Source organism: Pseudomonas cannabina (genome assembly GCF_900100365.1).
In the GTDB taxonomy this organism is placed as follows: domain Bacteria; phylum Pseudomonadota; class Gammaproteobacteria; order Pseudomonadales; family Pseudomonadaceae; genus Aquipseudomonas; species Aquipseudomonas cannabina.
Genome location: NZ_FNKU01000001.1, coordinates 3,970,526 through 4,201,211 on the forward strand (window position 1 = coordinate 3,970,526; position 230,686 = coordinate 4,201,211).

Sequence of the window (230,686 nt, forward strand, 5' to 3'; positions counted from 1 at the left end):
GCCATCTGGCCGAACGTGGTCTGATCGATGAGCAGCAGGCGTTCATACGCGGCGGCAGCGCAGGCGGTTATACCACCTTGTGCGCACTCGCCTTTCAAGACGTGTTTCGCGCCGGGGCCAGCCTGTACGGGGTCAGCGATCCGGTAGCGCTGGCGAAGGCCACGCATAAGTTCGAGGGTGATTATCTGGACTGGCTGATCGGTGACCCGCTCAAGGACATCGAGCGCTATGAGGCCCGCACGCCTTTATTACATGCAGAACGCATCAGCGTGCCGGTGATTTTCTTTCAGGGCGAACTGGATGCCGTGGTGGTGCCGGAGCAGACGCGTTCCATGCTCAAGGCCTTGCAGGACAGGGGCATCAAGACCGAAGCGCATTTTTATCCGGACGAGCATCATGGGTTCCGCAAGGCAAACAACCTGGCAGATGCGCTGGAAAAGGAATGGAAGTTTTACCGGGATGTGCTTGATGCGGCCGATTGATCGTTCCTGCTGAAGGAACGATCAACCAAAGCGCCAGGGCGTTACTTACGCGAAACGATGATGTAGATCGCGTGGATGATGCCCGGAATGTAACCCAACAGGGTCAGCAGGATATTCAGCCAGAAAGCGCCAGCAAAGCCGACTTGCATGAACACGCCCACGGGCGGCAGCAGAATGGCGAAGATGATACGAATGATGTCCATGGGATGCTCCTGAGTGATTGGCTCTAAATGGCCATACAGCTAATCGACCTTGGGCATCGATGAGGGTTCAACAGCTGTGGCAAGGTGCCAGTCTTTTCCTCGAAAAATCACGCCGGATATTCGCTCCGCACAGTATTTCGTGCTCCGCGAAGTCTGAATGCCTGAAACGCAGACAAAGAAAACCCCGCCGAAGCGGGGCTTTCCAGACTGTTTCCCTGATTTCTCTTTCACCCCGCCATCCTGGCAGGCTTCCCTACGTGTCCTTGTTATGTCTGATTGCGCTTCCTGCGCTACGTCCATGAACAAAGATTAACTTTGGATCCTTTTTTTGGGAAGAGGCCAAATGGCACCACGACGTGTAAGTAAATGCTTACAGACTTTTCCCGATCAGAATTGTGACGCTTCCAGCAGGAACAGCGACTCGCTGCCCGCGCGCACAGATGCATCCAGCGAGTGGATACGCGGCAGCAAACGGGCGAAGTAGAAGCGCGCCGTGCCCATTTTGCTGGCGTAAAATTCTTCCTGCTGCTCCTTGCCGACGGCAGCCTTGGCCATCATTGCCCACATGTAGGCGTAGGCGGTGTAACCGAACAGGTGCAGATACTCCACCGACGCCGCGCCGATTTCGTTGGGGTTGTTACGCGAGCGGTCCAGCACCCACGCGGTCAACTCATCCAGCATGTTCAGCGCCGAGGTCAACGGCCGGGTGAATTCGCTCAGCGCACTGTCGGACGCACTGATGAACTGACGCACTTCATCCGAGAACAACTGATAGAAGGCGCCGTTAGAGCCGACGATCTTGCGGCCGACCAGATCCAGCGCCTGAATGCCGTTGGTGCCTTCGTATATCTGTGTGATACGCACGTCACGCACCAGTTGCTCCTGGCCCCATTCGCGAATGTAGCCATGGCCGCCAAACACCTGCTGGCCATGTACCGTGGTTTCCAGGCCGATATCACTGAGAAACGCTTTGGCCACCGGCGTCAACAGCGCGACCAGGTCATCGGCACGTTTGCGCGCCGTGTCATCGTCGCTGAACTTGGCAATATCCAGTTGCAGCGCGACGTAGCTGGAGAACGCCCGACCGCCTTCGTTGAAGGCCTTCATGGTCAGCAGCATGCGCCGCACATCGGGGTGGACGATGATCGGGTCAGCGGCCTTGTCTGTGTTTTGTGCACCAGTCGGGGCACGGCTTTGTATGCGATCGAGGGCATATTCGATAGCGTTCTGATAAGACTGCACGCCCGACGCCAGGCCTTGAATGCCGACGCCCAGGCGCTCGTAATTCATCATCGTGAACATTGCCGCCAGGCCCTTATTCGGCTCGCCGATCAGGTAGCCGACCGCGTCGTCGAAGTTCATGACACAGGTCGCGGAGGCCTGAATACCCATCTTGTGCTCGATGGAGCCACAGCTGACGGTATTGCGCTCGCCAACGCTGCCGTCGTCACCGACCATGAACTTGGGCACCAGAAACAGCGAGATACCTTTCGGCCCGGGCGGCGCGTCAGGCAGCTTGGCAAGCACCAGGTGAATGATGTTTTCCGTCAGATCGTGCTCGCCGCCGGTGATGAAAATCTTGCTGCCGGTGATCCTGTAAGTCTCGTCAGGCTGAGGCTCGGCTCGGGTGCGAATCATGCCGAGGTCAGTACCGGCGTGCGCCTCGGTCAGGCACATCGACCCGGCCCAGGCGCCCGAATACATATTGGGCAGGAATTTGGCCTTGAGCGCTTCACTGGCGTGGGTGTTAATGGACACGCAGGCACCGGAGGTCAGCATCGCGTACAGACCAAAGGCCAGGCTGGCGGAGTTGATCATCTCTTCGACCTGCGCCGAGACCACCTTGGGCATGCCCATGCCGCCGAACTCGGGATTACCGCCTACGCCCACCCAGCCACCTTCGGCGTAAGTCCGATAAGCTTCAGGGAAGCCCGCCGGGGTAGTCACGACGGTGTCTTTCCAGTGACAGCCTTCTTCATCACCGTTACGGCTCAGCGGGGCGATGGTCTTGCTGGTGACTTTGCCGGCTTCTTCGAGAATGGCGTCGACCGTTTCAGCATCGACTGTTTCGGCCAGCTCAGGCAGTTGCGCCCAGAGTCTGGAAACCTCGAACACTTCATTGAGGACGAAGCGCATATCGCGCAGCGGCGCTTTGTAGTCAGCCATGGCAAACCTCGTGAACACGTAGCGAGAAACTTGGGAGGCCGATCGATGCGTGCAGCGAGGCAGATCAGCCGTCGGTTTTCACGAGTCTACCCGAACAACATTTCAGACACATAGGGTCGTGTCATGACTGATTAGTCACAACAGGTCACGTGAGTAGAATGATTTGATCAGGCCGATGTTTCGGTTGTGCGCACGGCACCGCGCCGGTTCAACTGGTCGAAAGCGACGACGCAGTTACGGCCTGCGCCCTTGGCGGCATATAACGCCTGATCGGCGCATTTGAGCACTTCTTCCGCGCCGCGATGTTCCGGCTGACGCTCGGCAACACCGATACTGATTGTCACCGACAAGCTGCCTGTATGCGCCCCGCCACGCCGCTGCCGGCCTTGCTGATCGTCCTGAGGACGATTGTCTTTATTGCGCAGCTGGATTTCGTACTGGGCGATGGTTTCACGAATCGCTTCCAGATGCGGCATGCATTCATCGAGCGTCCTGGCAGCAAAGACGATGGCAAATTCCTCGCCCCCATAGCGATAAGCCTTGCCGCCGCCGCTGGTGATTTTTGACAGTTTGCTGGCAACCAGACGCAACACTTGATCGCCAACATCGTGGCCGTAGGTGTCGTTGAATTTCTTGAAGTGATCGACGTCGCTCATCGCCAGCACATAGTTGCGGCCCAGGCGCTGCATCCTTTCATTGAGCGCACGACGGCCGGGAAGCCCGGTGAGTTCATCGCGAAAGGCCATCTGATACGCCTCGTGGGCGACGGCCGCCGCAATCATCAACATCACCTGACTGCACAGAATATTCAGCGTGAATGGCAGGATGAACGTCTTCGGCAGTGCCCAGAACAACCCCAGCAGACCGACGATTTGCGCGGCATGCAGCGGTCGCGGCTTTTCCAGGTACTGCCAGACCAGCACCCCGAACGACACCAGAAACATCAGATAGGACAACTGGATCAGGCTCATCCAGTCGCCATGCAAGGCAGGCCAGCGAATGTCCGCGAGCCAGGCTTGCAGTTCGACCGGATAACTTTGCTCGAGTCCCAGCGCCACGCTGCTCAGCGCCACCAGCACCGCGAGCCTGGCGACCATGTCCTGGAACAGGTGAGTGCGCTCTTCCCAGGCTGCGTACAGGCCGAACAACACCGGTAGCAACAGACAGACCAGATGGAAAATCACCGCCGCGTCATCACGAACCTTGCCATTGTCGCGGTAATAGTCCGTCTGGGTATCCAGCAGGTAATAGGCGATGTAGACGGTGAGCATCAGAAACAGCTCACGTTGTCGTCGGTAAACACAACAATAAGCGCCGCCCAACAGCAGGACCAGCGTGGGCAGCACATTGAACAGCGAGGTGAAGAAGACGTTCAGGTCCTTGACGTACGCAGCCGCAAGCCCTGCCACCAGCAGCATCAGCGAGGGCAAAAAATGACTCAGGCGTGCAGCGGATGGACGCAACAAAAGGGGTTATCTCCTGCCCTGGAACGAACCGATATCATTGTGCCTTCATCCGGCGAACAATGCATTCAGCAGGATCGATAACGGGCTACTTTCTGTAACGGCAGCCGATGGGAAATGTTTATTGCATGGAGCGTGCGGAACGATAATCTCAACTATCGTGCGACGCTCCGCGTCGCATGCGTTTCTGGACGCTCCGCGTCCGATCTTGAATATGCAGCGCGACGCAGATCTATGACACGGAGCGTCACCCAAGGCATTCCCACGCTGTAAAGCGTGTGAAACGAAAGGTGTCCAGACATAAAAAAACCGCCTGATCAATGATCAGGCGGTTTTCGTGACTAACGCAGGGCTTAGTAAGCCAGGCCGAAGTCTTCTTCTTTCATGTCCATCAGGTTGGCAGCGCCTGACAGGATAGCTGCAGCATGCGTGCGGGTGCGCGGCAGGATGCGCTGGAAGTAGAAACGTGCAGTCTGGATCTTGGCGCGGTAGAACGCTTCGTCCGAGGTACCGGCTGCCAGCTTCTCGGCGGACAGGCGGGCCATGTCGGCCCAGAAGTAGGCCAGGCAGGCATAACCGGAATACATGATGTAATCCACCGACGCTGCGCCCACTTCTTCACGGTCCTTCATGGCCGCCATGCCCACTTTCATGGTCAGTTCGCCCCATTCCTTGTTCAGCGCAGCCAATGGCGTCACGAACTCCTGAACGGCCTCGTTGCCTTCATTGCCCTGGCAGAACTTGTGGACGATCTTGGTGAAGCCCTTGAGCGCCTCGCCTTGGGTCATCAACACCTTGCGGCCCAGCAGGTCGAGTGCCTGAATGCCGGTGGTGCCTTCGTACAGCATCGAAATACGGCTGTCGCGAACATTCTGCTCCATGCCCCACTCGGCAATGAAACCATGACCGCCGTAAACCTGCACACCGTGGTTCGCGGCTTCGAAACCGACTTCGGTCATGAATGCCTTGGCAATCGGCGTCATGAACGCCAGCAGTGCGTCGGCGGCTTTCTTCTGCTCTGCATCGTCGCTGTATTTGACGATATCGACCTGCTTGGCCGTGAAGTACACCATGGCACGCGTGCCCTCGGCGAAAGCCTTCATGGTCAGCAGCATGCGACGCACGTCCGGGTGAACGATGATCGGGTCAGCGGCCTTGTCCGGCGCTTTCGGCCCGGTCAGCGAGCGCATCTGCAGACGGTCACGAGCGTATTTCAAGCCACCCTGGAACGCGATCTCGGCATGCGCCAGACCTTGCAGTGCCGTGCCCAGACGCGCGGTGTTCATGAACGTGAACATGCAGTTCAGGCCCTTGTTCGGCGGACCGATCAGGTAGCCGGTGGCGCCGTCGAAGTTCATCACGCAGGTCGCGTTGCCGTGAATACCCATCTTGTGCTCGATGGAGCCACAGTTCACCGCGTTGCGCTCACCGATGCCGCCATCGGCAGCCGAGAGGAACTTGGGCACGATGAACAGCGAAATGCCTTTGGTGCCTGCCGGTGCATCCGGCAGGCGCGCCAGCACGATGTGGACGATGTTATCGGCCATGTCGTGTTCGCCAGCAGAAATGAAGATCTTGGTGCCGGTGACCTTGTAAGTGCCATCAGCCTGAGGCTCGGCTCTGGTGCGTAACATGCCCAGGTCAGTGCCGCAGTGCGACTCGGTCAGGCACATGGTGCCGGTCCATTCACCGGACACCAGTTTGGTCAGGTACGCGTCCTGCTGCTCGGGCGTGCCGTGCTCGGAGATCGTGTTCATCGCACCATGCGACAGGCCCGGGTACATGCCCCACGACCAGTTGGCTGAACCGACCATCTCGCTGACCGCCAGGCCCAGCGATTCAGGCAGGCCCTGACCACCGTGCGCGAGGTCATGCGCCAGGCTTGGCCAGCCGCCTTCGACAAACTGTTTGTATGCCTGTTTGAAACCGGTCGGCGTCTTCACGCCCGACTCACTCCAGGTGCAGCCCTCGGTATCGCCCACCCGGTTCAGCGGCGCAAGCACCTGCTCGCAGAACTTGGCGCCCTCTTCGAGAATGGCATCGACCATGTCCGGCGTGGCATCGTGGCAAGCGGGCAGACTTTGATAATGCGCTTCATAGCCGAGCAGTTCATCACGAACGAAACGAATATCACGCAAGGGGGCCTTGTAGTCAGGCATAGCGATAACCTCTGCTGATGAATCCTGGAACGAATGACCGGGCGGTCGCTGGGGACATACCCTCAAGCACCAGACAATCTCGTATGCCTTGCGGTCAAACAGGTGTTTGAAACATACGTTTACGCCCAAACCTTGTCAATAGCGAACCGTGCACCATTCGTCCACGGCCTTGCCACAGGCGCCGTAACAGCCGGGCACAGGCACATGCGCACCGTTCGGGGAAAACGTTAGCGGAAGTCTAGTGAAGGGAACAGGAAGAAACAGAAGTGATAGAGGACAATGATGCGGAGTAATTCATAGATCGACGCCGTGCGCGAAGGGCACGGCGCAAGGTGGTGCGAACATCAGGCGTAGGTGTCGATCAGCGTGCCCAGCATCTCGTTACTGGCCCTCTGTGCAGCAAGCCCGGCTTCAAACTGGTCCTTGCCGGCTGCGAGCTCGACAATATTGGCTGGCAGCTCGGAACGCTGACTGCGGTCGACCGAGCGCAGGTTTTCGAGCTGAAAGTCCGAAGACTGGCTTCTGCCGGAGACTTCGACATTGGAGCTGGCGATCTGGGTGGCAGCCTGGTCCACACGGCTCTGCCCGACCTGCATGGCGCTCAGACCCGGGTACAGGGTGTTGTTCATGGTGATTTGCATACGCCGATCCTCAGTTCAAAAAACGAACACATGCCATTGAAGCAGCTATTGCACAGAAATACTCGACAACCAGACCAATGGCACTAGGCCGCACCGTCGCCAGAATCGTGAAAACCCGAAACCCCTTTGAGGGTCAGTCACATAGCGTTGCTGTTAGCACAGCTTGCCGATATCCAGATACCGCGCCACATTTTCGGCGCTGGCGCTGCTCAGTCGAGGCACGCGTCCGAGACACGGTGCAGGCAGACGCTCGATCAAAGTGGCAAGGTTTTCGTCGAGCCGCGACGTTTCACCGTCGATGACATTCGCCACCCAGCCCGCCAGATGCAAACCGTCCCGAGCGATAGCTTCGGCGGTCAGCACTGCATGATTGATACAGCCCAGCCGCACGCCCACCACCAGAATCACCGGCAATTTCAGGCCGATGGCCAGATCGGACAGATAGCTCTGCCCGGCCAACGGCACACGCCAGCCACCGGCGCCTTCGATCAGGGTGAAATTTGCCTGTTTGGCCAGTATGTGGCGCATTGGTTGCAGCAACGAATCGACTGTCAGCATGACCCCGGCCTCACGCGCCGCCAGATGCGGAGCAATCGCAGGTTCCAGCGCCAACGGGTTGACCTCGTCGTACGCCAGTTCGAAGGAGCACTCGGCCCGCAACGCCAACGCGTCAGAATTGCGCAAGCCCTCTGACGTCATGACGCAACCGGACGCGACGGGTTTGCCGGCCGCAGTACTCAGGCCGGCCAGCCGGGCGGCATGCAGCAGCCCGGCCGCCACCGTGGTTTTGCCAGCGTCGGTATCGGTTCCGGTAATGAAGTAGGCAACGCTCATTTCGGTCATCTTTCCTTACAACATAATGCCATCAGGCTTTTTCAAGAACCGCGTACAGCACTTGGTACGTGGCGGGCAGCCCGGCCTCCTGACGGAAGCGCTCGTAGGCCTGAACCATGCCCAGAATCCGCGCCCGCCCGGTCAGGCCGTTCGGGCGTCCCGGATTGAGATTGTGTGCGCCGAGTGCCTTCAGCTCATGGGTCAGGCTGCGCACGTCCGGGTACTGCAGCACCTGTGGGCGAACCTCGAGACTGCGCACCCGCAGGCCGCTGGCGGCACACAGCTGGCGGTAGTCATCTTCATGACGAAAACGGTTTACGTGCACCCGGCCGTCAACGGCCTGCCAACTGTCGCGCAACTCGTACAACGTTCCCACGCACAGGCTGGCGAAGGCAAACACACCACCCGGCTGCAATACGCGATGGGCTTCATTCAGCACTGCTGCAAAATCGGCGCACCATTGCACGGCAAGGCTGGAGAAAATCAACGCGCAGCTCTGGTCACGCAGCGGCAGATGTTCGGCATCCCCGGCAATGAAGTGCTGCGCCCCGCCGAGTGGCTGCGCGTGGCGCAACATGCCTTCGGCGATATCCAGCGCAATGCCTTCGCTGTGATCGAACGCCTGCGCGAGCGCCCGGCTGAAATAACCGGTGCCGCAGCCCAGGTCCAGCCAGCGCGAAGGCGTGAATCCCGCAGGCAGGCGCGCCAGCAACTGATTGCCAACGCTGCGCTGCAAGTCAGCGACGCTGTCGTAGCTGCCTGCCGCTCGGGAAAACGACGCCGCGACCTGACGCTTGTCGGGCAGCATGGACGGCGGTTTAGGGTTGGAAAGATCAGTCATCGCCTGACTCGTGCAGAAAAGCATGGATGGCAGCCGCCACGCCGTGGGGGTTTTCCACAACAAACGCGTGGCTAGCCTGTTCGATCAGGCCCACTTCGACATCCGGCAACAAGGCCAGCAGATCACCCGCTGCCTCGGCCGGCACGAAGGCATCCAGCCCGGCGAACAGGTGCAGCTGCGGGCCGCGATAGGTTTGCAGCGCGCTGCGGGTGTCCAGTTGTTTGAGCACTTTCAGCCCGTCGACCAGCGTGGTGGACGAGGTATGCGGCGCACCGGCCTTGAGCAACCGTGCCAGGCCGCGCGGGTCTTCTGCGCCATTGGTGCATAACAGACTGAAACGCTTGAGCGTCGCGCTCGGATCGACAGAACAGCCCGCCAGAAACGCATCGAAATCCACAGCGGGCATTGCATGCGGCCAAGCGCCATGAGTGACGAAACAGGCGTTGCTGGCCAGGGTCAGCAATCCGCAGCAGCCTTCACCGCGTCGCGCGGTCAGTTCGGCCGCGAGCATGCCACCGAGCGACCAGCCGCCCAGCCAGGCGTCGTCAGGCAGGTTGGCGTCCAGTTCGTCGAGCCAGTCTGGCAGGTCGCAGCTGTCGATTTCCGGCAACGGCTCGATCTCGACGCGCAAATGTTCGTCCAGGCCGCGCAACGCATCCGCAAGCGGTTGCAGCGGTGAGATACCCAAGCCCCAGCCCGGCAGCAAAATCAGTCGATCACGCATGAACGGACTCCGTGGATTCACTTGCATCCAGCAGCGGATAGCACTGCTCCAGCGCATTCAATAATAGCTGCACGTGAGCCTCGCTGTGGGCTGCCGACAACGTCACGCGCAACCGAGCGCTGCCCGCAGGCACGGTGGGCGGGCGGATAGCAGTGACCAGCAAGCCACGTTCGCGCAACAACTGAGACAGACGCACTGCTCGCCCCGCGTCGCCGATCATGATCGGCTGGATCGGCGTGAAGCTGTCCATCAATTGCAGACCGAGCTGCTCGGCACCGCGACGAAACTGCTGGATTAAATTTGCCAGATGCTCACGACGCCAATGCTCGCTGCGCAACAACTGCAGGCTTTTCAATGTGGCGCAGGCCAGCGCAGGTGGCTGGCTGGTGGTGTAGATGTACGGGCGAGCAAACTGGATCAGGGTTTCAATCAGCTCTTCACTGCCCGCCACAAATGCCCCGGAGGTGCCGAACGATTTGCCCAGCGTACCGACCAGCACCGGCACATCCTCCAGGCTCAAGCCGAAATGCTCGACGATCCCCCCACCGTTTGCTCCCAGCGGCCCGAAGCCGTGCGCATCGTCGACCATCAGCCAGGCGCCTTTGGCCTTGGCAGCCTGCGCCAGCGCAGGCAAGTCAGCGATATCACCGTCCATGCTGAACACGCCGTCGGTCACTACCAGCGTATCGCCGACAGACTTCTCCAGACGCGTGCCCAGGCTGTCGACGTCGTTGTGCAGATAGCGCGAGAACCGCGCGCCGCTGAGCAGACCGGCGTCCAGCAGCGACGCATGATTGAGACGATCTTCCAGCACCGTATCGCCCTGCCCGACCAGCGCCGTCACCGCGCCGAGGTTGGCCATGTAGCCGTTGGAGAACAACAGCGCACGTGGGCGTCCGGTCAGCTCGGCCAGCGCTTCTTCCAGTTCGTGATGAGGCGCGCTATGACCGATCACCAGATGCGACGCTCCGCCGCCCACCCCCCAACGCTCGGCACCCGCTTGCCAGGCAGCGATCACTTCGGGGTGATTGGCCAGGCCCAGGTAATCGTTATTGCAGAACGCCAGCAACGGCTGACCATCGACCACGACCTGCGGGCCTTGCGGGCTTTGCAGCAGCGGGCGTTGGCGATAAAGGTGTGCGGCGCGACGGGCATCGAGGCGCGTGCGGAGATCGAAAGACATGCGGGCCCCGGTGCGGGAGATGGCGATTCAAAGCGGGCCGATGGCAACCGGCCCGCTCAAGGGGGTCAGGCAGAAGCGGCGCCGTAGAACATCGCGCTGCTTTGCTGCTCGACCAGCGCCTGCTCGATGGCAGCCTGATGCACTTCGTCGGCATGGCCTTCGCCCGCTTCAGGTTTGATGCCCAGACGCGAGAACAGCAGCATGTCCTTGTCGGCCTGCGGGTTGGCGGTGGTCAGCAACTTGTCGCCGTAGAAAATCGAATTGGCCCCGGCAAAGAACGCCAGCGCCTGCATTTGCTCGTTCATGGCTTCACGCCCGGCGGACAGACGCACATGGGACTTGGGCATCAAGATCCGCGCCACGGCCAGCATGCGGATGAAGTCGAACGGATCGACGTCCTCGGCGTTTTCCAGCGGCGTGCCGGCAACCTTGACCAGCATGTTGATCGGCACCGACTCCGGGTGCTCCGGCAGGTTGGCCAACTGAATCAACAGCCCGGCGCGGTCGTCGAGCGACTCGCCCATGCCGAGAATACCGCCCGAGCAGATCTTCATCCCGGCATCACGCACGTAAGCGAGGGTTTGCAAACGCTCGCTGTAGGTGCGGGTGGTGATGATGCTGCCGTAGAACTCCGGCGAGGTGTCGAGGTTGTGGTTGTAGTAATCCAGCCCGGCGGTGGCCAGCGCCTCGGTCTGTTCCTGATCGAGACGACCCAGGGTCATGCAGGTTTCCAGGCCCATGGCTTTCACGCCTTTGACCATCTCCAGCACATAAGGCATGTCTTTGGCAGACGGATGCTTCCAGGCCGCGCCCATACAGAAACGGGTCGAACCGATGGCCTTGGCACGCGCCGCTTCTTCGAGAACCTTCTGCACTTCAAGCAGCTTTTCTTTCTCAAGCCCGGTGTTGTAGTGGCCGGACTGCGGACAGTACTTGCAGTCTTCCGGGCAGGCACCGGTCTTGATCGACAGCAGCGTGGAGACCTGAACGCGGTTGGCGTCGAAGTGAGCGCGGTGCACCGTTTGCGCCTGAAACAGCAGGTCATTGAATGGCTGTACGAACAGCGCCCTGACCTCGGCTAAAGTCCAGTCGTGACGCAAAGTGGCGGTGGTGCTGGCGCTCATCGGGCGGCTCCTTGGTGTTTCTGGGCAATGCGCGAGGGCGGGAAAGACCACAGGCGCTACACGGATGTCGGGCATATTTAAGGAAGAGCCATGCGCTGTCAACCCAGCTACAAGCACGAGGTTTACATCTGGTTAAAAAACAAACAGGCCTGTTTGTTGTGCGACGAACGCAGTGAGGTGCCAGCGCCTGTCTGTGTGCCGTGCGAAGCCGAGTTGCCGTGGCTTGGCGACCAGTGCGAACGCTGCGCACTGCCGATGCTTATTTCCGGCCTTGAGTGCGTGCAATGCAGCAAATGGTCACCCGCTTTCGCTCAGGTGATCGCGCCATGGCTGTATGACTTTCCGGTCGACAGCCTGATTACCCGCTTCAAACACAACGGCAAATGGCCAATGGGCCGACTGCTGGCCGAGCTGTGCGGGCACTTCATCCAGCACCGTTTCGATGAAGGCCAGCCGCGCCCGGACTGTCTTTTGCCTGTGCCGCTGGCTACCAAACGCCTGCGCCAGCGCGGTTACAACCAGGCCGCGATGCTCGCCGGGTGGCTGGGCCAGCAACTGCAATTGCCTGTCGATGAACAGCACGTGCTGCGCAGCCGCGAGACCACCGCGCAACAGGGTCTCGACGCCAAAGCGCGCAAACGCAACTTGCGCGGCGCATTCACGTTGCGCGACCCCGACTGGGTGCACGGCAAACACCTGGCGCTGGTCGACGACGTACTGACCACCGGCTCGACGGCAGAGGTTATTGCTCGATTATTGAACAGCGCAGGTGCGCGACGGGTGGATGTGTATTGCCTGGCGCGGACGCCCAAGCCGGGGGATTGAATGGGCGAGGTGCTCATCTCTATACACAAGCCCGCTTTTAATATCGCTCCCACGCTCCGCGTGGTAGCGCAGCTGTGGACGCTCCGCGTCCGGTCTTAAGCCAGCAGCTCGGCGCAGAATTGTGACGCAGAGCGTCACGAAAAGCATGCCAACGCGGAGCATTGGCACGATAGTCATCCCCAGACGTTCATAGCTCCCACGCTCCGCATCCGCTTTTCGACGCCACGCACCAGAGCGATCATACTGCCCGCTCATCCCAGCCATCGCGGATCGCCATGTCCCTGCCTCCCTTACTCACGCAACACATGGTCCGTCGCCCGCAACGTATTGCACTGTTGCAGCACATTGCCGAGCAGGGTTCGATCACCCGCGCCGCCAAGAGCGCCGGGTTGAGTTACAAGGCGGCCTGGGACGCCATTGACGAACTGAACAATCTGGCGCAAAAGCCGCTGGTCGAGCGCAGCGTCGGTGGGCGCGGTGGTGGCGGCGCCAAACTGTCGGTCGAGGGCGAACGGGTGCTGCGTCTCTATCAACGCGTGCAGGCAGTGCAGGCTCAGGTGCTGGAAGCCGCCGAAGACAGCAGCGATCTGGAGCTGCTCAATCGCCTGACCCTGCGCACCAGTGCGCGCAACCAGTTGCTGGGACGTATCGTCGCCATCACCCGTCAGGGCCACAACGATCAGATTCGCCTGCGACTGGCCGATGAGGTGTTTGTCGACGCGCAAGTGACCCACGACAGTACGCTGGACCTGGGGCTGGAATTTGGTACCGACGCAGTCGCGCTGATCAAGGCCGGCTGGCTGGAACTGCATGCTGATAACGCAGAAGAAACAAATGGAAACAATTGCCTGATCGGGCAGATCGAAAGCGTGATCGACGCTGACGATGGCCCCAGCGAAGTGCGTATAAAGCTCCCGAGCGGCCAGACACTCTGCGCCCTGGCGACGCCTCAGCACTTGCAGGCTCAACAGCTGAAAACTGGCGTCGTGGTGCAGGCACGATTCGCGGCATCGTTCGTGCTGCTGGGTATCCCCTCTTAAACGCCGGCAAGTCATCACCGCGACACAATTCCGTCATATGCGCGCACTAAGGTGGCTGCCATATTCGAGGGAGCCGTGATGATGAAACTATTAGAAGAAAATCAAACTACCAATCTGGAAAACCTGGTCGGCGCAAACCGGGTCGGCCTTACCCGTCGCGGCTTCATCAGCGCGGGCGCCTTGTGTGGGGCAGCGATGTTCCTGGGCGGCAATATCCTCAGCCGCACCGCTCTGGCCAACAGCGTCAGCGCCGCTTCTGGCGCATTGCTGGGTTTCTAGAGCATCCCCACCGCCACGGCCGACAGCATCAGTTTGCCGAAAGGCTACACGTCATCGGTCCTGATCAGCTGGGGTCAGCCGTTGCATGCAGGCGGCCCGGCGTTCGACCCGAGCGGCAAAGGCACCGCCAAGGCGCAGGAAGTGCAATTCGGCGACAACAACGACGGCATGTGCCTGTTCCCGATGCCGGGTCACAAAGACCGCGCGCTGATGGCGATCAACAACGAATACACCAACTACCGTTATCTCTTCGATCACGGCAAAGAGCCGCAGTCGGCTGAAGAGGTGCAGAAGGCACTCGCCGCTGAAGGCGTGTCTGTGATCGAGGTCCAGCAGAAAAACGGCAAATGGCAGTTCGTTGAGGACTCGCGCTACAACCGTCGCATCCACGGCAACACGCCGATCAACCTGAGCGGCCCGGCAGCCGGGCATGACTGGCTCAAGACGGAAGCCGACAAGAGTGGCAGCCACGTCCTCGGGACATTCCAGAACTGCTCCAGCGGCCAGACGCCGTGGGGCACGTACCTGACCTGTGAAGAGAACTTCACTGATTGCTTCGGCAGCAGCAACCCGGAGCAGAAGTTCGACGCTGGCATGAAACGCTACGGCGTCGTGGCCGCCAGTAAAGAAATCAACTGGCACCCGCACGACCCGCGTTTCGACGTGGCGAAGAACCCCAACGAAGTGAACCGTCACGGCTGGGTGGTCGAGATCGATCCGTTCGACCCTGAATCGACGCCGGTCAAACGCACCGCGCTCGGCCGCTTCAAGCACGAGAACGCAGCGTTCACGCAGACCAAAGGCGGGCGCGCCGTGGTGTACATGGGCGACGACGAGCGTGGCGAGTTCATCTACAAATTCATCAGCCGCGACAAGATCGATCACCAGAACCCGAAAGCCAACCGCAATCTGCTGGACCACGGCACCTTGTACGTCGCGCAATTCGACGCGGGCGACAGCAACCCGGATCACCCGAAGGGCAAAGGCCAGTGGATCGAACTGACCCACGGCAAGAACGGCCTGGACGCCGCTGCCGGTTTCAATAATCAGGCAGAAGTGCTGATTCATGCGCGCCTGGCTGCCAGTGTCGTGAAAGCCACACGCATGGACCGCCCGGAATGGATCGTGGTCAGCCCCAAGGACGGCCAGGTGTATTGCACGCTGACCAACAACATCAAACGCGGCGATGAAGGTCAGCCGGTAGGTGGACCGAACCCGCGCGCCAAGAACCAGTACGGGCAGATCCTGCGCTGGAGCGAGGAAGGCAGCAATCCTTCGGCGATGGCGTTCGAATGGGACCTGTTCGTGGTCGCCGGCAACCCGGCGGTGTATGCCGGTACGCCGCAGGCCGGGTCGAGCAACATCAACGCGCAGAACATGTTCAACAGCCCTGACGGCCTGAGCTTCGATCAGGCGGGTCGCCTGTGGATTCAGACCGATGGCGACTCCAGCAACAAGGGCGACTTCGCCGGCATGGGCAACAACCAGATGCTCTGCGCGGACCCTGCCAGCGGTGAGATTCGTCGCTTTCTGGTGGGCCCGGTCGGTTGCGAAATCACCGGCATCAGTTTTGCGCCGGACTACAAGACGATGTTCATCGGCATCCAGCATCCCGGCGAAAACGGCGGCTCCACCTTCCCCGAGCATTTGCCTGACGGCAAACCGCGCTCATCGGTGATGGTGATCACCCGCGAAGATGGCGGCATCATCGGCGCCTGATCGGCTCTAGAATGTGTATTTTTTGTGGGAGCGGACCGGGCGACGCTTCGCTTGTCCGCGAAGACGGTAGTTCAAACAATACATTTTCGGAGAATGCACCGGCTCCTTCGTGGACAAGTCCACTCCCACGGCCTTCGGCCAGAATCCAAAGCAGGCGAAGGCCGTGGGAGCGGACTTGTCCGCGAAAGGGCCGGTATAATCGCCGAAAATGTATCGTCAGATATACCGTCTTCGCGAACGAGCGAAGCGTCGCCCGGTCCGCTCCCACGCCCTGCGGGCAGAAGCCTGAAAACCGCGTTTTCTGGGCTCATCGAGACTTGTGTAGAACACTGAGCGCAGAACGTGGGAGTAATCAGCCACAGAACACTTGTCAATCAATCAACCCGTTACCATCATAAAACGGGTACGGCCCTTCATAGTCGCCAAACACGGCGTTATGGCTCACCAGGCCTTGCTCGGAATGCCAGCGGTGCAGCACATAACCTGCCGGTTCGAGGTTGAAATGTGCCGGGGCGGCTTCGTCGAGGTCCAGCACGATCTGGTGTGAGGTGCCGGGACAGATGCTCGCCACGCTGCCACCAAAACGCCGCTGCATCGGTCGATGCAAATGCCCGCACATTAAACGCTCCACTTGCGGATGCTGAGCAATCACCCGTTCCAGCGCTGAAGCATTGCCGAACGGTTCGCGGTCCATGTGGCCGATGCCGGTGATGAACGGCGGGTGGTGCAGGATGATCACGGTCGGCACATAAGGGCGACGCGACAGTTGCGCATGCAGCCAGTCCAGCTGACAGTAATCCAGCTGCCCGCCATGCTCGCCGGGAATGGTCGTGTCCATGCCGATCAGCCGCACCGGGTACTTTTCCACCACCCAGTCCAGCGGCGCACTGGCCGACAACGGCAGGTACACCTGATCGGCAAACGCGGCCAGCAAGTGCTCGCGGTCATCGTGATTGCCGGGCACCAGATAGAACGGCATTTGCAGGTGCTCCAGTTCGGGTTTGAGGACGGCATATTCATCCTCGCGCCCGAAATCCACCAGGTCACCGCTGATCACCACGATGTCGGGGCGCTGCTTGCTGGCGTTGATATGCGCAACGGCACGGCGTAGCGCGGCCAGCGTGTCGACCACCCCATAAGTCAGACGCCCGTCGGCTTTGAGGTGCAGGTCGCTGATCTGGGCGATAAGAAACGGACGATTCACAATAATCTCTCGCAGGAAAACAGTTTTACGAATGCAGGGTGAACAGCACTTGCGGCTCGACACTCAGGCCAATGACAGCGTTGGCGGCGTAAATAACAGTGTCGGTGCTGTCCACCAACAATGGCTGCGGACCGCCGACATCAACCAGCAAGCGACTTTGCGCACCCTGGAAAAACTGCCCGACCAGACGCCCCTGAAGATGGCCGCTTCCTGGCACCAGGCGCAGGTGCTCGGGACGGCAATAGACGGTGCCCGGCATGTCAGCACCGTTCCACGGCAGTTCGCCGCCGTTTACCTTGAGGCCCGACGCGGTGCGCGCGACCACACTGAACGCATTCAGATTGCCGACAAACCCGGCAACAAAGGCATTGGCGGGCTGTTGATAGATTTCTCTCGGCGTCGCCAACTGCGACACGCAGCCTTTTTCCATGACCAGAATCCGGTCGCCCAAGGCCATCGCTTCGCCCTGATCATGAGTCACGAACACCGAGGTAATACCCAGCCCGCGCAGCAACTGGTCCAGCTCACTGCGCAAACGCTCACGCAACTGCGCATCCAGCGCGGCCAACGGCTCGTCGAGCAGCAGCACCCGCGGGCGCGGCGCCAGTGCACGGGCCAGCGCAACACGTTGCCGTTGCCCACCGGACAGCTCGTTGACGCGACGATTGCCGTGCCCGGCCAGGCCGACCAGTTCCAGCAACTCGTCGCAACGCTTGTTGCGCTCGACCGACGACAGGCCGCGAATCTTCAGGCCGTAAACAATGTTGCCGGCCACATCGAGATTGGGAAACAACGCGTAATTCTGAAAAACCATGCCGACGTCGCGGCGCTCGATGGGCAAGCGCGTGACGTCCTGATCGTCGAACAGCACCTGTCCGACATCCGGCCGTTCAAGGCCGGCAATCAGGCGCAACGTGGTGGTCTTGCCACAACCGGACGGCCCGAGAATCGCCAGCGTTTCGCCGGGCTCGATGGTCAGGTGCAAATCCTGTACAGCAACGGTGCCGTCGGCAAATGCCTTGCGGCAGCCCTTCAGGCGAATGGTGGTTCCGCTCATCGGCTCTCTCCACGGGCAAGACGCGCGCTGATGGCCTGCAACGCAATCAGCAGCGGCACAATCAGCAACAGAAAAAGAAGGGTGTAGGCGCTGGCGACTTCCAGCCGGGCCGAGGCATAACTGTCGGCCAGCCCGACCGGCAAGGTCTTGGTGATCGGCGTGTGGAGCATCCAGGTCAGGTTGAACTCGCCCAGCGACAGGGTCACGACCATCAACACACCGGCCAGAATCCCGGCCCGGCAGTTGGGCACCACCACACTGAAAAACCGTTTGATCGGCCCCGCGCCCAGGCTGGCGGCGGCCTCTTCAAGCACCGGCAACTGCTGACGCTGCATGACCGCCATGACCGGCCGGACCAGAAACGGCAGCGTGAACAGCACGTGCCCCACAAGGATGAACAGCCAACTGCTACGAAAGCTGCCGAACTGGCCGTAGGTCAACAACAACGCCAGGGCGCTGGCCAGGCCGGGCATGGCGACCGGCAGCACCATCAGCTCTTCAAATGCGCGACTGAAGCGATTATTCATGCGCACCAGCGCATACGCCGCCGGCACGCCGACCACGCACACGCAGATCGCGCAAGCCACCGCCAGTTGCAGCGACAGCCAGACCGTCGGCGAGTAGGCCTGCCAGACCTGTATCAACCAGTCGAAGGTCAAGCCGCTCGACAGGCCCAGAAAGTAATTGCGGGTCACGCCAGCCAGCAGCGACAACACCACCGGCACCAGCATGAACGCGCAGACCAACAGCGTGAACGCCAGCTGCGCAGCAAACAATGGTGAGCGTTTCACAGGGCAACTCCCGATTTTCCGACCATGCGCCGCGCCAGCAACAGCACCGCCCAGGTCACCAGGCCAAGGATCACCGACAACGCGGCGGCCACGGTGAAATTGGCGTAATTGGTGAACACGTTGTAGATCGCCACGGGGGTGACGTTCAGACGTGTGCCTAGCGTGAACGCTGTGCCGAATGCCCCCATCGAGGTGGCGAAGCAGATCGCCCCGCAGGACACAAGCGCCGGTGTCAGGCCCGGAACGATCACATCGCAGACCACGCGCCAATGACCGGCCCCCAGAGAATGAGCCGCCTCTTCAAGGCTGCGGTCCAGGCTTTCACACGCGGCCATGACGGTGAGGATCACGCGCGGTATCGAAAAGTACAGGTAGCCGATGAACAGCCCGGTGAGGGAATAGGCAAACACCCAGCGCTCCCCGGCCAGTTGCAGACCAAGCGCGGCGAAGATGCCTTGGCGACCCGCCAGCAGAATCACCAGAAAGCCGACCACCACGCCGGGAAACGCCAGCGGAAAGGTCAGCAATGCCACCAGCGCCGAGCGTCCAAAGAAATGGTTACGCGCCAGAAACACCCCGCTGATGCCGCCGATCAGCAACGCCACAAGCGTCACCACCAGCGCCAGCAGGCAGGTCTGCAGCAGACTGCCCAGGTACTGAGCACTGCTCAACACCTGCCAGTAACCGCTGCCATTGCCCTCGGTACTTTGCGCACCGAGCAGGATCAGATGGGTCAACGGCAGCAGCCAGAAGGCCAGTAATACCGCCATCGCCGGGGCCAGCGCCAGCGCAGCGGTCGGGCGCAGCCGCAGCCTGAACAACCCATCCTTGCGCAGAGCCAGCGCGCGTCCCGGCGAGGCTGACATCACTTCACCTCACGCAGATAGCGAGCGGCGAAAGCTTCCTGCACAGCGGCCATGTGCTGGTAATCCACCACACCGGCACGGGCGTAGTCGCTGTCCGGCAGGAACTGCGCAGCGACCTCGGCAGGCATCTTCGAGCGTACCGGGCGCAGGTAAGCCTTGGCCCAAAGTGCCTGCTCCTCATCGGACAGCACGAAATCCAGCACCTTTTCAGCGTTGGCGCGATGCGGCGCTTTGGCAACCATGCTCATGACGTAAGGCACACCGATGGTGCCTTCCTTGGGGATCACGAACGCGACGTTGGCTTTGTCCTTGTAGCGGGCGCGGTAGGCGTTGAAGTCATAGTCGACCAGAATCGGCAGCTCGCCGGACAGTACGCGTGCATACGCGGTTTGCTTGGGCACGATAGGCGAGTTCTTCGCCAGTTTCTGGAAGTAGTCGATGGCCGGGCCGAAGTTGTCCAGCCTGCCGCCCATGGCCTGGTTGATCGCAACAGCGGAAACGTAGCCGACGAAGGCGCTGGAAGGATCAAGGTAACCGACCATGCCTTTGTACTCAGGCTTGAGCAGGTCCGCCCAGCTTTGCGGCACCGGCAAACCGCCCAGCGCGTCGACGTTGACCATGATGCCAAGGGTGCCGGAGTGAATGGCGAACCAGTGCCCTTGCGGGTCTTTCAGCCCGGCCGGAATGTCGTCCCAGTGTTTGGGCTTATACGTATCGACCACGCCGGCTTTCTGCGCTTGCAGGCCGAATGTCACGCCGTAATACACCACGTCGGCGACCGGCGCGGCTTGTTCGGCGACGATCTGCGCCAGTGCCTGCCCGGAGTTCTTGTTGTCCAGCGGCACCTGCACGCCGGTGCTGTCGGCAATCGCCTTGAGCTGAGTGCCCCAGTCGGCCCACTCAGGCGGGCAGTTGTAGCAGATAGCCGTTTCGGCAGCCTGGGCGAGGCTGGCCGCACCGCATAACAGCAGTGCCGCGAGGGTTTTACTGAGGCTGAGCATGAAGCATCTCCTGGTAGGGCTGGGTGCTTTCGCCGGGCCGGATGTGGCACGGCAGACAATGAGAAACCGGTGGCGCCCCGGCAATCCGTGCCAGCAGTTGATCGATGACGATGTGCGCCAGCTCGGCGATGGGCTGAACCACACTGCACAGCGTCGGGTGCATCTGGGTGCCGAGCGCGATGCCGTCGAAGCCGATAACCGACAGACGCTCCGGAACACCCCAGCCGTTGCGGCGCAGTTCGGCAATCAGGCTGATGGCCAGCAAATCGTTTGAGCAGACCAGCGCGCTGGGCGCGTCCGGGCCGCGCAACAAGGGTTCGAGCGCAGCGAAATCGGCGTCGGTATGAGCCGGCATTTCAATCACCGGCCGGGCTTCGAGGCCGCGTTCGACCATGGCGTCGCAATAACCGTCATAGCGCAGCCGGGCGCGGTCAGACTGCATGGCCGGGCCGGCGACCATGGCAACGCGCTGATGCCCGGCATCGATCAGGTAGCGCGTCGCCAGCGCCATGCCTGCGCGGTTATCCACAGACACCGCGCTGTAATCCTCATTGTCGGTCTGGTGATAGGCCAGTACGAACGGCGTGTCTTCACTGACCAGGCTCTCCAGCACACGGTTGTGCTCAGCGTCGGTCACAGTCAGCACCAGCCCGTCGACCCGCTGGCGCAGCAATTCTTCAACCACAGCGCTCTCGCGTTCAGCCGTGTAGTCAGTGGTCGCCAACAGCAGGTTATAGCCCCGTGCCCGCGCGGCCCGCTCCATGGCCTGAAACTGTTCGGCAAACACCGGGTTGAGCAGGTTGGGCACCACCACGCCAATCAGGTTGGTGGTTTGCAGACGCAACTGTCGGCCCAGACGGTTGGGACGAAAACCCAGTGCCCGGGCGGCGGCAAACACCCGGTCGCGGGTTTCGGCGCGCACCACATCCGGGCTGGCGAAGGCGCGTGCGGCGGTGGCCCGGGAAACCCCGGCCAGGCTTGCAACCTCTTTCAAATCAGTCATGGCAGCTCGCCTTGAGATCGATCTCATTGGCGGCAACTGTAAGCGTCCAACATGGCTGAATGGCGAACGGCTGATGACCGTTCAATGACAATCCGACCCTTGAGCACTTTAATCGGATGGGTTTGGCGAACCGGGACCGGTCTGCGTTACCATCAGCGGTCCGACGCGGCAACCTGCTGCGCGCAGGAGTAGTCATGGCTCACCCGTTTGCAACACTCACTCCCGATCTGGTGCTGGATGCCGTCGAAAGCATCGGTTTTCTCAGCGATGCACGCATCCTGGCGCTCAACAGTTACGAAAACCGCGTGTATCAGGTCGGTATCGAAGACGGTCAGCCGCTGATCGCCAAGTTCTACCGGCCGCAACGCTGGACCAACGAAGCCATTCTCGAAGAACACAGCTTCACCTTCGAACTGGTTGATGCCGAAGTGCCCGTCGTCGCGCCCATGGTGCATAACGGCGAAACCCTGTTCGAGCACGCCGGCTTTCGCTTCACGCTGTTCCCGCGCCGTGGCGGACGCGCGCCAGAGCCGGGCAATCTGGATCAGCTGTATCGCCTCGGTCAGTTGCTGGGCCGTATTCATGCGGTCGGCTCGACCAAGCCGTTTGCGCATCGCGAAGCACTGGGCGTGAAGAATTTCGGTAATGACTCGGTCAATTACCTGCTGGAAAACAACTGCATCCCGCGCGGCCTGCTGCCGGCCTACGAGTCAGTGGCCCGCGACCTGCTCAAGCGCGTCGAAGACGTCTACGGCGCAACGCCGCACAGCAACATCCGCATGCATGGCGACTGCCACCCCGGCAACATGATGTGCCGCGACGAAATGTTCCACATCGTCGACCTGGACGATTGCCGCCTGGGCCCTGCGGTGCAGGACATCTGGATGATGCTGGCCGGCGACCGCCAGGAACGCCTCGGCCAGCTCTCCGAATTGATGGACGGCTACAACGAATTCCACGATTTCGCCCCACGCGAACTGGCCCTTATCGAACCGCTGCGCGCGCTGCGCCTGATGCATTACAGCGCTTGGCTGGCACGTCGCTGGGATGACCCGGCGTTCCCCCACAGCTTCCCGTGGTTCGGCACCGAACGTTACTGGGGCGACCACATCCTGGCGCTGCGCGAGCAGATGTCGGCGCTGAATGAAGAACCGCTGAAACTGTTTTGATCTGTGGGGCGTGAGGCACGATAACCCCGACTATCGTGCGACGCTCCGCGTCGGCATGCGGTTCTGGACGCTCTGCGTCCGATCTTGAGCAAGCGGCGCCGCACAAATGTCGTGGATCCGCCGAACCTGTGTATAACATCGAGCGCTGCAGCGTCAGTACAACCAAAACCACCAACCGCACCACCCCACAATAAAACCGGAATTTTCTGCATTCAAGGGACGCTCCATGCAAGCCGCCAATCCGCGCCGAGGTTACATATTAGGCCTGAGTGCCTACACCATCTGGGGCCTGTTCCCCATCTACTTCAAAGTCATCGCCGCCGTTCCGGCCATCGAGATCATTATCCACCGCGCGCTCTGGTCGGCACTCTTCGGCTCGATCGTGCTGATGTTCTGGAAACACCCCGGCTGGTGGCGCGACCTGCGCAACAACCCAAAAAGGCTGGCCGTGCTGGCGCTGAGCGGCACGCTGATTGCCGCTAACTGGATCGTCTACGTCTGGGCGGTGAACAACGGGCGGATGCTTGAGGCCAGCCTCGGCTATTACATCAACCCGCTGGTCAATGTGCTGCTCGCCATGGTGCTGCTGGGCGAGCGCCTCAGGCGCCTGCAAATGCTGGCCGCGCTCCTCGCCGCCATCGGTGTCGCACAGCAGGTCTGGCATGTCGGCAGCCTGCCGTGGGTATCGCTGGCGCTGCCATTGACCTTCGCGTTCTACGGGCTGATCCGCAAGAAGGCGCCGGTCGCCGCCCTGCCCGGCCTGGTCGTCGAAACCTGGATGCTGGTGCCACTGGCGCTGATCTGGCTCGCGCTCAACCCGATGGCCGTGAGCGCGCAACCCGAATTCTGGACCACCACGCAAGCCCTCTGGCTCGCCGCCGCCGGCCCGGTCACGCTGATCCCGCTAGTGTGCTTCAATGCCGCCGCCCGCCACTTGCCGTTCACCACGCTAGGCTTTCTGCAATACATCGCACCCACCTTGGTCCTGTTGCTGGCCGTGCTGTTGTATGGCGAATACCTGACCACCAGCACCATCATCACCTTTGCCTTCATCTGGGCGGGGCTGGCGATCTACAGTGTGGATATCTGGCTGAAATCCCGCGGCCGCCACTGATCAAAAAACAAACAACTCTACGCAGGCCACGCAGAACGAGGCCTGCGCAGGGTTCTCCAACGGTTATCCACAGGCAGACTCACCTTATCTGTGCACAAGCCTTTGAAACTGTTGAATTTTTGATCAATCTTCGTAAAGCCACGGTGCGCATGGCGCGCAACGCTATTCCCCCAGGTTATCCACAGGCAGGTGCACGGTTAACTTGGATAACCTGACAAAAGCACTCACTCCTCACTCCGCAACACCAACTCCACCATCAAATCATCAGCCAGAGTCGCGTGCAGGCAGAGCGGATCAAAAAGAATTGCTCTATCAGGCACCGCCCCCTGTCCCCCGAAAGAAGTTCTACGCTGGTATATTCAGCCTCTTGAAAAGCCCGTCAACCAGTGATTCTTAACCGGTTATATCTAGGGAAGGTCTGAAAAAGCCTTTTCTTCAAAAGTCGAAGCCAGTAAATACAGGCGCTCCAGCCCGGTTCCTCTCCAAAAAAATGGGCTTTTTCAGAGGATACCTAGAGGGTGTAGACAAAATAAATTAAACTTTCACTCCCTTGTCTGAATAGCCCTCAAGCCATGCCTAAAACCGGACGTCCTCGCTCGATTGCCGCCGAGCACTATCCCGTGCTGGTGAAACTCGCTCATGCACAGCCCTATTCCAGCTAGGCCGAATTGGCGCTCGTATTCTTCGCCGAAACCGGTATCACTGCGCATCCCGACACCTTTGCAAAAGCGTTGAAAATGGCAGGGATTACGCGTGTAAAGCAGCGGGCCAAGGGAAGTTTTCAGTCACCTGAACCTAATAAAGCCTATGGCTACAATGAAACCCACCGCCGCCAACTGCCGGAGCAGCTATATCCGAGTTGCTTGACAGATACCGAGTGGGCACTGGTCGCCGACCTGTTTGAAAGCCAGGGCGGACGAGGAGTGCCACCGCTTCACTCTCGGCGCACGTTGCTGGAAGCCTGTTGCTATGTCGTACGCACGGGGTGCTCATGGCGAATGCTACCCCGCGATTTTCCTCATTGGGACAATGTCTACAAAACGTTCCGCCGGTGGAGCGCTCAAGGCAAGTTCGAGCAAATGCATGATCGCTTGCGAGCTCAATGGCGTGAGCGGGAAGAACGCGCTGACAGCCCGTCAGCAGCGATCCTGGATTCACAGTCGACCCGCAGTTCTCCTCAAGGCGGTGACAGCGGCTACGACGCAGGCAAAAAAGTGAAGGGGCGTAAACGAAGTCTGATTGTCGATACATTGGGCCTGCTGCTGGCTGTCAGTATCAGTGCTGCAAGCGTGCAGGATCGTGACGCGGCGGATGATGCGGTGGCGTACTCGAAGGAAAAATATCCGTCACTGAGCACGCTTTTTGTTGATAGTGCGTACGCAGGAAAATGGGCACAGCGCACCCATCAACTGCACGCTATCGATGTTCAAGTGATCCGTGGCCCGAATAACAGAAGAACAGGGCAATGGCACTCTGAACAAGGCGATCTATTTTCCGTGGAGCCTGTTCAGACTGGATTTGTGGTCATGCCCAAGCGATGGGTAGTGGAGCGAACTCATGCCTGGAATGAGAGAGCTCGGCGACTGATCATGCATCATGATCGCCTTTTTGCGGTAAGCGAGGCATGGGTTTGGTTGGCTGAGGCTCGAATACTCGCGCGCCGACTCACTACATGATTTTGTCTACACCCTCTTAGGTATCCTCTGAAAAAGCCCATTTTTTTGGAGAGGAACCGGGCTGGAGCGCCTGTATTTACTGGCTTCGACTTTTGAAGAAAAGGCTTTTTCAGACCTTCCTTAGGCATGGTGCAATGCTGTGTAGGCAAAGGACAAACAGCTTACTTTATTTTGTCTACACCCTCCTAGGGAGACGCTGATTTATTCTAAAACCCAGCTGTTGCCCCCAGATAAATCAAGGCCTCCAGAGCGTTGCAGGGACGAAAAATCGAATAAATCAGCGCCTCCCTAGGGAGGCGCTGCAAAAATAGCCAACTGTCCCCACCCTTGGCACACTAAGTTCCTTCAACAGCCTCCCTCTCCGTGAGCGTTACGCGCGTGCAGAAGACCTTCTCCGAACTCGAATATACCGGCAAGAAAAAGCAGACTCGCCGAGATCGCTTCCTGGCTGACCTTGAACAGTTGGTGCCCTGGGCCCTGCTGGAGGCGCAAGTGGCGCCGTTTTATAGCAACACCGCAGGCAAGCGCGGACGCCCTGCGATAGGGGTGTCGCGCATGTTGCGCATGTACGTCGTGCAGCAGTGTTTCGGTTTCTCCGATGAAGGTTGCGAAGATGCCGTCTACGACAGCCAGGCCATCCGCGGTTTTATGAGTATCGACCTGGGTCGCGAGTCTGCACCGGATGCCACCACCTTGCTGCGTTTTCGCCGCTTGCTGGAAGTCCATCAGCTAACCCGGCTGCTGTTTGAAACGATTAACCAGCATCTGGCCAGCCGGGGGCTGCTGCTCAAGGAAGGCACTATCGTCGACGCTACTCTGATCGCCGCGCCGCCCTCGGTCAAGAACCGAGAAGGCAAGCGTGATCCTGAGATGCATCAGGCCAGGAAAGGCAATCAATGGCACTTTGGGATGAAGGCCCACATTGGTGTAGACGCCACGTCGGGGCTGGTGCACAGCGTAGTAGGGACGGCCGCTAACGTGGCGGATGTCACCCAGGTTGGCCAGTTGCTTCACGGTGACGAAACCTATGTTTCGGGTGACGCTGGATACACCGGTGCGGCCAAGCGACCGGAGCATGCTGAACGGGACGTTATCTGGTCGATTGCAGAACGGCCAAGCAGTTACAAGCAGCACGGCGAAGGCAGCGTGCTGTATCGGGTCAAGCGCAAAATTGAATATGCCAAGGCGCAACTGCGTGCCAAGGTCGAGCACCCCTTCCAGGTAATCAAGGTGCGCTTCAATCATCGCAAGGTTCGCTACCGTGGGCTGGAAAAGAATACAGCGCAGTTGTTCAGTTTGTTTGGGTTGGCCAATCTGATGCTGGCCAAGCGGTATTTACAACAGACGGCAGGATAAATCCATCTGAAAGGCGGGACTGGCCCGCCTTTCAGCAAAATGAGGGCAGAAATCTGCTCGAGAAACGTAAAATAAGGCCGGCAGGTTGAAAAAAACCGGCTTGGAAATGGGGACGGTGCGAACGGGTTAATTGTTCAGCGTCTCCCTAGCTAAGCATCTAAAAAGTATTCAATCGACAGTCATACTGTTTTTATACCATAAGACCCGGCAAACTTTATTCCAATAATGCACGCCCTAAGAGGGTGTAGACAAAATCATGTAGTGAGTCGGCGCGCGAGTATTCGAGCCTCGGCCAACCAAACCCATGCCTCGCTTACCGCAAAAAGGCGATCATGATGCATGATCAGTCGCCGAGCTCTCTCATTCCAGGCATGAGTTCGCTCCACTACCCATCGCTTGGGCATGACCACAAATCCAGTCTGAACAGGCTCCACGGAAAATAGATCGCCTTGTTCAGAGTGCCATTGCCCTGTTCTTCTGTTATTAGGTATCCTCTGAAAAAGCCCATTTTTTTGGAGAGGAACCGGGCTGGAGCGCCTGTATTTACTGGCTTCGACTTTTGAAGAAAAGGCTTTTTCAGACCTTCCTTAGGGCCACGGATCACTTGAACATCGATAGCGTGCAGTTGATGGGGGCGCTGTGCCCATTTTCCTGCGTACGCACTATCAACAAAAAGCGTGCTCAGTGACGGATATTTTTCCTTCGAGTACGCCACCGCATCATCCGCCGCGTCACGATCCTGCACGCTTGCAGCACTGATACTGACAGCCAGCAGCAGGCCCAATGTATCGACAATCAGACTTCGTTTACGCCCCTTCACTTTTTTGCCTGCGTCGTAGCCGCTGTCACCGCCTTGAGGAGAACTGCGGGTCGACTGTGAATCCAGGATCGCTGCTGACGGGCTGTCAGCGCGTTCTTCCCGCTCACGCCATTGAGCTCGCAAGCGATCATGCATTTGCTCGAACTTGCCTTGAGCGCTCCACCGGCGGAACGTTTTGTAGACATTGTCCCAATGAGGAAAATCGCGGGGTAGCATTCGCCATGAGCACCCCGTGCGTACGACATAGCAACAGGCTTCCAGCAACGTGCGCCGAGAGTGAAGCGGTGGCACTCCTCGTCCGCCCTGGCTTTCAAACAGGTCGGCGACCAGTGCCCACTCGGTATCTGTCAAGCAACTCGGATATAGCTGCTCCGGCAGTTGGCGGCGGTGGGTTTCATTGTAGCCATAGGCTTTATTAGGTTCAGGTGACTGAAAACTTCCCTTGGCCCGCTGCTTTACACGCGTAATCCCTGCCATTTTCAACGCTTTTGCAAAGGTGTCGGGATGCGCAGTGATACCGGTTTCGGCGAAGAATACGAGCGCCAATTCGGCCTGGCTGGAATAGGGCTGTGCATGAGCGAGTTTCACCAGCACGGGATAGTGCTCGGCGGCAATCGAGCGAGGACGTCCGGTTTTAGGCATGGCTTGAGGGCTATTCAGACAAGGGAGTGAAAGTTTAATTTATTTTGTCTACACCCTCTAAGGAGACGCTGATTTATTCTAAAACCCAGCTGTTGCCCCCAGATAAATCAAGGCCTCCAGAGCGTTGCAGGGACGAAAAATCGAATAAATCAGCGCCTCCATAAGGAATTTAATAATGAGCAATAATATAAACGACATGACAGAACTTGAATTTCTTCTGCTCGTTAAAAACATCAGCGAAGCTAACTACCCCTCTGAAAGTGCTCATAACGACGCAGTCATTAGTTTTGAAGAAATCTCAGAACACCCTGCTGGTTCGGATTTGTTATTTTATCCTGAACAAGGTAAAGAAAGCCCTGAAGCGATAGTCGCAGAAGTTAAAGCATGGCGAGCAGCCAACAGCAAGACGGGCTTCAAAACTCTCTAATTACGAACACCGGCTCAGTTACCCAATATCAACTTGGCAACTGAGCCCTACCCTATTAGTTTATCGTTACTTTTACTTGAGGCAAGCAAGTACCCAATCTGAAGGAGCACGATGCTGCTCATAGAACCCAAGGAGAAAAAATGAAACTTAAAGAAAAGCTCGAAGACTATACTGAACAGTAGCTCATCGAACTCATGAATAAAACATGGCAGACTGATGTTAATTCCGAAGAGGAGCATGACACACTTATTTCACACTTTGTCTGCGTCACGGAACATCCTCTGGATACTGACTTGATTTTTTACCCAGAGTCACATGACAAAGACAATCCCCTTGCTGTTCTTGAACTCATAAAGAACTGTCGCTCAGCCAACGGTAAATCGGGCTTTAAATTGGCTTGAGATGATAAGTGCGCTCAGCCGCCAACCTTACATTGGTGACTGAGTATAGCCTCACTCCTCACTCCTCACTCCGCAACACCAACTCCACCATCAAATCATCAGCCAGCGTCTCAAGCCCGGCCTGCAGATCGTCCGGCGACAAGCCCACCGGCACGCCCAGCACGGCGTCAGCGTGGAACAGCACCTCGCTACTCATGGGCGCAGGCGCGACGTCGGTGATCAAGTGTTCGACGTTGACGCCCTGTCCGGCCAGCAGGCGGGTGATGTCGCGCACGATGCCGGGGCGGTCGTTGCCGACCAGTTGCATGCTGATCGGTCGCGTGGTGCCGCTGGTCTCGACCACACTTTCGGCCAGCAGCATGCGGATGCCGTGGGCCGACAGGTTGTTCAGCGCCTTGATCAGGTCGTCGTACTGCTGCGGCTCGACGCCGACCTTGAGGATACCGGCGAACTGCCCGGCCATGCGCGACATGCGGCTTTCCAGCCAGTTGCCGCCGTGTTCGGCGATGCACTGGGCGATGCGTTCGACCTGACCCGGTTTGTCTGGGGCAACCAGCGTTACGACGAGATGATCCACGGTCACTTCCTCTTTCTGTGCAGATGATTTGAAAATCAGCAATCGCCTGAGTATAGGCGCGCCTGCGTACTCGCTCATACCCGGCAATCGTGTACGATTTGCCACGCTTTACCGAACAACCTTGAGCGCCTTCGAGAGCGCCAGAAACCGTAAGGTGACTCGTTGTCCAATTTCAGTCGTTTAATGACATATTCAGCGACGTTTTCACACGACTTAGGCTCATGTAGTATCCGTTAGCGCGTACTACATAACATCAAAACCAATAACAGAGCGCTCCCCGAGTGTGCTCGACCCTGCTGAGCAGAGTGAGGCCAGTGCAATGACTGAGTACGTTCAAGTCGGTGACCTGCAAGTCGCCAGAGTGCTGTTCGACTTCGTGCAGAACGAAGCCATCCCCGGAACCGGCGTTGATGCCGCAGCGTTCTGGGCCGGTGCGGACCAACTGATCCACGACCTTGCACCCAAGAACAAGGCACTGCTCGCCCAGCGCGATGAATTGCAGGCAAAAATCGACGCCTGGCACCAGTCGCGTGCCGGGCAGGCCCATGATGCCTCGGCCTACAAAGCCTTCCTTCAGGAGATCGGTTATCTGCTGCCAGAAGCGGCGGACTTCCAGATCAGCACGCAAAATGTCGATGAAGAAATAGCCACAATGGCCGGCCCGCAACTGGTCGTTCCGGTGATGAACGCACGCTTCGCGCTGAATGCCTCGAATGCGCGCTGGGGCTCGCTGTATGACGCGCTCTACGGCACCGATGCCATCAGCGAAGACGGCGGCGCGGAAAAGGGCAAGGGCTACAACAAGGTGCGCGGCGACAAGGTCATCGCTTTCGCCCGCGCGTTTCTTGATCAGGCCGCACCTCTGGCCGCCGGCTCGCATGCCGACTCCACGGCTTATAAGTTGATCGACGGCAAGCTGGTCATCAGCCTCAAGGGTGGCAGCAACACGGGCCTGCGCGACGACGCCCAGCTGATCGGTTTTCAGGGCGACGCCTCGGCGCCGTTCGCTGTGTTGTTCAAGCACAACGGCCTGCATTTCGAATTGCAGATCGACGCCGCAAGCCCGGTCGGCCAGACCGATCCGGCGGGCGTGAAAGACATCCTCATGGAAGCCGCGCTGACCACCATCATGGACTGCGAGGACTCCATCGCCGCGGTGGATGCCGACGATAAAGTGGTCGTCTACCGCAACTGGCTGGGCCTGATGAAGGGCGATCTGGCGGAATCGGTGTCCAAGGGCGGCGAAACCTTCACCCGCACCATGAACCCGGACCGGGTCTACACCACGCCACACGGCGGTGAAGTCACGCTGCACGGCCGGTCGCTGCTGTTCATCCGCAACGTCGGCCACCTGATGACCATCGACGCGATCCTCGACAAGCAAGGCAACGAAGTGCCGGAAGGCATTCTCGACGGTCTGCTGACCAGTCTGGCGGCGATCCACAACCTCAACGGCAATACCTCGCGCAGCAACAGCCGCAGCGGTTCGATGTACATCGTCAAGCCGAAGATGCACGGGCCGCAGGAAGCCGCGTTCACCAACGAGCTGTTCGGACGTATCGAGCAGGTGCTGGGCTTGCCGCGCAACACGCTGAAAGTCGGGATCATGGACGAGGAACGCCGCACTACGGTCAACCTCAAGGCCTGCATTCAGGCGGCCAGCGAGCGGGTGGTGTTCATCAATACCGGCTTCCTGGACCGTACCGGTGACGAAATCCATACCTCGATGGAAGCCGGCCCGGTGGTGCGCAAAGCGCAGATGAAAGCTGAAAAGTGGATCTCGGCCTACGAGAATTCCAACGTCGATATCGGCCTGCAATGCGGCCTGCAAGGTCGTGCGCAGATCGGCAAGGGCATGTGGGCCATGCCCGACCTGATGGCCGCCATGCTGGAGCAGAAAATCGCTCACCCGCTGGCCGGCGCAAACACCGCCTGGGTGCCCTCACCGACCGCCGCTGCGCTGCACGCCCTGCATTATCACAAAGTTGACGTGTTCGCCCGTCAGGCCGAACTGGCCCAGCGCGAACCGGCGTCGGTGGACGACATCCTGACCATCCCGCTTGCGCCGGACACCGACTGGACGCCGGAAGAACTCCGCAACGAACTGGACAACAACGCACAGGGCATTCTCGGCTACGTGGTGCGCTGGATCGATCAGGGCGTGGGCTGCTCGAAAGTGCCGGACATCAACGACATCGGCCTGATGGAAGACCGCGCCACATTGCGCATCTCCAGCCAGCACATGGCCAACTGGCTGCGTCATGGCGTGGTGACCGAAGCTCAGGTGCTGGAAAGCCTCAAGCGCATGGCGCCGGTGGTGGATCGCCAGAACGCCAACGATCCGCTGTATCGCCCGCTCGCGCCAGACTTCGACAACAACATCGCCTTCCAGGCAGCAGTCGAACTGGTGATCGAGGGCACTCGCCAGCCCAACGGTTACACCGAGCCGGTGTTGCATCGTCGCCGTCGTGAGTTCAAGGCCATGAACGGGCTGTAATCTCTGCAGCCGTGATACCGGAGGGGCGGCATGCTGCCTCTTCGGGATCGTCAAAAAGGCTGGAACCGAATCCATGTCCCGACCACCCAGCTCCACAGGCCCGAAAATCTCCCGCCCAGCTAACTGAGGAGGTTTCAGGCACCTGCCCCGCCTGACCGCCAAAAGGGAGCAACCCGCGAGTCAGCGCCGTAGTCCCCCGCCCACGAGCAAACACGCTTCCCCGTGCCGCCCTGGCAATTTGAATGTGCTGCCTGACGCTACGGCGTCCTGGCGAGCACTTTTCAATACGTTTTACGCACCACCGAATGCGCAGTGTCGATTACTACCACCACCTGTATTGATCTGTCGACCTTGATATCTGAGCCGATGGAGCCCGCTCATGACCTTAAGAATCAATACGCCAGTTGTTACACCTGCAATTACGTCCGCTGTACCTCTCGAAACAGAATCAACCTCTCGGTCGAAACCACCCCTCACGCCTGTAGAACCGCTTGAACCTCCTGCCGTGGCAAACCCATCAGTCCCCCGATCAACGCCCGGCGTCCAGCAGGCGCACGGGCTGAAAACGCGCATCGCCGGCAAGCTTTCCGAACGGCAGACCAACTTCAGTCTTGGTATTCCCGGCACGGGTCGCACGATCAATCGGCCCTTGCGAAGCGGGGTCCCGGAGGTTGAAGCCGGCGCAGCGAATGATCAGGCTGACGATCCGTTGCTGAAAGAGGCGCATGAACTGCAGCGCCTGGCCGAATCGGCGCTGACCAGTCTGAAGGCCGCACCGACATCGCTTTGGGAGCGCCCCGCTCCGTCAAAGGCAAGGCGTCTGACGACCAAGGTGTTTCCGTGGCTCAAGCCTGCCGCGCTGCGCGAGGTGGTCAGCACCGACAGCAAGTCCAGAGGCAAAGCCACAACCCCGCAGCCCAGCCCCGAAGTCAGCCCCGAAGCCATCGCCGCTGCCGTTGAAGAGTTGAGCACTCGACTGGATCATCAGAGCAAGGTGCTCGCCACGGCGACCCACGCGCTGGTGGCGGCGCGGGAACATCTTGATTCGCTCGAACACGCCGCCCCGCCCTCGTCGGCCGAACGACTGGACCAGGCCAGAGCCCGCGTCAGGCAAGCCGATGCGAAAACTCGTCTGGCCGGTCAGCAACTCCGGGAGCTGATCCAGGGCACGGAGGTGTTGCAACTGGGCGCACTGAGCGAGGGGCAGGATCAGGTTGAACAGCAAGCCGGGTTCTCCCGGGAATGGCTGACCGATCTGCGCACACGCATGCAGACGGTGGATGCCCGTTTCGCCAACCGGCATGCGGCTATCGCCATCGAACTGGAGCTTAAAGTGGCAGAGACCCGCGAGCTGATCTCGCTCGACCACGACATGACCGTGGCCGAGCGCGCCGCCGCGCACGCCAACGCACAACTTGCTACGCTGCGTGCCCAGCGCCGGGAAGCACCCGAAGGTTCGGCCGAAGGGGGCAGGTTGGACACACACATTGAGCAGACGCTTGCAGAGCGCTCGCAGGCCATGCAAACCCATCAGCAGCTGGCAAAAAGACTGGTGCGGGTCAGTACCGATTGTGCACGTTTGAACGACGAGATCGGCGAGCTGCACCAGCGACTTGCCATCGTCAGCGGCGAGCGCTCGGTACTCAAGACACTCGAACAGCGATTGCCTGCCCCGGAACAGACGGCCGCGCCGGTGGAAAAGCATGCCGAAGCGCGCATCGACAAAACCGCTCTCAAGAAAGTCCGCGAGCAGTACCTCGCCAGTCAGATCGGCGAAGCCAATGCTTTTGCTGCGGCCGGCGCGGAGGACATTCAACCGGCCCTGCAACGCATTGCCGATCGTCTGCAAGGCACGCCGCCGCCAACACCGCTGCCGGCCTTCGCCGTGGTCGAGATCGTGACATCAGCGCTGGCAGCGCTGACGGGTAACGACGCGACCCGCGCCAGGCGCGTGCTCGACCTGCTGAACCAGCACCCGCTGGAACATTGGCCGCAGGTTGCCGAGGACCTGGCGAAGTCGGTCAGGACCCGCAGCGCAAAAAACAACAGCGTTCAGCAGGACACCGTCAGTTTTTGCCGAAAACTGGCGACGGTGCCGCGCGGCATGGAAATCCTCCACGTGCTGTCCAGCGACGGCACTGCACCAATAACGGCCGAGCGGGCCAAACCGCTGCGGGTGTTCTGGAATTCCGATGAGGCGCAGCAAACCGAGCCCGACGGTAAGGTCAAAGCCTGGCTGCAAACCGCCAAACAGGTGGCACGTAGCAAGCTGGATGGAAACGAGAAATCGTTCGACGACATCGATCACGCCGCTTTCAACGCAGTCCGCAACGGCTATTTCAGCAACGCCCCCGGCACGCCTTACGCGCAACATGATCGGCGTCTGAAAAAAGCGACGGCGGAATGGGTGATGCGCGCAGTAGCCGCCAATACCTCACAGGAAGCACCGGCAACGACGCCGGCGAAAAGCTCGCTGGCGCGCCGTCTCGTGCCCACGCTCAACAAGACACCCTTTGCCAAATCGACACTGAATCGCGCCTACTCGGTGGGCGAAAGCATGGGCCTGCAATCGCCCAGACAGCAGGTTGATCAGGTGATTTCAGCGCGCATCAAGCAACTGGAAGACACCCTGAAAAGCTGCCGGGGCGCACCGCAACTGCAACTCGAGATCTCGGCAGCGCATGCCCTGCTCGACCATTTGAAATCGCTGGAAAAGAAAGGCACTCACCTGTCACAGACGATGCTGAAAAAACGCGATGGCCAGTCGATGCAAAGCCTGCTCAAGGCAAGGCTCCATCAACAGCGGCTGTCGCAGATGTGGGACAAGCCAGACGCGAGCGGCAAGCGTGCAGTCAACGTTCTGCACAAAGCGCAACCCATCGAATTGCCGCCGCTTTACCGCGAGCTGGCAAACAGCAAGCTGTCGGTCTACGAGGCCCTCAATCGTGTCGATGAGCACCTGCGCGAGATTTTGCCGCCTGCCCTGCAACCCGCTCAGTCGGTCGACGAGGTGCTCGAGCAAGACCTGAGCGCGGCGATAAAACTGCTGAAAAACCGGCACCTGAGTGAGAAAAGCGACATCGTGACGTTTTTCAAACCGTTCATTCTGGAAAGCCGCCTGCGCGACCGTTTGCGACTGGGTGGTGGAGGCACGCTGGGGGTCGGCCTGCCGTCCCTGCCCTACGGCCTGATATCGCCTCTGGTCTCGCCGATCTTCTCGGCAGAAAAATCGCGCAGTGACGAAGCCTTCGCGCAATTGTTCATGCCGATTCTGGGCATGGAGATGTCCTTCGGCAAAGCGCGAACCGAGGCCGCCGAGGCAACCATCGGTGTGGCGGTCGGCGGTGCGGTTGCAGAGGGCGTGGCGATACAGACCGCGCTCACAGGCCGCTTCACGGCTCAGGAAACCAGAACCAGCTCGACCCTCATGCGTTTTTTCCGCACCCGCCATAAAGACGATGAAATGCGCGGCAACATGCTCAACGCGCTGGACAGCATGGTGCGCTGGGACATCCTCGAGCCCAAACAGGGTCAGCGGTATTCCGGGCCACTGGAAGCCATCCTGGCGCGTAATCCGGAAGTTTCGATCAGCCAGATCGATGCAACGTCCAGCACCCGCAACGTGGCAGCACGTGTGGCGCTGCGGACACCGGCGGTACGCTTCAAAGACGGCTCAAGCGATGCCTCGCAGACCTTGACGCTGGAACCTTCAGTGTACGTCGACGCTGAGCGAATCAAGGAAAAGCGCACGGAAACCGGCGGATTCATCAGTGTCGTCGGCGCCAAGGGCGATACCGCGCAGCAACGTGCGGGCGTTACCGCCAACCTGAACGTCGCGCCAATTGCCAGCTCGGCCACGCCGGCCAGAAAAGGCGCTGATTATGGCGTTCAGGGTCAGGGGCTGGGCTTGCAGTTGGGAATGTCCCGTGACCTGGCCTGGGCACTGGAGAAGAACGAAATATCGCCCTTTCTGATCGGCGACAAGCAGGATGCCGATCTTGACCGGCATTACTCCACACCACGCGACATGCAAGCCGAAATCAGCGCCAACCGCGACCTGTGGTTGCTGCGCTGCATCGAGACACTGGAGCCGGACGAGACCGGCAACAAAGACACGCCGGACAATCGCCTGCGGGCGGCGATGCTGCTTGACGCTTTCGAGGCAACGATCAAGCGTCTGGGCCAGCAAAGTCATTACTGCCAGTACAACGTCAATTACTCGATGAAAGGCCGGGCGGGCGCGGAGATAGACGGGTATCGCGGCATTCAGGCGTTGGCCATGCAGCGTGGAGACTTACAGGCGGCGGAAAAGGCTCAGCACGCCATCGACGATATCCTGCTGACCAAAGAAACGTGGCGACCGCTGGTATTGATCGTTCGTGAACGAGCGCGGGATTCTACGGTTGTGGGCTGGCGCAACCTGCTGCGGTGGCAGAAGCTGTCCAATGTCGACGGTCAGCGTACCGCCGCCCAGTTTCCGCCGCCTTGAAACCGAAAACCCGGTCGTGCCAGCGTAACGGCACGACCGTCAGTCAGGCTTGCGGATCAGCTTTTCAACTCATGCCCAGCTCACGCTTGACCATCCGCACCAGTTGCTTGGTGTTGAGCGGCTTGAGCAGGAAATCCACCACGTTCAGGTGCATGGCATCGATGGCGTCGCGCACGTTGGCATCGCCAGACACAATAATGATGGGCAGCTCGGCGCGTTCCGATTCGCGAACCTTGCGGATCAAGGACAAACCATCGAACGGGGCCATGCGCAGATCGGTGATCAGCAGCCCGATGGACTGACGGGTTTGCAGCATTTCCAGTGCGATGTCGCCGCCGGGCGCGGTCATGCAGCTGATGTCGTTGAGACTCAGAATTTCAGCCAGCAGCTCGCGTGCGTCACTGTCGTCGTCAACGATCAGTACCCGTTGCGGTGTGCTGCGATCGGGCGTCAGCATCACCTCGTTGAGGGCGCTGCGTTCGTCGTCGCTCAGAATGTCGTGGTCAATCATTGCAGCCTCATCATTCCCTGAACTAATCCGACAGCAGACTTCGCTCAATCTGCGATGTATTTCGTCGGCTTCCCGGCCAGTTGCAGTTCGCCATCCCTTGCACTCGTCAAATCAGTCGTTGCGCAACAGCGGTGGTCATGTCGCTCGGCTCAGGCGTAAGACTTACGTCCAATGGGCACTGTGCTGCAAGCGGTCGACCATGGTCGCCAATAACAAGAACGCGGAACAGGCCATGAGCAAGGCAGATGCTTTTACCCAGGCAGGCAGAACGGCCGTGTTGCAGAACATACACGGCACCATGCAGTTCCTGCAAAAATTCCCGCCCTTCAATCAGATGGAAAATGCCCATCTCGCCTACCTGGTCGAACAGTGCCAGCTCAGGTTCTACGCTGCCGATGAGAGCATCATCAAGCCTGGCGATGGGCCAGTAGAACATTTTTACGTCGTCAAACAAGGCAGAGTTGCAGGCGAACGTCCGCATACTGCCAAGGGTGGCACCGAGACGACCTTCGAAATCACCACCGGCGAATGCTTCCCGCTGGCGGCATTACTCGGTGAACGAGCGACCCGAACCGAGCATCGCGCGGCCGAAGACACGTTCTGTCTGCAACTGAATAAACAGGCGTTCATCAAGCTGTTCGCGCTGTCTACCACGTTTCGCGACTTCGCCCTGCGCGGGGTCAGCAGCCTGCTGGACCAGGTCAATCATCAGGTCCGCCAACGCGCCGCCGAAACCCTCGGCACGCAGTACTCACTGAACACGCGCCTCGGTGAACTGGCCATGCGCCACCCGGTGATGTGCAGCCCTGAAACGCCGATGCGGGAAGCCGTGAAGCTGATGCACGAGCAGCAGGTGGGCAGCATTGTGATCGTCGATGAGCAGCAGTCGCCACTGGGTATTTTCACCCTGCGCGACCTGCGTGAAGCGGTTGCCGATGTGCATGCCGACTTCAGCGCCCCCGTCAGGCACACCATGAGTCTGGCCCCCTTTCACCTGAGCCCGGATGCCAGTGCCTTCGACGCCGCCGTCGCCATGACCGGGCGACATATTGCGCATGTCTGCCTGGTCAGAGACGGGCGACTGTGTGGCGTGGTGTCGGAGCGCGATCTGTTTTCGTTGCAGCGGGTCGATCTGGTGCACCTGGCGCGCACCATCCGCACGGCGCCGCGCATTGAAACGCTCAGCGGCCTGCGGGGCGACATCATTCAGCTGGTCGATCGGATGCTGGCGCACGGCGCCTCTTCGACGCAGATCACTCAGATCATCACCTTGCTCAACGATCACACGGTGTGCCGGGTGATCGAGCTGACGCTTGAAGAAACCGGCGATCCCGGCGTGCCGTTCAGTTGGCTGTGTTTCGGCAGCGAAGGGCGACGTGAACAGACGCTGCACACCGATCAGGACAACGGCATTCTTTTCGAAACCAGCGATGCGACGCAGACGGAGCAGATTCGCCGGCAGCTGCTGCCGATTGCCGAGCGCATCAACCAGAGCCTGGCGCAATGCGGCTTCACGCTGTGCAAAGGCAATATCATGGCCGGCAACCCGGAGCTGTGTCTGTCGCGTGCGGAATGGGCGAGGCGCTTTGCTGCTTTTGTTCGCGAGGCGACACCGGAAAACCTGCTGGCGTCGAGCATTTATTTCGATCTGCGTGTGGTCTGGGGTGATGAAAGCGGCTGCGAGCAACTGCGCCGTGGCGTGCTTGAGCAGGTCGCAGATAACCGACTGTTTCAGCGCCTGATGGCTGAAAACGCGCTGCGTCAGCGCCCCCCGGTGGGCCGCTTCAAGGATTTCGTGCTGGCCCGAAAAGGCAGCGAGAAGGACACACTGGACCTCAAGACCGAAGGCCTCACGCCCTTTGTCGATGGTGCACGCCTGCTGGCGCTGGCCAACGGGATCGGGGCCAACAATACGCAGGAACGCCTGCGACAACTGGTCGAGCGCGAAGTCATCGACCCGCTGGATGGCGCGGCTTACGAGGAGGCTTATCACTTCATCCAGCAAACCCGCATGCAGCAGCATCAACTGCAAAGCCGCCAGAACCTCGCTTATTCCAACCGCATCGACCCGGACACGCTCAACCATCTGGACCGGCGCATCCTGCGCGAGTCGTTCCGTCAGGCGCAGCGGCTGCAAACCAGCCTGGCCCTGCGTTATCAGCTATGAATCTGTTCGAATGGCTCAGGCCGCGTCGCAAGTCAGCGCCACTGCACGCTCATCAACTGCAACGGCTTGAACAACTGCCCGTTTGCGCGCGGCTCAGTGACAAGCCGTTGCGCCAACAACGCTGGGTGGTGCTGGACCTGGAAACCAGCGGTTTGAACATGAACCGCGATCAGGTGCTGTCCATCGGGGCGGTCGTCATCGAGGACGGGGCCATCGATCTGGGTCAGCAGTTCGAACGCACCCTGTTGCGCGTCGACCATAAAGTCAGCCCGGCGGTGTTGATTCATGGCCTGGCGCCCAGCACGATTGCGGCAGGCAGCGAGCCAGCCCAGGCATTGCTGGACTTCATGGAGTTTGTCGGCGACAGTCCGATTCTGGGTTTTCATGCGCCGTTCGATCAGCACATGCTAGCGCGGGCGCTCAAGGAAAGCCTGGACTATCGCCTGCAGCACCCGTTTTTCGACGCCGCCGAAATCGCCCCGATGCTGTTCGAGCAGGCCAACCTGCGGCATGCCGGGCTCGACGACTGGACCCGCTATTTCGGCCTGCACGCCGAAGAACGCCACAACGCCAGCGCCGATGCCTTGGTCACCGCCGAGTTGGCGCTGATCCTCTTCAGCCACGCCCGCCGCCAACAAATCGACAGCCCGCTGTTACTGGAAGAAAAGCTCGGCCAATGGCGCAGACGCAAACAGTCGCATTCGTTCTGAGGTGCCCAGCACTCAACCCTGAGAAATAGTCTTGGCGATCACATCAACCGTTGCGTCGACCTTCTCCCGATAACGCTTCAGCTCGACCTTGTGCAACTGCTCGAGCTCGATCTGTTGCGAACACAGGTTCAGGGCGGCGAGAACCAGCAAACGGTCACCGATCAAGGTCGGGTATTTGCGCTTGGTGTCGGCCAGCGACGCACTGAGCATCGCGGCCGCCTTCATGAGCGTCAGGTCTTCGCCAGCCGGGGCCTTGACCGAATACTCATTGCCCAGAATCGAAAGAACGGTTACACCGCTGCCGTCGACGTTCATGCGCTGACAGCACTTGCGCTGGTCGCGCGATCAACCAGCGCCTGAATGCGGGCGGCAGTGCTGCCCTGCTTCTCTTCCTGTTCCATCAGGCTCAGTTGCAAGTTCTCGTTCTCGTCCTTGGCTTTTGCCAGCTCGGCGTTGAGCTGCGCATTTGTCTCTTGAAGCGCCTGATTCTGCTGCACCAGGTCACCGACAAGTTGTTCCAATTGGCTAAGGGAGGCTTCCAACATTTTGATTTCTCGAGCAAATTTCAACGGGCGCACACGATAAAGAAAAGTCACTGCGCATGCCAGCGCCTGGCCATTAATACTGACCTGCCACGGCATGGACACGTCGATAACGCAACGCATAGGGGGCTTGTGACTGCGTAATCGGATTCCGGTTCCTGCTGTTCGTCAGCCCATCACCACGTGCGACAAATCCGCACACTGGCTGGGCCAGTTGCCATCAGCGGACTACACCCCTCCTCAGTGTTTTCAAGGGGTTGCGCAGGCTGCGGGTGATTTCCAGCAAAAACGTCAACCATCTGCGGTGATCATTACGTGCCTGTTCGCTCAAGACTTTAGTCGTATGACCGATAGGCAGCCACTAACTACTTTTTCACGTCTGTTCATAGCCCCGCCGCATGGAACGCGCACCTCACTCTGGAAGCTTCTATGTCCCTTCGAAATATGAACATTGCACCCCGAGCGTTCCTGGGGTTCGCCTTGATTGGCTCACTCATGCTGATCCTCGGTGTTTTCGCCCTGTCGCAGATGAGCAAGATCCGCGGTGCCACTGAAATACTGGCCGACAACAACGTGCCCAGCATCAAAAGCCTCGACCGCTTTGCGGAAGTCAGTATTCGCTTGCGTGTGCTGTCTTACCGCTTGCTGGTCAACCGCGATCCAGCCACCCAACAGAAGACCATCGACCTGCTGGCCATGCGCAACAAGCAGATCACTGACGCCCAGGCGATCTATGAAAAGCTGATCGCCGATGCCAATGAGCGCGCCCTATATGATCAGTACGTGCAGCTGCTAGGGCAGTACCGTCAGCTTGAAGAGCGCATGAAGACCCTCACCCGCGCCGACAAGATCAGCGAACTTCAGGCGTTGCTCAATAACGAGATGGTCAATAACTCCGACCAGATGAACGTTGTGCTCGGCAAGCTGGTGGAAATCAATACGGCTCAGTTGAACCAGGTCAAGAAGGACGCCTCCCGCGAGTACGACTCGGCGTTCAATATGGTGATCGGGCTGCTGATCGCCGCCACACTGCTGACCATCGTGTTTGCCTGGATGCTGATCAAGAGCATCACCACACCCATTGCCACCGCGCTGCATGCCGCAGAAACCATCGCGCAAGGCAACCTGACCCAGCCGATCCGGATCGATGGTACCGACGAAGCCGGTCGTCTGCTGCTGGCCATGAAAACTATGCAGGACAAACTGCGTGACACGCTTCAGGGCATTTCCGGCTCTGCTACCCAGCTGGCTTCAGCGGCCGAAGAGCTGAATGCGGTGACCGACGAAAGCGCCCGCGGGCTATTGCAGCAGAACAACGAAATCGAGCAGGCCGCCACCGCCGTCAACGAGATGACCAGTGCGGTGGAAGAAGTGGCCCGCAACGCCATCAGCACCTCGCAAGCGTCACGCAATGCCGCGACCTCGGCTGCCGACGGTCGTGATCTGGTTCAGGAAACGGTTGGCGCTATCGAGCGGATGAGCGGCGATGTGAAAGAAACCGCTGAATTGATCATCAATCTGGCCACTGAATCCCGCGACATCGGCAAGGTGCTGGATGTGATTCGCGGTCTGGCGGACCAGACCAACCTGCTGGCACTCAACGCCGCCATCGAAGCGGCACGCGCCGGTGAAGCGGGTCGGGGTTTCGCGGTAGTGGCTGACGAAGTCCGGGCGCTGGCACATCGCACCCAGCAGTCGACCAGCGAAATCGAGCGCATGATCGGCAGCATTCAAGGGGGTACGGAGCAGGCCGTTGGTTCGATGCGCAACAGCACCGAACGTGCCGAATCGACCCTGAATATCGCCAAGGGCGCAGGCATGGCGCTGAACACCATCAACCTGGCGGTCGAAGAAATCAACGAACGCAACATGGTCATCGCCAGCGCCGCCGAAGAACAGGCCCAGGTCGCACGCGAAGTGGACCGCAACCTGGTGAACATCCGCGACCTGTCGGCCCAGTCCACCACTGGCGCCAACCAGACCAGCGCCGCCAGCAGCGAACTGTCCCGCTTGGCCGTGGACCTTAACAGCATGGTGGCGCGCTTCGCGCTTTGAGGGTCAATTATTTAAAGGTCAACTGTCGTGCCGATGCTCTGCGGCGGCATGTCGTTCTGGACGCTCTGCGTCCGGTCTTGACTCTGAAATGCATCGTTTGAGCGATCGTCTTCGCGGACAAGTCCGCTCCCACTGGAGAGGGGGAAACGATCACTCGACTGCGACGCTCTGCGTCGGCATGTCGTTCTGGACGCTCTGCGTCCGGTCTTGACTCTGAAATGCATCGTTTGAGCGACCGTCTTCGCGGACAAGTCCGCTCCCACTGGAGAGGGGGAAACGATCACTCAACTATCGTGCGACGCTCCGCGTCGGCATGCCGTTCTGGACGCTCCGCGTCCGGTCTTGACTCTGAAATGCATCGTTTGAGCGACCGTCTTCGCGGACAAGTCCGCTCCCACTGGAGAGGGAGAACGATCACTCAACTATCGTGCGACGCTCCGCGTCGCATGCCGTTCTGGACGCTCTGCGTCCGGTATTGACTCTGAAATGCATCGTTTGAGCGACCGTCTTCGCGGACAAGTCCGCTCCCACTGGAGAGGAAGAACGATCACTCAACTATCGTGCGACGCTCTGCGTCACCCTGCTCAGTCAAACTAAAGCCGCACACTCGCAAACGTCGATTCATTCCGCGCCTGGCTCAACGCCGACAGCGGTCCCGACAACGGCGCGAGCACCAGCGCTTGTGGAATGGGCAGCATGGCGACCTGTTGCGCGGTGTTGGAGCCTACGCGTTCGTCGCGCGGCGGAATGCCGAAGTATTCGCGGTAGCATTTGGAAAAGTGCGGTGTCGATACAAAGCCGCACACTGACGCCACTTCGATGATAGACATCGGCGTCTGCTTGAGCAGTTGCCGGGCGCGAATCAGGCGCAGCTTCAGGTAGTAGCGCGACGGCGAGCAGTGCAGGTATTTCTGGAACAAACGCTCCAGTTGCCTGCGCGACACGGCGACATACACCGCCAGTTCGTCGAGGTCGATCGGCTCTTCGAGGTTGGCCTCCATCAGCGCCACAATCTCTTGCAGCTTTGGCTGATTGGTGCCCAGCATGTGCTTGAGTGGCACGCGTTGATGATCCTGCTCGTTGCGAATGCGCTCATAGACGAACATCTCGGAAATTGCCGCCGACAGTTCACGGCCATGATCGCGGCTGATCAGGTGCAGCATCATGTCCAGCGGCGCAGTGCCGCCGGAGCTGGTGAAACGGTTGCGGTCGAGCGTGAACAAACGCGTACTCATCGCCACACGCGGGAAGGCTTCCTGCATCGATGCCAGACATTCCCAATGCACGCTGCAATCGAAACCATCCAGCAATCCGGCACACGCCAGCGCCCAACTGCCGGTGCACACCGCACCGAGACGTCGTGACTGGCGCGCCTGGCTTTGCAGCCAACTGACGTGTTCGCGGGTCACGGTGCGCTGGATGCCGACGCCACCGCAGACAATCACAGTGTCCAGCGCCGGGGCTTTCTGCATGGCCGCGTCCGGTGTGATCTGCAAGCCATCGCTGGCCCAGACCTGACCGCCGTCCACGCTCAGTGTGGTCCAGCGATACAGCTCGCGTCCCGACAACTGATTGGCCATACGAAGAGGTTCTACCGCCGATGCGAGGGAGATCAGGGTGAAGTTATCCAGCAGCAGAAAGCCGATGGATTGTGGCGCGCGGTTCTGGGGTAGAACCCCTGGATTGAACGATGTCATCACACTATCTCCTCACACGTGGCATAGGTTGGCCCTAGGTCGGGCTCTTGTTATAGCCCTTTCCTTTGCAGGGCTTTGTGATGACATCGCAAATCTCATGCCGGAAATTGATCGGGTATTCAATAACACCTGAAAACGACGTCGCGATGCGTCTATCCGGCAGCGACCCGGGTACCTGTTTGCGACGCCAGGGCCCGCTGTCTGTGGCAACCGATGAGCAATTCGGTAGCACTCCAGGGAAACGCTCGAGCGCCAGCCGCATGCAGAGTGCTACTCAAGGCACACCCTGAAAAACCCGGCGGCGGGCAACTTTTCGCGCTAAAAGGTGGCGGCCGGGAAAGTGCGTGTTCGAAAAGCGCGCAGCGTCCGAATGTGCCGTCCGGGATGGCGCCTCGCCAGCGAATACGGCCTGCAAAGTGAACTTGTCGGCGTTACCCCCCTCCAAAGGTCCGCGTTCGCGCAGGCAACGACCTGCCAACCGACGCTGCCAACACGCGCAGCGACTGCGTAACGTACTGGCCGTTTTTCAGCTGCTCCAACGCTGCAACGGGGCGCTTGTACGATGCAACCAATCTGTAAGCGACCTTGCGCACACTGGATACGACGCCGCCTGCACTGGATACGACGCCCCCAGTAGGCGTTTCACTGTCCCTGTTAGATGATCGGCTCCGACTCGATCGCCCGGCGCAGTGATGGAGCTTCGTGAAAGGCCCCGCCACCCATAAGCCGCGTCAGCGTTCACCTGCTGATGACTAGAAGAAACTCACAGGAGTCCACCCCATGAAAGGTTCCAAATCGTTGCTGTTGGCCGCCACGCTCTGTATGCCGGTGCTCGCCCAGGCAGCCGAGCCAGAGGCCTGCCATACGGTCAACTTCTCCGACGTCGGCTGGACTGACATTACCGTGACCACCGCAGTCACCAGCGCCGTACTGGAATCGCTGGGCTACAAGACCAAGACCACCATGATTTCCGTACCGGTGACCTACAAGTCGCTGGCCGACGGCAAGAACATGGACGTCTTCCTCGGCAACTGGATGCCGACCATGGAAAACGACATCAAGCCTTATCGCGAAGCCGGCACGGTGGAAACCGTGCGCGCCAATCTGGAGAACGCCAAATACACCCTGGCCGTTCCAGAAGCGCTCTACAACAAAGGCCTGCATGACTTCGCCGACATCGCCAAATTCAAGAAAGAGCTGGGCGGCAAGATTTACGGCATCGAACCTGGCAACGACGGCAACCGCCTGATCCAGAGCATGATCGACAAGAACGCTTTCGGCCTGAAAGATGCAGGCTTCAAAGTCGTGGAATCCAGCGAAGCAGCGATGCTGTCGCAGGTCGACCGCGCCGTGAAACGCAACAACGACGTAGTGTTCTTGGGCTGGGAACCGCACCCGATGAACACCCGCTTCAAGATGAAATATCTTACCGGCGGTGATGACTTCTTCGGCCCCAACTATGGCCAGGCGACTATCTACACCAATACCCGCAAAGGCTACAGTCAGGAATGCAGCAACGTAGGCCAGTTGCTCAAGAACCTGTCTTTCACCCTCGACATGGAAAGCACCCTGATGGGCAACGTGCTGGACGACAAGATCAAGCCTGATGCCGCTGCAAAGGCGTGGATCAAGAAAAACCCGCAAGTGCTCGACACCTGGCTCGCAGGCGTGACCACCGTGGATGGCAAACCAGGCCTGGAGGCAGCCAAGGCCAAGTTGACCCAGTAAGCCGACAGCAGGCGGGCCTGCCCCGCCTGCTGCCCTCTTCACCTTCCGCAAGCGGACACCCGATACCATGCTGACTGATCAAAAAATCCCTCTGGGCGAGTACATCGCCGCATTCGTCGACTGGTTGACGGCCAACGGCGCCGACTACTTCGATGCGATAGCCTCGACACTGGAAATGATGATCCACGGGTTCACCTTTGCGCTGACCTGGTTCAACCCGTTGGTATTGATCGGCCTGATTGCCGCACTCGCGCACTTCATTCAGCGCAAGTGGGGCCTGACGGTTTTCGTCATCCTTTCATTTCTGCTTATTCTCAACCTGCATTACTGGCAGGAAACCATGGAAACCTTGGCGCAGGTGCTCTTCGCCACCCTGGTCTGCGTCGTCATCGGCGTGCCACTGGGCATCATTGCCGCACACAAACCGATGTTCTACACCATCATCCGGCCGATACTGGACCTGATGCAGACCGTGCCCACCTTCGTCTATCTGATTCCGACCCTCACCCTGTTCGGCCTCGGCGTGGTGCCCGGCCTGATCTCGACAGTGGTCTTCGCCATTGCCGCACCGATACGCCTGACGTATCTGGGCATTCGCGATGTGCCTCAAGAGCTGCTGGACGCCGGCAAGGCCTTTGGCTCGTCGCGCCGCCAGTTGCTGACCCGCATCGAACTGCCCTACGCCATGCCCAGCATCGCGGCCGGCATTACCCAGTGCATCATGCTGTCGTTGTCGATGGTAGTGATCGCGGCACTGGTCGGTGCGGACGGCCTCGGTAAACCGGTCGTCAATGCCCTGAACACCGCCGACATCGCCCTCGGTTTCGAAGCAGGTCTGGCAATCGTATTGCTGGCAATCATGCTCGACCGCATCTGCAAACAACCCGAAGCCAAGAAAGGGTCTGACGCATGAGCATCATCAAATTCGACAAGGTAGACGTCATCTTCTCCAAGGACCCGCGTGAAGCCCTCAAGCTGCTGGACGAAGGCCTTACGCGTGACCAGATTCTCAAGAAAACCGGCCAGATCGTCGGCGTCGAGAGCGCCAGTCTGGACATCGAAAAAGGCGAAATCTGCGTATTGATGGGCCTCTCGGGCTCGGGTAAATCCAGCCTGCTGCGCTGCATCAACGGCCTCAACACGGTAAGCCGTGGGTCATTGTTCGTTGAACATGAAGGCTCGCAGATCAATATCGCCAATTGCAGCGCCGCCGAGCTGAAAATGATGCGCACCAAGCGCATCGCGATGGTGTTCCAGAAGTTCGCTCTGATGCCCTGGCTGACGGTGCGCGAAAACATCAGCTTCGGCCTGGAGATGCAGGGTCGACCGGAAAAGGAACGGCGCAAGCTGGTGGATGAAAAACTCGAACTGGTCGGCCTCACCCAGTGGCGCAACAAGAAGCCCGACGAGCTTTCCGGTGGCATGCAGCAGCGCGTAGGCCTGGCCCGTGCGCTGGCGATGGACGCTGACATCCTGCTGATGGACGAACCGTTCTCGGCACTCGACCCGTTGATCCGCCAGGGTTTGCAGGACGAACTGCTCGCCCTGCAAACCAAGCTGAGCAAAACCATCGTGTTCGTCAGCCACGACCTGGATGAGGCACTGAAACTCGGCAGCCGCATCGCGATCATGAAAGACGGCCGCATCGTTCAGTACAGCGTGCCGGAACAGATCGTCCTCAACCCGGCCGACGAGTATGTGCGGACCTTCGTGGCGCACACCAATCCGTTGAACGTGCTCTGTGGTCGCAGCCTGATGCGTCCCGTCGATGACTGCACCAAGGTCAACGGCTCGGTGTGCCTGGACCCGAGCGGCGACTCTTGGCTCGATCTGGCGGAAGGCAACGTAATCAAAGGCGCACGCCAGGGCACCGGCGCGCTCGACCTGCAAAACTGGACCCCCGGCCAGGACGTCAACAGCCTCGACCGCCGCCCGACAGTGGTGCACTCCAACATCGGCATGCGCGACGCCTTGCAGATCCGCTACCAGACCGGCAACAAACTGGTGTTGCAGGACGGTAACCAGGTGGTCGGTATTCTGGGCGATACCGAGCTGTACCACGCACTGCTGGGTAAAAATCATGGCTGAGTGAAGCAAGCCTCGAGCTGCAAGCTGTAAGCCTCAAGCTGCAAGCTTGCCGCTCGTAGCTAACAGCTTGTAGCTTGCCCCTGTCCCCTTTATCATCGCGCGCCCTGTTACACCCGGAACCCGGACCTGAAATGAAATCCACCTTGATCGCCGCCGCAGAACTCGATCGCATCGACACCTAGGCCAAGTACTCCAGCCACATGTGCGGTGGCTGCGTGTCCAGTTGCTGCACGTTGCCGGTCGAAGTGAAGATCAAGGACCTGATCCGCATCGGCATCGTCGATGAGTTCGAACGTGGCGATCCGGCGAAGAACATCGCCAAGCGTCTGCAAAAGGAAGGCATCGTCGAGCGCTACAACCAGAAGTCGGAAATCTTTACCTTGCAGCGCATGAGTAACAACGACTGCCTGTACCTGGACCGCAAGAGCCGTCTGTGCACGATCTATGACAAGCGCCCGGACACCTGCCGCAACCACCCGAAGATTGGCCCGCGCCCCGGTTATTGCGCGTACAAACCCAAAGATGTCGTGCGCCAGGAAAGCGGTTCGCTGAAAAACGCCACCAGCGCGCCAGTGCCGAAATTCTGAGAATTTACGGCTGACGCCACGCGTCGACAATCGAACGATTTCAATCAAGCCCCGACCAGGGGCTTTTTTGTGGGCGATGGGAAAGGGCAAGCAGAAATACTCAGAGTGTTAAATTTTGTTAGAAATAAAAATACTTCACATTATTTACCTATTGATTCACTATCGGATTCACAGATCAGAACAATAACGACCGAGCGCTGGCATCACGGTCATCGACACAGACTTTGAGGATTACTGCATGAACACTAAAAATGTTGGCGTTATCGGCCTGGGTGCGATGGGCCTGGGTATTGCCCGCTCGTTGCTGCGTAGCGGCTTCAACGTGCACGCCTGCGATGTGCGCAGCAGCGTGACCGAAGCGTTCGCCCAGGAAGGCGGTGTTGCCTGTGAGTCCCCGGCCGGCATGGCGGCTGCCTGCGACGTGATCATTACCGTCGTGGTCAATGCCGAGCAGACCGAGACCGTCTTGTTCGGTGAAAACGGCGCGGTCGCGGCCCTGCGTCCCGGCAGTCTGGTGATCGGCTGCGCCACCGTCGCGCCAACCTTCGCGGTTGAACTGGGCGAGCGTCTGGCCGCGCAGCACCTGCTGTACCTCGACGCCCCGATCTCCGGCGGCGCAGCCAAGGCCGCTGCTGGCCAGATGACCATGATGACTTCCGGCCCGGCCGAGTCCTACGCCAAGGCAGAAGCCATTCTCAACGGCATGGCCGGCAAGGTTTACCGCCTGGGCGACGTCCACGGTCTGGGTTCGAAAGTCAAAATCATCAATCAGTTGCTGGCGGGCGTGCACATTGCGGCCAGTGCCGAAGCCATGGCGCTTGGCCTGCGTGAAGGCGTGGATGCCGACGCGCTGTACGAGGTGATCACCAACAGTGCCGGTAACTCGTGGATGTTCGAAAACCGCGTGCCGCACATCCTCAATGCCGATTACACGCCGCTGTCGGCGGTGGACATCTTCGTCAAGGACCTCGGCCTGGTGCTGGATACCGCGCGCAGCAGCAAATTTCCGCTACCGCTGTCGGCCACTGCGCACCAGATGTTCATGCAGGCTTCCAGCGCCGGTTTTGGACGGGAAGATGACTCGGCGGTGATCAAGATTTTCCCGGGCATCGAATTGCCTAAAGCCAAACCAGAAAAAGCCTGAGGAGCGAATGATGAGCCTGAACAACGCTCGCCCGCTGCTGGGCTGCATTGCCGACGATTTCACCGGCGCGACCGATCTCGCCAACATGCTGGTACGGGGCGGTATGCGCACCGTGCAGAGCATTGGCATTCCCGACGCCGGGATGGCGGCTGATCTGGATGCCGATGCCATTGTCATCGCCCTGAAATCCCGCACCACGCCAAGCGCTGATGCAGTGGCCGAATCCCTCGCTGCGCTGGAGTGGCTGCGCGAACGCGGTTGCGAGCAGATCTTCTTCAAATACTGCTCGACCTTCGATTCGACCGCCGCTGGCAACATCGGTCAGGTCAGCGAAGCACTGCTTGAGCAACTGGGCAGCAACTTCACCCTGGCCTGCCCGGCGTTCCCGGAGAACGGCCGCACGATTTTTCGGGGTCACCTGTTCGTGCGGGACCAGTTGCTCAATGAATCGGGCATGCAGAACCACCCGCTGACGCCGATGACCGATGCCAATCTGGTCCGTGTGCTGCAAGCGCAAACCCGTGGCAAGGTCGGCCTGTTGCGCTACGACACGGTCGCCAAAGGCGTCGACAGCGTGCGCGACAAAATCGCCGAACTGCGTGCCGAAGGCGTGAGCATGGCGATTGCCGATGCGCTGTCGGATGCCGACCTTTATACACTGGGCGAAGCCTGTGCCGATTTGCCACTGTTGACCGGTGGATCGGGGCTGGCACTGGGCCTGCCAGGCAACTTCCGCAAGGCCGGCAAGCTGCGCGACATCGACGCGGCCAAACAGATCGCCATCGTCGGTGGCGAAGTGGTGCTGGCCGGCAGCGCATCGGTCGCCACCAATGGTCAGGTCGCTGCCTGGCTGGAAGCCAATCGCCCTGCCCTGCGCATCAATCCGCTGGATCTGGCCGCTGGCAAACCGGTAGTGGAGCAGGCGTTGGCCTTTGCCAGAGACGCCGGTCAGACCGTGCTGATCTATGCGACCAGCACGCCAGACGAAGTCAAAGCCGTGCAGCAAGAGCTGGGCGTCGAACGCTCCGGTGCCGTGGTTGAAGCCGCGCTGGGCGAAATCGCCATAGGGCTGCTGGACACTGGCGTGCGTCGTTTCGTGGTCGCCGGGGGTGAAACGTCTGGCGCGGTGGTTCAGACGTTAGGCGTGCAATTGCTGCAGATCGGCGCACAGATCGATCCCGGCGTTCCGGCCACGTTCAGCAGCGGCGTGCAACCGCTGGCACTGGCGCTGAAATCCGGCAACTTCGGCGCACGCGACTTCTTCGCCAAAGCGCTCAAGCAACTGGCGGGAGCAGCGTGATGATCGATGAAAACGCTCTGCGTCAGGAAATCTGCGACGTCGGCAGGCTGTTGTATGGCCGTGGCTACACGGTCGGCAGCGCCGGCAACATCAGCGCGCGTCTCGACGACGGCTGGCTGATCACGCCGACCGACGCCTGCCTGGGCCGCATGGACCCGGCGGACATCGCCAAGGTCAATCTGGCCGGCGAATGGGTCTCGGGCAGCAAACCCTCCAAAACCCTGGCGCTGCACCGCGAAGTCTACGACCGCAACCCGCAGGTCGGCGGCGTGGTGCACACCCACTCGACCCATCTGGTGGCCCTGACCCTCGCGGGCGTCTGGTGTGAAGATGACATTCTGCCGCCGCTGACGCCGTATCAAGTCATGAAGGTCGGACACATCCCGCTGATCGCTTACGAGCGGCCCGGCTCACCGAAAGTTGCCGAGCGCGTGGCCGAGCTGGCCAATAGCGTGCGCGGCGTGATGCTCGAACGGCTTGGCCCGGTGGTCTGGGAAAGCTCGGTGGCCAAGGCCTGCTACGCCCTCGAAGAGCTGGAAGAAACCGCTCGTTTATGGCTGATGACCGACCCCAAACCCGAGCCGCTCGACCCGGTGGCGCTTGAAGAACTGCGTCAGGTGTTCGGCGCGAAATGGTAGTGAGCCCACAGTGATCGTGAGGCGCGCTGCGCTTCACGGCCGAAAAACAATAACAACAGGAATCGAGAGCATGACTTACATCTATCCCGCTGTTTCGTCGTCCTTCCCCACCAACTCAGGCCGGAGTGCGCAGGCATGACACCACTCATGTTGATGGTCGTGGCCGGTGCGGGCATCGCACTGCTGCTGTTTCTGGTGCTCAAGTACAAATTCCAGCCATTCGTTGCCTTGATGCTGGTCAGTATCATCGTGGCACTGGTCGCCGGTGTTAAACCGGCTGATCTGGTCGCCACCATTGAAGGCGGCATGGGCAAGACCCTCGGTCACATCGCGATCATCATCGCCTTGGGCGCGATGATCGGACGCATCATCGAACTGTCGGGCGGCGCCGAAGCACTGGCCAAGACCCTGATCAAGCGCTTCGGCAACCGGCGCACGCCGCTGGCCCTGACGGTGGCGGGTTTCATGGTCGGTATTCCGGTGTTCTTCGAAGTCGGTGTGATCATCCTCATGCCGCTGGCCTACGGCGTGGCCCGGGCGGCACGCAAGCCGCTGCTGATTTTCGCGCTACCGATGTGAGCCGCGTTGCTGGCCGTGCATGCCTTCCTGCCGCCACATCCTGGCGCCGTTGCCGCTGCCAGCCAGTTGGGCGCAGATCTCGGGCGTGTGTTGATGCTGGGTATTCCGATCGTGGCGGTATTGTGCGCGATCGGTTACTTCGTGGCAGCGCGCATGACTCGCAAAACCTACCCGATGACCGACGACATCCGCGCCGAAGTCTACGGCCCGCACGTAACCAACGAAGACCTCGAAGCCTGGGCGCGCAACGACTATTCGAGCGTGCGCGAAACGACTGAAACCAGAACCTTGGGCGCTGAAGAAACTGCCAGCAGTCTGGCGAGCAAACTGCCGCCAGCACCGGCACCGGGTTTCGGGTTGATCATTGCACTGATTCTGTTGCCGATTGTGTTGATCCTGCTGGGGACGCTGGCGACCACACTGCTGCCAGCCACCTCGACGTTGCGCGCAGTGCTGACCGTACTTGGCGCGCCGCTGGTGGCGCTGTTGATCGACACACTGCTGTGCGCCTGGCTGCTGGGTTCGCGTCGCGGCTGGAGCCGTTCTCAGGTGTCGGACGTGATCGGCTCGGCATTGCCCGGTGTGGCCATGGTGATCCTGATTGCCGGTGCCGGTGGCGTGTTCGGCAAAGTGCTGGTCGATACCGGAATTGGTGCAGTGGTGTCCGAAGCCTTGCGTAACACGGGCTTGCCGGTGTTGGCGCTGGGCTTTCTGCTGACCCTGTTGCTGCGTGCCGTTCAAGGCTCCACCACCGTCGCGCTGGTGACCACTGCGGGTATTCTCAGCCCGCTGATCGCCACGCTGGACCTGAGCGCCAACCATCTGGCTCTGCTGTGTCTGGCCATGGGCGGTGGCGGTCTGGCCATGTCGCACATCAACGACGCCGGTTACTGGATGTTCACCAAGCTGGCGGGCCTCAACGTCGCCGACGGCTTGCGCACCTGGACTGTACTGGTCACGCTGCTCGGCACACTGGGCTTTGTGATCACCCTGCTGCTTTGGCCATTCGTCTGACCCTTTGAAGACTGGAGTTAACATGCCTCGTTTTGCCGCCAACCTCAGCATGCTGTACCCGCAGCATGATTTTCTTGAGCGCTTTGCCGCAGCCGCTGCCGACGGTTTCGGCGCGGTCGAGTACCTGTTTCCTTATGCCTACACGCCGCAGGAACTCAAACAACGCCTGAGCGACAACGGTCTGGTGCAGGCGCTGTTCAACGCCCCGCCGGGTGACTGGGATAACTGCGAGCGCGGGATCGCCACGCTGCCGGGCCGTGAGGCGGAATTTCGCAGTGGGATCGAACGTGCGCTGGAATACGCGCAGGTGCTGGGCACCGACCGCGTGCACGTAATGGCCGGCCTGCTGCCTGACGAAAACCTGCGCGAGCGTCATCAGGCGGTCTATCTGGAAAATCTGGCCTTCGCGGCGCAACAAGCCAAGGGTGTTGGCGTCACGATCCTGATCGAACCGATCAACACCCGCGACATGCCGGGCTTCTTCCTTAATCGTCAGGATCAGGCGCAGAAAATCTGCAAACTGGTGGGTGCTGACAACCTGAAAGTACAGTTCGATTGCTATCACTGCCAGATCGTCGAAGGCGACCTGACCAGCACACTGCGCCGCGACTTCGCCGGCATCGGCCACATCCAGATCGCAGGCGTACCGGATCGCAATGAACCGAACCTCGGCGAACTGAACTACGAATACCTGTTCAACGTCATCGACGAACTGGGCTATGACGGCTGGATCGGCTGCGAATACCGCCCGAGAGGCGATACCAGCGAAGGGCTGTCTTGGTTGCGGGCGTTGCAGGGGAAGGGCTGAACTAAGCGTCGTGAACGGCATTCCCACGCGAGCGTGAGGAATCTCGACTATCGTGCGACGCTCCGCGTCGCATGCCGTTCTGGACGCTCTGCGTCTGGTCTTGACTCTGAAATGCATCGTTTGAGCGATCGTCTTCGCGGACAAGCCCGCTCCCACTGGAGAGGGAGAACGATCACTCAACTATCGTGCGACGCTCCGCGTCGCATGCCGTTCTGGACGCTCTGCGTCTGGTCTTGACTCTGAAATGCATCGTTTGAGCGATCGTCTTCGCGGACAAGTCCGCTCCCACTGGAGAGGGAGAACGATCACTCAACTATCGTACCCATGCTCTGCGCCCGGTTTTAAGAGATAGGAAACATCAGTCCTCCACGTCGAACTGGTCCTTGATGTAGCGGATTTCAGTCCGGCCGTGCGGGGCGGGCTGGCCGTCTTCGTCGAGGTTGACGAAGACGATCTTCTCGACCGTCAGGATGCTTTTGCGGGTGATCTTGTTGCGCACCTGGCATTTCAGGGTGATCGAGGTACGGCCGAACTCGGTGGCGGTGATACCCAGTTCGATGATGTCACCCTGACGCGAGGCGCTGACAAAGTTGATCTCGGAAATATATTTGGTCACCACCCGCTGATTACCCAGCTGGACGATGGCGTAAATCGCAGCTTCTTCATCGATCCAGCGCAGCAGGCTGCCGCCGAACAGAGTGCCGTTGGGGTTGAGGTCTTCGGGCTTTACCCACTTGCGGGTGTGGAAATTCATGTTCACTCCTGAGCGTCTGGCCGGTAGAGAAGCGCATGATGGCAGAGCCAGCCGCCCGTGCCCATGCCATTACGCCGCCGCATCGGCCGTTGTTATGCGCCAGGACCTTGCCAGTTCCACAGTACCGGATTGCAGCCACTCGCCAGGCAGCGCGGATCGGGAGGTGTAGGCGGCAATAATGCCGTCCAGTGCGCGATTGACTTCGCTTGCGGTAGTCGCCTGCAACAGAATCCGGTCGGCACTCAGCAACAGATTGATGTTGGCCGACGTCTGCAGAAACAGATGCATTGACGGAAAGATCACCGACTTCCTGATGTTGCTCGCAATGACTCGAATCTCCCGCTCACGCATTTCCGCCAATGCGGCAGCCAGCACCGGCGATGCCACGGAGTTATCGCGCACGGCATCCAGCAGGCGCACGCGGGCCTTTCGGTCGAAGCGGTTCAATTGCAGTGCCAGCCATTTGAGGTGCGCAGGTTCGGCGACCATGCCATCAAGACGCGCGATGACCGCTTGAAGACGGTCAGTCAACGTCAACCGGCTGCTCGCCTCGTGTGTGTCGACCAGCGTTTCCAGCGTGGCAAGTGACGCGTTTGCCCCTGAAAGCCAGGCCAGTACCCCGTTCACGGTAACGTCGGGCGCCTCGTTCAGAACGCTGTCGAGCATTTCTTCATCCATATTAAGCAGCGCCTCATTCATGGACTCGAACACATAGTGCTCTCGTTTTTCCGCACGACGTTCAAGGTGCGTATTGACCGCCTGCTGCAAACGCTCTTGCAGGTGATCCTTGATCTCGGCGGTCATACCAAAATTCAGCGTACCGCCCAACTTACCGCGAAAATCACCTTTTTCCGTCAGCAGTGGCACCACAACAGTCTGCTCCGCAAAGGCTTTGAGGCTGAGGTTCTGGAACTCATGACGTGCAGACACCGGAGCGCCGGTCAGCCAATCGGACAACAACTGCATAAAACCACCACGGCTGCCCGGGGTTTCCAGCTCTTCGAACCGGAGGATCAACATGTCCGAGCCGGACATCAGGTCTGTGGTTAGCCCGGGATCAATAAGCTGAGGCACCGGCGTGTTGAGCAGAACGCCACCGTCCTGAAAGAACGTCAGTTCGTCTATTGCCTGAAACACCATGCCCTCCCCAGCCGGCTGCCTGAACACCACGGGCAGGGACGCGGAGACATGGGCCGCCATCGCGATGTCCAGATCGGGCGTCAATGCGGCGCTAAATACCACAAGTTGCGGTACTCCCGCGAGCATGGCCGTGCCGGTGATGTTGAGGTTTTTGATCTGTGGAATATGGCGGTTGAGCACGGCCAGGTCGGCGAACGTCACTAGGCCGTTGGCCAGCAAGCGTTCACGGATATCCGTAACCTCGACGGGGTGACGGTCATGGATTCGCGCCAGAATCGTCGTCCGCGCGGTTTCACGCATCAGCGCTTGCAGAGGTTGAGCCTGAGACTGGATACGCGGCAAAACACTCAACAGCACGCGGGTAAAGTCACCGAAGGCGCCGGGCAGTGCTTTTTGCGTGATGGCCCCCAAGTCGGAAAAGGCCTGCTGGAACCATCCGGCGCTGCTCTCGGAGCTGTCGAGCAAGGTAAGCAGATCGGTATCGTCGGTCAGCTTGTCGAATTGCCGGGCATCCATACCCGAAGCAATCAGCACGGCCATGATCGCACCTGCTGAAGAGCCATAAATCGCCTGAATGCCATCGAGAACGCCCTGCTGCTCAAGCGCTGTGACGGCTCCGGAGTAGGCGACGCCCTTTGCGCCACCGCCACTGAGGATCAGTTTGTTGACCGGCGGCAGCGCCAGTTCGAGCCGGGTTACGCCATTCTCATAATGGGTCAGCGTGATGCGACGCTTGCCTGCCTGTTCGACGAGAACGCGGGAACGGCCCTCCGGGTCAGGCGCTGTCGGTCGGGTGTTTTTCGAAATCGTGTTCATGATGCGTCCTGCCTTCCATTGCACTGCGCGTGCACTTGCCAAGCTGTTTTTGCAGGACAAAAAGCATGACTCACGCGTTCGCCTGCCGGTGAAAGGCAAGACTAAAGACAACCAGGAAGCGAAGTGCGGTACAAGAATATAGAGGAACGAAAATCTGCCAGAACGTGATCCGACAGAAAGTCTTGGGAAGAATCGCCAGCGCAGCTATACTGCCAAACGTTTCAAAACGGTCATCAACGCTTGATACCGTTCCCGCCACCTGTCCGAGGGGCGCTGCAGCAGGTTTTCCCTGTCAGGCTCGGATGGGGCGTTGTTTGCAGGGTCGATCATCGGCCGGCAAGCCTTAAACGCACAACGGCGCCCATTCGCATTTTTATGGAATGGAGACTCTCAATGAGTGCTGTAATCACGCCCGCAGATTTCAATGACTACAAGGTCGCCGACATTTCCCTGGCTGCCTGGGGTCGCCGCGAAACCATCATCGCCGAATCCGAAATGCCAGCCCTGATGGGCTTGCGTCGCAAGTATGCCGCTGAGCAGCCGCTCAAAGGCGCGAAAATTCTCGGCTGCATCCACATGACCATTCAGACCGCCGTGCTGATCGAAACCCTGGTTGCCCTGGGTGCCGAAGTACGCTGGTCGTCGTGCAACATTTTCTCGACTCAGGACCAGGCCGCTGCAGCCATCGCTGCTGCCGGTATTCCTGTGTTCGCCTGGAAAGGCGAAACCGAAGAAGAATACGAGTGGTGCATCGAGCAGACCATCCTCAAGGATGGCCAGCCATGGGATGCCAACATGATCCTCGACGACGGCGGCGACCTGACCGAGATCATCCACAAGAAATACCCGGCGATGCTGGACAAGATCCACGGCGTGACCGAAGAGACCACCACCGGCGTTCACCGCCTGCTGGACATGCTGGCCAAGGGCGAGCTGAAAATCCCGGCCATCAACGTCAATGACTCGGTGACCAAAAGCAAGAACGACAACAAATACGGCTGCCGTCACAGCCTGAACGACGCCATCAAGCGCGGCACTGACCACTTGCTGTCCGGCAAGCAGGCGCTGGTGATCGGCTACGGTGACGTGGGCAAGGGCTCGGCCCAGTCGCTGCGTCAGGAAGGCATGATCGTCAAAGTGACCGAAGTCGACCCGATCTGCGCCATGCAAGCGTGCATGGACGGTTTCGAACTGGTTTCTCCGTTCATCGACGGCGAAAACGACGGCACCGAAGCGAGCATCGACAAAGCGCTGCTGGGCAAGATCGACCTGATCGTGACCACCACCGGTAACGTCAATGTCTGCGACTCCAACATGCTCAAAGCGCTGAAAAAGCGTGCTGTGGTCTGCAACATCGGCCACTTCGACAACGAAATCGACACCGCTTTCATGCGCAAGAACTGGGCATGGGAAGAAGTGAAGCCACAGGTTCACAAGATCCATCGTACTGGCGCTGGCTCGTTCGACGCACAGAATGACGACTACCTGATCCTGCTGGCCGAAGGCCGTCTGGTAAACCTGGGCAACGCCACGGGTCACCCGAGCCGCATCATGGATGGCTCGTTCGCCAACCAGGTTCTGGCGCAGATCTTCCTGTTCGAGCAGAAGTACGCTGACCTGGCTCCGGCCCAAAAAGCCGAGCGGCTGACCGTTGAAGTGCTGCCGAAAAAACTCGACGAAGAAGTGGCCCTGGAAATGGTCCGCGGCTTCGGCGGCGTCGTGACCAAACTGACCAAGACCCAGGCCGACTACATCGGCGTGACCGTCGAAGGTCCGTTCAAGCCAGACGCTTATCGCTATTGATTGATAGCTGTAAGCGGTAAGTTTCAAGCTGCAAGCAAGTGCGCTTTTCTTGTTTGCAGCTTGGGCTTTAAGCTCGTTTCTTTATCGTTACTAAACAGCCGTGAGCGGCAAGCGTGAGACTGCGGAGCCAGGCCTACAGCCCTCTTGCAGCTTGCAACTTGCAGCTAAAAGCTGGAGGCCTCCTCCCCCATGTCTCAAGAACGCCGCTTCAGCTTCGAGTTCTTCCCCACCAAGACCGACGCTGGACATGAAAAGCTGCTGACCGTTGCTCGTCAGTTGGCTACGTACAACCCCGATTTTTTCTCCTGCACCTATGGTGCCGGTGGTTCGACTCGCGACCGCACGCTTAACACCGTGCTGCAGCTGGAGAACGAAGTGAAAGTGCCTGCCGCGCCGCATTTGTCGTGCGTGGGTGACAGCAAGGACGACTTGCGCAGCCTGCTGGCCCAGTACAAGGCTGCCGGCATCAAACGCATCGTGGCCCTGCGCGGTGATCTGCCTTCGGGTATGGGCATGGCCAGCGGTGAGCTGCGTCACGCCAATGATCTGGTGAACTTCATTCGTGAAGAGACGGGCAGCCACTTCCATATCGAAGTCGCGGCCTACCCGGAAATGCACCCTCAGGCGCGTAATTTCGAGGATGACCTCAAGCACTTCGTCAACAAGGCCAACGCTGGTGCCGACAGTGCGATTACCCAGTACTTCTTCAACGCCGACAGTTATTTCAATTTTGTCGAGCGTGTCGAGAAGATGGGTGTGAGCATTCCGATCGTGCCGGGCATCATGCCGATCACCAACTACAGCAAGCTGGCGCGTTTCTCGGATGCCTGCGGGGCGGAAATCCCGCGCTGGATCCGCAAGCAGCTGGAAGCTTACGGCGACGACGTGCAAAGCATCCAGGCGTTTGGCGAAGAAGTCATCACGCAGATGTGCGAACGCCTGCTGCAAGGCGGCGCACCCGGGCTGCACTTTTACACGCTGAACCAGGCAGATCCGAGCCTGGCGGTGTGGAACAACCTGCAATTGCCACGCTGATAACGTCGTAACACCGCGATCTGCCGGGTGATTCCCCGGAGATCGCGGCGTTATAAACCGTTGGGCAGCAGGAAAGCAGCGTATTGCGCTCGCTCTGTTATACTCCAGCCTTCCCGCCAGGCTTACGCCCGGACGCTCGGTCTTGCAATCGTCACTCGTTCACGCCATCAGCGCACTTTTCATCAAGCGCAGACGTCACGAGATGCACTGAAGACCCTGCAGGACCGGACGGGATCGCGTTGTCTTTACACGCCATTCGCGCCAGGCAAGACATCCCTTGAGCTTAAGCTCCAACAGAACAGGATTACTCATGTCCTTTGCTTCCCTCGGTCTCTCCGAGGCTTTAGTCCGCGCCATCGAGGCAGCGGGCTACACCCAGCCGACCCCCGTGCAACAGCGGGCCATCCCCGCCGTGTTGCAAGGTCGCGACCTTATGGTTGCGGCACAGACAGGTACTGGTAAAACCGGCGGCTTCGCCCTCCCGATTCTGGAGCGGTTGTTTCCCAATGGTGTTCCGGACAAATCCCAGCGTCACGGCCCGCGCCAACCACGCGTTCTGGTCCTGACCCCGACGCGCGAACTCGCCGCGCAAGTGCATGACAGCTTCAAGCTGTATGCCCGCGACCTGAAGTTCGTCAGCGCCTGTATCTTCGGCGGCGTTGGCACGAACCCTCAGGTTCAGGCCATGGCCCGTGGTGTGGACGTACTGGTGGCCTGCCCCGGCCGCCTGCTCGACCTCGCCGGCCAAGGCCGCGTCGACTTGTCCCACGTCGAAATCCTGGTGCTCGATGAAGCAGACCGGATGCTCGACATGGGCTTCGTGCATGACGTCAAAAAGGTCCTTGCCCGCTTGCCTGCCAAGCGTCAGAACCTGCTGTTTTCGGCGACGTTCTCCAACGACATCACCGCGTTGGCTGGCAAGCTGCTGCATAACCCGGAGCGCATCGAAGTCACGCCACCGAACACCACGGTCGAGCGTATCGAGCAACGGGTTTTCCGCCTTCCCGCCAACCATAAACGCTCGCTGCTGGCGCATCTGATTACCGTCGGTGCCTGGGAACAGGTGCTGATCTTCACGCGTACCAAGCATGGCGCCAACCGCCTGGCCGAGTACCTGGACAAGCACGGTCTTGCGGCCGTGGCGATCCACGGCAACAAGAGTCAGAACGCGCGCACCAAGGCCCTGGCCGACTTCAAGGCCGGTGATGTTCGCATCATGGTTGCCACCGATATCGCGGCCCGCGGCCTGGACATAGATCAGTTGCCACACGTGGTCAACTTCGAACTGCCTAACGTCGACGAAGATTACGTGCACCGTATCGGGCGTACTGGCCGTGCAGGTCGTTCCGGCGAAGCCATTTCGCTGGTTGCGCCGGACGAAGAGAAGCTGCTCAAAAGCATCGAGCGCATGACCCGACAGAAGATCCCGGATGGCGATCTGATGGGCTTCGACATCACTGCAGTCGAGGCTGAAAAGCCGGAAGTGCGTGAGCGCCCGGATGTCCGCAACCCGCGTGGCGCGCGTCCTGCGCGTGGTGATGGCGACAAGAATAATGGTGGTCGTCGCGACAAGGGCAAGGATAAAGGCAAGGAAAAACCTGCCGCTGCGGCCGCCGCTGGCGAACGCCCTGCCAGGCAGCCACGCGAAAAAAAACCTCGTGAGGGCACGCCTCGCAGCGAACAGCGTGCATCGCAACCTGCCACACCGCGCCCGGCATCGGATCGCGCCCCTGATGAGTTTCGCGATGACGAAGTAGACAACTTTGGCAATCGCGCTGACTACGTCAGCCCTTATCAGGGTAAAGGCCAGAATCGTGGTCGTCGTCCGGCAGCCGCGCCTGGCGCAGCTGCACCGGCCGCTGGCGGCGCTGCTCGCCCACCTAGTCAGGGTCGCCCTGCAGGTGGTGCTCCACGTACCGGTTCCGGTACTGGCGCACCCAAGCGGAACGGCTCGGGCACTTCGGCACCGCGCTCGCGCGATGGTCAGCCACGCGGTCGTCGTCCAGCCCGCGAAGAGCAACCCTTGCCTCGTGAGGGTCAGGAGCCAGCTGTGCGCGCCCCGCGTGACGGCCAGCCTCAGCCGAAGATCGTGCACAAGGAATCGAAGATCGACCGCTTCCCGTCTGCCGAGCAACTGGATCAGTTGCCAGCACGCCCGCGCGGTGAAAAACCGGCCCTGCTGACCCGCAACCGCGACAGCTGATAACCCGGCAACAAAAAACGCCCCGACCTGTTCGGGGCGTTTTTGTTTGTGGACTACATGATGACTCGTGATCATCGCTCCCACGCTCCACGTGGTAGCGCAGCTCTGGACGCTCCGCGTCCGATCCTGAGCAACACCAACAAAAACGCCGACCCAAGGGTCGGCGTTTGTCGATCAGGCGTGCACTTACTTCTTCTGTACGCCTTCGAAGCTGATGTCCAGGTCCAGCGTTTGCGACGTCGGGCCAGGGCCTTTGATGCCGAAGTCGTTCAGGTTCAGCGTCGAAGTACCGTTGAAGCCGGCACGGTAGCCGCCCCATGGATCCTTGCCTTCGCCGTTGAAGGTTGCCTTGATCACGATTGGCTTGGTCACGCCGTGCAGGGTCAGGTCGCCGGTCACGTCAGCAGTTTTCTCGCCAGTCGATTTGACGCTGGTGGAAACGAACTTCGCTTCAGGGTATTTGGCAACGTCCAGGAAGTCTTTGCTGGAGATGTGCTTGTCGCGCTCAGCGTGGTTGGTGTCCAGGCTTTTGGTTTTCAGCTCGACATTGATTTTGCTGGCTTCAGGCTTGGCAGCATCAAAGCTGAACGTGCCGTCCCAGTCCTTGAATGTACCGTGAATGAAGCTGTAGCCCAGGTGGCTGATCTTGAAGTCAACGAATGCGTGTTGACCTTCCTTGTCGATAACGTAGTCGGCAGCCACGGCCTGGCCAGCAGACAACAGTGCGGTACCCAGAGCCAGAGCGGCGAGAGACTTCTTCAACATGCTTTTCTTCCCGTTTTGGTTGAACAATCAATTACGACCCAGCATACGCTTGAGGGTCACATCGTGATCGATGAAGTGGTGTTTCAATGCTGCCAGACCATGGAGCCCCGCGAAAATCACGATGACCCAGGCCAGGTAAAGGTGAATCCAGCCAGCCGTTTCCGCCTGTTCAGGCAAGCCTGAAACCAGCGCAGGTACTTCGAACAGACCGAATACCGGAATCCCCACGCCGTCGGCAGTAGAGATGAGGTAGCCGGCCAGCATCACGGCAAACAGTGCAACGTACAGAAACAGATGGCCGAACGCCGCGCCGAGACGCGTCAACTTACTGTAGCTGCTCAATGGCGGCGGTGGCGGGCTGAGCAAGCGCCAGACCACACGAGTCAGCATGATCGCGAACAGCGTCATGCCAATGCTTTTGTGCAGATCCGGACCGGCCTTGCGCCAGGTATCGTAATAATCCAGCCCGACCATCCACAGTCCCAATGCGAACATGCCGAACACGACAGCGGCCACACCCCAGTGCAACATCATGCTGACCAGACCGTAGCGAGAGGATGAATTACGTAGCTGCATTACCAATACCTTGTCAGAAGTGTTACCAGACTAGCGTTTTATCTATCGAATGAAAGCGCAAAATATTGCTCTGACCTATCGAACAATACGATCGATCAGACCAGCGTTTCACGCTTTGGCGCAGCTGGCTTTATCAGTGTCTGACCCCCTTGTCAGCGGTGCAGACGCCCTTGCCGCAACAGCATCTCGATAATTCGCGCTTAGTAACACTTTGTAATGACCGTCGGCCGTTCGATACCGATGAACGGCATAATCCTTCTGCGCAAGCCCGGTTGCTGTGTATAAACGAATTGAGCACGCATACAAAAAGGAGCGCGGCATGAACCGCGCTCCTTTTTGATCAGCGTGCGCCGGGTCAGTTATTGACGTCGGCAGGCGCTGGTTCAGCGGGCGTCTTGGCCGGAGCAGGTTTGCTCGCGGCTTTTTTGGCAGCCTCTTTTTTCGCAGCTTCTTTTTTAGCCGCCTCTTTCTTCGCGGCTTCTTTCTTTGCGTCTTCCTTGGACTGCGGCTTCTTCGCCGCATCGGCCTTGGCCGCCGGCTTTTTCGCGGGTTCTGCTTTCACGGGCGGTTGGGCTGGCTGAACCACCGGCGCAACCACTGGTGCGGGTGCTGCAACGGGTGGCGGCGCTGGAGCAGGCTCTGGCGCTTTTTCTACCGGGGCAGGCGCGCCGGCAGGTGCTTCTGAACCACCAAACAGGCGCGAGAAGAAGCCCGGCTTTTCAGCCTGCGGCTTGGCGGGTTCAGCCGGCTTGTCAGAAGAACCGCCACCAAACAGATTGGTGAAGAAATTGCCTTCGGACTTCTGCGAAGCCGGTGCAGGCGCTTTCGGTGGAACGGCCTTGACCGGTTCGAACGACTTGCCAGCCGCCAGATCCTGCACCTGACTGGCAGCCCGCTGGCCGCTACGCAATGCGCCTTCCAGCGTGCCGGGGTACAGGGTGTCGGTGTGTTCACCGGCAAAAGCTACACGCAGAATCGGCCTTTCCCACAAGCGCCAGTACTTGCTGATCTGACCTGGGCCATAGGCCAGATACGAGCCACCGGTAGACGGGTCGACGCTGTAACGACGAATTTCATAACCGGAGAAGGCCCCACGCGCCTCAGGGTAGAACGCGTTCAGGCGGATCAGCACCTGATCGACCATCTGCTTGTCGCCGAACGCCTGCATGATGCGGGCATTGTCGCCGGCCAGGTTGATCACCACATTGGCGCCGCCCTTGAGAGCCGGTTCGATCCAGAGCATGCCCAGACCGGTGTTGCTGAACACTTCGCCCGACATGCGCGCCTTGCTGTCCCAGACCGGGGTCTTGAACTTGAGCATGATCTGGTCGCGCCAACCGTAGTTGATGCTCTTGATCGCGCCCATGTGCTGAGCATCCAGCGCAGGCGTCATCTGAATCTTGCTCAGCGAGCGCAGCGGCACGGCCATGACCACGTAATCGGCGGTGTAGCTGGTCGCGCCCGCCTTGACCGTGACCTTGTCCTTTTCCTGAACCACTGCCGACACCGGCGAGTTGGTCTTGACAGTCTTGAGCTGCTTGACGAACGCCTGGGTCAGTACCGCACTGCCACCGGGCAGGCGCGAGGCGCGCAAATCACGCTCATCGACCGAACGGTAAACCCGCGATTGCTGTGCGAGATACAGCAGCGACAGGCGCGAAGGCTCGTCGTAGCGGGTACGAATCTGCTGATTGATCAACTGACGAGCCGTGGCAGGCAGGCTCAGGCGGTCGAGCCAGTTGGCGACGTTGATCTGGTCCAGCGCGAATAGCGTGCTGTTGGATGCCGGGTTTTCGGGGTCGTCAACCGAGCGCGCCAGGTTGTCCAGCGTCTCGTTGTAGCGCTTGATGGCTTCGGCAGTCGCAGGCTGTTTGACAGCCAGATCGGCCTGGGTGAAATGCACCCCGTCGATCAGATAGCTCGGCGTACGCACGAATTCCGGCGCTGGCACAGTGGTCAGCTTGAACGTATCCAGGTAGCGGTTCAACACCGGCTGGGTCTTGGTGTTGCCGATCCACTCGCTGGTCGCCAGACCGGAGCGCCCGCCGAGCGCCGGTTTGGCCTACAGCAGCGTCACCTGCCAGCCTTTGGCTTGCAGTTCATAAGCAGCGGTCAAACCCGCCAGACCACCGCCGACGACAATCGCGGTGCGTTGTTTTTCATCGGCGAGCGTCGAAACGCTGACCAGCCCTGCAACTATCAGCGCACACGCGCGCAGCCACCCAGAAAGCATTCGGCGAACTCCGAAAAAGCGTAGGAAAGATTGGGCAAGTCAGCCCGAAACATCGACTCGCTGCGCAGGATACGCGAGCCATCAAATAGCCGCCAGCAATGTCCTGCGCCTGCTAAAAACGCATCAAAGGTTGTTCCACAGCCGGGCATTGCATAGGCTTGCGCGATTGTTCGTCCTCGCATCAGGCGAGTCGCTACCCGGAGATTGAAAATGGGTCTCAATGACCAGTGGATGCAACGTGACCTCAAGGTCCTGTGGCACCCCTGCACGCAGATGAAAGACCACGAAAATCTGCCGCTGATACCGATCAGGCGTGGCGAAGGCGTGTGGCTCGAAGACTTCGAAGGCAAGCGTTATCTGGACGCGGTGAGCTCCTGGTGGGTCAATGTGTTCGGACACGCCAACCCGCGCATCAACCAGCGCATCAAGGATCAGGTCGACCAACTGGAACACGTGATCCTCGCCGGTTTCAGCCATCAGCCGGTGATCGAGCTGTCCGAGCGGCTGGTCAAGCTCACACCCGAAGGCCTGACGCGCTGTTTCTACGCCGATAATGGCTCATCGTGCATCGAAGTGGCGCTGAAGATGAGTTTTCACTACTGGCTCAATCGCGGCCAGCCGGAGAAGAAACGCTTCGTCACGCTGACCAACAGCTACCACGGCGAAACCATGGCCGCGATGTCGGTCGGTGACGTGCCGCTGTTCACTGAAACCTACAAGGCGCTGCTGCTCGACACCCTCAAAGTGCCAAGTCCCGACTGCTATCACCGCCCGGACGGCATGAGCTGGGAAGAGCATTCGCGCAACATGTTTGCGGCCATGGAACAGACCCTGGCCGAGCACCATGCCAGCGTCGCCGCCGTGATCGTCGAGCCGCTGATTCAGGGCGCGGGCGGCATGCGCATGTATCACCCGATCTACCTCAAGCTGCTGCGCGAGGCCTGTGACCGCTACGGCGTGCACTTGATCCACGATGAAATCGCCGTCGGCTTCGGCCGCACCGGAACCATGTTTGCCTGCGAACAAGCGGGCATCCGTCCGGATTTTCTGTGCCTGTCCAAGGCGCTGACCGGTGGTTACCTGCCGCTGGCGGCCTGCCTGACCACCGACGATGTGTACGACGCGTTCTACGATGACTACCCGACCCTTCGCGCCTTCCTGCATTCGCACAGCTACACCGGCAACCCGCTGGCCTGCGCTGCGGCGCTGGCGACACTGGATATCTTCGAGCAGGACAACGTCATCGAGAACAACAAGGCGCTGGCGCAGCGGATGGCGACCGCCACGGCGCATCTGGTGGATCACCCGCATGTGGCCGAAGTGCGCCAGACCGGCATGGCCATCGCGATCGAGATGGTTCAGGACAAGGCCAGCAAAACCGCTTATCCGTGGCAGGAACGCCGTGGCATGAAAGTATTCCAGCACGCACTGGAGCGCGGCGCCCTGCTGCGACCGCTGGGCAGCGTGGTGTATTTCCTGCCGCCGTATGTGATTACCCCGGAGCAGATCGACTTTCTGGCTGAAGTGGCCACCGAAGGCATTGATATCGCGACGCGCAGTAGTATCAGTGTGGCGGTGCGCGAGAATTTTCATCCGGATTTCAGGGATCCGGGTTAAGGGCTGGAATTTGCGGCGTCGCGACTGGCTTATTCGCGGACAAGTCCGCTCCCACGAGCGGACCGGGCAACGCCGCCCTACTGTGGGAGCGGGCCGGGCGACGCTTCGCTTGCTCGCGAAAGCGCTATCACAGAACAAACACTGGAACCGAGACATACCATGAGACTGTCCCGCTTTTTCACTGAAACGCCGCTGAGCCTGGGCGAACACGAACTGCCTGAAGCCCAGGCGCATTACATAAGCCGCGTATTGCGCATGACCGAGGGCGATGCGCTGCAACTGTTCGACGGTTCAGGCCTGGAGTTTCGCGGCACGCTGCTGGAAGTCGGCAAGAAACGTGTGCGCGTGCAATTGACCGAAAGCTTTGCCGGACAGGTTGAATCAGGCCTGCGCATTCATCTGGGTCAGGGTTTGTCGCGGGGTGAGCGCATGGACTGGGCGATTCAGAAGGCGACCGAACTGGGCGTCAGCGAGATTACCCCGATCATCAGCGAGCGCTGCGAAGTGCGCCTCAAGGACGAACGCGCCGAAAAGCGTCAGGCGCATTGGCAGCAGATCGCGATCAGTGCGTGTGAGCAATGCGGTCGTTCGGTGGTGCCGGTGATTCATCCACCGATGCCGCTGTCCGACTGGATCAAACTCACCGAGGCCGACCTGAAACTGGTGCTGCACCCGGTCGCAGAACCACTGACCAGCCATGCCAAACCCGCCAGCCTGGCCTTCCTGATCGGCCCTGAAGGTGGCTTGAACGAGGCAGAAGTCGATCAGGCACAAACCGCCGGCTTCCACGCCGCCCGCCTCGGCCCGAGAGTCCTGCGCACCGAAACCGCCCCGGTGGTTGCGCTGAGCGTGGCGCAACAGTTGTGGGGCGATTTTTGACGGGGTGATCGTTCCCAGCGTTACACACACGTCCGAAAGAGCCAGGCACGCGCTGTTTTCGTAGGAGCGGATCGGGCGACGCTTCGCTTGTCCGCGAAGGGTTGCGGAGCAACCCCAAAACGAGCCACCTCAGCTATATCTGATGTATCGAGGCGGCTGGCTTTGCTGCCGGTTCCCGGCAGTTCGCGGACAAGTCCGCTCCCACAGCCTCCGGCCAGAATCAAAAGCGGACTTGTGCGTGACAGTTAGCGCTTTAGCCCCCCTCCTCACAGCACATAAAAACAGATCGCCACGAAGTGCATCAGGCTGCCGCCGATCACGAACAGGTGCCAGATGCCGTGAAAGTGGCGGATCTGGTCGTAGGCGAAGAACAGGATGCCGACGGTGTACAGCACGCCGCCGCCCGCCAGCCAGATGAAGCCCGCCGTGCCGAGCGCTGCGATCAGCGGTTTGACGGCCACCAGCACGATCCAGCCCATCACCGCATAGATCACGATGGACATGATCCGCGCCTCGGAGCGGGGTTTTATCTCCTGCAGAATACCGATCAGCGCCAGCCCCCAGACGATGCCGAACAACGTCCAGCCCCACGGCCCGTGCAGGGTCACCAGACAGAACGGTGTGTAACTGCCGGCAATCATCAGGTAGATCGAAAAGTGATCAACCTTCTGCATGATCGATTTCGGGCGACCCTGAACGCTGTGGTAAATCGTCGACACGCTGTATAGCGTGACCAGACACACGCCATAGATCGCCATGCTGACCACTTTCCAGACATCGCCGTGCAGACTCGCCATCAGCAGTAACCAGATCGCGCCGACCGCTGCCAGCACTGCGCCGATCAAGTGTGACCAGGCGTTGAATTTTTCTCCGTGGTACATCCGAGTATTGCCCTCTTGTCGCGAAACACTGATTGCAGAGGCTCCGGTTTATTGAAACAAAGCGCAACGTATCTGTCAGTACAGGGCACAATCCGTTCACATAAACGATAAGCGCCACGACATGCAGATCGATGACGAACTCACCCTGAAGAAACTGGAAATATTCCTCGCGTTCATGCGCACCGGCAATCTGGCCCGTGCGGCGGAGGCGTTGCAGACCAGTAACGTCAGCGTCCACCGTGCCATTCATTCCCTGGAAAGCGCCCTGCGCTGCCCGCTGTTCAAGCACGAAGGGCGTAACCTGACGCCGCTGGAAAGCGCTTATGTGCTGGAAGAACGCGCTCAGAAACTGGTGCAGGATGTGCTCGCCACCGTGGAACTGACCCGTCAGGCGGCGGGCTTTTCGGCAGCACGATTCCGGCTCGGGGCGTTGTATTCGCTAACAGTAAAGACCGTGCCGCAGTTGATCATGGGCTTGAAGATCCGCCGCAGCGAGCTGAATATCGACCTGATTCTGGGCTCGAACATCGACCTGCTCTACAAGCTCAAGAACATGGAAGTCGACGCCATGCTGGTGGCGCTGGACGAGAGCACCAATGACCCGGATTGCGAGCATCTGGCGCTGTTTTCCGATGACATCTTTCTCGCCGTCCCTACCGACTCGCCCTTCGCCGAACGCCACGAAGTCGACCTGAGCGACCTGCGTGAAGCGACGTTCATCACCCTGACCCAGGGCTTCGCCACCCACCGCGACGGCATACGGGTTTTTCAGCAGGCCGGGTTCGAGCCCAAGGTGGCGATGCAGGTCAATGACATCTTCACCCTGCTGAGCATGGTCAGCTCCGGCGTCGGCTATGCGCTGCTGCCGGGGCGTATCGCAGCGGTCTATGAAAACCGCGTGCGCCTGATCCCGTTGCAAAGCCGCTACCGCATGCAGCAACACATCGGCATGGTCTTTCTCAAGTCCAAAGAGCGCGATCCCAACCTGCTGGCGCTGGTGGCCGAATGCCGGATGTATGCGAATCGCCTGTTGGAGCAGGCGATCTGATCGACACTGTCTAACCCACGATAGCGCGCACAAGGAAATACAACACCGACGGCCCGAGCAGGCAGCCCAGCCCGGTGTGGAAGGTGGCAGTCAGCGCGCCGTAAGGCACAAGACGCCGATCGGTCGCCGCCAGCCCTGCGGTGACGCCGCTGACGGTGCCGGCCAGGCCGCCAAAGACCATCGCCGAGCGCGGGTTGTCCAGCCCCATCCAGCGCGCAGCCATCGGTGTGCCGACCATCACCAGAATGGCTTTGATCAGGCCAGTGGCAATCGACAGTGCCATCACATCGGAGGTCGCGCCCAACGCAGCGCCGGTCACCGGGCCGACGATATAGGTCACCGCGCCCGCGCCGATGGTGGTCATGCTGATTGCATCGCGATAGCCAAACACCCAGGCAATGCTCGCACCGACGATAAATGGCAGAATCGTACCCAGCAGCAGGGCAATCACGCCGATCAGCCCGGCTTTGCGGGCTTCGGTGGCCTGCACTTCAAAGGCGGTGGCGACGATGGCGAAGTCACGCAGCATCGCCCCGCCCATCAGGCCAATGCCGGAGAACAGTGTGATGTCGGCCAGCCCCTTCTGGCCACCGGTCAAGGTGCCGCCGACCCAGGCCAGAATCAGGCCAATGACGATGGCAATCGCCGAGCCATGTACGCGGCCAAACGTCAGGCGTTTTGACAGCACCACAGAGACCCACATGATGATGCCGACGAAGGCGAAAGCGGTGATCAGGCCGTTGTGCTCAAGTCCCTTCTCGATAAGTGGCCACATATCAACGTCCCCCGGCCGGGTTGATTACCGGGGTCAGCAACTGCTCATCCTTGGGCAAAGGCTCACCCCGATTGGTGCGGCTGATCAGTGCGATGGTGCAGGCACACAGCACTACTGAACCGACCGCGGCCAGCACGGCCACAGGTCCGCCCTTCAAGGCGGTCACGACGTTCTGTTGCGCCGCCATCGCGACCACCACCGGAATGTACAGCGCGCCCCAGAAACCGACGCCCATTTCGCAGTCCTTGCTCATGCCGCCGTGTTTTTCCATCCACAAACGCGCGCAGATCAGCAGGATCATGGCGATCCCGACCCCGCCCACGTTGGATTTGACGCCCAGCAGAACGCCGAGCATGTCGCCGAGAATCACGCCCGCGAGGGTGCAGCTAGCCAGTAGTGCAACACCGTAGATAATCATTGTTGTTATTCCTCTGTTCGCATTGCTGAGGTTGTTGTTTTTGTCCTTCGTAGCATCTGCATGGCGCCTCTATCGGCTGCGGCTGCCCTCCTCTCGCGACAGCGCGAGCAGACTGTCCAGACGCGCCGCCTGAAAGGCCAGCGCCGTTCCCTGCTGAAAAACCTTGCGCGCCAGCCCGGTCAGTACCGAACCGGGCGGCAGCTCAATGTGCAGGCGCACACCGCGTTCGTAGGCGGTTTCCACGGTGCTGCGCCAGTCGATGACCCGGCACATGTTGAACGCCAGATCCTCACGCAGCTTTTCGGCGCTCAGCAGCGGCCGCGCCGTGCTGCCACTGAGGTAGCGCACCTTCGGCACTTTCAGTTCGATGCGTGAAAACGCATCGGCCAGTTGCTGCGCGGGCGCGTCCAGCAAAGCGCAATGTGACGGCACGCTGACTGCGAGGCGCTTGACGGCTGCGGCCCCCGCCGCCTTGGCCAGTTGCCCGACCTGTTGCATCGCCTCGAAGCTGCCTGCGATGACCATCTGTTTGTCGGCATTGATATTGGCGAGGAACACCGGGGTTTTCGGGCTGTGTACCTGGCCGATCATCGTCTCGACCTGTGCTTGATCCAGGCCGATGACCGCGGTCATGCCGTAGCCCTCGGGGTAAGTGCTCTGCATCAGTTCGCCGCGCAACGCGACCAGCCGCACGGCATCGTCGAAGGCCAGCGCGTCACCGATGACAGCGGCTGGATAGGCGCCGATAGACAGCCCTGCGACGTAATCCGGCACACAGTCACGCGCCTGCAACAGCCGGGCGCAGGCGACACCGGCGATCAGCAGGCAAAGCTGCACGGCGCGTGTCGATTGCAGTGCCTGAGAGGTGTCCAGCGCCAGAACATGTTCACCGAGCGCGTCGGCAGACTCTTGCAGGCAATCGCGAACCACCGGGTCGTCGGGCAACTGATGCAGCATGCCTGCCTGCTGCGCGCCCTGGCCGGGAAACACCCAAATGCTGCTCATGCGCAGGCCTCGGCCAGATGCCATGGGTCGCTCACCAGCCGCGCACCGCTGACGGTCTTGAGCAGCACTCTTCCCACTGGCCGCGCCCATTCGCGCAATGCCACCGCGCCTTGATCAAGCTGGAGCTGAACATCGACGCGACAGACCGCTGTGTCCAGTGCTTCGACCAGCTCGGCAGCACTTTGCCGGGTGAACGGCACGGGGCTGCGCAGAATCAGGTCCAGATCGCTGTCCTGATGCAGCGCTGGAAAACCGCTGGCCAACTCAAACCCGGCACTGCCGCAAATACCCCAGCCCCGCTCCAGCGCATCCATTACCGGACGGACCTGGCGCAGGGCGCGCAGCGCTGGCCAGTCCTGAATGTGCTCGCTTGGGCAATAGATCAATTGTTCGGGAGTCACCCGGCGATAAACATCAGCCAGCGACATGACCGCGCCATAGCGCTGCTCACGTCCCCGGCCGCGTAACCCCACGGCGACCTGACCGGCTGGCATGGTCTGGCGACGTACCACCACCGGCTGCCCCGCCAGCACCGTATCGACCGCCCATTGGGGCGCATCGTCCGGCAAGGCCGACAGCGGCATGCCCCACAACAAATCATGGGGCAGCACGGCGAATACGTGATCGATCACCATTGCGCCCGCATCATCTGACGCACGTGTGCCGACGCCGCACGGTGGCTCGCGCCAAGGCGACTGCTCAGGTCGACGCCGCTAGCCTGCACGTCCTTGATCGCGCTGCTCAGCACAGCGCGCACCTGGGCCAGGTCATCCGCAGCGGGCTGTTCGATCTGGCTGACAGACAGGGTTTCCCACAGCAGGCCGAGGCTGGCGTAGCTGTCGATGTCGTAGGCCATCGGCGGGATGCTGGCGGCGAGTCTTTCCAGGTCCTCGACACTGCGCTGGGTGACGCGCGCGGCCGAGGCCTTGCCCATCGCGTGCACCATCACGCCGGGATCACGCAGTGCGATCAACCGATTGGCTTGATAGCCGTGCGCCAGAAATGCGCCGGACATTGCCTTGCCAACCAGCAAGCCAATCACCGGATGCCCGGCCAGCCGCGCTCGCGCATAGCTGTCCACCGCACCGGCCAGCGCCTGATGAATGCCGAGCGCTTCTTCGCGACGCCCATACGCCTGGCTCGGCACATCAACAATCGCAATCAGTGCACGTTTTTCGGCGCGCTCGCGATCCTGTTCGATGGCATCGTCCACTGCCCTGGCCAGCCCCCAGCCTTCCAGCAAGCCGACCTCGCCTTGGCGCGCCCGAGGAAAGCGGTTGTCCGCGTCGGCAACCACTGCCACAAAGCGCACCGGCTGCGCACCCAGCAGGCCATCGGCCACTTTAAGCGAGGCAGGCAGACCGCTGACTTCGCTCGCGTCTGCGCTCAACGCGTTGAACCAGTTCAAACCCCGTTGTGAATGGCTCATGACCGGGCTCCTTGATAAAGAGTGCGCACACATTGCGCGTCGATTTGCGGTTCAGCGTCGAGGCTGGCCAAGCGTTGCAGGAACAACTCGTGTTGACCGCTGCGATGCGTTGCCGGTACGCCTTGTTTGAGCCAGTCGCTGACCTGTTGACGGATACCGGCAACATCGTCGGCGGCAAAACCGTCCACCAGATCGCTGGCGAAACGCTGCTCGCCACCGGTCAGACTCCAGATAAACGGCCGGTCGCGGGAGTCGTATTCTTCGATGCCCGCTTCTTGCTCGATCACCTGCGGGCCGTTGAGGCCAAGTCGGGCTTCCTGGGTCACCAATAAATAGCTGCACAAACCGGCAGCGATCGACATCCCGCCAAAACAGCCGACGCTGCCCGCCACCACGCCGATCACCGGCTGGTACTGGCGCAGGTCGACCATCGCGGCATGAATCTCGGCAATCGCCGCCAGACCCAGATTGGCTTCCTGCAAACGCACCCCGCCGGTTTCCAGCAACACAATGGCCGCGGTGGGAATGCCGTTGCGGTTGTCTTCGGCGGCCAGCTCCAGCGCACCGGCCATTTTCGCGCCGCCGACTTCGCCCATGCTGCCACCCTGAAATGCACCTTCGATGGCGGCGATCACCACGGGTCGTCCGTCAACGGTGCCTTTGCCGACCACGACGCCATCATCGGCCTGCGGCACGACGCCTTGCATCGCCAGCCAGGGCGACATGACGCGATCGAACGGGCCGAGCAATTCCCGAAAGCTGCCTGCATCCACTAGGGCGCGGGCGCGTTGGCGCGCACCAAGTTCGATGAAGCTGTGCTGGCTCAGCAAACGTGCGTTATCAGTCATGGTCGATCTCCTCGAAGCCCTGCTCCAGACGCAGGCGCACCACTCCGGGCGTTGCGCCGAAGTCATGAATATCGATGCTCAGCGCGGGCGGGGTCTGACCGTCGAACATGCGCTCGAACAAGTGCTTCCAGCGCAGCGAGGCACCGTTGACCGAGGTCACCACCTGAATCGACAATTTGCCTGGCTGACCCGGCTCCAGCAGTACTTCAAGATCACCGGAACCGACCACACCCACCAGCGCTCGGCCTTTGGGCGGCTGTCCGGCGGGGAATTCAAAAGACAGGGTTTCCATTTCAGGCACTCCTCGATACAGGGCCGAGCGCAGGCTCCAGGCCATCGATGAAAAGGCAGGCGGCGAGCAGATCAGCCGCTCCGCCAGGCGAAGCATTCAGGGCCAGCAGTTGTTGATCCAGTTGGTTCAGTGCACGGCGACCGGCCAGGCTGGCACTGCCGCCGACGTCCAGCACGCGTTGCGCGCCGCGCTGCATGGCGTTCAGCCCTTCGATACCGGAGCGATGCAGTACGCAGGTGTCGGTCAGGCCGGTCATGATCGCCAGCAGCGCGTCGAGCCGAGCGTTCTGTTCACCACAGCCTGCCGTACGACTGCGCTGCAATTGCGGCAGCGCACGCTGGGTCACGGCAGGAAAGCCCTGCTGCGCCTGCTCGCGGGCGCCCATGACCCCGTAGCGACGCACCGCTTCACTGCCGTTGCTGCTTTTTTGCGCAGGCACGTGTCGATCCGGGATCAACGCCAGACGTGCTGCACGCCGACAGACTGCTTCAGGCCCGCAGTTTTGTGGGTCGAGCGCTGCGGCGGTCACCAGCAGGCCCAACGCCCAGATCGCGCCACGGTGAGTATTCACCCCGCCCGTGGTGCGCAACATGACGACCTCACCTTCGCGCCCCAGTTGGCCCAGCGCCTCACGCAGCGTCTGGTCCACGGTGCCGAAATGCGCCGCAGCCTCGGCCATCAGCTTGAACGTCGGCCATAACGAGAGCGCCGAGGAATGCATCAGTCCCAGGTGCAGGTCGGTGTGCGCGCCGCTGCCACGCCGGTCCACCAGTGCGGGCTTGGGCGACAGGTCAGCCTCGGCGATCAGTGCGTCGACGGCCAGATCAGCCAGTCGTTCGGCCAGCGAAGCCGATTGCGGTGTCAGTTGAAGTGCGCTCATCACCAGCTCCTGAATTTGGCAGGCGGGTTGTAGAGACCGCCGGACCACTGAACCAGATCGGCAATGCTCTTGGCGGCCAACAGTTCGCGGCTGGCGTCGGTGCGCCGGATGCCAAGGTCTTCGGGCAGGGCGATCAGGCCTTCGCGGCGCATGCGGGCGGTGTCTTTCGGGTTGTGGCGCAAGCCGATCACGGTCACGCCTGCTACCGCCGCAATCATTGCCTGACGCTCTTCCAGGCTGCGCGCCTTGTAGAGGTAGGCGATGCCTTCTTCGGTGAGCAAATGGGTGACGTCGTCGCCGTAGATCATGATCGGGGCCAGCGGCATGCCGCTTTTCTTCGCCACTTCAACGGCATCCAGCGTTTCGACGAAGGTCGGTTTGCCGCCCTCCTGGAAGGTCTCGACCATCTGCACCACGAGTTTTTTGCCGCGTTCCAGATAGGCCGCCGGGCCGTCCTCGTTCTGTTGGCGCATGTCCAGCCAGGCCGGGGTGGCATGACGTCGTCCGCGCGGGTCATGGCCCATGTTCGGCGCACCGCCAAAACCGGCCAGGCGGCCCCGGGTGACGGTCGAGGAATGCCCGTCGCCATCGACCTGCAAGGTCGCGCCGATGAACAGGTCCACGGCATACTGGCCGGCCAACTGACAGAGTTGCCGGTTGGAACGCAGCGAGCCGTCGCGCCCGGTGAAGAACACATCCGGGCGGGCGGCAATGTAGTTTTCCATGCCCAGCTCGGTGCCGAAGCAATGCACGCTCTCGACCCAGCCGCTCTCGATGGCCGGAATCAGGGTCGGATGCGGGTTGAGCGTCCAGTTACGGCAGATCTTGCCTTTGAGCCCCAGCGACTCGCCGTAGGTCGGCAGTATCAGTTCGATGGCGGCGGTGTTAAAGCCGATGCCATGGTTCAGCGACTGGACATTGTGTTTCTCGTAGATGCCGCGAATTGCCATCATTGCCATCAGCACGTGCACCGGCTTGATGTGGCGCGGATCGCGGGTGAACAGCGGTTCGATGTAAAACGGCTTGTCGGCGACCACCACGAAGTCGACCCACGAGGCGGGAATGTCGACCCGTGGCAGCTCGCTGACGTCATCCACCAGTTTGTTGACCTGAACGATAACAATGCCATCGCTGAACGCAGCCGGCTCGATCAGTGCGGGGGTATCTTCGGTGCTCGGGCCGGTGTAAATGTTACCGGCCCGGTCAGCCATGAAGCCTGCGGCCAGCACCACATTGGGGATCAGGTCCACTACCAGCCGCGCATACAGTTCGATGTAGGTGTGAATCGCACCGACTTCAAGCAGGCCATCTTCCAGCAACTGGCTGATGCGCAGGCTTTGTGTGCCGGCAAACGAGAAGTCCAGCTTGCGGGCGATGCCCTGCTCGAACAGGTCCAGATGCTCGGCGCGGCCGACGCTGGGCATGATCATGTGCAGGTCATGCACCTTGCCCGGATCGACTTTGGCCAGCGCGCGGGACAGGAAGTCCGCCTGTTTCTGGTTATTACCCTCGAGCACCACCCGATCCCCGGAAACCAGCAAGGCCTCCAGCGCCGCGACAATCTTGTCGGTCGGCAACACCACGCCGTCGGCCAGCGCCCGCACCTGCTGCAGACGCCGCTGTTTCTCGGTGCGACGACGTGTCCAGCGTGCGTCGGGGGAAGTTGTTGTTGTCATGATCGCTCCACGATTGTGCTGTCGTGCGTCACCTTAGGAGCGATGGGCGTCGGGCATCAATCAAGCAGCGAGGCGGATCGTTACGGCTGGAGTAACGATGGGCGAAACGACGTTTTTTCATTGGCCGTTCGTGGCGTTCGTAACATTGGCGAAACGCCCTGCCGATCTTCGCGTAGGACCTGTCTGCAAGTGGCTTTCGTCGCCCCCGAACCACGGATTTGCACCTAGCCTTCAGGTTTCCAGAACCGAGAGGACGGGCTGTCATGTCATTCATTGTCAGGGAAGGAGATTCAACGACCACCGGCGGCTTTGTGCTGAACGGGTCGGCAAGCGAAGTCATCGACCAGCGCCGAGTGGCCCGCATGGGGGATCCGGTGTGGTGCCCGGCGTGCACGAACATCGGCTTCATCGCTCAAGGCAACCCGACGTATGTCGACGACCTGGTAGCGGTCGCCACCCAAGGTCATGCCGTTGAATGCGGCTGCACACCCGGCAGTAACCGCCTGACCGCATCGCAGGAACACGTCCAGGCCGACATGGACGCTGCTGTCACCATTTCCACAGAACTGGCCTCGGCCGCGCGGCTGAATGCCGAGCATCTGGCCCGCTCACTCAGAGACGGCAGCTACACGCCTGAGGTGCTCAAGCCGCGATGATTTCTGTGTCTGAGCGTTATGCATAAGTCCTGAGATGCTCATAGATTGGCTTCTGCCCGCAGGGCGTGGGAGCGGACCGGGCGACGCTTCGCTTGTTCGCGAATACGGTAGTTCAGACGATACATTTTCTGTGACTATACCGGCCCTTTCGTGAACAAGTTCACTCCCACGGCCTTCGGCCAGAATCAAAAGCAGACTTGTGTATACGCTGAGTGCTAAGCGCGATGCATGCCCATCACGGATGGGCATTGGTTTCCAGCAGGTGATGCAGGTCAACGAACTGTTGTGTCAGTTTGTGCCGTGGGTCGAGGTGGATCAGGGGCAGGTTGGCTTGATGGGATTCGCGCATTTTCACCGAGGCATTGAGGTAGACCGGCAGCACCGGCAGGCCCTCGGCGATCAGTTCGTCGAGTATCTGCTGTGGCAGGCTGGCCCTTGGCTGGAACTGGTTGACGATTATGCCCTCGACCAGCAGATCCTCGTTGTGATCTTCTTTCAGCTCGTCGATTTCGCGCATCAGGCCGTACAGCGCCTCACGGGAGAAGCTATCGCAGTCAAACGGGATCAACACGCGATCCGACGCAATCAACGCCGAAACCGCATAGAAATTCAGCGCAGGCGGCGTGTCCAGGTAAATCCGCTCGTAATCTTCGCTCAATTCGTCCAGCAGTTTGCGCAGCTTGTTGATCTTGTGTTTGGCCTCAAGCTTGGGTTGCAGGTCGGCCAGCTCGGCGGTGGCCGTTACCACATGCAGGTTGTCAAACGGCGTTTCGTAGATGTCGACATGGTTCTTCTTGGCGAACGGCGCCGCCGCCAGCGTGTTCTTGAAGAACTCGGCAATGCCCATCGGAATGTCGTCGCCGGTAAGGCCGGTGAGGTATTGAGTCGAGTTGGCTTGCGCATCGAGGTCAATCAACAGTGTCCGATAGCCTTCGTGAGCGCTGACTGCAGCCAGATTGCAGGCGATGCTGGATTTGCCGACACCACCCTTCTGATTGAATACCACGCGACGCATGCTTGGACTCCTTGAAGATGAAGAAACAGCGAGAGTGGCCGATAACGACCTTAAGGAGATCGATTTTAGGCAACACATATGACAACCGAGAGCTTAACGTAAAACAGCATGTGTCTGGTCGTCATACGCAAAACCGGCAAAGGTCCTCCAAAACCGACCTTATTAAAGCACTTTTATGTAACAGATTTTCCAGTCGTGACCCCATCAGGATAATGCGCGCACTCGGTCAGATACCGCACCCAGGCTCACATCGCCCTGATAATGATGTAGCGAGAAACAGGCCCGCAGGGGCGGGAAGAGAAAACTTGATCACCTTCAACATTGCACGATGGCATGCCTGGGCTCCTGGCCTGGCGAGTGTGGACGACTGGCGGCAATGGAGCCACCATCCGACGCTGCTTGAAACCGGTGACGAAGCGCCAGACGTGTCTTTTCTTCCTGCAATGCAACGCCGACGCCTGGGCCGCATGGCGCGCATGGCATTTGCCGTTGGCTGGCCGCTGAAGAGCCGCTTTCACCAACCCAGTTCAGTTTGTCAGTGCATAACGCGTTGGGTTGAGTCCTCTAGCGCCACTCGTTCATCACGCTCACTATCATGCGACGCTACGCGTCCGGTCTTGACTCTGAAATGCATCGTTTGAGCGACCGTCTTCGCGGACAAGTCCGCTCCCACTGGAGAGGGAGAAACGATCACTCGACTATCGTGCGACGCTCCGCGTCGCATGCCGTTCTGGACGCTCTGCGTCCGATCCTCAACCGACGTTGCGCGTCAAGAGTTCGGTAAACGCCTTGGCCATCGGTGACTGTTCGTCCTTGCGTTGCACCAGCCACACCGCGCTGGTCGCGCCGGGGTCGAGGACATTGCGGTAGACCACGCTGTCGATGCGCATTCTTCGGTAGGATGCAGGCAGCACGGTCACGCCCAATCCGGCCGCGACCAGGCCGATGATGGTCATGACTTCCCCCGCTTCCTGAGTAATCAACGGGCTGAAACCGGCGGCACGTGCCAGGCTCAGGACCTGCGCGTAAATACCGCTGCCATAGGTGCGCGGAAAGAACACGAACGGCTCGGCGGCCAGCGCCGCCATGTAGATGCCGTCCTCAGTGCTGGCCGCCAGCGGATGGTCAGCGCGCATGATTGCTACCAGTGGCTCGTTCAGCAGTTCGAACACCACCAGTGAATCGGGCAATGCCAGCGGGCGCATGATGCCGACCTGTATGCTCCTGTCTTCAAGCCCGGCGGCCACTTCCTGGCTGGTGATTTCGGTCAGGGTCAGGTGCACGTCTGGGTAGGCCTGACGAAACGCGAAGATCGCCTGCGGGATGCTCGACGTAAACGGCGCCGACGACGTAAAGCCGATTTTCAGCTCACCGATTTCGCCCAGTTGCGCACGCCGTGCGACATCCGTGGCTTTGTCGACTTGCGCCAGCACCAACCGCGCCTCATCCAGAAACAACCGCCCGGACTCACTCAATTCGACACGCCGGTTGGTGCGCTCGAACAGTCGAGTACCCAGCTCCTGCTCCAGCGCCTGAATCTGCTGGCTGAGTGGCGGTTGAGAAATGCCCAGCGCCAGCGCCGCACGGCCGAAGTGCAGCTCTTCGGCAACCGCGATGAAGTAACGCAGATGGCGCAATTCCATGCAGCCTCCATTAAGTCGTTTTACCTATCAAACAGGTCGAACAATATATTGGATGGAATGATTAGCGAGCTATATGATTTTTTCACTGCTTGCCCCATCGTGCCCGAGGTCTCCCTTGAATCCTGCCGTCGCCCCGCCCGTCACTGACCTGAACGCGTCCACCGAACCGTCTGGCGACCGCTATATCGAAAAAAACACGCCGCTGTTCAAACGCACCGCACTGGCATTATTCGCGGGCGGGTTCTCGACCTTCACCCTGCTGTATTGCGTTCAGCCGATGATGCCGACGCTGTCCAGCGAGTTTTCTCTCTCTGCGGCTCAGAGCAGCCTGATCCTGTCGGTCGCCACGGCCATGCTCGCCATCGGCCTGCTGATCACCGGCCCTATATCCGACCGGCTCGGGCGCAAGTCGGTGATGGTCATGGCGCTGTTCTGCGCGTCGCTGTTCACCATCGCCAGCGCATTGATGCCCAGCTGGGAAGGCGTGCTCATCACCCGGGCACTGGTCGGTCTTTCACTGAGCGGACTGGCAGCGGTGGCGATGACTTACCTGAGCGAAGAAATACACCCCGCACACCTCGGTCTGGCGATGGGGTTGTATATCGATGGCAGTGCGGTCGGCGGCATGAGCGGCCGACTGATCGTCGGGGTGTTGATTGATTATGTCAGTTGGCACGCGGCGATGCTGGTGGTCGGCGGGCTGGCGCTGATCGCTGCCGTGGTGTTCTGGAAAATCCTCCCGGAATCGCGCAACTTCCGCGCCCGCTCGCTGCACCCGCGCAGCTTGTTGAACGGCTTTGTCGTGCAGTTTCGAGATGCCGGGTTGCCGCTGCTGTTCCTGGTCGGGTTTCTGCTGATGGGCGCGTTCGTCACCCTGTTCAACTACATTGCCTACCGCCTGCTGAGCGAACCCTACAACCTCAGCCAGGCGGTGGTCGGTGTGTTTTCGGTGGTGTACCTGTCGGGTATCTACAGTTCAGCGAAAATCGGCTCGCTGGCCGACCGTCTGGGTCGCCGCAAGGTGCTATGGTCAGTGATCGTCATGATGCTGGCGGGGCTGACCCTGACGCTGTTCACTCCGCTGCCGCTGGTAATCATCGGTGTGCTGATCTTCACCTTCGGCTTCTTCGGCGCACATTCGGTAGCCAGCAGTTGGGTAGGCCGCCGGGCCACCACCGCCAGAGGCCAGGCCGCGTCGCTGTACCTGTTCTGCTATTACGCAGGCTCCAGCGTAGCCGGCACCGGCGGCGGAGTGTTCTGGCATTACGCCGGCTGGAACGGCATCGGGCTGTTTGTCGGTGTGTTGCTATTGATGGCACTGGGTGTGGCATTGAGATTGGCGAGGTTGCAGCCGCTGGGGGCGAGGGTCTAGTCATCTTTCAGGCACTGGCGCAGGCTCTTTCACCAACGGTGCTCATGCCGCTTTTTAATTCCTGGGTGGGGATATCGTATCTTTCCAGCCAGGAACCAACCGCGAATTTTCCACAATAACTCGACAGCGCTTACCCGTTGCATTGCGGCAATTGCTGAGTGCTTTTTGCCGGGCTGTCTTGATTGAGCGCGCACCGTAATACCAGAAGATCCCATCTGCCTCTGCGGACTTTGCCATGGCTTTCTCGGTAACCCTCAGAAGATACGCCTCCGCTTCTGTACGGTCTGCCGGGGTCAGTTTTGAAAGCAGCGGCATTAACCCGTCATCGTCCATGGCAGGCAGACGGTGGGCTTTTAAAAAGTCCTCGATATGGGGCTTTATAAACTTGCTGGCCTCGTCTTTGAACAGCGTATGCCCGTTGTTACCAAACGGTGGAAGTGCAACGTATTCAGCGTCACCACCCTGCGAGCGATAGCCATCGACCATTCGCGCGACCAGATCGGGGCCAAAATAGGGATCGTTTTCGGCATACAGCCAGAGCGTTGGCGTTGGGTTATGGCTGCCGAAACGGGTGAAGTTTCTGACAAGGTCCGTTTTATACAACGAGCAATTGGCGTCAGGAGAACCCACTGTGGAGTAGTGATAAACGCCGCCGGAGATATTGATCACGGCTGTCAACGGATGTTCCGATTGAGCAGCCAGGTCCAGCATGGAAGCGCCGCCTATCGAAATCCCTACACCCAGAGCTACGGATGGATCGACATCCGGGCGCTTGCGAAGAGTGGCCAATGCGGCGCCCAGCTCTTTTCCATGCGTATCGAGAAATCGGGCCACGTCGGGATTGGTGCAGTTTCCGGCTTCATCGATGAAGCGTCCGGTCGAGCGGCCATAGCCGGGCCATACAACTGATACAGCGAGCCAGCCCCGATGCGCAAAATCGTGCGCGATGTGGGCAAGCCAGTCGGCATGTGCATCCGATTCGTGGGGCGCGGCAGCGCCGTTCACGATCAGTGCAATGGGGAACTTCCCGGCGCGCAAAGGGCGGACAATCAGTGCTTCGATTTTCTCGTGGCGGGCGCCGACTTGAATCGGCAGAAGGAGTTGCTCTTCACGCACTGCCGAGTCTGCACAAGACTGGCTTGCATACACTGTCAAAGCAATTACAAAGGCTATCAGATGTCGCATCGATTGCATGATGGAAAACCCGCCTGCGTGCTCATGAGGTCTCGCCAAGCTAAACCAGATCGTCGCCTGCGGCTCGTGAAACTCTCGAACATTGGTTCTTCGAAACGCTTCGTCAAGCCGGTCGCCTAACGCCTGCCCGTTATCTCTGATGCCAAGACGGCTCAGGCGGAACACTTGCCTGAGCGAACCAGAAAAAGAAACTTATTTTCATATATTTGTTTATATCCAGTTTTCGTGTAATTTATTTTCATCACGAAAACAGAGATAAAAATAATGAATACCTGTGATCGCCTTGGACCCTTGCTGCACCCTTTTCTAGCGTCATCCCTGCCGAGTACTCACGGGTCGCCTTCAGGTTGACGGCCTCAGCCGTTGCCGTTGCGCCCTCGCCTGTCCCTTTGCAAGGAATCGCCGCTATGTCGCCGTCACCCGGTATGTCGCTGTTGGTCTACGCCGCTGTCGCCATCATTGCCTTGATCGTGCTGATCGCACGCTATCGTCTCAATCCGTTTATTGTCATTACGCTGGTTTCGGTCGGTCTGGCGCTGGTTGCCGGGATGCCGGCCAGTGGTGTGGTCGCCTCTTATGAAGCGGGGGTCGGCAAAACGCTGGGGCACATTGCGCTCGTCGTAGCGCTGGGCACCATGCTCGGCAAGATGATGGCCGAGTCCGGCGGTGCCGAGCAGGTGGCGCGTACGTTGATTGATCGCTTCGGTGAGCGTAACGCGCACTGGGCCATGGTCTGCATTGCGTTCCTGGTCGGCTTGCCGCTGTTTTTCGAAGTGGGCTTCGTGCTGCTGGTGCCGATTGCCTTTACCGTGGCGCGCCGTGTCGGGGTGTCAATTCTGATGGTCGGCCTGCCGATGGTCGCCGGCCTGTCGGTCGTGCACGCGCTGGTGCCGCCGCACCCGGCGGCGATGCTGGCCGTGCAGGCGTATCAGGCGTCGGTCGGGCAAACCCTGTTCTACGCCATTCTGATCGGCATCCCCACGGCCATCATCGCTGGCCCTGTGTATGCAAAATTCATCGTGCCGCGCATCCATTTGCCCGCCGATAACCCGATGGCGAAGCAGTTTCTCGACCGCGAACCCCGCGCAAAGCTGCCCAGCTTCGGCCTGACCATGGCGACCATTCTGCTGCCGGTAGTGCTGATGTTGTTGGGCGGCTGGGCCAACCTGATCAGCACGCCGGGCAGTGCGTTCAATGGCTTTCTGCTGTTCATCGGTAACTCGGTGATCGCTCTGCTGCTGGCCACGCTGCTGAGTTTCTGGACGCTGGGCATCGCTCAGGGTTTCAATCGCGACTCGATTCTGAAATTCACCAATGAATGCCTGGCGCCTACCGCCAGCATCACCTTGCTGGTCGGTGCCGGTGGCGGCTTGAACCGCATTCTGATCGACAGCGGCGTGACCAACCAGATTGTCGGTCTGGCGCAGGACTTTCACTTGTCGCCTTTGTTGATGGGCTGGTTGTTCGCGGCATTGATGCGCGTGGCAACAGGCTCGGCGACGGTGGCGATGACCACTGCGTCGGGGATCGTGGCACCGGTGGCGCTAGGCCTGGGTTATCCGCACCCCGAGTTGCTGGTGCTGGCGACGGGCGCAGGTTCGGTGATCTTTTCCCACGTCAACGACGGCGGTTTCTGGCTTATCAAGGAATACTTCAACATGACTGTGGCACAAACATTCAAGACCTGGACGGTACTGGAGACACTGATTTCGGTCGTCGCCTTTGCTTTGACGCTGGGCCTGGCGCAGGTGCTTTAAGTGGACATTCTGTACCAGATACGGGCCCGTCAGGACTCACTCAGCGCGGGCGAAGGCCGGATCGCCAAACTGTTGCTCAGCGATATTGCCTTTGCCGCGAGTGCCAGCCTGGACGAGCTGGCCAACCGCGCCGAGGTCAGCAGTGCCACGCTGTCGCGCTTCGCCCGCAGCATCGGTTGCCGTGACCTGCGCGACTTGCGGCTGCAACTGGCCCAGGCCAGCGCGGTGGGCAGTCGCTTTCTCAACCCGGAACAGGCTCCGGAGCAATCGGCTTTCTTCACCCGGATTGTCGGCGACATCGAAGCCACGCTGCGCCAGCACCTGGCAGGGTTCGATGCATCACGTTTTGCGGCGGCCGTGGCCTGTGTCGCCGATGCACGCATGATTCATAGGTTTGGCATGGGCGGTTGCTCCAGCCTGTGCAGCGAGGAACTGCAAACCCGCCTGGTGCGCCTCGGCTACCCGGTCGCCGCCTGCCGCGACCCGGTGATGATGCGCATGATTGCCGCCACACTCGACCCAAAACACAGCCTGATCGTCTGCTCACTCAGCGGGCGCACGCCAGAACTGCTCGACGCAGTAACCCTGGCGCGCAGCTACGGCGCTCGCGTGCTGGCCATCACCTTGCCTGACTCACCGCTGGCGCAACTGGCCGAGGTGGTGCTGCCGCTGCAAATTGCTGAAACCAATTTCATCTATAAACCCACGGCGGCGCGCTACGGCATGCTGCTCACCATTGATGTGCTGGCCACTGAACTGGCGTTGCTCAGCCCTGAAGACAATCAGGAGCGGCTGCGCCGGATCAAGCTTGCGCTGGATGAATACCGCGGCGGCGAAGACGGCCTGCCGCTGGGAGACTGAACCATGCTTTATGACCTGATCATTCGCGACGCGCTGGTCATCGATGGCAGCAATAGGCCCGGCGTGCGCACTGATGTGGCAATCAGTGACGGACGTATTCAGCGCATCGGCAGCCTGATCGAGACCCGTGCGCGAGAAGAGATCAACGCAGCGGGGCGCGTGCTGGCTCCTGGCTTTATCGACGTGCACACCCACGACGACACGGTGGTCATTCGCAAACCCGAGATGCTGCCCAAGATCAGCCAGGGCGTAACGACGGTGATCGTCGGCAACTGCGGGATCAGCGCATCACCGGTCTCGCTGCGCGGCAATCCGCCCGACCCGATGAATCTGCTCGGCGATGCGGCGGCGTTCGTCTATCCGCGCTTCGCCGACTATCGCGCCGCCGTGGCCAACGCCCAGCCCGCCGTGAACGTTGCCGCCCTGATTGGGCATACGGCGTTGCGCAGCAATCACATGGATGACTTGCTGCGTAGCGCCAGCCCGGCAGAAATCGCCGCGATGCGCGAACAGTTGCGCGACAGCCTGGAAGCCGGGGCGCTGGGTTTGTCGACCGGCCTGGCCTACGCCTCGGCCTTCTCGGCCGCCACCGGCGAAGTCAAACAACTGGCTGAAGAGCTGACGGCGTTCGGAGCGGTCTACACCACCCATTTGCGCAGCGAATTCGAACCGGTGCTAGAGGCGATGGCGGAGGCATTCGATATCGGCCGCCATGCGCGCTCGCCGGTGGTCATTTCCCACCTGAAATGCGCGGGCGCAGGTAACTGGGGCCGCAGTCCGCAGCTGCTGGCAGCGCTGGAGAAAGCTGCGCAAGACCATCCGGTCGGCTGCGATTGCTACCCTTATGCGGCCAGCTCTTCGACGCTGGACCTCAAACAGGTCACTGACGCTTTCCGCATCACCATCACTTGGTCAACGCCGCACCCGGATCAGGGTGGCCGGGACCTGAAGGACATTGCTGCCGACTGGGGGCTGTCATTGCAGGACGCCGCCCGCACGTTGCAGCCCGCAGGCGCGGTGTATTACGGCATGGATGAGGGTGACGTCGAACGCATCATGGCGCACCCGCTGTCGATGATCGGCTCCGATGGCCTTCCCGAAGACCCGTTTCCCCATCCGCGCTTGTGGGGCGCCTTCCCCCGGGTGCTCGGCCATTTCAGCCGTGACAAAGGGCTGTTTGCGCTGCACACAGCCGTGCACAAAATGACCGGGCTCTCGGCAGCACGCTTTGGCCTGCACGAGCGCGGCCTGATTCGCGAAGGTTATTGGGCGGATCTGGTGTTGTTCAACCCGCACACCGTGCGCGACGTGGCGGATTTCAAAGACCCCCAACGGGCAGCAGAAGGCATTGACGGCGTGTGGGTCAACGGACAGTTGAGCTATGCCGATGGCAAACTTCAGGGCCAGCGTCAAGGCAGATTCCTGCCTCGTAGCGGGTCATTGGTGGGGGGCTTTGCGGAGGCACATTTACCAGAGGTAGGGAAACAGGAACTCGATTGAGTGCCGGGAGAGATTCAGCGATACCGGCTTGCGACCGTCCAGCGTGATCAGGCCTTCTTTGGCCATCTGGCTCAGCAGACTGCGCGTGGTGCGCTCGCCGACGCCCAGGCGCGCCTGGAGATCGGCGCGCTGCTGGTCGCCCTGATAGAGCAATGTCTTGTAAACATCTCGGGCCTCGATCCGAAGCTCAGGCAGAGTCTCGCCTTTGCTGTCCGAAAGCGCACGACGACTGCGCATCTCGAAATACACGTCGATCCGCTCGCTGAGCCTTTCCGGCTCGAGCTGCGCGCTGAAGTATTGCACCTGATCCAGAGCAGTCTCCGCGAAGAAACGGGTCCAGCGCAACAGGCCGCTATCCGAGAGCTCGCCACGGCCGTCCAGTTCGCCTTTGCGGGGATGGTCGGCGGCGCCAAGCATCTCGTAGTACGTGCCAACGTTGCGAGCAAATCCACGACTCATGAACCACAAGCCATACCCACCAAAGCCGGCAGCCTTGAGATACTGGTCCGTGAACAGTCGGCCGGTACGGCCGTTACCGTCCATGAACGGATGAATCCACATCAGCCGATGGTGCGAGGCCGCAGCAGCAAAAAAACGTGAGAGGCCGTGAATCCAGTCCAAGCGGTACATGCGCGCAAAGTCGTTCAGGTACGTCTGCATCTGCTCGACGGCTGGCGGGATGTGCTGACCGATGCGAACGCCCAAGTGCCGGAGTTCGCCGGGCACCATGCGCACAATATCGCCTTTCTCGTTCAACTGAATATCCAGCATCTCCTCCGGCGCGCCACTATAGAACTCGCGGTGCAGACGTGAGATAGCGCTTTTCGTGCACACGTCGACCGGGTTGATCGGGTCGTCGCTGAGCCGGCGCTGGGCTTCAATAAGGCGCTTCACCTCCTGCAGGTCCTTGGTGCTCCGGACCTCCTGAACACCGGCCTCGGCACGCAGAATGTCGGCCGGAATCGTGGAATTGCCCTCGATCTTGTTGCTGTAGTAAGAGTTCACCACCCGCAGCAGATTCATCATCGGCAAGCGCAGCGGGCCGGGGATCTTCGCGTGGAGGGCCGCGTCTAGCCGCATGATCTGGACGACCTGATCCTGTAACTCATCGGGAGCTTTATCTTGGGGGATATACGGCGTGAATGCCATTTGCCGATTTTCTACCGTGCTTCAAGCCTTTATTTAAAGGACCCAGGTGACTTTAAACCGGTTATTTTTGCCGGTTCGTTTGCCGACAATCTATCATTCTTTATATAAACGGGCACTGTCGCCGGATTACTAGCTGTCAGACGTCAGGATCGTCAAGAGGAATAGCCTTTCCTATTCCCCTCGACCGGTTCAACTCTCAAAAACCGATACGACCAGCCCGGCGATTACTGATGATACTGCGCCGACAACTCATGCACCGCTTCAATGAAGGCACCGGCATTGGCCGGGTCGACTTCAGGGGTGATGCCGTGGCCAAGGTTGAAGACGTGGCCGGTGCCGCTGCCGTAGCTGGCGAGGATGCGCGCGACTTCCTTGCGGATGGCTTCCGGACGGGCGTAGAGCACGGTCGGGTCCATGTTGCCTTGCAGCGACACTTTGCTGCCCACGCGCTGACGTGCTTCGCCGATGTCGCAGGTCCAGTCAAGGCCGAGGGTATCGGCACCGATGTCGGCGATGCTTTCCAGCCACAGGCCGCCGCCTTTGGTGAAGACGATGACCGGCACCTTGCGCCCGTCATGTTCGCGAATCAGGCCGTTGACGATCTTGCGCATGTACGCCAGCGAAAACTCCTGATACGCCGCCGAAGACAGGCTGCCGCCCCAGCTGTCGAAGATCTGCACCGCCTGGGCACCGGCAAGAATCTGGCCGTTAAGATACGAGGTCACCGACTGCGCCAGCTTGTCCAGCAACAGGTGCATGGCTTGTGGGTTGTCATAAAGCATGGCCTTGGATTTGCGGAAGTCCTTGGAGGAACCGCCTTCGACCATGTAGGTCGCCAGGGTCCATGGGCTGCCGGCAAAGCCGATCAGCGGCACACGGCCGTTGAGTTCGCGGCGGATGGTGCTGACTGCGTCCATCACGTAACCCAGGTCTTTCTGCGCATCTGGGATCGGCAGGGCTTCGATGTCAGCCAGCGAACTGACGGTTTTCTTGAAGCGCGGGCCTTCGCCGGTTTCGAAATACAGGCCCAGGCCCATCGCGTCGGGAATGGTCAGGATGTCGGAAAACAGGATCGCCGCATCCAGCGGATAGCGATCCAGCGGCTGCAACGTGACTTCACAGGCGAACTGCGGGTTCTTGCACAGGCTCATGAAATCCCCGGCACTGGCGCGGCTGGCGCGGTATTCCGGCAGGTAACGGCCTGCCTGACGCATCATCCATACCGGTGTGACGTCTACGGGTTGCTTGAGCAAAGCGCGAAGGAAACGGTCGTTCTTCAGGGCAGTCATGTCGGCATCCGCAATAAAAGTGCCGGCATTTTCTCAGAGCGCGACGCAAAAGGCACGGCGAGAGCCGTGCCTTTTGTCTATCGGGGCGATTTGTTATACAAAACGTTGCGCCTTCGGAACCGAATGACGTCTATTTCAAGTCCTTATGATTCAAGATGCTCCAAGGCTTAAGCAAGCCCTTCCCCTGTTGGAGTACCAGACGCCAGTCCCCTCTCCCGGTACTTTTACCAACGGTAGTAAGATCCAGGGTAAACATCTGTACGTCCTTGGGTATATTGAATTTTCCATTGTGTTTCCACGCATGCAGGCTACCAGCGCCATCTTCGACGTACTTGGCAACTGCACGATTGACTGCGCTTTCAAGGCCGCCTTCGATATCGACCTGTATTTTACCCTGCGCCTTTGTAAACCTGCTGCTGGTGAAAAACGCATCCATGAATATCTTGTACCCGGACGGGTGAGCTCTATTGACCTGAGCCTCCTCGCGTGGGAGTTTCGGCACCGTATGTTTGCCGCCACCACGCAAACCGACCGGGGCAAGCACCCAGATGCCTTGACCGTCAAGCTGGATCGGTAGTTGGTAATAGGCGTCGGGGCGCCGTGAATCAATCACTCGCCATGCCGCGCAATCAACGTCGTATCTGACGGCATAGGCTTTTTCCTGTTGCACGGCGTAAAAGCGGCTCGGCACACCCTCTTGAGCTCTCTCATGGATGCCCCGATAAATACCGTCGTCGCGCAACTTCAACCCGCCGGGCGTTTTTGATACGGCTGTTTTCGGATTGAGAACAGAGCGACCAACCGCCGCCGGAGAATACGGTTTAACCCTCCGCCCTTTTGGAAGCGTCAGCCCATCGGCCAACAACAGCGCCGCCTGCACGAAATACAACGGAGCCGTGCCTTGTTCGCTGGCAGCCTTGGCGACGCCCTGCCAGATGGCGTAAAAACTGCGAATGGCAGCGATAGGCAGTTGCACCTTGAAAGGCGTGAACGTGAGGACTATTTCGCCAACAGTCTGGACGATCTCCCAAGCACTTTGCCAGTTAGTTTCCCAATTGCTGTTGGTCTGCTCATCGACAGCCGATATCACGCGTTCGACTTCAGCGTCATACACCGCTTCAAGAAAGCTTTCACTGTGGGGCAGCAATTCCATGGACAGCTCATCCCGGCCAGCGGTCAATGCCCGCCTTACATCAGCCTGGTCAGGGAGCGCTGCCCTGCTCACCAGATAGTCCAGCAATGCAGGTTCAAGCAGCAGTTGCTGAACCTCTTTCGAGCTGCTCATTTCCCGAAAACATTTACCGTCAGGCGGCTGCGGAGTAAAAATCACCAACGAGCCGACGCTGGAGCGATCCTCGACGCCCATCGTCAGTACGCCGCTCAACGGCACACCGTTAATGGACAATTGGCTGGCCTGAATGCGATGCCCCTCAACGGTTGCACGGTCATCACCGTCAACCGGATGGTCCAGAACGGCCGTTAACCACTTGTGGCCTCTGTTCGCCAGATCGGGAGGCAGGCTGCCATCGCCCATAAAGTCGCCTGCCATTTTCGCCTCGATCCCGTCCAGGCGCATCTGGGCCTGCATCACGCGCGCGTAGCGCTCGCGGTGCCATCTTCCAGTAGGCGAGGTCGACAATACCGTTCTGAGGAACCGAGGATAATCCTCACCAATGTTCAGATCACGGATCAGCCCGAACAGATAACCGGCCTTGAGAAAGCCAATCAATTGCCCCTGGCTGTCGAACGCGCGACTGGTCATCAGAAAGTTGAGATCGGTAACAGAGATATTTTCCAGGGACAGCTCAGTGAGGCTACGTTGCTGTGTGTCGTAATGCGCTTCTGTCTCCGAAGGGCCTGCAAACTCATAATCCAGATCCAGGATGAAGCCCGGATCGATTTCAATGCTCACTGTATGGACGCTGACCTCGTCAGGATTCACCTCTACACCATGATCCAGCAGGATTCGCTCGCGCAGTTTCTCGCGAGCATAGTTGCGAAGCTGATCAGGCTCTCCGTACGCGGAAGGTTCAAGCAGGTCAGGAGCCTGTGCTTCGAGTAACGTCTGGCTGTAGCCCTGTACGGCGATCTTCCACGCATACTTGTCGTCATCGGGCGCGTCAGAAAACCACTCGGGCAAGAATTCGCTTTCAATCTCTGTCGGCTTTTCGGGATCGAACCAGCCTTTGTTCTCGTCGATCGCGCGCTGGGTCAAAGCCTTGCGAAACCCCGCTATATCCTGCTCGAACTGCATACCCAGCAGCAAACGGTCCTCAGCCTTCAATTGCGAACTGATTGCCAGATAAAAACTGTCGGTGCCGTCTTTGAACGCAGTGATTTCACCATTGCGTGAATCCTGAGCACTGTAATTACCGAAACCATCGTGCAACAGCACGATACGGGTTTCGTCAGGCCCCGTGGGCTCGTGCTTGCTCATGCCGGGGTCAACGATCACCAGATTCAGCCCTGACGCAGCCAGTAGCGCCCGAGCGCCAGTGCGAGCCAGTTCATCGGTGTGCTGATTGAAAATCCGGGTGCGCGACAGGCCATCAATCGCCGTACTGCGCGCCCATTCATCCAGCGAAATCTCCATCGCTTCGACGAAATCATCCGGCAGAACATCATTTTTCAAAAAGTCGATTTGCTGTTCTTCGGTCAGTGGCATCCGCTCCAGCAGTTCTTCGAGACGGCTGATCGGGACCTGCGGATTCAAGGCGCCCAACCAGCCCAGAACCGGCGAGATTTCCATTTCGCCGCGATCCCAAAACGGCAGAAAAGGGTTGGGCAAAGGAACGTTCAGCGTACTTTTGGAAGACCCCTCATCTGTCAGCAACGCAGCAAACAGAAGCGGACGCTGTTCCCTCGCCAATCCTGCTATCTGTTCGCGCAGGGTGACGATCCGGCCAGCAATACTGTTGCTGCCCGGAAAGTTTCCGTCCATGCCGAGCGTAGAGCTGACAGGCAATTGGCTGAAGACAAGACTTAACAGGGGCTCGTCATCGGAGATGGAAGCACCGTCGGGTGCGACATAAGCATCGTCGCCGCTGTGCATCAGCACAACGGTGTTTTCGACAACGCTTTCGTCGTAGCCTTTCAGGTACAACGCAAGGTCTTCACCGTTTTCGTTTTGAACGCTGATCATCAATTCAGCAGGCCATTGCGGCAGCTGAACCAGCAAGGCGAACAATGCATTGTCGCCATCATCAGGGAAGTAATTCTTTTCCATGAAATGCTCGACAAACTGATCGATGATTCGATCCGCCCGTTCACGTGCCCGGTGCTCACGCACCGCAACCGTGCTGGGGCTGAAGCGGTCAGGCCCGAGCGTTTTCTGTTCATTGCTACGGGCAAGCTTGCCCATGGGTGCTGCTTTCAACATGGCTATTTCCTTATAGCGACATGGAGGGCGGGAGCGTCGATCCAGCGATCGATCTCCCGATGAACGTGCAAGAGCGTAACGATTTTCGAGAGCGCGAAAAGCAAGCGCACCTTCCGCGGGACTGAGGCCACCGAAGGCTTCTCGTATCAATCTTCCTGAGGCACAGTCGTGCTGATCGAGGTTGAGGGCGCAGCCAAAAGAACCTGTTCAAGTGCGTAGGCATAGCTCAGCAATTTAGCTTCCTCCCAGGCAGTGGAAAGAAAGTACAGTCCTTTTGGCAGACCTTCATCATTGAGTCCGACAGGCAGGTTTATTCCCGGATAACCCGCAATAGCGCCAACTGCTCCGAAAGCGCTCTCCGACCAGTCGATGAGCGCGTCAAGCGAGTGTCGTTGCAAGAGCCCGTCTATCAACTGCTGATGGGAACGGCGCAAATCGGTCGCATCATAAAAATAGATCGCCTGATCTACGACCGTGCCCGAAGCCGCAATCAACGCGTCCTGACTGTAACCTTCCGGCCCAGGAGACGCGACATTGAAGGCAATGATGTCATCAAGCGTGCGAACCTCAAGCCCGGGACGGGTTTTCAAGTACGCTTCAAGCTCACGCTTGAAGTCATTCATGAGCATTTCAGGCTCCGCCATGCTGGAAACAAGCGGAACATCGACCGGAACCAATATCGCCCCGGCCGACCTCAGATTACGCTTTATCTTTTGGAATGCGGGATCGTCGTCCATGAATCGACCGTCAGGCAGTTTGCTCGGATAACCCAGACGCTTGCCTCTCAATGCGTCCGCTCTGAGGTACTCAACGTAGCTAACGGTGTTGCCGGGGACTTGGTAGGTGGCCTTGTCGAACGGGTCAGTGCCGCTCATCGCCGTCAGCATGATGGCAGCATCAGTGACCGTTCGCGCCATTGGACCGGGGGTGTCCTGGCGACTGGAGATCGGAATCATGCCAGAGCGGCTAAGCAGACCCAGCGTGGGCCTCACTCCCACGACGCCACTCGTGGCGGCAGACTGAATGATCGAACCATTGGTTTCAGTACCCACCGCCAAGGGCGAAAAGCCGGCTGCAACACCTACCGCCGGACCCGAGCTGGAGCCAAGCGGACTGGCAGCCAGGTCATATGGATGACGCGTTTGCCCGCCTCGGCCGCTCCAACCGTTCGGGACGTCACTTCCACGGAAATTAGACCATTCGCTGAGGTTGGCCTTGCCGATAATGATCGCGCCGGCGTCGCGTAGCCGCTGCACCACAAAAGCGTCGTACTGCGCAGGCGCTCCAGCCATGGCGAGTGCGCCTGCAGTCGTCTGCATTTTGTCTGCCGTATCGATATTGTCTTTCACCAGTACAGGAATGCCGTGCAGCGCCCCTCGTTGCTTGCCGCTGGCGCGCTCCCTGTCGAGCAGAGTGGCTATCCGCCGAGCCTCGGGGTTGATTTCGATGACAGCGTTGAGCGCCGGGCCATTGTTGTTCAGCGCTTCGATACGCTGGAGCAGATCGTGGACCAGCTCGGCGGAAGTCAGGCTACCTTCGCTCAAGCGTTTCTGAAGCTCCACACTGGTTTCGAAATGGGATGCCTTTGTTTCGATGATCGATCCGAAAACGGGCCCATCGAATTGCGTATTTGCCTGATCGCCAGCACATGCAAATGCGAAAGGCGCAATAGAAAGCGCGCAAAACAGGCCAAACTTGGTTTTCATGACGTCCTTCCCTGGTTGATAAAACGCTCCTCGTGAGCGAGTTCGCCAAGTCTAGGAAGGGAGTAGCACCGGGGATGTCAGCCAAACAGGCAGATTGCAGGTGAAGGGTAGACGCTTGTTGTAGGAGTGCGCCTCAGCAAAGGCGCACTCCCAAGACTTAGACGCCGAGGTAATCCATGATCCCTTCAGCCGCATTGCGGCCTTCGAAGATCGCAGTCACCACCAGGTCGGAGCCGCGAACCATGTCGCCACCGGCAAAGATTTTCGGGTTGCTGGTCTGGTGCTTGTACTGCGCTTGTTCCGGGGCGACGACGCGGCCCTGACTATCGGTGTTAATCGTGAACTGCTCGAACCACGGCGCAGGGCTTGGACGGAAGCCGAAGGCGATGACCACGGCGTCTGCCGGAATGATCTCTTCAGAACCGGGAATCGGCTCGGGGCTGCGACGGCCACGAGCGTCGGGCTCACCAAGACGGGTCTCGACCACCTTCACGCCTTCGACCTTGCCTTCGCCGACAATGGCGATGGGTTGGCGGTTGTAGAGGAAACGCACGCCCTCTTCCTTGGCGTTCTTCACTTCCTTGCGCGAACCCGGCATGTTTTCCTCGTCGCGACGATAAGCGCAAGTCACTGACTTGGCGCCCTGCCGGATCGAAGTACGGTTGCAGTCCATCGCCGTGTCGCCGCCACCCAGCACGACCACGCGTTTACCTTTCATGTCGACAAAGTCTTCCGGCGCCTTTTCAAAGCCCAGATTGCGGTTGACGTTGGCGATCAGGAAATCCAGCGCATCGTGCACGCCCGGCAGGTCTTCACCGGCAAAGCCACCTTTCATGTAGGTGTAGGTGCCCATGCCCATGAACACCGCATCGTACTCTTCGAGCAGTTGATCGATGGTGATGTCCTTGCCAATTTCGGTGTTGAGCCGGAACTCGATGCCCATGCCGGTGAACACTTCGCGACGATGGCTGAGCACGGATTTTTCCAGCTTGAACTCGGGGATGCCGAAGGTCAGCAGACCGCCGATTTCCGGGTTCTTGTCGAACACCACCGGTGTTACGCCGCCACGCACCAGCACGTCGGCACAACCCAGGCCCGCAGGGCCTGCGCCAATGATCGCGACGCGCTTGCCGGTCGGCACGACTCTGGACATGTCCGGACGCCAGCCCATGGCGAACGCGGTGTCGGTGATGTACTTCTCGACCGAACCGATGGTCACCGCACCGAAACCGTCGTTCAGCGTGCAGGCACCTTCACACAGGCGATCCTGCGGGCACACGCGGCCGCAGACTTCCGGCAGGGTATTGGTCTGATGAGACAATTCCGCAGCCGCCAGAATATTGCCCTCGGCGACCAGCTTGAGCCAGTTGGGAATGAAGTTGTGCACCGGGCACTTCCACTCGCAATACGGGTTGCCGCACCCCAGGCAGCGGTGCGCCTGATCGGCGGACTGCTGGGGTTTGAAGGGTTCGTAGATTTCCACGAACTCTTTCTTGCGTTGACGCAGCAGTTTCTTCTTCGGGTCTTTACGTCCGACGTCGATGAACTGGAAGTCGTTACTGAGACGTTCAGCCATTCTCTGGAGCCTCTTTGCGGCAGCTCCAAGCTACAAGCTTGAAGCTGCAAAAAATCATGATCGCAGGCCATTCGCGCACTGCCGTTAACTCGCGGCTTGAAGCTAACCGCTAGCAGCTGCTGTTATTGCGGATTCGCCCGGGTGCTGGAGAGCAGCGATTTCAGGTTGGCCGCCTTGGGCTTGACCAGCCAGAAACGACGCAGGTAATCGTCCAGGTTTTCCGCCAGGTTACGGCCCCATTCACTGTCGGTTTCCGCCACGTACTCGTTCAGAACGCTCTGCAGGTGAGTGCGGTAGGCCTCCATCGACTCGCCGCTGATGCGCTGGATCTCGACCAGTTCATGGTTGACCAGGTCAACGAAGGTGTTGTCCTGATCGAGCACGTACGCGAAGCCACCGGTCATCCCGGAACCGAAGTTGTAACCGGTTTTACCGAGCACGCAGACGAAACCGCCGGTCATGTACTCACAGCAGTGGTCGCCGGTGCCTTCCACAACCGTGTGAGCACCCGAGTTACGCACCGCAAAACGCTCGCCTGCGGTACCCGCCGCGAACAGCTTGCCGCCGGTCGCACCGTACAGACAGGTGTTACCAATAATCGCGCTCTCGTTGGTCTTGAACGGGCTGCCCTTGGGCGGCACGATCACCAGCTTGCCTGCGGTCATGCCTTTACCAACGTAGTCGTTGGCATCGCCTTCCAGGTACATGTTCAAACCACCGGCGTTCCAAACCCCGAAGCTCTGCCCGGCAGTGCCTTTGAAGCGGAAGGTGATCGGCGCCTTGTTCATGCCCTGATTGCCGTGCAGTTTGGCAATTTCGCCGGAAATCCGTGCGCCTATGGAACGGTCGCAGTTGCAGATGTCCAGTTCGTACTCGCCGCCGCTGAGGGCTTCGATGGCGGGCTTGGCCAGCTCGACCATTTTCTCGGCCAGCAAACCCTTGTCGAATGGCGGGTTGCGATCTACCCGACTGAACTGAGGTTTGTCCGCCGGAATGTGATCGCTGCCCAGCAACGGCGTCAGGTCCAGATGCCGTTGCTTTTCGGTTTCGCCCGGCAGGATGTCCAGCAGGTCGGTACGGCCGATCAGTTCTTCCAGCGAGCGAACACCCAGCCTGGCCAGCCACTCACGGGTTTCTTCAGCCACGTAGGTGAAGAAGTTGATCACCATGTCGACGGTGCCGATGTAGTGGTCCTTGCGCAGCTTTTCATTCTGTGTAGCCACGCCGGTGGCGCAGTTGTTCAGGTGGCAAATTCGCAGGTATTTGCAGCCCAGCGCGATCATTGGCGCAGTACCGAAGCCGAAGCTTTCAGCGCCGAGAATGGCGGCTTTGATCACGTCGAGGCCGGTCTTCAGACCACCGTCGGTCTGCACCCGGACCTTGCCGCGCAGGTCATTGCCGCGCAAGGTCTGGTGCGTTTCAGCCAGGCCCAGTTCCCACGGCGCGCCAGCGTACTTGATGGAAGTCAGCGGCGATGCGCCGGTGCCGCCGTCGTAGCCGGAAATGGTGATCAGGTCGGCATACGCTTTGGCCACGCCTGCAGCAATGGTGCCTACGCCCGCTTCTGCCACCAGCTTGACCGAGACCAGCGCCGCCGGGTTGACCTGTTTCAGGTCGAAAATCAGCTGCGACAGGTCTTCGATAGAATAGATGTCGTGATGCGGCGGCGGCGAAATCAGCGTCACGCCCGGTACCGCATAGCGCAGCTTGGCGATCAGGCCATTGACCTTGCCGCCCGGCAATTGCCCGCCTTCGCCCGGCTTGGCGCCCTGCGCAACCTTGATCTGCAGCACATCGGCGTTGACCAGATATTCCGGTGTTACACCAAAGCGGCCGGTGGCGATCTGCTTGATCTTCGAGCTGCGGATGGTGCCGTAGCGCGCCGGATCTTCACCGCCTTCACCGGAGTTGGAACGCGCGCCCAGACGGTTCATCGCCTCGGCCAGCGCTTCGTGAGCTTCTGGCGACAAGGCACCCAGCGAAATACCGGCCGAATCGAAGCGCTTGAGGATTTCACTCAGCGGCTCTATTTCGTCGATGTTCAGCGGCTGATCGACGGTCTTGACCTGCAACAGGTCGCGAATCATCGACACCGGACGCTGATCGACCAGCGCGGTGTATTCCTTGAACTTGCTGTAATCGCCCTGCTGCACTGCGGCTTGCAGGGTGCTGACCACGTCCGGGTTGTAGGCGTGGTATTCGCCATCGTAGACGAACTTGAGCAGACCGCCCTGCTGGATCGGCTTGCGCGGGCTCCAGGCTTCGGCGGCCAGGGCTTTCTGTTCGGCTTCGAGATCGACGAAACGCGCGCCCTTCAAACGGCTCGGCACGCCACGGAAGCTGGTGTTACAGACTTCTTCGGACAAGCCAATGGCTTCGAACAGTTGCGCACCGCGATAGGACGCCACCGTCGAAATGCCCATTTTCGACAGAATCTTGAGCAGGCCTTTGGTGATGCCTTTGCGGTAATTCTTGAAGACTTCGTACAGATCGCCCAGCACTTCGCCGGTGCGGATCAGGTCACCCAGCACTTCGTAGGCCAGGAATGGATACACCGCCGAAGCGCCGAAACCGATCAGCACAGCGAAATGGTGCGGGTCACGCGCCGTGGCGGTTTCGACCAGGATGTTGCTGTCGCAACGCAGGCCCTGCTCGGTCAGACGGTGGTGCACCGCGCCGACCGCCAGCGAAGCGTGAACCGGCAGTTTGCCTGGTGCGATGTGGCGGTCGGTCAGCACAATCAGGGTATGACCGGAACGCACAGCCTCTTCGGCCTGATCGGCGACGTTGCGCACAGCGGCTTCAAGGCCCAGGCTCTCGTCGTAGTTCAGGTCGATGATGTGGCGCTCGAAGCCCGGACGCTCCAGATTCATCAGCGAGCGCCATTTGGCCGGCGAAATGACCGGCGAGCTGAGGATCACGCGCGAAGCGTGCTCTGGCGATTCCTGGAAGATGTTGCGCTCGGCACCGAGGCAGATTTCCAGCGACATGACGATGGCTTCACGCAGCGGGTCGATCGGCGGGTTGGTGACCTGCGCGAACTGCTGGCGGAAGTAATCGTAAGGCGAGCGCACACGGCGCGACAGCACCGCCATCGGCGTGTCGTCACCCATCGAACCCACGGCTTCCTGACCCTGCTCGCCCAACGGACGCAGCACCTGATCACGTTCTTCGAACGTGACCTGATACATCTTCATGTACTGCTTGAGTTGCTCGCTGTCATAAAAAGCCGAACCGTGGTCGTTGTCTTCCAAGGTGGCCTGAATGCGCAGGGCATTCTTGCGCAGCCACTGCTTGTACGGATGACGCGACTTGAGGCGGTTGTCGATGGCCTCGGTGTCGAGGATCTGGCCGGTTTCGGTGTCCACGGCAAAAATCTGCCCAGGACCGACACGGCCTTTGGCGATGACGTCTTCGGGCTTGTAGTCCCACACGCCAATTTCCGACGCAAGGGTGATGTAGCCGTTCTTGGTGGTGACCCAGCGCGCCGGGCGCAGGCCGTTACGGTCGAGCAGGCAGACCGCGTGACGACCTTCGGTCATCACAATGCCAGCCGGGCCGTCCCACGGTTCCATGTGCATGGAGTTGTATTCATAGAAAGCGCGTAGATCCGGGTCCATGGTCTCGACGTTCTGCCACGCAGGCGGAATGATCATGCGCACGCCACGGAACAGGTCGATGCCACCGGTGACCATCAGCTCGAGCATGTTGTCCATGCTCGACGAGTCTGAGCCCACGCGGTTGACCAGCGGGCCCAGTTCGTCCAGCTCCATCAGATCGTTGGTGAACTTGGTGCGACGCGCCTGTGCCCAGTTTCGGTTACCGGTGATGGTGTTGATCTCGCCGTTGTGGGCAAGAAAGCGGAAAGGCTGAGCCAGCGGCCATTTCGGCAGGGTATTGGTCGAAAAGCGCTGGTGAAACACGCAAATGGCGGTTTGCAGACGCTCGTCGCTCAGGTCCGGGAAGAAGGCCGTGAGATCGGCCGGCATCATCAGGCCTTTATAAATGATGGTTTTGTGCGAAAAGCTACAGATGTAGTGATCGCTGTCCGCAGCGTTGGCCACCGATGAACGGCGACGGGCGCTGAACAGCTTGATCGCGAATTCCTGATCGCTCAGGCCTTCGCCGCCGATGTACACCTGCTCGATTTTCGGCAGACGTTCCAGGGCCAGTTGCCCCAGTACGCTGGTGTCGATGGGCACCTGACGCCAGCCCACCAGCTCCAGGCCCTCGGCCAGGATCTCGCGGTTCATGTTCTCGCGTGCGGCTTCGGCCCTGGCGTCATCCTGATTGAGGAACACCATGCCCACCGCGTACTGGCGAGGCAGATCGACACCGAAATGTTCCTTGGCCATGGCACGCAGAAAACCGTCGGGCTTCTGGATCAACAGGCCGCAACCGTCACCGGTCTTGCCGTCGGCGTTGATACCGCCACGGTGGGTCATGCAGGTCAGGGCCTGAACGGCCGTCTGCAACAGGTGATGACTGGGCTCGCCCTGCATATGAGCGATCAGGCCGAAGCCACAGTTATCCTTGAATTCATCTGGTTGGTACAGACCTGCTTTCATAGACACTTTCTCACCAGGCTGCCTCTATACGAGGCAAATTTCCTTTTAATTCAACCAATTACCTGACACGCCGAACGTACGCCGGCTTTGGACAGGCAAAACGGAGGTCATTGTACACAGCGACACAAGCGCTCACAAATTTAACGACGATTGGTTGATAATCAATGTCGCAATTATGAAAGTTTTAAAGCGGGTCGCTGTGCTAGTCAAAACATTTCATCATGAATCGGACTGACGCGACGGAGACTGTAGGGCGTTTGTAACGCGGACGCCGCATGGCGCGCCTCAATAAGGCACGTCCAGGCGGGTTTAAGTCAGGTTTGCCGGGTGAGCGGCCCGGATAGGACCGCTGCGACTTCAGCGACTGGCGCCGAGCTCTTGTTGGACGCTGGCGACAGTACGAGGCCAAGGTTTACCAGCCTGAACCTTCGCTGGCAATACCTTGATGGCTGCCAGGGCGGCAGCACGGTCAGGAAAGTTGCCATATGTGATCACGTACAGCGGCTTGCCCTGCAAGGTTTTCTTGAAATAACGGTATTCGCCACCCTGCTCTGCAATGTAGGCCTGAGCGGTCGCTTCGGAGCTGGTGCCCAGAATCTGCACCACGTAATGGCCTGGCGCCTGACTGGCGTACCAGCTACCACCGGCAGCTGGCTTGGCGGCCGCTGCGGCTGGTTTTTCAGCCGGTTTGGCAGCCGGAGCAGGCTTGGCGGTCGCAACCTGGGTCGGCGCAGGCGCAGGTTTGGCAGCTGGCGCGGGGGCCGGGGCTGGCGCAGGTGTCGGCGCCGGAATCGACGAGCGAGGCGCCTGAGCAGCCGCCTGGCCCGCAGGCACACCGGCGGGTGGCGCGGTGGTGGTCACGGTTGGCGGCTGAGCAGGCGAACCGCTTGGCACCGCATCTTCATCGGTATCGCTGGAACCGGCGGCTTCCGCCAGCGGACCACGCATGACCGGCTGCGAATTGCCATTCATCGGCAGCGGCATCGGTTGAGAGTTGCCCGCGAACTCGATGGCCGGGCCACCGTTGTTCGATTGCTGAGCAGTCGGCTTGCCTTCACCCAGCGGCAATTGCGCCTGAGCGGAAGCAGGGGCATTGGCGGTGGTGGCTGTCTTGTCGCCGCGACCCGGAATCAGCACTGCTGCTGCCACGGCCACTATGACGACGGCACCCAAGGCCAATACGTGTTTTTTCGGCATGTTGAACCCCACACTTGGACGCTTGACCGCGGAACGACTCGCGATCATCGCCTCGATCATTGAATCGCGGGCCACCTGGTTGATCGCCCCAGGCCAGCCATCGGACTGTTCATGAATATCGGTGATCTGGTCGGCAGTAAACAACGCGATTCCCTGCCCTGCACCCTCCAGACGCTGAGCCAGATACTCTCGGGTTTCCTCTTCCGTATAGGGTTGCAGCTCGATGACGTGAAAACGCTCACCCTCGGTAGCGCCCTGCATTTCGGCACACAGCTGATCAAGACGATCGAGCAGCGATGGCTCGCCAAACAGGAACACATGCGGACGCCCTTCCGGCGTGCCCGCAGCAAGACCCAGCAACGCTTCGAGCGCCGAATCGCCGAGTTGTTCCGCATCGTCGACCAGTACGTACACTTCCTGGCCGGTAAGCCCGAGCTGCACGACCTGCGACAGAATCGACTGCATCTCGGCCTGAGCCACGCTCAGCGCCTGGGCGACCTGTTGCAGCACACCGGCGGCATCGCTGGCACCGCGCGCGGAAATCACCACGCTCTGCACCGACTGCTTGTTGGTGCTGGCGACCAGCGCCTGACGCAGCAAGGTCTTGCCGCTGCCCTGCGGCCCGGTGACGGCCAGCAGCAACTGGCTGTAACGCGCCAGGTGGTGCAACTGTCCCAACACCGGCTTGCGCTGCGCAGGGAAGAATTTGAAGCCAGGTACCCGCGCCGCAAAGGGGTCATGACTCAACTGATAATGGCCGAGGAAGGCCTCGTCGGCATGCAAACTAGTCATGGGGTTTCCGTTAACCTCTAAGCTGATCCACCAGGGCGCGATAGTCCGCAACCAGAGTGGCCTGTAATACTTCTTTTGGATAATCGTCCGTGATAACCGCTTCGCCCATCCGGCGCAACAGCACCAGACGTAGACGACCGTCGATGACCTTCTTGTCGATCGCCATGTGTTCGAGGAAGTTGTCTTCCGTCATGTCCTGCGGAGGTACGACGGGCAGCCCGGCACGCTGAAACAGCCGAATGCCGCGATCCCGTTCCTGCGTGCTGATCCAGCCCAGGCGCGAGGACATTTCCAGCGCCATGACCGTACCGGCCGCCACCGCCTCGCCATGCAGCCAGACACCATAGCCCATATGCGTCTCGATGGCGTGGCCGAATGTGTGACCCAGGTTCAATGTGGCGCGAATACCGGACTCACGCTCGTCGGCACCGACCACCAGCGCCTTGGCCGCGCAGGAGCGCTCGATGGCGACCGTCAAGGCCGCCTGATCCAGACCGCGCAGGGCGTCGACGTGCTCTTCGAGCCAGGTCAGGAACGGTTCGTCGCAGATCAGGCCGTACTTGATGACTTCTGCCAGCCCGGCGGACAGCTCACGCTCGGGCAGGGTGTTGAGCGACGTGGTATCGATCAGCACGACGCTCGGCTGATAGAACGCACCGACCATGTTCTTGCCCAGCGGGTGGTTGATGCCGGTCTTGCCGCCCACCGACGAGTCCACTTGCGACAACAGCGTGGTAGGAATCTGGATGAAGTTCACGCCGCGCTGATAACAGGCAGCAGCGAACCCGGCCATGTCGCCGATCACCCCGCCGCCCAGCGCAATGACCGTGGTACGACGGTCATGACGGGCAGTCAGCAGACCGTCGAAAATGGTTTGCAGGGTTTCCCAGTTCTTGAACGCCTCGCCATCCGGCAAGACAATCGGCAAAACGTTGTAGCCGGCCAGGGTCCGGGTCAGACGCTCCAGGTACAGCGGCGCCACTGTCGTGTTGGAAACGATAGCCACCTGACGCCCGACGATATGCGGGGCCAGGAGTTCAGGCTGGTCCAGCAGGCCTTCGCCTATATGGATCGGGTAGCTACGCTCACCCAGCTCGACCTTAAGTGTCTGCATGTGTCCCCACATTGATTACCGGTTGCGTGGTGGTGTGCTTCAGCGGGTCATGGCGTCAGGCCATCCACCATCGCTGTTTTTATGGTCGCCGAGGATAGCGCATTTTTGCCTGCGCTTTAACGGGGAGGAAGCTCTGCCAGACGCGCAAGTATCTCGAGCACCACCATCCGCGGCGGCCGCTCATCGGTTTCGATCACCAGATCGGCGATTTCACGGTACAGCGGGTCGCGAATGGCCAGCAGTTCGCTCAATACCCGGGCCGGGTCAGCCGTACGCAACAAAGGACGATTGCGGTCACGCGCCGTGCGCCCGACCTGCTGTTCGATGGAGGCATGCAGGTACACCACCCGCCCGCCAGCACGCAGCGCCTGACGGTTTTCGCTGCGCATGACCGCGCCACCACCGGTTGCCAGCACCACGCCATCGGCTTCGCACAGCTCTGCAATCATGGCTTGCTCGCGATCACGAAAACCCGGCTCGCCTTCCTTGTCGAAGATCCAGGGGATGTTGGCGCCTGTACGCAGTTCGATTTCCTTGTCGGAATCCTTGAACGGCAGTCGCAGCTCTTTGGCAAGCAAGCGGCCGATGGTGCTCTTGCCAGCACCCATCGGCCCCACAAGTATTAAATTTCGCACAAAATCAACGACTCACAGAAATCGCCTGGTTGTTCATGATACGCGGAGTCAGAAATACCAACAGCTCGGATTTGGACTCGGATACCACATCGCGCCTGAAAAGCCGGCCAAGATACGGTACATCGCCAAGAAATGGCACTTTATCCACACTTTTACTTTGCGTATTCGAGAACACACCACCGATGACAATGGTTTCACCGTCGGAAATCAGCACTTTGGCGTTGACTTCGTTTTTCTTGATCGGCGGCACACCCAGCACCGCATTCACGTAGTCCGGCTCATCCTTGGTGACCTTGACCTCCATGATGATGCGGTTATCGGGGGTGATCTGCGGTGTGACTTCGAGTGACAGGGAGGCTTCCTTGAAGCTGACTGTGGTTGCACCACTGGAGCTGGATTCCTGATACGGAACCTCGGTGCCCTTGAGGATCTTGGCGGTCTCCTTGTCGGACGTGACCACCTTGGGTTGCGAGACGATCTCACCGTTGCCGGTCTTTTCCATCGCCGTCAGCTCAAGGTCGAGCATCGTGTTGTTGGTCAGGAAGCCAAGGCCGATGCCGGAGGTGGCGTTGGCAGCGCCCATATCGACGAACGTGGAGCTGTTGGCCGTGGAGCCGCCCGCTGCAGTGCCCGTCGACCAGTTGCTGCTGCCGCTGGTGTTGGTCGCGCCACCCCAGCGCACACCCAGCTCTTTGTCGTAATCGACGTTGGCCTCGACGATGCGCGCTTCGATCATCACCTGACGCACCGGAATGTCCAGCTGCGAAACAATACGGCGCAACTCGTCGAGCCGATCTTGGGTCTGGTAAGCGATGATGTTGTTGGTCCGGTCATCAACCGTGATCGAACCGCGCTCATCGGCCTTGGACTCGGCACTGGTCACCGACTGGAACAGCTTGGCGATGTCGGCAGCCTTGGCGTAATTGACCTGCAACAGCTCACGACGCAACGGCGCCAGCTCGGCGATCTGCTTGAGCGACTCCAGTTCCTGACGTTCGCGGGCAGCAATTTCATCGGCCGGGGCGACCAGCAGCACGCTGCCAACCTTGCGTTTGTCCAGCCCTTTGGTTTTCAGCACAAGATCCAGCGCCTGATCCCACGGCACATTCTGCAGACGCAGGGTGATACCGCCCTGCACCGTGTCACTGGCCACCAGATTGAGGTTGGTGAAGTCGGCAATCAGCTGCAGCACCGAGCGCACATCGATGTCCTGGAAATTCAGCGAGAGCTTTTCACCGGTGTACACCGGCTTGTCGGCGGCGCGCCGGTCCATATCCTCGTGAGTCAGCGGGCGCACACTGATGGTCAGCTTGTTTTCGGTCTGGAACGCCGAATAGTCAAAGGCGCCCGACGGCTCGATCAGAATGCTTGCCTTGTCACCTGCGGCCGACGCGCTGACGAACTGCACCGGGGTCGCGAAATCCTTGACGTCGAGGCGCACGCGCAAGGGTTCCGGCAGCATCGTTTTGGCGAAGTCGACACGGATCTTGCCGCCCTGCTCCTGAATGTCAGGCGCAATGTTGGCATTGCTCAGGTCGATGACCACGTTGCCTTCACCCAGCTCACCGCGCTGGAAATCGATATTCCTGATGGCTTTGGCACCGGCCGGCACAAAAGGCCTGGCGGACGCCGGGGTGGGCGGCGGCACGGCCACTCTGGCTGCGCCCATTGCAGTGCTTGGCTGGGACGCCTGGGCCGCGGCTGCGCCCTGACCGATGACCACGAACAGGTTGTTGCCGTCGACCCGCGAGCTGTAAGGCGACAGTGTCGTCAGGTTGATGATCACACGCGTGCGATCCTGAGCCTGCACCACCACCACGCTGCGCGCGTTACCGGTGCCCAGCTCACGACTTTTGGTCGCCAGCTGGCTGGTGACACCGGGCAGGTCGAGTGCAATGCGCGCCGGTTGCGCTGTGGTGTAACCGCGCGGAGCAGGCACCGGGCCGTCGAAAGACAGCTTGAGTTCGACCCGGTCACCCGGCAACGCGGCGACATCCAGGGTCTTGAGGTTGGCAGCCTGGACAACCGGCGACAGCATCGCGATGCATAACGACGCGCCGATAATCGAGAGAATCCGGGTCATGATCAATTTCCGTTGAGCGCTACTGTGCATACTTGGCCTTGCCCACTTCATGAGCGTTCCTTGAGCTGGATGGTGCGCGGCCGTTCCAGCCATGCCCCTTCTCCGTCCGGAACAATTTCGATGACATCGACCTGCGCATCGCCGATCGACACAACCCGTCCGTTATTGCGGCCCAGGTAATCTCCCACTTTGACGCGATGAACGCCCCCGGCTCCACGCAACAGGGCGAACGTACCTGACCCGTTGCCAATCGTGCCGACCATTTCGAACGACTCGATGTTGAACCCTTCAAGAAACTGCCTGACCCGGTTTTCATCCGGCGCCACCAGCCGCGTGCCCTTCTGGCGATTCAGCAGGTCGATCTTGACCGGCGGCTGAAACGGGCTGCGCAGGGCCGCAGCGTTATAGGTAAATGCTTCGTAGGGCCGAAATTTCGGCAACGGCTCGATGGTGCCACTCGGACGCGCCTTGGCCTGATCCATGAACTCGGTCAGGTCGGCAAAATCGTTGTCATTGCCACACCCGGCCAGCCCGGCCAGCACAACACTGACGCACAACAATCGCGCCGCCCTCATTTCTTCAGCCCTTCATCGTTGTAGCGGTAGGTCTTGGCCAGAATACTCATGCGCAATTTGGTCGGGACCTTGGGATCGACCGGCTTGATCTCGAAATCATGCAGCGTGACGATGCGCGGCAGGCTGGCAACGCCACTGACAAACGTCGCCAGATCGTGATACCCGCCGACCACCGTGATCTGTATCGGCAGCTCGATGTAGAACTGCTGGACCGCCTCGGGCAGCAGCTTGATTTCCTCGAATTCAAGGCCGCTTCCCAGGCCGGTGCGGGTAATGTCTTCGAGCAGCCCGGGCACTTCGGTGTCGCTGGGCAATTGCCGCAGCAGCGCACCGAAGGTGTTTTCCATTTCTTCCATCTGCTTCTTGTAAGGCTCCAGGTTGGCGGCCTGGAACGCCTTGTTGGAATACTGCTCGCGGAGCGTCATTTCACCGGCCTGAGCACTGTCGAGCTGGGTCTCCAGATCCTGAATAAAGAAGAAGTAGCCGAGCGCGAAAATCAGCACCGCCACCAGCAGACCGGCGATCACCTTGACCGCCGCAGGCCAGGAGCCAAGGTTGTTGAGGTCCAGTTCGCTGAAGTCGACCTTGCGAAGCCCGTCCATCCATTCAGACATATTCATGGCTTGGCTCCTTCGGCAGCGACAACCGGAGGCTGGGTCTGGCGCACGGTCAGCTGAAACACGTTGGCCTGATCCACCGCACCGGCAGTGGTGGCCTTGACCTCGGTCAGGCTGGGCGCCTCAAGCCACTCCGAGGCTTCAAGATTGCGCATCAGGTCCGAGACCCGGTTGTTGGATTCGGCAGCACCGCTGATGGCAATCAGCTTGCTGGTCATTTTGACCTGCGAGTAATACACGCCATCCGGCAGGGTTCGCGCCAACTGATCGAACACCCGGCCCGTGACCGGGCGGTTACCTTGCAGGTCCTGAATAATCTTCATGCGCTCCAGCAATTGCTTGCGGCGCGCTTTCAGGTCGCTGATTTCCTTGATGCGGATATCCAGCTGGGCGATCTGCGTTTGCAAATACGCGTTACGCGCCATTTGATGCTCGATGGCATTGCTGACGTAGCGATCAATCAGAAACAGAATGCTGACCGACAGCACCAGCACACCGACCAATACAGTCAGAAAGCGTTTTTTGCGTTCTTCGCGGAGCTCTTCGCGCCACGGCAGCAAGTTGATCCGTGCCATCAGTCGAAGCTCCTCAACGCCAGACCGCACGCGATCATCAGGGCCGGGGCGTCACTGGCCAGTGCGCCCGCATTGACCTTGGAACTCAGGGCCATGTCGGCAAACGGGTTGGCGACCATGGTCGGCGTGCCGATACGTCGCTGAATCAGGTGCTCCAGCCCGGAAATCGAAGCCGTACCGCCTGCCAGCATGATGTGATCCACCGAGTTGTACTGCCCCGCCGCAAAGAAGAACTGCAACGAGCGGGAAACCTGCTGCACCAGCGCGTCCTTGAACGGGTCCAGCACCTCGCTGACATAGTCGTCAGGCAGCCCGCCCTGTTTCTTGGCAAGCCCGGCCTCTTCCATGGACAGGCCATAGCGGCGCTGAATCTCGTCGGTCAGCTGGCGGCCGCCGAACAGTTGCTCGCGGGTATAGATGATCCGCCCATGGTGCAGCACGCTGAGGGTGGTCATGGTGGCGCCGATATCGACCACCGCAACGGTCAGTTCGTCGTGGCCGTTCCCCAGTTGCGCAGCCAGCAGGCCGAACGATCGCTCCAGCGCATAGGCTTCGACGTCCACGACGCGCGCGGTCAGCCCGGCCAGCGCCAGCGCCGCCTCGCGGACCTCGACGTTTTCCTTGCGGCAGGCCGCCAGCAGCACTTCAACCCGTTCCGGGTTGCGTACCGAATAGCCCTGCACTTCAAAATCGATGGCCACTTCTTCAAGCGGATAGGGAATGTACTGGTCAGCTTCAAGCTTGAGCTGGTTTTCCATGTCGTCGTCGGAAAGGCCGGCGTCCATCTCGATGGTTTTGGTGATGACTGCGGACCCGGCCACTGCAACCGCCACAATCTTGACGCTGGTCTTGGCCTTGACCAGCAAGCGAGACAACGCCTGGCCAACCCCTTCGAGTTCAGCAATATTCTTTTCGACGACAGCGTTGGCCGGCAACGGCTCGACTGCGTAGGACTCGACCTTGTAACGGGTGCCGGAACGACTCAATTCCAGGAGTTTTACCGAGGTGGAGCTAATATCGATCCCTAGAAGGGTGTTGGCCTTCTTACTGAAGAGTTCGAACACAACCTGATTCCTTTGAGTTTCCGTCACTTACGGAGTTATTTCGGGTCAACGTCACTGCCGACAGCCTTGACAGTAGCGCAAATCACGCTCGGGGACGAAAAATGCTTATAATGCCCAGCGTTTTTTTCGTTTAACAAAGCTTCAAGGCATGTTCATTTGTAAATGCCTGCGCTTAACCCATTATTTTTTCTGGAAATCCAAAAGCCTTGATACGCCTGCTGAAGTTTTTGTGGTGGTCCCTCGTCGCGGTCTTCTGCTCGCTGTTACTCGGCCTGAGCGGCGCCTTTCTCTACCTGAGCCCGACCCTGCCATCCGTCGAGGCGCTGCGAAGCATCCAGCTGCAAATCCCCCTGCGCGTATTCAGCAGCGACGGCAAGCTGATCGCCGAATTCGGCGAAATGCGCCGGACGCCGATTCGATTTGCCGAAATCCCGCCCAACTTCATCAATGCACTGCTGTCCGCCGAAGATGACAATTTCGCCAACCATTACGGTGTCGACCCCAGCAGCCTGATGCGCGCCGCCACACAGCTGGTGAAGAGCGGTCACATTCAATCGGGCGGCAGTACGATCACCATGCAGGTCGCGAAGAACTTTTTCCTGACCAGCGAAAGAAGCTTTTCACGCAAAACCACCGAGATCCTGCTTGCCTTGCAAATCGAGCGCCAACTCACCAAGGACGAGATCCTCGAGTTGTACGTGAACAAGATTTATCTGGGTAACAGGGCTTACGGCATCGAGGCGGCGGCGCAAGTCTACTATGGCAAATCGATTCGCGATGTAAGCCTTGCGCAAATGGCCATGATTGCCGGTCTGCCCAAGGCACCGTCACGTTTCAACCCACTGGCCAATCCGACCCGTGCCAAGGAACGCCGCGACTGGATCCTCGGGCGCATGTACCGCCTGGGCAAAATCGACCAGACCGCTTACCAGACCGCCTTGAACGAGCCGCTCAACGCCAGCTATCACGTGCCGACCCCGGAAGTGAATGCACCGTACATCGCCGAAATGGCCCGGGCGGAAATGGTCGGCCGTTATGGCAGCGAGGCCTATACAGAGGGCTTCCGCGTCACGACCACGGTGCCTAGCGACCTGCAGGAGCACGCCAACAAGGCGATCCAGCAGGGCTTGATCGACTACGATCAGCGCCATGGCTATCGCGGCCCGGAAAGCCGCTTCGCCGGCATGACCCGCGCCAACTGGGTACAGGAACTCACCAAACAGCGCACGATCAATGGCCTTGAGCCGGGCATCGTCACTCAGGTCGACAAGACCGGGTTGCGCGTCCTGACCCGCAATGGCGAGAAGGAAGAAACGGTTGACTGGGCCACCATGAAGTGGGCGCGCCCTTATCTGAACACCAACAGCCTGGGTGCCAATCCCAAGCAGCCGGGCGATGTGGCGAAGGTCGGTGATCTGGTTCGCTTGCTGCGTCAGGACGATGGCTCGCTGAAATTCAGTCAAATTCCCGTCGCGCAAAGCGCACTGGTTTCGCTTGATCCGCAAAACGGCGCCATTCGTGCGCTGGTCGGCGGTTTCGCATTTGAGCAAAGCAACTACAACCGGGCCATGCAGGCCAAGCGTCAGCCGGGCTCCAGCTTCAAACCTTTCATCTATAGCGCCGCACTCGACAACGGCTACACCGCGTCGAGCCTGGTGAACGACGCCCCTATCGTGTTCGTCGATGAGTATCTGGACAAGGTATGGCGTCCAAAAAACGACACCAACACATTCCTCGGCCCGATCCGCCTGCGTGAAGCGCTGTACAAGTCGCGCAACCTGGTTTCGATCCGCTTGCTTCAGGCTCTGGGCATCGACAGCACCATCGACTACATCACACGCTTCGGTTTTTCCAAGCAGGACCTGCCGCGCAACCTGTCGCTGGCCTTGGGTACGGCCACGCTGACTCCGATGGAAATAGCCACCGGCTGGGCCACGTTTGCCAACGGCGGTTACAAGGTCAGCCCGTATCTGATCCAGACCATCGAGAACCGTGACGGCCAGACGTTGTTTGTCGCCAACCCGCCAAGCGTTCCGGCCAACGACGCCAAGACCGCGCCGAACACCTCGACCTTTGCCGTGCATGACAGCCCTGGCATTGCTGCCACCACAGCGCCGGGCACGCCCAGCGAACCGCAAACGCCGGCCTTCGCAGAACGCATTGTGGATGGCCGCACGACGTACATCCTGAACAGCATGCTGCAGGACGTGATCAAGCGCGGCACCGGGCGTCGCGCCTTGTCGATGAACCGGCCGGATATCGCAGGCAAGACCGGTACGACCAACGATTCCAAGGATGCATGGTTCTCCGGCTACAACGCTGACTACGTCACGACGGTCTGGAGCGGTTTCGACCAGCCAGAGAGCCTGGGGCGTCATGAGTTTGGCGGCACGGTCTCGCTGCCGATCTGGATGGATTACATGAGCGCAGCGCTCAAAGACAAGCCACCGCACCAGCAAGCGGAACCGGACGGCATCCTCAGTCTGCGCGTCGACCCACTGAGCGGCCGCGCGGCCACGCCAAGCACGCCGAATGCGTTCTTCGAGCTGTTCAAAAGTGAAGACACACCGCCGAGCGTCAACGAACTGGGCGGCAGCAGCGCCCCCGGCAGCCCGCTGCCAGCAGACGAGTCAGCGCCCATCGACTTGTTCTGATACGCAGATTGTGTGACGCGGAGCGTCAAGAAGGGCATTCCGACGCTGGAGCGTACGGAACGATAATTCAACTATCGTGCGAGGCTCTGCGCAACTATCGTGCAACGCTCCGCGTCCGCTTTGAGTGTTACCAGACATAAAAAAACCCCTGCATCGCTGCAGGGGTTTTTTATTGCGGCGGGATCAGCCGTTGAACACGTCGTCCACGCTGGTCAGTGGGTAGTGCTTCGGATACGGCAGGGTTGCAACGCCGCTTTCGATGGCAGCTTTGGCAACCGCGTCAGCGATCAGGCCCAGCAGGCGGGTGTCCATTGGTTTCGGGATGATGTATTCACGACCGAACTCCAGCTTGATGCCGCCATAAGCGTCGCAGACTTCCTGAGGCACTGGCAGTTTGGCCAGTTCACGCAGGGCGTTGGCCGCCGCGATTTTCATTTCCTCGTTGATGCGCTTGGCGCGAACGTCCAGAGCACCGCGGAAGATGAACGGGAAGCCCAACACGTTGTTGACCTGGTTCGGGTAGTCCGAACGGCCAGTCGCCATGATCACGTCGCTACGGGTAGCGTGAGCCAGCTCAGGGGAAATCTCAGGATCAGGGTTCGAGCATGCGAACACGATCGGGTCCTTGGCCATCAGCTTGAGGTTTTCAGGGCTCAGCAGGTTAGGACCGGACAAGCCTACGAATACATCAGCGCCATCCAGTGCATCGGTCAGCGAGCGCTTCTCGGTGGCGTGAGCGAACACAGCCTTGTACTGGTTCAGGTCGGTGCGGCCAGAGTGGATCACGCCGGTGCGGTCGACCATGAAAATGTTTTCGATTTTCGCGCCCATGCTCACCAGCAGCTTCATGCACGAGATGGCAGCAGCGCCCGCACCCAGGCAGACGATCTTCGCCGAATCGAGGCTTTTGCCGACGATTTCCAGCGCGTTGATCATGCCGGCTGCGGTCACGATAGCGGTGCCGTGCTGGTCATCATGGAAAACCGGAATGTCGCACTGCTCGATCAGCGCTTTCTCGATTTCAAAGCACTCAGGCGCTTTGATGTCTTCCAGATTGATGCCACCGAAGGTGATCGAGATACGCTTGACGGTGTCGATGAACGCCTGCGGGCTTTCGGAATCGACTTCGATATCGAAAACGTCGATACCAGCAAAACGCTTGAACAGAACCCCTTTACCTTCCATGACGGGCTTGGACGCCAATGGACCCAGATCGCCGAGGCCGAGAATCGCGGTGCCATCGGAAATAACTGCTACCAGATTGCCTTTGCCGGTGTACTTGTAAGCCAGCTCAGGGTCACGGGCGATTTCACGCACGGGTTCAGCAACGCCAGGGCTGTAGGCCAGAGCCAGGTCACGGGCGGTTGCGGTCGGCTTGGTGAGTTCGACGCTCAGCTTCCCCGGACGAGGATTGGCATGGTATTCGAGCGCGGCAGTTTTCAGATCTGACATGTATTGGATTCCGCTTTTTTTACTGTGGGACAGACGGACCGCCGAGGATACGCAAGATGCCTGGTCCTAACAAGACTGACCAGTCACTGCTGTCAAGAGGCGCGGCCTTAGACTTTACGCTTAGAAAACGGACGGGCTCAGCATTGCAGAATGGGTCAACGGCAGCAGCCAGCGCGACTGTCCTGATTTTAGACCACCCCGACGAGCGCGATCGACCACCCAGCCGCGCGCTTCGATTTTTTTGCCTTTGAGGCGCTCGAGCGCTGCCATGTCGAACCCGGACACGTTGTCCGGTGCAATGCGCAGCACCAGCGAGCCCGGCAACTCGATCCAGACGCCGCCGCGATTGCGCTGCACGCTCTTGACCTGTCCCGACACCACGGCAAAGCCGCTTTTAGCAATGCTGTCAGACGCCTGCACCGGCGAGTTACGCCACAGGCCCAGCCTGGCCTGACGTGCCTGACGCTCTGCACTTTGCTGGCAATCGACCAGCGCAACATTGGGCGCGACGGCGACCAGATAACCCAGACCTTCGCTCAGCAACTGCGCTTCGAGATTGCCGCCATCACGCGCATAGACGTTGGCCAGCGTGCGGCCGTAATGGTCCTTGCTCTGCTGACCGACCCGCAGACGGACCTGGCCGCCGCTGTCATCCACCAGCGCTTGCAACCTGCGCCTGGCAGCTTCGGCAAACGGCTCGGCCGACTGGCCTTTCTTGCCGGTTTCGGGCGTATTGAGCCCGATCATCCGCACGTTGCGGCCATCGGTCAGGCGCAGTGTGTCGCCGTCGACCACGCGCTGCACCTGCGCGATTGGCAACGAGGCCGGTGCAGGGCAGAACGCTTGGGCGCCGGACAGCCAGATCGCAGACATAAAAAAGACGCCCACAAGCAGACTGTGTGAAAACACACTGATGAAGGCCCAAGCAAACGCCCCGACTTGTTCGGGGCGTTTTTTTTGTATTGGCAGCAGACGAAAAAAATGTCCGCTCAGCCCATCAAAGCCATCAGATGGCGCACACCGAGCACTTTAATCGCTCGTTTCAGGTTATAGGCATTCACCGCCAAGGCCATTTCAGCTTTTGTACCCTCCAGTTGTCGCAGCAAGAAACGGCCATTACCAAATAGCCATTGCTTGAGGTTGCCGAAGGGGTGCTCAACGATGGATCTTCGGTTGGCCATCATCTCAGGATGCGCCTGCATTCTTTGCTCCATCCGCTCGAAAGCCTCTTCATGGGCATGTCGTGAGACATAACGGCGCCGGGCTCGAGTGCATTGCGTTTTCAGCGCGCAGTTGGCGCAGTCATCGACCTCAGCCTGATAGATCCGATCACCTTTGTTGTGCTGTTTTAGCGTTAACCATTTGCCTGCCGGACACTGGAAACGATCGTGTCCGGTCTCATAGATAAAGTCTTTTCGCTCAAAGAGCTGCTCTTCCTGACTGCCAGGGTTTTTCGAACGATTGGGCGGTACATAGGCCGTAATCGAAGCATCCTCGCAGGCCTGAAACTGCTTGCCATTGGAGTAGCCGGCATCGGCAGTGACCGTCAGATCATCTTGCTGTAACTCTGCTTTGGCGGCCTTGGCCATCGGCTCCAGTTGCTTTCGGTCATCGCCATCTTGGGTGACCTCATGATGCAAAATCAGGCAATGCTCGGCGTCCACGACGGTTTGCACGTTGTAGGCCACACGTGGCCCTTTGGCCGTGCGCATCATTCGGGCATCGCTTTCATGGGTGTTGAACTGCTCGATGCCCATCGAACGCATCAGTGCCTGGCAACTCTGATTATCCTGTTGTCGAGCCTCAAGCTGTGCCAGGGCTACCTTGATTGCGCTGCGATCAATTGAATCTGTGGTTTCAGCCTTGTCGGCCTCATCCAGCTCGGCCAGATACTGAGCGATGCGCTTATCCAGTTTTTCTTCCTGGCGCTTGAGCTGCTTCAAATTCACATGACGCCGTGAGGATGCGACCGCCTGAAACTTGCTGCCGTCGATGGCCACCAACTCACCGGCGATCAAGCCTGCCGTGCGACAAAACCGAACGAAAGCACGGCAGGTCGCGATGAAGGCGGGTTTATTGTTCTTGCGAAAATCGGCGATGGTCTTGAAGTCGGGCTTGAGCCGGTTGATCAGCCACATCACTTCGATGTTGCGCTGACACTCGGCTTCAAGACGTCGCGATGAGCGAATCCGCTGAAAATAGCCGTAGAGGTAGAGTTTTAGCTGATCGGCGGGATCATAAGCAGGGCGCCCCGTGCTTTTTGGAATCGCTTTATCGAAGCCCAGTTGCACCAGATCGAGCCTGGCAACGTACAGGTCAATGACACGAACGAGGTGATCCTCGGGGATCAACTCTTCCAGCGAGACCGGGAATAGGCTGGTCTGGCTGCGGGACTCACCTTGGATGTAGGCCATAACGAAAAATGCTCTGTATCTTTCGATACGGAGCATTTTCTTTGAGCGCTGCGCAGATTGCTAGGTTTTCACACAGTCTGACAAGGGGCGCCTTTTCAAGCAACCTGGAGATGCCCAAGGGGCAGCCAGTTCAGCTTCAGTCTTGCTTCGCTTTGGTTGCGCCGAACGCACCGAAACGGGATTTGAACTTGTCGACACGGCCGCCAACGTCAAGCATCTTCTGCTTGCCGGTGTAGAACGGGTGGCACTCGTTGCACACGTCCAGGCTCAAAGGGCCGGTCAGGGTGGAACGGGTTTTGATGACATTGCCGCAGCTGCAGGTCGCGTCAATGGCTTCGTAAACTGGATGGATATCAGCTTTCATCGGTACTTCCTCGGTCTAACGCGCCGCCACCCAACACTATTGTTGAATACCGCACGGAAATAGGCTGCGGATAGTACCAGACAATTGCAACGACGCAATCGAACCTTCACACCGGTCGTCTGCTAAGATCGCGCCTTCTTATTACCGACCACCACAGGGAAACATCGCGTGCCCGACGCCATCCTGCGCCTTGCCCTGCCCTCGCCGCTTCGCCGCCTGTTCGACTATCGCGCCCCTGCCGGTGTGTCGCGCAGCGCTTTGCAGCCTGGCATGCGCCTGCGGGTGCCGTTCGGCAGACGGGAAATGATCGGCATTCTGGTGGAAGTGGTCGATCACAGCGAAGTGCCTGCCGACAAGCTCAAGCCCGCGATTGCCCTGCTCGACAGCGAAGCGCCGTTGCCGCCCGCGCTGTTCAGGCTGTGCCTGTGGACGTCGCAGTATTACCAGCACAGCCTGGGTGACACGTTGAGCTGGGCCTTGCCGGTGCTGCTGCGTCAGGGCGAACTGGCCGAAATCCGCCAGGAACGCTTCTGGCACGTGACCGCCACCGCCAGCGTCGATGACCCGCGTATCGCTCGCGCGCCCAAACAGCGTGAAGCGCTGACCACCCTGGCCCAGCACCCACACGGCGTGGCGCATCAGTTGCTCAGCAAGCTGATGCTTAATAAGGAAAGCCTCAACCTGCTGCTGGCCAAAGAGCTGGTGTACGTCGAAGTGCGCAGCCACGCGCCCAGCGCACGTCATGAGCACTGGCTGGCGCAGCCGGAGCTGCCGCTCAATACCGAGCAGCGTGCCGCCTACGAGGCGATCCGTGCCGGGTTCGACAGTTTTCACGCGTTTTTGCTGGCCGGCGTGACGGGCAGCGGCAAGACCGAGGTCTATCTGCAACTGATCCGCGAGACGCTGGAGGCGGGCAAACAGGCGCTGGTGTTGATCCCGGAAATCAACCTCGGCCCGCAAACGCTGGCGCGCTTCGAACAACGCTTCAATGCCCGCATTGCGCTGGTGCATTCCGCCGTCAACGACCGCGAACGGCTGGATGCCTGGCTGGCCGCCCGCGATGGCGAAGCCGACATTATTATCGGTACGCGCTCGGCCCTGTTCACGCCGATGAAGAATCCCGGCCTGATCATCATCGACGAAGAACACGACGGCTCCTATAAACAGCAGGAAGGTCTGCGTTATCACGCCCGCGACCTGGCGCTGGTGCGGGCCCGTCAGGAAAACATTCCGATTGTGCTCGGCTCGGCCACGCCCTCTCTGGAAAGCCTGCACAACGCCTACACCGGACGCTATGGCCTGCTACGCCTGAACCAGCGCGCAGGCGGCGCGCAACAGCCACGCTTCATGCGCCTGGATGTCAAAAGCAGGCCACTGGACAGCGGGATTTCCGGGCCGATGCAACAAGCCATCGGTCAGACGCTTGCGGCAGGTCAGCAGGTACTGGTGTTTCTCAATCGACGCGGCTTTGCGCCAACGCTGCTGTGCCATGACTGCGGCTGGATGTCCGGCTGCCAGCGGTGCGACGCGCGCATGACCGTGCATCAGCGCTCCGCCGAGCTGCGCTGTCATCACTGCGGCTATGTCGAGCGCGTGCCGCGGCAGTGTCCTTCGTGCGGCAAAGTGGATTTGCGCCCTGTCGGCGCAGGCACCGAGCGCGCCGAAGAGCGGCTGGCAATCATGTTCCCGGACTTTCCGGTGCTGCGCGTCGACCGCGACAGCACGTCGCGCAAGGACGCCATGAACCAGTTGTTCGCGACCATCCAGCGCGGTCAGCCGTGCATTCTGGTCGGCACCCAGATGCTCGCCAAGGGCCATCACTTTCCAAGGGTGACGCTGGTGTCGATTCTCGATGCTGACGGCGGATTGTCTTCCGGTGACTTCCGGGCCAGCGAGCGTATGGCGCAGCTGATCGTGCAGGTCGCCGGGCGCGCAGGACGTGCCGAGGAGCCAGGCAAGGTGATCATCCAGACTCATCTGGCCGACCATCCGCTGCTGATCCAGCTCACCGAACAGGGTTATTTCGCATTCGCTGAACAGGCCTTGAGCGAACGTCGCTCGGCCGGTTTACCGCCCTTTTCGCACCTGGCCCTGCTGCGCGCCGAGGCCCACAAACCCGGTCAGGCCGAGGCCTTTCTCGATCAGGCCTGCAGCGAAGCCGAACAACTTGTGGCGCAGATGAGCCTGGGCGGCATCGAGCTGCTGGGCCCCGTTCCCGCGCCGATGGAACGCCGCGCCGGGCGTTATCGCGCGCAGTTGCTGGTGCAGTCCAGTGCACGCGCGCCGTTGCATAAATTGCTCAGTACCTGGCTGCTCGCGCTGGAGCAAATGCCCAGCGGTCGGCAGGTCAGGTGGTCGCTGGATGTGGATCCGGTGGATCTTTATTAGGTCACGCCGTTGGCAAGCAGGCTCCGGCAACGGATAATGCGGAGTTTTTCCACCCGCGCATCGAAGCGCCACCGCGCTTGCGGTCGAAGAGAGCCCCATGAAAGACACCATTCGCCAGCTGATTCAACAAGCCCTGACCCGTCTCGTCACCGAGGGCGTCTTGCCAGAAGGGCTGACGCCGGCGATTCAGGTGGAAAACGCCCGTGACAAGACCCATGGTGACTTCGCCAGCAATATCGCGATGATGCTCGCCAAGCCTGCCGGGATGAAGCCGCGCGATCTGGCTGAAAAGCTGATCGCTGCGCTGCCTGCCGACGATCAGGTCAGCAAGGTCGAAATTGCCGGTCCGGGCTTTCTGAATTTCTTCCAGAACACCGCCGCGCTGGCTGCGCGCCTTGACGCTGCTTTGGTCGACACGCAGTTGTCGGTTCGCAAGGCAGGCCCGGCACAGCGCGTGGTGGTCGATCTGTCGGCCCCCAACCTGGCCAAGGAAATGCACGTCGGCCACTTGCGCTCGACCATCATCGGCGACGGTGTGGCGAACGTCCTCGAGTTTCTCGGCGACACGGTCATTCGCCAGAACCACGTCGGCGACTGGGGCACTCAGTTCGGCATGCTGCTGGCCTACCTGCAGGAAAAACCGGCGACCAGCGACGAGCTGTCCGACCTGGAAGACTTCTATCGCGCCGCCAAGCAGCGCTTCGATGAGTCCGAAGAGTTCGCCGAGCGCGCGCGCGGGCTGGTGGTCAAGTTGCAGGCTGGCGACGCGGAGTGCCTGACGCTTTGGAAGCGTTTCAAGGACATTTCGCTGTCTCACTGCCAGGAGATCTACGAGCGCCTCAACGTCAGACTGACCCCGGCCGATGTCATGGGCGAAAGTGCCTATAACGAAGATCTGGCGAATGTGGTCAATGATCTGAAAGCCACCGGCCTGCTGGTCGAGAGCAACGGCGCGCAGTGCGTGTTCCTCGAAGAATTCCGCACCGCCGATGACACGCCACTGCCGGTGATCGTGCAAAAGGCCGGCGGCGGTTATCTGTATGCCACCACTGACCTGGCTGCCATCCGCTACCGCAGCAAAGTGCTTGAAGCCGACCGCGTGTTGTACTTCGTCGACCAGCGTCAGGCCCTGCACTTTCAGCAGGTGTTTGAAGTGGCTCGCCGCGCCGGTTTCGTCCACCAAGGCATGCAACTGGAGCACATGGGTTTTGGCACCATGAACGGCGCCGATGGCCGCCCGTTCAAAACCCGCGATGGCGGTACGGTCAAGCTCGTCGACCTGCTCGATGAAGCCGAAGAACGTGCCTATACGCTGGTGAAGGAAAAGAACCCGGAGGTCGCCGAGGCCGAGCTGCGCAGCATTGCCAGGGCGGTGGGGATCAGTGCGGTGAAATACGCTGATCTGTCCAAGCATCGTGCCAGCGACTACAGCTTCAACTTCGATCAGATGCTGAGTTTCGAAGGCAATACCGCGCCTTATCTGCTGTACGCCTACACCCGCGTAGCCGGTGTGTTCCGCAAGCTGGGCACGCCGTTCGACGCTGGCAAGGGGCACATCGTCCTTGAAGCGCCGCAGGAGCAGGAACTGGCGGCACGTCTGGCGCAGTTCGCTGAAACATTGAACAACGTCGCAGAAAAAGGCACACCGCACGTACTTTGTGCTTACCTGTATGACCTTGCGGGTCTGTTTTCCAGCTTTTATGAAAACTGCCCGATCCTTGGTGCGGAAAGTCCCGATCAGCAACAGAGCCGTCTGCGTCTGGCTGCCCTGACCGGCCGCACCCTCAAGCAAGGCCTGGACCTGTTGGGTCTGGAAACTCTGGAGCGTATGTAAGTTGGCAGTTGCGAAGAAGAAACCGGCACCCAAGCGGGGCGCCAGCCGTTATCAGGCACCCGCGAAGAAACCGATTCCAGGATGGTTGTGGCTGGCGATTGGTCTGACCGTAGGCGCATTCGTGGTCTTTCTGATGAAGCTCGAACCGGGCGGCGAAGACGTCAAGCGGGTCAAGGCGGACGCCAAGGCTGCGAAAATAGCCGAAGCCAATAAGACGCCGCCGAGCCCGACCGCGCCGGTCAAGCCCAAGTACGATTTCTATACGCTGCTGCCGGAATCGGAAGTGATCGTGCCCAACGAAGCGGTGCCGGAAAAGACGCCACCGCCCGTGGCGCCGACGGCTCCGGTTTCGCCCGAGCAGGCCGCCAAGATTGACACAGCACGCGCTCAAGCAGCGCTTAGCGGTTTGACGCCACCACCGGCCCCGCCCGTGGCGACGACCAAGCCCGCGGCAGTCACGACGTTCTTCCTGCAAGCGGGCTCGTTCCGCAAACAGGCCGACGCCGAGAAGGTGCGTGCGCAAATCATCCTGCTGGGCCAGACGTCAACCGTCGAGTCCGGCACGGTGAAGGATGAAACCTGGTATCGCGTGCTGGTCGGCCCGTTCAGCAACCGTGAACAACTGACGACTGCCCAAAAGCAATTGGCAAGCGGCGGGTTCAGCAACCTGTTGCTGCAACAACGCCAGAGTCGCTAGCCGGAGCGGGATTTACGGTGATGCTGGAGCGTGCGGAACGATAACCTCAACTATCGTGCGACGCTCCGCGTCCTCATTGCAAATGCGTCGTGTGAAAGACCGTCTTAGCGGACAAGTCCGCTCCCACTGGTGCGTGCGGAACGATAATCCCGACTATCGTGCCTCTGGCGGCGCTGATTGGTGTTTGTTAACGCCTTCCCGGTCTCCATCTATTTATCTCTCCGCGTCAGGCCATGTCGTAAACGCACCTTTGTGTGGCGTCCATAGGCATTTGGCGTCTTTGGTCCGGCCCTACCATCGCTCTCAGAGGGCTCTGTTCGGCCCGACCAAAAAGTCAGGCGCAGCGCCGCCGCCGGGAGATCCGCGATGTTCAGCAAGCAAGACCAGATTCAGGGTTATGACGATGCACTGATGTCGGCCATCAACGCCGAAGAGCAGCGTCAGGAAGACCATATCGAGCTGATCGCCTCGGAAAACTACACCAGCAAGCGCGTGATGCAGGCTCAAGGCAGCGGCCTGACCAACAAGTACGCCGAGGGCTATCCCGGCAAGCGTTACTACGGCGGCTGCGAGCATGTCGACAAGGTCGAGCAACTGGCCATCGAGCGCGCCAAACAGCTGTTCGGTGCCGACTATGCCAACGTTCAGCCGCACTCCGGCAGCCAGGCCAACGCCGCTGTCTATCTGGCGCTGCTGCAGGCGGGTGATACCGTGCTGGGCATGAGCCTGGCCCACGGCGGCCATCTGACCCACGGCGCCAAGGTCAGTTTTTCCGGCAAGCTGTACAACGCTGTGCAGTACGGCATCGACACCACCACCGGCCTGATCGATTACGACGAAGTCGAGCGCATCGCCGTCGAATGTCAGCCAAAAATGATCATTGCCGGTTTCTCGGCCTATTCGAAGACGCTGAACTTCCCCCGTTTTCGCGAAATAGCCGACAAAGTGGGCGCTTATCTGTTCGTCGACATGGCCCACGTCGCCGGTCTGGTCGCCGCCGGTTTGTACCCCAATCCGCTGCCGTATGCCGACGTGGTCACCACCACCACCCACAAAACCCTGCGCGGCCCACGCGGCGGCCTGATCCTGGCCAAGGCCAACGAAGAGCTGGAGAAGAAATTCAATTCCGCCGTCTTTCCCGGTGGTCAGGGTGGCCCGTTGATGCACGTCATCGCCGCCAAGGCCGTGTGTTTCAAGGAAGCGATGGAGCCTGGCTTCAAGGCGTATCAGCAGCAGGTCATCGATAACGCGCAAGCCATGGCGCAGGTGTTCATCGATCGTGGCTTCGACGTGGTCTCCGGCGGTACCGACAACCACCTGTTTCTGGTCAGCCTGATCCGTCAGGGCCTGACCGGCAAAGATGCCGACGCCGCGCTGGGTCGTGCGCACATCACGGTCAACAAAAACTCGGTGCCCAACGATCCGCAGTCACCCTTCGTGACCTCGGGCCTGCGCATCGGCACCCCGGCCGTTACCACTCGCGGTTTCAAGGTGACCCAGTGCATCGAACTGGCAGGCTGGATCTGCGACATTCTCGATAACCTCGGCGACGCCGATGTCGAGGCCAACGTCGCCAGCCAGGTCGCAGCCCTGTGCGCCGATTTCCCGGTTTATCGCTGAGTCAGGAGTAGCCTTACATGCAGCATTACTCAGGCTTCGGCCTTCTCAAGCATTCCCTCAGCCATCACGAAAACTGGCAGCGCATGTGGCGCACGCCAACGCCGAAGAAAGTCTACGACGTGGTGATCGTCGGTGGCGGCGGACACGGTCTGGCGACCGCTTACTACCTGGCCAAAGAGCACGGCATCACCAACGTGGCAGTGGTCGAGAGAGGCTGGCTGGGCGGCGGCAACACGGCGCGTAACACCACCATCGTGCGTTCCAACTACCTGTGGGACGAGTCGGCGCATCTGTATGAACACGCGATGAAACTGTGGGAAGGCCTGTCTCAGGACCTGAACTACAACGTCATGTTCTCCCAGCGTGGCGTCTACAACCTGTGTCACACCTTGCAGGACATGCGCGACTCCGAACGCCGCGTCAGCGCCAACCGCCTCAACGGCGTGGATGGCGAACTGCTCAACGGCAAGCAGGTCGCCGAGGAAATCCCGTACCTGGATTGCTCGAAAAACACCCGTTACCCGATCATCGGCGCGACCGTGCAACGCCGTGGCGGCGTGGCCCGTCATGACGCCGTGGCCTGGGGCTTCGCGCGCGCTGCCGACGCTCTGGGCGTAGACCTGATTCAGCAAACCGAAGTGATCGGTTTTCGCAAGGAAAACGGCGTGTGCATCGGCGTCGAGACCAATAAGGGCTTCATCGGTGCCAAACGCGTTGGTGTCGTCACGGCCGGTAACTCCGGGCACATGGCCAAGCTGGCAGGCTTTCGTCTGCCGATCGAGTCACACCCGTTACAGGCGCTGGTTTCCGAGCCGATCAAACCGATTATCGACAGCGTGATCATGTCCAACGCCGTGCACGGCTACATCAGCCAGTCCGACAAAGGCGATCTGGTGATCGGTGCCGGTATCGACAGCTGGGTCGGCTACGGCCAGCGCGGCTCGTACCCGGTGATCGAACACACCATTCAGGCCATCGTCGAGATGTTTCCAGTCTTGTCCCGCGTGCGCATGAACCGTCAATGGGGCGGCATCGTCGACACCACACCGGACGCCTGCCCGATCATCTCCAAAACACCGGTACCCAATATGTTCTTCAACTGCGGCTGGGGCACCGGTGGCTTCAAGGCCACGCCGGGCTCGGGCAACGTGTTTGCCGCCAGCCTGGCCAAAGGCGAAATGCACCCGCTGGCCAAGCCCTTCTCCATCGACCGCTTCCACAATGGCGCGCTGATCGACGAACACGGCGCCGCAGCCGTAGCCCACTAACAGGAGAACCCGACCATGCTGCATATCTTCTGTCCTCACTGTGGCGAACTGCGCTCCGAAGAGGAATTCCACCCGTCCGGCCAGGCGCATATCCCGCGCCCGCTGGACCCCGCCGCCTGCACCGATGAGCAATGGGGCGACTACATGTTCTTCCGCGACAACCCGCGTGGCCTGCACCATGAGCTATGGATACACGCCGCCGGTTGCCGTCAGTACTTCAATATGACGCGCAACACGGTGACCTACGAAATTCTCGAAACCTATCCGATTGGCAGCAAGCCACAGTTCACGGATCAGGGAGAAAAGGCATGAGCCAGAGCAATCGCCTGCCCAACGGCGGCCGCATCAACCGCAGCAAAGTGCTGAACTTCACCTTCAACGGCCAGACCTACCAGGGCTTTGAAGGCGACTCGCTGGCGTCCGCGCTGCTGGCTAATGGCGTTGACATCATTGGTCGCAGTTTCAAGTACTCCCGGCCGCGCGGCATCTTCGCGGCAGGCTCGGAAGAACCGAATGCCGTGTTGCAGATCGGCGCGACCGAAGCGACGCAGATCCCCAACGTGCGGGCCACCCAGCAAGCGCTATATGCCGGGCTGGTGGCGACCAGCACCAACGGCTGGCCGAGCGTGAATACCGATGTGATGGGCATTCTCGGCAAGGTCGGCGGCAAACTGATGCCACCGGGCTTCTACTACAAAACCTTCATGTACCCGCAATCGTTCTGGATGACTTACGAGAAGTACATCCGCAAGGCCGCAGGCCTGGGCCGTTCGCCAACCGAAAACGATCCGGACAGTTACGACGCGATGAACCAGCACTGTGACGTGCTGATCGTCGGCGCAGGCCCGGCTGGTCTGGCCGCTGCGCTGGCTGCGGGTCGCAGCGGCGCCAGAGTGATTGTCGCCGACGAGCAGGAAGAGTTCGGCGGCAGCCTGCTCTACAGCCGCGAAAGTCTGGATGGCAACCCGGCTGCCGAGTGGGTTACAACAGTGGTTGCCGAGCTGAAAAGCCTGCGCAACGTGACGTTGCTGCCACGCGCTACGGTCAACGGCTATCACGATCACAATTTCCTGACCATTCATGAGCGCCTGACCGACCACCTCGGTGATCGCGCGCCCATCGGCATGGTCCGCCAGCGCATGCACCGGGTGCGCGCCAAACGCGTGGTGCTGGCTGCCGGTACTCACGAGCGTCCGCTGGTGTATGGCAACAATGATGTGCCGGGCAACATGCTCGCGGGTGCAATCTCGACGTACGTTCGTCGTTACGGTGTCGCGCCGGGCAAAAAACTGGTGCTGTCCACCAACAACGATCACGCTTACCGCGTCGCGCTGGACTGGCTCGATGCCAGCCTGCAAGTCGTTGCGATTGCCGATGCACGGCACAATCCGCGCGGCCCGCTGGTTGAAGAGGCACGCGCCAAAGGCATTCGCATTCTGACCGGCAGCGCGGTGATCGAAGCCCGCGGCAGCAAACGCGTCACCGCTGCACGGGTCGCCGCCATCGACGTCAAGGCGCACACCGTTGCCAGCCCCGGTGAATGGCTGGAATGCGATCTGGTTGCCAGTTCCGGTGGCTACAGCCCGATTGTGCACCTGGCCTCACACTTGGGAGGCAAACCCGTCTGGCGTGAGGACATCCTCGGTTTCGTACCGGGCGAAGCGCCGCAGAAACGTATTTGCGTGGGTGGCGTGAACGGTGTTTACAGCCTTGCCGACAGCCTGGCGGACGGTTTCGAAGGTGGCGTGCGCGCTGCCAGTGAAGCAGGCTTCAAGATTGTTGAAGGCGTGATGCCCAAAGCCCTCAGCCGCGCAGAAGAACCAACGCTGGCACTGTTCCAGGTGCCGCACGAAAAAGGTACTGCACGGGCACCCAAGCAATTCGTCGATTTGCAGAACGACGTGACCGCCGCCGCCATCGAACTGGCGACCCGCGAGGGTTTCGAGTCCGTCGAGCACGTCAAACGCTACACCGCGCTGGGCTTCGGCACCGATCAGGGCAAGCTGGGCAACGTCAACGGCCTGGCCATCGCTGCCCGTGCGCTGAACGTGTCGATCCCGGAAATGGGCACCACCATGTTCCGCCCCAACTACACGCCGGTGACCTTCGGCGCAATAGCCGGGCGCCACTGCAAGCATATCTTCGAGCCAGTACGCTTTACCGCGCTGCACGCCTGGCACGTCAAGAACGGTGCCGAATTCGAAGACGTCGGCCAGTGGAAACGTCCTTGGTACTTCCCGAAGAACGGTGAAGACCTGCCTGCCGCCGTCGCGCGTGAATGCAAGGCGGTGCGTGACAGCGTCGGCCTGCTGGACGCCTCGACACTGGGCAAGATCGACATTCAAGGGCCGGACGCCCGCGAATTTCTCAACCGCATCTACACCAACGCCTGGACCAAGCTGGACGTGGGTAAAGCGCGTTACGGCCTGATGTGCAAGGAAGACGGCATGGTCTTCGATGACGGCGTAACGGCCTGCCTCGCCGACAACCATTTCCTGATGACCACCACCACCGGCGGCGCTGCACGTGTCCTGCAATGGCTGGAAATCTATCAGCAGACCGAATGGCCGGACCTGAAGGTTTATTTCACCTCAGTGACCGACCACTGGGCGACGCTGACGCTGTCTGGCCCCAACAGTCGCAAGCTGCTGAGCGAAGTCACCGATATCGACCTGGACCGTGAAGCGTTTCCGTTCATGACCTGGAAAGAAGGTCTGGTCGCAGGCGTGCCGGCGCGGGTGTTCCGCATCTCGTTTACCGGCGAGCTGTCCTACGAGGTCAACATCCAGGCCGACTATGCAATGGGCGTTCTGGAAAAGATCGCCGAAGCGGGTAAGCCTTACAACCTGACGCCTTACGGCACCGAAACCATGCACGTACTGCGTGCGGAAAAGGGTTTCATCATCGTCGGTCAGGACACCGACGGCTCGATGACCCCCGACGACCTGAACATGGGCTGGTGTGTCGGCCGCACCAAACCGTTCTCGTGGATCGGCTGGCGCGGCATGAATCGCGAAGACTGTGTGCGTGAGCAGCGCAAGCAATTGGTCGGCCTCAAACCCATAGACCCGACCCAGTGGCTGCCAGAAGGTGCGCAACTGGTGTTCGATACCAAACAGGCGATCCCGATGAGCATGGTCGGCCACGTGACCTCCAGCTATGCGCACAACTCGCTGGGCTATTCGTTCGCGATGGGCGTGGTTAAAGGCGGCCTGAAGCGGATCGGCGAGCGTGTGTTCGCGCCGTTGGCCGATGGCAGCGTAATCGAAGCCGAAATCGTCTCGTCGGTGTTCTTCGATCCGAAAGGCGAGCAGCAGAATGTCGAGTAAACAGCCGGGCCAAACAGCATTCAAAGCAGGTGAATCATGAGCACAGCCAACGTTTACCAGCAGCGCCCGACCAGCGATGTCAAAGCCGAGTCGCCGTTGTTCCACGCCAGCCTCGACAGCCTGATCGGCAAAGGCCGCGCCAGTCCGGGCGTGTTTCTGCGCGAGAAGAAACTGCTGGGCCACCTCACGATTCGGGGCGATGCGCATGATCCGGCCTTCGCCGCTGGCGTACACAAGGCGCTGGGCATGGAACTGCCAGCCGCACTGATGCTGGTCATCAACGGCGCAAGCTCGCTGCAATGGCTCGGCCCGGATGAGTGGCTGCTGATCGTGCCGAGCGGCGAGGAATTCGCTGCGGAGCAGAAACTGCGTGCTGAACTGACAGGGCTGCACATCGCCATCGTCAACGTCAGCGGTGGCCAGTCGATCCTTGAGCTGACCGGCCCGAAAGTGCGTCAGGTGTTGATGAAATCCAGCAGCTACGACGTACACCCGAACAACTTTCCGGTGGGCAAGGCGGTCGGGACAGTGTTCGCGAAATCACAACTGGTGATCCGCCGGACCGGTGAAGAAACCTGGGAACTGCTGGTGCGCCGCAGCTTCTCGGATTACTGGTGGCTGTGGTTGCAGGATGCGAGCGCCGAGTATGGGCTAAGCATTCAGGCGTGAAGAGCCTGGAAACCGCCGTGTCAGTTTCAATGAAGACTCCTGTGGGAGTGAGCTTGCTCACGAAATGGCCAGTACAGCCCCCGAAAATAAGGCGTCTGGACCATCGTCTTCGTGAGCAAGCTCACTCCCACAAAAGCGCAGTATTCCGTGGGAGCGGACTCGTCCGCGAAGACGCCGGACCGGCGAATAGACCTGGGAACTGCTGGTGCGCCGCAGCTTCTCGGATTACTGGTGGCTGCGGTTGCAGGATGCGAGCGCCGAGTATGGGCTAAGCATTCAGGCGTGAAGAGCCTGGAAACCGCCGTGTCAGTTTCAATGAAGACTCCTGTGGGAGTGAGCTTGCTCACGAAATGGCCAGTACAGCCCCCGAAAATAAGGCGTCTGGACCATCGTCTTCGTGAGCAAGCTCACTCCCACACAACACTGCGCTCCCACTGAATTTGTGGATAACGCGGAGCATTGGCACAAGAGTCAGCTGGATTGTGGATAACAAATATTCAGGAGCATAGATTGAATGAGCCGCGCCCCGGACACATGGATTCTGACCGCCGACTGCCCCAGCGTGCTGGGCACAGTAGATGCGCTGACCCGCTTTTTGTTCGAGCAGGGCTGCTACGTCACCGAGCACCACTCCTTTGATGATCGCCTGTCGGGGCGATTCTTCATTCGCGTGGAGTTTCGTCAACCGGAGGCGTTCGACGAGCAGGCATTCAAGGCTGGACTAAGCGAACGGGGCGAAGCGTTCGGCATGATTTTCGAACTCACAGCGCCCAACTACCGGCCAAAAGTAGTGATCATGGTCTCGAAGGCCGATCACTGCCTGAACGACCTGCTCTACCGTCAGCGCATCAATCAGCTGTCCATGGACGTGGTCGCCGTGGTGTCCAACCACCCGGATCTCGAACCGCTCGCTCGCTGGCACGGAATTCCGTACTACCATTTCCCTCTGGACCCGAACGACAAGCCCGCGCAGGAAGCGAAGGTCTGGCAGGTCATTGAAGATTCTGGCGCCGAACTGGTGATCCTTGCGCGTTATATGCAGGTCCTGTCACCGGACCTTTGCCGCAAGCTGGATGGCAAGGCGATCAATATTCATCACTCGCTGCTGCCCGGCTTCAAAGGCGCCAAACCGTACCATCAGGCCTACGACAAAGGCGTGAAACTGGTGGGCGCAACAGCGCATTACATCAACAACGATCTGGACGAAGGCCCGATCATTGCCCAGGGCGTGGAAGTGGTCGATCACAGCCACTACCCCGAAGACCTGATTGCCAAAGGTCGGGACATCGAAGGGCTGACACTGGCCCGCGCGGTGGGCTATCACATCGAACGACGGGTGTTTCTCAACGCCAACAGGACGGTGGTTTTATAGCTGCAAGCGATCAGTATTTCTTGCCGCTTGAAGCTTGCAACTGTTTTTCTCTGCTCTAAATCTGCTTCACCACAATAAAAGCGAGGCGACACGTATGTCTGGTAATCGCGGTGTAGTTTATCTCGGCGCTGGCAAGGTCGAAGTGCAATCCATCCCCTTCCCGAAAATGGAAGACCCACGCGGCAAGCGCATCGAACACGGCGTCATCCTGCGCGTCGTTTCCACCAATATCTGCGGCTCCGATCAGCACATGGTACGTGGCCGCACGACGGCGCAAACCGGGCTGGTGCTGGGCCATGAAATCACCGGCGAAGTGCTGGAAGCCGGTCGCGACGTTGAACACCTCAAAGTCGGTGATCTGGTCTCTGTGCCGTTCAACGTGGCGTGCGGTCGTTGCCGCAGTTGCAAGGAGCAAAATACCGGCGTCTGCCTGACCGTCAACCCGGCCCGTCCCGGTGGTGCTTACGGATATGTCGACATGGGCGACTGGGTCGGTGGTCAGGCAGAGTATGTGCTGGTGCCTTACGCAGACTTCAACCTGCTGAAACTCCCGGACCGCGACGCGGCCATGGAAAAAATCCGCGACCTGACCTGCCTGTCCGACATCCTGCCAACCGGCTACCACGGCGCAGTGACCGCAGGCGTTGGCCCTGGCAGCACGGTCTACGTTGCAGGCGCTGGCCCGGTCGGTCTGGCCGCTGCCGCTTCGGCACGCTTGCTGGGTGCAGCGGTGGTGATCGTCGGCGACGTCAACCCGACCCGCCTGATCCACGCCAAGGCCCAGGGTTTCGAAATTGCCGACCTGTCTCAGGACACGCCGCTGCACGAACAGATCGCTGCCCTGCTTGGCGAACCGGAAGTCGACTGCGCCATCGACGCCGTGGGCTTCGAGGCTCGCGGGCATGGTCACGCAGGGGCGCAGGCCGAAGCACCTGCCACCGTGCTCAACTCATTGATGGGCGTGGTGCGCGTTGCTGGCAAGATCGGCATCCCCGGCCTGTACGTCACCGAAGACCCAGGTGCCGTGGACGCTGCCGCCAAGATGGGCAGCCTGAGCATCCGCCTCGGCCTGGGCTGGGCCAAATCCCACAGCTTCCACACTGGCCAGACCCCGGTCATGAAATACAACCGCCAACTGATGCAAGCCATCATGTGGGACCGCATCAAGATCGCCGACGTGGTGGGTGTTGAGGTGATCAGCCTCGACGATGCGCCGCGTGGTTATGGCGAGTTTGATGCGGGCGTGCCGAAGAAGTTTGTGATTGATCCGCATGGGTTGTTTGGTGGGGTGTAGGCTCAAAAAAAGGGCGGTTCATACCGCCCTTTTGAAACATATAAACCTCCATGAAAAATATTAAAAAGGCGTGAACCAAACGGGATCATATGAAAGACTTTTATATAAATTACCGCCTATTTCAAATCTATTTTTTTTATGAATGCCTAATCTGAAAACTGTCTCGTATTGCCGATTTTCATACCTGCGAATCTTGGCAGGACCATTACCTATGACTTTTCCGCGGTAAGCTTTGACAGGCAGACCTGTGAGCTTGGAAAATTCAGCAGCAAACGACTCAGGTCCATCCGTCGCTGAGTTGCACATGAAAAGATGGACGGATTCATAGCTATCGAATTTTACGTCCTGCTGCCTGAGCTTTAGATCAAGCTTATTTGGAGACACGGGCTGTTGCCCCATCAACATTCTTGGGCCACCATGTATGGACGAATCGTAGCCATGAGCATCAACTACCAACTCTAACTTTCCGCCGCCTCTTACCCTATCATATACATTAACGTTGCTGGCCAGACTCCGACGATTACTTAGAGGGTGTAGACAAAATAAATTAAACTTTCACTCCCTTGTCTGAATAGCCCTCAAGCCATGCCTAAAACCGGACGTCCTCGCTCGATTGCCGCCGAGCACTATCCCGTGCTGGTGAAACTCGCTCATGCACAGCCCTATTCCAGCCAGGCCGAATTGGCGCTCGTATTCTTCGCCGAAACCGGTATCACTGCGCATCCCGACACCTTTGCAAAAGCGTTGAAAATGGCAGGGATTACGCGTGTAAAGCAGCGGGCCAAGGGAAGTTTTCAGTCACCTGAACCTAATAAAGCCTATGGCTACAATGAAACCCACCGCCGCCAACTGCCGGAGCAGCTATATCCGAGTTGCTTGACAGATACCGAGTGGGCACTGGTCGCCGACCTGTTTGAAAGCCAGGGCGGACGAGGAGTGCCACCGCTTCACTCTCGGCGCACGTTGCTGGAAGCCTGTTGCTATGTCGTACGCACGGGGTGCTCATGGCGAATGCTACCCCGCGATTTTCCTCATTGGGACAATGTCTACAAAACGTTCCGCCGGTGGAGCGCTCAAGGCAAGTTCGAGCAAATGCATGATCGCTTGCGAGCTCAATGGCGTGAGCGGGAAGAACGCGCTGACAGCCCGTCAGCAGCGATCCTGGATTCACAGTCGACCCGCAGTTCTCCTCAAGGCGGTGACAGCGGCTACGACGCAGGCAAAAAAGTGAAGGGGCGTAAACGAAGTCTGATTGTCGATACATTGGGCCTGCTGCTGGCTGTCAGTATCAGTGCTGCAAGCGTGCAGGATCGTGACGCGGCGGATGATGCGGTGGCGTACTCGAAGGAAAAATATCCGTCACTGAGCACGCTTTTTGTTGATAGTGCGTACGCAGGAAAATGGGCACAGCGCACCCATCAACTGCACGCTATCGATGTTCAAGTGATCCGTGGCCCGAATAACAGAAGAACAGGGCAATGGCACTCTGAACAAGGCGATCTATTTTCCGTGGAGCCTGTTCAGACTGGATTTGTGGTCATGCCCAAGCGATGGGTAGTGGAGCGAACTCATGCCTGGAATGAGAGAGCTCGGCGACTGATCATGCATCATGATCGCCTTTTTGCGGTAAGCGAGGCATGGGTTTGGTTGGCCGAGGCTCGAATACTCGCGCGCCGACTCACTACATGATTTTGTCTACACCCTCTTAGGGAGACGCTGAACAATTAACCCGTTCGCACCGTCCCCATTTCCAAGCCGGTTTTTTTCAACCTGCCGGCCTTATTTTACGTTTCTCGAGCAGATTTCTGCCCTCATTTTGCTGAAAGGCGGGCCAGTCCCGCCTTTCAGACGGATTTATCCTGCCGTCTGTTGTAAATACCGCTTGGCCAGCATCAGATTGGCCAACCCAAACAAACTGAACAACTGCGCTGTATTCTTTTCCAGCCCACGGTAGCGAACCTTGCGATGATTGAAGCGCACCTTGATTACCTGGAAGGGGTGCTCGACCTTGGCACGCAGTTGCGCCTTGGCATATTCAATTTTGCGCTTGACCCGATACAGCACGCTGCCTTCGCCGTGCTGCTTGTAACTGCTTGGCCGTTCTGCAATCGACCAGATAACGTCCCGTTCAGCATGCTCCGGTCGCTTGGCCGCACCGGTGTATCCAGCGTCACCCGAAACATAGGTTTCGTCACCGTGAAGCAACTGGCCAACCTGGGTGACATCCGCCACGTTAGCGGCCGTCCCTACTACGCTGTGCACCAGCCCCGACGTGGCGTCTACACCAATGTGGGCCTTCATCCCAAAGTGCCATTGATTGCCTTTCCTGGCCTGATGCATCTCAGGATCACGCTTGCCTTCTCGGTTCTTGACCGAGGGCGGCGCGGCGATCAGAGTAGCGTCGACGATAGTGCCTTCCTTGAGCAGCAGCCCCCGGCTGGCCAGATGCTGGTTAATCGTTTCAAACAGCAGCCGGGTTAGCTGATGGACTTCCAGCAAGCGGCGAAAACGCAGCAAGGTGGTGGCATCCGGTGCAGACTCGCGACCCAGGTCGATACCCATAAAACCGCGGATGGCCTGGCTGTCGTAGACGGCATCTTCGCAACCTTCATCGGAGAAACCGAAACACTGCTGCACGACGTACATGCGCAACATGCGCGACACCCCTATCGCAGGGCGTCCGCGCTTGCCTGCGGTGTTGCTATAAAACGGCGCCACTTGCGCCTCCAGCAGGGCCCAGGGCACCAACTGTTCAAGGTCAGCCAGGAAGCGATCTCGGCGAGTCTGCTTTTTCTTGCCGGTATATTCGAGTTCGGAGAAGGTCTTCTGCACGCGCGTAACGCTCACGGAGAGGGAGGCTGTTGAAGGAACTTAGTGTGCCAAGGGTGGGGACAGTTGGCTATTTTTGCAGCGCCTCCTTAGATGTATAAACTTAAGACTTTGAGCAGTTTTCTGAGAATCGGGGCTGACTTTTCTCATCAGACCTAGCCCCCGCAATAGGCCTTTTAGAAATACGGGCCAGTGCCCACTCGAATCAACCCTACTAACCGGATCCCCCTCACAATACCCATACGCATTCAACCCACCCTCGCCAAACGGGCTCAGACTGTCCGGGCTATTGAACCGCATCAACACCGGGTTAAACGCCCGATAGCCATTGCCCAGCAAATAATGCCCCGTCACCGGATCAACTCGCTCACCTGTAAAGCCCGGCAGGTTCATCGGCCCTGTTGAAGGATGACGATGGCCGTAAGGCGTATAAGCAAACGCCAAACCCTGAGCTGCGATCACGGACTGCTGTTGATCGGTCACCAGCAACGCGCTATCGCTCTCATTGTTTTCCGTACGCCGCTGCGCTAACAAATACTCGTCCGTACGCAGAAGCGTATGCTGTATGGGTCCCTGAATCTGTGTCGCCAAGAGACTCTTCTGATAAAACAGCAAAGCTCTGCCCTGCCCTGCCCTGCCCTGCCCCGCAGGCGAGCAGTCGGCCAAGCGATCCGTTGCGTCGTAACGGTATGTGCAGAGCACGACACGATTGTCGGAAGACATGGAAATCACCCATAAAAATCAACGATAACGTCATGATTCTGGGCGGGTGATCTCGTGCTGCACAGCTAGCAGAACTACTAGGTACATCACTTCGCCTGCCGGCGCTGATGTTGGCGCAATGAAATAATGGCCTGTCTTCGGCACGCCGGGAACAAGCCCCTGTTCTTCCAGTCAAACCGAGTGCTTTACCGCCCACTCAGGGGCGGTTCCGGTTTTGATAAAGGTGACGCAATGAAAACTGCACGCGGCATGGCTTTGGTAACGTTGATGGCGCTGGCGGCAAGCCCGGTGTTTGCCTTCAATCTGAATGACGCCGCGAATGCGGTCACCAATGCCACGAATGGCAATCAGAAAGCCACGGCGGCACCCGAAGTCGCGGGGCTGCTCAATACCCTCGGCACGCAGCTCAATGTCACCCCTGAACAGGCTGTCGGCGGAACCGGCGCCTTGCTCGGGCTGGCGAAGAACAAACTGAGCAACGCGGATTTCTCCCAATTGGCCAAATCGGTACCCGGCCTGGAGCAGATGTCTGGCACGTCTGCGCTGGAAAGCCTGGGTTGCGCAAACGGGCTGGGCAGCTTGCTGGGCAAATCGGGCAATAACTCGATGCTCAACAGCGCGCTGGGTAACGTGCAGAACATGGGTGACGTGAACAACGCCTTCAAGGCGCTGGGCATGGACAGCACGATGGTCAGCCAGTTTGCCCCGCTGATTCTGCAATACCTCGGGCAGCAAGGTGCCAGCGGTTCGGCATTGCAGAGTTTGAGTGGGTTATGGGGTGCGGGTAGCTAACCTTAAGCGTCAAGGTCGGCGGACGCCCGAGCTGTTCTTACGCAATATTTCCCCTGTTTTAAACATGTTCTTTTCAATAGGACCTGAGGCCAAACCACCTACTATATTGAAGCCCATTCCAACGACAGGGGCTGACTTTAGCCCCTCTTTAGTCAGTCTCCGATACCACAAAAAAGCTGATTTGAAGTGGGCGCTTGTACTACTTATTTCGCCTGCACTGACTTGCCTTGCAAGTTTCGCATATTGTTTGGCATGGAACATTGATAGATTCTTATCCTTATAGCTGGCCAAGTTTAAGTTGACACCTTTGACATTCTGAACGAAAGGGGCAGAAGGGTCAGCCAGATTGTTTATAGCTTCATCAAGGTACCGTCTAGGACCCATTATTTTTCCTGAGTAACTCTTATTCCTCGTCACGGTATGACGAACAGTCATTATCAATTCTTTCCTCGTCAATGTCTTGAAGGCATTAAGGTTTTTGGCGCGTATTAGTGTTATTACCAGTAGCCCGGAAAGCGGGGAACGCCCCGTCGGATCACTGTAATTAACCGGATCCCCTCCACAATAGGCATAGCCATTCAGCCCACCCTCGCCAAAAGGGCTTAATGCATCTGGACTGTTAAGGAGGCGCTGCAAAAATAGCCAACTGTCCCCACCCTTGGCACACTAAGTTCCTTCAACAGCCTCCCTCTCCGTGAGCGTTACGCGCGTGCAGAAGACCTTCTCCGAACTCGAATATACCGGCAAGAAAAAGCAGACTCGCCGAGATCGCTTCCTGGCTGACCTTGAACAGTTGGTGCCCTGGGCCCTGCTGGAGGCGCAAGTGGCGCCGTTTTATAGCAACACCGCAGGCAAGCGCGGACGCCCTGCGATAGGGGTGTCGCGCATGTTGCGCATGTACGTCGTGCAGCAGTGTTTCGGTTTCTCCGATGAAGGTTGCGAAGATGCCGTCTACGACAGCCAGGCCATCCGCGGTTTTATGGGTATCGACCTGGGTCGCGAGTCTGCACCGGATGCCACCACCTTGCTGCGTTTTCGCCGCTTGCTGGAAGTCCATCAGCTAACCCGGCTGCTGTTTGAAACGATTAACCAGCATCTGGCCAGCCGGGGGCTGCTGCTCAAGGAAGGCACTATCGTCGACGCTACTCTGATCGCCGCGCCGCCCTCGGTCAAGAACCGAGAAGGCAAGCGTGATCCTGAGATGCATCAGGCCAGGAAAGGCAATCAATGGCACTTTGGGATGAAGGCCCACATTGGTGTAGACGCCACGTCGGGGCTGGTGCACAGCGTAGTAGGGACGGCCGCTAACGTGGCGGATGTCACCCAGGTTGGCCAGTTGCTTCACGGTGACGAAACCTATGTTTCGGGTGACGCTGGATACACCGGTGCGGCCAAGCGACCGGAGCATGCTGAACGGGACGTTATCTGGTCGATTGCAGAACGGCCAAGCAGTTACAAGCAGCACGGCGAAGGCAGCGTGCTGTATCGGGTCAAGCGCAAAATTGAATATGCCAAGGCGCAACTGCGTGCCAAGGTCGAGCACCCCTTCCAGGTAATCAAGGTGCGCTTCAATCATCGCAAGGTTCGCTACCGTGGGCTGGAAAAGAATACAGCGCAGTTGTTCAGTTTGTTTGGGTTGGCCAATCTGATGCTGGCCAAGCGGTATTTACAACAGACGGCAGGATAAATCCGTCTGAAAGGCGGGACTGGCCCGCCTTTCAGCAAAATGAGGGCAGAAATCTGCTCGAGAAACGTAAAATAAGGCCGGCAGGTTGAAAAAAACCGGCTTGGAAATGGGGACGGTGCGAACGGGTTAATTGTTCAGCGTCTCCTTAAAGCGCATCAGCGTCGGATTGAACGCGCGAACCCCGTTCCCCAGCAAATAATGGCCAGTGAGTGGGTCAATCGCCTGCCCGGTAAAACCAGGGACGCCAGATGAAGCCGTTTGTGGGGATCGCGCACCATAAGGGCTGTAGACAAACGACTGATTTCGCATGGCCTCAAGGCTGTGCAGCACCGAGTTTGCTTGATCTGTGGCGAGCACATCGAAAAGAACCTGACCAGAATCTACCCGGCGCAATGCCAGCAAAAGATCTTTTGCCTGAACGACAGAATGCCGGGAAGCACCCTGTATCGCTGTGGCCAGACGGTTGTTTAAATAAAATCGCCTGACCACTTCCTGCCCCGCAGGCACTATGCTTGCCAGCCGGTCCAGTGCGTCGTAGTGGTACACGCCAAGCAGCGAAACATCGGGCGATGACATGAGAATGACCTCTCGCAGAACCAGAGGCCAGTCTCATCCACCCGTTACGTCTCGTCTACCTGTCAGATCTATCAGTGCCCGGACAGCTCCAGCCGCAACGCCGCAATACGCGCATCTTTCTCAATCCAGAGCTGATTGACCCAGCCCTGCACTTTCTCGCGAAACATCGGGTCGTTCTCGTAATCGCCCTGCCACAGCGCAGGGTCCAGCTCGCGGGTCTGGATGTCGACGATCACCTTGGCAACCCGTCCGCAGAGCATGTCCCAGAACCCGTGAATGCCTGAGCCCGGATAGACCACCGTGACGTCCAGAATGGCATCCAGTTGCTCACCCATCGCGGCCAGCACGAAGGCGACACCACCCGCTTTGGGCTTGAGCAGGTGCGTGTAGGGTGAAGCCTGAGCGGCATGTTTGGCCGGCGTGAAGCGCGTGCCTTCCAGGTAATTGACGATGGTCACCGGCTGGCGCTTGAACAACTCGCAGGCCGCCTTGGTGATTTCCAGATCCTCGCCTTTGCGTTCCGGGTGCTTCGCCAGAAAAGCCTTGCTGTAGCGCTTCATGAACGGGTAATCCAGCCCCCACCACGCGAGGCCCAGCAACGGCACCCAGATCAGTTCTTTTTTCAGGAAGAACTTGAAGAACGGCGTGCGGCGGTTGAGTGCCTGGATCAATGCGGGAATGTCGACCCACGACTGATGGTTGCTGATGACCAGATAAGACGTGTCGCCGCGCAGCCCTTCATCGCCGCGGATGTCCCATCGGGTGGGTATGAAGGTCGCGAAGATGGCCTTGTCGATCTCGGCCCAAGTCTCGGCTATCCACATGACCGCGCGTGAGCAGCGATCACGCATTGGGCCCCAGAGCATCAACTTGAGCAGGGCGAGAATCAGCAAGGGTCCGATCAGCACCAAAGTGTTGACCAGCAGCAGAAGTGTGACGAAACAGCCGGTGAGCAGACGGCGCATAGCGGACTCTTGAAGGTTCAGGGGCGGCAATAATAAAGACCCTCGCGTTTTACGCCAATTACACAGGTGCTTACAAATGTTTCACGCAATCGTCCGTATGCTGGTTCTACATTCATTCTGCCGAACCAACCTAAGGTTCGCTGTCTAAAAACGGGCGCCGATTCGGCGCTGCCCATTGCGAGGAACCTCTCACGTGAAACCGATTCTGGCGCTGTTGTCCCTGCTGGCTCTGCCGGTCATGGCTGCTGAACCCACGCTGTATGGCCGCTACGAGAACATCAAGGTGCTGGAAATAGGCCAGACCTTCAAAGCCAAAATGGACACCGGCGCGCTGACCGCATCGCTGTCGGCCAAAGACATCGAGCTGTTCAAGCGGGATGGCGATGACTGGGTACGCTTCCGTCTCGCAAGCAAAGGCGCGGATGGCAAAGTGTACGAGCACAAGGTTTCACGGATCAGCAAGATCAAGGGTCGCGCTGAAGGCGATGACGAGGACGATGATGGCGTGAACGCTGCCAAGCGGCCGGTAGTGGACCTGGAGCTGTGCCTCGGCAACAAGAAACGCACGGTCGAAGTGAATCTGGTGGATCGCAGCCACTTCAATTTCCCGCTGCTGATCGGCGCCAAGGCTTTGCGTGAATTCGACGCAGCAGTCAACCCGGCCCGTCGTTATACGGCTGACGAGCCTGATTGCTGAGGTTTTTTATTGCCTTGCACTATCGTGCGGCGCAGTGCATATCTGTGACGCGGAGCGTCACGCAAGGCATTCCCACGCTGGAGCGTGCGGAACGATAGGTGTCTGAGCTAAAGCGTAACTATCGTGCGACGCTCCGCGTCGCATGCCGTTCTGGACGCTCTGCGTCCAATCCGAACACGCGGCGCGGCTCAGACCTATGACGCGCGCTGATGCGTGAGGAACGACAGCCCTGACTCAAACCGGCGGCTGGGTCGTTTGCATCGACGGCCGCTGGCTGACTTCCAGATACCACTTAGCCAGCTCGGGATAGCTGTTGCGCCAGTTCAGGTCAGGCTGGCGGAAGTCGAGATAACCCAATGTGGCCGCCATGCTGATGGAGGCCACGTCGAATGATGAGCTGAGTTCAGTGATCGCATTGTTTTCGAAGTAGCTCAAAGAACGTTCGATTTTCTGTTGCTGATTGTCCAGCCACTGGTCCCAGTGTTTTTCCTGCGGGCGCAAAGCGGTTTCATAACGGATCAGCACAGCGGCGTCCAGCACCGCATCGGCCAGCGAGGCCAAGGTCAGGCGTCTCCAGCGTGTCGAGCCTTCACGGGGGATCAGCGGCAGACCCACGTGCTGGTGGTCCAGGTAATCAAGAATGACCCGGCTGTCATGAATCACACTACCATCAGCCAGGCGCAATGCCGGGAGCTTGCCTGCCGGGTTGTCTTCATTGAGTTCGGCAGACGGGCTGACCGGCGTCAACACGGTGGGCTGCAACTGCACGCGCTCGAGCTGAGCGGTTTCGTGAAGCATCACCACTACTTTGCGGGCAAAGGGCGAAGCAGCGTTGAAATACAACGTCATCGTGGGCGCTGACATGGGTGTTCCTCGAATGAGACAGGTCCCTAGACTAGTCAGCGTGTCGCAGGTCCGCAATCAGTGTGTCGATCCGCTGTGCCGCGTCAGCAACCCCCGGAGACTCAACCCGCCCGAAATCCCCATACCCACCCAGGCCAGCGTGTCCCACCAGCCGTCACCCAGCAGCGCCGCGAACAGGCCTGTTGCCGTGAGCAAAGCAATCGCGCCGGGGATCGCAAAGGTCTTCCAGAACCGTGACGGCCTTGAACTCATTGCGCCACCTGCGCCTGGATAGCAGGCACTGAGCGCGCGGCGCGGCGTCTGACCCACCACAGGTAAACCCCGCTGCCGAGCACGATGATGGTCAGTACGTCCAGCACCGCCCAGAGAATCTTCATCGGCATGCCGCCGTAATCACCGAAGTGCAGCGGTTGCGACATGCCCAGCGCATCCATGTACCAAGGGCGCTCGACCACAGCGGTGACACGCAGGGTTTGCGCGTCGATCAGCACCGGTGTTGCGAGGTGTGCCGTCAGATGAGTATTGCCCTTGAGGAACACGGCGTAATGGTGCTCGCTGGAAAAGCGCGTACCGGGGAAGGCGATGAAGTCAGCCTGCATGCCGGGCGCAGCCGATTCGGCGATCTCCAGCAAACGCGTCGCCGGAGCGCGCTGGGTCAGTGGCGGCGCGCCTTTGTACGGCGCGATCATTGTCGCCAGCGCGTCGTTACGCCACGAGGCAATCAACAGGTCGGCGCAGGCGCTGATCACCCCCGTCACGCCGACGACCAGCGCCCAGGTCAGCGTCACCACACCAATCAGGTTATGCAGGTCGAGCCAGCGCGTGCGTCGGGATTTGTTGGCGCGCACCTGCGCGAACTCCAGTTTGCGCATGAACGGTGCATACAGCACCGTTCCGGACACGATGGCCACCACAAACAGCAGCCCCATGAAAGCCAGCAAGAGTTTGCCGGGCAGCTCGGCGTACATGTCGACATGCAGGCGCAGCATGACCATCATGAAACCGCCATTGGCCGACGGTATTTCCAGCGCCTCGCCGTTGCGCGCATCCAGCGCGAAGGTGTGCGATGAATTGGGCTCAGTGCCTGCCGTGGCGGCTGTGATCGCCATCACGCCGTTGGGGTCTTCGTCGTCCCAGCCGAAATACTGCAGCACTTCGCCGGGACGATACGCTTCGGCAGCTCGGGTCAGTTGCTCCAGGTCCAGGCGCGGTGTGTCGGCAGGCATCTCCCGGTACTGCGGCGCGTCGCCCAGCAGGTGATCGATTTCATGATGAAAGATCAACGGCAGGCCCGTTATCGCCAGCATCAGCAGAAACAGGGTGCAGATCAGGCTGCTCCAGGTATGAACGATGGACCAGCGACGCACGGTTTGGCTTTTCATGAATTATCCACAGGCGAAGAGGACCGCTGAGCGCGCCCTTGAATGACGTGTAAAACCAAGCCGTATGAAAAGCGGAAAGTGTCAGGGGCAATTCGCTGGCAAACTGAAAAGAGGTGTTTCAGCGTTTCGCCGGGCTGGCGTCAAGCTGGGCGTCCCTTGCCTGCACGCTGACCCACCACTTGGTGTGCTGCTCGATCTGCACGGGCAGCGTGGGCAGCAGCGCCTTGAGCGCCAGGTCAGTGTCGGCCAGCGGGAACGCGCCGGTGATGCGCAAATCAGCGATTTTCGGATCAACCCCAAGATGCCCGGCACGATAGCGGCCCAGTTCTGCAAGCAGGTCGGCCAGTCGGGCGTTGTCCACCACCAGCATGCCGCGGGTCCAGGCGTCAGTGCCGGAAGGCAGGCTGAGCAGCGGGCCCAGACCGTTGCGAGTCAACAGGATCTGCTGGCCTTCGCGCAGCACTTGCCCATCGACCGCATTACGGGGGTTGGCAGCCACCGCCGACTGCAAGACGCTCAACAGCGTCCCGTCCGCTTCACGCCGGACCAAAAACCGCGTGCCCAGTGCGCGCATGCGGCCATCCGGCGTTTCAACGATGAACGGCCGTGGATCATCGTGATTGCCAGTCTGCACCAGTATTTCGCCGTCTTGCAGAACGATCCGGCGTTGCTGCGCATCGAACCGCACGTCGATGGCGCTGTGGGTATTGAGACGAATCAGGGTGTTATCGGCCAGATGCACGTCACGCTGTTCGCCGGTGGCGGTGCGTAGATCGGCCAGCCAGTAATTCACCGGCAGGTAGCCATCGCCCATGAACAGGGCCAGACCTAACGCCACACACATCACCGCCAGACCGCCACCCAGCTTGCGCAGGCTATGTCGCAGCGCGCCAGACGATTGCTGCAACGCCTTGCGCGCCGGACCTGCTGGCAGGGCAAAACGTTGATTCACCATGCCTAATTGACGCCAGGCTCTGGCATGTTCTTCATCAGCGGCCAGCCATTGGGCGAACTCGGCACTGTTGCCGTGGGCGCCATCCAGATCGAGTTGCCACTGGATGGCGGCATCCAGCACACGCGCGGAAACAGGTCGGGCGCTCATGTCGGCTCGCCGTAAAGCGCCACGTAGCACTGACGCATCGCCTGGGCCAGATATTGCCGGACTCGCGAGACCGAAACGCCCAGCCGCTCGGCAATCTCGCCGTGGCTCAATCCGTCGAGACGGTTATACAGAAACGCAGCCCGTGCCTTGCTCGACAGCTTGTCGAGCAGGCGGTCGATGGTTTTGAGGTCTTCGAGAATCAGCAATTGCTCTTCAGGTGAAGGCTGTTCGGCTTCCGGAAGTTGCATCAACTCGCCGAGGTAAGCCTGTTCGAGCGCAGCGCGGCGGAAGTAATCGAACATAAGGCCTTTGGCGATGGTCGCCAGAAAAGCACGCGGCTCGCGGGGCGCAAGCAGCTCATCGCGACCGAGCAGACGCACGAACGTGTCCTGGCTAAGGTCCTGCGCACGCTGCGGGCAGGCGACATTACGCCGAAGCCAGGCCAGCAGCCACCCGCGATGATCGCGATACAACGCACCAACGATTTCGCTATGAGCGCTTGGGACTGACGACACGAACGGCCTCGATGAGAAAGATCGAACTAAAGAGAATCATTCGCGATTGTGGCAGAGCGGAGGGGGAGTGGCAATTGGCGTCTGTCGGGAGGCTGAGGACTGACTCCAGAGTTTCAGGAGGTTACGACGGCTGCGATGGGCTGCGAAGCGGCCCTGAAACCTGCTGCCTCGGTTGGGGCCGATGCACCGTATTCACCGGTTTTGCTGCCGGTTCCCGGCAGTTCGCGGACAAGTCCGCTCTCACATTAACGTTCGCGGACAAGCGAAGCGTCGCCCGGCACGCTCCCACACAGGCGAAGCGTGAAATGCGCGCTCGCGCTGGAGAGATCAGCGCTTTGCACAGGCCTGCTTTTGATTCTGGCCGAAGGCCGTGGGAGCGAACTTGTTCGCGAAGGCGGACGTTTAGACGATATATTTTTGAGAACGTACTGACCCTTTCGCGGACAAGCGAAGCGTCGCCCGGTCCGCTCCCACACAAGCGAAGCGTGAAATGCGCTTTCGCGCTGGAGAGATCAGCGTTGTGCACAGGCCTGCTTTGGATTCTGGCCGAAGGCCGTGGGAGCGAACTTGTTCGCGAAGGCGGACGTTTAGACGATATATTTTTGAGAACGTACTGACCCTTTCGCGGACAAGCGAAGCGTCGTCCGGTCCGTTTCTACACGCTCATGCGCGCTGTTGGCTGGGGAACGCCAGTCGTCCTCACGGCGTGAAGACGACTGGTCACTGGATCAAGCCTGGTGGCTGATCTCACGCAGCGGCTTGCCGCGTGCTGGCTTGTCGCCTGCGACGAAGTAGTCGGCGGTGCTGCGGGGCAGTGGCTGGCGGCCGCGGATCTTGTCGGCGATTTTCTCGGCGATCATGATCGTCGGGGCGTTCAGGTTGCCGGTGGTGATGATCGGCATGATCGAAGCATCCACCACACGCAAGCTTTGCATGCCGTGCACACGGCCCTGACCATCGACCACGGCCATCTCGTCGGTGCCCATTTTGCAGGAGCAGGACGGGTGATACGCCGTTTCGGCATGTTCCCGCACAAACTGGTCCAGCGCCTCATCGGACTGCACGTCAATGCCGGGGCTGATTTCACGGCCGCGGTACGGGTCAAGCGCCGGCTGCTGCATGATCTCGCGGGTCAGGCGGATACCGTCACGGAATTCCTGCCAGTCCTGCTCTGAAGCCATGTAGTTGAACAGGATGCTAGGGTACTCGCGCGGGTCCTTGGACTTGACGTGTACGCGTCCACGGCTTGGCGAACGCATCGAGCCAACGTGCGCCTGGAAGCCGTGTTCCTGAACACCCTTGGTGCCGTTGTAGTTAATCGCGACCGGCAGGAAGTGATACTGAATGTTCGGCCATTCGAACGCTTCGCTGGAGCGAATGAAACCACCCGCTTCAAACTGGTTGCTCGCGCCGATACCTGTGCCGAGGAACATCCACTCTGCGCCGATGGCAGGCTGGTTCCACCACTTCAGCGAAGGGTAAAGCGACACGGGCTGGGTGCAGGCATATTGCAGGTACATCTCCAGGTGATCCTGAAGGTTCTGGCCAACACCCGGCAGATCATGAACCACCGGGATGTCGAGCTTGTTCAGCAACGCGGCAGGACCGACACCAGAGCGTTGCAGGATCTGCGGCGAGGCAATGGCGCCGCCACACAACAACACTTCCTTGCGGGCACGGGCTTCAATGCGCGTGTCGCTGTCGCCTACCAGATAGGCCACGCCGACGGCACGCTTGCCTTCGAACAGGATGCGGTCGGTCAGTGCGTGAGTGACAATCGTCAGGGTCGAACGCTTTTTTGCTTCGTCCAGATAGCCACGCGCGGTGCTGGCACGACGGCCTTTCGGCGTCACGGTGCGGTCCATTGGACCGAAGCCTTCCTGCTGATAACCGTTGAGGTCGTCCGTGCGCGGAAAACCGGCTTGCACGCCCGCTTCAACCATCGCGTGGAACAGCGGATTGTTACCGGCTTTGGGCGTGGTCACGCTGACCGGACCGTCGCCGCCGTGGTAATCGTTCGGGCCGATGTCACGGGTTTCAGCCTTGCGGAAGTACGGCAGGCAGTCGAGGTAGCTCCAGTCTTCGAGGCCCGGCTCTTTGGCCCAGCCGTCGTAGTCCATCGCGTTGCCACGGATGTAGCACATGCCGTTGATCAACGAAGAGCCGCCCAGGCCCTTGCCGGGACCGCATTCCATACGGCGGTTGTTCATGTGCGGCTCTGGCTCGGTCTCGTAAGCCCAGTTGTAGCGACGGCCTTGCAGCGGGAACGCCAGCGCGGCAGGCATCTGGGTACGGAAGTCCAGACGGTAGTCCGGGCCACCGGCTTCCAGCAGCAGAACAGTGACGCCTGCGTCTTCGGTAAGACGGGCTGCCAGGGTATTACCGGCAGAGCCGGCACCAATGATGATGTAGTCGAATTCGGATTGCGTCGTCATAGAGGCTCCCTCATAGAGCTGCAAGTCTCAAGCCTTGGCTGCAAGCAGAAGCAGCAAGGCGATACTTGTGAAAATGGGGTGCGGCAAGCCGCTGTTGATTGCGTCTGCTTGCGGTTTGCCACGTGCCACCTGGAACTGAACGGTGTTTAGAAAACCGAGGTGTAGTCGCCCAGTTCGATCTGCACCGACTTGATGCGCGTGTACTGGGCCAGCGAGCTGATGCCGTTTTCACGACCCACACCGGACTGCTTGTAACCGCCGACCGGCATTTGCGCCGCCGACTCGCCCCAGGCGTTGATCCAGCAGATACCGGCTTCCAGCAGATGAATCACGCGGTGGGCGCGGTTCAGGTCGCGGGTAACGATGCCGGCCGCCAGACCGAAATCAGTGTCGTTGGCACGACGTACCACTTCGTCTTCGCTGTCGTAACCGAGGATGCTCATCACCGGGCCGAAGATTTCTTCGCGCACGATGGTCATCTCGTCGGTGCAGTCGGTGAACACGGTCGGGGCAACGAACGCGCCCTTGTCGAACACACCACCGGTCAGGCGATCGCCGCCGCACAGCAGGCGTGCGCCCTGCTCTTTGCCTTTGGCGATGTAGCCCAGCACGCTTTCCATGTGTTCGAAGCTGACCAGCGGGCCAAAGTTGATGTTTTCGTCTTCCGGGTTACCGGCACGAATACGCTTCACACGCTCAAGGATTTTCGCTTCGAATTCGGCTTTCAGCACGTTCGGCACAAACACACGCGTACCGTTGGTGCAGACCTGGCCGGAACTGTAGAAGTTGGCCATCATCGCAATGTCGGCGGCGCGATCCAGGTCGGCGTCGTCGAACACGATCAGCGGCGACTTGCCGCCCAGTTCCATGGTCACTTCCTTGAGCGACGAGCTCGACGCGCTGGCCATGACTTTTTTGCCGGTGTCGGTGCCGCCAGTGAAGGAGACCTTCTCGATGCGCGGGTGCTCAGTGATCCAAGTGCCGACTTCACGGCCGCTGCCGGTCAACACGTTGAACACGCCGTTCGGCACGCCGGCTTCGGTGTAGATTTCTGCCAGCTTCAAGGTAGTCAGCGAAGTGACTTCGCTTGGCTTGAAGATCATCGCGTTGCCCGCCGCCAGTGCTGGCGCGGATTTCCACAGCGCGATCTGGATCGGGTAGTTCCACGCGCCAATGCCTGCAACCACACCCAGCGGTTCGCGGCGGGTGTAAACAAAGGAAGAATCACGCAGCGGGATCTGTTCGCCTTCGATGGCGGGCACCAGGCCTGCGTAGTACTCCAGCACGTCAGCGCCGGTCACGACGTCGACATAACGGGTTTCGGAGATGGCCTTACCGGTGTCCAGCGTTTCCAGTGCAGCCAGCTCATCGTTGCGCTCACGCAGGATATCAACGGCACGACGCAGGATGCGCGAACGCTCGACTGCGGTCATGGCGGCCCAGATTTTCTGGCCTTTTTCAGCAGCGACTACCGCACGCTCGACGTCTTCCTTGCTGGCGCGCTGGATCTGCGCCAGGACTTCGCCGTTGGCAGGGTTGATCGAGTCGAACGTTTCAGGGTTGCTGGCATCGACATAACCGCCGTCGATGTAGAGTTTCTGCAATTCAAAACGGGCCATAAAGTCCTCGCACATTCAGTTGGGGAGGCGATGACTGATTTCAGTGTGCCGGGTTCGTTCGGCAACAGGCTTGTGCAGTCATTCGGTAAGGGGGCTTCGAAAGCCTAAGCTCGCCGATTTCGCCAATTGGAAGTCCATGTATTCGTAAGCGATCCGTTGCGCTTGCTCGGTGTCGAATGCATCGCCTGACAGCGCGCCCCGCAGCCACAGCCCGTCTATCAGGGCTGCCAGCCCGCGGGCGGCGTTGCGTGCCTGTTCCAGGGGCAAGGTGCGACGGAACTGACAGCACAGGTTCGAGTACAGACGGTGATCGTTGATGCGCTGCAATCGGTGCAACGCCGGGTGATGCATGCTGGTCGCCCAGAAGGCCAGCCAGGTTTTCATGGCCGGGCCGCTGACCTGGCTGGCGTCGAAGTTGCCTTCGATGATCACTTGCAGGTGCGCCCTGGGGCTGTCGTCGGTCAAAGCCTGTCGGCGTTCGCAGACGTTCTGGATCAGGGCGTTCATCAGGTGCCGCATCGTCGCGGCGATCAGGCCGTTCTTGCCCTGAAAATAGTGACTGATGATGCCGTTGGAGACGCCTGCCAGGCGTGCGATCAGCGCAATGCTGGCATCGCCCATACCCACCTGATCGACCGCTGTGAGCGTGGCCTGAATCAGTTGCTGGCGGCGGATGGGTTGCATACCGACCTTGGGCATTGGCGCGAATCTCCCGGTTGTCTGCAGTGATCGTTGTATCGAATTGACCGGGCTAGTCTAAAGATTTTTTATTGAACGATCAATCAATAAAAAATCAGCGGTGAGTTTATAGCGGCAAGCGGCAAGTTGAAAAACGCTGATAGCACCAGGCTGGCATGACTCTGTGGGAGTGAGCTTGCTCACGAAACAAATGGTTCAAACGCCCCATATCTGGGTACTGTACCGACCCCTTTGTGAGCAAGCTCACTCCCACAAGTGTGTAACTGGCGCTGACATTCCTCAATCCTGCAGCACCACACTCGCCAGTTCATCAATCGCTTCCTGCCTCTCGCCCTGATTCGGCTTCGGATGCGGGTTGAGCGTCGACCACTGCGGATGGGCGCGGGCTCGGGAAAGGGGGTCGGGGATTTTGCCTTTGCGCCAGGTCTTGTCCTGCGGCGTGGTCAGTTCGATGCTGTGCATGGCCGCGTGCCCTCTCACACCCAGCGCCAGCAGCAACTGCCGCTGCCGCAGGGCGAGCAGGCGCAGCACCGCGTCGTCTACCGTCAGTTCTCTGCGCCCTTTGAATTTGCCCAGCAACCGGCCGCCGTAGCTGCGCGCCGTCGATAACGCCCCCCCCGCAATCGCCCCGACCAGCGCCGCTGCACCGAGGGTCACACCACCGACCATCAAGTCCACCCCTGCCCCGGCCGCCGCACCCGCTGCCACACTGCCGCCGACGCGCACGCCCATCAATTTGAGGGTTTCCGGATTGAACAGGTCGTCGCCCCAGCGCCCATCCATCAACGGCAGATCGCTGGCAGACACATCGTCTTTGCGAAAGGCATGCAGTTTGAGCAGCGCTTCGACACAGCGCTGCTCACGCTGGCGAACAGCCTTGCGCAACGCCTCCACGGCCTGCTGCTCCTGATCGGCAGTGGTTTCGACGCTGCTCCGACAGGCCGCGCAATCGATCAGCATTTCCGCGATCAGGCGGGCAGCGCTGTGACGTCTGGCAGCACGCTGTTTTTCCTGATCATCGATCAGGCGCTCCAGCCGGGACCGGGCGCTTTCCAGCAGCAGCGCCAGGCTTTCATACAAGCGACGGCCGCCGTCTTCCGGGGGCGCCACGCTGTCGAAGCGCACCAGCGCGTGCAGGCCCAGGCGCGAAAGGGCTTCGCGCCATTCCGGCTCGCGATGCTGCGCGGCACTGACAAAGTTCAGCACCGGCAGCAACGGTTTGCCGCAACTGGCCAGCACCGCCAGTTCGTCGCGATACTTGGCCAGCACCGGCTCACGCGCATCGATCACGTACAACCCCGCATCCGAGTCGAGCAGTTGGCGCAGCACCTTGGCTTCCTGCTCGAAACGCTGTCGCGCTTCGCTGCCGTCAAGAAAGCGCGACAATCGCGCCGGGCCATCCAGCCGCTCACCGGGGCGATCCAGTCGCTCCAGATAATCGAGCAGCGCAATGGCGTCTTCCAGACCCGGCGTGTCATACAGCTCGACCAGCGCCTGGCCGTCCACCGACAGGCGCGCACCTTCTACGTGGCGGGTGGTGCTGGGCCTATGGGAGACCTCACCGAAACTCACATCGCCGGTCAAGGTGCGCAGCAGCGAGGTCTTGCCGACGTTGGTGTGACCGACCACGGCCAGCTTGATCGCACGGGTGCTGTCTGCTTCAGTCATGGCCTGTCTCCAGCCAGTTCAACGGCGCGCTGTCTGTGCGGTGCAATTGCAGTTGATCCAGCGCGAGGCGCCAGTCGCCCACACGCTCCGGATCGAGCGTCTGCCCGACGGGTGCAGGCAGCAGCCAGATGCGCGCCGCCCCTGCGCAGCGCACCAGCTCGGCAATCAGCGCCAGGCTGCCACGATCCGGTGAACGGCGCGGATCGCAGGCGATGACCATACGCGCAGGCGGATAGTGAGCCAGTTGCTCAAGAAGTTTCTGGCGCGACTCGCGGCTGTCAAGCACGCCGGCATTGGCCACACCGGAAGGCAACTGTGGCGGCCAGACCTGCTGATCATCCAGCTCGATTGCCACCAGCAGCGCGCCGTTGCTTTCAACAGCGCTCACGCCGGATTGCACCTGATGCAGCGCAGCGGGCTCGGCATCGTTGACGCCCAATCGCTCGCTGCTGGGCATCAGTCGTTCTCGCAGCTCAAGGTACTCCGGCAGCTCAAGATCAAGACGCAACGCAGCCCGCCCGCGCTTCCAGCGCCACAGACAGAACGCCGCCAGCAAAAGACGCGGCAGAATGCCGTACACCAGCAGCACACCCACCAGCCACGCGGCCCAGGCCTGCCGCGCATTCTCGATGCTCAACGCGCCGTTGCCGCTGGCGCGGATCATGGTTTCATCCGGCACACTGAAGCCCAGCCAGGCCGGGAGCGTACCGAGGGTCTGGGTCAGGCTGACAAAAGTGTCGCTGCTCAGAATCGTGGTTTCCCAGACAAAACCGTAGCGCCGGGTTGCCATCAGCATCAGCAGCACCACCAGCGCACTGAGCAATGCCAGCAACCACAGGCTGTGAACCACCAGCCCGAGCACCCAGCGATTCAGGCGTTTGCGTTGCAGCAGCAGAACCAGCGCAGGCGCGAGTTGCGCGGCCTGCGCGTCACGGGCGAGCTTTTCGCTCAGCCACAACCATAACCGTCCCAACCCGGTGTTGCTGCGCCCGGCGAACATCAAACCCAGCGCCCAACTGGCCAGCAGCAGCACATTTACGCCCAACAGGCTGCCCAGCGCCCAGAACACGTTGACCGGCGTCTGCCCGTCACCCATCGCGGCAAAGGCCAGCCCTGCCCCGCTGATGACGGCCAACACGGCCAGCGCCATCAAGGCCAGGCGCGCGCCTTGCTTCCAGCGATGCAGCGCAGCGAGCATGCCGTCGCGCTCCGCCAGCCCGAGAGCGCGGTGCGTGATACGGGCGTTCAGATCGCCTCCGGCGGCGCGGGCTAGGCGGTTGGCTTCCTGATCATCCAGCGCGCCCGCCTGCTGTTCACGCAGGCGCACGGCTTCGGTCAACCAGAGGGTATCGAGTGGGGTCAGTGCAGTCACACGGCGTCTCTTGATTTAATACTGCTGATTGAATGCTGCGGTGAGCATAAACGCTGCCATCGGACTGAGCACGGCGCGTATCAGTTCATTCGCCCGCTCCGCGACCTCTGATATCCTCGCGCCCATGAAAATTCATCTCTCGCTCAGCCTGATTGCCGCCCTTGGTGAAAACCGAGTAATCGGCGTCGACAATTCCATGCCCTGGCATCTGCCGGGGGATTTCAAGTATTTCAAGGCCACCACACTCGGCAAACCGATCATCATGGGTCGCAAGACCTGGGATTCGCTGGGCCGTCCCCTGCCCGGCCGCCTCAATCTGGTGGTCAGCCGCCAGGCGGACCTGCAACTTGAGGGCGCGGAAGTCTTCCCGTCGCTGGACGCCGCCGTGGTGCGCGCCGAGCAATGGGCGCAGCAACAGGGCGTCGATGAAGTGATGTTGATTGGCGGCGCTCAGCTTTATGCGCAGGGCCTTGCGCACGCGGACCGTCTGTATTTGACTCGCGTGGCGCTGAGCCCTGAAGGCGACGCGTGGTTTCCGGAATTTGATACCGCGCAATGGGCGCTGGTGTCCAACACCGAAAATGCCGCCGTCGATGACAAGCCCGCTTACAACTTTGAGGTCTGGGAACGCCTCTGAGCGTTTTTTAGCGCCGATTCAGACCACCGTCCAAAAACCGTAACAAAAGTGTCGTTTTTGGTTTCGGCGTCGCAAATAAAGGGGCAAACGGCGTCTTTTGGCCTTTTTCGGGTCGCTGACGTACTTTTGCCTTCACAATAATTTGTTACGGTCTGCCCCTTCGTTTTTTGACAAGGGGAAATCGTCTATGAAATTCGCGCCAAAATTGCTGGCCGTTGCACTCTGTGCCGGGCTTGCCAGCCAGGCTTTTGCTGCCACCGAATTGAAGCATTGGCCTGAGCCTGCCGCCAAGGCACTCGACGCGATGATCGCCGCGAATGCCAACAAGGGCAATTACGCGGTCTTCGACATGGACAACACCAGCTACCGCTTCGACCTTGAAGAATCGCTGCTGCCGTACATGGAAAACAAAGGTCTGATCACCCGCGAAACGCTAGACCCTTCGTTGAAACTGATCCCCTTCAAAGACACCGCCGAACACAAGGAAAGCCTGTTCAGTTACTACTATCGCCTGTGCGAAATAGACGACATGGTCTGCTATCCGTGGGTCGCCCAAGTATTTTCCGGCTTTACGCTGCAGGAGCTCAAAGGCTACGTCGATGAACTGATGGCCCTGAAAAAGCCGATCCCTGCGACCTATTACGACGGCGATACCGTCAAGCAGCTCAATGTCGAGCCGCCACGCGTGTTCACCGGGCAGACCGAGCTGTACAACAAGCTGATGGAGAACGGCATCGAGGTCTACGTGATGACCGCTGCGTCCGAAGAGCTGGTGCGCATGGTCGCCGCCGATCCCAAGTACGGTTACAACGTCAAACCGCAGAACGTGATCGGCGTCACCACGCTGCTCAAGGACCGCAAGACCGGCGAATTGACCACCGCACGCAAGCAGATCACTGCGGGCAAATATGATGCGAAAAGCAACATGGGCCTGGAGCTGACGTCGTACCTGTGGACCCCGGCAACCTGGATGGCCGGCAAGCAGGCAGCGATTCTGACTTACATCGATCAGTGGAAAAACCGGTGCTGGTGGGCGGCGACACCCCGACCAGCGACGGCTACATGCTGTTTCACAGCGTGGATGTGAGCAAGGGCGGCGTGCACTTGTGGGTCAACCGCAAGGACAAATACATGACCCAGCTCAACGGCATGATCAAGGCCAATGCCGAAGCACAGGCCAAGGAGAAATTGCCGGTCACGGCGGACAAGAACTGGGTAATCGTCAAGCCGGACGAGATTCAGTAAGCGGCGGGATACGCTTCATTCAGCAAGACCGTGCCCAATTGATTGGGCACGGTCAGCGCATTCAGTCGACTTTCTCGAACTTCAGATCCCAGACACCGTGGCCGAGTTTTTCGCCCCGGCGTTCGAACTTGGTGATCGGCCTTTCCGCCGGGCGCGGCACGTATTGGTTGTCTTCGGCCTGATTGCGATAGCCAGGCGCTACGCTCATCACTTCCAGCATGTATTCCGCGTACGGGCCCCAATCGGTGGCCATATGGAATACGCCGCCAACTTTCAGCTTGCTGCGCACCAAGGCGGCAAACTCAGGCTGCACGATACGGCGCTTGTGGTGACGGCTCTTGTGCCACGGGTCCGGGAAGAACAGCATCAGCCGGTCAAGGCTGTTATCGGCGATGCAGCGGTTCAGCACTTCAATGGCGTCGCAATCGTAGACGCGCACATTGGTCAGCCCTTGGGTCAGCACGCCATTGAGCAGCGCGCCTACGCCCGGGTAATGCACTTCAACGCCGATGAAATCCTGCTCGGGGGCCGCTGCGGCCATTTCCAGTAGCGAGTGACCCATGCCGAAGCCGATCTCCAGCGTGCGCGGCGCAGAGCGGCCGAACACCTGATCGAAATCCGCCGGCGTGTCGGTCAGCGACAGGCCAAACAGCGGACGGCCTTGATCCAGACCGCGCTGCTGGCCTTCGGTCATGCGACCAGCACGCATCACGAAGCTTTTGATGCGGCGGTGCGGGCGCTCTTCGCCTTCTTCGGTAGCAGGCGACTCTGGGTGCGGAACGTGCGAATCAGTCATCAACGGGCTCTTACTTGATCAGGCCATCCAGCGGCGAAGATGCGCTGGCATAGAGTTTTCGTGGCATGCGCCCGGCGAGGTACGCCAGACGACCGGCAATTACAGCGTGCCTCATGGCTTCGGCCATCATGACCGGCTGTTGCGCATGGGCGATGGCCGAGTTCATCAACACCGCCTCGCAGCCCAGCTCCATCGCGATGGTGGCGTCGGAGGCAGTGCCGACGCCGGCATCGACCAGCACCGGGACTTTGGTTTCTTCAAGGATGATCTGCAGGTTGTACGGGTTGCAGATCCCCAGACCGCTGCCGATCAGACCGGCCAGCGGCATGATTGCAATGCAGCCGATTTCGGCCAGCTGGCGGGCGATGATCGGGTCATCGCTGGTGTAGACCATGACGTCGAAGCCGTCCTTGACCAGTATTTCGGCGGCTTTGAGGGTTTCGATGACATTGGGGAACAGGGTTTTCTGATCGGCCAGCACTTCCAGCTTGACCAGGTTGCGCCCGTCGAGCAGCTCGCGGGACAGGCGGCAGGTGCGCACCGCCTCAACCGCGTCGAAGCAGCCAGCGGTGTTCGGCAGGATGGTGTAACGGTCTGGCGGCAACACGTCGAGCAGGTTCGGCTCGCCCGGGTTCTGGCCCAGGTTGGTGCGGCGCACGGCGACGGTAACAATTTCGGCACCGGAGGCTTCGATGGCCAGACGAGTCTGTTCCATGTCGATGTACTTGCCGGTGCCCACCAGCAGGCGCGACTCGAAAGTCCGACCAGCCAGAACGAAGGGCTTGTCGCTGCGAACATTGCTCATCGGTAATCCTCTTTGGAGTGCAGATTGGGGGCGGCGCAGGGCAAGTGCCGACTAGCCACCGCCGATGGCATGAACCACTTCGACCTGATCGCCTTCGCGCAGGACCGTCGCGTCATGCTGGCTACGCGACACGATCTCCAGGTTCAGTTCCACCGCGACCCGACGTCCGGCAAGGTCCAGGCGAGTCAATAACGCCGCGACGGTCTCGCCATCGGGCAGTTCAAAGGGTTCACCGTTCAACTGAATGTGCATGCGACAGCAGCCATCATTTTAGGGGGCCAGCATTCTAGCCCGATCAGCCGGTATGACCAAGGCAAAGCCACGCCATTCGTCTCAAGCGTGGCGTGCCGTTCAGGGCGCGGAACCCAGTCGCCACGCCGCCAGCCCCAGCATCGACCAGCCAAACAGAAACGCCAGACCACCGAACGGGGTGATGATGCCCAGCTTGCTGATGCCGGTCAGGGTCAATGCGTACAGGCTGCCGGAAAACAGCAGAATACCGATGGCGAATGAGAACCCGGCCAGATTGATCAGACGCCCCGGGACCTGCGTCGCCAATACCGCCACGCCAAGCAAGGCCAGCGCGTGGACCAGCTGATAAAGCACACCGGTATGAAAAACCGCCAGGTACTCGGCACTCAGGCGTTCTTTCAGGCCATGCGCCGCGAAGGCGCCCAAGGCCACGCCGGTAAAGCCGAAGACGGCAGCCAGCATCAAAAAGCTACGAAGCATCAGGAACTCCAGGGAAAAATCGTCGGAAGGCGCACGGTCTGTATAATGGCCCGCTCAACGGGTTCGGCCAAGCCATCTCTATGCTGCAAATTATTCTTCGTCGCATCGTCAAAGCCCTGCTGTGGTTCGCCGCAGGCAGCTTTCTAGTGGTTTTGGTCATGCGCTGGATACCGCCACCGGGCACCGCGCTGATGGTCGAACGCAAGGTCGAATCGTGGTTCGACGGCGAGCCCATCGACCTGCAACGTGACCGGGAACCGTGGGACAAGATCTCCGACAACCTGAAAATTGCCGTGATTGCCGGCGAAGACCAGAAGTTTGCCGAGCATTGGGGCTTCGATGTTGAAGCGATTCAGGCCGCCATTCTGCACAACGAACTAGGCGGCTCGATCCGTGGCGCCAGCACCTTGAGCCAGCAGGTGTCGAAAAACCTGTTCCTGTGGTCGGGTCGCAGCTACCTGCGCAAAGGTCTGGAAGCCTGGTTTACCATGCTCATCGAACTGCTGTGGTCCAAGGAGCGCATCCTTGAGGTGTACCTCAACAGCGTCGAATGGGACGAAGGCGTGTTCGGCGCCCAGGCTGCTGCGCAACACCACTTCCGCACCAACGCCAGCACCCTCTCCGCGCAACAGGCCAGTTACCTCGCCGCCGTCCTGCCCAACCCACGACAGTGGAGCGCCAGCCACCCCAGCAGCTACGTCTCCCGCCGCGCCGGCTGGATTCGCCAGCAGATGCGTCAGCTGGGCGGGGATGAGTATTTGCAGGGGTTGAACAACAGTCGTCGGTGGTGATGGGGTCGCAAAGGGGACGCAGAGCGTCGCACGATAGCCACAAACAAAAACGCCCCGATCATCTCGGGGCGTTTTTCGTTGTCAGACAGCCTTACGCAGCGATCGACGTCTTGAGCTTGTTCATCGCGCTTTTTTCCAGCTGACGAATACGCTCGGCGGAGACGTTGTACTTCTGCGCCAGATCGTGCAACGTGGCTTTTTCTTCTGCCAGCCAGCGCTGGTAGAGAATATCGCGGCTGCGTTCGTCGAGTACGTCCAGCGCCTGATGCAGGTTGGCGGTGGAGTTGTCGGTCCAGTCCGAGTCTTCCAGTTGACGCGCCGGGTCGTAGCGGTGGTCTTCCAGATAATTGGCTGGCGACTGGAACGCGCTGTCGTCATCCGCTTCGGCTGCCGGGTCGAAGGCCATGTCATGGCCGGTCAGGCGGCTTTCCATTTCGCGGACTTCACGCGGCTCGACGCCCAGGCTTTCGGCGACGCGATGTACTTCGTCGTTGTTCAGCCAGGCCAGACGCTTCTTCTGGCTGCGCAGGTTGAAGAACAGCTTGCGCTGCGCTTTGGTCGTGGCGACCTTGACGATACGCCAGTTGCGCAGGATGAACTCGTGAATCTCGGCTTTGATCCAGTGCACGGCAAACGACACCAGACGCACGCCCATTTCCGGATTGAAGCGCTTCACGGCCTTCATCAGGCCGACGTTGCCTTCCTGGATCAGGTCGGCCTGCGCCAGACCGTAACCCGAATAACTGCGAGCGATGTGCACAACAAAGCGCAGGTGGGCGAGGACCATTTGTCGGGCCGCGTCCAGATCCTGCTCATAGTAGAGACTCTCAGCCAGTTCACGCTCCCGCTCGGGCGTCAGCAATGGAATGCTGTTGACCGTTTGCACATAGGCCTCAAGGTTTGCACCCGGGACTAAAGCATAAGCAGGTTGCAAAGAAGTGGTCATACGAAAAAACCTCCAGCGCACATAGGATGTGCAGTTCAGCACTAGCCAGATTGACTCGGAACCGCTAACCAAGTTCCTTGATTGTCAAAAGCCGATCTGGTGAAACATTATTTTACGCCTTATCGGGGCGCCAGCTCACGCAAGTGACGGGCGACCGCAATCCAGGCACCGATATACCCTAACAGAACCGCTCCAAGCAAGAGCGAAAAACCATCGGCCAGCGGTACGCCAGCCAGCGCAAAGTCGCTACCGTACAAACCTGCCAGCCCGACGACTGCGCCATTCAGCCAGTCCAGGCCATACGCCAGAACGCCCCAGGAGAGGATTCCCGCCCCGAAACCATACAGCGCGCCCATATAGAGAAAGGGTCTGCGCACGTAGCTGTCCGTACCGCCCACCAGCTTGATTACTTCGATTTCGGTGCGACGGTTTTCGATGTGCAGACGTATCGTGTTACCAATGACCAACAGCAAAGCCGAGACCAGCAGAACCGTCAAGCCGAAAACGAAACGATCACCCAGTTTGAGGATAGCCGCCAGTCTTTCGACCCAGACCAGATCCAGTTGCGCCTGCTCGACTTTCGGCAGCCCGGCAAGCCGGGTACGCAAGGCTTCGAGGGCAGGCTTGTCCACTTCATCCGGCGTGACCAGCACTACACCTGGCAGCGGATTCTCTGGCAATTCTTTAAGTGCCTCGCCCAGACCGGACTGTTGCTTGAACTCGCTCAACGCCTGATCGCTGCTGATGTACTCGGCATCTGCTACGCCGGGCATCGCTTTGATCTCGTCGCGCATCCGCGTGCCGTCGGCAGCGCTGGCGTCCAGATTCAGGTAAATGGATATCTGCGCCGCTCGCTGCCATGAACCGCCAAGACGCTCGACGTTGCTCAGCAGCAACGACAGCCCCATGGGCAAGCTCAGGGCAATCGCCATGACCAGACAGGTGAAGAAGCTGCCGATTGGCTGCTTGCCCAGACGACGCAAGCTGTCCACCAGACTGGAACGATGGCTTTCCAGCCAGGCCGACAGCAGCATGCTGAAGTTCGGGCCGTCATCGTCGTGATCATGACGCTGCTTGTTCTTTTTCGGCGGCAACGGATCGGCTGCTTTGGGCGCGACGCGTTCCGAAACCTTGGGGCTACGTGTAGCACTCATACACCGGCCTCCCCGTCACCGATCAGGCGACCGCGTTGCAGAGTCAGCATGCGATGGCGCATGCGGGCGATCAACGCCAGATCGTGACTGGCGATCAGCACGCTGGTCCCCAGTCGATTGATGTCTTCGAACACGCCCATGATTTCCGCTGCCAGACGTGGATCGAGGTTACCGGTCGGCTCATCCGCCAGCAGCAAGGCCGGGCGATGGACGATGGCGCGGGCAATACCGATCCGCTGTTGCTGGCCGGTGGACAGGTCGCCGGGGTACAGCTCGGCCTTGTCGGACAAGGCCACGCGATCCAGCGCCGAATCGACCCGTTTGGCGATCTCTGGCTTGGAAAGGCCCAGGATCTGCAACGGCAAGGCGATGTTATTGAACACCGTGCGATCGAACAGCAACTGGTGATTCTGAAACACCACACCGATCTGGCGGCGCAAAAAGGGGATCTGCGCATTGCTGATCTGCCCAAGGTCCTGACCGGCCAGCATCAGTTTGCCGGTTGTCGGGCGCTCCATGGCCAGCAACAGGCGCAACAGCGTGCTTTTGCCCGCACCGGAGTGACCGGTGACAAACAGAAACTCGCCGCGACGTACTCGAAAGCTCAGTTCATGCAACCCGACGTGTCCATTCGGATAGCGCTTACCGACCTGCTCGAATCGAATCATGGACGCTCCCGCTCCGCAAACAGAGCCTGAACAAAGGGTTCGGCTTCGAAGGTGCGCAGATCGTCGATCCCTTCACCCACACCGATGTAGCGAATTGGCAAGCCAAACTGTTTGGCCAGGGCGAAAATAACGCCGCCTTTGGCTGTGCCATCCAGTTTAGTGAGCGCCAGCCCGGTCAGGGTGACCGTCTGGTTGAATTGTTTGGCCTGATTGATAGCGTTTTGACCAGTGCCAGCGTCAAGCACCAGCAAGACTTCATGAGGCGCGTCGGCGTCCAGCTTGCCGATCACGCGGCGCACCTTCTTCAATTCCTCCATCAGGTTGTCCTTGGTGTGCAGGCGACCGGCCGTGTCGGCGATCAACACGTCGATACCACGCGCCTTGGCAGCCTGCACGGCATCGAAGATGACCGAAGCGGAATCGGCACCGGTGTGCTGGGCAATGACCGGGATATGGTTACGTTCGCCCCACACTTGAAGTTGCTCGACAGCAGCAGCACGGAACGTGTCGCCCGCTGCCAGCATGACCTTCTTGCCTTCCAGTTGCAGCTTCTTGGCCAGCTTGCCGATGGTCGTGGTCTTGCCTGCGCCATTGACGCCCACCACCAGAATCACGAACGGTTTGTGCTCGGCCTTGATCACCAGCGGCTGCTCGACCGGCTTGAGCATCGCAGCCAGCTCGCCCTGCAACGAGGTGTACAACGCCTGCGCGTCGGTCAGTTGCTTGCGGGCGACTTTCTGAGTCAGGCTCTGAATGATGACCGAGGTGGCCTCAACGCCCACGTCTGCGGTCAGCAGACGGGTTTCGATTTCCTCCAGCAGGTCATCATCGATGGCTTTTTTGCCGAGAAACAGGCTGGCCATGCCTTCGCCGATGCTGGCGCTGGTTTTCGACAAGCCTTGTTTGAGGCGGGCAAAGAAGCCGACCTTGGCATTTTCGGGCTCCTGAACCGGGGCCGGGGCAGGAACAAGCGCCGGAATGGCATCCTGAACGGATGGCACGACTACAGGAGCAGGTTCTGGCTGGCGAGGTGCTGGCGGAACGGACTCTGGCTGAACCGGTTCGAGCGCGGACATACTGACCGGCACGCTCTCGACTACAGGCTCGGAGACAACCGGTGCGATCTCGACCGGTTCAGCCACGTCGGGCTCAGCGCCTTTATAAAAGTGGCTCTGCTCCGGGATTACCGGGGTGACATGCGGTGCACGGTCATCACTGAGTGCGACCGGTTCTTCCGCAACCGGCAAGGTCAGCCACGGCTGTGGTGACGGCTCACCTGGCTCGACCGGCGCTTGCGGTGCAGCAGCGGCGCCTTCAGCTACCGTTTCCGGCACAGACGGCGAGGCGACAGAAGGCTCTGCCTGCGGCGTCGTTTCGACAGCCGGTTCAGGCTGCGTCGGGGTCGATTCGGGTGGCGTTGGCTCGGCTTCCTGCGGCTTCTTGCGCAGCCATCCGAACAGGCCTTTCTTCTCTCCAGCCGCGGCTGGGGTCTTCTTGTCGTCGTTGGAACCAAACATGGAGGACGGCTATCTCAAGGTTGCGGAACGCCAGAGGGCGGCCCGGAAAAATTTTGACATGCAAAACAGACTGCGTTCAGGACGTCTTGTTCACTCAGCGGCCGCTTGTGCAGCTACCTTTACCTGCGTTTCAGACAGGTTTCACTCGCAATCGGCCAGTGAAGGCTGTCTCTGAAGCAAACGGATCGGTATCCTAACACCCCCGCGCCCGCCGACGCTAAGTTCACGCGGGCCGTCTTACAGGTTCGAACTACGAATGAATGCTCTAGCCCACCGCGCCGCAGGCCTGCTGCTCAGCACAGTTTGTCTGCCATTGACAGCACTGGCTGCTGATCCGCAACCGACCCGTGAATTCACCCTCGACAACGGCCTGAAAGTCGTTGTCCGCGAAGATCACCGCGCACCGGTGGTCGTTTCCCAGATCTGGTACAAGGTCGGCTCCAGCTACGAAACGCCGGGCCAGACCGGTCTGTCCCATGCGCTTGAACACATGATGTTCAAAGGCAGCAGCAAGACCGGACCGGGAGAATCCTCGCTGATTCTGCGCGATCTGGGTGCCGAAGAGAACGCTTTCACCAGCGATGACTACACCGCCTACTATCAAGTGCTGGCTCGTGACCGCCTGAGCGTGGCGCTGGAGCTGGAAGCCGATCGCATGGCGACGCTGAAACTGCCGCCCGACGAGTTCAGTCGCGAAATTGAAGTCATCAAGGAAGAGCGTCGTATGCGCACCGATGACAAGCCGATGGGCAAGGCCTTCGAACGTTTCAAGGCGATGGCCTACCCGGCCAGCGGCTATCACACGCCGACCATCGGCTGGATGGCGGACCTGGAACGCATGAAGGTTGAAGAACTGCGCCACTGGTACGAATCCTGGTACACCCCGAACAACGCCACGCTGGTGGTGGTCGGTGATGTGCAGGCGGATGAAGTCAAGGCGCTGGCAGAACGCTTCTTCGGGCCGATCCCGCGCCGCGATGTGCCGCCCTCGAAAAAACCGATCGAGCTGGCCGAACCCGGCGAGCGCAAGATCACCCTGCACGTCAAAACCCAGCTGCCGAGCCTGATTTACGGCTTCAACGTGCCGAGCGTCGCGACCGCTGAAGATCCCCGCTCGGCCAACGCCCTCCGTCTGATCGCCGCCCTGCTGGACGGTGGCTACAGCGCCCGCATTCCGGCACGACTGGAACGTGGCGAAGAACTGGTCTCCGGCGCCTCGTCGCGCTATGACGCCTTTGCCCGTGGCGACAGCCTGTTCATGATCAGCGCCACGCCGAACATGCAAAAGAAGAAGACCCTGGTCGATGTCGAAGCCGGGATCTGGCGCCTGCTCGATGATTTGAAAACCAAGGCACCGTCCGCTGAAGAACTTGAGCGCGTCCGGGCCCAGGTGATTGCCGGCGTGGTGTACGAGCGCGATTCGATCACCAGCCAGGCGACCATGATCGGCGAACTGGAAACCGTCGGCCTGTCCTGGAAACTGATGGACAAGGAACTGGAAGACCTGCAGAGCGTGACCCCGCAGGACATTCAGAAAGCCGCCAATACCTACTTCACCCGTGAGCGCCTAAGCGTTGCACACGTTTTGCCTGAGGAGAAAGCCAAATGATCAAGCGCAATGCTTCACGTCATGCGCTGCTCGGCCTGATCCTGGCTGGCTCGCTCGGAGCCTTTGTTGCCCAGCCGGTGCTGGCCGATAACGCCGCTGTTGCCGAACCAGCCCAGGCCACGCCGACACTGGGCAGCAACCTGCAAACCCTGAAAGAACTGGACGGCAAGGCGCCTGCCCGCCGCGCGCTGAACATCCAGACCTGGAACACCGTCGAAGGCACCAAGGTGCTGTTCGTCGAGTCCCGCGAGCTGCCGATGTTCGACATGCGCCTGATCTTTGCCGCTGGCAGCAGCCAGGACCAGAAATCACCCGGCATCGCCCTGCTCACCAACGCCATGCTCAACGAAGGCGTGAAAGGCAAGGACGTCAGCGCCATCGCTCAGGGCTTCGAAGGCTTGGGCGCAGACTTCGGCAACGGTTCCTATCGCGACATGGCCGTTGCCTCGCTGCGCAGCCTGAGTGCGGTCGACAAGCGTGATCCGGCCTTGAAGCTGTTCGGCGAAGTGGTCGGCAAACCGACCTTCCCTGCCGACTCGCTGGCGCGTATCAAAAACCAGTTGATCGACAGCCTCAAAAGCCAGAAACAGAGCCCCGCCGCTATCGGCAACAAGGCACTGTTCGAGCGTTTGTATGGCGATCATCCTTATGCTCACCCGAGCGAAGGTGATGTCAAAAGCATCAATGCCATTACGCTTGCCCAGCTCAAGGCTTTCCACAGCAAGGCTTATGCGGCGGGCAATGCGGTCATTGCGCTGGTCGGCGACCTGTCACGGGATGAAGCGCAAGCCATCGCCGCACAGGTTTCCGCTTCGCTGCCAAAAGGTCCGGCGCTGGCCAAGGTCGCCAATCCGGTCGAGCCCAAGGCGGGGCCGACACACATCGAGTTCGCTTCCAATCAGACCCACCTGATGCTCGCGCAACTGGGCATCGACCGTAACGACCCGGATTACGCAGCGCTGACTGTCGGTAACTCGGTACTCGGCGGCGGTGGCTTCGGCAGCCGCCTGATGACCGAAGTGCGTGAGAAACGCGGGCTGACCTATGGCGTATCGTCCGGTTTCACGGCCATGCAGGTTGCCGGGCCGTTCATGATCGGTCTGCAGACCCGTGCGGAGATGAGCGAAAACACCCTCAAGCTGGTGCAGGACATCGTCCGCGATTTCCTCGCCAATGGTCCGACCCAGAAAGAACTCGATGACGTGAAACGTGAGCTGACCGGCAGCTTCCCGCTGACCGCCGCCAGTAACTCGGCCATCGTCGGCCAACTGGGCGCTATCGGCTTTTATGACTTGCCGCTGACTTACCTGGAAGACTACATGACCGCCGCCCAGAGCGTGACCGTCGAACAGGTCAAAGCCGCGATGAGCAAGCATCTGAGCGCCGACAAGATGGTCATCGTCAGCGTTGGCCCGACGGTGGAGCAAAAGCCGCTGCCCGCGCCGACTGACACACCTGCTCGCCAACCTGTAGGGGTCCCGGAACACTGATGGCCAATCCACGTCCGAAGGGCCATAACGGCCTGGGTCAGCTTCGTATCATCGGGGGGGAATGGGGCAGCCGCCGCCTGACCTTCCCGGACGCCCCCGGCCTGCGCCCGACGCCGGATCGCGTGCGCGAAACGCTGTTCAACTGGCTCGCGCCGCACATTGCCGGCGCCAAAGTGCTGGATGTCTTCACCGGCAGCGGCGCGCTGTTTTTCGAGGCCCTGTCGCGCGGCGCCAGCATGGGCCTGGCGCTGGACAGCAACGCAGCGGCCATCGCCAGCCTGCGCCAGAACCTCAACGCCCTGAACTGCTCCAGCGGCCAGGTTTCCCAGACCGACGCCTTGCGCTATCTGGAAACCGCTGTTGCAACGCCTTTCGATCTGGTCTTCCTCGACCCGCCCTTCCACCAGGGCTTGCTGGCCTCCGCCTGCAACCTGCTGGAAACCCGAGGCTGGCTGGCCGACACGGCCAGGATCTACACCGAAAGCGAAACCCCGCCATCGACCACCGGCCTGCCCGGCAGTTGGCGGCTGCATCGCGAGAAAAAGGCCGGACAGGTTTATTACGCGTTGTGGCAGCGGGGATAGCGAAAAACTTGTTTAGACGGGGCGCACCAACATTGCGTCCCGCAGATTCGGCAATCGCCTCCATTTGTTAACAAGCTTACCGAAATTCCAGACTGATCCTACGTCGCCCTCGTTGACTCAAGTTTGCAGCCATAGTCCCATTGCTCAAGACCCGTAGACGTGATCGTGGCTCGTCGCCACGCCCGAAAAGGAAGGTTATGAGCAAGGTAAACCGGACAGCGACGCGACAATTGCGGAGTGTGATGTATCGCATCACAATGGGCCGTTGATTGTCAGCTGGAGGCACAAAGGACTGAGGGGTTTTTTCGAAACCGGTTCCACCAGCGGAGTCAGAGTTGATCATTCGAAACACCTGGCGCACGCTCTCGCGATACTGAATAGAGCGAGAACGCCAGATAACGTCAATATACCCGGTTGGAGACTTCATCCCCTTAAAAGGCGAGCTGGCAGGTTCTGGTCAATAACCATTAATGCTAATTGGCGCATTATTTTTCGCTTTCTGGATACAGATGTCGAATTGGTCGACTACCTGGATTACCACTGAACGGAGGTCCCCATGGAAATGTTCAACCCTCCCCATCCGGGTGAGATCCTGCTTGAAGAGGTGATTCCGGGCTTGCAGACCACTGTTACGGAATTCGCCAGTCATTTGGGTTTTGCACGCGAAACGCTGTCTAGAATTCTGCACGGGCACGCACCGGTGAGTCCTGATCTGGCGGTCAGGCTTGAGCGGGCGGGTATCAGCAGCGCGCGCCTGTGGCTGAGTATCCAGGCGGACTACGATCTGTGGCAGGCAGAGCATCGCGAGCAGCCGCCTATCGAGCCTTATGTGAGGGCAAACTCGGGCTAATGCCGATAATGCTCAAATAGATTGTCACGCCACTCGCACACTCCCCTCTTACATCCCGCCCCACTTGATGGCACCGTACAGCATCAGCCCTTGAATAGATCGTCGAGCAATACCGTGCCTACACGCGCCACTTTTCTGTCCCATGCACACCCGTTCACTCCGGCTATCGGGATGAGCAACCCGCATCTGCAAACCCTGTGGGGGCCACTGTTACGCAAGCCGACGCTGCTGGCGCGAACGCGCGAACGGTTGTGGTTGAAGGACGGGGATTTTCTGGACATGGACTGGCACGGGCCGGATGCGGTCGATGCGCCGCTGGTGCTGGTGCTGCATGGCCTGACCGGGTCGTCCAATTCGCCGTATGTCGCAGGGCTGCAAAAGGCGATGGCGGCGCGGGGCTGGGCCAGCGTAGCGCTGAACTGGCGGGGCTGCTCGGGCGAGCCGAATCTGCTGTCACGCAGCTATCACTCCGGGGCCAGTGAGGACCTGGCTGAAGTGATCGCTCACTTGAAAACAAAGCGCCCACTCGCGCCGCTGTACGCCGCCGGCTATTCGCTGGGCGGCAATGTTTTGCTCAAATACCTGGGCGAAGCCGGCAGGCACAGCGACTTGCTGGGTGCGGTTGCGGTATCAGTTCCATTTCGCCTGGATGAATGCGCCAACCGTATCGGCCAAGGCTTTTCCAAGGTCTATCAGCGGCATTTCATGCGCGCAATGCTCGCCTACGTTCGCGAAAAACAGCAGCGCTTTCAGCATGAAGGGCTGACCGAGGGGCTCGCCGAGCTGGCAGCCCTCGGCTCGCTGGAGAACATGCGCACGTTCTGGGACTTCGATGGCCGAGTGACCGCGCCACTGCACGGTTTCGCGGATGCGACGGATTATTACCGCAGAGCGTCCAGCCGCTACTACCTGGGGCAGATCGAGACGCCGACGCTGATTATCCAGGCCAGTGACGACCCGTTCGTCTTCCCTCACAGCCTGCCTGAACCGAGCGAGCTGTCGTCCTGCACCGAATTCGAACTGCATGCCAAAGGCGGACATGTCGGTTTCGTCGAGGGCTCGCTGCGCAATCCGGGCTATTACCTCGAACGGCGCATTCCCCTGTGGCTAAGCGCTGCCCACGAGCGCAACGCCCACGCTTAATCGGCGCCAGTGGCGACTTCTCGGGACGGGTCGGTGATCCACTCGCTCCATGAGCCCGCATACAGCGTCCCCAATGGATAACCGGCCAGGCACAGCGCGAACAGGTTGAGGCACGCCGTCACGCCAGAGCCGCAATAGGACACCAGGCTTTCCGGCGGGCGACCTTGCAGCTTTTCGGCGAACCGCTGCCTGAGCTGTTCGGGTGGCAGAAAAAGCCCGTCCGGCCCGAGATTGTCGCTGCACGGCACACACTGCGCGCCAGGAATATGCCCGGCCACGGGGTCGAGAGGTTCTACGTCGCCGCGAAAACGGGCTTCGGCACGGGCGTCGATCAGGGTCATTTCCGGACGCCCGAGACGCCCCTGCAATCGGCTGGCGCTCAGCAACAGCGACATGTCCGGCTCACCGCGGAACTGTCCGGAAGCATGGCTGGGCGCATCGAGACTGAGCGGCAACCCCGCCGCATGCCAGGCTTTCAGGCCACCATCGAGCAAGTAGACGCCCTCGCGCTTGCCCAGCTAGGCCAGCAACCACCAGGCACGGGCGGCAAACATGGCGGGGCCGTCGTCATACAGCACCACATCGCTGTCAGCGTTGATGCCCCACGCCTGAAAGCTGTGCAGCAAGGCGTCCGGGTCCGGCAACGGATGGCGTCCGGTCTTGCCCTTGACCGCCGGCCCGCTGAGGTCACGCTTCAGGTCGGCAAATGATGCACCTTCGATATGCCCCTGCGCATAGCTGCGCTGCCCGTAATCGGAGTCTTCAAGGGCAAAACGGCAATCCAGAATCACCAGCCCGGGATGTTTCTGGCGGGCGACCAGCTGCTGCGGGCTGATCAGTTGCGCGATAGATATGACACACTCCTGCGACAGAAAACCTGCTAATCAGGCCGCTGAACGACCCGTAAATTCACTCCAGAATCTTTGGCAGCGACGCATGAAACGTTGCGCACAAGGCGTCGAACGCTTCACGGGCCTGCGGGGCGACAAAGGAGGATTCGAGCATAAGCACCTGATAGACACCGCGTCGAATCGCTTCGTCGTTCACGTGCGTGGAATTTTCACGATTCGTGCACAGGAAACGCACCCACGACGTCAACACGATCCAGGTGTTAAGGCTGGTCCACTCGATTTGCGACTCATCCATTTTCAGAATGCCCGCCTTGATGAACCCACGGTAGAGGGTCATCGCCTGCATCAGACAGCGATACGAGAAGCGCCGATAGCGCGCTGCCAGCTCGGCGTCCGAGGTCAGCAGGTGCTCGAGATCGCGATGCAGAAAACGATAGCGCCACATGGCATCGATAATCGCCAGAAAATAATCGCGCTTGTCTTCCATGGTCGGCGGACGGTCGGCGGGCAAGGTCAGAAAGCTGCCCACCAATAGCTCATATTCCCGGAATAGCTCGGCAATGATTACCTGCTTGTTGGCGAAGTGGTAATAGAGATTGCCGGGCGAGATGTCCATGTGTGCAGCGATATGATTGGTGGTCACGCTGCGTTCACCCTGCTGGTTGAACAGCTCCAGGCTGGTTTGCACGATTCGTTCACGGGTTTTGGTACGGGGTGCCATGCTGGGCCGGGCCGCTCTGCTGAGGAGATGGTGGCGATAGTAGCGCAAGCGTTTGAGCAACGGGATAGGCCGACAGTGGCAAATCGACATAACGCCTGACCTGCAAACTATTACGGTATTTCACAGATTAATATCAGAACGTCAGATACCCCCACAATCAGGGCATTTCGTGCGAAACATGGCCGATAATCGGCGCAATACGACCTTCAGCGCATGTCGGGCAGCTTGGCCCGTCGGGAAGGCTGCGATACCATCCGAGTCCCACAACGGACTCCGACCAGGACGACGCGATGAACCGAGTGTTGTACCCAGGCACCTTCGACCCTATTACCAAGGGCCATGGAGATCTGGTCGAACGCGCCTCGCGCCTGTTCGACCAAGTGGTCATTGCCGTTGCCGCCAGCCCGAAGAAAAACCCGCTGTTCCCGCTGGAGCAACGTGTCGAGCTGGCTCGCGAGGTCACCAAGCACTTGCCCAACGTGGAAGTCGTCGGGTTTTCCACGCTTCTCGCGCATTTTGCCAAGGAGCAGAACGCCAACGTCTTTCTGCGCGGTCTTCGTGCAGTGTCGGACTTCGAATACGAGTTCCAGCTGGCCAACATGAACCGCCAGCTGGCACCGGACGTCGAAAGTCTGTTCCTCACGCCGTCCGAGCGTTACTCGTTCATTTCCTCGACGTTAGTGCGTGAAATCGCTGCATTGGGGGGAGATATCACCAAGTTTGTCCACCCTGCCGTCGCTGATGCGCTGACCGAGCGCTTCAAGCGCTAGGCCCTGACGCTGCAAGTCAAGGTGCATCCCGAAGCCTAATGCGGCACAATTCGCCGCATTGGTTTTCATATGCCCCGGCGTCGGCTGCGGCAGGAGCAATTCATGTCCCTTATCATCACTGACGATTGCATCAACTGCGACGTCTGCGAACCCGAGTGCCCGAACGAGGCGATTTCACAAGGCGAAGAGATCTACGTGATCAATCCGAACCTGTGTACCGAATGCGTGGGTCATTACGACGAGCCACAGTGCCAGCAGGTCTGCCCGGTCGACTGCATTCCGCTGGACGAAAATCACGTCGAAAGCAAAGAGCAACTGATGGACAAGTACCGGATCATCACCAGCAAGGCCTGATCCTTTACCGCTGCTTTGCGTATCCGTCACCGGTGCAGCCCAGGCAGCGCACAAAGGCTGCCTTGCCCGGATCGACCACCAGCGCCTTGCCCGTCGCCCCGAGATTGCCGCCCGCTGCCGCAAAGGGCGAAGCGATCACGAACAGACCGGTGCCGATAACCGTCGCCACGATCAGCAATGGCCTGGCAATGAGCAGGTCACCGATCATGGCGTAGGCCGGCGGATTCTGGATGGCATAGACCGGGTCACCACTGCCTTCGTTGACGTCGCCTGCGATGGCGGGCATCGCCTGCAAGCCTATGAACAACGCCAGCGTGGCAGCGAGAATACGAAACAGGCTCATGGCGTGGTCCTTCAGGCGTAGCGAATTGAGGTGCCATCACTATAAACAGGGATGGGGGTAACGCAAGTGGCCCAAGGTCTACGGTCCGGGAATTTCAGCGCTGGCACTTCGGGCAGTAGACGCTGGCACGCTGGCCCAGCTTGATCTCGCGCAACGTCGTTCCGCACACCTTGCAGGGCTGCCCGCCACGGCCATAGACGAACAGTTCCTGCTGAAAGTACCCCGGCTTGCCGTCGCCGCCGATAAAATCCCGCAGCGTCGTGCCGCCGCGCTCGATGGCGTAGGCCAGAATGCGTTTGATCTCGATCGCCAGTTTCAGATAGCGCGCTCTGGAAATGGTTTTGGCCTCTCGACGCGGGTCAATGCCCGCCGCGAACAGTGCTTCGCTGGCGTAGATATTGCCCACGCCCACAACCACAGCGTTGTCCATGATGAACGGCTTGACGGCAATCGACTTGCCACGCGAGCGCTCGTAAAGCCGCTCGCCGTCGAACAGATCGGTCAGTGGCTCCGGCCCGAGCCGAATCAGCAGTTCATGGTTGTGCGGGTCATGACTCCAGAGCATCGCGCCGAAACGACGCGGATCGGTGTAGCGCAGGGCCAGACCCGACTCCAGCTCGATGTCGACATGCTCATGCTTGAGGGCCGGCAAGCCGGCTTCGACCAGACGCAGGTTGCCGGACATGCCCAGATGACTGATCAGGGTACCCACCTCGGCCTGGATCAACAGGTACTTGGCGCGCCGCTCAACCTGCACAATGCGCTGCCCGGACAAGCGCACATCCAGATCTTCGGGGATCGGCCAGCGCAGACGACCATCACGGACAATGACGCGGCTGACACGCTGACCTTCGAGATGCGGCGCAATGCCCCGGCGGGTGGTTTCGACTTCTGGTAATTCAGGCATGGATAACTCGGTCGTGCGAAAAAGAAAGCCCGGCGGCGCGCTGGATCAACGCGCACCCAGTTCGCGAATGCTTTCCCTCAGGTATTCAAAGTCGTACTCGGACAACGCAACGTAATCGAGCACCAACGGCCCGACACTCTCCCAATCGTGATCGACATCCTGACTGCCCAGAACGCGATAGGACTGGCAGATATGTTCGGCCATTTTCAGCGGCGCCAGCAGGTTTTTGAGCGTGGGATCGCGGCTGGAGTCGTCCTGGAAAATCGCCAATGCGTTGTGATGATTGGCGATGGCGTTGGTGACATGCTCCGGCAGACGCCAGGATTTGGCGGTGTAATAACCCACCACCGAATGGTTGGTGTCGTACGCACGGTTTTCGGTGTCGACAACACGGCAGTCAGGCCCGGCATTGGCGTAGGCGTCTTCCAGCACCGTCATGTAATTGGGGAAGCGCTTGAGCATCAGCGGGATGCCGCAGTCATGAAACAGGCCCAGTGCGTAGGATTCATCGACAGTCTGTGAGCCAATGCGCTTGGCCAGCGTCAGACTGGTCATTGCGACGTCCTGCGCCGTATCCCAGAAACGGTTCAGGGCGACGATGGTCTCGTCCGTCATCTCGCCCCGAATCGACTGCGCGTTGATCAGGTTGATCACGGTCCGACTGCCCAGCAGATTCACGGCCTTCTCGATCGAGGCGATCTTGCTGGACAGCCCGTAGTGCGCCGAATTGACGATCTTCAGCAGCGCTCCAGACAGCCCCGGGTCTTGCGCAATCAAGCGCGCAATGACGCCCAGGTCCGGATCAGGCATGTACTGTTCCATCTGCAGATCCACCATGATCTGCGGCTGGGGCGGCACGCTGATGCCCTGCAATGCCAGCTGTATCTGCTCGGAGGTAAGCTCTTCGGACATAGGTATTCACTCGCGATAATGGCTGGATTCTCCGCTCTTGAACGTGAACGGTCCATCTCCACCGACGAAGATTTTCTCGGAACTTTGGCGTGTGTACAGCTTCGGACCCTGTGTACGTGGCGTAGACGGCAGCCTCAAAAAGGCTCGCCGTGCGCTATTCATGAAGCCTGACACTGGAGGATCACATGTCCAAATCACTGACTGGCAAGCGCATCGCAATTCTTGTAACCGACGGTTTCGAGCAGGTCGAATTGACCGGCCCCAAAGAAGCCTTGGAGCAGGCAGGTGCCACCGTGGAAATTCTTTCTGCAGAAGAAGGCCAGGTCAAAGGCTGGAATCACGACAAACCGGCTGACGACTTCAACGTCGACCGGACCTTCAAGGCGGCCAATGCCAGCGACTAACACGGCGTGGTACTGCCAGGCGGCGTGCAAAACTCCGACACCATCCGCACCGACGTCGACGCGCAGCAGTTGGTCAAGGACATCGACGCGTCCGGCAAACCACTGGCGGTCATCTGTAATGGCGGCTGGTTGTTGATTTCTGCAGGTCTGGTCAAAGGCAAGACACTGACCAGCTTCAGCTCTCTAAAAGACGATCTGGTCAACGCCGGTGCCAAATGGGTTGATCAGGCCGTTGTAACGGATGGCACGCTGATCAGCAGCCGCCAGCCTGACGACATCCCGGCCTTCAACAGCACGCTGATTGAAGCGCTGTCCGCATAATACATCGCGTTAATCGTCGTCATCCCGGTGCACAACCGGGATGACGCGCTATAATCCCGCTCTTTTTTCAGGAGCGACGTCATGTCCCTGCCTAGCTTGCGCCTCAAAGCCAACGCCGACCGCCGCCTGCGCGCCGGTCATCTGTGGGTCTACAGCAACGAGATCGACGTAGCCGCCACGCCGCTGAATGGTTTTGCGGCCGGCGATCAGGCACTGCTGGAAGCCGCGGGCGGCAAACCGCTGGGCATCGTCGCCATGAGCCCCAACAACCTGATCTGCGCTCGCCTGCTGTCGCGCGACATCAAGCTGCCGCTCGACAAGTCGCTGCTCGTTCACCGCATCAACGTCGCGCTGTCACTGCGCGAGCGCCTGTTCGACAAGCCGTTCTATCGCCTGGTGTTCGGCGATTCCGACCTGCTGCCGGGTCTGGTGGTCGATCGTTTCGGTGACATCCTGGTGGTCCAGTTGGCGTCGGCCACCATGGAAAACCACAAGGAAGACATCGTCGCGGCGCTGGTTCAGGTCATCAAGCCCAGCGGCATCCTGTTCAAGAACGACTCGGCGGCCCGCGATGCGGAAGGCCTGAATCGTTATGTCGAGACTGTATTCGGCCTGGTGCCGGAATGGGTCGCGCTGGAAGAGAACGGCGTGAAGTTCGAAGCGCCGGTCATGGCCGGGCAGAAGACTGGCTGGTTCTATGACCACCGCATGAACCGCGCGCGCCTGGCGCCATATGTCAAAGGCAAGCGCGTGCTGGACCTCTACAGCTACATCGGCGGCTGGGGCATTCAGGCAGCTGCATTTGGTGCCGCCGACGTGACCTGCATCGATGCTTCGTCTTTCGCCCTCGATGGCGTGGAGCGCAATGCGGCGCTGAACGGTTTTGCCGAAAAAATGACCTGCATCGAAGGCGACGTGTTCGAAGCCCTGAAGGAGCTGAAGGCTGGCGAAGAGCGTTTCGACGTGATCGTGGCCGACCCGCCTGCGTTCATCAAGCGCAAGAAAGACATGAAGAACGGCGAAGGCGCCTACCGTCGCCTGAACGAACAGGCCATGCGCCTGCTGTCCAAGGATGGCATTCTGGTCAGCGCTTCGTGCTCGATGCACCTGCCGGAAGACGACCTGCAGAACATCCTCCTGACCAGCGCCCGCCACCTGGACCGCAATATCCAGCTGCTGGAACGCGGCAGCCAGGGCCCGGACCATCCCGTCCACCCGGCAATTGCCGAAACGCGCTACATCAAGAGCATCACCTGCCGTTTGCTGCCCAATAGCTGATCCTCGAAGGGCTACTCTGTGTCGAGCGATAGCTGAGGTTATCGTTCCGCACGCCCCAGCGCTCATTGTAATACACAAGCATGCTTTTGATTCTGGCCGAAGGCCGTGGGAGTGGACCGGGCGACGCTTCGCTTGCCCACGAAGGGCCGATACATTCTCCGAATGTGCATCGTTTGAACCAGCGTCTTCGCGGACAAGTCCGCTCCCACAAAAGCGCCCCAGTGGAATACCGTTCGCGACGCTCTGCGTCGCACGACAGTTGCTGTTCTCAGACCCGCCCCACCACCGCCCGCACTCCCAGCAACAACAGAAAATGCAGCGGGTAGATCGCGTAGGCCCAGCGCCGCATCGGGATCACTGCGAAACCCGGCTTACTGCGCAGCAATGTCATGCCAAGCGCGGGCGCCAACACGCACGCAACTATCGACCCCACGGAAATCGGATCGCCCCAGCTCGCGCCGGCAAACATCTGCGACCAGGCGTTGCCTGCCAGACAGAAAATGGCCGGAAAAACCGAATACCAAACGCGCTTTTGCAGCACCAGCACAAAGACCAGCGGCAACAGCACGCCGGAAAATCCGAACATCAGGTATTTCTGAAACATCGCCGTCAACAACAGTGCAACGATGGCCATGACTCGAGTGGTCGGGTTGCGCTGCTGCCAGCCCTGCGCAATCACCAGCCCCAGCAACAAGGTCGGCATCACGTTTAGCACCGTCGCATCGGCCATGAACAGCCGATACGGAATCTCCGCCAGCCCGGCAAACACCAGCAACCAGCCCAGATAACGCCACTGCACGCGCGGGGTGACAATCGCTGCACTGCGCCGCGACAGATTCACCGCAATCGCCAGGCAGAACCAGGGAAAGGCAAAACGCCCCGGCACGTAGAGAAAATCAACCGACCAGCCCACATAACGCAGATGATCGAGCACCATGCTCAGCATCGCCAGCCATTTGAGCAGGTCCAGCGCCTTGTTGCGTCCCGGCAGAAAAGGCGGGTTGGAAAGATCCATATCACTCCTGATCGGTTCAGTCAGTCATGCAGTCAACACATGACCGCACCCCGTATTGTCGCTAAAGTGCGCAGCCTAATAGGTCCACAAGGAATCGGCCATGACAGACCAAAGCCAACAGTTCGCCAGTGACAACTATTCCGGTATCTGCCCCGAAGCCTGGGCCGCCATGGAACAGGCGAACAAGGGCCATCAGCGTGCATACGGCGACGATCAGTGGACTGCGCGTGCGTCAGATGATTTCCGCCGTTTGTTCGAAACCGATTGCGAAGTGTTTTTTGCCTTCAACGGTACGGCAGCCAACTCGCTCGCTCTGTCTTCGTTGTGCCAGAGTTACCACAGTGTCATCTGTTCGGAAACGGCCCACGTCGAAACCGATGAGTGCGGCGCGCCGGAGTTTTTCTCCAACGGCTCGAAACTGCTGACGGCCCGCAGCGCTGGCGGCAAGCTGACCCCGGAATCGATCCGGGAAGTGGCGCTCAAGCGTCAGGACATCCACTACCCCAAACCTCGCGTCGTGACCCTGACCCAGGCCACCGAGGTGGGCGGCGTTTATCAGCCGGAAGAACTCAAGGCGATCAGCGCCACCTGCAAGGAACTGGGACTGCATTTGCACATGGATGGCGCGCGATTCTCCAATGCCTGCGCGTTCCTGGACGCTTCCCCGGCCGAGCTGACCTGGAAGTCGGGTGTCGATGTGCTATGTTTCGGCGGCACCAAAAACGGCATGGCGGTGGGTGAGGCGATCCTGTTTTTCGACCATGACCTGGCCGTGGATTTCGACTACCGCTGCAAGCAGGCCGGGCAACTGGCGTCGAAAATGCGCTTCCTGTCTGCGCCGTGGGTCGGGCTGCTGGAAAACGACGCGTGGCTCAAGCACGCACGCCATGCCAACCGCTGCGCGCAATTGCTGGCTGAGCTGGTCAAGGACATTCCGGGCGTGGAACTGATGTTCCCGGTGCAGGCCAACGGTGTATTTCTGCAACTGTCGGAACCGGCCATCGCGGCGTTGACGGGCAGAGGCTGGCGCTTCTACACCTTCATCGGCAATGGCGGCGCACGCTTCATGTGTTCGTGGGACACCGAAGAAGAGCGCGTGCGTGAACTCGCCGCGGATATCCGCCTGGTGATGCAGGGCTGAAGCGTCTGGCTCAAAGCTTGCAGATGAAGTCTGGCAATCCTGGGGGGTTATCTCCCTCTCAAAGGCAATCGGCTCAAAAGGCCGTCCGGACTTTACCGACCACCCCCTCAAGAAGGAGCTTGTCTGCATGTTCGATTTCTCCGCCCAACTCAAGCAGCACTTCGCGGCCCTGCACAGTGAGGCGCAATTTTTTTCCGTGCGTTACGTGCGTCGCACCGGCCAACGGCTGTGCGTGCGCAAGAACGTGGCCGAACCACCGTCGCTGAGCAGCGATGAAGGCGCAATGCTGACCGTGCGCCTGAACGGCGTCGAAGCCTACGCTGCCACTAACGATATTTCCCGCCAGGGTTTGCAAGCGGCCCTTCAACAGGCCGAGGCACTGGCCAGGCGTCTGGCGCCGCATGCCTTGCTGGACCTGAGCACGCAAGCCGTGTCGACCGCCAGAGCGGACTATCTGTCGCCGAACATCGACCAGGCCTTCCCACCGCTGAGCGACTGCATCGGCCTGCTGATGGGCGAGTCGAATGCGGTGCCGAAAGACGAGCGCCTGGTCAACTGGCAAGCCACGCTGGGGCTGGAAACCGTCGAACAGATCTACTTCAACAGCGCAGGCGCCGAGCTTCGTCAGGCGCAGCGTTTTGTCTTTCCCGGCATGAGCGTGACCGCTTACGACGGGCGCGACAGCCAGACGCGCAACCTCGGCGGCGACAACTTCGGCCAACAGGGCGGCCTCGAAGTGCTGAGCAATTGCGGGCTGATCGGCTCTGCCGCACGCGTGGCCGATGAGGCCTTGCAGTTGATCCTCGCACCTAACACGCCGTCCGGCCCACGCGATCTGTTGTTGATGCCGGACCAGATGGTGTTACAGATTCACGAATCCATCGGCCACCCGCTGGAGCTGGACCGGATTCTCGGTGACGAGCGTAATTACGCCGGCACCAGCTTCGTCAAGACATCGGATTTCGGCAGCCTGCAATACGGTTCCAGCCTGTTGAACGTGACCTTCGACCCGGAGATTCCCGAACAATTGGCCAGTTACGCGCACGATGACGACGGCACCCCGGCGCACAAGCAGTTTCTGATTCGCGAAGGCCTGCTGCTGCGTCCGCTCGGCGGCGCGCTGTCGCAATACCGCAGCGGCCTGGACGGCGTGGCCAACAGCCGCGCCTGTAGCTGGAACCGCGCGCCCATCGATCGCATGGCCAACCTGAATATCGAGCCCGGCGATCAGTCGATGGACAGCCTGATCGGCACGATCGAGCACGGTATTCTGATGTCGAGCAATCGCTCGTGGTCCATCGACGATGCGCGCAACAAATTTCAGTTTGGCTGTGAATGGGGCCAGTTGATCGAAAACGGCGAGCTCAAGGGCGTGGTGAAGAACCCCAACTATCGGGCGATTTCTGCGCAATTCTGGAAAAACCTCAGCGCCGTTGGCGATGCGAGCACCTTCAAAGTGCTGGGCACCCCCAACTGCGGCAAGGGTGAGCCAAACCAGGTGATCCGGGTCGGCCACGCCTCCCCGGCGTGTGTGTTTGCCAATGTCGATGTATTCGGAGGGGACGCCTGATGTCGCACCAACAGCAATTCGAGGCGCTGGTCGCCGTGCTCAAGGCGGCGCTCAGCCCGAGCGAACAGTTCACCCTGGCCTACGACGCCGAAGCGTCGGATTTCATCCGTTTCAACCACGGGCAGGTCCGGCAGGCCGGGTGCGTGCAGCAGGTGATCCTGACCTTCAAGCTGATTGACGACGGGCGTCACGCCAATCTGGAAGTGACGCTGTCCGGCGATACCGAAACCGACACCCGGCGTCTGACTGAGGCCTTGCAGCAGTTGCGCGACACGCTGCCATCGCTGTCGGAAGACCCGTATCTGCTGCCCAACACGCAGGCCTGGCAGAGCAGCAACGTGCAAAACCTGCCGCTGCCGGACAGCGCACAGGTCGTGGAGCAGATCAGCGCACTGGCTCAAGGTCTCGACCTGGTGGGCTTTTATGCGGCAGGCCCGTTGTATCGCGGTTTTGCCAGTTCCTGGGGTGCACTGGGCTGGCATCAGGGCAACAGCTTCAATTTCGACTGGAGCCTGTTTCATGAAAACGGCCAGGCGGTGAAAGCCAATTACGCCGGTCACGACTGGAACAACGAGGCCTTCGTACGTCGCTTCGAACAGGCACGCGAGCAACTGGAGTTTCTCGGACGCCCGCTGCATGTGCTCGAACCAGGGCAATACCTTGCGTATCTGGCACCGGCGGCAATGGATGAAGTGATCAGCATGCTCACCTGGGGCGGGTTTTCCGCTCAGGCGCTGGCCAGCAAACGCAGCCCGCTGCAACGGCTGTATGACGGCGACACGCCGTTCAGTGCCATGGTCAGCATCGACGAGCAGGTCACCGGCTCGCTCTCGCCTGCGTTCTCGCGCGAAGGCTACCCGCGCAAGGATCTGGCGCTGATCGCCAACGGGCAAGCCCGCGAGCGCCTAGTGGATTCGAGCAGTGCCGCCGAATATAACTTACCCGCCAACGGCGCGGATTATGGCGAAGGGCCCAGCGCCCTGAGCATGGCCGGGGGTTCGCTGGAGCTGGATCAGATCCTTGAAAAGCTCGGCACCGGCCTTTACATCAGCAACCTGTGGTACTTGAACTTCTCGGACCGCGCCGCCGCACGTCTGACCGGCATGACACGCTTTGCAACTTTCTGGGTCGAAAATGGCCAGATCGTCGCCCCGGTCAGCACCATGCGCTTCGATGACAGCGCCTACAGCCTGCTGGGCAGTGCGCTGGAAGACCTGACCCGCAAGCGGGAGCTGATCCTGCAATCAAGCACCTACAGCCAGCGTCAGACCGGCTCTACCCACTTGCCCGGCGCGCTGATCAGTCGAATCACCTTCACGTTATAGCAGGAGCCTATGTCGAACTCAGCGGCGCCCATCACGGACGATAAAACCCTGCGCTGGATGCCCTGGGTTATCGCCATCGCGTTCTTCATGCAAAGCCTGGACGGCACGATCCTCAACACCGCCCTGCCGTCCATGGCCCTTTCGCTGGCAGAAGACCCGCTGCGCATGCAGTCGGTGGTCATCGCCTACATGCTGACCATCGCGCTGCTGATTCCGGCGTCGGGCTGGATTGCCGACCGTTTCGGAATCAAACGGATTTTCTTCAGCGCGATTCTGCTGTTCAGTTTCGGCTCGCTGCTGTGCGCGCTGTCTCATTCACTGAGCGTACTGGTCGCGGCACGGATTGTTCAGGGGCTTGGCGGCGCGCTGATGGTGCCGATCGGGCGCCTGATTGTGCTGCGCGCCTACCCGCGATCGGAGCTGGTGCGGATCATGGGCTTCATCACCATACCCGGTTTGCTCGGCCCGCTGCTGGGTCCGACGCTGGGCGGCTGGATGGTCGAGTACCTGAGCTGGCACTGGATTTTTCTGATCAACATTCCGGTCGGCCTGCTAGGTTGTTACGCGGTCAAGCATTTCATTCCTGATCTGCCTGGTGGCGGCCGAACACATTTCGACGGCGTCGGTTTCATCCTGTTTGGCGCCGCAATGGTACTGATCACTATCGCGCTGGAAGGTCTGGGCGAGCTGCACCTGCCGCACATGCGCGTGGTGCTGCTGCTATTTGCCGGAATGGGTTGCCTGGCGGCCTACTGGCTACGCGCCGGTCATATCGAATCCCCGCTGTTTGCCCCTTCACTGTTCCGCACCCGCACGTTCGCGGTGGGCATCATGGGCAACCTGTTCGCACGCCTGGGCAGCGGCGCACTGCCGTTTCTGGTGCCTTTGCTGCTGCAAGTGGCGCTGGGTTACTCGCCGTCCCAGGCGGGGATGAGCATGCTGCCACTGGCGGCAGCCGGCATGTTCGCCAAGACCGTGGCACGCTGGCTGATCGAACATCTGGGGTATCGCCTGATTCTCACCGGCAACACGCTATTGCTGGGTATCCTGCTGGCCAGTCTGGCGCTGGTTGATACGCAGACCCCTTACTGGGTCTTGCTGGTGCAACTGGGTCTGCTCGGCGCTGTGAATTCGTTGCAGTTCACGGCCATGAATACCGTCACCCTGATTGATCTCGATGACGCCAGCGCCGCCAGCGGCAACAGCCTGCTGTCGGTGGTCGCCCAACTGTCCCTGAGTCTTGGGGTGGCGAGCGCGGCCGCCTTGTTGGGCGGTTTCAGCGAAGACGTTGCCGCAGGCGAGGTCAGCAGCGTGCTGGGGGCATTCCAGCTGACATTCCTGAGCGTCGGCGTGCTCGCGATGTTCGCCGCCGGTATTTTCCTGCAGTTGCCTGAAAAGGAGGCCAGAACAGCAAAAATCTAAAGCCTGAGGCCAGGCTCCGGTCGCCAGAAGGTGTTCATCATCAGCGCATGAAAAAAGCGCTTTTGCCCCCGAAAACACTGCGCTTTAGGTAACCGACCAGATACATTGAAGAAGAACGATAACTGGCCGACACATTTATAGCACTAAGCCATCGTGGTCTCTTGTAAGCACGGGCTGCATGATGCAACCTTGCCATACGCGAAAAGAGGGTTCACGCCCGTCGCGACTAGTATTCCGGAAGCGAGTTTGTTCATGAAAAGCCAAACCGATGCTGCCGGTAGAACCGCAGCCGAGGTAGTGACGCAATTGCCAGTGCCCTCGCGCTTGGGAATGCTGCGTTTCGAGAGGCTGAATGAAGCCAATTGGGCGCTATTGTTCCTCGATCCAAATTGCGAAAAGCAGTTTGGGCTGCCCGCCGTCGACCTTTGCGCCCTGATTGGATCCCCTTATGCCAGTCTCATGGAGCCGGAAGTACGCTATCAATTACACGACGACGTTCAACTGCAACTGTCCTCATCGCCGAATTACCTGATTCGCTACACCCTGCATACGCCCAAAGGTCCGCTGGGCCTGCTGGAAATAGGCGAAGCCTACAAGCAGCACAACCGTCATTTGCTGCGCGGCTATTTCATGATCGTCGACGAGCAAGTCATCGAAAGCGAGCAACCTGTCGATTCCGATCTTGAAACCCGCAACTCCCGATTGCAGATTGCCCTGGAGCTCAATCAGCGAGCCCAGCGTGACCAGTTCGCACACCTTGAGCGGGTGCGCGCCCAGCAGGATCTGATCCTGCGCCTGACCCGCCATCGCTACACCACCGCCAACACCCTGTTGGAGGCGGCACAGCTGATCACCCGAAGCGCCTGTGACATCTACGATGTCGACCATGTCAGTATCTGGAACCTGAACGACAAGCGCCTGGAACCGATTACTGACTACGACCGGGAGAGCGGTGATTATCGGACGCGCACGCCGATCGATATCAGCCCCTATCCGTCGTATCTCCAGGCTTTGCACACCAGCAGAGCCATCGACGCCGGCAATATCCAGACTGACCCGCGCACCCGGGAAATGGCCGAAAACCTGACCCCCCTGGAAAACCGTGCCGTGCTGGACGCCAGCATTCGTATCGACGGGCAGGTGGTGGGCGTGCTGTGCCTGGAACAGACCGGCTCGACACGTGAATGGCAGTCTGACGAGATCGCCTTCGCTGGCGAGCTGGCTGACCAGTTCGCGCAGGTGATCAACAACCACAACCGTCGTGCCGCGACCAACGCGCTGCATCTGTTCCAGCGTGCGGTTGAACAAAGTGCCAACGCGTTTCTGCTGGTCAACTGCGATGGCGTGGTCGAGTACGTGAACCCCAGCTTCACGGCCATCACTCAATACAGTTCCGAGGAGGTTTCCGGGCGCAAGCTCTCGGCATTGCCGGCACTGGAAAATCTCAATCAGTTGCTTCTGGAAGCCAATTCCAGCCTGACCACCAGCAACAGCTGGCAGGGCGAATTCAAAAGCCGCCGCAAGAACCTCGAACCCTACTGGGGTCAGTTGTCGATATCCAAGGTCTACAGCGACACGCGCGAGCTGACGCACTACATCGGTATTTACGAAGACATTACCGAGAGCAAGCTGGCCCAGCAGCGCATCGAGCGTCTGGCTTATACCGACAACCTGACCAACCTTGGCAATCGGCCAGCGTTCATCCGCAATCTGGACGAACGCTTTGCCCGTGACACCGACACACCGATGAGCCTGCTGCTGGTCGACATCGACAATTTCAAGCGCATCAACGACAGCCTGGGTCACCAGACCGGCGACAAACTGCTGATCAGCCTGGCTCGCCGCCTGCGCAACACGCTGAGCCCGACCGATGTACTGGCGCGCTTTGCCAGTAACGAATTTGCCGTGCTGCTGGACAATACCGGTCAGGAAGCCGGACAGACGATTGCTGCCGAGGTTCTGGCGACGCTGGACAAGCCCATGTTCGTCGATAACCAGTTGATCAGCGTTACGGGCTCGGTGGGCCTGGCGTGCGCTCCACTGCATGGCCGCGACCCGCAGACCTTGATGAAAAACGCCGGGCTGGCGCTGCACAAGGCCAAAGCCAACGGCAAGCATCAGGTACAAGTGTTCACCGAAGCACTGAATGCCGAAGCCAGCTACAAGCTGTTCGTTGAGAACAACCTGCGCCGCGCCCTGACCCAGAACGAGCTGGAAGTGTTCTACCAGCCGAAACTGTGCCTGCTGACCGGACGCCTGCTGGGCATGGAGGCGCTGCTGCGCTGGAATCATCCTGAAAAAGGCATGATCCGACCGGATCAGTTCATCAGCGTGGCGGAAGAAACCGGGCTGATCATTCCTATCGGCAAATGGGTCGCCCGCCAGTCGTGCCGCATGAGCAAGGATTTGACCGCTGCGGGCTTCGGTCATCTGCAAGTGGCGATCAACGTCTCGCCCAAGCAGTTTTCCGACCCGGAGCTGGTGTCGTCGATTGCCGCAATTCTCAGAGAAGAAGCGCTCGATCCCTCGCTGCTGGAGCTGGAACTGACCGAAGGCCTGCTGCTGGAAGCGACCGAAGACACCCGCCAGCAGCTCGACTCACTGAAGAAACTGGGCCTGTCTCTGGCCATGGATGACTTCGGCACCGGCTATTCGTCGTTCAGTTACCTGAAGAAATTCCCCATCGATGTGATCAAGATCGATCGCAGCTTTATCCGTGATATTCCGGATGATGAAGACGATATGGAAATCACCTCTGCGGTTATCGCCATGGCTCACAACCTCAAGCTCAAAGTGGTTGCCGAAGGCATCGAAACCGCCGCTCAGCTGGCGTTTCTGCGTCGCCATCGTTGCGATGTCGGCCAGGGTTACCTGTTCGACAAGCCGATCCCCGGCGAAGAGCTGATCGAAAAATTGCAACGTTACCCTCGTCGGCCGTCGGCCTGACCACCTTCCCTGCACCTCGCCTGTTCGGGCACACTGCTGGTCTGTTTTTACACGGCAGCACTTGTTTCTACGTGTAACGGGACCTATGTAACTCTATTCATCCGTCCCGGCCTTGCTGCCTGTCTCTAAATAGAGAGGATACGGTTCATGACTCTGCGCTCGGAAATTCTAGTGAACAAAAACGTACTGCCTACCGCCGAACAAGCTCTGCCGGGTCGTGAAACACCTATGGCGCTGCCGGAAACTCACTTCGTCAACGGCAATCCGCTGCTGGGTCCGTTCTCGAGTAACGTCGAATTTGCCATCTTCGGAATGGGTTGCTTCTGGGGCGCAGAACGTCGCCTGTGGCAACAGGAAGGTGTTGTAAGCACCGTAGCGGGTTACGCGGGCGGGTTTACGCCGAACCCAACCTATGAGGAAGTCTGCTCAGGCCTGACCGGGCACACCGAAGTGGTGCTGGTCGTCTACGAGCCTGAGAAAATCAGTTACGAATCACTTCTCAAAGTGTTCTGGGAAGCGCACAACCCGACCCAAGGCATGCGTCAGGGCAACGACATCGGCACTCAATACCGCTCGGTGATCTATTGCACGACACCTGAACAGCTCGCCATCGCCAAGGCCAGTGCCGAGGCATTCCAGGCTGAACTGAGCAAGGCGGGCCTGGGCAAAATCACCACTGAAGTCGAAGAAGCGCCGACGGTGTACTTCGCTGAGGCATACCACCAGCAATACCTGGCCAAGAACCCGCAGGGCTACTGCGGCCTGAAAGGCACCGGGGTTTGCGTGCCAGCGTGAGGTGACGGGTTGGCATACCGTTCTGAACGCTCTGCGTCCGGCCTTGACTTCGGAATGCGTCGTTTGAACGACCGTCTTCGCGGACAAGTCCGCTCCCACTGGAGCGGGAGGTCGCTCATGAGGCTTGTGTATAGCTTTGAGGGCTGGAGCGGGAGGAACGATCACCTCAACTATCGTGCGACGCTCCGCGTCGCATGCCGTTCTGGACGCTCTGCGTCCGGTCTTGAATAACGGCCCCGCATCGAGACATAGGGCCGCTCTTCAATCCAGTCATCAGAACGCGGGCAATACCGCGCCTTCGTACTTCTTGTTGATGAAGTCTTTGACTTGCTGGCTGGTCAGCGCTTTCGAAAGTTTCTCGATGGCGTCGGTGTGGGCGTTGTCTTCGCGGGTGACGAGGAAGTTCACGTAGGGCGAATCCGGGCCTTCGATGATCAGCGCGTCTTTCTTCGGATTGAGCTTGGCTTCCAGCGCGTAGTTGGTGTTGATCAGAGCGAGGTCAACCTGGCTCAAAGCACGTGGCAATACAGCCGATTCCAGTTCGCGGAATTTGAAGTTATGCGGGTTGGCAGCAATGTCTTTTGGCGTGGACAAGGCATTGCTCTTGTCCTTGAGCGTGATCAGACCGTTCTTGTCCAGCAGGATCAGCGCACGACCTGCGTTGCTGCCTTCGTTTGGAATGGCGATGGTTGCGCCTTCAGGCAGATCTTTCACGCTCTTGTACTTCTTGGAATAGCCGCCAAACGGTTCGACGTGGACACCAACGCCAGTCACCAGGTTGGTACCCTTGCCCTTGTTGAAGCCATCCAGATACGGCCTGGTCTGGAAGTAGTTAGCGTCCAGACGCTTCTCGCTCAACTGGACGTTAGGCTGCACGTAGTCCGTGAAGACCTTGATTTCCAGGTCGACACCTTCTTTGGCCAGGGTTGGCTTGATCAGCTCAAGGATTTCCGCATGGGGCACTGGCGTCGCGCCGACCACCAGCTTTTCGCCTGCGTGTGCCAGGCCAATCGAGAAGGCAGCCGCCAGAGCGGTCATCAGAAACGTCTTTTTCATGCGGTGTCCTTAGGAAAAATCCGACTGCGTCATCCTGAAATGACGCCTTATTATTCAATGATTTGCTGCAGACTGATCGACTACGGCAACATCAGGCTGACATTACCTAGTTTTTATATTCCGAGAAAATACTTTTTAATCGAGTAGTTATATCTTTTTGTCTCAAACCGTCACGCAGGGCTTTGCTCCAGTTGCGACGTCACGCTCTCCAGCAATTGCCGTAGCGCAGACAGTTGCTCGCGATCTCCGCGGCTGATCAACACCTTTGCCTGACGCTCGATCAGGGTCAACGGGTTGGCGATGTCCGGCAGGTTGATGTGTTCGGCCTGGATCTCGTCGCCACTGCTGACCAGCAGCGCAAAATGAATGACGTTTTCCAGCTCGCGGGTATTGCCCGGCCAGCTGTGGGCTTCAAGTACGCGCTGCGCAGACTCGCTGATCAGCTGCACCGGCAGGTTCAAACGCTGGCTGTAGATGCCGACAAAATACTCGGCCAGCGGCAGGATGTTACCCGGTTGTTCGCGCAGCGCGGGCAGATCGAGGCGTCCTTCGCTCAGGTAGTGATAAAGCCGCTCGTGGAATTTGCCGGCGGCCACTGCCTGCGCCAGATCGATGCTGGTGGCAGCGACCAGGCGCACGTCGACCGGGCTGGGTTGGTGCGCACCAACCCGGGTGACTTCGTGATTTTCCAGCGCGGCGAGCAGCTTGACCTGAATCGGCAGCGGCAAATCACCGATCTCATCCAGGTACAGCGTGCCGCCATTCGCTGAGCCAAACCAGCCTGCCCGGCTGCTGACTGTGCCGCTGTGGGCGCCAGCCGCGTAGCCGAACAACTCGGCATCCGCGTAAGTCGGGCTGATCGCCCCGCAGTTCACCGACACGAACAAACCCGCGCGATCGCTGCCGCGATGGATGTGCCGCGCCAGCAATTCCTTGCCGGTCCCGGACTCTCCACGGATAAGAACCGGCAATGAACGCGGCGCCAGCAGCTCCATTTCCTCGCGCAACCGACGTGAGCGTGGATCAATGAACACCAGTGCCTTGGCGCGAATGCTGAGGGGGCTTTTTTCCGCATCGGGAAAGGTCAGCAGCGGCTGACCGAAGGTTTCTTGAAGGCTCATGACACACTCCCGCCTGAGCCCTTGCGACGGCTCAAGCGTTAAAAAGACAGGACCCGACGGGCCTTGTAAACAATAGCCCGGTCATGCGCGACGACGTGCGTGCTGCTCCAGACGGCTTTGCAGCCGATACAGGTAGGCGAAGCCCTGCTCCCAGCGTTGATGACCGGATTTGACGTTGATATGCCCGGCCTGACTGAGAAACCCCAGTTCGGCGCCCCAGTGCCGCGCCATCTCCATGGCCCGCTGGGAGCTGACCGCAGGATCGTTGTCCGAGCAGACAATCTGCGTCGGAAACGGCAGCAGGTCGGTCGGGACAGGTGCGAAATTGCGCAACGCAGGCGGGCAGTTCGGACGTTCGACGTCGGCAGGCGCAACCAGCAATGCGCCCTGCACCTGACGCAGGGTTTCCAGTGGCGCCAACTGAGCCCAATGCGCGACCGTCACGCACCCCAGGCTGTGAGCGATCAGGATCACGGGCGTGTCATGCTCGGCAATCGTGCGTTGCAACTCGCCCACCCAGTCTTCACGGCGGGGCTTGAGCCAGTCGGCCTGCTCCACGCGGGTGCTGTTGGGCAGGCTGTTTTGCCAGTGGGTCTGCCAATGATCATCAGGAGACCCTTGCCAGCCTGGCACGATCAGATACCGGATCGACTCGTTATGCATGGATTCGCCTCCTGCATGTATGCGTTCATGAGGTGAGTATAGGGAGTGAAGTTATATTCGCCAAGGAATAAGAAGCTATTTATTAATTCCCAAAACGAATATGAAGCCACAGGCGAAAAAAAGGACCGCTCCCTGCCTTCGAGGAGCGGCCCTCAACAAAATCACTTTCAGGGCAAAGATTAACCGCATTTCATGACAGGAATACGACGTGCCTCATGTCGCTGGAACCGGGCGGATGCCGGGCTCGGCAGTGGTCAGCATCACCGGCTCTTCGGTCTGCGGGACTTCGCGGGCGACGTTCCACACGACAATCGCCGCGATCAGATCGAAGATCGCCAACACCACGAACAGTGGGCTGTAGCCGATTTTGGTGACCAGCACGCCGAATACCATTGTGAACGCTGCGGCACCAAAAAAGCCGAACATCCCGCCCATGCCGGTGGCTGTCGCGACTTCGTTTTTACCGAATGAGTCCGAGGTAATCGAGTACAGCGCACCCGACAGGGTCTGATGAGCGAAGCCGCCCACACACAACAATGCGATGGCGGTGTAGGGGCTTTCGACCAGACCGATGCAGGCCGGCCCGATCATGCACGAGCAACCGAACAGCATGACCATCTTGCGCGAGGTGAACAGCGAAACCTTGCAGTATTTGTGGAACAGCGGGCTGAGATAACCGCCCAGTACACAGCCGATATCCGCTGCCAGGAACGGCAGCCAGGCGAACATCGCCACTTCCTTGATGTTCATGTGACGCTCGGTCATCAGGTACAGCGGAATCCACGCGTTGAAGGTCTGCCAGGCGGGCTCGGAGAGGATGCGTGCCGAGGCAATCGCGTAAAAATTGCGGTTTTTGAACAACCGTTTCCAGCTGCCTTTTTGAGTGGGGGCATCCTTGAGGCGTGATTCCTGGCCGCTGAGGATGTAATCGCGCTCGGCATCGCCCAGACGCTTCTGGTCACGCGGGTGCTTGTACAGCAACAGCCACAGCCCACTCCACACAATGCCCAGACCGCCGACAATCAGAAACGCCAGCTCCCAGCCGCTTTGCAGAATCGCCCAGACCACCAGCGGCGGCGCAAGCAAGGCGCCGAACGACGAGCCGATGTTGAACCAGCCAATGGCGACCGAGCGCTCTTTGGCGGGAAACCATTCGGTAGTCGCCTTGACGCCCGCTGGCAGGCCCGCCGCTTCGGTCAGGCCGAGCATGCCACGGAAGATCGCCAGGCTCTGCCAGCCGGTGGCGAACGCTGCCGCAGCGCAGGCCGCCGACCAGGCCACCGCAAAAATCGCAAAGCCCATCTTGGTGCCGATGGCATCGATGATGTAACCCGCCACCGGTTGCATGATCGCGTAGCACACCTGCCAGGCGACGACGATATGCGCGTACTGCTCGGTAGAAATGCTCAACTCACTCATGAGCGTGGGCGCTGCAACGGACAGCGTGTTACGTGCGAGGTAGTTGACGACCAGACCGGCCGTGACCAGACCGACCATCCACCACCGTATGCCTTTTACTTTCATCTCTTCACCCTGTTTGTTTTTAGATTGGCGATGAGCGTCCCGCGGCCAGGACCGTGAGGCGGCTGATTTTATGTAACTTTAGATTTCTATTGCTCGACAGGTGCCTATCGACGGATTTCGTTGCTTTTCGCGGGTTAAAGCCGATTTAGAAAGCGGTTCTTGCTTCAGCAATGCATGGATGAGGAGATTGGCCATGAGCTTGTCACTCTTTGAATTATTTTTATGGTTGTAATTTTTAAAAGCCATATGTCGTCGTACAACATAGCGCATTTATAGTCACTTGGGACGGCAGTGTCAATTAGCAGAAAAGCTGATAGCGCCTGCAGGAAGGCTTTAGCGACGAGATGCCGCTTGACCGCGAAATGCTTCGTTATACGACGACCCGACAAAATTCAGCTTTTTGCAACGCCACTTCCTGAAGGCAACGTCATACGGGATGGCCACCGACCGAGGTGGCCAAACGAGCACGACCTGTAAAGATTCAGGAATTGCATCAGGGGGCTTGCACAACTGTCACAAAAGCTTTCATTCTCTGAGGGCGCATCGGGCAAGGGAATGTCTCTTGATGCTCTGTCGGCAGTGCGCCGACGTTGAACGACAACCCAATCCAGGAAGGGCGCTCACATGCCTGAGCCAAGCAGTCTCGCCAGCTGGACACGCGCTCTGCGCAAGCAACTCGATGCGCTCGGCGCCGATAGCAACGCGCTGTGCCTGAGCGCAGGTATCGACCCGCGCAAGCTTGATGATCCGGACGCGCAGTTTCCGGCAGCCACCACTGCCCTGCTCTGGGAACTCGCGGTGCAAACCAGCCTCGATCCGACCCTCGGGTTGCGCGTGTCACGGTTCGTCAGCCCGACCACCTTTCATGCGCTGGGCTATACGCTGGTTGCCAGTGGCTCATTGCGCGAGGTATTCGAGCGCATCGTGCGTTACCACTCGGTGGCCGACGACTCGCTGGAGCTGGATTTCAGGGCAGCCGGCGAGCGTTATGAGTTTCGTTTCAGCGCGCCGAAATCCTGCCCGTCGCCCATCCATGAGCTGCTGGATGCCTTCGCCGCAATTTACCTGCGGACCTGTCGCAATCGGCTCGGCAGAGGTTACGCCCCCCTCGCCGTGCACCTGCAACGGCCAGCGCCCGACAACCCGCAGCCCTGGCATGATCTGTTTCGCTCAGCGCTGAATTTCTCGGCAGAAGAGAACATGCTGGAATTTGGCGCTGATGATTTCGATGGACATCTGCACGACGGCCCGATTCAGCTGACCGAGCACAACACCAATGGCGACCCGCTGCCGTCGCTGATCTGGGAGCAGCGAGTGCGCTCCGCCATCGAAACCCTGCTGCCGGATGGTGAGCCTACTGCGCAGAGCATCGCCGAGGCGCTGCACCTGAGCGAGCGCAGTCTGGAGCGGCACTTGGCGGATGAAGGATGTTGTTACGACCTGCTGCTCAATCAATGCCGCCAGAACCTGGCACTGCTGCACATGAGCGAGCCACAGACTTCATTGAGCGAAGTCGCGTATTTGCTGGGCTTTGGCGACACCGACAGCCTGAGCCGCGCATTCAAACGCTGGACCGGGCTGACGCCGGAGCAGTACCGGAACGGGTTGGTGCGGTAAGACGACTATCGTGCGACGCTCCGCGTCGACATGCCGTTCTGGACGCTCCGCGTCCGATCTCGGGTATGCGGCGCGGCGAAGATCTGTGACGCGGAGCGTCACGCAAAGCATTCCCACGCTGGAGCGGAGGGAAAGATACCTCAACTATCGTGCGACGCTCCGCGTCCGCTTTTGAACAGGCGTAACGCCATTAGACTGGAGAGTAATGCCCTAACAGGCATCAATCCGCGCCAGTTCCGGCAGATCCCCGGACAGCCCTAAAGCCTCGCGCACAAACAGTGCCTTGGCTTCGGGCATCTGGTTGACCATTTTCAAACCGGCGTTGCGCAGCCAGCGCAGGGGCAGCGCGTCGGCCTGGAACAGGCGTTCGATACCTTCCATCGCCGCCATCAGCGTCAGGTTGTGCGGCATGCGACGGCGCTCATAGCGGCCCAACACGCGCGCATCCGACCAGCGCTCGCCGCGCTGGGCAGCGTGAGTCAGCACCTCGGCCAGCACCGCAGCATCGAGAAAACCGAGGTTCACGCCCTGCCCGGCCAGCGGATGGATGGTGTGTGCGGCGTCGCCAATCAGGGCCAGCCCCTTGGCGACGTAGCGCTTGGCATGACGCTGACGCAGCGGCACGCTCAGGCGGGCATCGGCTGTGAGAACCTGACCGAGTCGCCCCTCGAACGCGCTTTCCAGCTCGCGACAGAACAGATCGTCGTCCAGCACCATCAGACGCTCGGCCTCAGCCGGCGTGACCGACCAGACGATGGAGCACCAGTGCTCACCCTCACGGTCCAGCGGCAGAAACGCCAGCGGGCCGTCATCGGTGAAACGCTGCCAGGCGGTTTTCCTGTGCGAATCCGCTGTGCGCACGCTGGTAATGATCGCGTGGTGCTGATAATCCCACTCTCGCGTCGGAGTTTCTGTCAGGCGGCGCACCGCGGAGTTCGCGCCGTCGGCGGCAATCACCAGTGGCGCGCGCAACAAGCGGCCGCCTGCCAGCGTCAGCAGCCAGTCATCGCCTGAATGGCGCATCTGCTCAAGTCGCGAATTGGCCAGCAAACCGATATCGCTGTCATGCAGGCGATCAAGCAGCGCGTCCTGCACCACGCGATTTTCGACGATATGCCCCAGTACATTGGCGTGCACGCTGGAGGCTGAAAAATGAATCTGGCCGGTGCCGCTGCCGTCCCAGACATGCATGTGCGCATACGGGCTGATGCGCCGCGCAGCGATGCCTTCCCACACGTCCAAGCGTTGCAGAATACGCTGGCTGGCAGCCGACAGAGCGCTAACCCGCGGCTCGAAGTTCGATTGCGGGTCGAAGGGTTTGACGCTTAGCGGCCCGCCATCGACCACCAGCACGTCCAGGCCACTGCCCTGCAAGGCCAGTGCAAGGGCGCTGCCGACCATGCCGGCTCCGATAATCAGCACATCCGCACGTGTTTCCATGCTCAAACCGTTCTCGCTTGCGGCCGAAGCCAGGTATTTAAAGGGCGTGCGTTACACATCGGTTCGAGTCCCCAATCCCATCGCCTGACGGGCGAACCAGCGTTTGGCGACCGGCAGCAGATCAAGGCCCAGCAAGCCCAGGTTACGTCCCGTGGCCACTGCCGACTGGGTGCTGCCGAACAGGCGCGTCACCTTGTCGGAGAAACCGACGGTCAACTGCTGGTCCATGAACTGACGCTCGCGGTAGCGCTGCAACGTCGGCAGATCCCCCAGCGGGGCATCACTGTCGAGCAGCGTCTCGGCCAGTGCATCGGCATCCCGCAGCGACAGATTGAAACCCTGCCCCGCAATCGGATGCAGACTGTGCGCCGCGTTGCCCAGGATCACCAGATGCGAGCGCACCTGCTCTTCGGCTTCGACCAGCGCCAACGGGTAGACATAGCGCGCCCCGACCTGACGCAGCGTGCCCAGGCGGTAGCCAAACACGCCCTGCAGCTCTTCGAGAAAACGCCGGTCATCGAGATCGGCGAGACGCTGGGTGTCATTACCCGGACGGGTCCACACCAACGCGCAACGGTTGTCCGGCAATGGCAACAAGGCCATCGGGCCATCGTCGGTAAAACGCTCGAAAGCCTGCCCGCAATGAGCTTCGCTCGGCGTGATGTTGGCGATCAGAGCGCTCTGGTCGTAAGGCCGCTGACGCACACCGACGCCCAGTTGTTCACGCAGGCTGGAACGACCGCCGTCGGCGAGCACGGCCAGATCACACTCCAGCTCGGTTTCATCATTCAGCGTCAGGCGATAGCCGTCAGGCAGCGGGTGCATCTGCTTGACCTCTGCCGGCACGCGCCAACTGACGACGTCTCGATCCAGAGCGGCCCAGAGCGCCTGACCCAGCCAGGCGTTTTCCACGACATAGCCGAGCGCCGGCACGCCCTCTTCAATCGCCGCAAGACGGGTCGCGCCAAAGCGCCCGCGGTCCGAAACCTGGATTTGCAGAATCGGCTCGGCACGCCGCGCAATCTGCTGCCAGACGCCGAGCCTCTCGTAGATACGCCGAGCGCCAAACGACAATGCAGACGAGCGTGCGTCATAACTGGGTTGCCAGCTTTCGCCCGGAGCAAACGGCTCGACCAGCACGATGCTCCAGCCGCGCGCCTTGGCACCCGCCTGTAGCGCAAGGGCGAGGCTTGCGCCTACCAGCCCTCCGCCAACGATTGCGATATTGAACCGGCTCATACGATGGGTACCTGTGCGCCAGCCATCAGCGCCTCGATCTCGGCGACGGTCTTGGGCACGCCGCCGGACAGGATTTCACAGCCCCGCCGGGTTACCACCACGTCATCCTCGATTCGCACACCAATACCTCGCCATTTCTTCGCGACATCCAGATTGTCGGGGGATATGTAAATCCCGGGTTCGACGGTCAGCGTCATTCCGACCTCCAATACTCGCCACTCGCCGCCGACCTTGTATTCGCCGACATCGTGCACGTCCATGCCCAGCCAGTGCCCGGCGCGGTGCATGTAAAAAGCCTTGTAGGCCTCGCTTTCGATCAACTGCGCAACATCGCCTTGCAGCAGGCCAAGCTCGACCAGCCCGGCGGTAATAACCTGGACCGTCGCTTCGTGCGCCTGGTTCCAGTGTTTGTCCGGGCCGATGGCGTCAAAGGCGGCGTACTGCGATTTCAGCACCAGTTCATAAATGGCTTTCTGCTCGGGTGAAAACCTGCCACTCACTGGAAAAGTTCGGGTGATGTCGCTGGCATAACAGTCGATTTCGCAGCCCGCGTCGATCAGCACCAGATCGCCGTCCTTGAGCACGGCGTCGTTCTGCTGGTAATGCAGGATGCAGCCATTGCACCCCGAAGCGACGATGGAGCCGTAGGCCGGCATCTTCGACCCGCCCCTGCGGAATTCATAATCCAGCTCGGCCTCCAGACTGAACTCATGCAGACCGGCGCGACAGGCCTGCATCGCACGCACATGGGCACGCGCGGAGATTTCCGCCGCATGGCGCATGACTTTGATTTCCGCCGCCGACTTGTACAGACGCATGTCGTGCAGCAGGTGATCCAGCGCCACGAACTCTTTGGGCGGCTGCGCGCCGAGGTGCGCTTTGGAGCGGATCACGTTGATCCAGTCCATGACATGCCGGTCAAATTCGGGGTTGCTGCCCATCGCCGAATACACCCGGTCGCGGCCTTCGATCAAACCCGGCAAAATATCGTCGATGTCGCTGATCGGGAACGCATCGTCCGCGCCAAAATCGCGAATCGCACCTTCCTGCCCGGCACGCAGACCATCCCACAGCTCGCGCTCGGGGTTGCGCTCGCGGCAGAACAGGACGTACTCGCCGTACTCGCGTCCGGGAATCAGCACAACCACTGCTTCGGGCTCGGGAAAGCCGCTCAGGTACTGAAAGTCACTGTCCTGCCGGTACACGTGCTCGACATCCCGATTACGAATGGCCACCGCAGCGGCGGGCAGAATCGCGATGCTGTTCGGCTCCATCTGAGCCATCAGCGCCTTGCGGCGGCGGGCGTATTCGGACTTCGGGATCTGAATCATTGGCAGCTTGAGTCCTGATGGAGTCTGCCGGCCAGGGCGATATCAGCCCGGACCGGTGTCGCAGTGATTGCTGTCGGTCAGTGCAGGGAAGGCTTGGGTTCCGGCGCGGACGGCTCGTTGAACTCGGTGAAGAGCAGCAACGGCGCTACGCGCATGTACTCCATGACTTCCATGTAGTCGGTCTCGCCGTCTTCGGACTCTTCCAGCGCATCCTGAACCTGAGCGATGGCCGCCAGATCCTCAAGAACGGCTTTGGCTTCAGTGCCAAGTGTCTTGTCACCGATGGCCAGACCGAAGCCTGACAGGAAGCCCTGACACCACTGGCCCAATGCGGCAGCGCGCTCGGTCAGCGGTTCGTCGTCGCCCGGCAGCAACAGCACAACGGTCATGTCGTCGCCTGTGAGTTCGCTTTTGACCATCTCTTGCAAGCCGACAAGCGCTGCGCGGATGTTATCCTGCGGCTCGGTTTCGAGCAGCACCGAGGCGTCGGCGAACCAGCCTTCGTTGTCGAAACCGGCACCGGCGCAACTGCGGCCCAGCAACAGACCGTGCAGCTCGGCGGGGGATACTTGATGGCCGCCGCTGTTGAGCAGAGTGGCGAATGCTTTGTACGGAGAATTCTGAATGGGCATGTGCTGGTCGCCAAACGGCGCAATGTCTAGAATGAAGGCCTTGTATCCTAGACTATCCGCGCGACAAGATCACCCGGACGGCGGTTCGAGCTTGAGCATGAGCATCGCCTCCCCTGCCATTCATCAGAAAGTACTCAGTGGAAAACAATGGAAGACACCGACCTGCAAGCGCTGATGAAACGTGTAGAGCTGCTCCTGAAGTTCGCCGAGCAACTTAAAGGCGAAAACGCACTCCTATTAGCTCAGGAAAAATCCTGGCGCGAGGAACGCGCCCAACTCATTGAAAAGAACGAAATCGCCCGGCAGAAGGTCGAGTCAATGATTTCGCGCCTCAAAGCCCTGGAGCAAGACTCATGAGCAATGGCAACAGCGTTACCGTTCAGATCCTCGACAAGGAATATTCGATCATTTGCCCTCAGGAAGAGCGCACCAACCTGGTCAGCGCCGCGCGCTACCTGGATGGCAAGATGCGTGAAATCCGCAGCAGCGGCAAAGTTATCGGGGCTGATCGCATCGCCGTGATGGCCGCCCTGAACATCACTCACGACCTGCTGCACAAGGAGCATGTGCCTGACGTGCAGACCAGCGGCTCGACCCGCGAACAGGTCCGCGAGCTACTCGACAAGGTCGATCTGGCGCTGGCGACAGACACGCCCGGCACACCGGGTTCAACTCGGGGCTGATTATTGCGGGGCATTTCTGTATACTTGCGCCGCTCCCTGGAGTGCTTGCCAGTCGGTCATGTCCCTGAGCCGATACGCACAACCACGGGGGTTGCACGTTGGGGTTGGTGTGCATGTCCGCTCGACGGAAAGCCTTAAAACCTCCTGCAATCTCCACCTTGAACTTTCGGGTTCAAGGGCTACACCGACAGCGGTTCGTCGGGGAGTCCTTATTCAATGCATTGCCAGACGACCTGTCTGGCAATGACGATCCAGCTCTGGTTTCGGCCTCTCGGATCAGCCTGCATGAACTCTCTCTCATGATCAGCGCCCAATCGCTTACACGCCCGCAACTGCGTCGCCAACTGCGCCATGCACGCAGGTCGCTGAGTCAGAGTCAGCAGCGTCAGGCCGCGCGTGATATCTACCGCCAGTTGGCCCAACACCCGCTGTTTCGACGCGCCCGACATGTTTCGCTGTATCTGCCGATGGATGGCGAGATCGACCCGCGCCTGCTGTTGCGCGAAGCCCAGCGTCGCGGCAAGGCCACTTACCTGCCCGTCCTCAATGCATGGCCGCGCACACGCATGGTGTTCCAGCGCGTGCGCCCCGGCGAGCGATTCATGCCCAATCGCTTTCGCATCCCCGAGCCGCGCATCGACCGGGCGAAGCAACGTAAAATCTGGGCACTCGATCTGGTACTGATGCCGCTGGTCGGGTTTGACGATCAGGGCGGGCGTCTGGGCATGGGCGGTGGTTTCTATGACCGGAGCCTGGCTTATCTGGCGCGCAGAAAAGCCTGGCGCAAACCCGTTTTACTGGGGCTGGCGCATGAGTGTCAGAAGGTGGATCGACTGGCGCAGGCCAGCTGGGATGTACCGCTGCAGGGCACGCTGTCGGATAAAGACTGGTACTTGAGTGATGGCGTCTGACTGATGGCACTTGAAGAGCGCGCTCTGATCGTTTGAAGTGTTCAACGACCAGAGCAGAGGCGGGGTTTAATGCCTGCCGGGGACTTTCTGTTGCTGCTGGGTAATTTCGACAGGAGCATCTTCCTTGGTGGTCCATAAACTCTGCGCATAACCGGTTGTCACGACACCCAAGCCAAACAGAATAACCAGAATCCAGAGTAAATCAGGCTTGCGTTTCAACGACTGCCCTCCATAGGCAAATCAATACGCTGTCCACAGCGGTCTTTCGAGAACCGTGCAGCAACGTGGAACTTTGAAGGGCGGCATTTTGCGGTAACGTGAACCAGTACGCAAATACTGGCACAAGCCGACTGTCGGTTTGTCATACAACTTTTCGCCCTACGGCAAACTACATGTCTCTGGAGCACGCGCAATGGCCTACTGGCTGATGAAGTCCGAGCCTGACGAATTCTCGATCAGCGACCTGAAAAAACTGGGTAAAGCCCGCTGGGACGGCGTGCGCAATTACCAGGCGCGGAACTTCCTGAGGGCCATGGCGGTGGGCGATGAGTTTTTTTTCTATCACTCCAGCTGTCCTGAGCCAGGCATCGCCGGTATCGGCAAAATTGCCAGGGCGGCTTATCCGGACCCCACGGCGCTAGACCCTGACAGTCACTATCACGATGCCAAGGCCACCACCGAGAAAAACCCGTGGAGCGCCATCGACGTCGAGTTCGCGGATATTTTCAAGAAAGTGCTGGGGCTGGGTTATCTGAAACAGCAAAGCCAACTGGAACAACTGCCACTGGTGCAGAAAGGCAGTCGGCTTTCGGTCATGCCGGTGACCGCCGAACAGTGGTCGGCGATCCTGGCACTGCGCTGATCCGCGTTATTGAACGATGAAGTTGTTGAACAGCAAGTCTTCGACAACCGGCTTGCCTTCTTCGTCGTTCATGACGCGCTGAACCTGTTTGAGTGCTTCCTGACGAATATTTTCCTTCGCCTCGGCGCTGCTCATCGAATCGACCGTCTGCTGAGTAAACAGCGCCACCAGTTGATTGCGGATCAATGCGTCATGGCGTTTGACCGCAGCTTCAGCGTCGGCACCGGTAACGCGCAACGCGATATCGGCTTTATAAACGCGCAGTTTCGGGCCGCCGTCCAGTGCGTAATTACCCACGAACGGAGGCGTCAGCGAAACATACGATGCTTTAGGAGGACCGCCCTCTTCCTTGGCTTCTTCCTGCGCCATGGCGGGCAACGACAAGGCCAGCAATATCAGAATCCACGCTTTCACAGTCCACTCCTTAATACGGTTTGCCACACAGCTTACAGCTTATGTGTGCTTATCAGGCAGGGCCATGCCTATTGACCTGTGCGCCCGGTTAACTGACTTTATCGGCCACTACCGGAAAAGGAATAGCCCCGATGAAAGCCCTGCTCTGCAAAGCCTTTGGTCCCGCCAACACATTGGTGCTTGAAGACGTCCCCGGCCCGGAGATCAAGAAGAACGAAATTCTGCTCGACGTCCACGCGGCCGGGGTCAATTTCCCCGACACACTGATCATCGAAGGCAAATACCAGTTCAAACCGCCCTTTCCGTTTTCCCCGGGCGGCGAAGCGGCGGGCGTGGTATCGGCCGTCGGTGAAAAAGTCACCCACCTCAAACCCGGCGACCGGGTCATGGCCCTTACCGGGTGGGGCAGCTTTGCCGAGCAGGTCGCCGTGCCGCACTACAACGTGCTGCCCATTCCGGAGGGCATGGACTTCACCACCGCCGCCGCGTTCAGCATGACCTACGGCACCTCCATGCATGCGCTCAAACAGCGCGCCAACCTGCAACCCGGCGAAACCCTGTTGGTGCTTGGCGCATCCGGCGGCGTCGGCCTGGCCGCCGTGGAAATCGGCAAAGCCCTCGGCGCACGCGTCATCGCCGCCGCCAGCAGCGCGGAGAAACTGGAAGTCGCCAGAACCGCAGGCGCCGACGAACTCATCAACTACAGCGAAACCAGCCTAAAGGACGAAATCAAACGCCTCACCAACGGCAACGGCGCCGACGTGATCTACGACCCAGTCGGCGGCGACCTCTTCGACCAGGCCATCCGCACCATCGCCTGGAACGGCCGCATGCTGGTCGTCGGCTTCGCCAGCGGCCGCATCCCGGATCTGCCCGTCAACCTGACGCTGCTCAAAGGCGCCTCGGTGGTGGGCGTGTTCTGGGGCTCGTTTGCCCAGAGACAGCCACAGGACAACGCCGCGAACTTCAAGCAGTTGTTTACGTGGTTTGGCGAGGGGAAATTGAAGCCGCTGGTGTCGACGGTTTATCCGCTGGAGCGGGCTGGAGAGGCGATTGATTTGTTGGGTGGGCGTAGGGCGGTGGGGAAGGTGGTGATCATTGTGAAGCAGACCTGAGGAACCAGCCTATTTCCCAAAAAATCAAGCACCTCAATACATAGGGAGGCGCTGATTTATTCGATTTTTCGTCCCTGCAACGCTCTGGAGGCCTTGATTTATCTGGGGGCAACAGCTGGGTTTTAGGGAAGGTCTGAAAAAGCCTTTTCTTCAAAAGTCGAAGCCAGTAAATACAGGCGCTCCAGCCCGGTTCCTCTCCAAAAAAATGGGCTTTTTCAGAGGATACTTAGGGAGACGCTGATTTATTCTAAAACCCAGCTGTTGCCCCCAGATAAATCAAGGCCTCCAGAGCGTTGCAGGGACGAAAAATCGAATAAATCAGCGCCTCCTTAGAATAAATCAGCGTCTCCATAGGTATGTCATCAATGCTTAAAGACTCAAACAACATAGCCATACAGACAAGGAGAACTGTATGGCCACACGAAAAAAGCGACAAACAAATATATTGCATGACCGGACAAGCGGGACCGTTAACATAAGTCACGGCAGCTCGCCCAAGCCACAAAATACTGGCTTCTTTGGAAGTGGCTTTACCAACACTGGGGCGTCTAGTCGTAAACGCAGACGCAGACGCCTGCATGCTCGTGCACAACAGCAAGCAGCAGCGAAAGCACATGCAGAGGCCCAGGCACTGGCAGAACGTCAGGCCGCAAAACATGCAGCTCCTCACGCTAGAATTCAAGCAGAAGCCGCTGAAAGAGCCCGAGCGGAAGCAGAGGCATATGCTCGAGCCGAGAGAAGTAAGCCACATCGTAATTTTATTGAGAAACTGTCCGATGCTTATCCGATAGTTCAATCGGAACTGGCATCGACTCATGCAATATCCACTGAATTACTTAAAAGCTCCATTCAGAAAGAAGTCGATTCTGGTTTGACTCCAGACTTCAAGGGCGTGAGCGAACAACAGCTCTCGGATTTAATACTTAATGAAAAAGCCACTATAAATTATTTGCTTTCAGGTAAGCGAGAACAACTAGGTATCCTCTGAAAAAGCCCATTTTTTTGGAGAGGAACCGGGCTGGAGCGCCTGTATTTACTGGCTTCGACTTTTGAAGAAAAGGCTTTTTCAGACCTTCCCTAGACAGGCAAATTGCTGCTGAACAGCTGAATCCAAGCAGACTCCATTCCACACAGCAGGATTATCGAAACTATCTCGAGCACCATAGCCAAGGTGATCCCGCTCGCGTACAGCAGGCCCATGAAGCGTGGACACGCTCGTTATCCAAAATCTACGAAGCTAAACTTCTTGCTGAGTCGATCACACTGCTCAATGAGCAGTCGGCAGCGCTGTCCATTCGTCATGCCGAGCTGTCGCTGGCCAATAAAACGGCGAGTCAGGATGCAGAGCGCACATCATCCCGACAGGCCGCTGGCATCGAAAAGCTGTGGTCAGTTATTGCCCCTGCAGCAACGACTAGCACAGCGTCGAGTATCAGAACCGTCGCGACCAACATCGCGAAAGACCAGATCATCAGGATTGCGACCAGAACGCTGGGCAGCAATCTGGTTACGTTGCTGGCGATGTATCCACAACCGTTGGGCGATGCAGAACTGTCGCCTGCTGTCGTCGCCACTCCCCTGTCGCAGCTCAACCTGCCGCCGCATATCGATCTGGAATACGTTGCCAGCGTCAAAGGTACGCTCGACGTCCCTCATCGCCTGGTGTCGAACCAAGCTGAAACGAGTGGCGCTGTGCGCTGGGTGGATTCGGATGGTGTGAACGTTGGCACCAAAGTGCGTGTAAGAACGTTCACCTATAACGCAGAGAACAATTCCTACGAATTTATCCGCGACGGGGAGTCAACACCCGCACTGATATGGACGCCAATAGATCGACCGGCGGACAGTTCGACACGCTCGCCCGCGGGACCGCCGGTGCTGCCGACAGATCCAGGCAACGCGGTGACACCTTTTGTACCGGAGCTTGACGCTTACCCAGCGGTTGATCGAGATGATCCCGACGACTACATTCTCATCTCCCCCATTGATTCAGGGCTTCCGAACACCTACCTGCTGTTCAAGGACCCAAGGTCGATTCCGGGGGTTGCGAGTGGGTATGGCGAGGCGGTCAATGGGGTTTGGTTAGGGGACAAAACTCGGGCAGAGGGCGCATCAATTCCGGCTCATATCGCAGATCAATTGCGTGGACGACGATTTGGTAATTTTGATTCATTGAGGAAAGCAACTTGGATAGCCGTAGCCAATGATCCCGAGTTAGGGAGACGCTGATTTATTCTAAAACCCAGCTGTTGCCCCCAGATAAATCAAGGCCTCCAGAGCGTTGCAGGGACGAAAAATCGAATAAATCAGCGCCTCCTTAGGTAGCCGCTGATTTATTCTAAAATCCAGCTGTTGCCCCCAGATAAATCAAGGCCTCCAGAGCGTTGCAGGGACGAAAAATCGAATAAATCAGCGGCTCCTTAGGTAAACAGTTTACTCAGCATAACCTTGAAATAATGCGAGATGGCGGTGCGCCCTACCCTAGACTCAGCGACCAAGCCGGAGGCCGTACGAAATTTGAAATACACCATAAAGATCACATTTCAAATGGTGGCGCGGTTTATGACATCAACAACTTGGTTATCATGACACCGAGGCAACACATTGATCATCACAGGAGCCCAAAAAATGATCTTTAAAGAAAAAATAGAAGATTATACTGAAGAAGAATTTTTGGAATTTCTAAGGGGACTCTCTTCTGAACACAGTCAACTTCATGGCGATGAATTTGTTAAACACATGGATCGAACAGTTGAGCACTTCGTTAAAATAACAGAGCACCCAGCGCAAACAGACGTAATCTTTTATCCTGACGAAGGTCAAGAAGACACCCCCGAGGGAATTTTAAAAGTAATCAAAGAATGGCGAGCAAAAAATGGCAAGCCTGGATTCAAAAATTAAATACCCAACACGCTATTGGCGAGACACTATATAAAAAGGAAAATCACCCATGGAAGAATTACATCATCATCTGCAGCAATTACCCGACTTCCTTCGAGCGGAACTTGCTGTTCAGGTTGGCGACTGGGGAGGATTGGAGTATATCGACATAACCAATCGACATATACAAGCCATTAATAGCCTGATCACAAGCAAGCGCGTTCCATTACGTCAAGATCATATCGACAATATACCTATTGAGTTGGACGCTACTCCGTGGACAAAGCCAGATATAGAGATGAACGCTCGGCTGAACTCTCTTAACCTTACTGGTATTATACCTATTGATTTTTTCTCGATGACGGTATACGCGCAGTTTCACATGGAAAGCATTCGCTTTTTAAACGAACTAAGGAGACGCTGATTTATTCTAAAACCCAGCTGTTGCCCCCAGATAAATCAAGGCCTCCAGAGCGTTGCAGGGACGAAAAATCGAATAAATCAGCGCCTCCCTAAAAACCAACCTCGAATCGTTGCACGCTCGTATCAAAGAGCAGCACCGGCAGCACGTTGAGCGTTTGGCTCAGCGTCAAGCTCAAGAAACAGCCCGGCGCCAGGCAGAAGAAGCAGCTCGCGCACAAGCCGAGGCTGAAGCGGCAGCGCAAAGAGTGGCAGAAGAGCAAGCTGCGCAGCAGCGAACCCGAGAAGCAGCGCTGCAACTGGCCCAGCGCCAGATCGAGGAAGCCGAGCGTGCGTTGGCGCAGCGCTTGGTAGAAGAAGCCCGCACTCGTGAGGCGGAGTCTCGCCATGCAGTGCAGGTAACGTTCGGGCCTGATGTATCACAAGACGTTGAAGGTGCGATCAGGATATTGAAAGAATCCATCGAAATCGCGATCACCGACTTTTCGAATGCGATCAGCGCTCACGGGGCGCTCGACATGCGACAGCTTGAAGCGATTCAAGCTACGAGCGCGACTCACTGAGTTCTCATGCAAGGCCGGGACCAAGGCACTGATGCGTTGGTCCCGGCACAGTGCATCAAGTGGAACTAACGCAAGCTTTCTCAACAGACCAAACGACTACAACGCCTGCCTCACATGCTCCGGCAAATAATCCACGTACTTACGCATCGGATTATCTCGGCACTTGCCGACAATACTCGGCTCCGCCTCCCGCAGTTCCAAAACCAGCGCCTGACGGTCCTCAGCAGAGAGAAAGAGCTGAATCAACGCGCCGCTGCTCAGGTATCGCTCGGTCCTGCGAAAAATAGTGGGTTCAATAGGCATCCTGCCTCCCCACGCTCCTTCCTCATACTTTTCGAGTTCACGGTTGAGGTGCCCGTAGGACAATTTCTTAAGCTCGATATTTTCATGCACAGTCACATCCTTACCCGGTTTCTCTCTGAAGTAGTGAGTCACCTTTATGGCCTCGCCTTCCGAGTGAGAAGCCGGTGGCGTCCAAGGTGCAAAGCGCCATTGCTCGACAGCACGTCTGGCCACGTCAATAAGCCGGGGGTCAGTTGAATTGATCAACTCAAGGAATCGAACAGAGCCATCGGATTTGATAAAGATCCGAACAGTGACTTCACCCTCGACAAACGGATGACGCAGGTTTGCTGGATACTCGAGCTCCGGCATATGCAACGGCACCGGATACGACGGCAAAGCCTGCGCAGCACTGTCCAGAAGCAAGCTCGCGATAACAAGCACACCGAGCGCTTTAATCATCAGCTGGCACACGAACGCGGATGTTCTCATTTTCATGTTGGCTCATCGTCAGGTGGGACACTGAGTTCAAATTGCCTGTACCGCCAGGGACCCCTACAACACCTTCCTGACATTCTCCGGCAAATAATCCACGTACCTGCGCATCGGATTTTTTTGACACTGAGCGATAATGCCCGGCGTCGCCTCCAGCAGTTCAAGAACCAGTGCCTGACGCTCGTCCAGGGTGAGGAATTGCTCTATGACCGGACCGCTCGACAGGTACAGCTCTGTTCGCATTACCACGTCCGGTTTGACGTCCTTCCGCCATTTGCGCCCCTCGAACATTTCCCTATTCAACTGCCAGCACAACTCCTGCTTCAGCTCGGCATTGGATGTCAGCGGCGGGTGGGTGTGTGTTCGCCCTGTGAAGCTAAACGTGACCGTGACTGCTTCGCCCTCGGGATGAGAGTCAGGTGGCTCCCAGGGTTCAAAGGTCCATTGTTCAACAGCACTTCGGGTCAGGCTGATGAACCTCGGATCAGTTGCCCCTCGCACTTCAAGAAAGCGCACGCCTCCGTCGGCCTGAATGAAAATTCTGACGGTGACACTGTTTTTTACCAAGGCATAACCCATCGACACCGGATAGTCCGGCTCCGGCATATACAACGGCACCGGATACGACGGCAACGCCTGTGCTGCCTCCGCCGAAAGCAACCCCGCAAGCACAAGCGCACTCGGCACGCGGCTCATTCGCTGCCCTCCGCTTGCTCGGCCAACCCGACCAGCAACGACTTGATCGGCGCGGGCAGGTAGTCACCGTACGGGCGATCAGGGTTGCGTCGGCAGGAGCTGATGACCGTGGGTATCGACGCACCCAACTGCTCGAGCAGGGCCTTGCGCTGGGGTTCGGTGCGTTGGCGGGCGACGTGGCTGCTGAACAGCACTTGCCCGGTGTACGCAAACACATCGACCTTGCTCAGCGGCTCTTTGGGGTAGTCCTCGCGGGCGGATTTCACTTCTTCGTTGAGGTAGCCGCAGCGAATGTTGCCGAGGCCGACGGTGACCTCGGTGTTGAAGCGTCGATAGCCGTGGGAGCCGAAAATGACGGGGACGGTGATGGTGGTTTGGGGCGGCGCGCCGACTGTTCCGATCCAGGGTTTGTAGCGCCACTGACGGAGCGCCTGCTCGACCGCTTCGGCCAGTTGCGGATGGCCGCTCTCGATGGCTTTGGCTTCAATGACATGACCATCCGACTTGATCCACAGCTGGGCGCGCACCTTGCCTGCGTAACGGGTCTTGATCAGTTCGGACGGGAAAACCGGTGTGGGTGTGTGAACCGGCACCAGAAATGACTCGGCTGCGCAGAGCGGCTGCACCAGTACTACGGGAAGAATAAACGCGAAAATTCTCATTGTCAGGTTAGCTCATCGTCTCGACGCACCCCGTGGGCGCAATGACGACGATGGTAAGAGGCGTCCAGCAGCCCCGTAAGTACAAGACTTCCGAGACGCCTGTAGGACCGATCCTGAACTCGTGACACACCAACAAACGTCTTCCTAATGTTCGTAAAAGAACACTAAGTCGTCCCCTTTTCCTACGAAGAATCAGCCGGGAGGCACTGCTTTTTTCTGTAATGAAAATGTAATATTCACTTTCACAAAAAAATAATAATCAGGAGCTTTCCCATGTTTGGTTTTTTTCGTCCTGCCAGGCACCAGCCGCCCCTTCCCGAAGAAAAAGTCGACAGTACCTATCGCCGCCTGCGCTGGCAGATCTTCGCCGGTATCTTTATCGGTTATGCCGGTTATTACCTGCTGCGCAAGAATTTCTCACTGGCGATGCCGTACCTGATCGACGAGGGTTACACGCGCGGCCAATTGGGCGTGGCGATGTCTGCCATTGCGATTGCCTACGGCTTATCGAAATTCCTCATGGGAATAATCTCCGACCGCTCCAACCCGCGTTACTTCCTGCCGTTTGGCTTGCTGGTTTCGGCGGGGATCATGTTCATCTTCGGTTTCGCGCCGTGGGCCATGTCCAGTGTCACGATCATGTTCGTGCTGCTGTTCATCAATGGCTGGGCGCAAGGAATGGGCTGGCCACCGAGCGGGCGGACGATGGTTCACTGGTGGTCGCAGAAAGAGCGGGGCGGTGTGGTGTCGGTGTGGAACGTGGCGCACAACGTCGGCGGCGGTCTGATCGGTCCGCTGTTCCTGCTGGGCCTGGGCTGGACCAATGACTGGCACGCGGCGTTCTATGTGCCAGCGGCGGTGGCGCTGCTGGTTGCGGTATTTGCGTTCGTCATGATGCGCGACACGCCACAATCGGTCGGCCTGCCACCCATCGAGCACTACAAGAACGATTATCCGGAAGGCTACGACGCGAGCCACGAAGAAGAATTCAGCGCCCGGGAAATCTTCGTCAAATACGTGCTGCGCAACAAATTCCTCTGGTATATCGCGATGGCCAACGTGTTCGTTTACCTGCTGCGCTATGGCGTGCTGGACTGGGCACCGACCTACCTGAAGGAAGCCAAGCACTTTTCGGTCGACAAGACTTCATGGGCTTATTTTCTGTACGAGTGGGCGGGCATTCCGGGCACGCTGCTGTGCGGCTGGATGTCGGACAAAATCTTTAAGGGCAATCGCGGCCTGACCGGCATGGTGTTCATGTTTCTGGTGACAATTGCCACGCTGGTGTACTGGCTGAACCCGCCCGGCAACCCGACCGTCGACATGATCGCGCTGGTGTCCATCGGCTTCCTGATCTACGGCCCGGTGATGCTGATCGGCTTGCAGGCGCTGGAGCTCGCGCCGAAGAAGGCTGCGGGCACGGCAGCCGGATTCACCGGGCTGTTCGGTTATCTGGGCGGTTCGGTCGCCGCCAGTGCGGCGATGGGCTACACGGTTGACAAGCTGGGCTGGGATGGCGGCTTCGTGTTGTTGATCGGCGCGTGCATTCTGGCGATGGCGTTCCTTGCGCCGACGCTGCGCCATAAGCAGGTCGCCAGCACGTCTCGCGACACCACGGGCGACGCGCTCCACCCCCCAAAGCCTGAGTCAGGCGGTTGCCGACTTGCAGCGTTCGAGCCGCGCCTCCAGATTAAGATCCGGCATGGCGTGGTTACGCAGGGCCTTGGCGGTCTGCTCCACGTACTCGCGGGTGGTTCCATAACGCCCGCTGGCGGTGGCCAGCACATGGCTCAGCACGCTGTCCGGCAGGTTGCCCGCGTAGCTGGGCAAATGCCGCTCCAGGACAAACCCCAATGCCTGCACTTTTCTACCATCTTCAAGGCGGCAATTGAGCCAGTGCGGGCGATACGAGGGGTACGGCATTTCGCGTTCCCAGAGTGCCAACAACGACTTTTCCAGGCATTCATCCGGCAGCCGATAGGCAAAGCCGGTGCAGGAGCCGCCGCGATCCAGGCCAAAGACCAGACCCGGTACTTCCGGCGTACCGCGATGCTCGTGGGACCACAGGTAGAGCCCGCGATGATAACCATGCACCCGCGCGCGCTGGCTCTCTACGGCGGTGCACTCGGGGCGCCAGATCAGTGAGCCGTAGGCGAACAGCCAGACCGGACCGCCCTTGTGGCGACGCATGGTGGCGTTCATGGATGCGAGCAGTTGCTCGCGGGTAAGTTGCGGGCCCATATCGATAACAGGCGGATACGTCAGGCCAAGGCCGTCGTGTACCGCCGCGGCCAACTCGTTGACTGGATTCTCCATTTGCCTCCCTGACAGGCTGACTGACAGTCTTTACCGAGCCCCGCTGACTCGCTCGTGGATGAGCGGCATCAGGGTGTCGTGGTTCGGTTTATTCCGCAGGCCACAGGCCTGTCTTGCCAAAAATCGTCTGGCGACTCAGTGACAGCGCCAGAAGTTATAAGCAGTTGAAGCAATTTACACTCCATTTGCCTTACCGTCAGTCCGGCGTCATGGACGCGGGGCGTAGGCAAATACATCAGCGCGCATCTGATGGGCGTCCATGCCGGCGCTAACAAGGGCGTCCAGCGTGCCGTAAATCATCGCCGGCGAGCCGCTGGCGTAGACGTGGACCGCTGACAGATCCTTGATGTCTTCGCAGACCGCTTCATGCAGCAGGCCGCAGCGCCCTTCCCAGCCACACAGGTCGCTGACCACCTTGTGCAGAAATAGATTGGGCAGCTTCGTCCACTCTTCCCAGTGGCTGACCTGATAGAAATCGCCAGGCCGTCGCACGCCCCAATACAGGTGTACCGGATGCTTGAAACCGTTGGCGCGGCAGTGCTCGATCAGGCTGTTCATCTGCGCCATGCCAGTGCCTGCGGCGATCAGCACCAGCGGACCTTCCGGCAGGTCGGCCAGATGGGTATCGCCGAACGGCAGCTCGACTCGCGCCATTTTGTTGCGCTGCAACTGTTCAATCAGGCTGCGTGCACTGTCTTCGCGAACCAGCACGTGCAGCTCCAGATCCCGCCCTGTGTGTGGAGCGGACGCGATGGAGAATGCGGACTTCTCGCCATTTTCGCGCTCGATCATCAAATACTGCCCGGCGTGGTAGCGCGGAGCCTTGCCTGCAGGAGCGCGCAGGCCGACGCGCCAGACATCACCACCGATCTCGACGCATTCGCTGACCTGGCAGGCAAAACTGCGCACCGGCAGCTCGCCTCTGGCCAGCACGCCGTCCCACAGCACCACGCACTCTTCTAGCGGCTCGGCCACACAGGTATGAATCTCGCCGTGATCGAGCTCTTTGCCCGACTGCATCACCCGCCCCTCGACCAGCAAGGCCGAGCAGACATGGCAATTGCCGTTGCGACAGCTCTGCGGACAGTCGTAGCCCAGGCGCTGCGCTGCATCGAGAATCCGCTCGCCCGGCAGGGTTTCCAGCACCGCGCCTGACGGCTGCAAGGTTACGCGCATCAATCTATTCCCAACTGAGTCCAGATCTCGTCCACACGACGGGTCGTGGCTTCGTCCTTGACGATCGCCCTGCCCCATTCACGCGCGGTCTCGCCTGGCCATTTGTTAGTGGCATCCAGGCCCATTTTTGATCCCAATCCAGACACCGGAGAGGCAAAATCGAGGTAATCGATGGGCGTGTTGTCGATCATCACCGTGTCGCGTTTGGGGTCCATGCGTGTGGTGATGGCCCAGATCACATCGTTCCAGTCACGCGCATTGATGTCGTCATCGGTAACGATCACGAACTTGGTGTACATGAACTGTCGCAGGAACGACCAGACACCCAGCATCACGCGCTTGGCATGACCGGGATACTGTTTCTTGATGGTCACCACCGCCATGCGATACGAACAGCCTTCGGGCGGCAGGTAGAAATCGACGATTTCCGGGAACTGCTTTTGCAGGATCGGCACGAACACTTCGTTCAGCGCGACGCCCAGAATCGCCGGTTCATCCGGCGGACGACCGGTGTAGGTACTGTGGTAGATCGGTTTGATGCGATGGGTGATGCGTTCGACGGTCAGCACCGGAAAGCTGTCGACTTCGTTGTAATAACCGGTGTGGTCGCCGTAAGGGCCTTCGTTGGCCATCTCGCCCGGATGAATCACGCCCTCGAGCACGATTTCGGCGCTGGCCGGCACTTGCAGGTTGCTGCCACGGCACTTGATCAGTTCGGTGCGCGAACCCCGCAGCAGCCCGGCGAAGGCGTATTCGGAGAGGCTGTCCGGGACCGGCGTCACGGCACCCAGGATGGTCGCCGGGTCAGCGCCCAGCGCAACGGCCACCGGGTAAGGCTCGCCGGGATGCTTGGCACACCAGTCGCGAAAGTCCAGCGCGCCACCGCGATGGCTGAGCCAGCGCATGATGATTTTGTTGCGGCCGATCACCTGCTGGCGATAGATGCCGAGGTTCTGGCGCTCTTTGTTCGGGCCTTTGGTCACGGTCAGGCCCCAGGTGATCAGCGGCGCCACATCGCCCGGCCAGCAGGTCTGCACGGGCAGCATGCCGAGGTCGACGTCATCACCCTCGATGACGATCTCCTGACAGGGCGCGTCCTTGACCACCTTGGGCGCCATGGCGATGACCTTGCGGAAGATCGGCAGTTTCGACCAGGCGTCTTTCAGGCCCTTGGGCGGCTCGGGCTCCTTGAGGAAGGCCAGCAATTTGCCGATCTCGCGCAACTCGCTGACCGCTTCGGCGCCCATGCCCATGGCCACGCGCTCGGGCGTACCGAACAGGTTACCCAGCACCGGAATATCAAAACCGACCGGTTTTTCGAACAGCAGGGCCGGGCCTTTGGCACGTAAAGTCCGGTCACAGATTTCAGTCATTTCCAGCACAGGCGAGATCGGCATCTGAATGCGCTTCAACTCGCCGCGCTGCTCAAGCTGCTGCACGAAATCCCTTAGATCTTTGAATTTCATTAACCCGGCCATTTATCCAAATAGACGCATATCCTACCTGCTCCCGCCCTTCAAGGCAGCTAATCCGCGGCGCGCAGGCAAAAAAATGGTGCCCCGAAGGACACCATTTTTTGATTCAGCCTGTCTGTTACTTGCGTTTCATGGACAGGAAGAACTCGTCGTTGGTCTTGGTCTGCTTGAGCTTGTCGATCAGGAACTCGATAGCCGCGACTTCGTCCATCGGGTGCAGCAGCTTGCGCAGGATCCACATACGCTGCAACTCGTCATCAGCGGTCAACAGCTCTTCACGGCGTGTGCCGGAGCGGTTGATGTTGATGGCCGGGAACACGCGCTTCTCTGCGATCTTGCGATCCAGCGGCAGCTCCATGTTGCCCGTACCCTTGAACTCTTCGTAGATGACTTCATCCATCTTCGAACCGGTTTCAACCAGTGCGGTGGCGATGATGGTCAGCGAGCCGCCTTCTTCGATGTTCCGCGCAGCACCGAAGAAACGCTTTGGTTTCTCGAGCGCATGAGCATCGACACCACCGGTCAGTACCTTGCCGGAGCTCGGGATGACGGTGTTGTAGGCGCGAGCCAGACGGGTGATGGAATCGAGCAGGATAACGACGTCTTTCTTGTGCTCGACCAGGCGCTTGGCCTTCTCGATCACCATTTCGGCAACCTGTACGTGACGGGTTGGCGGTTCGTCGAACGTCGAGGCAACCACTTCGCCGCGCACGGTGCGCTGCATTTCGGTCACTTCTTCCGGGCGCTCATCGATCAGCAGAACGATCAGATGGACTTCCGGGTTGTTACGCGTGATGTTCGACGCGATGTTCTGCAGCATGATGGTCTTGCCCGCCTTTGGCGGAGCAACGATCAGACCGCGCTGACCTTTACCGATCGGCGCGCACAGATCGATCACACGACCGGTCAGGTCTTCGGTGGAACCGTTACCGGCTTCCATCTTCATGCGGATCGTCGGGAACAACGGCGTCAGGTTTTCGAACAAGATCTTGTTCTTGGCGTTTTCCGGACGGTCGTAGTTGATCGTGTCGACCTTGAGCAGAGCGAAATAACGCTCACCTTCTTTCGGTGGACGGATCTTGCCAACGATGGTGTCGCCGGTGCGCAGGTTGAAGCGGCGGATCTGGCTGGGGGAGACGTAGATATCATCCGGGCCGGCCAGGTAGGAAGCGTCTGCAGAGCGCAGGAAACCGAAGCCGTCCTGGAGAATCTCCAGCACGCCATCACCGGATATTTCCTCGCCACTTTTAGAGTGCCGTTTCAGCAGGGAAAAAATGACGTCCTGCTTGCGCGAACGGGCCATATTTTCTATGCCAGCCTGTTCGGCCATTTCGAGCAATTCGGTGATCGGCTTTTGCTTGAGTTCAGTCAGGTTCATATGGGGAATGACGTAATCATGTATGGAGGGGGAAATTAAGCTTTTGGCTTAATGAGGCCGCGCCGCAAAGAAGGCGACAGGATCGCGTGCAAATCGAAAGGAGAGCGTCGGCGACGGCTAGCAGGGGGCAACGGAGAAGCCGTTGCGGGGCCGAATGTACCACCTGATTTTCCGGGCGTCTAGTACGACGCCCGAAAAAAAACCCGCTATTTGCGGGGCTTTGGAGTGCTTCAGATGTTGGCGTCCAGAAATGCAGCCAGCTGCGACTTCGACAGTGCGCCTACTTTGGTGGCTTCGACATTGCCGTTCTTGAACAGCATCAGCGTAGGAATACCGCGCACGCCGTGTTTGGCAGGAGTTTCCTGGTTTTCATCGATGTTCAGCTTGGCGATGGTCAGCTTGCCGTCGTAGGTGTTGGCGATTTCGTCCAGTACCGGGGCAATCATCTTGCACGGACCACACCACTCGGCCCAGTAGTCAACCAGCACAGGACCCGTAGCCTTGAGTACTTCAGCTTCGAAGGTGGCATCGGTGACGTGTTTGATCTTTTCGTTGCTCATGGAAGTCTCCGAGGTCGTAGGCTAAAAGACGACCATCATAACGGTCCTCATGCCATTCAGGAAGCGAAGCTTCATTGAGTCTGGCTATCGCGCGGCATGACTGAGGTTATGGCAGTCGTTCAGTTCGCGGGGGAAACGAAGACGATGCCAGTGCGCAGCGCTGCGCCTCGTATGTGTTCCTGCATGGCTTTTTGCGCCGGACCCGAGGCATGCCGGGCCAGCGCACGCAGGATCTTGCGGTGCTCCTGCCAGGTTTCCATTACCCTGGCGGCGCGGATGAACGGCATTTTCTGGCTTTCGAGGAAAATATCGGCGCCTGCCGTGACAATCCCCAGCATCGCCTGATTACCACTGGCGACGAGGATGTGCCGGTGAAAGTCGAAATCCAGCCGGGCGGCGGCTTCGAAGTCGCCGGCGCGCAACTCCAGACGCATGGCTTCGACATTGTCTTCCAGCACATCGCGCTCGTCGGCGGTCAGCGTCACTGCCGCCAGCCCTGCAGCGAAACCTTCCAGTGCGTAGCGCAACTGAAACGTGTCGGCGGGTGAAACCCGGGCTTCGAACGGCCAGGAAAACCCGCTCGTGCGCTGTTCTGGTTCAGAAACGGACTGGACGAACACGCCCTTGCCTGGTTGCACACGGACCACACCCAAGGCGCTGAGCGACGACAAAGCCTCACGCAGCGACGCACGACTGACGCCCAGCAAAACCGCCAGATCGCGTTGCGACGGCAGGCTTTCGCCAGGTTTATACCCTTGTTCGGCAATCAACTTGCGAATGGCCCGGAGGGCTGATTCGGGTACTGCGAGCGAAGTATTCGGCATCACTGTTCAGGCCAGTCAGTCCGGTGAAAATCCCTTTTAACGTCATCCCGATCATTCGGCAAGCGACGCCCAGCGCTGGGGCGGCAAGGCCTGCAAGCGCGCCAAAGCAGGGCGACGCATGCATTGACTGTTCAGACCAGTAAGACCAAAAACACGCTGAAAACCACGGCTTATGGTGCTCATCAGGCGAATGGCATGCGCTGTGCACTGGAGAAAGGCCAACATCTTTCGTTCCGCCCGGAGATTTCATATGACCAAGCGTTACAGCGCTCTGCTTACTGCCTTGTTTGCCAGCATGATGCTGAGCCAGACACCCGCGCATGCCAACGGCCTGGACGACGTCATGGCGCGCGGCACCTTGAAGGTTGCCGTGCCACAGGACTTCCCGCCATTCGGCTCGGTCGGGCCGGACATGAAGCCGCGCGGCCTGGATATCGATACTGCGCAGCTGTTGGCCGACAAGCTGAAGGTCAAGCTGGAACTGACACCGGTCAACAGCACCAACCGCATTCCGTTCCTGACCACCGGCAAGGTCGATCTGGTGATCTCCAGCCTGGGCAAGAACCCTGACCGCGAGAAAGTCATCGATTTCTCCCGTGCTTATGCGCCGTTTTACCTGGCGGTTTTCGGCCCACCTGATTCTCCGGTCAAAGACATCGCCGATTTGAAAGGCAAAACCATCAGCGTGACCCGTGGCGCGATCGAAGACATCGAGCTGTCGAACGTTGCACCCGAAGGCGCGACCATCAAGCGCTTTGAAGACAACAACTCGACCATCGCCGCCTACCTCGCCGGCCAGACTGATCTGATCGCCAGCGGCAACGTGGTCATGGTCGCCATCAGCGAGCGCAATCCCAAGCGTATTCCGGCATTGAAAGTGAAGCTCAAAGACTCACCGGTGTATGTCGGCGTGAATAAGGGTCAGCCGGAACTGCTGGGCAAGGTCAACGAAATTCTGAACGCCGCCAAGGCCGACGGCTCACTGGAAAAAGCATCCCAGACCTGGCTGAAGCAACCGCTGCCTGCCGATCTCTGATTACTGCTTTTTCGGTCACAGGATCCACCCATGGCTTATCACTTCGACTTCACACCGGTCCTGCAAAACCTCGACGTGCTGTTGCGCGGGGCTTTGTTCACGCTGGAACTGACCGCCATCGGCACCTTGCTCGGTGTCAGCCTCGGGATTGTCGGTGCCGTCGTCCGGGCCTGGAAGATCCAGCCCTTTGCGACGATCTTCGCGATCTACGTCGAGCTGATCCGCAACACGCCGTTTCTGGTCCAGCTGTTCTTTATCTTCTTCGGTTTGCCGTCGCTGGGCGTGCAGATCACGGAGTGGCAGGCGGCGGTGCTGGCGATGGTCGTCAATCTGGGGGCCTATTCGACCGAAATCGTGCGCGCAGGCATTCAGGCAATTCCCAAGGGCCAGCTTGAAGCGTCGGCTGCACTGGCGATGAATCGTTACGAAGCCTTTCGTTACGTGGTGCTGGTTCCAGCGCTGGGCAAGGTCTGGCCGGCGCTGAGCAGCCAGATCATCATCGTGATGCTGGGTTCGGCTGTCTGTTCGCAGATTGCCACCGAAGAGCTGAGCTTCTTCGCCAACTTCATTCAATCGCGTAACTTCCGGTCGTTTGAAACCTACATCGTGACCACGCTGATCTACCTGGCCATGGCGCTGCTGATCCGCCAGTTGCTGGCCTGGATCGGTAGACGTTACATATCGAGGAGCCGCTGATGGATTTCACCCTCTGGGACATCGTGCGCAACCTGCTCATCGGCCTGCAATGGACCGTGGCCCTGTCGCTGGTGGCGTTCATCGGCGGCGGGTTGATCGGCTTGCTGATCATGGGCATGCGCACCTCGGAAAAATCCGGCCCGCGCGTGATTGCCAAGCTCTATATAGAACTGTTTCAGGGCACACCGCTGTTGATGCAGTTGTTTCTGGTGTTCTTCGGTGTGGCCTTGATGGGCATGAATATTTCGCCATGGGCCGCCGCTGCGCTGGCCTTGACGCTGTTCACCAGCGCCTACCTCGCTGAAATCTGGCGCGGCTGCGTGGAGTCGATTTCCAAGGGCCAGTGGGAAGCGTCCGCCAGCCTGGCAATGACGCCGCTGGAACAGATGCGTTACGTGATCCTGCCTCAGGCGCTGCGCATCGCGGTTGCACCGACGGTGGGCTTTTCCGTTCAGGTGGTCAAAGGCACCGCGGTGACCTCGATCATCGGCTTCACCGAGCTGACCAAGACCGGCAGCATGCTGGCCAATGCCACGTTCGAACCTTTCATGGTCTATGGCTTCGTTGCCTTGGGCTACTTCATCCTTTGCTATCCCTTGTCGCTGTGCGCGCGCCATCTGGAAAGGAGACTGCATGCCTCTGCTTAGAATTTCCGCCCTGCATAAATACTATGGCGATCACCACGTACTGAAGGGCATCGATCTGTCGGTCGAAGAAGGCCAGGTGGTGGCCATCATCGGCCGCAGCGGCTCGGGGAAAAGCACCCTGTTGCGTACGCTCAACGGGCTGGAATCGATCAACGATGGCGTGATCGAAGTCGACGGCGAGTATCTGGATGCCGCGCGCGCCGACCTGCGCACCCTGCGCCAGAAGGTCGGCATGGTGTTTCAGCAATTCAATCTGTTTCCGCACTTGAGCGTGGGCGAGAACGTGATGCTCGCGCCGCAGGTCGTGCAGAAGGTGCCGAAGGCAGAAGCCGCCAGGCTGGCGAGAAAGATGCTGGAGCGTGTCGGGCTGGGCGAGAAGTTCGACGCTTTTCCGGATCGCCTGTCCGGCGGCCAGCAACAACGCGTGGCCATTGCCCGCGCACTGGCCATGTCGCCACGGGTCTTGCTGTGCGACGAAATCACCTCGGCGCTGGACCCGGAGCTGGTCAATGAAGTGCTCAGCGTGGTGCGCCAACTGGCGGCTGACGGCATGACCCTGATCATGGTGACCCACGAAATGCGCTTCGCCCGGGAAGTGGGCGACAAACTGGTGTTCATGCATCAGGGCAAGGTGCACGAAGTGGGCGACCCGAAAGTCCTGTTTGCCAACCCGAAAACTGCGGAACTGGCGAACTTCATCGGGACCACGGAACAGGCGTGACACGCAGCACCGTCAAGATCGGACGCAGGGCTCGACGCCCCGCCCCTGTAGGAGCGAACTTGTTCGCGAAAGGGCCGGTACATCCGCCGAAGATGCATCGCCTGAAACACTGTCGTCGTGGACAAGCGAAGCGTCGCCCGGTCCACTCCCACTCCTCCAGCCAGAAGCATGACGCCCCCACGGCCTTCGGCCAGAAGCCTGCGCGCCCCATTCTGCGGGCTCTTCATGACGTATGTATAACGCCGAGCGCTCCGACATGGGAACACAGAGCGTCGCACGATAGTTACAGAACTATCGCACCGAGCCGATAGCCATGCGCCACGTCGCGAGAGTAATACCGGGTATTTCCCGGGCCTGGACAGCTTCGCGTTGGCGGCAGGCATGGATCGTGGCACGATGGTGCGGTTATCGAACTGGATTTTCTGATCATGCCGCACTCCACACCCAAGAATCTTTCACTGATCGCCGCTATCGACCTGGGCTCAAACAGCTTTCATATGGTTGTCGCGAAAGCCAATCAGGGCGAAATCCGTATTCTTGAGCGCCTCGGCGAGAAGGTGCAGTTGGCCGCAGGCATCGACGAAGAGCGCCAGCTGTCTGAAGAATCCATGCAGCGCGGTCTCGACTGCCTGAAACGCTTCGCTCAGTTGATCAACGGTCTGCCGCACGGAGCGGTGCGCATCGTCGGCACCAATGCCCTGCGCGAAGCACGCAACCGCAACGATTTCATTCACCGCGCCGAAGAAATTCTCGGCCATCCGGTGGAAGTGATTTCCGGCCGCGAAGAAGCCCGCCTTATCTATCTGGGCGTGTCCCACACGTTGGCGGATACGCCGGGCAAACGTCTGGTCGCCGACATCGGCGGCGGCAGTACCGAGTTCATCATCGGCCAGCGCTTCGAGCCACTTCTGCGTGAAAGCCTGCAGATGGGCTGCGTGAGTTTCACCCAGCGCTACTTCCGCGACGGCAAGGTGACACCCGCCCGTTACGCCCAGGCCTACACCGCGGCGCGCCTCGAAATCATGAGCATCGAGCATGCACTGCATCGCCTGAAGTGGGATGAGGCCATCGGCTCATCGGGCACCATTCGCGCCATTGGCGTGGCGCTCAAGGCCAACGGCTACGGTGCAGGCGAGGTCAACGCCGAAGGGCTGGCCTGGCTCAAGCGCAAACTGCTCAAGCTGGGTGACGTCGAAAAGATCGACTTCGACGGCATCAAACCTGACCGCCGCACTATATTCCCGGCGGGCCTGGCAATTCTTGAAGCCATTTTCGACGCGCTTGAACTCAAGCGCATGGACCATTGCGAAGGTGCGCTGCGCGAAGGCGTGCTGTACGACCTGATGGGTCGTCATCACCACGAAGACGTGCGTGAGCGCACGCTCAGCTCGCTGATGGAGCGTTACCACGTCGATCTGGAACAGGCCGCACGCGTCGAAGCCAAAGCACTGCATGCGCTGGAGCAGGTTGCCGAAAGCTGGGAATTACAACACGAGAGTTACGCCGAACTGCTGAGCTGGGCCGCCAAGGTGCATGAGATCGGGCTGGACATCGCCCACTACCACTATCACAAGCACGGCGCCTATCTGATCGAGCACTCGGACCTTGCCGGATTCTCACGCGAAGACCAGCAAATGCTCGCCCTTTTGGTCCGCGGTCATCGCCGTAACATTCCCAAGGACAAGTTCGCCGAGTTTGGCGCGGAAGGCATCAAGCTGATTCGCCTGTGCGTGCTGTTGCGCTTTGCGATTCTGTTTCACCACATCCGTGGCACCCAGGAGATGCCACGCGTGGTGTTACGTGCCGACGGCCCGAGCCTCGATGCAGAGTTCCCGGAAGGCTGGCTGGAAAACAACCAGCTGACTCAGGCCGACTTCGCGCTGGAAGCGGAGTGGCTGGCCCGAGTCGGTATCGTCTTCAGCGTACGCTGAGGACCGGGTTGCTCAGGCGCTCCAGCAGGGTCGCCTGAGCGCTCCGCGCGTTCTGATTGCCGGTCGGCGTGCTGCGAATGTAACGCCCGTCCGATTGTAACAGCCAGCTGTGGGTGTTGTCGGTCAGGTAACTTTCCAGCTCTTTCTTCACCCGCAGAATCAGCTTCTTGCCTTCCACCGGGAAGCAGGTCTCGACACGCTTGTCGAGGTTGCGCTCCATCCAGTCGGCACTCGACAGGAACATCTGCTCGTCGCCGCCGTTGAGGAAGTAGAACACCCGCGTGTGCTCCAGGAAGCGGCCGATGATCGAGCGCACATGAATGTTGTGCGAGACCCCGGCAATCCCAGGACGCAGGCAGCACATGCCGCGCACCACCAGATCGATACGCACACCGGACTGGCTGGCCTTGTACAGCGCGCGAATGACCTTCGGGTCGGTCAGCGAGTTGAACTTGGCGATGATGTGCGCAGGTTTGCCGTCGAGCGCGAACTGCGTCTCGCGGGCAATCATGTCGAGCATGCCCTTCTTCAGCGTGAATGGCGCATGCAGCAGCTTCTTCATGCGCAGGGTCTTGCCCATGCCGATCAACTGACTGAACAGTTTGCCGACGTCTTCGCACAACGCGTCGTCGGAGGTCAGCAAGCTGTAGTCGGTGTACAGACGCGCGTTGCCGGCGTGATAGTTGCCGGTCCCGAGGTGCGCGTAACGCACGATCTCGCCCGCTTCGCGGCGCAGGATCAGCATCATCTTGGCGTGAGTCTTGAAACCGACCACGCCGTAGATCACCACCGCGCCCGCCGCTTGCAGACGGCTGGCCAGTTGCAGGTTCGACTCTTCGTCGAAACGCGCACGCAACTCGATCACCACCGTGACTTCCTTGCCGTTACGCGCGGCATCGACCAGCGCATCGACAATTTCCGAGTTGGCACCGCTACGATACAGAGTCTGGCGAACCGCTAGAACATGCGGGTCTTTCGCCGCCTGACGCAGCAGATCGACCACTGGCGTAAAGGATTCAAACGGGTGCAGCAGCAGAATGTCTTGCTTGCTGACCACGCTGAAAACGTTTTCGCTGTTCTGCAGCAGCTTGGGGATCGCTGGCGTGAACGGCGGGTATTGCAGCTCCGGATGGCTGTCCAGGCCGGTGATGCTGAACAAGCGCGTCAGGTTGACCGGGCCATTGACCTGATACAGCTCGGACTCGTTCAGGTTGAACTGCTTGAGCAGGTAATCCGACAAGTGTTTCGGGCAGGTATCGGCCACTTCCAGGCGGACCGCGTCGCCGTAACGACGCGAAAACAGTTCGCCGCGCAGGGCCCGCGCCAGGTCTTCGACGTCTTCCGAGTCCAGCGCCAGATCGGCGTTTCGGGTCAGGCGGAACTGATAGCAGCCTTTGACCTTCATGCCCTGGAACAGGTCATCGGCGTGTGCGTGGATCATCGACGACAGGAACACAAAGTTATCGCCAGGCCCGCACACGTCTTCCGGCACCTTGATCACGCGCGGCAACAGGCGCGGAGCAGGAATGATCGCAAGGCCGGAGTCGCGACCGAAGGCATCGATGCCTTCCAGTTCGACGATGAAGTTCAGGCTCTTGTTGACCAGCAACGGGAACGGGTGCGTCGGGTCCAGACCGATCGGGGTGATGATCGGCGCGATCTCGTCACGGAAATAACGACGCACCCAGGCCTTGAGCTTGGCGGTCCAGTGACGACGACGAATGAAGCGCACCTGATGCTTTTCCAGCTCAGGCAGCAGAATGTCGTTGAGAATGGCGTACTGGCGGTCGACATGACCGTGAACCAGTTCGCTGATTCGGGCCAGCGCCTGATGCGGCTGCAGGCCATCTGCGCCAGCCTGTTCACGGGCAAACGTGATCTGCTTTTTCAGACCGGCCACACGAATCTCGAAGGACTCATCGAGGTTGCTGGAGAAGATCAGCAGAAACTTCAGCCGCTCCAGCAACGGGTAGGACTCATCGAGCGCCTGTTCCAGTACCCGGATATTGAACTGCAACTGGGACAGTTCGCGGTGGATATACAGGCTGCTGTCGTCCAGGTTCGGCGCGACGATGGCCGGCACCAAAGCGGCAGGCGCCTCGATGGCCGGGACTACTTCGATATCAGGTTCAACCATGGGCGTCGCCTCCTGAACATCGACTTCAACAGCGGCTTCGATGAGTGCTTCGGTATTCATGAGTGTTCCTGTGAGGCTATTGCCCCTTCAACAGTTGAGCGGCACGAACGGCAAAATAAGTGAGAATGCCGTCGGCACCTGCGCGTTTGAAGGCAGTGAGGGATTCGAGAATCACCCCTTCACTCAGCCAACCATTCTGGATTGCTGCCATGTGCATCGCATATTCACCACTGACCTGATAGACAAATGTCGGCACCTTGAACTCATCCTTGACCCTGTGAAGGATATCCAGATAAGGCATGCCGGGTTTGACCATCACCATGTCAGCACCTTCGGCAAGGTCGGCGGCCACTTCGTGCAGCGCCTCGTTGCTGTTGGCCGGGTCCATTTGATAGGACGCCTTGTTGGCCTTGCCCAGGTTCAACGAAGAACCCACCGCGTCGCGGAACGGGCCGTAGTAGGCACTGGCGTATTTGGCCGAGTAGGCCATGATTCGAACATTGACGTGCCCGGCCAGCTCCAGAGATTCGCGGATGGCCTGAATGCGGCCGTCCATCATGTCTGAAGGCGCGATAACCTGAGCGCCCGCATCGGCATGGGACAGCGCCTGCTTGACCAGTGCGTCGACAGTGATGTCGTTCTGCACATAACCTTCTTCATCGAGGATGCCGTCCTGACCATGGGTAGTGAACGGGTCCAGCGCCACATCAGTGATGACGCCCAGCTCCGGGAAGCGGTCACGCAGGGCGCGGGTGGCGCGTTGAGCGATACCGTCCGGGTTCCAGGCTTCGGCACCGTCCAGGGATTTCTTTTCCGGCGGGGTCACCGGGAACAGCGCCAGCGCAGGAATACCCAGCGCGACCCATTTTTCGGCTTCTTCGAGCAGCAGATCGACACTCAGGCGCTCGACGCCTGGCATCGATGCGATGGACTCGCGACGGTTTTCACCATCGAGTACAAATACGGGGAGAATCAGATCGTCAACGGTGACTACGTTTTCACGCACCAGCCGACGGGAAAAGTCGTCGCGGCGATTACGGCGCAGACGAGTGAGAGGAAACAGGCGGTTTGCGGGGGTAAAGCTCACGGCGAGACTCCTGAGCCCGCTTACACGGGCAAGCGCGACAGTTATAAGCCGCCATTATGACCAATGTGTGACAGTCATGGTTCGACCTGCGACTGCACGTCGCGGCCATGGCCCTTATGGGGATACGACCATTGTGGTTGCAAGAATCTTTAACGTCGAGACACATATCGACACTTTCATCCTTGCGTTGGGCGCGTTAGGCTGCGCGTTCACTTCGCCAGCATCCAGACAATGCTCCAGAATTTCTTGAACGAATTCGGCTACTTTGCCCTCTTCCTCGGCACCTTTTTTGAAGGCGAGACCATTCTGGTGCTCGCTGGATTCCTGGCGTTTCGTGGATACATGGACCTCAACATCGTCATCATCGTCGCCTTTTTTGGCAGCTATGCGGGTGACCAGCTGTGGTATTTCATGGGGCGCAAACACGGTCGCAAGCTCCTGGCGCGCAAGCCTCGCTGGCAACTGATGGGCGACAAGGCCCTCAGGCTGGTTCGCAAGCACCCGGACATCTGGGTGCTCGGCTTTCGTTTTGTCTACGGCTTGAGAACGGTGATGCCGGTGGCCATCGGCCTGTCCGGTTATCCACCCGGGCGCTACCTGCTGCTCAACGGTATTGGCGCTGCGGTCTGGGCGGCAGCGCTGGGTTCGGCGGCCTACCATTTCGGCGCAATTCTCGAAGGCCTGCTGGGCAATATCAAAAAATACGAGCTGTGGGTACTAGGCGCGCTGCTGCTGCTTGGCCTGGGCTTGTGGATACGCCGGCGTTTCAAGAATGCGCGTATCGCTCGTGAAGCACGCGAAGAGAAGGATCGCTACTGCGCCTCGGCCGCGGCTTCCGACCTGGATGAGCCCATTGCAGTGCCCGTCGACCTGACTAAAAAGTCCGACGAGTAAACCTGTTTCGACAGGCACCCGGGTGAAGGTATCGCGCCTCACCCGACGACCCCACCTCGCCCCATGCCCTACCGCCCGTCATTTCGCAGGCCGCATCAAGCGAAGCATACTGTACTGTACAAATAAACAGTATACGAGCAAACCTCCATGTCCAGCCCTTCCCCGATTCGTGGTCGTGGTACCGCCAGCAATCCGCACAATCGCTTCGCGCCCAGCCAGTCGGTTGCGGAGGATGACGGCTGGTATCAGGAAGTCCCGCTGACGCAGGGCACTCAGGTCACCCACGAGACCGCCAAGAGCATCATCACCCGCAACAGTTCGCCGGACATTCCCTTTGATCGGTCGATCAACCCTTATCGCGGTTGCGAGCATGGCTGCATCTATTGTTTTGCCAGGCCCAGCCACGCCTATTGGGACATGTCACCAGGGCTGGACTTCGAGACAAAACTGATCGCCAAGACCAATGCGGCGGCGCTGCTGGAGCAGCAACTCTCCAAACCGGGCTACCGCTGCGCGCCCATCACGCTGGGGGCCAACACCGACCCGTACCAGCCCATCGAACGCGAATACCGGATCTCCCGCGCCACGCTCGAAGTTCTGCTGCGCTATCGGCATCCGGTCAGCATTATTACCAAAGGCTCGCTGATCCTGCGCGATCTGGATCTGCTCGCGGAAATGGCGAAATTGCGGCTGGTATCGGTCTTCATCAGCCTGACGACACTGGATGACGAGCTCAAATGCATCCTGGAACCAAGGGCAGCAGCGCCCAAGGCGCGTTTGCGGGCGATTCGGGTGTTGCGTAACGCCGGCGTGCCGGTCGGTGTGTTGTGCGCGCCGATGATTCCGATGATCAATGACCACGAACTGGAAGCGCTGCTCAATGAAGCCAGGGACGCCGGTGCATTGAGCGCAAGTTACGTGATGCTGCGTCTGCCGCTGGAGGTCGCGCCTTTGTTCGACGATTGGCTGAAAACGCATTACCCGCAACGGGCTGAGCATGTGATGAGCCTGATTCGGCAGACCCGCGGCGGCGCACTGTATGACAGCCAGTTCGGCTCGCGAATGCGCGGTGAAGGACCGTTTGCCGACCTGCTAGCACAACGCCACGCCATCGCGGTCAAACGTCTGGGTTTGAATCGACGCGAGAGTTTCAAGCTGGACTGCGACGCCTTTTGTCGCCCCGGCGGGCAAATGTCATTGCTGTGTCGAACTTGGCACTATCGTGCAAACCCGCATTCCAGAGCCATCGCATTCAGTTTCATTTAAGCTTGGGCGATTAGTCTGTAACTCGGAGTGTCACCAGCAATAGCGCTCAAGGGATTTGTTCGTGATTCCGATTGACAGGAATCACATCCGGCTCTGGTCAAACAGGCATGAGAAATCCACATCAATCCGTCAGAGAGGATGAACAGATGAGAGACACGGATAACCAGCATTCGGCTACGTCGGACAACACAGACAGCCATTTGAGCAGCGCCGACGTAGCGTTGAAACAGATCGTCGATGGCTTTGTGCATTTTCGTAAAGAGGTCTTTCCTGAACAGGAAGAGCTGTTCAAAAAGCTGGCGACTGCCCAATCGCCACGCGCCATGTTCATCACCTGCGCCGACTCGCGCATCGTGCCCGAGCTGATCACTCAGAGTTCGCCCGGCGACCTGTTCGTGACGCGTAACGTGGGTAACGTCGTGCCGCCGTATGGCCAGATGAACGGTGGCGTGTCCACCGCACTGGAATACGCAGTGGTCGCGCTGGGTGTGCAGCACATTATCGTTTGCGGCCACTCCGATTGCGGTGCCATGCGCGCGGTACTCAACCCAAGCAGCCTGGACAAGATGCCGACGGTAAAAGCCTGGTTGCGTCATGCAGAAGTCGCCCGCACCGTGGTCGAGCAAAACTGCAATTGCACCGGCGAGCTGGAAACCATGCAGGTCCTGACTCAGGAAAACGTGATTTCCCAGCTGCAACACTTGCGTACCCACCCTTCGGTTGCGGCAAAGATGGCCAGCGGTCAGCTGTTCATTCACGGCTGGGTCTACAGCATCGAGACCAGCGAAATTCTGGCCTACGACGCCGAACGTGACGCCTTCATACCGCTCGACGGCAAAGGTCCGACGCCAATGGCTTCCCCGAAAGCACGCTTTTCAGTCGACTGACAGCTGTCTCGACTGACGGCAAGCCCTTCTTAATCAGAGGATGGCGGTTGCGCAGGATGCGCGCCGCCCGTCTTGCCTCGCCTGAAGAAACACGGAGAAGCGACATGGGAATCACCGAACTGAAATCCGCACTACCACGGGAGCTACTGGCTTCCGTGGTCGTTTTCCTGGTCGCATTGCCTCTGTGCATGGGCATCGCTATTGCGTCCGGCATGCCGCCGGCCAAAGGTTTGATCACGGGCATCATCGGCGGCCTGGTCGTCGGCTGGATAGCCGGTTCGCCGCTGCAAGTCAGCGGCCCGGCCGCCGGTCTGGCGGTGCTGGTATTTGAAGTCGTGCGTGAACATGGCATGGCGATGCTCGGACTGATCCTGCTGCTGGCGGGGCTGCTTCAGTTGCTGGCCGGTCGCTTCAAGCTGGGCTGCTGGTTCCGGGTGACCGCTCCGGCGGTGGTCTACGGCATGCTGGCAGGTATCGGCGTGCTGATTGTGCTTTCCCAAGCGCATGTCATGTTCGACAGCGGGCCCAAACCTTCCGGGCTGGACAACCTGATCGGCTTCCCCAGTACGTTGATTCAGGCGTTCGGGCCAGGCACCGGCATGCAGGCCGGTATGCTCGGTCTGGGCACCATGGCGATCATGTGGGGCTGGGAAAAACTCCGTCCTCAATCGCTGCGTTTCGTACCCGGCGCCCTGCTGGGTGTGGGCATTGCCACCGGCATCAGCCTGTTCCTGGCATTGCAGGTCAAGCGCGTGGAAGTCCCTGACAATCTGGCCGATGCCATCGACTGGCTGCGCCCCGCGGACCTGATGAACCTGGCGGACCCGGCGATTCTGGTTGCTGCCATCGTTGTCGCATTCATCGCCAGCGCTGAAACGCTGCTGTCTGCATCGGCGGTAGACCGTATGCACAGCGGCCAACGTTCGGACTTCGACAAGGAGCTGAGCGCTCAAGGCGTAGGCAATATGCTCTGCGGCCTGCTGGGTGCACTGCCGATGACCGGCGTAATCGTGCGCAGCTCGGCCAATGTTCAGGCGGGCGCCACGACCCGCTACTCGACCATCTTCCACGGCCTCTGGCTGCTGGCCTTTGTCTTGCTGCTGTCGAGCGTGCTGCAAAGAATTCCGGTCGCGAGCCTGGCGGGTGTGCTGGTCTACACCGGTTTCAAACTGGTCGATCTCAAGGCGTTTCGGGGTCTGGGCCGCTATGGCCGGATGCCGATGTTCACCTACGCGGCCACGGCCGTGGCGATCATTTTCACTGACCTGCTGACAGGTGTGCTGGTGGGCTTCGGCATGACCCTGGTCAAGCTGGCGTTCAAGGCGTCGCGTCTGAAGATCAATGTGGTCGAACTGGCGGGCGAGAAAGAGTACGAGCTGCGTCTGGTGGGTGCTGCGACCTTCCTCAAGGTGCCAGCGCTGACTCAGGCACTGGGCACAATCCCGCAAGGCAGCACCGTGCATGTGCCGCTGGGTAATCTGTCCTACATCGATCACTCCTGTCTGGAGCTGCTGGAAGAGTGGGGACGTTCCAACGCTGCCCACGGAACCCGGCTAATCATCGAGCCACGCGGCTTGAAGCGGCGTCTCGAAGGGCGGATCTACACGACAACGGGAATAGGTTCAGGCGCGACCTGACAATCGCAGCGTCAAGGTGACGGATTCGGATGGGTCTTCGCGAAGCAGCGGAGTGTCATCCGGCTCCTTCCCTTGCTGGCGAAGACGTTGAAGCGGGCGGTTGGATCAGACAGCGGAACGTTCCAGTTCCAGGCCGACGCCCAATTGACGTGACAGACACGGCCAGCGCTTCCAGACTGCACCTGTATCAGGACTGCTCAGCCTTTCTCGGTAAACCTCGACCGAATCCAGCGCAAAACTCTCATCATCAAGCAACTGATCGACGGCATGATGCACCGCCTCGTCCAGCTCATTGGCGAATTGCTCGCCTATCAGCTGATGGGCAATCACGCTGGCAACCGTGGTATTGGACGGAATCAGCGGCTGCCCAAAATGCTTGATGTACAGGTCGTTCACTTCCTCGACCAGCCTGTGCGCCAGATAAGCTTCGTCCAGCAAGCTCTCCAGCCCCTCGTGTCCGTCCATGATTGCAGGTGGAGCGGCGAAAAAATGTTCGGCAATCTTCAACACCGGTTTTATCTGCCCCTCGATTCCGGCTTCGACGGCGACCTCATGGGCAGCATCCAGCAGGTCAGGGACCAAATCGATATAAGCGGTAACGAAACGCGTCAGCACGTCCTGGGCGTCGACATCCGGCAAGTGGATGGCGGGGTGTAAATGGGGCAGTTTCTGTTCCAGTTGCTGTAGCAGGTGGCCGGTCCTGGCCTCATGTTGATGGGCTCGTTGTATCTGCTCGCGCAACGCGGCGGTGTTCATGACAGTGAGCACTCCTGAGGGATAAAACCCGTGGTTGGTTTATGGAATTCATACGTTAGCTGGCTTAACTAAATAGCTAAGACGCTTTTGTCATAACTGATTCATATTTATATGCATTGGCTATATCAGGCGCTTATCTGCTCATTTTTTGATCATATGGCGGCGTTGGCCAAGGCAAAGCGCACCTGACAGAGCACGGCGAGTGTCCCGTCTGTGCATAAGCCGACTACTCTGATGCCGTCGACGCCCTTCGCGGCACGCTGCCCCACACAAAAGTGAGCCATTCATGACTCAACCTGTCCTGCCCAGGCGGCTCGTTATCCGCCTTATGCTGTTGCTGGCTTTTATATTCGCCTGCGGCTTCGCGCTGGCACCGATTCGTGACCTGCTGAGCTGGGTCGGCGGACATGCCGGGGCCGGCGATTCGTACACACAAGGGCAGCAGGTCGATACGTCGCGTGAGATCGAGGTGCAGTTCACGTCGAGCAACGCGGCGGGCATGGTCTGGGCGTTTTATCCTCGTGCTGATCAAATGCTCGTGCACCCCGGCGCACTCAACGAGATGATCTTTATTGCGCAGAACCCGACTGACAAACCGATGAAAGCCCAGGCCGTGCCGGGAATTTCACCGGGAAAGGCAACGGCCTGGTTTCACAAGACCGAGTGTTTCTGCTTCACCCAGCAGACGTTACAACCGGGCGAGCGCATCGAAATGCCGGTGCGCTTTATCGTTGATCGCGACCTTCCTGAAGACGTTAAACACCTGAAACTGGCGTACACCCTTCTCGACGTCACGCCGCTCTAGGCTCTGTCCTGAATATGCGACATCATGGGCGGACACTACGCTTGCATTGAAACCATGACCCGAATTCAGAAAACCGTTTTCATCGCTGCCGCTATTGTGGCGCTCCTGCTCGGCCTCATCAGCAGCCAGCTGCTGTCCAGCCGCGGACCGCAAGATCAGGCAGCACTCAATGACGCAGGCATTATCCTGCTGCCAAAAAGCCGCACCCTGCCTGCATTGAGCATGATCGATCAGAACGGTCAGGCGATGGCCCTCGACGGGCTCAAGGGCCAGTGGACACTGATGTTCTTTGGTTACACGTTCTGCCCGGACATCTGCCCCACCACGCTGGCGCAGATCAAGCAGATCCGAAGCGAACTGCCCAAAGACGCGGCCGAGCGGATGCGTGTCGTGCTGGTCAGCGTCGACCCCAACCGCGACACGCCGCAGCAGCTCAAACAATACTTGGGGTATTTCGACAAGACCTTCATCGGCCTGACCGCGCCGGTGCCTGAACTGCAGAAACTGGCCAGCGCGGTCAGCATCCCGTTCATTCCCGCCGACACCCGCAAGTCAAACTATTTCGTCGACCACAGCGGCAACCTGGCCCTGATCGGCCCGGACGGCACCCAGCGAGGCTTCATCCGCGCCCCGCTGAACAACCAGAAACTGGTCAGGCAATTGCCTGGGTTGCTGGAGAGGGATTAGTGCGGCATTGCTATGGGCGTCATTGAGCTCTAGCTCCGCACGGCGATGAGCTGCGAAGCGGCCCTGAGACAGGTTACCTTGGTTGTGCCTGATGTGCCGCATGCACCGGTTTTGCTGCCGGTTCCCGACAGTTCGCGGACAAGCTCGCAAGATGGGCTTCTGCCCGGAGGGCGTGGGAGCGGACTTGTCCGCGATGGGCTGCGTAGCGGCCCTGAAACAGGCCATCTTGGTTGTATCTGGTGCACCGAAGCGGCTGGTTTTGCTGCCGGTGCCCGGCAGTTCGCGGACAAGCGAAGCGTCGCCCGGTCCGCTCCCACACAAGCGAAGCGGCCCTGAAACGGGCCACCTCAGGTGTGTGTGGTACACCGAGGCGGCGGTTTTGCAGGTGTTAAGCAGCGCAATCAGATCAAAACGCCGGCACCACTGCGCCTTTGTATTTCTCGTCTAGAAACGCTTTTACTTCCGGGCTGTGCAGCGCTGCGGCCAGCTTTTTCATAGCGTCCGAGTCCTTGTTGTCCGGGCGGGCAACCAGGATGTTCGCGTAAGGCGAATCCGGACCTTCGATGATCAACGCATCCTTTTTAGGATCGAGACCAGCGCTGAGCGCATAGTTGGTGTTGATCAATGCCAGATCGACCTGAGTCAGCACGCGTGGCAGCGTGGCAGCTTCCAGCTCGCGGAATTTCAGATTTTTCGGGTTATTGGTAACGTCCGAAGGCTTCGACAGGATGTTGCTCGGGTCTGCCAAGGTGATCAAGCCCGCCTTCTGCAACAGTAACAGCGCACGGCCTTCATTGGTCGCGTCGTTGGGCAGCGCGACGTTGGCACCGTCTGGCAGTTCGGCCAGCGACTTGGCTTTTTCCGCGTAGGCGCCAAATGGCTCTACGTGGACCTTGGCCACGGCCACCAGGTCGGTGCCTTTGCCCTTGTTGTACTCATCCAGGTACGGCTGATGCTGGAAGAAATTGGCATCCATGTGCTTCTGCGCGACCTGCGCGTTCGGCTGAATGTAGTCGTTGAACACCTTGATGTTCAGGTCGACGCCTTCCTTGGCCAGGGTCGGTTTGACGAATTCGAGGATCTCGGCGTGCGGAACGGCGGAGGCCGCGACGGTCAGGGTCTCGTTGGCCTGCGCGGACAAGGCGGTAACAGCGGCGAATATCGCCAATAGCTTTTTCATGCAACAACTCCTTTGGGCCCGCGCAAGGCGGGCCAATACCAACGGATACGATCAACGATGAGTGAAATGCGCGACCAGTCTGTCGCCGATGGTCTGGAGAATCTGCACCAGCACCAGCAACAATACGACCGTCACAAACATCACATCGTTCTGAAAACGCTGATAACCATAACGAATGGCCAGATCGCCCAGCCCGCCAGCGCCTACCGCACCGGCCATGGCGGTAAACGACACCAGCGCAATCGCCGTCACGGTGATGGCCGCCAGAATGCCGGGCCGCGCTTCCGGCAGCAGCGCCTTGATGATGATCTGCCGCGTGGTGGCCCCCATGGCCTGGGTGGCTTCGATGATGCCACGATCCACCTCACGCAGCGCGGTCTCTACCAGACGCGCAAAGAACGGCGTCGCACCGGCAATCAAGGGTGGCAAGGTGCCGAGAATCCCCAGCGACGTGCCGGTAATGATCTCGGTCAGCGGCATCATCACGATCAGCAGAATGATGAACGGCAGCGCGCGCAGCATGTTCACGATCAGCCCGACCGTGGCGTACAGCTGTTTGTGCTCGAGCAACTGACGCGGCGAGGTCAGAAACATCAGCACGCCCAGCGGCAGGCCGAACAGAATGGTGAAGCCCAGCGAGACACTGAGCATGATCAACGTGTCGCCGGTAGCGACCCAGATTTCATACCAGTCGACGTTGGCGAACAGGTTCAGAAAAGCGTCCATCAGCGCAGCACCTCCATATGAACATCAGCGGCGGTGAAGTGAGCAAAGGCGGCGTCCATGTCACCGCCGGTGATCGCCAGCGTCAGTTGCCCGTATGGAGTGTCTTTGATGCGGTCGATACGGCCTGCGAGGATGCTGTAGTCGACACCGGTTTCCCGGGCCACGGTGCCCAGCAGCGGCGCGTAGGTCGCTTCGCCCTGAAAGGTCAGGCGCACGATACGGCCCTGCACGTGGGCAAAATCGTCACGCTGCTCGTTTTCATCGATCTGGTCGTCTTCCTGCACAAAGCGCCTGGTTGTCGCGTGCGTCGGGTGCAGAAACACGTCGGCAACCTCGCCCTGCTCGACGATCACGCCGGCGTCCATGACGGCTACCCGGTCACAGACACGACGGATCACGTCCATCTCGTGAGTGATGAGGACGATAGTCAGCTTCAGCTCGCGATTGATCTCGGCCAGCAATTGCAGGACCGACGCAGTGGTCTGCGGGTCCAGTGCGCTGGTGGCCTCATCGCACAGCAGGATTTTCGGCTTGGTCGCCAGGGCGCGGGCGATGCCGACGCGCTGCTTTTGCCCGCCCGACAATTGCGACGGGTACTTTCTGGCGTGATCGGAGAGCCCGACCCGCGCCAGCAACTCGGCCACACGCTGATCGATCTGCTGGCGCGACATGTCGCCTGCCAGCGTCAATGGCATGGCCACGTTGTCGGCCACGGTTTTGGACGACAGCAGATTGAAGTGCTGGAAGATCATCCCAACCTGCTGGCGAAAGCGCCGCAGGCCCGTGGCGTCGAGCGCCGTGACATCTTCACCGTCAACCACGATCTGCCCGCCGCTCGGGGTTTCGAGACGGTTGATCAGCCGCAGCAGCGTGCTTTTGCCTGCACCGGAATGGCCAATGATGCCGAACACCTGGCCGTCGTCAATGCGCAGGCTTGTAGGGTGCAGTGCCGGTATTTCCCGGCCTGCCACCCGATAGGTTTTGTGGACGTTATGAAACTCGATCACGGAGCGAACCTTGTGGGGGCGCGTTAAAAAATCAGCGCAGTGGACGATGTTCCACTTGCTTCGTTACCTCGGCCAGATTGAACCGGGCGCGCATTTTAGCCTGTCCTGCACGCCGTGCTTAGCATTTATTTGCAGGCAGGCCTGTGTAACGGGCATAACGCGACCGTTGGTGCGAAAGGCATTCAATCGGAGTGAACGGCTGATTCCACCACCGGTCACTCTCTGGATACCGTGATTTCCCGCTTGCATCAGGGAAGTCGTATTCATCGAACCCAACTCAACGATTGGGTCGAAATAAGGAGTTGTTTCCGATGGCTAGCGAGAAAAACCCACCTATTACCACAACACCCAAAAGCGAGATGGCAGGCACCGACACACTTGATCGGGGCAACACCAACGGCAAGCTCGACAGCCTTGAGCAGTTCCGCTCCGACGCCACCAGCCAGGCGTTGCGCACCAACCACGGCGTCAAGATTGCCGATAACCAGAACACCCTCAAAGTCGGCAGCCGTGGCCCGTCGCTGCTCGAAGATTTCATCATGCGTGAAAAGATCACGCATTTTGACCATGAGCGTATTCCAGAGCGCATCGTTCACGCGCGCGGCACTGCAGCACACGGTTACTTTCAGACCTATAAAGACCAGGGCGCGCTGAGTAAAGCAGGCTTCCTGCGTGATCCAGGCAAGAAGACCCCGGTGTTCGTGCGTTTCTCCACCGTTCAGGGCCCACGCGGCTCGGGCGACACCGTGCGTGACGTGCGGGGCTTTGCGGTCAAGTTCTACACCGACGAAGGCAACTTCGATCTGGTCGGTAACAACATGCCGATCTTCTTCATTCAGGATGCCATCAAGTTTCCGGACTTCGTGCACGCGGTGAAGCCTGAGCCGCACAACGAAATTCCTACCGGCGGCTCGGCGCACGACACCTTTTGGGACTTCGTCTCGCTGGTGCCGGAATCCGCGCACATGGTGCTGTGGACCATGTCCGACCGTGCGATCCCGAAAAGCCTACGCACCATGCAGGGTTTCGGCATTCACACGTTCCGCCTGATCAACACCGAAGGCAAATCCACGTTCGTCAAATTCCACTGGAAGCCCAAGTTCGGCGTGTGCTCGCTGGTCTGGGACGAAGCGCAGAAGCTGGCCGGCAAGGACACCGACTTCCATCGCCGTGACCTGTGGGAGTCCATCGAAATGGG

Annotated in this window: 191 protein-coding genes, 1 other RNA gene, 18 pseudogenes and 1 riboswitch (2 of these 211 cut by a window edge); of the genes and pseudogenes, 96 read left to right on the plus strand and 114 right to left on the minus strand. The window is 59.6% G+C overall.

The features are described from left to right. Window positions 1–482, plus strand: partial view of a S9 family peptidase gene (locus BLT55_RS18770; protein WP_054999106.1) — the 3' portion only. 1,351 nt of this gene lie to the left of the window's left edge; 482 of the gene's 1,833 nt are visible here — the last part of the coding sequence; its start codon lies beyond the left edge, outside the window; it ends in the stop codon at window positions 480–482. A gap of 41 nt (window positions 483–523) precedes the next feature. Here BLT55_RS18770 and BLT55_RS18775 read toward each other — a convergent pair whose 3' ends face one another. From BLT55_RS18775 to bioB, 10 genes are all read right to left on the minus strand, one after another. Next, window positions 524–685, minus strand: a complete 162-nt coding sequence (locus BLT55_RS18775) for a YqaE/Pmp3 family membrane protein (protein WP_002555565.1) — start codon at window positions 683–685, stop codon at window positions 524–526. 387 nt (window positions 686–1,072) lie between these two features. Then, entirely contained in the window at window positions 1,073–2,851 is a 1,779-nt protein-coding gene (locus tag BLT55_RS18780; protein WP_054999105.1) for an acyl-CoA dehydrogenase C-terminal domain-containing protein, read from the minus strand. A gap of 167 nt (window positions 2,852–3,018) precedes the next feature. Then, window positions 3,019–4,317 carry a GGDEF domain-containing protein gene (locus BLT55_RS18785; protein WP_054999104.1) on the minus strand — a complete coding sequence of 433 codons (1,299 nt, stop codon included), beginning with the start codon at window positions 4,315–4,317 and terminating at the stop codon, window positions 3,019–3,021. Between the two features lie 350 nt (window positions 4,318–4,667). Then, a complete protein-coding gene (locus tag BLT55_RS18795; protein WP_054999103.1) occupies window positions 4,668–6,473 on the minus strand; it encodes a phenylacyl-CoA dehydrogenase in 1,806 nt (601 codons plus the stop codon). A gap of 344 nt (window positions 6,474–6,817) precedes the next feature. After that, window positions 6,818–7,114, minus strand: a complete 297-nt coding sequence (locus BLT55_RS18800; RefSeq protein ID WP_007247982.1) for a hypothetical protein — start codon at window positions 7,112–7,114, stop codon at window positions 6,818–6,820. Between the two features lie 153 nt (window positions 7,115–7,267). Next, window positions 7,268–7,948 (minus strand): dethiobiotin synthase, encoded by a 681-nt coding sequence (gene bioD / locus BLT55_RS18805; protein ID WP_054999116.1) that lies wholly within the window; start codon window positions 7,946–7,948, stop codon window positions 7,268–7,270. A 31-nt stretch (window positions 7,949–7,979) separates the two neighbouring features. Then, complete coding sequence (gene bioC, locus BLT55_RS18810) at window positions 7,980–8,789, minus strand: malonyl-ACP O-methyltransferase BioC (RefSeq protein WP_054999102.1); 810 nt, start codon at window positions 8,787–8,789, stop codon at window positions 7,980–7,982. Beyond that, window positions 8,782–9,513 (minus strand): alpha/beta fold hydrolase, encoded by a 732-nt coding sequence (locus BLT55_RS18815; protein WP_054999101.1) that lies wholly within the window; start codon window positions 9,511–9,513, stop codon window positions 8,782–8,784. The genes bioC and BLT55_RS18815 overlap by 8 nt, the downstream gene beginning before the upstream one ends. Next, a complete protein-coding gene (gene bioF / locus BLT55_RS18820; RefSeq protein WP_054999100.1) occupies window positions 9,506–10,696 on the minus strand; it encodes an 8-amino-7-oxononanoate synthase in 1,191 nt (396 codons plus the stop codon). The genes BLT55_RS18815 and bioF overlap by 8 nt, the downstream gene beginning before the upstream one ends. Before the next feature lie 65 nt (window positions 10,697–10,761). After that, a complete protein-coding gene (bioB, locus tag BLT55_RS18825; RefSeq protein ID WP_054999099.1) occupies window positions 10,762–11,820 on the minus strand; it encodes a biotin synthase BioB in 1,059 nt (352 codons plus the stop codon). 90 nt (window positions 11,821–11,910) lie between these two features. Between bioB and BLT55_RS18830 the strand changes: the two genes are divergently transcribed. The 3 genes and pseudogenes from BLT55_RS18830 (at window position 11,911) to BLT55_RS18840 (ending at window position 15,683) form a co-directional block, all read left to right on the plus strand. Continuing rightward, entirely contained in the window at window positions 11,911–12,645 is a 735-nt protein-coding gene (locus BLT55_RS18830; protein WP_054999098.1) for a ComF family protein, read from the plus strand. A gap of 275 nt (window positions 12,646–12,920) precedes the next feature. Continuing rightward, the gene (locus BLT55_RS18835) at window positions 12,921–13,685 is read left to right on the plus strand and encodes a TOBE domain-containing protein (protein WP_054999097.1); all 765 of its coding nucleotides are present in this window, start codon (window positions 12,921–12,923) and stop codon (window positions 13,683–13,685) included. Between the two features lie 81 nt (window positions 13,686–13,766). Next, window positions 13,767–15,683: pseudogene (locus tag BLT55_RS18840) on the plus strand (PhoX family protein). Window positions 15,684–16,053: 370 nt separating this feature from the next. Here the strand turns inward: BLT55_RS18840 and BLT55_RS18845 are convergent. From BLT55_RS18845 to BLT55_RS18870, 6 genes are read right to left on the minus strand one after another with little or no spacing between them, the layout of a single operon-like run. Beyond that, window positions 16,054–16,887, minus strand: coding sequence for a phosphodiesterase (locus BLT55_RS18845; protein WP_054999096.1), 834 nt, complete (start codon window positions 16,885–16,887; stop codon window positions 16,054–16,056). 25 nt (window positions 16,888–16,912) lie between these two features. Beyond that, entirely contained in the window at window positions 16,913–17,944 is a 1,032-nt protein-coding gene (locus BLT55_RS18850) for an ABC transporter ATP-binding protein (protein WP_054999095.1), read from the minus strand. Then, window positions 17,941–18,735, minus strand: a complete 795-nt coding sequence (locus BLT55_RS18855) for an ABC transporter permease (protein ID WP_054999094.1) — start codon at window positions 18,733–18,735, stop codon at window positions 17,941–17,943. The genes BLT55_RS18850 and BLT55_RS18855 overlap by 4 nt, the downstream gene beginning before the upstream one ends. Continuing rightward, window positions 18,732–19,601: an ABC transporter permease gene (locus tag BLT55_RS18860; RefSeq protein WP_054999115.1), complete on the minus strand. Its 870-nt coding sequence runs from the start codon at window positions 19,599–19,601 to the stop codon at window positions 18,732–18,734. The genes BLT55_RS18855 and BLT55_RS18860 overlap by 4 nt, the downstream gene beginning before the upstream one ends. Beyond that, entirely contained in the window at window positions 19,601–20,602 is a 1,002-nt protein-coding gene (locus BLT55_RS18865) for an ABC transporter substrate-binding protein (protein ID WP_054999093.1), read from the minus strand. Before BLT55_RS18865 ends, BLT55_RS18860 begins: the two co-directional genes overlap by 1 nt. Further along, window positions 20,586–21,605 (minus strand): LacI family DNA-binding transcriptional regulator, encoded by a 1,020-nt coding sequence (locus BLT55_RS18870; RefSeq protein WP_054999092.1) that lies wholly within the window; start codon window positions 21,603–21,605, stop codon window positions 20,586–20,588. Before BLT55_RS18870 ends, BLT55_RS18865 begins: the two co-directional genes overlap by 17 nt. A 194-nt stretch (window positions 21,606–21,799) precedes the next feature. On the opposite strand from BLT55_RS18870, the gene BLT55_RS18875 reads away from it, so the two are divergent. The 4 genes from BLT55_RS18875 to BLT55_RS18895 all read left to right on the plus strand — a co-directional run bounded on the left by BLT55_RS18875 (window position 21,800) and on the right by BLT55_RS18895 (window position 26,920). Beyond that, window positions 21,800–22,774, plus strand: a complete 975-nt coding sequence (locus tag BLT55_RS18875) for a serine/threonine protein kinase (protein WP_054999091.1) — start codon at window positions 21,800–21,802, stop codon at window positions 22,772–22,774. A gap of 226 nt (window positions 22,775–23,000) precedes the next feature. Beyond that, the gene (gene rarD / locus BLT55_RS18880; RefSeq protein ID WP_054999090.1) at window positions 23,001–23,888 is read left to right on the plus strand and encodes an EamA family transporter RarD; all 888 of its coding nucleotides are present in this window, start codon (window positions 23,001–23,003) and stop codon (window positions 23,886–23,888) included. A 668-nt stretch (window positions 23,889–24,556) separates the two neighbouring features. Further along, on the plus strand, window positions 24,557–25,564 hold the full coding sequence (locus BLT55_RS18885; RefSeq protein WP_244159005.1) for an IS5 family transposase: 1,008 nt from the start codon (window positions 24,557–24,559) through the stop codon (window positions 25,562–25,564). Window positions 25,565–25,942: 378 nt separating this feature from the next. Next, window positions 25,943–26,920, plus strand: a complete 978-nt coding sequence (locus BLT55_RS18895; RefSeq protein WP_074799822.1) for an IS5 family transposase — start codon at window positions 25,943–25,945, stop codon at window positions 26,918–26,920. A 254-nt stretch (window positions 26,921–27,174) separates the two neighbouring features. Here BLT55_RS18895 and BLT55_RS32395 read toward each other — a convergent pair. Further along, a pseudogene (locus BLT55_RS32395) lies at window positions 27,175–27,408 on the minus strand (IS5/IS1182 family transposase); the annotation flags it as partial. A gap of 110 nt (window positions 27,409–27,518) precedes the next feature. Then, window positions 27,519–28,382 (minus strand): annotated as a pseudogene (locus tag BLT55_RS18905) (IS5-like element ISPsy19 family transposase); the annotation flags it as partial. A 175-nt stretch (window positions 28,383–28,557) separates the two neighbouring features. Here BLT55_RS18905 and BLT55_RS18910 point away from each other — a divergent pair. Next, a complete protein-coding gene (locus tag BLT55_RS18910; protein WP_074800747.1) occupies window positions 28,558–28,809 on the plus strand; it encodes a bacteriocin immunity protein in 252 nt (83 codons plus the stop codon). 194 nt (window positions 28,810–29,003) lie between these two features. Next, window positions 29,004–29,210, plus strand: coding sequence for a bacteriocin immunity protein (locus BLT55_RS34815; RefSeq protein ID WP_208601282.1), 207 nt, complete (start codon window positions 29,004–29,006; stop codon window positions 29,208–29,210). A 58-nt stretch (window positions 29,211–29,268) separates the two neighbouring features. On the opposite strand, the gene BLT55_RS18920 is transcribed toward BLT55_RS34815, so the two are convergent. Further along, a complete protein-coding gene (locus BLT55_RS18920; protein WP_055001342.1) occupies window positions 29,269–29,787 on the minus strand; it encodes a glycine cleavage system transcriptional repressor in 519 nt (172 codons plus the stop codon). A 319-nt stretch (window positions 29,788–30,106) separates the two neighbouring features. On the opposite strand from BLT55_RS18920, the gene BLT55_RS18925 reads away from it, so the two are divergent. Further along, window positions 30,107–32,284, plus strand: a complete 2,178-nt coding sequence (locus BLT55_RS18925) for a malate synthase G (protein WP_055001337.1) — start codon at window positions 30,107–30,109, stop codon at window positions 32,282–32,284. A 709-nt stretch (window positions 32,285–32,993) separates the two neighbouring features. After that, window positions 32,994–36,773 carry a hypothetical protein gene (locus BLT55_RS18935; protein ID WP_055001341.1) on the plus strand — a complete coding sequence of 1,260 codons (3,780 nt, stop codon included), beginning with the start codon at window positions 32,994–32,996 and terminating at the stop codon, window positions 36,771–36,773. Between the two features lie 64 nt (window positions 36,774–36,837). Here the strand turns inward: BLT55_RS18935 and BLT55_RS18940 are convergent, their stop codons facing one another. Continuing rightward, window positions 36,838–37,284, minus strand: coding sequence for a response regulator (locus BLT55_RS18940; protein WP_007248005.1), 447 nt, complete (start codon window positions 37,282–37,284; stop codon window positions 36,838–36,840). Between the two features lie 232 nt (window positions 37,285–37,516). On the opposite strand from BLT55_RS18940, the gene BLT55_RS18945 reads away from it, so the two are divergent. Next, entirely contained in the window at window positions 37,517–39,451 is a 1,935-nt protein-coding gene (locus BLT55_RS18945) for a DUF294 nucleotidyltransferase-like domain-containing protein (RefSeq protein WP_055001340.1), read from the plus strand. Next, window positions 39,448–40,161, plus strand: coding sequence for a 3'-5' exonuclease (locus BLT55_RS18950; protein ID WP_055001336.1), 714 nt, complete (start codon window positions 39,448–39,450; stop codon window positions 40,159–40,161). Before BLT55_RS18945 ends, BLT55_RS18950 begins: the two co-directional genes overlap by 4 nt. 12 nt (window positions 40,162–40,173) lie before the next feature. On the opposite strand, the gene BLT55_RS18955 is transcribed toward BLT55_RS18950, so the two are convergent. Together BLT55_RS18955 and BLT55_RS18960 are read right to left on the minus strand one after the other, a co-directional pair. Then, window positions 40,174–40,476, minus strand: a complete 303-nt coding sequence (locus BLT55_RS18955; protein WP_055001335.1) for a cell division protein ZapA — start codon at window positions 40,474–40,476, stop codon at window positions 40,174–40,176. Continuing rightward, a complete protein-coding gene (locus BLT55_RS18960) occupies window positions 40,473–40,706 on the minus strand; it encodes a hypothetical protein (protein ID WP_007248008.1) in 234 nt (77 codons plus the stop codon). Before BLT55_RS18960 ends, BLT55_RS18955 begins: the two co-directional genes overlap by 4 nt. Before the next feature lie 441 nt (window positions 40,707–41,147). On the opposite strand from BLT55_RS18960, the pseudogene BLT55_RS34820 reads away from it, so the two are divergent. Further along, window positions 41,148–41,903 (plus strand): annotated as a pseudogene (locus BLT55_RS34820) (MCP four helix bundle domain-containing protein); the annotation flags it as partial. Further along, window positions 41,895–42,758 carry a methyl-accepting chemotaxis protein gene (locus BLT55_RS34825; RefSeq protein WP_406628018.1) on the plus strand — a complete coding sequence of 288 codons (864 nt, stop codon included), beginning with the start codon at window positions 41,895–41,897 and terminating at the stop codon, window positions 42,756–42,758. The pseudogene BLT55_RS34820 and the gene BLT55_RS34825, both read left to right, overlap by 9 nt. A 593-nt stretch (window positions 42,759–43,351) precedes the next feature. Here BLT55_RS34825 and gbdR read toward each other — a convergent pair. After that, a complete protein-coding gene (gene gbdR / locus BLT55_RS18970) occupies window positions 43,352–44,455 on the minus strand; it encodes a choline metabolism transcriptional regulator GbdR (RefSeq protein ID WP_055001334.1) in 1,104 nt (367 codons plus the stop codon). 780 nt (window positions 44,456–45,235) lie between these two features. Between gbdR and BLT55_RS18980 the strand changes: the two genes are divergently transcribed. From BLT55_RS18980 to otnI, 9 genes and pseudogenes are all read left to right on the plus strand, one after another. Continuing rightward, entirely contained in the window at window positions 45,236–46,183 is a 948-nt protein-coding gene (locus BLT55_RS18980; protein WP_055001333.1) for a choline ABC transporter substrate-binding protein, read from the plus strand. 67 nt (window positions 46,184–46,250) lie between these two features. Further along, the gene (gene choW / locus BLT55_RS18985) at window positions 46,251–47,096 is read left to right on the plus strand and encodes a choline ABC transporter permease subunit (protein WP_007248013.1); all 846 of its coding nucleotides are present in this window, start codon (window positions 46,251–46,253) and stop codon (window positions 47,094–47,096) included. Further along, the gene (gene choV / locus BLT55_RS18990) at window positions 47,093–48,271 is read left to right on the plus strand and encodes a choline ABC transporter ATP-binding protein (protein ID WP_055001332.1); all 1,179 of its coding nucleotides are present in this window, start codon (window positions 47,093–47,095) and stop codon (window positions 48,269–48,271) included. Before choW ends, choV begins: the two co-directional genes overlap by 4 nt. Window positions 48,272–48,402: 131 nt before the next feature. Further along, a pseudogene (locus BLT55_RS18995) lies at window positions 48,403–48,858 on the plus strand (YkgJ family cysteine cluster protein). A gap of 238 nt (window positions 48,859–49,096) precedes the next feature. Continuing rightward, window positions 49,097–50,002 (plus strand): L-threonate dehydrogenase, encoded by a 906-nt coding sequence (gene ltnD / locus BLT55_RS19000; protein WP_055001331.1) that lies wholly within the window; start codon window positions 49,097–49,099, stop codon window positions 50,000–50,002. 10 nt (window positions 50,003–50,012) lie between these two features. Further along, window positions 50,013–51,302, plus strand: a complete 1,290-nt coding sequence (gene otnK / locus BLT55_RS19005; RefSeq protein ID WP_055001330.1) for a 3-oxo-tetronate kinase — start codon at window positions 50,013–50,015, stop codon at window positions 51,300–51,302. Next, entirely contained in the window at window positions 51,302–51,940 is a 639-nt protein-coding gene (gene otnC, locus BLT55_RS19010; RefSeq protein ID WP_055001329.1) for a 3-oxo-tetronate 4-phosphate decarboxylase, read from the plus strand. The genes otnK and otnC overlap by 1 nt, the downstream gene beginning before the upstream one ends. Window positions 51,941–52,075: 135 nt before the next feature. Continuing rightward, a pseudogene (locus BLT55_RS19015) lies at window positions 52,076–53,533 on the plus strand (GntT/GntP/DsdX family permease). Window positions 53,534–53,555: 22 nt separating this feature from the next. Next, a complete protein-coding gene (gene otnI / locus BLT55_RS19020) occupies window positions 53,556–54,341 on the plus strand; it encodes a 2-oxo-tetronate isomerase (protein WP_055001328.1) in 786 nt (261 codons plus the stop codon). Between the two features lie 358 nt (window positions 54,342–54,699). Here the strand turns inward: otnI and BLT55_RS19025 are convergent, their stop codons facing one another. Continuing rightward, on the minus strand, window positions 54,700–55,095 hold the full coding sequence (locus tag BLT55_RS19025) for an acyl-CoA thioesterase (RefSeq protein ID WP_002551711.1): 396 nt from the start codon (window positions 55,093–55,095) through the stop codon (window positions 54,700–54,702). 69 nt (window positions 55,096–55,164) lie between these two features. Further along, a complete protein-coding gene (locus tag BLT55_RS19030; RefSeq protein WP_055001327.1) occupies window positions 55,165–57,051 on the minus strand; it encodes a patatin-like phospholipase family protein in 1,887 nt (628 codons plus the stop codon). Window positions 57,052–57,310: 259 nt separating this feature from the next. Beyond that, window positions 57,311–57,421: riboswitch (S-adenosyl-L-homocysteine riboswitch) on the plus strand. 23 nt (window positions 57,422–57,444) lie between these two features. Between BLT55_RS19030 and ahcY the strand changes: the two genes are divergently transcribed. The 3 genes from ahcY to rhlE2 all read left to right on the plus strand — a co-directional run bounded on the left by ahcY (window position 57,445) and on the right by rhlE2 (window position 62,092). Then, a complete protein-coding gene (gene ahcY / locus BLT55_RS19035; RefSeq protein WP_007248023.1) occupies window positions 57,445–58,854 on the plus strand; it encodes an adenosylhomocysteinase in 1,410 nt (469 codons plus the stop codon). A 189-nt stretch (window positions 58,855–59,043) separates the two neighbouring features. Beyond that, window positions 59,044–59,889: a methylenetetrahydrofolate reductase [NAD(P)H] gene (gene metF, locus BLT55_RS19040; protein ID WP_007248024.1), complete on the plus strand. Its 846-nt coding sequence runs from the start codon at window positions 59,044–59,046 to the stop codon at window positions 59,887–59,889. Between the two features lie 310 nt (window positions 59,890–60,199). After that, window positions 60,200–62,092, plus strand: a complete 1,893-nt coding sequence (rhlE2, locus tag BLT55_RS19045) for an RNA helicase RhlE2 (protein ID WP_055001326.1) — start codon at window positions 60,200–60,202, stop codon at window positions 62,090–62,092. A gap of 186 nt (window positions 62,093–62,278) precedes the next feature. Here rhlE2 and BLT55_RS19050 read toward each other — a convergent pair whose 3' ends face one another. The 3 genes and pseudogenes from BLT55_RS19050 to BLT55_RS19065 form a co-directional block, all read right to left on the minus strand. Beyond that, on the minus strand, window positions 62,279–62,857 hold the full coding sequence (locus tag BLT55_RS19050; RefSeq protein ID WP_055001325.1) for a YceI family protein: 579 nt from the start codon (window positions 62,855–62,857) through the stop codon (window positions 62,279–62,281). A gap of 27 nt (window positions 62,858–62,884) precedes the next feature. Continuing rightward, window positions 62,885–63,433 carry a cytochrome b gene (locus tag BLT55_RS19055; protein WP_055001324.1) on the minus strand — a complete coding sequence of 183 codons (549 nt, stop codon included), beginning with the start codon at window positions 63,431–63,433 and terminating at the stop codon, window positions 62,885–62,887. A gap of 355 nt (window positions 63,434–63,788) precedes the next feature. Beyond that, window positions 63,789–65,666: pseudogene (locus tag BLT55_RS19065) on the minus strand (flavin monoamine oxidase family protein). Between the two features lie 210 nt (window positions 65,667–65,876). Here BLT55_RS19065 and BLT55_RS19070 point away from each other — a divergent pair. Further along, complete coding sequence (locus BLT55_RS19070; protein ID WP_055001323.1) at window positions 65,877–67,283, plus strand: adenosylmethionine--8-amino-7-oxononanoate transaminase; 1,407 nt, start codon at window positions 65,877–65,879, stop codon at window positions 67,281–67,283. A gap of 159 nt (window positions 67,284–67,442) precedes the next feature. Continuing rightward, window positions 67,443–68,162, plus strand: a complete 720-nt coding sequence (locus BLT55_RS19075) for a 16S rRNA (uracil(1498)-N(3))-methyltransferase (protein WP_055001322.1) — start codon at window positions 67,443–67,445, stop codon at window positions 68,160–68,162. 266 nt (window positions 68,163–68,428) lie between these two features. Here the strand turns inward: BLT55_RS19075 and trhA are convergent, their stop codons facing one another. After that, window positions 68,429–69,043, minus strand: coding sequence for a PAQR family membrane homeostasis protein TrhA (gene trhA / locus BLT55_RS19080; protein WP_055001446.1), 615 nt, complete (start codon window positions 69,041–69,043; stop codon window positions 68,429–68,431). A gap of 121 nt (window positions 69,044–69,164) precedes the next feature. Here trhA and BLT55_RS19085 point away from each other — a divergent pair, with 121 nt between their 5' ends. Beyond that, window positions 69,165–70,091 carry a LysR family transcriptional regulator gene (locus BLT55_RS19085; RefSeq protein WP_055001445.1) on the plus strand — a complete coding sequence of 309 codons (927 nt, stop codon included), beginning with the start codon at window positions 69,165–69,167 and terminating at the stop codon, window positions 70,089–70,091. A gap of 10 nt (window positions 70,092–70,101) precedes the next feature. On the opposite strand, the gene madM is transcribed toward BLT55_RS19085, so the two are convergent. From madM to mdcA, 9 genes are all read right to left on the minus strand, one after another. Beyond that, window positions 70,102–70,866, minus strand: coding sequence for a malonate transporter subunit MadM (gene madM / locus BLT55_RS19090; protein ID WP_055001444.1), 765 nt, complete (start codon window positions 70,864–70,866; stop codon window positions 70,102–70,104). Window position 70,867: 1 nt separating this feature from the next. After that, window positions 70,868–71,284 (minus strand): malonate transporter subunit MadL, encoded by a 417-nt coding sequence (gene madL, locus BLT55_RS19095; protein WP_055001443.1) that lies wholly within the window; start codon window positions 71,282–71,284, stop codon window positions 70,868–70,870. Between the two features lie 69 nt (window positions 71,285–71,353). Beyond that, window positions 71,354–72,289 (minus strand): malonate decarboxylase subunit epsilon, encoded by a 936-nt coding sequence (mdcH, locus tag BLT55_RS19100; RefSeq protein WP_055001442.1) that lies wholly within the window; start codon window positions 72,287–72,289, stop codon window positions 71,354–71,356. Then, a complete protein-coding gene (locus BLT55_RS19105; protein ID WP_055001441.1) occupies window positions 72,286–72,924 on the minus strand; it encodes a malonate decarboxylase holo-ACP synthase in 639 nt (212 codons plus the stop codon). Before BLT55_RS19105 ends, mdcH begins: the two co-directional genes overlap by 4 nt. Beyond that, window positions 72,918–73,718: a biotin-independent malonate decarboxylase subunit gamma gene (gene mdcE / locus BLT55_RS19110; protein WP_055001440.1), complete on the minus strand. Its 801-nt coding sequence runs from the start codon at window positions 73,716–73,718 to the stop codon at window positions 72,918–72,920. The genes BLT55_RS19105 and mdcE overlap by 7 nt, the downstream gene beginning before the upstream one ends. After that, window positions 73,715–74,566, minus strand: coding sequence for a biotin-independent malonate decarboxylase subunit beta (locus tag BLT55_RS19115; RefSeq protein ID WP_055001439.1), 852 nt, complete (start codon window positions 74,564–74,566; stop codon window positions 73,715–73,717). Before BLT55_RS19115 ends, mdcE begins: the two co-directional genes overlap by 4 nt. Further along, window positions 74,559–74,858 carry a malonate decarboxylase subunit delta gene (locus BLT55_RS19120; RefSeq protein WP_055001438.1) on the minus strand — a complete coding sequence of 100 codons (300 nt, stop codon included), beginning with the start codon at window positions 74,856–74,858 and terminating at the stop codon, window positions 74,559–74,561. Before BLT55_RS19120 ends, BLT55_RS19115 begins: the two co-directional genes overlap by 8 nt. 1 nt (window position 74,859) lies before the next feature. Further along, the gene (locus tag BLT55_RS19125) at window positions 74,860–75,738 is read right to left on the minus strand and encodes a triphosphoribosyl-dephospho-CoA synthase (RefSeq protein WP_055001437.1); all 879 of its coding nucleotides are present in this window, start codon (window positions 75,736–75,738) and stop codon (window positions 74,860–74,862) included. Continuing rightward, window positions 75,738–77,414, minus strand: a complete 1,677-nt coding sequence (mdcA, locus tag BLT55_RS19130; RefSeq protein ID WP_074800750.1) for a malonate decarboxylase subunit alpha — start codon at window positions 77,412–77,414, stop codon at window positions 75,738–75,740. Before mdcA ends, BLT55_RS19125 begins: the two co-directional genes overlap by 1 nt. A 263-nt stretch (window positions 77,415–77,677) precedes the next feature. On the opposite strand from mdcA, the gene BLT55_RS19135 reads away from it, so the two are divergent. Further along, window positions 77,678–78,070, plus strand: a complete 393-nt coding sequence (locus tag BLT55_RS19135) for a PAAR domain-containing protein (protein WP_054999770.1) — start codon at window positions 77,678–77,680, stop codon at window positions 78,068–78,070. Between the two features lie 235 nt (window positions 78,071–78,305). Here BLT55_RS19135 and BLT55_RS19140 read toward each other — a convergent pair whose 3' ends face one another. Next, the gene (locus BLT55_RS19140; RefSeq protein ID WP_054999769.1) at window positions 78,306–79,085 is read right to left on the minus strand and encodes a ParA family protein; all 780 of its coding nucleotides are present in this window, start codon (window positions 79,083–79,085) and stop codon (window positions 78,306–78,308) included. A gap of 305 nt (window positions 79,086–79,390) precedes the next feature. Between BLT55_RS19140 and BLT55_RS19145 the strand changes: the two are divergent. Continuing rightward, window positions 79,391–79,638, plus strand: a pseudogene (locus BLT55_RS19145) (beta-ketoacyl synthase chain length factor); the annotation flags it as partial. 199 nt (window positions 79,639–79,837) lie between these two features. On the opposite strand, the gene BLT55_RS19150 reads toward BLT55_RS19145, so the two are convergent. Next, complete coding sequence (locus BLT55_RS19150; protein ID WP_054999768.1) at window positions 79,838–80,728, minus strand: LysR family transcriptional regulator; 891 nt, start codon at window positions 80,726–80,728, stop codon at window positions 79,838–79,840. A gap of 115 nt (window positions 80,729–80,843) precedes the next feature. Between BLT55_RS19150 and BLT55_RS19155 the strand changes: the two genes are divergently transcribed. After that, entirely contained in the window at window positions 80,844–82,100 is a 1,257-nt protein-coding gene (locus BLT55_RS19155; RefSeq protein ID WP_054999767.1) for an MFS transporter, read from the plus strand. A 54-nt stretch (window positions 82,101–82,154) separates the two neighbouring features. On the opposite strand, the gene BLT55_RS19160 is transcribed toward BLT55_RS19155, so the two are convergent. Beyond that, window positions 82,155–83,294, minus strand: a complete 1,140-nt coding sequence (locus BLT55_RS19160; RefSeq protein ID WP_054999772.1) for a hypothetical protein — start codon at window positions 83,292–83,294, stop codon at window positions 82,155–82,157. A 407-nt stretch (window positions 83,295–83,701) separates the two neighbouring features. On the opposite strand from BLT55_RS19160, the gene BLT55_RS19165 reads away from it, so the two are divergent. Genes BLT55_RS19165 through BLT55_RS19175 form a run of 3 tightly spaced genes read left to right on the plus strand, consistent with a single transcriptional unit; the run spans window position 83,702 to window position 87,412 of the window. Further along, window positions 83,702–85,051: a GntP family permease gene (locus BLT55_RS19165; protein WP_054999766.1), complete on the plus strand. Its 1,350-nt coding sequence runs from the start codon at window positions 83,702–83,704 to the stop codon at window positions 85,049–85,051. After that, entirely contained in the window at window positions 85,052–85,912 is an 861-nt protein-coding gene (locus BLT55_RS19170) for a MurR/RpiR family transcriptional regulator (protein WP_054999765.1), read from the plus strand. It abuts the gene before it with no gap. Between the two features lie 3 nt (window positions 85,913–85,915). After that, complete coding sequence (locus tag BLT55_RS19175; RefSeq protein WP_054999764.1) at window positions 85,916–87,412, plus strand: N-acyl-D-amino-acid deacylase family protein; 1,497 nt, start codon at window positions 85,916–85,918, stop codon at window positions 87,410–87,412. Here BLT55_RS19175 and BLT55_RS19180 read toward each other — a convergent pair. The 14 genes from BLT55_RS19180 to BLT55_RS19250 all read right to left on the minus strand — a co-directional run bounded on the left by BLT55_RS19180 (window position 87,380) and on the right by BLT55_RS19250 (window position 109,731). After that, window positions 87,380–88,561 (minus strand): Fic family protein, encoded by a 1,182-nt coding sequence (locus tag BLT55_RS19180; RefSeq protein WP_054999763.1) that lies wholly within the window; start codon window positions 88,559–88,561, stop codon window positions 87,380–87,382. The two genes, BLT55_RS19175 and BLT55_RS19180, sit on opposite strands and share 33 nt — an antisense overlap. A gap of 224 nt (window positions 88,562–88,785) precedes the next feature. Continuing rightward, entirely contained in the window at window positions 88,786–89,850 is a 1,065-nt protein-coding gene (gene hemE, locus BLT55_RS19185; protein ID WP_007248049.1) for a uroporphyrinogen decarboxylase, read from the minus strand. 130 nt (window positions 89,851–89,980) lie between these two features. Beyond that, window positions 89,981–93,229 (minus strand): dermonecrotic toxin domain-containing protein, encoded by a 3,249-nt coding sequence (locus BLT55_RS19190; protein ID WP_054999762.1) that lies wholly within the window; start codon window positions 93,227–93,229, stop codon window positions 89,981–89,983. Between the two features lie 146 nt (window positions 93,230–93,375). Further along, entirely contained in the window at window positions 93,376–94,935 is a 1,560-nt protein-coding gene (locus BLT55_RS19195) for an amidase family protein (RefSeq protein WP_054999761.1), read from the minus strand. A gap of 157 nt (window positions 94,936–95,092) precedes the next feature. Further along, window positions 95,093–96,511 (minus strand): FAD-dependent oxidoreductase, encoded by a 1,419-nt coding sequence (locus BLT55_RS19200; protein ID WP_054999760.1) that lies wholly within the window; start codon window positions 96,509–96,511, stop codon window positions 95,093–95,095. 122 nt (window positions 96,512–96,633) lie between these two features. Next, window positions 96,634–101,079, minus strand: a complete 4,446-nt coding sequence (gene gltB / locus BLT55_RS19205; protein WP_054999759.1) for a glutamate synthase large subunit — start codon at window positions 101,077–101,079, stop codon at window positions 96,634–96,636. Window positions 101,080–101,436: 357 nt separating this feature from the next. Continuing rightward, on the minus strand, window positions 101,437–103,068 hold the full coding sequence (locus tag BLT55_RS19215; protein WP_054999758.1) for an SPOR domain-containing protein: 1,632 nt from the start codon (window positions 103,066–103,068) through the stop codon (window positions 101,437–101,439). A 10-nt stretch (window positions 103,069–103,078) separates the two neighbouring features. Then, entirely contained in the window at window positions 103,079–104,182 is a 1,104-nt protein-coding gene (gene aroB, locus BLT55_RS19220; protein WP_054999757.1) for a 3-dehydroquinate synthase, read from the minus strand. A 116-nt stretch (window positions 104,183–104,298) separates the two neighbouring features. After that, window positions 104,299–104,817, minus strand: coding sequence for a shikimate kinase AroK (aroK, locus tag BLT55_RS19225; protein WP_007248056.1), 519 nt, complete (start codon window positions 104,815–104,817; stop codon window positions 104,299–104,301). A 4-nt stretch (window positions 104,818–104,821) separates the two neighbouring features. Further along, the gene (locus BLT55_RS19230) at window positions 104,822–106,900 is read right to left on the minus strand and encodes a type IV pilus secretin PilQ (RefSeq protein ID WP_054999756.1); all 2,079 of its coding nucleotides are present in this window, start codon (window positions 106,898–106,900) and stop codon (window positions 104,822–104,824) included. A gap of 47 nt (window positions 106,901–106,947) precedes the next feature. Continuing rightward, a complete protein-coding gene (gene pilP / locus BLT55_RS19235; protein ID WP_007248058.1) occupies window positions 106,948–107,475 on the minus strand; it encodes a type 4a pilus biogenesis lipoprotein PilP in 528 nt (175 codons plus the stop codon). Continuing rightward, a complete protein-coding gene (pilO, locus tag BLT55_RS19240; protein WP_054084611.1) occupies window positions 107,472–108,095 on the minus strand; it encodes a type 4a pilus biogenesis protein PilO in 624 nt (207 codons plus the stop codon). Before pilO ends, pilP begins: the two co-directional genes overlap by 4 nt. After that, window positions 108,092–108,667, minus strand: a complete 576-nt coding sequence (locus BLT55_RS19245; RefSeq protein WP_007248060.1) for a PilN domain-containing protein — start codon at window positions 108,665–108,667, stop codon at window positions 108,092–108,094. Before BLT55_RS19245 ends, pilO begins: the two co-directional genes overlap by 4 nt. Next, the gene (locus BLT55_RS19250; RefSeq protein ID WP_054999755.1) at window positions 108,667–109,731 is read right to left on the minus strand and encodes a pilus assembly protein PilM; all 1,065 of its coding nucleotides are present in this window, start codon (window positions 109,729–109,731) and stop codon (window positions 108,667–108,669) included. The genes BLT55_RS19245 and BLT55_RS19250 overlap by 1 nt, the downstream gene beginning before the upstream one ends. Window positions 109,732–109,940: 209 nt before the next feature. On the opposite strand from BLT55_RS19250, the gene BLT55_RS19255 reads away from it, so the two are divergent. Further along, a complete protein-coding gene (locus tag BLT55_RS19255) occupies window positions 109,941–112,385 on the plus strand; it encodes a penicillin-binding protein 1A (protein WP_371745306.1) in 2,445 nt (814 codons plus the stop codon). A gap of 183 nt (window positions 112,386–112,568) precedes the next feature. Here the strand turns inward: BLT55_RS19255 and BLT55_RS19260 are convergent, their stop codons facing one another. From BLT55_RS19260 to rpmE, 4 genes are all read right to left on the minus strand, one after another. Beyond that, the gene (locus tag BLT55_RS19260) at window positions 112,569–113,837 is read right to left on the minus strand and encodes a malic enzyme-like NAD(P)-binding protein (RefSeq protein WP_007248063.1); all 1,269 of its coding nucleotides are present in this window, start codon (window positions 113,835–113,837) and stop codon (window positions 112,569–112,571) included. Between the two features lie 120 nt (window positions 113,838–113,957). Further along, on the minus strand, window positions 113,958–114,710 hold the full coding sequence (locus BLT55_RS19265; protein ID WP_054999771.1) for a thermonuclease family protein: 753 nt from the start codon (window positions 114,708–114,710) through the stop codon (window positions 113,958–113,960). Window positions 114,711–114,826: 116 nt separating this feature from the next. Beyond that, a complete protein-coding gene (locus BLT55_RS19270) occupies window positions 114,827–116,251 on the minus strand; it encodes an IS1182-like element ISPsy6 family transposase (protein ID WP_055001182.1) in 1,425 nt (474 codons plus the stop codon). A 136-nt stretch (window positions 116,252–116,387) separates the two neighbouring features. Further along, entirely contained in the window at window positions 116,388–116,615 is a 228-nt protein-coding gene (rpmE, locus tag BLT55_RS19275) for a 50S ribosomal protein L31 (protein ID WP_007248065.1), read from the minus strand. A gap of 168 nt (window positions 116,616–116,783) precedes the next feature. On the opposite strand from rpmE, the gene BLT55_RS19280 reads away from it, so the two are divergent. From BLT55_RS19280 to fdhA, 11 genes and pseudogenes are all read left to right on the plus strand, one after another. After that, window positions 116,784–119,003: a primosomal protein N' gene (locus BLT55_RS19280; protein WP_054999886.1), complete on the plus strand. Its 2,220-nt coding sequence runs from the start codon at window positions 116,784–116,786 to the stop codon at window positions 119,001–119,003. A gap of 97 nt (window positions 119,004–119,100) precedes the next feature. Continuing rightward, entirely contained in the window at window positions 119,101–120,837 is a 1,737-nt protein-coding gene (gene argS, locus BLT55_RS19285; protein ID WP_054999887.1) for an arginine--tRNA ligase, read from the plus strand. A 1-nt stretch (window position 120,838) separates the two neighbouring features. After that, window positions 120,839–121,534 (plus strand): SPOR domain-containing protein, encoded by a 696-nt coding sequence (locus BLT55_RS19290; protein WP_002551645.1) that lies wholly within the window; start codon window positions 120,839–120,841, stop codon window positions 121,532–121,534. A gap of 366 nt (window positions 121,535–121,900) precedes the next feature. Beyond that, the gene (gene glyA / locus BLT55_RS19295; RefSeq protein ID WP_054999888.1) at window positions 121,901–123,154 is read left to right on the plus strand and encodes a serine hydroxymethyltransferase; all 1,254 of its coding nucleotides are present in this window, start codon (window positions 121,901–121,903) and stop codon (window positions 123,152–123,154) included. Window positions 123,155–123,171: 17 nt separating this feature from the next. Continuing rightward, a complete protein-coding gene (locus BLT55_RS19300; protein WP_054999889.1) occupies window positions 123,172–124,422 on the plus strand; it encodes a sarcosine oxidase subunit beta family protein in 1,251 nt (416 codons plus the stop codon). A 15-nt stretch (window positions 124,423–124,437) separates the two neighbouring features. Further along, window positions 124,438–124,734: a sarcosine oxidase subunit delta gene (locus BLT55_RS19305; protein WP_003379926.1), complete on the plus strand. Its 297-nt coding sequence runs from the start codon at window positions 124,438–124,440 to the stop codon at window positions 124,732–124,734. Beyond that, on the plus strand, window positions 124,731–127,751 hold the full coding sequence (locus tag BLT55_RS19310) for a sarcosine oxidase subunit alpha (RefSeq protein WP_054999890.1): 3,021 nt from the start codon (window positions 124,731–124,733) through the stop codon (window positions 127,749–127,751). The genes BLT55_RS19305 and BLT55_RS19310 overlap by 4 nt, the downstream gene beginning before the upstream one ends. A gap of 36 nt (window positions 127,752–127,787) precedes the next feature. After that, window positions 127,788–128,420: a sarcosine oxidase subunit gamma gene (locus BLT55_RS19315; RefSeq protein ID WP_074800760.1), complete on the plus strand. Its 633-nt coding sequence runs from the start codon at window positions 127,788–127,790 to the stop codon at window positions 128,418–128,420. Between the two features lie 190 nt (window positions 128,421–128,610). After that, window positions 128,611–128,706 (plus strand): annotated as a pseudogene (locus tag BLT55_RS32425) (sarcosine oxidase subunit gamma family protein); the annotation flags it as partial. A 228-nt stretch (window positions 128,707–128,934) separates the two neighbouring features. Beyond that, window positions 128,935–129,792 (plus strand): formyltetrahydrofolate deformylase, encoded by an 858-nt coding sequence (purU, locus tag BLT55_RS19320; protein ID WP_055002028.1) that lies wholly within the window; start codon window positions 128,935–128,937, stop codon window positions 129,790–129,792. A gap of 94 nt (window positions 129,793–129,886) precedes the next feature. Further along, on the plus strand, window positions 129,887–131,086 hold the full coding sequence (gene fdhA, locus BLT55_RS19325; RefSeq protein WP_003379921.1) for a formaldehyde dehydrogenase, glutathione-independent: 1,200 nt from the start codon (window positions 129,887–129,889) through the stop codon (window positions 131,084–131,086). 60 nt (window positions 131,087–131,146) lie between these two features. Here fdhA and BLT55_RS19330 read toward each other — a convergent pair whose 3' ends face one another. Next, window positions 131,147–131,542, minus strand: coding sequence for a hypothetical protein (locus BLT55_RS19330; RefSeq protein ID WP_139206408.1), 396 nt, complete (start codon window positions 131,540–131,542; stop codon window positions 131,147–131,149). 129 nt (window positions 131,543–131,671) lie between these two features. Between BLT55_RS19330 and BLT55_RS19335 the strand changes: the two genes are divergently transcribed. Beyond that, window positions 131,672–132,775, plus strand: a complete 1,104-nt coding sequence (locus BLT55_RS19335; RefSeq protein ID WP_004663854.1) for an IS5-like element ISPsy19 family transposase — start codon at window positions 131,672–131,674, stop codon at window positions 132,773–132,775. A 165-nt stretch (window positions 132,776–132,940) separates the two neighbouring features. Here the strand turns inward: BLT55_RS19335 and BLT55_RS19340 are convergent, their stop codons facing one another. Further along, a complete protein-coding gene (locus BLT55_RS19340) occupies window positions 132,941–133,918 on the minus strand; it encodes an IS5 family transposase (RefSeq protein ID WP_007247761.1) in 978 nt (325 codons plus the stop codon). A gap of 189 nt (window positions 133,919–134,107) precedes the next feature. Continuing rightward, window positions 134,108–134,638, minus strand: a pseudogene (locus BLT55_RS19345) (RHS repeat-associated core domain-containing protein); the annotation flags it as partial. Window positions 134,639–134,869: 231 nt separating this feature from the next. Between BLT55_RS19345 and BLT55_RS19350 the strand changes: the two are divergent. Further along, a complete protein-coding gene (locus BLT55_RS19350; protein WP_055002129.1) occupies window positions 134,870–135,430 on the plus strand; it encodes a DUF2780 domain-containing protein in 561 nt (186 codons plus the stop codon). 9 nt (window positions 135,431–135,439) lie between these two features. On the opposite strand, the gene BLT55_RS33505 is transcribed toward BLT55_RS19350, so the two are convergent. Further along, window positions 135,440–135,865 carry a hypothetical protein gene (locus BLT55_RS33505; RefSeq protein WP_162235005.1) on the minus strand — a complete coding sequence of 142 codons (426 nt, stop codon included), beginning with the start codon at window positions 135,863–135,865 and terminating at the stop codon, window positions 135,440–135,442. A gap of 274 nt (window positions 135,866–136,139) precedes the next feature. Here BLT55_RS33505 and BLT55_RS19360 point away from each other — a divergent pair, with 274 nt between their 5' ends. After that, window positions 136,140–137,117, plus strand: coding sequence for an IS5 family transposase (locus BLT55_RS19360; protein WP_007247761.1), 978 nt, complete (start codon window positions 136,140–136,142; stop codon window positions 137,115–137,117). 147 nt (window positions 137,118–137,264) lie between these two features. Here the strand turns inward: BLT55_RS19360 and BLT55_RS19365 are convergent. After that, window positions 137,265–137,693 (minus strand): annotated as a pseudogene (locus BLT55_RS19365) (RHS repeat-associated core domain-containing protein); the annotation flags it as partial. Between the two features lie 71 nt (window positions 137,694–137,764). Beyond that, window positions 137,765–138,658, minus strand: a complete 894-nt coding sequence (locus BLT55_RS19370) for an acyltransferase (protein WP_054999078.1) — start codon at window positions 138,656–138,658, stop codon at window positions 137,765–137,767. A gap of 193 nt (window positions 138,659–138,851) precedes the next feature. On the opposite strand from BLT55_RS19370, the gene rloA2 reads away from it, so the two are divergent. Then, on the plus strand, window positions 138,852–139,355 hold the full coding sequence (gene rloA2, locus BLT55_RS19375) for a retropepsin-like aspartic peptidase RloA2 (protein ID WP_007248078.1): 504 nt from the start codon (window positions 138,852–138,854) through the stop codon (window positions 139,353–139,355). 234 nt (window positions 139,356–139,589) lie between these two features. Here the strand turns inward: rloA2 and BLT55_RS19385 are convergent, their stop codons facing one another. From BLT55_RS19385 to BLT55_RS19435, 10 genes are all read right to left on the minus strand, one after another. Further along, the gene (locus tag BLT55_RS19385; RefSeq protein WP_054999079.1) at window positions 139,590–140,219 is read right to left on the minus strand and encodes a glutathione S-transferase family protein; all 630 of its coding nucleotides are present in this window, start codon (window positions 140,217–140,219) and stop codon (window positions 139,590–139,592) included. Between the two features lie 57 nt (window positions 140,220–140,276). Next, entirely contained in the window at window positions 140,277–140,471 is a 195-nt protein-coding gene (locus tag BLT55_RS19390; protein ID WP_054999080.1) for a hypothetical protein, read from the minus strand. Next, window positions 140,468–141,601, minus strand: coding sequence for a PepSY-associated TM helix domain-containing protein (locus BLT55_RS19395; RefSeq protein WP_054999081.1), 1,134 nt, complete (start codon window positions 141,599–141,601; stop codon window positions 140,468–140,470). Before BLT55_RS19395 ends, BLT55_RS19390 begins: the two co-directional genes overlap by 4 nt. A 118-nt stretch (window positions 141,602–141,719) precedes the next feature. Beyond that, the gene (locus tag BLT55_RS19400) at window positions 141,720–142,703 is read right to left on the minus strand and encodes a FecR domain-containing protein (protein WP_054999082.1); all 984 of its coding nucleotides are present in this window, start codon (window positions 142,701–142,703) and stop codon (window positions 141,720–141,722) included. After that, window positions 142,700–143,218 (minus strand): RNA polymerase sigma factor, encoded by a 519-nt coding sequence (locus BLT55_RS19405; protein ID WP_054999083.1) that lies wholly within the window; start codon window positions 143,216–143,218, stop codon window positions 142,700–142,702. The genes BLT55_RS19400 and BLT55_RS19405 overlap by 4 nt, the downstream gene beginning before the upstream one ends. A gap of 728 nt (window positions 143,219–143,946) precedes the next feature. Next, window positions 143,947–145,653 carry a choline dehydrogenase gene (gene betA / locus BLT55_RS19410; protein ID WP_054998741.1) on the minus strand — a complete coding sequence of 569 codons (1,707 nt, stop codon included), beginning with the start codon at window positions 145,651–145,653 and terminating at the stop codon, window positions 143,947–143,949. 146 nt (window positions 145,654–145,799) lie between these two features. Next, window positions 145,800–147,272, minus strand: coding sequence for a betaine-aldehyde dehydrogenase (gene betB / locus BLT55_RS19420; RefSeq protein ID WP_054998740.1), 1,473 nt, complete (start codon window positions 147,270–147,272; stop codon window positions 145,800–145,802). 78 nt (window positions 147,273–147,350) lie between these two features. Continuing rightward, on the minus strand, window positions 147,351–147,971 hold the full coding sequence (gene betI / locus BLT55_RS19425) for a transcriptional regulator BetI (RefSeq protein WP_054998739.1): 621 nt from the start codon (window positions 147,969–147,971) through the stop codon (window positions 147,351–147,353). Window positions 147,972–148,250: 279 nt separating this feature from the next. Then, entirely contained in the window at window positions 148,251–149,639 is a 1,389-nt protein-coding gene (locus BLT55_RS19430) for a GTPase/DUF3482 domain-containing protein (RefSeq protein ID WP_054998738.1), read from the minus strand. Beyond that, on the minus strand, window positions 149,632–151,011 hold the full coding sequence (locus BLT55_RS19435) for a DUF2868 domain-containing protein (RefSeq protein ID WP_054998737.1): 1,380 nt from the start codon (window positions 151,009–151,011) through the stop codon (window positions 149,632–149,634). Before BLT55_RS19435 ends, BLT55_RS19430 begins: the two co-directional genes overlap by 8 nt. 124 nt (window positions 151,012–151,135) lie before the next feature. Here BLT55_RS19435 and BLT55_RS19440 point away from each other — a divergent pair, with 124 nt between their 5' ends. Together BLT55_RS19440 and BLT55_RS19445 are read left to right on the plus strand one after the other, a co-directional pair. Continuing rightward, on the plus strand, window positions 151,136–151,648 hold the full coding sequence (locus BLT55_RS19440) for a dihydrofolate reductase (protein ID WP_054998742.1): 513 nt from the start codon (window positions 151,136–151,138) through the stop codon (window positions 151,646–151,648). 187 nt (window positions 151,649–151,835) lie between these two features. After that, window positions 151,836–152,893 (plus strand): annotated as a pseudogene (locus tag BLT55_RS19445) (HAD family hydrolase). A gap of 61 nt (window positions 152,894–152,954) precedes the next feature. Here BLT55_RS19445 and trmB read toward each other — a convergent pair. The 4 genes from trmB to BLT55_RS19465 all read right to left on the minus strand — a co-directional run bounded on the left by trmB (window position 152,955) and on the right by BLT55_RS19465 (window position 155,226). Beyond that, the gene (gene trmB / locus BLT55_RS19450; RefSeq protein WP_217998814.1) at window positions 152,955–153,602 is read right to left on the minus strand and encodes a tRNA (guanosine(46)-N7)-methyltransferase TrmB; all 648 of its coding nucleotides are present in this window, start codon (window positions 153,600–153,602) and stop codon (window positions 152,955–152,957) included. A gap of 97 nt (window positions 153,603–153,699) precedes the next feature. Then, the gene (locus tag BLT55_RS19455; RefSeq protein WP_054998735.1) at window positions 153,700–154,494 is read right to left on the minus strand and encodes a thiazole synthase; all 795 of its coding nucleotides are present in this window, start codon (window positions 154,492–154,494) and stop codon (window positions 153,700–153,702) included. A 51-nt stretch (window positions 154,495–154,545) separates the two neighbouring features. After that, window positions 154,546–154,746 carry a sulfur carrier protein ThiS gene (gene thiS / locus BLT55_RS19460; RefSeq protein ID WP_007248095.1) on the minus strand — a complete coding sequence of 67 codons (201 nt, stop codon included), beginning with the start codon at window positions 154,744–154,746 and terminating at the stop codon, window positions 154,546–154,548. Between the two features lie 99 nt (window positions 154,747–154,845). Continuing rightward, window positions 154,846–155,226 carry a DUF423 domain-containing protein gene (locus BLT55_RS19465; protein ID WP_007248096.1) on the minus strand — a complete coding sequence of 127 codons (381 nt, stop codon included), beginning with the start codon at window positions 155,224–155,226 and terminating at the stop codon, window positions 154,846–154,848. Between the two features lie 80 nt (window positions 155,227–155,306). Between BLT55_RS19465 and mtgA the strand changes: the two genes are divergently transcribed. After that, a complete protein-coding gene (gene mtgA, locus BLT55_RS19470) occupies window positions 155,307–156,017 on the plus strand; it encodes a monofunctional biosynthetic peptidoglycan transglycosylase (protein ID WP_054998734.1) in 711 nt (236 codons plus the stop codon). A 91-nt stretch (window positions 156,018–156,108) separates the two neighbouring features. Here mtgA and rpoH read toward each other — a convergent pair whose 3' ends face one another. The 4 genes from rpoH to ftsY form a co-directional block, all read right to left on the minus strand. Continuing rightward, window positions 156,109–156,963 (minus strand): RNA polymerase sigma factor RpoH, encoded by an 855-nt coding sequence (gene rpoH, locus BLT55_RS19475; RefSeq protein ID WP_003402233.1) that lies wholly within the window; start codon window positions 156,961–156,963, stop codon window positions 156,109–156,111. Between the two features lie 119 nt (window positions 156,964–157,082). Beyond that, complete coding sequence (ftsX, locus tag BLT55_RS19480) at window positions 157,083–158,117, minus strand: permease-like cell division protein FtsX (protein ID WP_054079698.1); 1,035 nt, start codon at window positions 158,115–158,117, stop codon at window positions 157,083–157,085. Further along, window positions 158,114–158,785: a cell division ATP-binding protein FtsE gene (gene ftsE / locus BLT55_RS19485; RefSeq protein WP_007248099.1), complete on the minus strand. Its 672-nt coding sequence runs from the start codon at window positions 158,783–158,785 to the stop codon at window positions 158,114–158,116. Before ftsE ends, ftsX begins: the two co-directional genes overlap by 4 nt. Beyond that, window positions 158,782–160,302: a signal recognition particle-docking protein FtsY gene (gene ftsY / locus BLT55_RS19490; RefSeq protein ID WP_054998733.1), complete on the minus strand. Its 1,521-nt coding sequence runs from the start codon at window positions 160,300–160,302 to the stop codon at window positions 158,782–158,784. The genes ftsE and ftsY overlap by 4 nt, the downstream gene beginning before the upstream one ends. Before the next feature lie 256 nt (window positions 160,303–160,558). Between ftsY and BLT55_RS19495 the strand changes: the two genes are divergently transcribed. From BLT55_RS19495 to BLT55_RS19520, 6 genes are all read left to right on the plus strand, one after another. After that, window positions 160,559–161,911: a M16 family metallopeptidase gene (locus BLT55_RS19495; RefSeq protein WP_054998732.1), complete on the plus strand. Its 1,353-nt coding sequence runs from the start codon at window positions 160,559–160,561 to the stop codon at window positions 161,909–161,911. After that, window positions 161,908–163,401 (plus strand): M16 family metallopeptidase, encoded by a 1,494-nt coding sequence (locus BLT55_RS19500; protein WP_054998731.1) that lies wholly within the window; start codon window positions 161,908–161,910, stop codon window positions 163,399–163,401. Before BLT55_RS19495 ends, BLT55_RS19500 begins: the two co-directional genes overlap by 4 nt. Further along, window positions 163,401–163,985, plus strand: coding sequence for a 16S rRNA (guanine(966)-N(2))-methyltransferase RsmD (rsmD, locus tag BLT55_RS19505; RefSeq protein WP_054998730.1), 585 nt, complete (start codon window positions 163,401–163,403; stop codon window positions 163,983–163,985). Before BLT55_RS19500 ends, rsmD begins: the two co-directional genes overlap by 1 nt. 265 nt (window positions 163,986–164,250) lie before the next feature. After that, window positions 164,251–164,529, plus strand: coding sequence for a type II toxin-antitoxin system RelE/ParE family toxin (locus BLT55_RS19510; protein WP_074800766.1), 279 nt, complete (start codon window positions 164,251–164,253; stop codon window positions 164,527–164,529). A gap of 12 nt (window positions 164,530–164,541) precedes the next feature. Beyond that, on the plus strand, window positions 164,542–164,835 hold the full coding sequence (locus tag BLT55_RS19515; RefSeq protein WP_007248105.1) for a HigA family addiction module antitoxin: 294 nt from the start codon (window positions 164,542–164,544) through the stop codon (window positions 164,833–164,835). 114 nt (window positions 164,836–164,949) lie between these two features. Then, window positions 164,950–165,978, plus strand: a complete 1,029-nt coding sequence (locus tag BLT55_RS19520; protein WP_074800769.1) for a hydrolase — start codon at window positions 164,950–164,952, stop codon at window positions 165,976–165,978. Here BLT55_RS19520 and BLT55_RS19525 read toward each other — a convergent pair. Both BLT55_RS19525 and BLT55_RS19530 read right to left on the minus strand, forming a co-directional pair. Continuing rightward, window positions 165,975–166,832 (minus strand): annotated as a pseudogene (locus tag BLT55_RS19525) (sulfurtransferase). The gene BLT55_RS19520 and the pseudogene BLT55_RS19525 sit on opposite strands and share 4 nt — an antisense overlap. Before the next feature lie 55 nt (window positions 166,833–166,887). Further along, window positions 166,888–167,550, minus strand: coding sequence for a TetR/AcrR family transcriptional regulator (locus BLT55_RS19530; protein WP_054998728.1), 663 nt, complete (start codon window positions 167,548–167,550; stop codon window positions 166,888–166,890). Window positions 167,551–167,840: 290 nt separating this feature from the next. On the opposite strand from BLT55_RS19530, the gene coaD reads away from it, so the two are divergent. Both coaD and BLT55_RS19540 read left to right on the plus strand, forming a co-directional pair. After that, the gene (coaD, locus tag BLT55_RS19535; protein ID WP_054084572.1) at window positions 167,841–168,320 is read left to right on the plus strand and encodes a pantetheine-phosphate adenylyltransferase; all 480 of its coding nucleotides are present in this window, start codon (window positions 167,841–167,843) and stop codon (window positions 168,318–168,320) included. A 102-nt stretch (window positions 168,321–168,422) separates the two neighbouring features. After that, window positions 168,423–168,674: a YfhL family 4Fe-4S dicluster ferredoxin gene (locus tag BLT55_RS19540; protein ID WP_003316325.1), complete on the plus strand. Its 252-nt coding sequence runs from the start codon at window positions 168,423–168,425 to the stop codon at window positions 168,672–168,674. 4 nt (window positions 168,675–168,678) lie between these two features. On the opposite strand, the gene BLT55_RS19545 is transcribed toward BLT55_RS19540, so the two are convergent. The 3 genes from BLT55_RS19545 to BLT55_RS19555 form a co-directional block, all read right to left on the minus strand. Beyond that, window positions 168,679–169,017, minus strand: a complete 339-nt coding sequence (locus tag BLT55_RS19545; protein ID WP_007248109.1) for a hypothetical protein — start codon at window positions 169,015–169,017, stop codon at window positions 168,679–168,681. Window positions 169,018–169,111: 94 nt separating this feature from the next. Beyond that, complete coding sequence (gene mutM / locus BLT55_RS19550; protein ID WP_007248110.1) at window positions 169,112–169,924, minus strand: bifunctional DNA-formamidopyrimidine glycosylase/DNA-(apurinic or apyrimidinic site) lyase; 813 nt, start codon at window positions 169,922–169,924, stop codon at window positions 169,112–169,114. A 45-nt stretch (window positions 169,925–169,969) separates the two neighbouring features. Continuing rightward, entirely contained in the window at window positions 169,970–170,782 is an 813-nt protein-coding gene (locus BLT55_RS19555) for an HDOD domain-containing protein (RefSeq protein WP_174518597.1), read from the minus strand. A gap of 239 nt (window positions 170,783–171,021) precedes the next feature. Between BLT55_RS19555 and BLT55_RS19560 the strand changes: the two are divergent. Beyond that, window positions 171,022–171,561 (plus strand): annotated as a pseudogene (locus BLT55_RS19560) (type 1 glutamine amidotransferase domain-containing protein). Between the two features lie 81 nt (window positions 171,562–171,642). Continuing rightward, the gene (locus tag BLT55_RS19565; protein WP_074800772.1) at window positions 171,643–172,839 is read left to right on the plus strand and encodes a class I SAM-dependent rRNA methyltransferase; all 1,197 of its coding nucleotides are present in this window, start codon (window positions 171,643–171,645) and stop codon (window positions 172,837–172,839) included. A 268-nt stretch (window positions 172,840–173,107) separates the two neighbouring features. Here BLT55_RS19565 and BLT55_RS19570 read toward each other — a convergent pair whose 3' ends face one another. After that, entirely contained in the window at window positions 173,108–173,854 is a 747-nt protein-coding gene (locus BLT55_RS19570; RefSeq protein WP_054999820.1) for a TraX family protein, read from the minus strand. 100 nt (window positions 173,855–173,954) lie between these two features. On the opposite strand from BLT55_RS19570, the gene BLT55_RS19575 reads away from it, so the two are divergent. The 6 genes from BLT55_RS19575 (at window position 173,955) to msrA (ending at window position 183,053) form a co-directional block, all read left to right on the plus strand. After that, window positions 173,955–174,995, plus strand: a complete 1,041-nt coding sequence (locus BLT55_RS19575) for a threonine aldolase family protein (RefSeq protein WP_007248115.1) — start codon at window positions 173,955–173,957, stop codon at window positions 174,993–174,995. 127 nt (window positions 174,996–175,122) lie between these two features. After that, entirely contained in the window at window positions 175,123–176,565 is a 1,443-nt protein-coding gene (locus tag BLT55_RS19580) for a TldD/PmbA family protein (RefSeq protein ID WP_054999819.1), read from the plus strand. Beyond that, the gene (locus tag BLT55_RS19585) at window positions 176,565–177,890 is read left to right on the plus strand and encodes a TldD/PmbA family protein (RefSeq protein ID WP_054999818.1); all 1,326 of its coding nucleotides are present in this window, start codon (window positions 176,565–176,567) and stop codon (window positions 177,888–177,890) included. The genes BLT55_RS19580 and BLT55_RS19585 overlap by 1 nt, the downstream gene beginning before the upstream one ends. A gap of 9 nt (window positions 177,891–177,899) precedes the next feature. Continuing rightward, complete coding sequence (gene mdtD / locus BLT55_RS19590; RefSeq protein WP_054999817.1) at window positions 177,900–179,312, plus strand: multidrug transporter subunit MdtD; 1,413 nt, start codon at window positions 177,900–177,902, stop codon at window positions 179,310–179,312. Window positions 179,313–179,564: 252 nt separating this feature from the next. Next, entirely contained in the window at window positions 179,565–182,258 is a 2,694-nt protein-coding gene (locus tag BLT55_RS19595; protein ID WP_054999816.1) for a sensor domain-containing phosphodiesterase, read from the plus strand. 147 nt (window positions 182,259–182,405) lie between these two features. Further along, complete coding sequence (gene msrA / locus BLT55_RS19600) at window positions 182,406–183,053, plus strand: peptide-methionine (S)-S-oxide reductase MsrA (RefSeq protein WP_007248120.1); 648 nt, start codon at window positions 182,406–182,408, stop codon at window positions 183,051–183,053. A gap of 273 nt (window positions 183,054–183,326) precedes the next feature. Here msrA and BLT55_RS19605 read toward each other — a convergent pair whose 3' ends face one another. The 4 genes from BLT55_RS19605 to BLT55_RS19620 all read right to left on the minus strand — a co-directional run bounded on the left by BLT55_RS19605 (window position 183,327) and on the right by BLT55_RS19620 (window position 187,417). Then, the gene (locus tag BLT55_RS19605) at window positions 183,327–184,109 is read right to left on the minus strand and encodes a MetQ/NlpA family ABC transporter substrate-binding protein (RefSeq protein ID WP_054999815.1); all 783 of its coding nucleotides are present in this window, start codon (window positions 184,107–184,109) and stop codon (window positions 183,327–183,329) included. 170 nt (window positions 184,110–184,279) lie between these two features. After that, window positions 184,280–185,230 (minus strand): sigma 54-interacting transcriptional regulator, encoded by a 951-nt coding sequence (locus tag BLT55_RS19610; protein WP_074800774.1) that lies wholly within the window; start codon window positions 185,228–185,230, stop codon window positions 184,280–184,282. Window positions 185,231–185,311: 81 nt separating this feature from the next. Next, window positions 185,312–185,893: an alpha/beta hydrolase gene (locus BLT55_RS19615; RefSeq protein WP_007248124.1), complete on the minus strand. Its 582-nt coding sequence runs from the start codon at window positions 185,891–185,893 to the stop codon at window positions 185,312–185,314. Window positions 185,894–186,106: 213 nt separating this feature from the next. Next, on the minus strand, window positions 186,107–187,417 hold the full coding sequence (locus tag BLT55_RS19620) for an MFS transporter (protein WP_074800777.1): 1,311 nt from the start codon (window positions 187,415–187,417) through the stop codon (window positions 186,107–186,109). A gap of 624 nt (window positions 187,418–188,041) precedes the next feature. Here BLT55_RS19620 and BLT55_RS19625 point away from each other — a divergent pair. Then, the gene (locus BLT55_RS19625; protein WP_055001035.1) at window positions 188,042–189,034 is read left to right on the plus strand and encodes an AraC family transcriptional regulator; all 993 of its coding nucleotides are present in this window, start codon (window positions 188,042–188,044) and stop codon (window positions 189,032–189,034) included. Between the two features lie 210 nt (window positions 189,035–189,244). On the opposite strand, the gene BLT55_RS19635 is transcribed toward BLT55_RS19625, so the two are convergent. The 4 genes from BLT55_RS19635 to BLT55_RS19650 all read right to left on the minus strand — a co-directional run bounded on the left by BLT55_RS19635 (window position 189,245) and on the right by BLT55_RS19650 (window position 193,676). Then, the gene (locus BLT55_RS19635; protein ID WP_055001034.1) at window positions 189,245–190,474 is read right to left on the minus strand and encodes a 2-octaprenyl-3-methyl-6-methoxy-1,4-benzoquinol hydroxylase; all 1,230 of its coding nucleotides are present in this window, start codon (window positions 190,472–190,474) and stop codon (window positions 189,245–189,247) included. A gap of 51 nt (window positions 190,475–190,525) precedes the next feature. Continuing rightward, on the minus strand, window positions 190,526–191,713 hold the full coding sequence (gene ubiH, locus BLT55_RS19640) for a 2-octaprenyl-6-methoxyphenyl hydroxylase (protein ID WP_055001033.1): 1,188 nt from the start codon (window positions 191,711–191,713) through the stop codon (window positions 190,526–190,528). Continuing rightward, the gene (pepP, locus tag BLT55_RS19645) at window positions 191,710–193,044 is read right to left on the minus strand and encodes a Xaa-Pro aminopeptidase (protein WP_055001032.1); all 1,335 of its coding nucleotides are present in this window, start codon (window positions 193,042–193,044) and stop codon (window positions 191,710–191,712) included. Before pepP ends, ubiH begins: the two co-directional genes overlap by 4 nt. Before the next feature lie 77 nt (window positions 193,045–193,121). Further along, window positions 193,122–193,676: a YecA/YgfB family protein gene (locus tag BLT55_RS19650; RefSeq protein WP_007248130.1), complete on the minus strand. Its 555-nt coding sequence runs from the start codon at window positions 193,674–193,676 to the stop codon at window positions 193,122–193,124. Between the two features lie 147 nt (window positions 193,677–193,823). Between BLT55_RS19650 and BLT55_RS19655 the strand changes: the two genes are divergently transcribed. The 4 genes from BLT55_RS19655 to BLT55_RS19670 all read left to right on the plus strand — a co-directional run bounded on the left by BLT55_RS19655 (window position 193,824) and on the right by BLT55_RS19670 (window position 195,270). Then, complete coding sequence (locus tag BLT55_RS19655; RefSeq protein ID WP_007248131.1) at window positions 193,824–194,033, plus strand: TIGR02449 family protein; 210 nt, start codon at window positions 193,824–193,826, stop codon at window positions 194,031–194,033. Next, complete coding sequence (locus BLT55_RS19660; RefSeq protein ID WP_007248132.1) at window positions 194,030–194,359, plus strand: cell division protein ZapA; 330 nt, start codon at window positions 194,030–194,032, stop codon at window positions 194,357–194,359. Before BLT55_RS19655 ends, BLT55_RS19660 begins: the two co-directional genes overlap by 4 nt. A gap of 30 nt (window positions 194,360–194,389) precedes the next feature. Next, window positions 194,390–194,568: non-coding RNA, 6S RNA (gene ssrS / locus BLT55_RS19665), on the plus strand. 90 nt (window positions 194,569–194,658) lie between these two features. Beyond that, window positions 194,659–195,270 carry a 5-formyltetrahydrofolate cyclo-ligase gene (locus BLT55_RS19670; protein WP_055001031.1) on the plus strand — a complete coding sequence of 204 codons (612 nt, stop codon included), beginning with the start codon at window positions 194,659–194,661 and terminating at the stop codon, window positions 195,268–195,270. Window positions 195,271–195,336: 66 nt separating this feature from the next. On the opposite strand, the gene BLT55_RS19675 is transcribed toward BLT55_RS19670, so the two are convergent. Next, entirely contained in the window at window positions 195,337–195,489 is a 153-nt protein-coding gene (locus tag BLT55_RS19675; RefSeq protein WP_007248134.1) for a hypothetical protein, read from the minus strand. Between the two features lie 193 nt (window positions 195,490–195,682). On the opposite strand from BLT55_RS19675, the gene BLT55_RS19680 reads away from it, so the two are divergent. Beyond that, window positions 195,683–196,132: an EVE domain-containing protein gene (locus tag BLT55_RS19680; RefSeq protein ID WP_055001030.1), complete on the plus strand. Its 450-nt coding sequence runs from the start codon at window positions 195,683–195,685 to the stop codon at window positions 196,130–196,132. A 6-nt stretch (window positions 196,133–196,138) separates the two neighbouring features. Here BLT55_RS19680 and BLT55_RS19685 read toward each other — a convergent pair whose 3' ends face one another. Further along, window positions 196,139–196,546, minus strand: a complete 408-nt coding sequence (locus tag BLT55_RS19685) for a flagellar basal body-associated protein FliL (protein WP_007248136.1) — start codon at window positions 196,544–196,546, stop codon at window positions 196,139–196,141. 131 nt (window positions 196,547–196,677) lie between these two features. Between BLT55_RS19685 and BLT55_RS19690 the strand changes: the two genes are divergently transcribed. From BLT55_RS19690 to BLT55_RS34015, 5 genes and pseudogenes are all read left to right on the plus strand, one after another. Continuing rightward, window positions 196,678–197,661, plus strand: a complete 984-nt coding sequence (locus BLT55_RS19690) for an NADPH:quinone oxidoreductase family protein (RefSeq protein WP_055001029.1) — start codon at window positions 196,678–196,680, stop codon at window positions 197,659–197,661. A 412-nt stretch (window positions 197,662–198,073) separates the two neighbouring features. Continuing rightward, window positions 198,074–199,887: pseudogene (locus tag BLT55_RS34830) on the plus strand (S-type pyocin domain-containing protein); the annotation flags it as partial. 182 nt (window positions 199,888–200,069) lie between these two features. Then, the gene (locus BLT55_RS34555; protein WP_397389522.1) at window positions 200,070–200,300 is read left to right on the plus strand and encodes an HNH endonuclease signature motif containing protein; all 231 of its coding nucleotides are present in this window, start codon (window positions 200,070–200,072) and stop codon (window positions 200,298–200,300) included. Continuing rightward, window positions 200,290–200,562, plus strand: a complete 273-nt coding sequence (locus tag BLT55_RS19710) for a bacteriocin immunity protein (protein ID WP_055001769.1) — start codon at window positions 200,290–200,292, stop codon at window positions 200,560–200,562. The genes BLT55_RS34555 and BLT55_RS19710 overlap by 11 nt, the downstream gene beginning before the upstream one ends. Before the next feature lie 49 nt (window positions 200,563–200,611). Continuing rightward, window positions 200,612–201,524 (plus strand): annotated as a pseudogene (locus BLT55_RS34015) (hypothetical protein). Between the two features lie 96 nt (window positions 201,525–201,620). On the opposite strand, the gene BLT55_RS19720 reads toward BLT55_RS34015, so the two are convergent. The 3 genes from BLT55_RS19720 to BLT55_RS19730 form a co-directional block, all read right to left on the minus strand. Next, on the minus strand, window positions 201,621–202,268 hold the full coding sequence (locus BLT55_RS19720) for a TonB family protein (RefSeq protein WP_055001774.1): 648 nt from the start codon (window positions 202,266–202,268) through the stop codon (window positions 201,621–201,623). A 93-nt stretch (window positions 202,269–202,361) separates the two neighbouring features. Beyond that, window positions 202,362–202,997 (minus strand): hypothetical protein, encoded by a 636-nt coding sequence (locus BLT55_RS19725; RefSeq protein WP_055001768.1) that lies wholly within the window; start codon window positions 202,995–202,997, stop codon window positions 202,362–202,364. After that, entirely contained in the window at window positions 202,994–203,659 is a 666-nt protein-coding gene (locus BLT55_RS19730; protein WP_055001767.1) for an energy transducer TonB, read from the minus strand. Before BLT55_RS19730 ends, BLT55_RS19725 begins: the two co-directional genes overlap by 4 nt. Window positions 203,660–203,932: 273 nt before the next feature. On the opposite strand from BLT55_RS19730, the pseudogene glpT reads away from it, so the two are divergent. Further along, window positions 203,933–205,252, plus strand: a pseudogene (gene glpT / locus BLT55_RS19735) (glycerol-3-phosphate transporter); the annotation flags it as partial. A gap of 54 nt (window positions 205,253–205,306) precedes the next feature. Here glpT and BLT55_RS19740 read toward each other — a convergent pair. The 6 genes from BLT55_RS19740 to BLT55_RS19765 form a co-directional block, all read right to left on the minus strand. Beyond that, window positions 205,307–205,975 (minus strand): gamma-glutamylcyclotransferase, encoded by a 669-nt coding sequence (locus BLT55_RS19740; protein ID WP_007248145.1) that lies wholly within the window; start codon window positions 205,973–205,975, stop codon window positions 205,307–205,309. Window positions 205,976–206,182: 207 nt separating this feature from the next. Next, complete coding sequence (locus BLT55_RS19745; RefSeq protein ID WP_055001765.1) at window positions 206,183–207,151, minus strand: CDP-6-deoxy-delta-3,4-glucoseen reductase; 969 nt, start codon at window positions 207,149–207,151, stop codon at window positions 206,183–206,185. Then, complete coding sequence (ubiD, locus tag BLT55_RS19750; RefSeq protein WP_055001764.1) at window positions 207,151–208,617, minus strand: 4-hydroxy-3-polyprenylbenzoate decarboxylase; 1,467 nt, start codon at window positions 208,615–208,617, stop codon at window positions 207,151–207,153. The genes BLT55_RS19745 and ubiD overlap by 1 nt, the downstream gene beginning before the upstream one ends. 127 nt (window positions 208,618–208,744) lie before the next feature. Then, window positions 208,745–210,004: a transcription termination factor Rho gene (rho, locus tag BLT55_RS19755; RefSeq protein WP_007248148.1), complete on the minus strand. Its 1,260-nt coding sequence runs from the start codon at window positions 210,002–210,004 to the stop codon at window positions 208,745–208,747. Between the two features lie 230 nt (window positions 210,005–210,234). Further along, window positions 210,235–210,564, minus strand: a complete 330-nt coding sequence (gene trxA / locus BLT55_RS19760) for a thioredoxin TrxA (RefSeq protein WP_007248149.1) — start codon at window positions 210,562–210,564, stop codon at window positions 210,235–210,237. A gap of 119 nt (window positions 210,565–210,683) precedes the next feature. Next, the gene (locus BLT55_RS19765; RefSeq protein WP_055001763.1) at window positions 210,684–211,388 is read right to left on the minus strand and encodes a FadR/GntR family transcriptional regulator; all 705 of its coding nucleotides are present in this window, start codon (window positions 211,386–211,388) and stop codon (window positions 210,684–210,686) included. Window positions 211,389–211,638: 250 nt separating this feature from the next. On the opposite strand from BLT55_RS19765, the gene BLT55_RS19770 reads away from it, so the two are divergent. From BLT55_RS19770 to ppx, 5 genes are all read left to right on the plus strand, one after another. Beyond that, window positions 211,639–212,424, plus strand: a complete 786-nt coding sequence (locus BLT55_RS19770) for a transporter substrate-binding domain-containing protein (RefSeq protein WP_055001762.1) — start codon at window positions 211,639–211,641, stop codon at window positions 212,422–212,424. A 30-nt stretch (window positions 212,425–212,454) separates the two neighbouring features. After that, window positions 212,455–213,120, plus strand: a complete 666-nt coding sequence (locus BLT55_RS19775; protein ID WP_007248152.1) for an amino acid ABC transporter permease — start codon at window positions 212,455–212,457, stop codon at window positions 213,118–213,120. Then, entirely contained in the window at window positions 213,117–213,767 is a 651-nt protein-coding gene (locus tag BLT55_RS19780; RefSeq protein ID WP_042912225.1) for an amino acid ABC transporter permease, read from the plus strand. The genes BLT55_RS19775 and BLT55_RS19780 overlap by 4 nt, the downstream gene beginning before the upstream one ends. Continuing rightward, window positions 213,754–214,488: an amino acid ABC transporter ATP-binding protein gene (locus BLT55_RS19785; RefSeq protein ID WP_055001761.1), complete on the plus strand. Its 735-nt coding sequence runs from the start codon at window positions 213,754–213,756 to the stop codon at window positions 214,486–214,488. Before BLT55_RS19780 ends, BLT55_RS19785 begins: the two co-directional genes overlap by 14 nt. A 428-nt stretch (window positions 214,489–214,916) precedes the next feature. Next, on the plus strand, window positions 214,917–216,419 hold the full coding sequence (gene ppx, locus BLT55_RS19790) for an exopolyphosphatase (RefSeq protein WP_055001760.1): 1,503 nt from the start codon (window positions 214,917–214,919) through the stop codon (window positions 216,417–216,419). Here ppx and ppk1 read toward each other — a convergent pair. Continuing rightward, on the minus strand, window positions 216,406–218,556 hold the full coding sequence (gene ppk1, locus BLT55_RS19795) for a polyphosphate kinase 1 (protein WP_223862742.1): 2,151 nt from the start codon (window positions 218,554–218,556) through the stop codon (window positions 216,406–216,408). The two genes, ppx and ppk1, sit on opposite strands and share 14 nt — an antisense overlap. Window positions 218,557–218,632: 76 nt before the next feature. Then, the gene (gene hemB / locus BLT55_RS19800; RefSeq protein ID WP_055001758.1) at window positions 218,633–219,643 is read right to left on the minus strand and encodes a porphobilinogen synthase; all 1,011 of its coding nucleotides are present in this window, start codon (window positions 219,641–219,643) and stop codon (window positions 218,633–218,635) included. A gap of 231 nt (window positions 219,644–219,874) precedes the next feature. Between hemB and BLT55_RS19805 the strand changes: the two genes are divergently transcribed. From BLT55_RS19805 to BLT55_RS19820, 4 genes and pseudogenes are all read left to right on the plus strand, one after another. Further along, entirely contained in the window at window positions 219,875–220,537 is a 663-nt protein-coding gene (locus BLT55_RS19805; RefSeq protein ID WP_055001757.1) for a DedA family protein, read from the plus strand. Between the two features lie 147 nt (window positions 220,538–220,684). Further along, window positions 220,685–221,740, plus strand: a pseudogene (locus BLT55_RS19810) (PA0069 family radical SAM protein); the annotation flags it as partial. A 209-nt stretch (window positions 221,741–221,949) separates the two neighbouring features. Continuing rightward, on the plus strand, window positions 221,950–222,690 hold the full coding sequence (locus BLT55_RS19815) for a carbonic anhydrase (protein WP_007248160.1): 741 nt from the start codon (window positions 221,950–221,952) through the stop codon (window positions 222,688–222,690). A gap of 104 nt (window positions 222,691–222,794) precedes the next feature. Continuing rightward, window positions 222,795–224,327 (plus strand): SulP family inorganic anion transporter, encoded by a 1,533-nt coding sequence (locus BLT55_RS19820; RefSeq protein WP_055001756.1) that lies wholly within the window; start codon window positions 222,795–222,797, stop codon window positions 224,325–224,327. 105 nt (window positions 224,328–224,432) lie between these two features. Here BLT55_RS19820 and BLT55_RS19825 read toward each other — a convergent pair whose 3' ends face one another. Continuing rightward, window positions 224,433–225,083, minus strand: coding sequence for a hypothetical protein (locus tag BLT55_RS19825; RefSeq protein ID WP_055001755.1), 651 nt, complete (start codon window positions 225,081–225,083; stop codon window positions 224,433–224,435). A gap of 286 nt (window positions 225,084–225,369) precedes the next feature. Here BLT55_RS19825 and BLT55_RS19830 point away from each other — a divergent pair, with 286 nt between their 5' ends. Both BLT55_RS19830 and BLT55_RS19835 read left to right on the plus strand, forming a co-directional pair. Beyond that, the gene (locus BLT55_RS19830; RefSeq protein ID WP_055001754.1) at window positions 225,370–225,888 is read left to right on the plus strand and encodes a cytochrome c oxidase assembly protein; all 519 of its coding nucleotides are present in this window, start codon (window positions 225,370–225,372) and stop codon (window positions 225,886–225,888) included. 54 nt (window positions 225,889–225,942) lie between these two features. Then, window positions 225,943–226,575 carry an SCO family protein gene (locus tag BLT55_RS19835; protein ID WP_055001773.1) on the plus strand — a complete coding sequence of 211 codons (633 nt, stop codon included), beginning with the start codon at window positions 225,943–225,945 and terminating at the stop codon, window positions 226,573–226,575. Window positions 226,576–226,981: 406 nt separating this feature from the next. Here the strand turns inward: BLT55_RS19835 and BLT55_RS19845 are convergent, their stop codons facing one another. The 3 genes from BLT55_RS19845 to BLT55_RS19855 are packed head-to-tail and all read right to left on the minus strand — an operon-like array spanning window position 226,982 to window position 229,488. Next, a complete protein-coding gene (locus tag BLT55_RS19845; RefSeq protein WP_055001753.1) occupies window positions 226,982–227,755 on the minus strand; it encodes a MetQ/NlpA family ABC transporter substrate-binding protein in 774 nt (257 codons plus the stop codon). A 51-nt stretch (window positions 227,756–227,806) separates the two neighbouring features. Further along, the gene (locus BLT55_RS19850) at window positions 227,807–228,481 is read right to left on the minus strand and encodes a methionine ABC transporter permease (RefSeq protein WP_007248166.1); all 675 of its coding nucleotides are present in this window, start codon (window positions 228,479–228,481) and stop codon (window positions 227,807–227,809) included. Next, a complete protein-coding gene (locus tag BLT55_RS19855; protein WP_055001752.1) occupies window positions 228,481–229,488 on the minus strand; it encodes a methionine ABC transporter ATP-binding protein in 1,008 nt (335 codons plus the stop codon). Before BLT55_RS19855 ends, BLT55_RS19850 begins: the two co-directional genes overlap by 1 nt. A 311-nt stretch (window positions 229,489–229,799) precedes the next feature. Between BLT55_RS19855 and katE the strand changes: the two genes are divergently transcribed. Beyond that, window positions 229,800–230,686, plus strand: the start of a protein-coding gene (gene katE / locus BLT55_RS19860) for a catalase HPII (protein ID WP_055001751.1). The gene runs 1,264 nt beyond the window's last position; 887 of the gene's 2,151 nt are visible here — the first part of the coding sequence; the start codon lies at window positions 229,800–229,802; its stop codon lies off the right edge, out of view.

Bases quoted from the DNA above. Each gene is read 5' to 3' on its own strand.
- BLT55_RS18775 (WP_002555565.1), bottom strand. From the start codon at position 685: ATGGACATCATTCGTATCATCTTCGCCATTCTGCTGCCGCCCGTGGGC.
- BLT55_RS18780 (WP_054999105.1), bottom strand. From the start codon at position 2,851: ATGGCTGACTACAAAGCGCCGCTGCGCGATATGCGCTTCGTCCTCAAT.
- BLT55_RS18795 (WP_054999103.1), bottom strand. From the start codon at position 6,473: ATGCCTGACTACAAGGCCCCCTTGCGTGATATTCGTTTCGTTCGTGAT.
- BLT55_RS18800 (WP_007247982.1), bottom strand. From the start codon at position 7,114: ATGCAAATCACCATGAACAACACCCTGTACCCGGGTCTGAGCGCCATG.
- bioD (WP_054999116.1), bottom strand. From the start codon at position 7,948: ATGAGCGTTGCCTACTTCATTACCGGAACCGATACCGACGCTGGCAAA.
- bioC (WP_054999102.1), bottom strand. From the start codon at position 8,789: ATGACTGATCTTTCCAACCCTAAACCGCCGTCCATGCTGCCCGACAAG.
- BLT55_RS18815 (WP_054999101.1), bottom strand. From the start codon at position 9,513: ATGCGTGATCGACTGATTTTGCTGCCGGGCTGGGGCTTGGGTATCTCA.
- bioF (WP_054999100.1), bottom strand. From the start codon at position 10,696: ATGTCTTTCGATCTCCGCACGCGCCTCGATGCCCGTCGCGCCGCACAC.
- bioB (WP_054999099.1), bottom strand. From the start codon at position 11,820: ATGAGCGCCAGCACCACCGCCACTTTGCGTCACGACTGGACTTTAGCC.
- BLT55_RS18830 (WP_054999098.1), top strand. From the start codon at position 11,911: ATGCGCTGTCAACCCAGCTACAAGCACGAGGTTTACATCTGGTTAAAA.
- BLT55_RS18835 (WP_054999097.1), top strand. From the start codon at position 12,921: ATGTCCCTGCCTCCCTTACTCACGCAACACATGGTCCGTCGCCCGCAA.
- BLT55_RS18850 (WP_054999095.1), bottom strand. From the start codon at position 17,944: ATGAGCGGAACCACCATTCGCCTGAAGGGCTGCCGCAAGGCATTTGCC.
- BLT55_RS18860 (WP_054999115.1), bottom strand. From the start codon at position 19,601: ATGTCAGCCTCGCCGGGACGCGCGCTGGCTCTGCGCAAGGATGGGTTG.
- BLT55_RS18865 (WP_054999093.1), bottom strand. From the start codon at position 20,602: ATGCTCAGCCTCAGTAAAACCCTCGCGGCACTGCTGTTATGCGGTGCG.
- BLT55_RS18870 (WP_054999092.1), bottom strand. From the start codon at position 21,605: ATGACTGATTTGAAAGAGGTTGCAAGCCTGGCCGGGGTTTCCCGGGCC.
- BLT55_RS18875 (WP_054999091.1), top strand. From the start codon at position 21,800: ATGGCTCACCCGTTTGCAACACTCACTCCCGATCTGGTGCTGGATGCC.
- rarD (WP_054999090.1), top strand. From the start codon at position 23,001: ATGCAAGCCGCCAATCCGCGCCGAGGTTACATATTAGGCCTGAGTGCC.
- BLT55_RS18910 (WP_074800747.1), top strand. From the start codon at position 28,558: ATGAGCAATAATATAAACGACATGACAGAACTTGAATTTCTTCTGCTC.
- BLT55_RS34815 (WP_208601282.1), top strand. From the start codon at position 29,004: ATGAATAAAACATGGCAGACTGATGTTAATTCCGAAGAGGAGCATGAC.
- BLT55_RS18925 (WP_055001337.1), top strand. From the start codon at position 30,107: ATGACTGAGTACGTTCAAGTCGGTGACCTGCAAGTCGCCAGAGTGCTG.
- BLT55_RS18940 (WP_007248005.1), bottom strand. From the start codon at position 37,284: ATGATTGACCACGACATTCTGAGCGACGACGAACGCAGCGCCCTCAAC.
- BLT55_RS18945 (WP_055001340.1), top strand. From the start codon at position 37,517: ATGAGCAAGGCAGATGCTTTTACCCAGGCAGGCAGAACGGCCGTGTTG.
- BLT55_RS18950 (WP_055001336.1), top strand. From the start codon at position 39,448: ATGAATCTGTTCGAATGGCTCAGGCCGCGTCGCAAGTCAGCGCCACTG.
- BLT55_RS18955 (WP_055001335.1), bottom strand. From the start codon at position 40,476: ATGAACGTCGACGGCAGCGGTGTAACCGTTCTTTCGATTCTGGGCAAT.
- BLT55_RS18960 (WP_007248008.1), bottom strand. From the start codon at position 40,706: ATGTTGGAAGCCTCCCTTAGCCAATTGGAACAACTTGTCGGTGACCTG.
- BLT55_RS34825 (WP_406628018.1), top strand. From the start codon at position 41,895: ATGCAGGACAAACTGCGTGACACGCTTCAGGGCATTTCCGGCTCTGCT.
- gbdR (WP_055001334.1), bottom strand. From the start codon at position 44,455: ATGACATCGTTCAATCCAGGGGTTCTACCCCAGAACCGCGCGCCACAA.
- BLT55_RS18980 (WP_055001333.1), top strand. From the start codon at position 45,236: ATGAAAGGTTCCAAATCGTTGCTGTTGGCCGCCACGCTCTGTATGCCG.
- choW (WP_007248013.1), top strand. From the start codon at position 46,251: ATGCTGACTGATCAAAAAATCCCTCTGGGCGAGTACATCGCCGCATTC.
- choV (WP_055001332.1), top strand. From the start codon at position 47,093: ATGAGCATCATCAAATTCGACAAGGTAGACGTCATCTTCTCCAAGGAC.
- ltnD (WP_055001331.1), top strand. From the start codon at position 49,097: ATGAACACTAAAAATGTTGGCGTTATCGGCCTGGGTGCGATGGGCCTG.
- otnK (WP_055001330.1), top strand. From the start codon at position 50,013: ATGAGCCTGAACAACGCTCGCCCGCTGCTGGGCTGCATTGCCGACGAT.
- otnC (WP_055001329.1), top strand. From the start codon at position 51,302: ATGATCGATGAAAACGCTCTGCGTCAGGAAATCTGCGACGTCGGCAGG.
- otnI (WP_055001328.1), top strand. From the start codon at position 53,556: ATGCCTCGTTTTGCCGCCAACCTCAGCATGCTGTACCCGCAGCATGAT.
- BLT55_RS19025 (WP_002551711.1), bottom strand. From the start codon at position 55,095: ATGAATTTCCACACCCGCAAGTGGGTAAAGCCCGAAGACCTCAACCCC.
- BLT55_RS19030 (WP_055001327.1), bottom strand. From the start codon at position 57,051: ATGAACACGATTTCGAAAAACACCCGACCGACAGCGCCTGACCCGGAG.
- ahcY (WP_007248023.1), top strand. From the start codon at position 57,445: ATGAGTGCTGTAATCACGCCCGCAGATTTCAATGACTACAAGGTCGCC.
- metF (WP_007248024.1), top strand. From the start codon at position 59,044: ATGTCTCAAGAACGCCGCTTCAGCTTCGAGTTCTTCCCCACCAAGACC.
- rhlE2 (WP_055001326.1), top strand. From the start codon at position 60,200: ATGTCCTTTGCTTCCCTCGGTCTCTCCGAGGCTTTAGTCCGCGCCATC.
- BLT55_RS19050 (WP_055001325.1), bottom strand. From the start codon at position 62,857: ATGTTGAAGAAGTCTCTCGCCGCTCTGGCTCTGGGTACCGCACTGTTG.
- BLT55_RS19055 (WP_055001324.1), bottom strand. From the start codon at position 63,433: ATGCAGCTACGTAATTCATCCTCTCGCTACGGTCTGGTCAGCATGATG.
- BLT55_RS19070 (WP_055001323.1), top strand. From the start codon at position 65,877: ATGGGTCTCAATGACCAGTGGATGCAACGTGACCTCAAGGTCCTGTGG.
- BLT55_RS19075 (WP_055001322.1), top strand. From the start codon at position 67,443: ATGAGACTGTCCCGCTTTTTCACTGAAACGCCGCTGAGCCTGGGCGAA.
- trhA (WP_055001446.1), bottom strand. From the start codon at position 69,043: ATGTACCACGGAGAAAAATTCAACGCCTGGTCACACTTGATCGGCGCA.
- BLT55_RS19085 (WP_055001445.1), top strand. From the start codon at position 69,165: ATGCAGATCGATGACGAACTCACCCTGAAGAAACTGGAAATATTCCTC.
- madM (WP_055001444.1), bottom strand. From the start codon at position 70,866: ATGTGGCCACTTATCGAGAAGGGACTTGAGCACAACGGCCTGATCACC.
- madL (WP_055001443.1), bottom strand. From the start codon at position 71,284: ATGATTATCTACGGTGTTGCACTACTGGCTAGCTGCACCCTCGCGGGC.
- mdcH (WP_055001442.1), bottom strand. From the start codon at position 72,289: ATGAGCAGCATTTGGGTGTTTCCCGGCCAGGGCGCGCAGCAGGCAGGC.
- BLT55_RS19105 (WP_055001441.1), bottom strand. From the start codon at position 72,924: ATGGTGATCGATCACGTATTCGCCGTGCTGCCCCATGATTTGTTGTGG.
- mdcE (WP_055001440.1), bottom strand. From the start codon at position 73,718: ATGAGCCATTCACAACGGGGTTTGAACTGGTTCAACGCGTTGAGCGCA.
- BLT55_RS19115 (WP_055001439.1), bottom strand. From the start codon at position 74,566: ATGACTGATAACGCACGTTTGCTGAGCCAGCACAGCTTCATCGAACTT.
- BLT55_RS19120 (WP_055001438.1), bottom strand. From the start codon at position 74,858: ATGGAAACCCTGTCTTTTGAATTCCCCGCCGGACAGCCGCCCAAAGGC.
- BLT55_RS19125 (WP_055001437.1), bottom strand. From the start codon at position 75,738: ATGAGCGCACTTCAACTGACACCGCAATCGGCTTCGCTGGCCGAACGA.
- mdcA (WP_074800750.1), bottom strand. From the start codon at position 77,414: ATGACAACAACAACTTCCCCCGACGCACGCTGGACACGTCGTCGCACC.
- BLT55_RS19135 (WP_054999770.1), top strand. From the start codon at position 77,678: ATGTCATTCATTGTCAGGGAAGGAGATTCAACGACCACCGGCGGCTTT.
- BLT55_RS19140 (WP_054999769.1), bottom strand. From the start codon at position 79,085: ATGCGTCGCGTGGTATTCAATCAGAAGGGTGGTGTCGGCAAATCCAGC.
- BLT55_RS19150 (WP_054999768.1), bottom strand. From the start codon at position 80,728: ATGGAATTGCGCCATCTGCGTTACTTCATCGCGGTTGCCGAAGAGCTG.
- BLT55_RS19160 (WP_054999772.1), bottom strand. From the start codon at position 83,294: ATGCAATCGATGCGACATCTGATAGCCTTTGTAATTGCTTTGACAGTG.
- BLT55_RS19165 (WP_054999766.1), top strand. From the start codon at position 83,702: ATGTCGCCGTCACCCGGTATGTCGCTGTTGGTCTACGCCGCTGTCGCC.
- BLT55_RS19175 (WP_054999764.1), top strand. From the start codon at position 85,916: ATGCTTTATGACCTGATCATTCGCGACGCGCTGGTCATCGATGGCAGC.
- BLT55_RS19180 (WP_054999763.1), bottom strand. From the start codon at position 88,561: ATGGCATTCACGCCGTATATCCCCCAAGATAAAGCTCCCGATGAGTTA.
- hemE (WP_007248049.1), bottom strand. From the start codon at position 89,850: ATGACTGCCCTGAAGAACGACCGTTTCCTTCGCGCTTTGCTCAAGCAA.
- BLT55_RS19190 (WP_054999762.1), bottom strand. From the start codon at position 93,229: ATGTTGAAAGCAGCACCCATGGGCAAGCTTGCCCGTAGCAATGAACAG.
- BLT55_RS19195 (WP_054999761.1), bottom strand. From the start codon at position 94,935: ATGAAAACCAAGTTTGGCCTGTTTTGCGCGCTTTCTATTGCGCCTTTC.
- BLT55_RS19200 (WP_054999760.1), bottom strand. From the start codon at position 96,511: ATGGCTGAACGTCTCAGTAACGACTTCCAGTTCATCGACGTCGGACGT.
- gltB (WP_054999759.1), bottom strand. From the start codon at position 101,079: ATGAAAGCAGGTCTGTACCAACCAGATGAATTCAAGGATAACTGTGGC.
- BLT55_RS19215 (WP_054999758.1), bottom strand. From the start codon at position 103,068: ATGACTAGTTTGCATGCCGACGAGGCCTTCCTCGGCCATTATCAGTTG.
- aroB (WP_054999757.1), bottom strand. From the start codon at position 104,182: ATGCAGACACTTAAGGTCGAGCTGGGTGAGCGTAGCTACCCGATCCAT.
- BLT55_RS19230 (WP_054999756.1), bottom strand. From the start codon at position 106,900: ATGACCCGGATTCTCTCGATTATCGGCGCGTCGTTATGCATCGCGATG.
- pilP (WP_007248058.1), bottom strand. From the start codon at position 107,475: ATGAGGGCGGCGCGATTGTTGTGCGTCAGTGTTGTGCTGGCCGGGCTG.
- pilO (WP_054084611.1), bottom strand. From the start codon at position 108,095: ATGAATATGTCTGAATGGATGGACGGGCTTCGCAAGGTCGACTTCAGC.
- BLT55_RS19245 (WP_007248060.1), bottom strand. From the start codon at position 108,667: ATGGCACGGATCAACTTGCTGCCGTGGCGCGAAGAGCTCCGCGAAGAA.
- BLT55_RS19260 (WP_007248063.1), bottom strand. From the start codon at position 113,837: ATGTCAGATCTGAAAACTGCCGCGCTCGAATACCATGCCAATCCTCGT.
- BLT55_RS19265 (WP_054999771.1), bottom strand. From the start codon at position 114,710: ATGTCTGCGATCTGGCTGTCCGGCGCCCAAGCGTTCTGCCCTGCACCG.
- BLT55_RS19270 (WP_055001182.1), bottom strand. From the start codon at position 116,251: ATGGCCTACATCCAAGGTGAGTCCCGCAGCCAGACCAGCCTATTCCCG.
- rpmE (WP_007248065.1), bottom strand. From the start codon at position 116,615: ATGAAAGCTGATATCCATCCAGTTTACGAAGCCATTGACGCGACCTGC.
- argS (WP_054999887.1), top strand. From the start codon at position 119,101: ATGAAAGACACCATTCGCCAGCTGATTCAACAAGCCCTGACCCGTCTC.
- glyA (WP_054999888.1), top strand. From the start codon at position 121,901: ATGTTCAGCAAGCAAGACCAGATTCAGGGTTATGACGATGCACTGATG.
- BLT55_RS19300 (WP_054999889.1), top strand. From the start codon at position 123,172: ATGCAGCATTACTCAGGCTTCGGCCTTCTCAAGCATTCCCTCAGCCAT.
- BLT55_RS19305 (WP_003379926.1), top strand. From the start codon at position 124,438: ATGCTGCATATCTTCTGTCCTCACTGTGGCGAACTGCGCTCCGAAGAG.
- BLT55_RS19310 (WP_054999890.1), top strand. From the start codon at position 124,731: ATGAGCCAGAGCAATCGCCTGCCCAACGGCGGCCGCATCAACCGCAGC.
- BLT55_RS19315 (WP_074800760.1), top strand. From the start codon at position 127,788: ATGAGCACAGCCAACGTTTACCAGCAGCGCCCGACCAGCGATGTCAAA.
- purU (WP_055002028.1), top strand. From the start codon at position 128,935: ATGAGCCGCGCCCCGGACACATGGATTCTGACCGCCGACTGCCCCAGC.
- fdhA (WP_003379921.1), top strand. From the start codon at position 129,887: ATGTCTGGTAATCGCGGTGTAGTTTATCTCGGCGCTGGCAAGGTCGAA.
- BLT55_RS19335 (WP_004663854.1), top strand. From the start codon at position 131,672: ATGCCTAAAACCGGACGTCCTCGCTCGATTGCCGCCGAGCACTATCCC.
- BLT55_RS19350 (WP_055002129.1), top strand. From the start codon at position 134,870: ATGAAAACTGCACGCGGCATGGCTTTGGTAACGTTGATGGCGCTGGCG.
- BLT55_RS33505 (WP_162235005.1), bottom strand. From the start codon at position 135,865: ATGACTGTTCGTCATACCGTGACGAGGAATAAGAGTTACTCAGGAAAA.
- BLT55_RS19370 (WP_054999078.1), bottom strand. From the start codon at position 138,658: ATGCGCCGTCTGCTCACCGGCTGTTTCGTCACACTTCTGCTGCTGGTC.
- BLT55_RS19385 (WP_054999079.1), bottom strand. From the start codon at position 140,219: ATGTCAGCGCCCACGATGACGTTGTATTTCAACGCTGCTTCGCCCTTT.
- BLT55_RS19390 (WP_054999080.1), bottom strand. From the start codon at position 140,471: ATGAGTTCAAGGCCGTCACGGTTCTGGAAGACCTTTGCGATCCCCGGC.
- BLT55_RS19395 (WP_054999081.1), bottom strand. From the start codon at position 141,601: ATGAAAAGCCAAACCGTGCGTCGCTGGTCCATCGTTCATACCTGGAGC.
- BLT55_RS19400 (WP_054999082.1), bottom strand. From the start codon at position 142,703: ATGAGCGCCCGACCTGTTTCCGCGCGTGTGCTGGATGCCGCCATCCAG.
- betA (WP_054998741.1), bottom strand. From the start codon at position 145,653: ATGACGACGCAATCCGAATTCGACTACATCATCATTGGTGCCGGCTCT.
- betB (WP_054998740.1), bottom strand. From the start codon at position 147,272: ATGGCCCGTTTTGAATTGCAGAAACTCTACATCGACGGCGGTTATGTC.
- betI (WP_054998739.1), bottom strand. From the start codon at position 147,971: ATGCCCAAGGTCGGTATGCAACCCATCCGCCGCCAGCAACTGATTCAG.
- BLT55_RS19430 (WP_054998738.1), bottom strand. From the start codon at position 149,639: ATGACTGAAGCAGACAGCACCCGTGCGATCAAGCTGGCCGTGGTCGGT.
- BLT55_RS19440 (WP_054998742.1), top strand. From the start codon at position 151,136: ATGAAAATTCATCTCTCGCTCAGCCTGATTGCCGCCCTTGGTGAAAAC.
- trmB (WP_217998814.1), bottom strand. From the start codon at position 153,602: ATGCGTGCTGGTCGCATGACCGAAGGCCAGCAGCGCGGTCTGGATCAA.
- BLT55_RS19455 (WP_054998735.1), bottom strand. From the start codon at position 154,494: ATGAGCAATGTTCGCAGCGACAAGCCCTTCGTTCTGGCTGGTCGGACT.
- thiS (WP_007248095.1), bottom strand. From the start codon at position 154,746: ATGCACATTCAGTTGAACGGTGAACCCTTTGAACTGCCCGATGGCGAG.
- BLT55_RS19465 (WP_007248096.1), bottom strand. From the start codon at position 155,226: ATGCTTCGTAGCTTTTTGATGCTGGCTGCCGTCTTCGGCTTTACCGGC.
- mtgA (WP_054998734.1), top strand. From the start codon at position 155,307: ATGCTGCAAATTATTCTTCGTCGCATCGTCAAAGCCCTGCTGTGGTTC.
- rpoH (WP_003402233.1), bottom strand. From the start codon at position 156,963: ATGACCACTTCTTTGCAACCTGCTTATGCTTTAGTCCCGGGTGCAAAC.
- ftsX (WP_054079698.1), bottom strand. From the start codon at position 158,117: ATGAGTGCTACACGTAGCCCCAAGGTTTCGGAACGCGTCGCGCCCAAA.
- ftsE (WP_007248099.1), bottom strand. From the start codon at position 158,785: ATGATTCGATTCGAGCAGGTCGGTAAGCGCTATCCGAATGGACACGTC.
- ftsY (WP_054998733.1), bottom strand. From the start codon at position 160,302: ATGTTTGGTTCCAACGACGACAAGAAGACCCCAGCCGCGGCTGGAGAG.
- BLT55_RS19495 (WP_054998732.1), top strand. From the start codon at position 160,559: ATGAATGCTCTAGCCCACCGCGCCGCAGGCCTGCTGCTCAGCACAGTT.
- BLT55_RS19500 (WP_054998731.1), top strand. From the start codon at position 161,908: ATGATCAAGCGCAATGCTTCACGTCATGCGCTGCTCGGCCTGATCCTG.
- rsmD (WP_054998730.1), top strand. From the start codon at position 163,401: ATGGCCAATCCACGTCCGAAGGGCCATAACGGCCTGGGTCAGCTTCGT.
- BLT55_RS19515 (WP_007248105.1), top strand. From the start codon at position 164,542: ATGGAAATGTTCAACCCTCCCCATCCGGGTGAGATCCTGCTTGAAGAG.
- BLT55_RS19530 (WP_054998728.1), bottom strand. From the start codon at position 167,550: ATGGCACCCCGTACCAAAACCCGTGAACGAATCGTGCAAACCAGCCTG.
- coaD (WP_054084572.1), top strand. From the start codon at position 167,841: ATGAACCGAGTGTTGTACCCAGGCACCTTCGACCCTATTACCAAGGGC.
- BLT55_RS19540 (WP_003316325.1), top strand. From the start codon at position 168,423: ATGTCCCTTATCATCACTGACGATTGCATCAACTGCGACGTCTGCGAA.
- BLT55_RS19545 (WP_007248109.1), bottom strand. From the start codon at position 169,017: ATGAGCCTGTTTCGTATTCTCGCTGCCACGCTGGCGTTGTTCATAGGC.
- mutM (WP_007248110.1), bottom strand. From the start codon at position 169,924: ATGCCTGAATTACCAGAAGTCGAAACCACCCGCCGGGGCATTGCGCCG.
- BLT55_RS19565 (WP_074800772.1), top strand. From the start codon at position 171,643: ATGTCCCTGCCTAGCTTGCGCCTCAAAGCCAACGCCGACCGCCGCCTG.
- BLT55_RS19570 (WP_054999820.1), bottom strand. From the start codon at position 173,854: ATGGATCTTTCCAACCCGCCTTTTCTGCCGGGACGCAACAAGGCGCTG.
- BLT55_RS19575 (WP_007248115.1), top strand. From the start codon at position 173,955: ATGACAGACCAAAGCCAACAGTTCGCCAGTGACAACTATTCCGGTATC.
- BLT55_RS19580 (WP_054999819.1), top strand. From the start codon at position 175,123: ATGTTCGATTTCTCCGCCCAACTCAAGCAGCACTTCGCGGCCCTGCAC.
- BLT55_RS19585 (WP_054999818.1), top strand. From the start codon at position 176,565: ATGTCGCACCAACAGCAATTCGAGGCGCTGGTCGCCGTGCTCAAGGCG.
- mdtD (WP_054999817.1), top strand. From the start codon at position 177,900: ATGTCGAACTCAGCGGCGCCCATCACGGACGATAAAACCCTGCGCTGG.
- BLT55_RS19595 (WP_054999816.1), top strand. From the start codon at position 179,565: ATGAAAAGCCAAACCGATGCTGCCGGTAGAACCGCAGCCGAGGTAGTG.
- msrA (WP_007248120.1), top strand. From the start codon at position 182,406: ATGACTCTGCGCTCGGAAATTCTAGTGAACAAAAACGTACTGCCTACC.
- BLT55_RS19605 (WP_054999815.1), bottom strand. From the start codon at position 184,109: ATGAAAAAGACGTTTCTGATGACCGCTCTGGCGGCTGCCTTCTCGATT.
- BLT55_RS19610 (WP_074800774.1), bottom strand. From the start codon at position 185,230: ATGAGCCTTCAAGAAACCTTCGGTCAGCCGCTGCTGACCTTTCCCGAT.
- BLT55_RS19615 (WP_007248124.1), bottom strand. From the start codon at position 185,893: ATGCATAACGAGTCGATCCGGTATCTGATCGTGCCAGGCTGGCAAGGG.
- BLT55_RS19620 (WP_074800777.1), bottom strand. From the start codon at position 187,417: ATGAAAGTAAAAGGCATACGGTGGTGGATGGTCGGTCTGGTCACGGCC.
- BLT55_RS19625 (WP_055001035.1), top strand. From the start codon at position 188,042: ATGCCTGAGCCAAGCAGTCTCGCCAGCTGGACACGCGCTCTGCGCAAG.
- BLT55_RS19635 (WP_055001034.1), bottom strand. From the start codon at position 190,474: ATGGAAACACGTGCGGATGTGCTGATTATCGGAGCCGGCATGGTCGGC.
- ubiH (WP_055001033.1), bottom strand. From the start codon at position 191,713: ATGAGCCGGTTCAATATCGCAATCGTTGGCGGAGGGCTGGTAGGCGCA.
- pepP (WP_055001032.1), bottom strand. From the start codon at position 193,044: ATGATTCAGATCCCGAAGTCCGAATACGCCCGCCGCCGCAAGGCGCTG.
- BLT55_RS19650 (WP_007248130.1), bottom strand. From the start codon at position 193,676: ATGCCCATTCAGAATTCTCCGTACAAAGCATTCGCCACTCTGCTCAAC.
- BLT55_RS19655 (WP_007248131.1), top strand. From the start codon at position 193,824: ATGGAAGACACCGACCTGCAAGCGCTGATGAAACGTGTAGAGCTGCTC.
- BLT55_RS19660 (WP_007248132.1), top strand. From the start codon at position 194,030: ATGAGCAATGGCAACAGCGTTACCGTTCAGATCCTCGACAAGGAATAT.
- BLT55_RS19670 (WP_055001031.1), top strand. From the start codon at position 194,659: ATGATCAGCGCCCAATCGCTTACACGCCCGCAACTGCGTCGCCAACTG.
- BLT55_RS19680 (WP_055001030.1), top strand. From the start codon at position 195,683: ATGGCCTACTGGCTGATGAAGTCCGAGCCTGACGAATTCTCGATCAGC.
- BLT55_RS19690 (WP_055001029.1), top strand. From the start codon at position 196,678: ATGAAAGCCCTGCTCTGCAAAGCCTTTGGTCCCGCCAACACATTGGTG.
- BLT55_RS19710 (WP_055001769.1), top strand. From the start codon at position 200,290: ATGATCTTTAAAGAAAAAATAGAAGATTATACTGAAGAAGAATTTTTG.
- BLT55_RS19720 (WP_055001774.1), bottom strand. From the start codon at position 202,268: ATGATTAAAGCGCTCGGTGTGCTTGTTATCGCGAGCTTGCTTCTGGAC.
- BLT55_RS19725 (WP_055001768.1), bottom strand. From the start codon at position 202,997: ATGAGCCGCGTGCCGAGTGCGCTTGTGCTTGCGGGGTTGCTTTCGGCG.
- BLT55_RS19730 (WP_055001767.1), bottom strand. From the start codon at position 203,659: ATGAGAATTTTCGCGTTTATTCTTCCCGTAGTACTGGTGCAGCCGCTC.
- BLT55_RS19740 (WP_007248145.1), bottom strand. From the start codon at position 205,975: ATGGAGAATCCAGTCAACGAGTTGGCCGCGGCGGTACACGACGGCCTT.
- BLT55_RS19745 (WP_055001765.1), bottom strand. From the start codon at position 207,151: ATGCGCGTAACCTTGCAGCCGTCAGGCGCGGTGCTGGAAACCCTGCCG.
- ubiD (WP_055001764.1), bottom strand. From the start codon at position 208,617: ATGAAATTCAAAGATCTAAGGGATTTCGTGCAGCAGCTTGAGCAGCGC.
- rho (WP_007248148.1), bottom strand. From the start codon at position 210,004: ATGAACCTGACTGAACTCAAGCAAAAGCCGATCACCGAATTGCTCGAA.
- trxA (WP_007248149.1), bottom strand. From the start codon at position 210,564: ATGAGCAACGAAAAGATCAAACACGTCACCGATGCCACCTTCGAAGCT.
- BLT55_RS19765 (WP_055001763.1), bottom strand. From the start codon at position 211,388: ATGCCGAATACTTCGCTCGCAGTACCCGAATCAGCCCTCCGGGCCATT.
- BLT55_RS19770 (WP_055001762.1), top strand. From the start codon at position 211,639: ATGACCAAGCGTTACAGCGCTCTGCTTACTGCCTTGTTTGCCAGCATG.
- BLT55_RS19775 (WP_007248152.1), top strand. From the start codon at position 212,455: ATGGCTTATCACTTCGACTTCACACCGGTCCTGCAAAACCTCGACGTG.
- BLT55_RS19785 (WP_055001761.1), top strand. From the start codon at position 213,754: ATGCCTCTGCTTAGAATTTCCGCCCTGCATAAATACTATGGCGATCAC.
- ppx (WP_055001760.1), top strand. From the start codon at position 214,917: ATGCCGCACTCCACACCCAAGAATCTTTCACTGATCGCCGCTATCGAC.
- ppk1 (WP_223862742.1), bottom strand. From the start codon at position 218,556: ATGGTTGAACCTGATATCGAAGTAGTCCCGGCCATCGAGGCGCCTGCC.
- BLT55_RS19805 (WP_055001757.1), top strand. From the start codon at position 219,875: ATGCTCCAGAATTTCTTGAACGAATTCGGCTACTTTGCCCTCTTCCTC.
- BLT55_RS19815 (WP_007248160.1), top strand. From the start codon at position 221,950: ATGAGAGACACGGATAACCAGCATTCGGCTACGTCGGACAACACAGAC.
- BLT55_RS19820 (WP_055001756.1), top strand. From the start codon at position 222,795: ATGGGAATCACCGAACTGAAATCCGCACTACCACGGGAGCTACTGGCT.
- BLT55_RS19825 (WP_055001755.1), bottom strand. From the start codon at position 225,083: ATGAACACCGCCGCGTTGCGCGAGCAGATACAACGAGCCCATCAACAT.
- BLT55_RS19830 (WP_055001754.1), top strand. From the start codon at position 225,370: ATGACTCAACCTGTCCTGCCCAGGCGGCTCGTTATCCGCCTTATGCTG.
- BLT55_RS19835 (WP_055001773.1), top strand. From the start codon at position 225,943: ATGACCCGAATTCAGAAAACCGTTTTCATCGCTGCCGCTATTGTGGCG.
- BLT55_RS19845 (WP_055001753.1), bottom strand. From the start codon at position 227,755: ATGAAAAAGCTATTGGCGATATTCGCCGCTGTTACCGCCTTGTCCGCG.
- BLT55_RS19850 (WP_007248166.1), bottom strand. From the start codon at position 228,481: ATGGACGCTTTTCTGAACCTGTTCGCCAACGTCGACTGGTATGAAATC.